At 65.2% G+C, this 174,911-nt stretch carries 157 protein-coding genes and 1 pseudogene; 71 read left to right on the top strand and 87 right to left on the bottom strand.

All coding sequences use genetic code 11. The features are described from left to right. On the top strand, positions 1–231 hold a 231-nt coding region (locus LDO41_RS30110; RefSeq protein ID WP_223994908.1), incomplete at its 5' end, for a hypothetical protein. Positions 232–417: 186 nt separating this feature from the next. Here LDO41_RS30110 and LDO41_RS30105 read toward each other — a convergent pair. From LDO41_RS30105 to LDO41_RS30095, 3 genes are all read right to left on the bottom strand, one after another. Beyond that, positions 418–1,959: a SpoVR family protein gene (locus tag LDO41_RS30105; RefSeq protein WP_223994905.1), complete on the bottom strand. Its 1,542-nt coding sequence runs from the start codon at positions 1,957–1,959 to the stop codon at positions 418–420. Between the two features lie 15 nt (positions 1,960–1,974). After that, positions 1,975–3,249 (bottom strand): YeaH/YhbH family protein, encoded by a 1,275-nt coding sequence (locus LDO41_RS30100; RefSeq protein WP_223994903.1) that lies wholly within the window; start codon positions 3,247–3,249, stop codon positions 1,975–1,977. Positions 3,250–3,363: 114 nt separating this feature from the next. Then, positions 3,364–5,286, bottom strand: a complete 1,923-nt coding sequence (locus LDO41_RS30095) for a PrkA family serine protein kinase (RefSeq protein ID WP_223994901.1) — start codon at positions 5,284–5,286, stop codon at positions 3,364–3,366. A gap of 633 nt (positions 5,287–5,919) precedes the next feature. Between LDO41_RS30095 and LDO41_RS30090 the strand changes: the two genes are divergently transcribed. Next, positions 5,920–6,822, top strand: coding sequence for a LysR substrate-binding domain-containing protein (locus LDO41_RS30090; protein ID WP_223994900.1), 903 nt, complete (start codon positions 5,920–5,922; stop codon positions 6,820–6,822). Between the two features lie 74 nt (positions 6,823–6,896). On the opposite strand, the gene LDO41_RS30085 is transcribed toward LDO41_RS30090, so the two are convergent. After that, a complete protein-coding gene (locus LDO41_RS30085) occupies positions 6,897–7,901 on the bottom strand; it encodes a tripartite tricarboxylate transporter substrate-binding protein (RefSeq protein ID WP_223994899.1) in 1,005 nt (334 codons plus the stop codon). A gap of 265 nt (positions 7,902–8,166) precedes the next feature. On the opposite strand from LDO41_RS30085, the gene LDO41_RS30080 reads away from it, so the two are divergent. The 3 genes from LDO41_RS30080 to LDO41_RS30070 are packed head-to-tail and all read left to right on the top strand — an operon-like array spanning position 8,167 to position 11,631. Beyond that, positions 8,167–9,336: an acyl-CoA dehydrogenase family protein gene (locus tag LDO41_RS30080; protein WP_223994939.1), complete on the top strand. Its 1,170-nt coding sequence runs from the start codon at positions 8,167–8,169 to the stop codon at positions 9,334–9,336. 12 nt (positions 9,337–9,348) lie between these two features. Continuing rightward, entirely contained in the window at positions 9,349–10,734 is a 1,386-nt protein-coding gene (locus LDO41_RS30075; protein WP_223994898.1) for an MmgE/PrpD family protein, read from the top strand. Between the two features lie 18 nt (positions 10,735–10,752). Further along, positions 10,753–11,631: an FAS1-like dehydratase domain-containing protein gene (locus tag LDO41_RS30070; RefSeq protein ID WP_377745002.1), complete on the top strand. Its 879-nt coding sequence runs from the start codon at positions 10,753–10,755 to the stop codon at positions 11,629–11,631. Between the two features lie 27 nt (positions 11,632–11,658). Here the strand turns inward: LDO41_RS30070 and LDO41_RS30065 are convergent, their stop codons facing one another. The 3 genes from LDO41_RS30065 to LDO41_RS30055 form a co-directional block, all read right to left on the bottom strand. After that, positions 11,659–11,901: a DUF1272 domain-containing protein gene (locus LDO41_RS30065; protein WP_223994896.1), complete on the bottom strand. Its 243-nt coding sequence runs from the start codon at positions 11,899–11,901 to the stop codon at positions 11,659–11,661. Between the two features lie 33 nt (positions 11,902–11,934). After that, positions 11,935–13,476, bottom strand: a complete 1,542-nt coding sequence (locus tag LDO41_RS30060) for an acetolactate synthase large subunit (RefSeq protein WP_223994938.1) — start codon at positions 13,474–13,476, stop codon at positions 11,935–11,937. Positions 13,477–13,692: 216 nt separating this feature from the next. Next, positions 13,693–14,664, bottom strand: a complete 972-nt coding sequence (locus LDO41_RS30055) for a DUF535 family protein (RefSeq protein WP_223994895.1) — start codon at positions 14,662–14,664, stop codon at positions 13,693–13,695. 234 nt (positions 14,665–14,898) lie between these two features. Between LDO41_RS30055 and LDO41_RS30050 the strand changes: the two genes are divergently transcribed. Next, positions 14,899–15,225: a hypothetical protein gene (locus LDO41_RS30050; RefSeq protein ID WP_223994894.1), complete on the top strand. Its 327-nt coding sequence runs from the start codon at positions 14,899–14,901 to the stop codon at positions 15,223–15,225. Between the two features lie 140 nt (positions 15,226–15,365). Then, positions 15,366–15,863 carry an acyl-CoA thioesterase gene (locus tag LDO41_RS30045; RefSeq protein WP_223994893.1) on the top strand — a complete coding sequence of 166 codons (498 nt, stop codon included), beginning with the start codon at positions 15,366–15,368 and terminating at the stop codon, positions 15,861–15,863. Positions 15,864–15,936: 73 nt separating this feature from the next. On the opposite strand, the gene LDO41_RS30040 is transcribed toward LDO41_RS30045, so the two are convergent. The 4 genes from LDO41_RS30040 to LDO41_RS30025 all read right to left on the bottom strand — a co-directional run bounded on the left by LDO41_RS30040 (position 15,937) and on the right by LDO41_RS30025 (position 19,436). Beyond that, positions 15,937–17,364 carry a sensor histidine kinase gene (locus LDO41_RS30040; protein WP_223994892.1) on the bottom strand — a complete coding sequence of 476 codons (1,428 nt, stop codon included), beginning with the start codon at positions 17,362–17,364 and terminating at the stop codon, positions 15,937–15,939. A gap of 300 nt (positions 17,365–17,664) precedes the next feature. Then, positions 17,665–17,868 carry a CsbD family protein gene (locus tag LDO41_RS30035; protein WP_223994891.1) on the bottom strand — a complete coding sequence of 68 codons (204 nt, stop codon included), beginning with the start codon at positions 17,866–17,868 and terminating at the stop codon, positions 17,665–17,667. Between the two features lie 60 nt (positions 17,869–17,928). Next, complete coding sequence (locus tag LDO41_RS30030; protein ID WP_223994937.1) at positions 17,929–18,495, bottom strand: hypothetical protein; 567 nt, start codon at positions 18,493–18,495, stop codon at positions 17,929–17,931. Positions 18,496–18,650: 155 nt separating this feature from the next. Then, positions 18,651–19,436, bottom strand: a complete 786-nt coding sequence (locus tag LDO41_RS30025; RefSeq protein ID WP_223994890.1) for a substrate-binding domain-containing protein — start codon at positions 19,434–19,436, stop codon at positions 18,651–18,653. A gap of 192 nt (positions 19,437–19,628) precedes the next feature. On the opposite strand from LDO41_RS30025, the gene LDO41_RS30020 reads away from it, so the two are divergent. Both LDO41_RS30020 and LDO41_RS30015 read left to right on the top strand, forming a co-directional pair. After that, positions 19,629–20,150 (top strand): sigma-70 family RNA polymerase sigma factor, encoded by a 522-nt coding sequence (locus tag LDO41_RS30020; RefSeq protein WP_223994889.1) that lies wholly within the window; start codon positions 19,629–19,631, stop codon positions 20,148–20,150. Further along, positions 20,147–20,989, top strand: a complete 843-nt coding sequence (locus LDO41_RS30015; protein ID WP_223994888.1) for an anti-sigma factor family protein — start codon at positions 20,147–20,149, stop codon at positions 20,987–20,989. The genes LDO41_RS30020 and LDO41_RS30015 overlap by 4 nt, the downstream gene beginning before the upstream one ends. 20 nt (positions 20,990–21,009) lie before the next feature. Here LDO41_RS30015 and LDO41_RS30010 read toward each other — a convergent pair whose 3' ends face one another. Then, complete coding sequence (locus LDO41_RS30010) at positions 21,010–21,384, bottom strand: hypothetical protein (protein ID WP_223994886.1); 375 nt, start codon at positions 21,382–21,384, stop codon at positions 21,010–21,012. A 78-nt stretch (positions 21,385–21,462) separates the two neighbouring features. Next, positions 21,463–22,386 (bottom strand): LysR family transcriptional regulator, encoded by a 924-nt coding sequence (locus tag LDO41_RS30005; RefSeq protein WP_223994884.1) that lies wholly within the window; start codon positions 22,384–22,386, stop codon positions 21,463–21,465. 115 nt (positions 22,387–22,501) lie between these two features. On the opposite strand from LDO41_RS30005, the gene LDO41_RS30000 reads away from it, so the two are divergent. The 4 genes from LDO41_RS30000 to LDO41_RS29985 all read left to right on the top strand — a co-directional run bounded on the left by LDO41_RS30000 (position 22,502) and on the right by LDO41_RS29985 (position 24,596). Further along, the gene (locus LDO41_RS30000; RefSeq protein ID WP_223994881.1) at positions 22,502–23,269 is read left to right on the top strand and encodes an SDR family oxidoreductase; all 768 of its coding nucleotides are present in this window, start codon (positions 22,502–22,504) and stop codon (positions 23,267–23,269) included. Positions 23,270–23,427: 158 nt separating this feature from the next. Continuing rightward, positions 23,428–23,616 (top strand): hypothetical protein, encoded by a 189-nt coding sequence (locus LDO41_RS29995; protein WP_223994880.1) that lies wholly within the window; start codon positions 23,428–23,430, stop codon positions 23,614–23,616. Positions 23,617–24,000: 384 nt separating this feature from the next. After that, on the top strand, positions 24,001–24,309 hold the full coding sequence (locus LDO41_RS29990) for a HigA family addiction module antitoxin (protein ID WP_223994878.1): 309 nt from the start codon (positions 24,001–24,003) through the stop codon (positions 24,307–24,309). A gap of 74 nt (positions 24,310–24,383) precedes the next feature. After that, positions 24,384–24,596, top strand: coding sequence for a hypothetical protein (locus LDO41_RS29985; protein ID WP_223994876.1), 213 nt, complete (start codon positions 24,384–24,386; stop codon positions 24,594–24,596). Positions 24,597–24,691: 95 nt separating this feature from the next. Here the strand turns inward: LDO41_RS29985 and LDO41_RS29980 are convergent, their stop codons facing one another. Then, complete coding sequence (locus LDO41_RS29980; protein ID WP_223994874.1) at positions 24,692–27,277, bottom strand: bifunctional aconitate hydratase 2/2-methylisocitrate dehydratase; 2,586 nt, start codon at positions 27,275–27,277, stop codon at positions 24,692–24,694. A 442-nt stretch (positions 27,278–27,719) separates the two neighbouring features. Here LDO41_RS29980 and fliL point away from each other — a divergent pair, with 442 nt between their 5' ends. From fliL to LDO41_RS29940, 8 genes are all read left to right on the top strand, one after another. Further along, positions 27,720–28,208, top strand: coding sequence for a flagellar basal body-associated protein FliL (gene fliL, locus LDO41_RS29975; RefSeq protein ID WP_223994872.1), 489 nt, complete (start codon positions 27,720–27,722; stop codon positions 28,206–28,208). Positions 28,209–28,274: 66 nt separating this feature from the next. Next, positions 28,275–29,288, top strand: coding sequence for a flagellar motor switch protein FliM (gene fliM / locus LDO41_RS29970; protein WP_223994870.1), 1,014 nt, complete (start codon positions 28,275–28,277; stop codon positions 29,286–29,288). Continuing rightward, complete coding sequence (fliN, locus tag LDO41_RS29965; protein WP_223994868.1) at positions 29,281–29,730, top strand: flagellar motor switch protein FliN; 450 nt, start codon at positions 29,281–29,283, stop codon at positions 29,728–29,730. The genes fliM and fliN overlap by 8 nt, the downstream gene beginning before the upstream one ends. Continuing rightward, entirely contained in the window at positions 29,727–30,296 is a 570-nt protein-coding gene (fliO, locus tag LDO41_RS29960) for a flagellar biosynthetic protein FliO (protein WP_318036307.1), read from the top strand. Before fliN ends, fliO begins: the two co-directional genes overlap by 4 nt. Positions 30,297–30,313: 17 nt before the next feature. After that, positions 30,314–31,087 carry a flagellar type III secretion system pore protein FliP gene (gene fliP, locus LDO41_RS29955; protein ID WP_223994935.1) on the top strand — a complete coding sequence of 258 codons (774 nt, stop codon included), beginning with the start codon at positions 30,314–30,316 and terminating at the stop codon, positions 31,085–31,087. A 12-nt stretch (positions 31,088–31,099) separates the two neighbouring features. Beyond that, positions 31,100–31,369, top strand: coding sequence for a flagellar biosynthesis protein FliQ (gene fliQ / locus LDO41_RS29950; RefSeq protein ID WP_223994866.1), 270 nt, complete (start codon positions 31,100–31,102; stop codon positions 31,367–31,369). Positions 31,370–31,379: 10 nt separating this feature from the next. Next, positions 31,380–32,165 carry a flagellar biosynthetic protein FliR gene (gene fliR, locus LDO41_RS29945; RefSeq protein ID WP_223994865.1) on the top strand — a complete coding sequence of 262 codons (786 nt, stop codon included), beginning with the start codon at positions 31,380–31,382 and terminating at the stop codon, positions 32,163–32,165. A 198-nt stretch (positions 32,166–32,363) separates the two neighbouring features. Then, a complete protein-coding gene (locus tag LDO41_RS29940) occupies positions 32,364–33,008 on the top strand; it encodes a response regulator transcription factor (protein ID WP_223994864.1) in 645 nt (214 codons plus the stop codon). Here the strand turns inward: LDO41_RS29940 and LDO41_RS29935 are convergent, their stop codons facing one another. Together LDO41_RS29935 and LDO41_RS29930 are read right to left on the bottom strand one after the other, a co-directional pair. Continuing rightward, the gene (locus tag LDO41_RS29935) at positions 33,009–34,595 is read right to left on the bottom strand and encodes a phospholipase D family protein (RefSeq protein ID WP_223994863.1); all 1,587 of its coding nucleotides are present in this window, start codon (positions 34,593–34,595) and stop codon (positions 33,009–33,011) included. It abuts the gene before it with no gap. 97 nt (positions 34,596–34,692) lie between these two features. Next, on the bottom strand, positions 34,693–35,532 hold the full coding sequence (locus tag LDO41_RS29930; protein WP_223994862.1) for a mechanosensitive ion channel domain-containing protein: 840 nt from the start codon (positions 35,530–35,532) through the stop codon (positions 34,693–34,695). Positions 35,533–35,703: 171 nt separating this feature from the next. Here LDO41_RS29930 and LDO41_RS29925 point away from each other — a divergent pair, with 171 nt between their 5' ends. After that, positions 35,704–37,011, top strand: coding sequence for a hypothetical protein (locus LDO41_RS29925; RefSeq protein ID WP_223994861.1), 1,308 nt, complete (start codon positions 35,704–35,706; stop codon positions 37,009–37,011). Positions 37,012–37,055: 44 nt separating this feature from the next. Here LDO41_RS29925 and LDO41_RS29920 read toward each other — a convergent pair whose 3' ends face one another. From LDO41_RS29920 to LDO41_RS29910, 3 genes are read right to left on the bottom strand one after another with little or no spacing between them, the layout of a single operon-like run. Further along, complete coding sequence (locus LDO41_RS29920; RefSeq protein WP_223994860.1) at positions 37,056–38,528, bottom strand: efflux transporter outer membrane subunit; 1,473 nt, start codon at positions 38,526–38,528, stop codon at positions 37,056–37,058. A gap of 14 nt (positions 38,529–38,542) precedes the next feature. Continuing rightward, positions 38,543–40,138 carry a DHA2 family efflux MFS transporter permease subunit gene (locus tag LDO41_RS29915; RefSeq protein ID WP_223994858.1) on the bottom strand — a complete coding sequence of 532 codons (1,596 nt, stop codon included), beginning with the start codon at positions 40,136–40,138 and terminating at the stop codon, positions 38,543–38,545. After that, on the bottom strand, positions 40,131–41,255 hold the full coding sequence (locus tag LDO41_RS29910; protein WP_223994856.1) for an HlyD family secretion protein: 1,125 nt from the start codon (positions 41,253–41,255) through the stop codon (positions 40,131–40,133). Before LDO41_RS29910 ends, LDO41_RS29915 begins: the two co-directional genes overlap by 8 nt. Before the next feature lie 113 nt (positions 41,256–41,368). On the opposite strand from LDO41_RS29910, the gene LDO41_RS29905 reads away from it, so the two are divergent. Continuing rightward, positions 41,369–42,076, top strand: coding sequence for a CerR family C-terminal domain-containing protein (locus tag LDO41_RS29905; protein ID WP_223994855.1), 708 nt, complete (start codon positions 41,369–41,371; stop codon positions 42,074–42,076). A gap of 8 nt (positions 42,077–42,084) precedes the next feature. Here the strand turns inward: LDO41_RS29905 and LDO41_RS29900 are convergent, their stop codons facing one another. Next, positions 42,085–42,738 carry a response regulator transcription factor gene (locus LDO41_RS29900; RefSeq protein WP_377744878.1) on the bottom strand — a complete coding sequence of 218 codons (654 nt, stop codon included), beginning with the start codon at positions 42,736–42,738 and terminating at the stop codon, positions 42,085–42,087. Positions 42,739–43,007: 269 nt separating this feature from the next. On the opposite strand from LDO41_RS29900, the gene LDO41_RS29895 reads away from it, so the two are divergent. From LDO41_RS29895 to LDO41_RS29875, 5 genes are all read left to right on the top strand, one after another. Beyond that, positions 43,008–44,645, top strand: coding sequence for an MFS transporter (locus LDO41_RS29895; protein WP_223994853.1), 1,638 nt, complete (start codon positions 43,008–43,010; stop codon positions 44,643–44,645). Positions 44,646–44,679: 34 nt separating this feature from the next. Then, on the top strand, positions 44,680–44,955 hold the full coding sequence (locus LDO41_RS29890) for a XapX domain-containing protein (protein WP_223994851.1): 276 nt from the start codon (positions 44,680–44,682) through the stop codon (positions 44,953–44,955). 153 nt (positions 44,956–45,108) lie between these two features. After that, entirely contained in the window at positions 45,109–45,555 is a 447-nt protein-coding gene (locus tag LDO41_RS29885; protein ID WP_318036306.1) for a response regulator transcription factor, read from the top strand. A 261-nt stretch (positions 45,556–45,816) separates the two neighbouring features. Next, complete coding sequence (locus tag LDO41_RS29880; protein ID WP_223994849.1) at positions 45,817–49,755, top strand: ATP-binding protein; 3,939 nt, start codon at positions 45,817–45,819, stop codon at positions 49,753–49,755. A gap of 19 nt (positions 49,756–49,774) precedes the next feature. Continuing rightward, a complete protein-coding gene (locus tag LDO41_RS29875) occupies positions 49,775–50,440 on the top strand; it encodes a response regulator transcription factor (RefSeq protein ID WP_223994847.1) in 666 nt (221 codons plus the stop codon). 24 nt (positions 50,441–50,464) lie between these two features. Here LDO41_RS29875 and LDO41_RS29870 read toward each other — a convergent pair whose 3' ends face one another. Beyond that, positions 50,465–51,367, bottom strand: a complete 903-nt coding sequence (locus tag LDO41_RS29870; protein WP_223994845.1) for a helix-turn-helix domain-containing protein — start codon at positions 51,365–51,367, stop codon at positions 50,465–50,467. Positions 51,368–51,421: 54 nt separating this feature from the next. Beyond that, the gene (locus tag LDO41_RS29865) at positions 51,422–52,087 is read right to left on the bottom strand and encodes a sensor histidine kinase (RefSeq protein WP_223994844.1); all 666 of its coding nucleotides are present in this window, start codon (positions 52,085–52,087) and stop codon (positions 51,422–51,424) included. Between the two features lie 246 nt (positions 52,088–52,333). On the opposite strand from LDO41_RS29865, the gene LDO41_RS29860 reads away from it, so the two are divergent. The 8 genes from LDO41_RS29860 to LDO41_RS29825 all read left to right on the top strand — a co-directional run bounded on the left by LDO41_RS29860 (position 52,334) and on the right by LDO41_RS29825 (position 64,941). Further along, positions 52,334–53,032 carry a hydrolase gene (locus LDO41_RS29860; protein WP_223994842.1) on the top strand — a complete coding sequence of 233 codons (699 nt, stop codon included), beginning with the start codon at positions 52,334–52,336 and terminating at the stop codon, positions 53,030–53,032. Between the two features lie 68 nt (positions 53,033–53,100). Continuing rightward, positions 53,101–54,972, top strand: a complete 1,872-nt coding sequence (locus LDO41_RS29855; protein WP_223994840.1) for an amidohydrolase — start codon at positions 53,101–53,103, stop codon at positions 54,970–54,972. Beyond that, a complete protein-coding gene (locus LDO41_RS29850) occupies positions 54,972–55,442 on the top strand; it encodes a DoxX family protein (RefSeq protein WP_223994838.1) in 471 nt (156 codons plus the stop codon). Before LDO41_RS29855 ends, LDO41_RS29850 begins: the two co-directional genes overlap by 1 nt. 56 nt (positions 55,443–55,498) lie before the next feature. Further along, positions 55,499–56,584, top strand: a complete 1,086-nt coding sequence (locus tag LDO41_RS29845; RefSeq protein ID WP_223994836.1) for a porin — start codon at positions 55,499–55,501, stop codon at positions 56,582–56,584. Positions 56,585–56,891: 307 nt separating this feature from the next. Further along, the gene (locus tag LDO41_RS29840) at positions 56,892–57,266 is read left to right on the top strand and encodes a response regulator transcription factor (protein ID WP_223994834.1); all 375 of its coding nucleotides are present in this window, start codon (positions 56,892–56,894) and stop codon (positions 57,264–57,266) included. 16 nt (positions 57,267–57,282) lie between these two features. Next, positions 57,283–63,045 carry an AAA family ATPase gene (locus LDO41_RS29835; protein ID WP_223994832.1) on the top strand — a complete coding sequence of 1,921 codons (5,763 nt, stop codon included), beginning with the start codon at positions 57,283–57,285 and terminating at the stop codon, positions 63,043–63,045. Positions 63,046–63,211: 166 nt separating this feature from the next. After that, positions 63,212–63,448: a hypothetical protein gene (locus LDO41_RS29830; RefSeq protein WP_223994830.1), complete on the top strand. Its 237-nt coding sequence runs from the start codon at positions 63,212–63,214 to the stop codon at positions 63,446–63,448. After that, positions 63,430–64,941 carry an MFS transporter gene (locus LDO41_RS29825; RefSeq protein WP_223994828.1) on the top strand — a complete coding sequence of 504 codons (1,512 nt, stop codon included), beginning with the start codon at positions 63,430–63,432 and terminating at the stop codon, positions 64,939–64,941. The genes LDO41_RS29830 and LDO41_RS29825 overlap by 19 nt, the downstream gene beginning before the upstream one ends. Positions 64,942–64,964: 23 nt before the next feature. Here LDO41_RS29825 and LDO41_RS29820 read toward each other — a convergent pair whose 3' ends face one another. Then, positions 64,965–66,080, bottom strand: a complete 1,116-nt coding sequence (locus LDO41_RS29820; RefSeq protein WP_223994929.1) for an HlyD family secretion protein — start codon at positions 66,078–66,080, stop codon at positions 64,965–64,967. A 158-nt stretch (positions 66,081–66,238) separates the two neighbouring features. Then, positions 66,239–67,849 (bottom strand): efflux transporter outer membrane subunit, encoded by a 1,611-nt coding sequence (locus LDO41_RS29815; RefSeq protein WP_223994826.1) that lies wholly within the window; start codon positions 67,847–67,849, stop codon positions 66,239–66,241. Positions 67,850–68,179: 330 nt separating this feature from the next. On the opposite strand from LDO41_RS29815, the gene LDO41_RS29810 reads away from it, so the two are divergent. From LDO41_RS29810 to LDO41_RS29790, 5 genes are all read left to right on the top strand, one after another. Next, positions 68,180–68,551, top strand: coding sequence for a hypothetical protein (locus LDO41_RS29810; RefSeq protein ID WP_223994824.1), 372 nt, complete (start codon positions 68,180–68,182; stop codon positions 68,549–68,551). Between the two features lie 16 nt (positions 68,552–68,567). Continuing rightward, positions 68,568–69,731, top strand: a complete 1,164-nt coding sequence (locus LDO41_RS29805) for an FAD binding domain-containing protein (RefSeq protein WP_223994823.1) — start codon at positions 68,568–68,570, stop codon at positions 69,729–69,731. Positions 69,732–69,978: 247 nt separating this feature from the next. Continuing rightward, positions 69,979–70,914 (top strand): helix-turn-helix transcriptional regulator, encoded by a 936-nt coding sequence (locus LDO41_RS29800; RefSeq protein WP_223994927.1) that lies wholly within the window; start codon positions 69,979–69,981, stop codon positions 70,912–70,914. Next, entirely contained in the window at positions 70,907–71,434 is a 528-nt protein-coding gene (locus LDO41_RS29795) for a DUF3331 domain-containing protein (protein ID WP_223994821.1), read from the top strand. The genes LDO41_RS29800 and LDO41_RS29795 overlap by 8 nt, the downstream gene beginning before the upstream one ends. A gap of 47 nt (positions 71,435–71,481) precedes the next feature. Further along, positions 71,482–72,552: a cytochrome d ubiquinol oxidase subunit II gene (locus LDO41_RS29790; protein ID WP_223994819.1), complete on the top strand. Its 1,071-nt coding sequence runs from the start codon at positions 71,482–71,484 to the stop codon at positions 72,550–72,552. 11 nt (positions 72,553–72,563) lie between these two features. Here the strand turns inward: LDO41_RS29790 and LDO41_RS29785 are convergent, their stop codons facing one another. Continuing rightward, on the bottom strand, positions 72,564–73,040 hold the full coding sequence (locus LDO41_RS29785; protein ID WP_223994817.1) for a Dps family protein: 477 nt from the start codon (positions 73,038–73,040) through the stop codon (positions 72,564–72,566). Between the two features lie 243 nt (positions 73,041–73,283). On the opposite strand from LDO41_RS29785, the gene LDO41_RS29780 reads away from it, so the two are divergent. Together LDO41_RS29780 and LDO41_RS29775 are read left to right on the top strand one after the other, a co-directional pair. Beyond that, a complete protein-coding gene (locus tag LDO41_RS29780; protein ID WP_223994815.1) occupies positions 73,284–74,804 on the top strand; it encodes a sensor histidine kinase in 1,521 nt (506 codons plus the stop codon). 305 nt (positions 74,805–75,109) lie between these two features. Further along, positions 75,110–75,610, top strand: a complete 501-nt coding sequence (locus LDO41_RS29775) for a copper resistance protein CopQ (RefSeq protein WP_223994813.1) — start codon at positions 75,110–75,112, stop codon at positions 75,608–75,610. 48 nt (positions 75,611–75,658) lie between these two features. Here LDO41_RS29775 and LDO41_RS29770 read toward each other — a convergent pair whose 3' ends face one another. After that, on the bottom strand, positions 75,659–80,584 hold the full coding sequence (locus LDO41_RS29770) for a response regulator (protein ID WP_223994811.1): 4,926 nt from the start codon (positions 80,582–80,584) through the stop codon (positions 75,659–75,661). 195 nt (positions 80,585–80,779) lie between these two features. On the opposite strand from LDO41_RS29770, the gene LDO41_RS29765 reads away from it, so the two are divergent. Together LDO41_RS29765 and LDO41_RS29760 are read left to right on the top strand one after the other, a co-directional pair. Next, positions 80,780–81,241: a two pore domain potassium channel family protein gene (locus LDO41_RS29765; RefSeq protein WP_223994809.1), complete on the top strand. Its 462-nt coding sequence runs from the start codon at positions 80,780–80,782 to the stop codon at positions 81,239–81,241. A gap of 253 nt (positions 81,242–81,494) precedes the next feature. Further along, positions 81,495–82,316, top strand: a complete 822-nt coding sequence (locus LDO41_RS29760) for a MipA/OmpV family protein (protein ID WP_223994808.1) — start codon at positions 81,495–81,497, stop codon at positions 82,314–82,316. On the opposite strand, the gene LDO41_RS29755 is transcribed toward LDO41_RS29760, so the two are convergent. Together LDO41_RS29755 and LDO41_RS29750 are read right to left on the bottom strand one after the other, a co-directional pair. Beyond that, complete coding sequence (locus LDO41_RS29755) at positions 82,313–83,014, bottom strand: alpha/beta hydrolase (RefSeq protein ID WP_223994807.1); 702 nt, start codon at positions 83,012–83,014, stop codon at positions 82,313–82,315. The genes LDO41_RS29760 and LDO41_RS29755 overlap by 4 nt on opposite strands. 87 nt (positions 83,015–83,101) lie before the next feature. Beyond that, on the bottom strand, positions 83,102–83,413 hold the full coding sequence (locus tag LDO41_RS29750) for a hypothetical protein (RefSeq protein WP_223994806.1): 312 nt from the start codon (positions 83,411–83,413) through the stop codon (positions 83,102–83,104). 180 nt (positions 83,414–83,593) lie between these two features. Between LDO41_RS29750 and LDO41_RS29745 the strand changes: the two genes are divergently transcribed. Further along, entirely contained in the window at positions 83,594–83,872 is a 279-nt protein-coding gene (locus LDO41_RS29745; protein WP_318036305.1) for a DUF2188 domain-containing protein, read from the top strand. Between the two features lie 45 nt (positions 83,873–83,917). On the opposite strand, the gene LDO41_RS29740 is transcribed toward LDO41_RS29745, so the two are convergent. Genes LDO41_RS29740 through LDO41_RS29725 form a run of 4 tightly spaced genes read right to left on the bottom strand, consistent with a single transcriptional unit; the run spans position 83,918 to position 89,803 of the window. Further along, positions 83,918–85,075, bottom strand: coding sequence for a hybrid sensor histidine kinase/response regulator (locus LDO41_RS29740; RefSeq protein WP_223994805.1), 1,158 nt, complete (start codon positions 85,073–85,075; stop codon positions 83,918–83,920). A 20-nt stretch (positions 85,076–85,095) separates the two neighbouring features. Then, on the bottom strand, positions 85,096–85,683 hold the full coding sequence (locus tag LDO41_RS29735) for a chemotaxis protein CheB (RefSeq protein WP_223994804.1): 588 nt from the start codon (positions 85,681–85,683) through the stop codon (positions 85,096–85,098). Positions 85,684–85,712: 29 nt separating this feature from the next. After that, positions 85,713–86,612 (bottom strand): CheR family methyltransferase, encoded by a 900-nt coding sequence (locus tag LDO41_RS29730; RefSeq protein WP_223994803.1) that lies wholly within the window; start codon positions 86,610–86,612, stop codon positions 85,713–85,715. Beyond that, complete coding sequence (locus LDO41_RS29725) at positions 86,594–89,803, bottom strand: response regulator (RefSeq protein WP_223994801.1); 3,210 nt, start codon at positions 89,801–89,803, stop codon at positions 86,594–86,596. Before LDO41_RS29725 ends, LDO41_RS29730 begins: the two co-directional genes overlap by 19 nt. A gap of 292 nt (positions 89,804–90,095) precedes the next feature. Here LDO41_RS29725 and LDO41_RS29720 point away from each other — a divergent pair, with 292 nt between their 5' ends. Beyond that, complete coding sequence (locus LDO41_RS29720) at positions 90,096–91,268, top strand: GGDEF domain-containing protein (RefSeq protein WP_223994923.1); 1,173 nt, start codon at positions 90,096–90,098, stop codon at positions 91,266–91,268. Here the strand turns inward: LDO41_RS29720 and LDO41_RS29715 are convergent. After that, positions 91,259–91,648 carry a hypothetical protein gene (locus tag LDO41_RS29715; RefSeq protein WP_223994799.1) on the bottom strand — a complete coding sequence of 130 codons (390 nt, stop codon included), beginning with the start codon at positions 91,646–91,648 and terminating at the stop codon, positions 91,259–91,261. The two genes, LDO41_RS29720 and LDO41_RS29715, sit on opposite strands and share 10 nt — an antisense overlap. Before the next feature lie 246 nt (positions 91,649–91,894). On the opposite strand from LDO41_RS29715, the gene LDO41_RS29710 reads away from it, so the two are divergent. The 3 genes and pseudogenes from LDO41_RS29710 to LDO41_RS29700 form a co-directional block, all read left to right on the top strand. Then, positions 91,895–93,343 (top strand): catalase, encoded by a 1,449-nt coding sequence (locus LDO41_RS29710; protein ID WP_223994797.1) that lies wholly within the window; start codon positions 91,895–91,897, stop codon positions 93,341–93,343. Positions 93,344–93,401: 58 nt separating this feature from the next. Continuing rightward, positions 93,402–93,923 (top strand): ankyrin repeat domain-containing protein, encoded by a 522-nt coding sequence (locus LDO41_RS29705; RefSeq protein WP_223994795.1) that lies wholly within the window; start codon positions 93,402–93,404, stop codon positions 93,921–93,923. Positions 93,924–94,019: 96 nt separating this feature from the next. Beyond that, a pseudogene (locus LDO41_RS29700) lies at positions 94,020–94,772 on the top strand (YoaK family protein); the annotation flags it as partial. A 49-nt stretch (positions 94,773–94,821) separates the two neighbouring features. Here LDO41_RS29700 and LDO41_RS29695 read toward each other — a convergent pair. Together LDO41_RS29695 and LDO41_RS29690 are read right to left on the bottom strand one after the other, a co-directional pair. Beyond that, entirely contained in the window at positions 94,822–95,580 is a 759-nt protein-coding gene (locus tag LDO41_RS29695) for an SDR family oxidoreductase (RefSeq protein WP_223994793.1), read from the bottom strand. Positions 95,581–95,622: 42 nt separating this feature from the next. Further along, entirely contained in the window at positions 95,623–97,479 is a 1,857-nt protein-coding gene (locus tag LDO41_RS29690; protein ID WP_223994791.1) for a DUF4153 domain-containing protein, read from the bottom strand. 266 nt (positions 97,480–97,745) lie between these two features. On the opposite strand from LDO41_RS29690, the gene LDO41_RS29685 reads away from it, so the two are divergent. Together LDO41_RS29685 and LDO41_RS29680 are read left to right on the top strand one after the other, a co-directional pair. After that, positions 97,746–99,206, top strand: a complete 1,461-nt coding sequence (locus LDO41_RS29685) for an MFS transporter (RefSeq protein WP_223994789.1) — start codon at positions 97,746–97,748, stop codon at positions 99,204–99,206. A gap of 191 nt (positions 99,207–99,397) precedes the next feature. Further along, entirely contained in the window at positions 99,398–100,249 is an 852-nt protein-coding gene (locus LDO41_RS29680) for an oxidoreductase (protein WP_223994787.1), read from the top strand. 19 nt (positions 100,250–100,268) lie between these two features. Here the strand turns inward: LDO41_RS29680 and LDO41_RS29675 are convergent, their stop codons facing one another. The 3 genes from LDO41_RS29675 to LDO41_RS29665 are packed head-to-tail and all read right to left on the bottom strand — an operon-like array spanning position 100,269 to position 103,389. Continuing rightward, entirely contained in the window at positions 100,269–101,501 is a 1,233-nt protein-coding gene (locus tag LDO41_RS29675; RefSeq protein WP_223994921.1) for an MFS transporter, read from the bottom strand. Continuing rightward, positions 101,501–102,010, bottom strand: coding sequence for a flavin reductase (locus LDO41_RS29670; protein WP_223994786.1), 510 nt, complete (start codon positions 102,008–102,010; stop codon positions 101,501–101,503). The genes LDO41_RS29675 and LDO41_RS29670 overlap by 1 nt, the downstream gene beginning before the upstream one ends. A 17-nt stretch (positions 102,011–102,027) precedes the next feature. Beyond that, positions 102,028–103,389 carry an LLM class flavin-dependent oxidoreductase gene (locus tag LDO41_RS29665; protein WP_223994785.1) on the bottom strand — a complete coding sequence of 454 codons (1,362 nt, stop codon included), beginning with the start codon at positions 103,387–103,389 and terminating at the stop codon, positions 102,028–102,030. A 181-nt stretch (positions 103,390–103,570) separates the two neighbouring features. On the opposite strand from LDO41_RS29665, the gene LDO41_RS29660 reads away from it, so the two are divergent. Continuing rightward, positions 103,571–104,149 carry a helix-turn-helix domain-containing protein gene (locus LDO41_RS29660; RefSeq protein WP_223994784.1) on the top strand — a complete coding sequence of 193 codons (579 nt, stop codon included), beginning with the start codon at positions 103,571–103,573 and terminating at the stop codon, positions 104,147–104,149. A 132-nt stretch (positions 104,150–104,281) separates the two neighbouring features. Then, the gene (locus LDO41_RS29655) at positions 104,282–105,403 is read left to right on the top strand and encodes a phosphatidylinositol-specific phospholipase C (protein WP_223994783.1); all 1,122 of its coding nucleotides are present in this window, start codon (positions 104,282–104,284) and stop codon (positions 105,401–105,403) included. Here LDO41_RS29655 and cheZ read toward each other — a convergent pair. From cheZ to LDO41_RS29570, 17 genes are all read right to left on the bottom strand, one after another. Next, a complete protein-coding gene (gene cheZ, locus LDO41_RS29650) occupies positions 105,327–105,998 on the bottom strand; it encodes a protein phosphatase CheZ (protein ID WP_223994782.1) in 672 nt (223 codons plus the stop codon). The genes LDO41_RS29655 and cheZ overlap by 77 nt on opposite strands. A gap of 9 nt (positions 105,999–106,007) precedes the next feature. Continuing rightward, positions 106,008–106,397 carry a chemotaxis response regulator CheY gene (cheY, locus tag LDO41_RS29645; protein ID WP_109585495.1) on the bottom strand — a complete coding sequence of 130 codons (390 nt, stop codon included), beginning with the start codon at positions 106,395–106,397 and terminating at the stop codon, positions 106,008–106,010. A gap of 32 nt (positions 106,398–106,429) precedes the next feature. Next, a complete protein-coding gene (locus LDO41_RS29640; protein ID WP_223994781.1) occupies positions 106,430–107,503 on the bottom strand; it encodes a protein-glutamate methylesterase/protein-glutamine glutaminase in 1,074 nt (357 codons plus the stop codon). Positions 107,504–107,525: 22 nt separating this feature from the next. Beyond that, positions 107,526–108,182 carry a chemoreceptor glutamine deamidase CheD gene (cheD, locus tag LDO41_RS29635; RefSeq protein WP_223994780.1) on the bottom strand — a complete coding sequence of 219 codons (657 nt, stop codon included), beginning with the start codon at positions 108,180–108,182 and terminating at the stop codon, positions 107,526–107,528. Further along, positions 108,182–109,108 (bottom strand): CheR family methyltransferase, encoded by a 927-nt coding sequence (locus LDO41_RS29630; RefSeq protein WP_223994778.1) that lies wholly within the window; start codon positions 109,106–109,108, stop codon positions 108,182–108,184. Before LDO41_RS29630 ends, cheD begins: the two co-directional genes overlap by 1 nt. A 100-nt stretch (positions 109,109–109,208) precedes the next feature. Continuing rightward, on the bottom strand, positions 109,209–109,703 hold the full coding sequence (locus tag LDO41_RS29625; protein ID WP_223994776.1) for a chemotaxis protein CheW: 495 nt from the start codon (positions 109,701–109,703) through the stop codon (positions 109,209–109,211). 39 nt (positions 109,704–109,742) lie between these two features. Beyond that, on the bottom strand, positions 109,743–111,758 hold the full coding sequence (gene cheA / locus LDO41_RS29620) for a chemotaxis protein CheA (protein ID WP_223994774.1): 2,016 nt from the start codon (positions 111,756–111,758) through the stop codon (positions 109,743–109,745). A 59-nt stretch (positions 111,759–111,817) separates the two neighbouring features. Continuing rightward, entirely contained in the window at positions 111,818–112,846 is a 1,029-nt protein-coding gene (motB, locus tag LDO41_RS29615; protein ID WP_223994772.1) for a flagellar motor protein MotB, read from the bottom strand. Positions 112,847–112,859: 13 nt separating this feature from the next. Then, a complete protein-coding gene (gene motA, locus LDO41_RS29610) occupies positions 112,860–113,723 on the bottom strand; it encodes a flagellar motor stator protein MotA (RefSeq protein ID WP_223994770.1) in 864 nt (287 codons plus the stop codon). A 120-nt stretch (positions 113,724–113,843) separates the two neighbouring features. After that, a complete protein-coding gene (flhC, locus tag LDO41_RS29605; RefSeq protein ID WP_223994768.1) occupies positions 113,844–114,449 on the bottom strand; it encodes a flagellar transcriptional regulator FlhC in 606 nt (201 codons plus the stop codon). Further along, a complete protein-coding gene (gene flhD / locus LDO41_RS29600) occupies positions 114,446–114,763 on the bottom strand; it encodes a flagellar transcriptional regulator FlhD (protein WP_109585504.1) in 318 nt (105 codons plus the stop codon). Before flhD ends, flhC begins: the two co-directional genes overlap by 4 nt. A gap of 387 nt (positions 114,764–115,150) precedes the next feature. Then, the gene (locus LDO41_RS29595; RefSeq protein WP_223994766.1) at positions 115,151–115,903 is read right to left on the bottom strand and encodes a DUF4088 family protein; all 753 of its coding nucleotides are present in this window, start codon (positions 115,901–115,903) and stop codon (positions 115,151–115,153) included. Between the two features lie 111 nt (positions 115,904–116,014). Beyond that, positions 116,015–117,844 carry a methyl-accepting chemotaxis protein gene (locus tag LDO41_RS29590; RefSeq protein WP_223994764.1) on the bottom strand — a complete coding sequence of 610 codons (1,830 nt, stop codon included), beginning with the start codon at positions 117,842–117,844 and terminating at the stop codon, positions 116,015–116,017. A gap of 181 nt (positions 117,845–118,025) precedes the next feature. Continuing rightward, a complete protein-coding gene (locus LDO41_RS29585) occupies positions 118,026–118,511 on the bottom strand; it encodes a chemotaxis protein CheW (protein ID WP_223994762.1) in 486 nt (161 codons plus the stop codon). 158 nt (positions 118,512–118,669) lie between these two features. After that, a complete protein-coding gene (locus tag LDO41_RS29580; RefSeq protein ID WP_223994760.1) occupies positions 118,670–119,053 on the bottom strand; it encodes a response regulator in 384 nt (127 codons plus the stop codon). 180 nt (positions 119,054–119,233) lie between these two features. Beyond that, positions 119,234–121,243: a putative bifunctional diguanylate cyclase/phosphodiesterase gene (locus LDO41_RS29575; RefSeq protein WP_223994758.1), complete on the bottom strand. Its 2,010-nt coding sequence runs from the start codon at positions 121,241–121,243 to the stop codon at positions 119,234–119,236. A 187-nt stretch (positions 121,244–121,430) separates the two neighbouring features. Continuing rightward, complete coding sequence (locus LDO41_RS29570; RefSeq protein WP_223994756.1) at positions 121,431–123,203, bottom strand: methyl-accepting chemotaxis protein; 1,773 nt, start codon at positions 123,201–123,203, stop codon at positions 121,431–121,433. A 493-nt stretch (positions 123,204–123,696) separates the two neighbouring features. On the opposite strand from LDO41_RS29570, the gene LDO41_RS29565 reads away from it, so the two are divergent. Further along, positions 123,697–124,002 (top strand): H-NS histone family protein, encoded by a 306-nt coding sequence (locus tag LDO41_RS29565; protein WP_223994754.1) that lies wholly within the window; start codon positions 123,697–123,699, stop codon positions 124,000–124,002. A 60-nt stretch (positions 124,003–124,062) separates the two neighbouring features. On the opposite strand, the gene galE is transcribed toward LDO41_RS29565, so the two are convergent. Continuing rightward, positions 124,063–125,091 carry a UDP-glucose 4-epimerase GalE gene (galE, locus tag LDO41_RS29560; RefSeq protein WP_223994752.1) on the bottom strand — a complete coding sequence of 343 codons (1,029 nt, stop codon included), beginning with the start codon at positions 125,089–125,091 and terminating at the stop codon, positions 124,063–124,065. A 56-nt stretch (positions 125,092–125,147) separates the two neighbouring features. Next, positions 125,148–126,320, bottom strand: coding sequence for a tyrosine-type recombinase/integrase (locus LDO41_RS29555; protein ID WP_377744948.1), 1,173 nt, complete (start codon positions 126,318–126,320; stop codon positions 125,148–125,150). A 163-nt stretch (positions 126,321–126,483) separates the two neighbouring features. Between LDO41_RS29555 and LDO41_RS29550 the strand changes: the two genes are divergently transcribed. Further along, positions 126,484–127,473 (top strand): NAD(P)H-dependent flavin oxidoreductase, encoded by a 990-nt coding sequence (locus tag LDO41_RS29550; RefSeq protein WP_223994750.1) that lies wholly within the window; start codon positions 126,484–126,486, stop codon positions 127,471–127,473. A 43-nt stretch (positions 127,474–127,516) separates the two neighbouring features. On the opposite strand, the gene LDO41_RS29545 is transcribed toward LDO41_RS29550, so the two are convergent. After that, positions 127,517–128,086, bottom strand: coding sequence for a PadR family transcriptional regulator (locus LDO41_RS29545; protein ID WP_223994748.1), 570 nt, complete (start codon positions 128,084–128,086; stop codon positions 127,517–127,519). A gap of 327 nt (positions 128,087–128,413) precedes the next feature. On the opposite strand from LDO41_RS29545, the gene LDO41_RS29540 reads away from it, so the two are divergent. Then, complete coding sequence (locus tag LDO41_RS29540) at positions 128,414–128,659, top strand: hypothetical protein (protein ID WP_223994940.1); 246 nt, start codon at positions 128,414–128,416, stop codon at positions 128,657–128,659. Between the two features lie 159 nt (positions 128,660–128,818). On the opposite strand, the gene LDO41_RS29535 is transcribed toward LDO41_RS29540, so the two are convergent. The 20 genes from LDO41_RS29535 to LDO41_RS29440 form a co-directional block, all read right to left on the bottom strand. Next, positions 128,819–129,823, bottom strand: coding sequence for a Bug family tripartite tricarboxylate transporter substrate binding protein (locus LDO41_RS29535; RefSeq protein WP_223994746.1), 1,005 nt, complete (start codon positions 129,821–129,823; stop codon positions 128,819–128,821). 69 nt (positions 129,824–129,892) lie between these two features. Then, positions 129,893–130,624, bottom strand: a complete 732-nt coding sequence (locus LDO41_RS29530; protein ID WP_223994744.1) for an SDR family NAD(P)-dependent oxidoreductase — start codon at positions 130,622–130,624, stop codon at positions 129,893–129,895. A 213-nt stretch (positions 130,625–130,837) separates the two neighbouring features. After that, positions 130,838–132,040, bottom strand: coding sequence for a 3-oxoadipyl-CoA thiolase (gene pcaF / locus LDO41_RS29525; RefSeq protein ID WP_223994741.1), 1,203 nt, complete (start codon positions 132,038–132,040; stop codon positions 130,838–130,840). 57 nt (positions 132,041–132,097) lie between these two features. Then, a complete protein-coding gene (locus tag LDO41_RS29520) occupies positions 132,098–132,745 on the bottom strand; it encodes a 3-oxoacid CoA-transferase subunit B (protein ID WP_223994739.1) in 648 nt (215 codons plus the stop codon). 23 nt (positions 132,746–132,768) lie between these two features. Further along, positions 132,769–133,452, bottom strand: coding sequence for a 3-oxoacid CoA-transferase subunit A (locus LDO41_RS29515; protein WP_223994917.1), 684 nt, complete (start codon positions 133,450–133,452; stop codon positions 132,769–132,771). Positions 133,453–133,835: 383 nt separating this feature from the next. After that, a complete protein-coding gene (locus tag LDO41_RS29510) occupies positions 133,836–136,904 on the bottom strand; it encodes an AAA family ATPase (RefSeq protein WP_223994737.1) in 3,069 nt (1,022 codons plus the stop codon). After that, positions 136,901–138,046: an exonuclease SbcCD subunit D gene (locus tag LDO41_RS29505; RefSeq protein ID WP_223994735.1), complete on the bottom strand. Its 1,146-nt coding sequence runs from the start codon at positions 138,044–138,046 to the stop codon at positions 136,901–136,903. The genes LDO41_RS29510 and LDO41_RS29505 overlap by 4 nt, the downstream gene beginning before the upstream one ends. Before the next feature lie 63 nt (positions 138,047–138,109). Beyond that, the gene (locus tag LDO41_RS29500) at positions 138,110–139,489 is read right to left on the bottom strand and encodes a sigma 54-interacting transcriptional regulator (protein WP_223994734.1); all 1,380 of its coding nucleotides are present in this window, start codon (positions 139,487–139,489) and stop codon (positions 138,110–138,112) included. 16 nt (positions 139,490–139,505) lie between these two features. Then, positions 139,506–141,170, bottom strand: coding sequence for a TadG family pilus assembly protein (locus tag LDO41_RS29495; protein ID WP_290370927.1), 1,665 nt, complete (start codon positions 141,168–141,170; stop codon positions 139,506–139,508). Positions 141,171–141,243: 73 nt separating this feature from the next. Next, the gene (locus tag LDO41_RS29490; protein ID WP_223994733.1) at positions 141,244–141,465 is read right to left on the bottom strand and encodes a DUF3613 domain-containing protein; all 222 of its coding nucleotides are present in this window, start codon (positions 141,463–141,465) and stop codon (positions 141,244–141,246) included. A 116-nt stretch (positions 141,466–141,581) separates the two neighbouring features. Then, the gene (locus LDO41_RS29485) at positions 141,582–142,430 is read right to left on the bottom strand and encodes a tetratricopeptide repeat protein (RefSeq protein ID WP_377744963.1); all 849 of its coding nucleotides are present in this window, start codon (positions 142,428–142,430) and stop codon (positions 141,582–141,584) included. Further along, complete coding sequence (locus tag LDO41_RS29480) at positions 142,427–143,482, bottom strand: type II secretion system F family protein (RefSeq protein WP_223994732.1); 1,056 nt, start codon at positions 143,480–143,482, stop codon at positions 142,427–142,429. Before LDO41_RS29480 ends, LDO41_RS29485 begins: the two co-directional genes overlap by 4 nt. A gap of 9 nt (positions 143,483–143,491) precedes the next feature. Further along, positions 143,492–144,418, bottom strand: coding sequence for a type II secretion system F family protein (locus tag LDO41_RS29475; protein ID WP_223994731.1), 927 nt, complete (start codon positions 144,416–144,418; stop codon positions 143,492–143,494). Next, the gene (locus LDO41_RS29470; RefSeq protein WP_223994730.1) at positions 144,411–145,727 is read right to left on the bottom strand and encodes a CpaF family protein; all 1,317 of its coding nucleotides are present in this window, start codon (positions 145,725–145,727) and stop codon (positions 144,411–144,413) included. Before LDO41_RS29470 ends, LDO41_RS29475 begins: the two co-directional genes overlap by 8 nt. A gap of 1 nt (position 145,728) precedes the next feature. Further along, positions 145,729–146,946, bottom strand: coding sequence for a pilus assembly protein (locus tag LDO41_RS29465; protein ID WP_377745014.1), 1,218 nt, complete (start codon positions 146,944–146,946; stop codon positions 145,729–145,731). A gap of 34 nt (positions 146,947–146,980) precedes the next feature. Further along, a complete protein-coding gene (locus LDO41_RS29460) occupies positions 146,981–148,330 on the bottom strand; it encodes a type II and III secretion system protein family protein (protein WP_223994910.1) in 1,350 nt (449 codons plus the stop codon). Positions 148,331–148,444: 114 nt separating this feature from the next. Then, positions 148,445–149,398: a Flp pilus assembly protein CpaB gene (gene cpaB / locus LDO41_RS29455; RefSeq protein ID WP_223994728.1), complete on the bottom strand. Its 954-nt coding sequence runs from the start codon at positions 149,396–149,398 to the stop codon at positions 148,445–148,447. A 90-nt stretch (positions 149,399–149,488) separates the two neighbouring features. Continuing rightward, a complete protein-coding gene (locus tag LDO41_RS29450; RefSeq protein WP_223994726.1) occupies positions 149,489–149,950 on the bottom strand; it encodes a TadE family protein in 462 nt (153 codons plus the stop codon). Between the two features lie 218 nt (positions 149,951–150,168). Then, on the bottom strand, positions 150,169–150,369 hold the full coding sequence (locus LDO41_RS29445; RefSeq protein WP_223994724.1) for a Flp family type IVb pilin: 201 nt from the start codon (positions 150,367–150,369) through the stop codon (positions 150,169–150,171). A gap of 440 nt (positions 150,370–150,809) precedes the next feature. Then, the gene (locus LDO41_RS29440; protein ID WP_223994723.1) at positions 150,810–152,036 is read right to left on the bottom strand and encodes a collagen-like triple helix repeat-containing protein; all 1,227 of its coding nucleotides are present in this window, start codon (positions 152,034–152,036) and stop codon (positions 150,810–150,812) included. A 561-nt stretch (positions 152,037–152,597) separates the two neighbouring features. Here LDO41_RS29440 and LDO41_RS29435 point away from each other — a divergent pair. Then, on the top strand, positions 152,598–154,127 hold the full coding sequence (locus tag LDO41_RS29435; protein WP_223994722.1) for a collagen-like triple helix repeat-containing protein: 1,530 nt from the start codon (positions 152,598–152,600) through the stop codon (positions 154,125–154,127). 178 nt (positions 154,128–154,305) lie between these two features. Beyond that, complete coding sequence (locus LDO41_RS29430) at positions 154,306–155,982, top strand: ShlB/FhaC/HecB family hemolysin secretion/activation protein (protein WP_223994721.1); 1,677 nt, start codon at positions 154,306–154,308, stop codon at positions 155,980–155,982. Between the two features lie 42 nt (positions 155,983–156,024). Here the strand turns inward: LDO41_RS29430 and LDO41_RS29425 are convergent, their stop codons facing one another. After that, positions 156,025–156,231, bottom strand: a complete 207-nt coding sequence (locus tag LDO41_RS29425; protein ID WP_223994720.1) for a dodecin — start codon at positions 156,229–156,231, stop codon at positions 156,025–156,027. 54 nt (positions 156,232–156,285) lie between these two features. Here LDO41_RS29425 and LDO41_RS29420 point away from each other — a divergent pair, with 54 nt between their 5' ends. Then, a complete protein-coding gene (locus LDO41_RS29420; RefSeq protein WP_223994719.1) occupies positions 156,286–156,990 on the top strand; it encodes a phospholipase D family nuclease in 705 nt (234 codons plus the stop codon). Between the two features lie 24 nt (positions 156,991–157,014). On the opposite strand, the gene LDO41_RS29415 is transcribed toward LDO41_RS29420, so the two are convergent. Next, complete coding sequence (locus tag LDO41_RS29415; RefSeq protein ID WP_223994718.1) at positions 157,015–157,809, bottom strand: GNAT family N-acetyltransferase; 795 nt, start codon at positions 157,807–157,809, stop codon at positions 157,015–157,017. Between the two features lie 295 nt (positions 157,810–158,104). On the opposite strand from LDO41_RS29415, the gene LDO41_RS29410 reads away from it, so the two are divergent. After that, the gene (locus LDO41_RS29410; protein WP_223994717.1) at positions 158,105–158,503 is read left to right on the top strand and encodes a hypothetical protein; all 399 of its coding nucleotides are present in this window, start codon (positions 158,105–158,107) and stop codon (positions 158,501–158,503) included. Between the two features lie 120 nt (positions 158,504–158,623). Here LDO41_RS29410 and LDO41_RS29405 read toward each other — a convergent pair whose 3' ends face one another. Continuing rightward, a complete protein-coding gene (locus LDO41_RS29405) occupies positions 158,624–160,462 on the bottom strand; it encodes a ShlB/FhaC/HecB family hemolysin secretion/activation protein (protein WP_223994715.1) in 1,839 nt (612 codons plus the stop codon). Positions 160,463–160,661: 199 nt separating this feature from the next. Here LDO41_RS29405 and LDO41_RS29400 point away from each other — a divergent pair, with 199 nt between their 5' ends. Further along, the gene (locus tag LDO41_RS29400) at positions 160,662–161,375 is read left to right on the top strand and encodes a dienelactone hydrolase family protein (protein WP_223994714.1); all 714 of its coding nucleotides are present in this window, start codon (positions 160,662–160,664) and stop codon (positions 161,373–161,375) included. 68 nt (positions 161,376–161,443) lie between these two features. On the opposite strand, the gene LDO41_RS29395 is transcribed toward LDO41_RS29400, so the two are convergent. Continuing rightward, positions 161,444–161,881, bottom strand: a complete 438-nt coding sequence (locus LDO41_RS29395) for a MarR family winged helix-turn-helix transcriptional regulator (RefSeq protein ID WP_223994712.1) — start codon at positions 161,879–161,881, stop codon at positions 161,444–161,446. A 171-nt stretch (positions 161,882–162,052) separates the two neighbouring features. Here LDO41_RS29395 and LDO41_RS29390 point away from each other — a divergent pair, with 171 nt between their 5' ends. Beyond that, entirely contained in the window at positions 162,053–162,604 is a 552-nt protein-coding gene (locus tag LDO41_RS29390; RefSeq protein WP_223994710.1) for a YggT family protein, read from the top strand. 223 nt (positions 162,605–162,827) lie between these two features. Next, positions 162,828–163,121, top strand: coding sequence for a hypothetical protein (locus tag LDO41_RS29385; RefSeq protein WP_223994708.1), 294 nt, complete (start codon positions 162,828–162,830; stop codon positions 163,119–163,121). Between the two features lie 167 nt (positions 163,122–163,288). Here LDO41_RS29385 and LDO41_RS29380 read toward each other — a convergent pair whose 3' ends face one another. Then, positions 163,289–164,218, bottom strand: a complete 930-nt coding sequence (locus LDO41_RS29380; RefSeq protein ID WP_223994706.1) for a LysR family transcriptional regulator — start codon at positions 164,216–164,218, stop codon at positions 163,289–163,291. Positions 164,219–164,475: 257 nt separating this feature from the next. On the opposite strand from LDO41_RS29380, the gene LDO41_RS29375 reads away from it, so the two are divergent. Beyond that, positions 164,476–165,294, top strand: a complete 819-nt coding sequence (locus tag LDO41_RS29375) for an IclR family transcriptional regulator (RefSeq protein ID WP_223994704.1) — start codon at positions 164,476–164,478, stop codon at positions 165,292–165,294. 22 nt (positions 165,295–165,316) lie between these two features. Here LDO41_RS29375 and LDO41_RS29370 read toward each other — a convergent pair whose 3' ends face one another. After that, on the bottom strand, positions 165,317–166,162 hold the full coding sequence (locus LDO41_RS29370) for a phytanoyl-CoA dioxygenase family protein (protein WP_223994702.1): 846 nt from the start codon (positions 166,160–166,162) through the stop codon (positions 165,317–165,319). A gap of 227 nt (positions 166,163–166,389) precedes the next feature. Here LDO41_RS29370 and LDO41_RS29365 point away from each other — a divergent pair, with 227 nt between their 5' ends. From LDO41_RS29365 to LDO41_RS29350, 4 genes are all read left to right on the top strand, one after another. After that, the gene (locus tag LDO41_RS29365; RefSeq protein WP_223994700.1) at positions 166,390–167,316 is read left to right on the top strand and encodes an AAA family ATPase; all 927 of its coding nucleotides are present in this window, start codon (positions 166,390–166,392) and stop codon (positions 167,314–167,316) included. A gap of 56 nt (positions 167,317–167,372) precedes the next feature. Then, positions 167,373–168,434 carry a DUF58 domain-containing protein gene (locus tag LDO41_RS29360; RefSeq protein ID WP_223994698.1) on the top strand — a complete coding sequence of 354 codons (1,062 nt, stop codon included), beginning with the start codon at positions 167,373–167,375 and terminating at the stop codon, positions 168,432–168,434. Next, the gene (locus LDO41_RS29355; RefSeq protein ID WP_223994696.1) at positions 168,431–170,443 is read left to right on the top strand and encodes a transglutaminase TgpA family protein; all 2,013 of its coding nucleotides are present in this window, start codon (positions 168,431–168,433) and stop codon (positions 170,441–170,443) included. The genes LDO41_RS29360 and LDO41_RS29355 overlap by 4 nt, the downstream gene beginning before the upstream one ends. 65 nt (positions 170,444–170,508) lie before the next feature. Next, a complete protein-coding gene (locus LDO41_RS29350) occupies positions 170,509–171,006 on the top strand; it encodes a MarR family winged helix-turn-helix transcriptional regulator (RefSeq protein ID WP_223994694.1) in 498 nt (165 codons plus the stop codon). A 198-nt stretch (positions 171,007–171,204) separates the two neighbouring features. Here the strand turns inward: LDO41_RS29350 and LDO41_RS29345 are convergent, their stop codons facing one another. After that, the gene (locus LDO41_RS29345; protein ID WP_223994692.1) at positions 171,205–171,546 is read right to left on the bottom strand and encodes a hypothetical protein; all 342 of its coding nucleotides are present in this window, start codon (positions 171,544–171,546) and stop codon (positions 171,205–171,207) included. A 271-nt stretch (positions 171,547–171,817) separates the two neighbouring features. Further along, complete coding sequence (locus tag LDO41_RS29340; protein WP_223994690.1) at positions 171,818–173,281, bottom strand: DegQ family serine endoprotease; 1,464 nt, start codon at positions 173,279–173,281, stop codon at positions 171,818–171,820. Between the two features lie 178 nt (positions 173,282–173,459). Between LDO41_RS29340 and LDO41_RS29335 the strand changes: the two genes are divergently transcribed. Both LDO41_RS29335 and LDO41_RS29330 read left to right on the top strand, forming a co-directional pair. Further along, positions 173,460–173,930, top strand: a complete 471-nt coding sequence (locus LDO41_RS29335; protein ID WP_223994688.1) for a MarR family winged helix-turn-helix transcriptional regulator — start codon at positions 173,460–173,462, stop codon at positions 173,928–173,930. Between the two features lie 69 nt (positions 173,931–173,999). Continuing rightward, positions 174,000–174,425: an organic hydroperoxide resistance protein gene (locus LDO41_RS29330; protein ID WP_223994686.1), complete on the top strand. Its 426-nt coding sequence runs from the start codon at positions 174,000–174,002 to the stop codon at positions 174,423–174,425. Positions 174,426–174,476: 51 nt separating this feature from the next. On the opposite strand, the gene LDO41_RS29325 is transcribed toward LDO41_RS29330, so the two are convergent. Continuing rightward, positions 174,477–174,773 carry a GIY-YIG nuclease family protein gene (locus LDO41_RS29325; protein WP_223994684.1) on the bottom strand — a complete coding sequence of 99 codons (297 nt, stop codon included), beginning with the start codon at positions 174,771–174,773 and terminating at the stop codon, positions 174,477–174,479. Between the last annotated feature and the right edge of the window lie 138 nt (positions 174,774–174,911).

Genomic DNA, 174,911 nt, shown 5'->3' with positions numbered 1-174,911 from the left:
AAAATTTATCGAAAAGCACTGATCCACACATCTTTGGCATTCGTCAAAATGCCGCAACTTTCATACGAACGGCTATTGGAATATTTATTCGGAACGTATCGAGCGTTAAAGGGTTGCGGCCGTAACGGGACGCATGCAGACTGCCACCACGCTGAAACCAAGCACCAGCGCCGCGCTCAGGCCGATGCCCTCGCCGCGGCGACCTCAAGTCTGATGAAAGCGCGCCGTTAATCTTCGATAGGGGAAAATTCGACTGCATCTCGACGTTGCATCGGATGCTTCCTACCGTTACGGCTGCCGCCCTACTGGAGAGGGATTGCCATCCACGTTATGCCAACGGCGGCTTCAACCCCGTTGAGGGCAACGAAAAAAAGCCCAGCTTGATCGCTGGGCCTTGTCTTCTTGTTTGAACCGCCGCTACGCAGCCTTGCGCTGCTGCCCGTGTCGCCGTTCCGGCTTGCACTCGTACTTCGTTTCCTTGCGGCCGTCTTCGTAGCCGACCTCCAGCCGTACCGTAAAGCCCCATAGTCGCGTCACGTGACGAATGACCTCGTCAAAGTTCTGCGCCAGCGGGCGGCGTTCGTTCTGGATATGCCGCAGTGTCAGCGAGCGGTCGCCACCGACGTCCACGCCCGTTACCTGGATGTTGGGCTCCATGTTCGACAGGTCATACTGATTCGCCAGCAGCTGGCGAATCGTGCGATAGCCTTCGTCGTCATGGATCGCGGTAACGCGCAGCTTGCCCTCGCGGTCGTCGTCGAGTACCGAGAACAGTTTGAGTTCGCGGATCACGCGTGGGGACAGGAACTGCAGGATAAAGCTCTCGTCCTTGAAGTTGCGCATCGCGAAGTCCAGCGTCTCGCGCCAGTTGCTGCCGGCGATCTCGGGCGCCCAGCGGCGGTCTTCCTCGTCCGGGTTCTCGCACATGCGGCGCAGATCCTGGAAGATGTGGAAGCCCAGCGTGTACGGGTTCAGACCGCTGTAATACGGGCTGTGATACGGCGGCTGGTAGATAACGTTGGTATGCGCCTGCAGCAACTCCAGCATAAACGCATCGTTGACCAGCTTCTCCTCGTACAGCTGATGCAGGATCGTGTAGTGCCAGAACGTGGCCCAGCCTTCGTTCATCACCTTGGTCTGCCGCTGCGGATAGAAGTACTGCGCGATCTTGCGCACGATGCGCACGATCTCCCGCTGCCACGGCTGCAGCTTGGGCGCGTTCTTCTCGATGAAGTACAGCAGGTTCTCCTGCGGCTCCGGCGGGAATACGATCTCCGGTTCGAAGTTCTCATCCTCCTCGAGTCGCAGATGCGGATGCCGGTGTTTCGGCAGCGTGCGCCAGAGGTCGTTCACCTGCGTCTGCAGGTAGTTCTCGCGTTCGGCCTGGCGCGCGGCTTCCTCGGTGATCGACAGCTTCTTGGGCCGCTTGTAGCGATCCACACCATAGTTCTGCAACGCATGGCACGAGTCGAGCAGCACCTCGACTTCCTGCTCGCCGTAGCGCTGCTCGCACTCGGCCACGTAGTTCTTGGCGAACAGCAGGTAGTCGATGATCGCGTCCGCATTGGTCCACGCGCGGAACAGGTAATTGCCCTTGAAGAACGAGTTGTGCCCATAGCACGCATGCGCGATCGTCAGCGCCTGCATCGGCATCGTGTTCTCTTCCATCAGATACGCGATGCAGGGGTTCGAGTTGATCACGATCTCGTAAGCAAGCCCCATGTAGCCACGCTGGTAGCTGCGCTCGGACGAGAGGAAATGCTTGCCATAGGACCAGTGGTTGTAGCCGACCGGTAGCCCCGACGACGCATACGCGTCGAGCATCTGTTCAGCCGTGATGATCTCGATCTGGTTCGGATACGTGTCGAGCTGGAAGTCGCCGGCGATGCGGGCAATCTCGCGGTCGTAGCGTTGCACCAGTTCGAAGGTCCATTCGGAACCCGTGGAGAGGTAGGCCATATGCGTCCCCTGTAGCTATCGCGACGGCCAGGCCGCGCGCTTCTGGAAGAGATCGTGCAGCACCGGGTAGATCTCGTCGGCGCCGATGATCCGTTGCATCGCGAAGTGGTCGAACTGGCCCTTCACGGTCATGTACTCCTCCCAGAGGTTCTGCGGCTCCTCCGACGCCACCTCCACGTAGGCGTAATACTGGACCAGCGGCAGAATCGCCTCGCGCAGCAACCGGCCGCACAGTTCGGAGTCACCAGCCCAGTTGTCGCCGTCCGACGCCTGGGCGCAGTAGATATTCCACTGCCCCGGCGGATAGCGATCGTGGATCACCTCGACCATCAGCTTGAGCGCGCTCGACACCACGGTGCCGCCCGATTCGCGCGAATGGAAGAAGTCTTCCTCCTCCACTTCCTTCGCCACGGTATGGTGGCGAATGAACACGACGTCGATGCGCTCGTAGTTCCGTTTCAGGAACAGGTACAGCAGCATGAAGAAGCGCTTGGCCAGGTCCTTGCGGCTCTCGTCCATCGAACCGGACACGTCCATCAGGCAGAACATCACGGCCTGCGCCTGCGGGCGCTTCTTCAGCACGCGATTGTTGTAGCGCAGGTCCAGCTTCTCGATGAACGGCACGCGATCGACCTGCGCGCGCAGATGCTTCATCTTTTCCTGCAGCGCCAGCGCTTCCTCGGAGTAAGGGTCGCCCTTCTCGAGCAGCTCGGCGTATTCATGCTCGAGCTCGCGCAGGCGCTTCTGATAGGGGCTCGACAGCGCAATGCGGCGTCCCAGCGAACTGCGCATCGTGCGCAGGATCGACAGGTTGGACGGCGTGCCATCGATGGAGAAACCGGCGCGCACCTTGCGCACGTCGGCAATCTTGGCGAGGTGACGCTTGGCCAGATCCGGCAGCGCCATGTCCTCGAAGAAGAAATTCAGGAAGTCCTCGCGTGACAGCGTAAAGACAAACTCGTCCTCGCCCTCGCCGCTGTCACTCGCGCGCGAGCCGCCGCCACCGCTGCCCTGCTGCTGGCGATCGAAACTGTCACCGCGCACAAACTTCTTGTTGCCGGGGTGAATCCATTCCCGCCGGCCACCCTGACCGTGATGGAAGATCGGCTCGGAGATGTCCTTGACCGGAATCGACACCTGACCGCTTTGCTCGATGTCCATGATCTTGCGGCCGGACACCGCCTTCGCCACCGCTTGCCGAATCTGCTCCCGGTACCGCTTGATAAAGCGTTGCTGATTGACGGCGCTCTTGTTGCCGCCGTTCTCGCGCCTGTCGATGACCGTTGCCATAAGCCGCCTTTATGGAGACCGCCCGGGAAGGCATCTGGTTTTTTCAGAACTGCTTCGCTTCATTCCCGGGCGGTCTCGTGGAAGTGCAAGGTTCAAGCACAGTGGGTCAGGGGACTACGACGACTTCCTGACGCGCAGGTACCACTCCACCAGCAATCGCACCTGCTTCGGCGTATATCCCTTCTCCACCATGCGGTTGATGAAGTTTTCGTGCTTGTCCTGATCCTCACGCGACGACTTGGCGTTGAACGAGATCACGGGCAGCAGATCCTCCGTCGTGGAGAACATCCGCTTCTCGATCACCATCCGCAGCTTCTCGTAGCTGGTCCAGACCGGATTCTTGCCACCGTTGTTGGCCCGCGCGCGCAGCACGAAATTCACGATCTCGTTGCGGAAGTCCTTGGGGTTGGAAATCCCCGCGGGCTTCTCCACCTTCTCGAGCTCGTCGTTGAGCGCGTTGCGGTCCAGAATTTCGCCGGTGTTCGGATCGCGGTACTCCTGATCCTGAATCCAGAGGTCGGCAAACACCACGTAGCGATCGAAGATGTTCTGTCCGTACTCGGAATAGGACTCCAGATAGGCGGTCTGGATCTCCTTGCCGATGAACTCAACGAACGGTGTGGTCAGGTACTCCTTGATATACGACAGCAGCTTGGCTTCCTGCTCCGGCGGAAACTGCTCACGCTCGATCTGCTGTTCGAGCACATAGAGCAGATGCACCGGATTGGCCGCGACCTCGGTGTTGTCGAAGTTGAAGACCTTGGACAGTACCTTGAACGCGAAGCGTGTCGACAAGCCGTTCATGCCCTCGTCGATGCCCGCGTAGTCGCGATACTCCTGATACGACTTCGCCTTCGGATCCACGTCCTTGAGGCTCTCGCCATCGTAGACGCGCATCTTTGAGAAGACGTTCGAGTTCTCGGGCTCCTTGATCCGTGTGAGCACCGCGAACTGCGCCATCATCTTGAGCGTGTTCGGCGCGTTGGGCGCGGCAGACAGCGAGCTGCTGCGCAACAACTTGTCGTAGATCTTCACCTCGTCGGACACGCGCAGGCAGTACGGCACCTTGACGATATAGATCCGGTCGAGGAATGCCTCGTTGTTCTTGTCGGCCTTGAAACTCTGCCACTCGGCTTCGTTCGAGTGCGCCAGGATGACGCCGTCGAACGGAATCGCGCCGAAGCCTTCCGTGCCCTTGTAGTTGCCTTCCTGCGTCGCGGTCAGCAGCGGGTGCAGGACCTTGATTGGCGCCTTGAACATTTCGACGAACTCGAGAAGGCCACGGTTGGCCAGGCAAAGTCCGCCGGAATAGGAATAAGCATCCGGGTCGTCCTGCGGGAAGTCCTCCAGCTTGCGAATGTCAACCTTGCCGACCAGCGAGGAGATATCCTGGTTGTTTTCATCGCCAGGCTCCGTTTTCGCGATCGCGATCTGGGCCAGCACCGAGGGACGCAGCTTCACCACACGGAACTTCGTGATGTCGCCGTTGAACTCGTGCAGCCGCTTGACCGCCCATGGCGAAGGAATGGTATTCAGGTAGCGCACCGGAATACCGTAGTCCTCCTCCAGAATCTTGCCGTCCTCCTCGGGCGCAAACAGCCCGAGCGGCGATTCATGAATGGGCGAGCCCTTGAGGGCGTAGATGGGTACCTCCTCCATCAGCGCCTTGAGCTTTTCCGCGAGCGACGACTTGCCGCCTCCGGGAGGCCCCAGCAGATAGAGGATTTGCTTGCGTTCTTCGAGGCCCTGCGCCGCGTGCTTGAAGAAGGAGACGATCTGTTCGATCGTGTCTTCCATCCCATAGAAATCGCGGAACGCCGGATAGACCCGGATGACCTTGTTGAAGAACAGTCTGGACAACCGAGGATCGTGGTGCGTGTCCACGAGTTCGGGCTGTCCAATTGCGGTGAGCATGCGTTCGGCAGCAGTCGCGTAGGCAGAGGGATCTTTCTTACAGATCTCCAGATACTCCTGGATCGTGTATTCCTCTTCCTTGCGTGCTTCGAACCGCGTGGCGTAGTGGCCAAAAATGTCCATACCTCACTCCCGTCAGAGTCCCCACGTCCGAGGCGAAGGCTGTTCTACTTCCCAGTGACCTCGCGGCAACGCTGACTCCATCACCCCGGCTTGACGGACTTGCCATGTTGCGAAGTCTTTACTTCATCATAGTCAATAACGGCAGAGTTGAGATCGGAGTTGACGCATGCATCATGAGGAAACGTTGCCTTACTTACGTTCCAATCACGCTGCATCCATCGATGTCGAACGGTGCTCAACGATGTCATAAACATCGAAGGAACCTGACACTCACGATCCTGACTCGCACGCGACGGGCCATCGACCATGCTTGTGACACACCTTACACCTTTCCGGTACAACATGCATATCCGGGAAGGCTAACGGTTTGTAACGCCTGCGTGAAAAACGTTCCCTACCTACAGCGTTTGTCAGCCATTTACCTACACCCATACGCACCATCTGGTTGATCGATCTCAAGCGAATGGTTGATCCTTGTGCGTGACGTCGCTGTTTGCTTATTTGCACGATGCATCGCGCACCGTGCGGGTGCGTAGATGACCTGCGGCACAATCACGCATGCCATCGAGCAGATTGCGTGCCACGAGGGTGTGCACCGCAACAATCGACACTCGGGACATATCGATATCCACCATGCATTACGACCTGACTGACCTGCGGCTATTTCTGAACGTTGGCGAGACCGAAAACCTCACGCGCGCGGCCGAGCGCAGCTTTCTCTCGCTGCCCGCCGCGAGCACCCGTATCAAACAACTCGAGGAAAGCTTTCAGACGCAGTTGCTGATCCGCCAGGTCAAGGGCGTGAGGCTGACGCCCGCGGGCGATGAACTGTTGCGCCACGCGCGCGAGGTGTTCAGACAACTTGAATGCCTGCACTCGGACCTGAGGCCCTATGCCAAAGGCGTGAAGGGGCGCGTGCGGCTGCTGGCCAATACCACCGCGACCAATTCGTTCCTCGCCACGGCGTTGTCGCGCTTTCTATCGGAAAACCCCGATGTGGATATCGAACTCGAAGAACACCTGTCGGCGGAGATCGTGTCGGCGGTGAGCGCCGGCGCGGCGGACCTCGGCATCGTCGCCGGCGAGGTAGCCACCGCGGACCTCGATGCGATGCAGCTTTGCAATGATGAACTGATCGTGATCGCGCCCGTCAATCACCCGTTGCCGGCGTTCAAGCGGCTGCACTTCGTCGATCTGCTCGACACCTGCCGCTTCGTGGGGCTCAATCAGTCCTCGGCGATCCAGAGCTTTCTGGATCGCATCGCAAGCGGCATGGGCAAGCGCATCAGCCTGCGCATCCAGGTGGGGAGCTTCGACGCGGTGTGCCGCATGGTAGAGGCGGGGGCGGGCATCGCGATCGTGCCCAACAGTTGCGCGCGCCGTTATGCGAGCCGCAAGGTACTGCGGTTCATCCAGCTCGAGGATGCCTGGGCGCGGCGCGAACTGCGCCTGTGCCGCCGTCCGGGCCGTGAGCTGCCGCAATTTGCGGAGACGCTGGTGAAATATCTGGTGGAAGCGGCCCGCGAGCCGGTGTGAATCTGCGGCCTGGATCGTTCCCCTCCCCCTTGAGGGCCCTTGAGGGAGAGGGGAACACCGGGCAGTGCGGACCCTCAGTCCGCCTTGACCCCAGCGGCCTTGATGATCGGCGACCATTTGTCGATCTCCGACGCCAGCCACGTGCGCAAACCCTCGGGGGTCTGCTTGTCCTCGGGCACGATCACCGCGCCCAGGTCCTGCATGCGCGCAACCACGGCGGGGTCTTTCAGCGCGGCCTTGAGCGCGCCGTCGAGCTTGTCGATGACCGCGGGCGGCGTGCCCTTCGGCGCATAGATGCCGTGCCAAACCTTGACCTCGAAGTCCTTGAGGCCACCTTCACGCAACGTCGGCGTGTTGGGCAGCGCGGCGATGCGCGCGGCGGTGGTCACGCCGTACAGCTTCACCTTCTCCGCCTTGATGTGCGGCAGCGTCTGCGTGGTCTGATCGCACAGCACATCCACCTGCCCGCCCAGCAGCGCGGTCATCGCCGGCGCGGTGCCCTGATAGGGGATGGTCTGCAGGTCCACGCCGATCGCTTTCTGGAACAGCATGCCGCACAGCTGCGATACCGCGCCCAGACCCGCGTTGGCGAGATTCACCTTGCTCTGGTTCTTCTGGATGTAGCTGACCAGCTCCGGCAACGTGTTGGCGGGCAGGTCATGCCGGCCCAGCAGCGTCATCGGCACGTCCGCCACCTGGCCGACAAACGAGAAATCCGTCAGCGGCTTGTACGGCAGCTTGGAGTACAACGCCGGCGCGGTGGCCATGCCGTTATGGTGGATCAGGATGGTGTAGCCATCGGGCGCGGCCTTGGCCACATATGCGGCCGACACCGTACCACCGGCACCTAGCCGGTTTTCCACCACGACACTCTGCCCCAGAGACTTCGACATGGCGGCGGCGACCGAGCGCGCCACGACGTCGGTAGGACCACCCGCCGCAAACGGCACCACCATCGCGATCGGCCGCGACGGGTATGGGTCGGCGGCATGGCTCGTGCCGGGCACGGCGAGAGCCGTGGCACCAACGAGCGCGAAGGTAGTGATGGCGGTGGCGACGGCGGCGCGCGGTTCGGTCATAAAGTCTCCTAATGGTTGTTATCGCTTAGCGAGCGAGCGTGAAAGGATTCGCGGAGACGCGCAATTCCGATTTGCCGAAGGGTGCACACGCCGCCGTGGAAACCTAGGGTTGTCCCCGGGGTGGCCCCCTCGGGTGGGCTCCATACGGGGTCTCCCTAAGCGCCTCGCTAAGTCGTGCTTTGGCAAATGCGAATGTCCGTCGCGGCAGGGCTCCGGAATAATGGCCACACGCTTTTCCACCCATCACTTCACCGATTACATCGACATGCTCGCCGAACAGGACCAAGACCAGATCTACCCGGAAATCCGCGAAGCCGTGCGCGACCTCTGCAAGGGGTTCGACTCCGCCTACTGGCAGCGCGTCGAGGAACACAGTGCGTTTCCCGAAGAATTCGTGCAGGCCCTGACCCAGGCCGGCTGGCTGTCCGCGCTGATCCCGGAAAGCTACGGCGGCTCCGGCCTGCCGCTCACGGCGGCTTCGGTGATCATGGAAGAGATCAACCGCACCGGCGGTAACTCGGGCGCCTGCCATGGCCAGATGTACGTGATGGGCTGCCTGCTGCGCCACGGCTCCGAAGAGCAGAAGGCGCGCTGGCTGCCGGGCATCGCCTCGGGCGAGCTGCGCATGCAGTCGATGGCCGTGACCGAGCCGACCACCGGCACCGACACCACCAAGCTCAAGACCACCGCGGTGCGCAAGGGCGACCGCTACGTCGTCAACGGACAGAAGGTATGGATCTCGCGGGTCCAGCATTCGGACCTGATGCTGCTGCTCGCGCGCACCACGCCACTCGATCAGGTCAAGCGCAAGTCCGAAGGGCTGTCCGTGTTCGTGGTGGACCTGCGCGATGCGATCGGCAACGGCCTGACCGTTCAGCCGATCCGCAATATGGTCAATCATGAGACCAACGAACTGTTCTTCGACAACCTGGAAATTCCGGCCGAGAACCTGATTGGCGAGGAAGGCCGCGGCCTCAAGTACATCCTCGACGGCCTCAATGCCGAGCGCATCCTGATTGCGGCCGAATGCATTGGCGACGGCTACTGGTTCGTCGAGCGTGCCAGCAGCTATGCGCGCGAACGCATCGTGTTCGACCGGCCCATCGGCCAGAACCAGGGCGTGCAGTTCCCGATCGCCCGCTCGTTCGTCAATGTCGAGGCGGCGAGCCTGATGCGTTATCGCGCCGCGCAGCTATTCGACGCCGGCAAGGCATGCGGCAAGGAAGCCAACATGGCCAAGCTGCTCGCCGCCGACGCGTCGTGGGAAGCGGCCAACGTCTGCCTGCAGACGCACGGAGGCTTCGGCTTTGCCGCCGAATACGACATCGAACGCAAGTTCCGCGAGACGCGCCTGTATCAGGTGGCGCCGATCTCGACCAACCTGATCCTGTCCTACGTGGCCGAACACGTGCTCGAGCTGCCGCGCTCGTTCTGAGGAGATACCGCCATGACCCTGTCCTCCAGCGAGGCCACCTACCCCACGCGCCAGCTCTGCGAATTCCTGGCGAACCTGAAGCTGTCCGATGTGCCGACGCCCGTGCTCGATCGCACCAAGGACCTGTATCTCGACTGGATCGCGTCGGCCATTGCAGGCAAGGACGCACCCGCCATCCGCCGGCTGCAGGAGTTCGCGGGCGCGATGGGACCGTCGACCGGTGATGCCGAAGTCCTCGTCGACCGTCGCCGCACCTCGCCGTACTTCGCCGCGCTGATCAATGGCGCCTCGTCTCACGTGGTCGAACAGGACGATGTGCACAACGGCTCAGTGCTGCATCCGGCCGCGGTGGTGTTTCCCGCAGTGCTCGCGGCCGCGCAGGCCGAGGGCCGCAGTGGCGCGGATGTGCTGCTCGCCTCGATCGCGGGCTACGAGGCCGGCATTCGCATCGGAGAATTCATGGGGCGCTCGCACTACCGGGTGTTCCACACCACCGGCACCGTCGGCACGCTCGCCGCCGCCGCCGCGGTCGCAAAGCTGTTCGGGCTCGATGCCGAAGGCATCAACCAGGCGCTCGGTACCGCGGGTACCCAGGCGGCGGGGTTATGGGAGTTCCTGCGCGACGCGGCCGACTCCAAGCAATTACATACGGCCAAGGCCGCCGCCGACGGCCTGCAATCCGCGTGGCTCGCGCGCGCGGGTTTCACGGGCGCCAAGCGTATTCTGGAAGGCGCGCAGGGTCTCGCGGCCGGCATGTCGAGCGACGCCAACCCAGCGGCGCTGACCGACGGACTCGGCACGCGCTGGGCCACGGCCGAGACCTCGTTCAAATATTTTGCATCGTGCCGTCATACCCATCCGGCCGCCGATGCGCTGGCCGCGCTGGTACGCCGCGACGGCATTACCGCCGAGCAGATCGCGGGCGTGACCGCGCACGTGCATCAGGGCGCGATCGACGTGCTGGGTCCGGTGGTCAATCCCACCACGATCCATCAGGCCAAGTTCTCGATGGGCACGGTGCTGGGACTCGTGGCCGTGCATGCGCATGCCGGCCTCGGCGAGTTCGAGACGCAGGCCCTGCAGGACGCGCGCGTGGCATCGTTCCGCGACAAGGTGGAGATGGTGCTCGACGAGGAGATCAACGCGGCATATCCGCGCCAGTGGATCGGTCGCGTGACCGTGCGCACGACCGATGGCCGCACGCTCGAGGCGCGCGTGGACGTGCCCAAGGGCGACCCAGATAACACGCTGTCGCGACCGGAGCTCGAGGCCAAGGCGATTCAGCTCGGCGCGTTCCGTCACGGAGCGAGCGAGGCCGAGATGCGCGCGATCATCGCGCGCACATGGCGCCTGGATAGCGAGGCCAACGTTCGCGACTGGCTGCCCCCCGCGCGCTGATATTTTTCAATCATGACCATGACTGACGACAAGACCCTGTCCCCCCTGTCCCCCCTATCCCACCTGCGCGAATGGATTGGCCGCAGCGAGTCGCGCACCGAGACGCTTGCGCCCGAGCCAGTGCTTTCGCTGGCCGCCGCGTTCGACCTCGATGGCGAGGCATTGGCTGCGGGACCGCTGCCACCGCTGTGGCACTGGCTCTATTTCCTGCCGCGCGCGCCGCAGTCAACGCTCGGCCCGGACGGCCATACGCGGCTGGGCGGCTTTCTGCCGCCGGTGCCGCTGCCTCGCCGCATGTGGGCGGGCAGCGAGATCGCGTTTCACACGCCGTTGCGCGTCGGCGATACCGTCACGCGCACGTCAACAATTCGTGATGTCACGCACAAGAGCGGGCGGACGGGCGAGTTGTATTTCGTGACGGTCGATCACGCGCTGACCGTCAACGGCAAGACCGCAATCGACGAGCGTCACGACATCGTCTACCGTGCTGCGGCCGAGCCCGGCCTGCCGATGCCACCGCGGCCGCGCCTGGCGCAACGCGCGCACTGGCAACGCACGGTGCATGCGGACCCGGTGCTGCTGTTCCGCTATTCCGCGCTGACGTTCAACGGCCACCGGATTCACTACGACCTCGAGTACGTACGCGATGTGGAGGGTTATCCGGGACTGATCGTGCATGGCCCGTTGCAGGCCACGTTGATGCTCGAACTGCTGCGTCACGAACAGCCCGATGCACGCGTGAAGACCTTCGGCTTTCGCGGGCTGGCTCCGCTGTTCCATATCGACACGGTCACCGTCGGTGCCACGCCCGATCCGGAGACGCCGGGACGCGTGTTGCTGTGGACCGGCGATGACGCCGGTGGTCAGGCCATGCAGGGATGGGCGACGCTGGGGTAGCGAGGCAAGCGGCGGGAAGGGGCGCTCTTACCCGCCACACCCCGCTGGCTTGAAAACGCGCTCGGTCGACGCGGGCGACCGAGCCAGTTTTTCCGCCGGCCGTCGTGGCCGCGCCACGAGCTCGCCGCCGCAGTTCGGGCAGCGACCGGCGAGCTTGTTCGTCGCGCAGTCCACGCAGAACGTGCATTCGAACGAGCAGATGCGCGCATCGGCGCTGTCAGGGGGCAAATCCTTGTCGCAGCATTCGCAGCCGGGCCGAAGTTGGAGCATGCGCGCCTCCTTTGCTAACAGATCACCAGATCATCAGATCACGAGTTCGATCAGGAACGGGCCCTTGCGCTGATTGGCCATGCGGAACAGGTCGTTGAACGTGTCCATGTCCGTCGCGCGTGCGCCCTCCACGCCCATGCCATTGGCCAGCTTGACCCAGTCGAGATCGGGGTTGCCGATATCGAGCATGTCGAGCGCGGTCTTGCCGGGGTTGGCACCCACACCAGCCAGCTCGCCGAGCAGGATCGCGTATTTGCGGTTGGCCAGCAGCACGATCGTCACATCGAGCTTCTCGCGCGCCATGGTCCACAGCGATTGCAGCGTGTACATGCCCGAACCATCGGCCTGCAGCGACACCACGCGGCGGCCCGGCGCGGCAATGGCGGCGCCCGTCGCGAGCGGCAGCCCTTCGCCGATCGCGCCACCGGTCAATTGCAGCCAGTCGTGCGGCGCGGCGTGGACCGTGCCCGGATAGAACGCGCGGCCAAAGCTCACGCTTTCCTCGACCACCACGGCTTGTTCGGGCAGCAGCGCCGACAGCGACTGGGCCACGGCTTCGGACGTGATCGCCCCCGAAGCGGGCGTCAGCGTCAGCGATGCCGTCGCGGGCAGTTCGGCCCCACGCGCGCCGACTTCATCGGCCAACCGCGCGAGCGCATCGCCAAGATCCTGCTCCGGACGTGCGAGCACATGGATCGTCGCATCCTCCGGATAGGGACGCGGTGACTTGCCCGGGTACGCGAAGAATGTCACGGGCGGCGGCGCCCCCACGAGCACCACATGGCGAATGCCCGCAAGCTTGCCGCGCGCGATATCGCCCGAATACGGAATGCGATCGACCGCGAGACGGCCGCGGCCGCGCGTGACGCGCGCATTGGACATCGGCGTGATCAGCCGCGCATCGGTGGCGGCGGCAATGCGATGCGCGTTGGTCAGCGCGCCTTCCAGCAACGCGCTGCCGGCCAGCACGATCAGCGTCGGCTCGCCACTGCGCAGCACACGCGCGGCGTGCTGGATGGCATCGGGTGATACCTGAGGCACGGGCAAGGCGGGCAACGGCGCCGCAACTTGTCCGCCTTCGTCCCAACACACATCGGACGGCAGGATCAGGCTGGCCACGCCACCGGGCGCGCCCATGGCGGCCTGCACAGCGGCAGCCGCATCGGCGCCGACGGTCGCGGCCGTGGTCGCGGTACGGGTCCAGACGGAAACGGGACGCGCCCAGCCCTCGGTATCGGCCGTGAGCGGCGCGTCGAACGGACGGTGATAGGTCGCCTGGTCGCCGATGATATTGACGATCGGGGTCTGCGCGCGACGCGCGTTATGAAGATTGGCCAGACCGTTGGCGAGGCCCGGGCCGCAATGAAGCAGTGTGGCGGCGGGCTTGCCGGCCATGCGCGCATACCCATCGGCGGCGCCGGTCACCACCCCTTCAAACAGGCCGAGCACGCAGTGCATGCCGGGAATGCGATCAAGGGCCGCGACGAAATGCATCTCGCTCGTGCCCGGATTGGCAAAACAGGTGTCGACGCCGCTCGCGAGCAAGGTCTTGACGAGGCTCTCGGCCCCATTCATCGACTCGCGTTGTTCAGGGTCACGATGCGCACTCACGGTCTTTGGCTCCACTGCCTTTGTCTCCATTACGGTGGTCCGTTTCTGTCTGGGGGAGACACTCAGTGTAGCGGCATCGTCGAGCGGCGGGGACAGATGACAGCGAGCGCCGGCGCGAAGGCGCCGGCTTGCGTGCGATAGTCGGACTGTGGTCGAACTGAGATCGAACCGAGGTCGAACTCAGGCGGAACGCAGCTCCGCGCAGACCTGCGCACGAATCTCTTCGGCCACGGCCTGCTTGCGCCGCCAGGCAGAACGCTTCTTCGACGGAATGTCCGCAATGTCCCGCACGGGCTGCATCACCGGAATGGCCATGTTGCCGTCGGGCAGATCCACCGCGTGCGACTCGCGCCAGAAGGTTTCGTAGTCGGCCTGGATCTCGCGCGGCGTATTGCGCTGGCGACCCACGTGATTCGCGCGCGAGACCGCGACGATGCGACGCGCGCCGATATGGCCGGCCAGCGCGAGCAGCGCTTCCATCACCGCATCCTTCGGGCGCACGCCTTCGCACGCCTTGGTCGACATGCGGATGTACTCGCGGCTGGCCTCGCCCTTCGGGCCCTGCAGCCCGCCGATAAACACCGCCGGGCCGTCGTAGCCGTGCGTCAGGTAGAAGCTCAACTGCGCCAGGCAGGTATTAGTGGCGGTATCGTGCCAGTAGAACGCGAGTTCGCCTTCCTTCGGGTTCGGACCGGAGTCGCCCAGGCGCAGCGTGTAGCGGCCCTCGCCAAACGACCATGCCAGACCGCCGCCGAGGTAGACACGCTCGCACACGGCCAGCGGCAAGGTGGCATGCATCACGCCATAGTGATCGACCACGAGGCTCGCGCGCTCATGGAAGGTCATGCCGAACTCGCCGAGCGGGCGATACGGACGCTCGAGTATGCCGGGCCGCAGCGCGATCACGCGTTGCAGTAGCGCGCACGACCCGGCGGCACGCAACCAGGGCCGCACCGCGCCTTCGCGCAGCGCGGACATCGCCACCATGCGCGCGCGGCGCGTCCAGCACCGGCGGGTGCCCGCCGGATAGCAGGCAGCCGACAGCGTCATCATGGCGCCGAGAAATTTGAGATAGCGCAGCGGGCCGGCACTGAACGCGCCCCCGCGGGCTCCCGAGAGCCCTTGGTACAACATCGGAACGAAATCCTGCACGACTGACTGCTCCCCTGTGCTGTCCAGCCTTGTCACCGCCTGGCTTGTAATGATCCGTAACGGATTGAAAGATTCATGCGTTGACAGCTTGAAGGCAAATTTTTATGCCTTTTACTTCACTTTATGACGTAAGGGAAATATGCGTCAGCCCACATGACGAAACAGCTTGTAACTGCTGGGGACGCAGGCGGCTGATAAGCTGCAAGGGTGTCTGATCCATGGCAGGAGCCGACAATGCAGTCCTCTCAGACAGAATGGAGAACATGGCGATGCGCCGCATGGCTGACCGCGGGGTGCTGCCTGCTGACGCTCGCCACCCCAGCATTTGCCGATGCGCGCACACGCGCCACCGCGGAATGCCGCAAGGCAGTCCAGAAGCAGGGTCACGAAAACGCGAGATTCGAGACCATCAACGCGATGGAAGGCCGCACCAGCATGGCCGTGATCGGAGAGATCACAGACGGTGACAAGCGCTACGCGTTTCAATGCAACTTCGACAAGACGTTGAAGGTGACCGAGGTGCCAATGCGGGAGTTGCCGGCCACGCCGGCACAAAAGTAAGACCGCCGCGCTAACGCTCCCCCCTACAGCGCGTCCCCGCCGTTTCTCCCGTCAAGCCAGAATGCGTCATGCCCCGCACCTCACCCCGGGGGCACGCGCCGGCTGCCGCACTGCAGTCAGACCCATTCAGGAGCTTTTCCATGTTGATGCGTGACGTGATTCCCCAAGTGCTCAACCGCAGTACCGCCCTGCTTGATCAGGACGCGCTGGAAACCACCTCGCAGAAAACCTTTCACCATTCCATCGACATCTACCTCAAGGACTCCAATGCCTTCATGAACACCTACTTCGCACGGTACTTCGAGTGGCAGGGCATCTGCCGCGAGCGCTGGTTCCATGAATGCATCCACGGCAACCTGCTGGCCGCCGGTGGCGTGTTCGTGACCAAGCGCGCGCACCAGGAGTACGTCGAGGAAACCTTCCCGTTCCAACGCGTGGATTGCTACCTCAACACGTTCCAGGTGCGCCAGTGCTCCGCGTATTTGCTGTTCCGCTTCAGCGTCGAGGGTCGGCCGGTGTCACTGGGCTACCAGCAGATCGTGTTCGCGGATCGGGAGAAGCGCATCTCGCGCTTTCCGCGCGAGATCATCGAGCGCGTCAAGGAGTACGAACTGGTCCTGCCGCCGTTTGCGAACTGAAACGATCTGATATCGAGGTATCCAGGGAATTGAAGTGGCAGCAGTAAGCTGAAAGCGCGTGCCGCCGGAGCCGTCAGCCGGCGGTGCGTGTGCGCAGACGTTCGTCGGGACGATCCCCGAGCGGATGGAAGCGCGGCAGGCGCAGCGTGAAGGTGGTCTGCACACCGGGGCGCGACGCGCATTCGATGCGGCCGCCAAAGGCCTCCATCACGCGGCGGCAGAACGCCAGGCCGAGCCCGTTGCCGCGGCCATGCGCCTTGGTGGAGAAGAACGGCTCGAAAATGCGCGGCAGCACATCGGAGGGGATGCCAGGCCCCGAATCGCTGAAGCGTAGCAGGTAGTAATTACCCTCTATGCCACCCGCGATCTCGATCTCGCCGCTGCCATGCGTACGTATCGCATACAACCCGTTCTTGAGCAGGTTGAACAGTACGTAGACCAGCAGCGTATCCGATCCCACGAAGCGCCAGTCAGGATCGAAACCATGCACGCGCACGCGGTCGCGCTCTTCGGGCTGGAACGGATAACGCTCGATCGCCGACTCCACGCATGCGGCCACGCCATGCGGCGCGAACGTGCTGCGATCGAGCCGCTCGAGCGTCACGGAAGCCAGTGCCATGTCGATCACGGTGCTGGTGCCATCGACTTCGCGCGTAATGCCACCGATCAGCTGGCTCATGCGTTCGATCTGTCCGGGACGCATGCGGTCTTCCATCAGGCCATGCTCGACCGCGAGCCGGTAGCCCTGCAGCAAGCGGGGCCACGCCAGCGCGATCTCCTGCACCTGCATGCGGATGGTTGCCAGCGGCGTGCGCACTTCATGCGCGACCGTCGCCGCCAGCGAGTAGGGATGCATGAGGTCGTAGCGCACCACGCTCAGCGCGAGAATGCCGAGACTCATCGCGATAAAGATAGCGCCCGGCGGATAGAACGCGAGGCCGTAGTTCACGCCATAGTCGACCGCGGCCACCGAATAAAGCGCGAGCGCGAGCAGGCACAGATTGAAGCGACGCCGGCGCTCGGCCGTGGCGTTGGTGCGCGCCTTGATCAGCAGCCATGCACAGCGCGCGGCCAGCAACATGGTCTGCAGCACGTGCAGCGGATGCAATGGGCCCGCTTTCGGATACTCGCCAAAGAACAGCGTGTAGTAGCCCGATACGATCTGATGCGTGGTCAGCAGCAGCACCGACAGGATCAGGCTCACGCCGTACGACGCCAGCAGCGCCGGCCGTTCACTGCGGCACTCGGTCGCTTCGCAGATAAAGTGATAGAACGTAGTGGGCAGGAACAGGATAAACAGATAGCCCACGCGCGCGAGCAGCATTGCGACGTCGGGATGCTCGGACTGGAACAGGAATGCCCACGTGCCCTGCCAGGCGAACGTAGTGGCGCACAGCAGGAAGAACGAAGTCGATACGCGCGTGACGCCCTGGGTCACCAGCACATACAGGCCGTAACCAAGGAAGATCGACGAAACGAAGGCGGGCAGGATCGCGTACATGCATGGCCGCGCACCCAACAAGCGCGACGCCGAATGAGGTGAGCCGCAATGTTACGGTGCGATCGATATCGCCCGTACTAAATTCGGCGATATTCAGTCGTAATTAATGCTTAATTCGTCACGCATTGTGCCTGATGAGCGTCGCTTACGGCACTATTCCGATCACTATTCCGGTGCGTGCACAGACGCGCGGTCCGTGCGTCCCCACTTGAGTCGGGTCCGGAAAACAACAACGGGGCCGAAGCCCCGTTGTCTGCGATGCACCGTCCGCGCATCGACTTTGGCGAACAACGCTGTGGATTACCAGCGCGTATCGCGTTCCCATTCCTTCATCTCGTCTTCGACCTTTTCCTTGGTGTAGCCGTAGCGCTCCTGGATGCGGCCGGCCAGCTGGTCACGCTTGCCGTTGATGACCGTCATATCGTCGTCGGTCAGCTTGCCCCACTTTTCCTTGATCTTGCCCTTGGCCTGATCCCACTTGCCTTCCATCTGGTCCCAATTCATATCGGACTCCTTGCGTGTGTATGTGTAGGGTGTGTCGGAGGTGTCGCGGATTAGCGCGGATTAGCGTGCATACTTGGCCTTGACGTTGGCTTGGCACTTGTCCTTGGCATCGCCGCTCATGGCGTCGCACTTTTCCTTGTCAGCCTTGTAGGCGGCGTCGGCGGTGTCCTTGCGGGCATCGGCGCGCGCTTCGGCTACGTCGGTGCTGGTGCCGGTGGCGGCAGCCTTGGACACCTTCGCCGAGCCGAGGGCCTGTTCGTGAGCAGCCTTGGCTTCCTTCACGCACACGTCCTTGGCATTACCCGACTTGTCGTCGCACATTTCCTTCGACACGTCATAGTCGCGATCGGCCTTGGTCTTCATAGCTTTGGCGTGCGCCTTGTCGGTGCCGTCGCGGCTGGCTTCGGCGTTGGCCTTGGCCACGTCACGGTCGCGCTTGGCTTCCGCCTTGCAGACGTCCTTGGCGTTGTCCTTCAGGCCGTCGCACTTGGTGTTCGCCGCCTTGTAGTTGGCGTCGGCCGTCTTCACGGCGGCGTCGTAGTCGGCTTTCGAGCCGGCCTGCGCAAATGCGGCCGGAGCGGCCACCATCATCGAACACACTGCTGCCGCGCAGAGCAATTTCTTCATCGTCATGTCGTGCTCCTTCTCTAAGTGGATTTTTTATCCGGGCCACACGTCTTTGCGTCGTGGCCACACCGTAGTTGAAGGTTATGTTTTCGCACCGAGATGAAGCAGCGGCCCCCTTCCGAAATGTACGTAAGACAATTCCCACACTTACTTTTTTACTTTTCGACGCTATCGAGTCCCGTGTCCTTGACGATCGACTGCACGCCGGGCGCGGCCAGGTACTCGAGCAACGCGCGTGCTTCGGCGGGATGCGGCGCATTGACCGGAATGCCCGCCGCGAAGCGCGTCACCGATTGCACCGACTCCGGAATGCGTCCCGCGAACGACACGCCCGACACAGGCAGTAGTTCGCTTACCTGCTGGAAGCCGATTTCGTATTGCCCATCCGCGACCACCGTTGCCACTGGAATCTTCGGAATCTTGCTGGCCTTGCCCTGCATCTGCGCGGAGATACCGAGGCGCGTGAACAATTCCTTCTCGATGTACACGCCGCTCGCGCTATCGGAGTAGGCCACCGACTTGGCCTGCAGCAGCGTCTCGCGCAACGCGCGTTCGGTGCGAATATCCGGCACGGTCTGTCCCTGGCGCACCACCATGCCAATGCGCGAGTCGGCCAGTTCCACGCGCGATTGCGGATCGACCACGCCCTGGCGAATCAGCTCGTCGAGCGCGTAGCCCACCATGATCACCACATCGGCACTCTCGCCGCGCGCCAGCCGGTTGGGAATCGCCTCGTACGACTGGCCCATCGACGGCCCGAGTTCGGTCTCGAGCGTATTGCCGGTCTGCGCGCTGAACTGCGGACCCAGGATCTTGTAGGCCGCAGTGAATCCGCCCGAGCTCATCACGCGCAGCGTGGCGGCATCGACGGCCGCATCGGGCAGGAAGGCCGGCACGAAGGTAGCGGCGAGCAGCCATGCAGCGGCACGGAACTTGTACATAATGTCTCCTTCTTGTGCGGGCTTCTTGTATGGGAATTCGTATCGGGATGCCCAGTGGAATGCCACATGGGGCAAGGCACTGTAAGCCTCGTGCCGCACTCGCGTCCATATTTTTTGCGCACGCGTGGAATAATCTCCGAAGCCGCTCGTCTACCGTGCAGTGGAACCCGAAAGCCTTACCGGCTGACCGACATGAGCAAGGACTTTACCGATGATGAACTGCGCGAGGTGATCCCGCGACTGCGCCGTTTCGCGCTGTCGCTCACCCGCCAGGAGTCCAGTGCCGACGACCTCGTCCAGAGCTGCCTCGAGCGCGCGCTGACGCGTCGCGAGACGCGCCGCGACGAAGGCGATCTGCGCGCGTGGCTGTTCTCGATCCTCTACCGCGTGTTTCTCGATGGCCAGCGGCGCAATAAGCGATATACGGGCCTGCTCTCGCTTTTCGGCGTGGGCCAGGACGAGGACATGGCGCCCTCCACCGAAGACGTGGTGCTGGCGCGCTCGGCGCTCGATGGCTTTCATCGGCTGCCCGTCGATGCGCGTGCGCTGCTGCTGCTCGTGTCCGTCGAAGGCCTGAGTTATCAGGAAGCCGCGGACACGCTCGGCGTGCCCATCGGCACCGTAATGTCGCGCATCTCGCGCGCCCGCAAAGCGCTTCGCGACCTGACCGAAGGAAAGGTCGTCTCTCAACCGTCCCTGCAGGTGATGAAATGAATGCCCTGATCCCCACCGAACCCGAACTCCACGCCTATGTGGATGGCGAGCTCGACGAGACGCGGCGCAGCCAGATCGACGCCCTGCTCCCGAGTCATCCTGAAATCGCCAGCGAGATCGAGCAGATCCGCCTGGCCTCGCAGCATTTGCGCGCAAGCCTGGAGCCGCCGCCCGCCGACACACCGGCGCGGCTCGACCCGTTCCGCATTCGCCGCACGCTGCGCGATCGCACGCGCCAGCGCATGTCGATTGCCGCGTCCGTGATGATGGCGCTGGTGGTCGGCGGCTTCGGCGGCTGGCAGTCGCGCGAGTACTCCATGCGCCAGAACTATCTGCCGATGGCCGATGCGGTGCAGGCCTATCGCATGTTCGCGGTCAGCAATGCCAGCTATTCGCCCGGCAACCGCGATGCGCAGCCGGTAGTCAGCAACACGTCAGCCGATGTCGCGGACGATCGTATGGCGAATAACGATCCGATGGTCGATATCAAGACCAATGATCCGCGCGAATTGCAGGCCTGGCTCAACCATCATTTCGTGCAGCCCGAAACGCTGCCGGACTTCAGCGCCTATGGCTTCAAACCCGTGAGCGGCCGACTGATGTCCGCGCAGCAGGGCACCGCGGCGATGGTGCTGTATCGCAACGAGCAGGGACAGTCGATCGTGTTCTACGTCCGCCCGCCCGGCGACGTGCTGCACTTCGACAATGGCAATCGCAAGGACGGCAACCTGCTCGCGCAGTACTGGCGTCAGGGTCGCTACTTCTACGCGGTGGTCAGTCCCACCGACACGCCGGCCACGCGGCCCGTGCAACAGGCCGTGGAGCCGACGCGCAGCTAACAACGTCGGTCACACGCATGTCACTCGCCGAGCGCGGCGTCAATCATCGCGCCGGCGAGACCGATCAGCAGTGCCACGGCGGAGGCGATGAACCAGCGCACGGTGCGGCGATACTCGGGCACTTCATCGTCTTCGATCCGCAACGCGCGAAATAGCGAAACGATCTGGAGCGCCACGGCCACCAGCAGGCAGGCGGCGGCGAACACCGATATCGGGCTCCAGCGGCCCGAGCTTTCGAAGCCCCAGAAGCGCCAGAACGCGAGCGAGAAGCCCAGCAGTACGGTGATGGCGGTGATGATGCCCTGGCGGAAGCCGGACGGCACGCACGCGGGCGGCGGACATGCGGGGGCCGGGGGCGGTGGAGACACGGGACGCACGTCGGCGGGTTCGCTCATGGGACATGCCGCAGGATGGGATGGGTCGAGTATAGAAGCCGCACCCACCACTTCAACTTGTCGCTTCAACACACATCGTCAACGCCCGTCGAAGCGCCGCGCGATGCCGCGCGTGCGGAAGGCGTCGGTCACAAAGTCGATGAACACGCGCGTTCGGGCCGGCAGCAGTGTCTTGTTGGGGTAATAGAGCGCAATCGGTCCGTTGTCGGCGCACCACCCCGGCAATAATCGCTGCAACGCGCCGGATTCGAGCCACGGCGCGGCATGCGGCATCGGCAATAACGCAATGCCCAGCCCGCGCATGGCGGCATGCGCCATCGCCTCGGGATCGTCGAAAATGGCGCGCGTGCGGTGGACCACCGCCGCTTCCTCGCCCAGCGCACTGCGCAACGTCCATGCGCGCACGCGGCCGGTGGAAGCGTTGCGGCGCGCAATGCCATCCATCTCCGCGAGGTCGTCGGGGTGACGCGGCAGAGGCCGGTCTTTCATGTAGGCCGGCGAGGCGGTCACCACCACATGCGTGCGCGCGAGCTCGCGTGCCACCACGCCTTCGGTCAGCTCGATGCCACCGCCAATGGCCGCGTCAAAGCCGTCGCGAATCAGGTCCACCGCGCGGTTATCGAAGTGCCAGTCCGGCACGATCGCGGGGTACTGCGTCAGGAAGTCGTCGAGCAGCGGCACCAGGTATTCGCGTCCGAACGCGAGGCCCATGCTGACCTTGAGCACGCCGGTCGGGCTACCGGCATCCTGCGCCGCCCCGGCGAACGCATCGCGCAGCGTGGCGTAAGGGTCGGATACCTGCCGGAAGAACCGTTCTCCGCCCTGCGTGAGCGTCAGCCGGCGCGTGCTGCGCTGGAACAGCCGCAGCCCGAGGTGCGATTCCAGCCGCGCGACGTTCTTGCTGACCGCCGCAGGCGTCAGCCCAAGCCGGCGCGCGGCCGCCGAAAAGCTGCCGCTGTCGGCAGACTGCACAAACGATTCGAGGAGATTGAGCGCTTCCATGGGAAGCAGCTTATACCATTGGTTGAAGAAGTTTATGCGAATCAACCACTACCGGTAAGGTAATCCGCCGACCATACTCCGTTCACCTTCTACTGATTTCGAACTGGAGTTAAACATGAGCACGAACCTCAACACCTCGCTGGGCAACAACCTGACCGACAAGGTCGCTTTCGTCACCGGCGGCGCCCGCGGCATCGGCGCGGCCATCGTCCGTCGCCTGGCTAGCCAAGGTGCCGCGGTTGCCTTCACGTACCAACAATCGGCCGCTGGCGCCGAAGCACTGGCCGAAACCATCCGCGCCGAAGGTGGCCGCGCCAAGGCCTACAAGGCGGATGCTGCCGACCCGGCCGCGCTGGCCCACGCCATCGACGACGCCGCGCACACCTTTGGCAAGATCGACATTCTCGTGAACAACGCAGGCGTTCTGCGCCTCGGCCCGGTCGAAGAGTTCTCGCTCGAAGACTTCGACGTCACGCTGGCCGTGAACGTGCGCGCAGTGTTCGTCGCCGCCAAGGCCGCACTGCCGCACATGGGTCAAGGCGGTCGCATCATCAACATCGGCAGCACCAACGCCGACCGCATGCCGTTCGCCGGCGGCGCCGCTTACGCGATGAGCAAGTCCGCCCTCAAGGGCCTGGTCCAGGGCATGGCCCGCGACCTCGGTCCGAAGGGCATCACGGTGAACAACGTGCAACCGGGCCCGGTGGACACCGACATGAACCCCGAGCAAAGCGACTTCGCCACGTCGCTCCACGGCCTGATGGCCCTCCCCCGCCACGGCCGCCCAGAAGAAATCGCCGGCATGGTGGCATACCTCGCCAGCCCGGAAGCAGCATTCGTAACGGGTGCGAGCCTAAACATCGACGGCGGCTTCGCCGCGTAAGCCCGAGTCCTCAGTAGAAAACCTCCACGCGCAGCGATGCGTGTGGAGGTTTTGTTTTTTGGCCGGACCATCACAGTAGTGAAATTCGCGAGACGCCGATGGATGCTTGAAACCAAATCCTCCACGATCACGCGTTCAGAAGCTCGGCTACGACCATCATGACTCGCAAAACATCGATAGAACTGCTGCCACTCGCCGCCGACGCTATTGGTCCGCGGAGCGATGCCGACCTTCTCTTGTACGAGCTCATCATGGAAGGGCTGAACAGCGGCGAAGGAACCGAGTACGCGCTCGTGGACAAGTTCGCCACCGAGTTCCACGCGCGCTTGCGAAACCGCAAGCGCTGAGCCGAGGCATTGCGCTGAAAGCGATTCTTTCAGTAGAATTCTTTTCATCCCGCCCTTGGCAGTAAGCCGTCCCACCACATCCCGGACGCGCCGAACCCCTGGGCGTTTTCATTTCTGGCCGCGCTATCGACGTGGAGGTCCGATGCCAACCGCGATCTCTTTGACGGCGAATACTTTGCCAAACGCATCCGCGCCATCGAGCGACGCAACGCGTTGGATGCAATCAACACGATCAGCCGTGACGGCACGTTCTCGAAGAAACAAATCGCAGAACTCCGATGGTTGCCCGTCAGCGAGTCATCTAACATCACCCGCGGTTACTTGATGCCCCAAAGGCATCTCAAGAAAGGGCGCGTGAGCGCCCTTTCTGCTATCTGAGACCAGATGACGAAGATGTTTAACCCCCCACACCCAGGCGCGTTGATCAAGGATGTCATGACGCCCTTGAATATGACTGTGAGCATGGCCGCCGAGCAACTCGGCGTTTCGCGCGTGCAGTTGTCGCGCGTGATTAACGCGCGGGCGAGCATCAGCACAGAGATGGCTGTGCGACTCGAACAATGGATCGGTGGTCCCACTGCCGAGACATGGCTCGGTATGCAAATCGACCATGACCTCTGGCAACTGCGTCATTCGAAACAGATGCCGCGCGTTGCGAAAGCGAAGAAGTATGTCGAGAATCGAGTGAGGTAGGGAGAACTTGGCAGCCGTCCGCACATGTCGGCACATCAAGCTCGCCCAGATTACTACGCCGCTTATGCGACGCCATGGATAGAAAGAACTCTGTTAAACCGCAACTTGTCGCCAAGATCCGCCTCTCTGAACAAGAGGAAGAGAACGCGGCATTGGCTCGCGCGCATGCCCTCTTCGCTCGGCCCGACATGAGCGTTGAGGCTCTGAGGGCTAGGGCTGAAGAGCTACGCAAGTGGGAAGAAGAAACGGGCTTCAAAGGCGGCGCTTACGCTGGCGTTCTTCACTGAACCACTCACCAAATCGCAGCCATGAAAAAACCCCACGCGCATTGCTGCGCGTGGGGTCTCAGTTCTGCCGGCGTGGCCGGCCGCCTTGATGAAACTCAGGCGGTCACGGTGTCTGCCACTTCCTTGAACTCTTCGATCTTGTCGAAGTTCAGGTACTGATAGATCTTGTCGCCGTTGGCGTTGATCACGCCGATGTCCGTCATGTACTCCTCCTTGGTCGGGATACGGCCAAGGCGCGAGCAGATTGCGGCGAGTTCGGCGGAGCCGAGGTACACGTTCGTGTTCTTGCCCAGACGGTTCGGGAAGTTACGCGTGCTCGTCGACATCACCGTTGCGCCTTCGCGTACCTGTGCCTGGTTGCCCATGCACAGCGAGCAGCCCGGGGACTCGGTACGAGCGCCAGCCTGGCCGAAGACGCCGTAGTGGCCTTCCTCGGTCAGTTGCTTCTGGTCCATCTTGGTCGGCGGAGCCACCCACAGCTTGACCGGAATGTCGCGCTTGCCTTCGAGCAGCTTCGACGCGGCGCGGAAGTGGCCGATGTTGGTCATGCAGCTGCCGATGAACACTTCGTCGATCTTGGCGCCGGCCACGTCGGACAGCGTCTTCACGTCGTCCGGGTCGTTCGGGCAGGCCACGATCGGCTCGTGCACGTCCGCGAGATCGATCTCGATCACGGCGGCGTACTCGGCGTCGGCATCCGGTGCCAGCAGTTCCGGCTTGGCCAGCCAGGCTTCCATCGCCTGAATACGGCGTTGCAGGCTGCGGGCATCTTCATAACCCTGCGCGATCATCCACTTCAGCAGCGTGATATTGCTGTTGATGTATTCGATGATCGGTTCCTTGTTCAGGCGCACCGAGCAACCGGCAGCCGAACGCTCGGCCGACGCGTCCGACAGTTCGAACGCTTGCTCAACCTTCAGATCAGGCAGACCTTCGATTTCCAGAATACGGCCCGAGAAGATGTTCGTCTTGCCCTGCTTGGCCACAGTCAGCAGGCCCGCCTTGATCGCGTACAGCGGAATGGCATTGACCAGATCGCGCAGCGTCACGCCGGGCTGCATCTTGCCCTTGAAGCGGACCAGCACCGACTCAGGCATGTCCAGCGGCATCACGCCGGTGGCAGCGGCAAAGGCCACCAGACCCGAACCTGCCGGGAAGCTGATGCCGATCGGGAAGCGCGTATGCGAATCGCCACCGGTGCCCACGGTATCGGGCAGCAGCATGCGGTTCAGCCACGAGTGAATCACGCCGTCGCCCGGACGCAGCGAAATACCGCCGCGCGTGCTCATGAACTTCGGCAGCGTGTGGTGCGTCTTCACGTCCACGGGCTTCGGATACGCCGAGGTGTGGCAGAACGACTGCATCACGAGGTCGGCGGAGAAGCCGAGGCAAGCCAGATCCTTCAGCTCGTCGCGCGTCATCGGGCCGGTGGTGTCCTGCGAACCCACCGAAGTCATCTTCGGCTCGCAGTAGGTACCCGGACGGACGCCCTGGCCTTCAGCCAGACCCACCGCGCGGCCAACCATCTTCTGCGCCAGCGTGAAGCCCTTGCCCGAGTCAACCGGGTTCTGCGGCAGACGGAACAGCGTGGACGGTGCCAGGCCCAGCGCTTCACGCGCCTTGGCGGTCAGGCCGCGGCCGATGATCAGCGGAATGCGGCCACCGGCACGCACTTCGTCAAACAGCACGTCGGACTTGACCTTGAATTCGGAGATCACCTGACCGTTCTTCAGCGCCTTGCCGTCGTACGGACGCAGTTCGACCACGTCGCCCATTTCCATCTGCGACACGTCGAGTTCGATCGGCAGTGCGCCGGCGTCTTCCATCGTGTTGTAGAAGATCGGGGCAATCTTGTTGCCCAGGCACACGCCACCAAAGCGCTTGTTCGGCACGAACGGAATGTCTTCGCCCGTGAACCACAGCACCGAGTTGGTAGCCGACTTGCGGCTCGAACCCGTACCGACCACGTCACCGACGTAGGCGACCAGGTTGCCCTTGTTTTTCAGGTCTTCGATGAACTTGATCGGACCGCGCTTGCCGTCTTCTTCCGGCGTGATGCCGGGACGCGCGTTCTTCAGCATCGCCAGCGCGTGCATCGGAATGTCGGGGCGCGAGAACGCGTCCGGCGCCGGCGACAGATCGTCGGTGTTGGTTTCGCCCGTCACCTTGAACACGGTGATGGTCAGGCTTTCCGGCACGGCGGGACGGTTCGTGAACCACTCGGCGTCGGCCCAGCTCTTGATCACGGCAACCGCGTTGGCGTTGCCCTTGTCCGCCTTTTCCTTGACGTCGTGGAACGCGTCGAACATCAGCAGCGTGGTCTTCAGGCCGTTCGCGGCCACGGCACCCACTTCGGCGTCGTCGAGCAACTCGATCAGCGGCGAGATGTTGTAACCGCCGAGCATCGTGCCCAGCAGTTCGGTAGCGCGTGCGCGCGTGATCAGCGGCGTCTTCTCGGTGCCGAGCGCGACGGCGGCCAGGTACGAGGCCTTGACCTTGGCGGCGTCATCGACGCCAGCAGGCACGCGGTGGGTAATCAGATCCAGCAGGGTCTGCTCTTCGCCAGCCGGCGGATTCTTGATCAGTTCGATCAGGTCGGCGGTCTGCTGCGCGGTCAGCGGCAGCGGAGGAATGCCAAGCGCGGCGCGTTCGGCGACATGGGCACGATAGTTATCAAGCATGGGAACCTGCTGGTAATAGGGTTTTCGGAAGCAACCCGGGTTGTTCAGGTGCGACTCGTTCTTCTCTGTCTCGTCGCAGCGATCGGCATAGCCGACCGTGCCGGCGTGATTGTAATCCGAAGTCCGACAGAGATCAAATGTCTTATATCTTATATAAGAGTATGCGCCGCCAAGCCTTGCCCAGACTAGGATCGTCGGCCGTTTCGACATGAAAAACGAAAACGACATCGCGGCGCCGTTGTTTTCGCGACACGCATGTCTTAAGTTCCGCTTCATTAATTCGTTAACCAGAGCATGCAGGGGCGCATGGCGTGCACAAGCCAGCGCCCAGCCATGCCCGATCGGCTCAAACGGCCAAGCTGAGCGGGTTTCCCCCTTTTTATCGGCCCTTTGCTTGTCTGCGATTCCGGAAGAATGGCAGGCAATTCGACACAGGCTTCTCATGGCGAACACGCTTTCCCCCTCCCAGACTGGCGGCAACTCCAGCAAGCGCGGTCGGCTGCTGCTGATTGGCGGCGGCGTGCTGGTGGCGGCATTGGGCGTTGGTGGCTTCGTGCTCGGCAGCGTCTTCGGTGGCAACCACGCACCGGCGGCTCCGGCCGCGCCGGTGATTCCGCCGCCGATCTTCGTGCCGCTGGACGCGTTCACCGTCAACCTCAAGAGCGAGGACGGCGACCGCTTCCTGCACACCGGTCTGTCGCTGAAGGTAGCGGACGGCGAAACGCAGGCGCGTCTCCAGCAGTACCAGCCGGAAGCGCGTAGCCGCATCCTGCTGATCCTGTCGGCACGTCAGCCAGCTGACCTCGCGACCGTGGAAGGCAAACGCAAGCTGGCGCAGGATATCCAGCAGGCGGTGAGCCAGCCGTTCGCGACGGGTCTGCCGGCGCAGAAGATCCTGGACGTCTTGTTTACATCGTTCGTGGTGCAATAAAGCAGCACCGCCCCGCGAACCCAAGCAATCGATATTCACATAGCCGTTCATGGGGCAGGACACTAGATGGCCTACGACAAGTTCCTCTCGCAGGACGAGGTTGACGAACTACTGAAAGGCGTCTCGGGTGAAACCGATACGCCCGAAGCCAGCAGCGCACCCGCGGCCGACGAGACCGGGATCCGTCCCTACAACCTCGCGACGCAGGAACGCATCGTCCGCGGCCGGCTGCACACGCTCGAGATCATCAACGAGCGTTTCGCGCGCTCGCTGCGCTCGGCGCTGTTCAACTTCATCCGCCGCGGCGCGGACATCTCGGTGGGCACCGTGCGCATCGAGAAGTACGGCGACTTCGTGCGCAACCTGCCGGTCCCGACCAACCTGAACCTGGTCCACATGAAGCCGCTGCGGGGCACCGCGCTCTTCGTGTACGACCCGAACCTGGTCTTCCTGGTCGTCGACAACCTGTTCGGCGGCGATGGCCGTTTCCACACGCGTGTGGAAGGCCGCGATTTCACGCAGACCGAGCAACGCATCATCCGGCGCATGCTGGATCTGACGCTCACCAGCTACGGACAGGCCTGGCGTACCGTGCATCCGATCGACCTCGAGTTCGTCCGGTCGGAAATGCACACCAAGTTCGCCAATATCGCGATCCCGACGGAAATCGTCGTGACCACCGCATTCCACATCGAGCTTGGCGCCGTGGGCGGCCAGCTCCATGTGTGCTTCCCGTATTCGATGATCGAGCCGGTCCGCGAACTGCTGACCAATCCGCTGCAGGACGAGGTCGAGGTCGACAAGCGCTGGCTCGGCCAGCTCTCCGACCAGCTGCGTGCGGCCGAGGTCGAGCTCGTGGCCGAATTCACCCATCTCGAAAGCACCGTGGGCGACGTGCTCGCGCTGCGCGCCGGCGACGTGCTGCCGATCGAACTGCCGGAGCAACTGTTCGGCAAGGTCGATGGCGTGCCCGTCATGCAATGCGGTTTTGGCACGATGAACGGCCAATACGCGTTGCGCGTAGAACGGATGATCAATTACCAAGACACCGATTCCAACAAGGAAACCGATCATGACTGACGGCAAAGAGGACAAGCCGGTCGATCCGATGGACGATTGGGCCAACGCCCTCGCGGAGCAGACCAGCGCCGAGGCAACACCTGCCGCCACGCCAGCACCCGTCGCGGCTGCGCCCGTGGCCACTCCGGCGGCAGCCACGGTATTTCCGCCGCTGGCGCAGGACGCTCCGACCGGCTTCCACAACGATATCGGGATGATTCTCGATATTCCGGTGCAGCTGACGGTTGAACTCGGCCGCACCAAGGTACCCATCAAGAACCTGCTGCAACTCGCGCAGGGTTCGGTGGTGGAACTGGACGGCCTGGCCGGCGAACCGATGGACGTGCTCGTCAACGGCTACCTGATCGCCCAGGGCGAAGTGGTGGTGGTCAACGACAAGTTCGGCATCCGCCTGACCGACATCATTACGCCGTCCGAACGTATCCGGAAGCTCAACAAATGACAGCCGCATCGCGCCGGCCGGCCGCGCGCCGCGTGCGCGCGGTGTTTGATCGGACCGTCGGCGCAATCCTCGCCACCGCTTCGGCGATGGTGAGCGCCGGCGCCCATGCCGCTGACGCGCTCGTGCTCAGCACGGCGAGCGCGGCCAGCAGCGTGGCCGCCAGCCCTGTCACCGGTGGCTCGACGGCAGCAGGCTCCGCCATCAGTGCCGGCGGCAGTCTCGCGCAGGCGGGCCTTGGCCTGTTCGGTGTCATCGCGCTGATCCTCGCGATTGCGTGGATCGCGCGGCGTACCGGACTGGTGCGTCACGTCAGCGGTGGCGCGATGAAGGTCGTCGCCAGCCTGTCGCTGGGCGCGCGCCAGCGCCTGCTGATGGTCGAAGTCGGCGATACGTGGATCGTGCTCGGCGTGTCCGCCGGCGAGATCCGCCCGCTCCACACCATGCCAGCGGATCGCAGCCTGGCCGGACAGCCCTCACCCTACCCTGGTGCGCAGCCATCGCAGACACCCGGCACTTTCGCCGAACGCCTGCTGCGGTCGATGCAGGAAAACCTGAAGAAGTCATGAACAACGTGCGTGCCGCGATGACGCGGCGCTTGCCCACGGCGGGGGGATACGCGCTGGTCGCGTCCCTCGCACTGCTCTCGCTCGCGCTGCTTTCGCCCACCTTCGCGCAGGCGCAGGGGCTGCCGGGCGTCATCAGCAAGCCCGCGCCGGGCGGTGGCCAGATCTGGTCGCTGTCGATCCAGACGCTGGTGCTGATGACGTCGCTGTCGTTCCTGCCGGCGGCCATGCTGATGATGACCGGCTTCACGCGCATCATCATCGTGCTGGGCCTGCTGCGCAACGCGCTCGGTACCGCATCGTCACCGCCCAACCAGGTGCTGGTCGGCCTGTCGCTGTTCCTGACGTTCTTTGTGATGTCGCCGGTGTTCGACAAGATCTACACCGACGCCTACAAGCCGCTCTCCGAGAACCGCATGAGCCTCGAGGACGCCGCCGGCAAGGCTGCCGCGCCGCTGCGCGCGTTCATGCTGCGCCAGACCCGCGAGAAAGACCTCGCGATGTTCGCGCAGATGGCCAAGGCTCCCGAAATGCAGGGTCCGGAGGACGTGCCGATGTCGATCCTCGTGCCGGCTTTCGTGACCAGCGAACTCAAGACGGCGTTCCAGATCGGCTTCACGATCTTTATTCCGTTCCTGATCATCGACCTCGTCGTCGCCAGCGTGCTGATGGCGATGGGGATGATGATGGTGCCACCCGCCACGATCTCATTGCCGTTCAAGCTGATGCTGTTCGTGCTCGTCGATGGCTGGCAGTTGCTGCTCGGCTCGCTCGCGCAGAGCTTCATGAACTGATCGGGAGCCATCATGACGCCAGAAACAGTAATGACCTTCGCCACCCAGGCGATGAAGATGACGCTGCTGCTGTCCGCGCCGCTGCTGCTGGTGGCGCTGGTGGCCGGTCTCGCCGTGAGTCTGTTCCAGGCCGCGACGCAGATCAACGAAATGACGCTGACGTTCATTCCCAAGCTGATCGCGCTGTTCATCACGATGGTGCTGGTCGGTCCGTGGATGATCAATACCTACGTCGACTACATGCGGGAAGTGTTCCAGAGCATTCCCGCGATGGCACGCTGAGCAGCCGTTCATGCTCGACGTCTCCACCGACCAGCTCTATGGCTGGATCGCCGCGTTCCTGTGGCCGATGTTCAGGCTGCTTGGCCTGATCGCCGCGGCACCGCTGTTCAGTGAGTCGAGCATTCCGCGCCGCGCCAAGGTTGGGCTGGCCGCCGCGCTGGCGGCCATCGTGTCGCCGACCCTCTCCAATATCCCCGTCGTCCCCGCGTACTCCTACGAAGGCCTGCTGATCATCCTCAACGAGGTCGGCATCGGTATCGCGATGGGTTTCACCATGCGGCTGGTGTTCGCGGCGGTGCAGGTGGCCGGCGAATTTACCGGCCTGCAGATGGGCCTGTCCTTCGCCTCGTTCTACGACCGAAACGCCGGCGGCCAGACCATGGTGGTGTCGCGCTTCCTGAACCTCGTGGCGATGCTGATGTTTCTGGCGATGGACGGTCACCTGACCATGCTCGCGACCGTGGTTGACAGCTTCAACGGCCTGCCGATCGCCGCCACGCCACTCTCCGGCCACGGCTGGGGCGCGCTCGCGCGCGCGGGCTCGATGGTCTTTGCCTGGGGCACATTACTCTCGCTGCCGCTGATCGCGGCGCTGCTGACGCTGAACCTGGCCCTGGGTATCCTGAACCGCGCCTCGCCGCAGTTGTCGGTCTACGCGGTCGGCTTCCCGATCACGCTGGCCGGCGGCATGCTCGTGCTGATGCTCGTCATGCCGCAATTGGGCGCCTACATGCAGCACCTGATCGAGGCTGGCCTGCAGACCATGAACAACATCCTCGTACAGTTCGCCAACTAGTCGAAAGATCGCGCGAACGAAACCACGCGGCACGGCTGCGCGGACAGAGTCTGCGCAGGCCGAGACGGCCCCCACAGCACCACAGTTTGGCTAGTATTCACCACGCGATTTAAGCGATCCCCTAGCTGTGTTTCCTAGGAGAAATCCTATGATTGGGGCCGCTGATTCCTCCCCCGCTGCGCTGGATACTAGAACGTCATGATCAAGGTTATCGTTGCCGACGACCATCCGGTGGTTCTGGATGGCATTTGCCGCGCACTGGCGCAGGGCAATGGCATCGAGATCGTTGGCCAGGCCGGCAACTCCACCGGGCTGATGCGCCTGCTCGACAACACCGCGTGCGACATCATCGTGACCGACTACGCGATGCCGGGCGGCCAGTACGGCGATGGGCTGCCGATGCTGCAGATGCTGCGCCGCCGCTATCCGACCACCCGCATCGTGGTCATGACGATGCTCGACAATCCCGCGCTGATCCGCAATATCTGGAAGATCGGCGTGTCGTCGATCATCAACAAGGCTGACGAGGTCGAACAATTGTTTCCGGCCATTCGCGCGGCGTTCCGCGGCCAGCATTACGTGACGCCGCTGGTGCAGTCGATGCTGTCGCTCGCCCATCCGGACCGGCCCGAGCCGGGCCCGCGCCTGAGCCGCCGCGAACTCGAGGTGCTGCGGCGCTGTGCCCAGGGCATTCCGCTCGTGGAGATTGCGCGCGTGGCCAATCGCAGCGCCAAGACTATCAGCGCGCAGAAAAGCGTGGCTATGAAGAAGCTCGGCCTCAGCAACGACTATGAACTCTACGAGTACGCCAAGTCCAGCGGGCTGCTCGGCGACGCCGACTGATCAGAGCTCGTCCTCGATCGGCAGCAGCCGCAGCATATTGACGCCGATATGCTGGAACACACTCATGCCGGGCTCCTTGTCCACGGTCACCACGGCACCCTTCTCGCGCGTCGTCCAGGTCAGGCTTTCGACGCCGTTCTCATCCTTCTTCAGCTCGACCTTGTAGGCCACATCGCCGAGCGACTTGTCCATGTTGTCCGCAAAGCGCTGGGCCAGCGTGGGACTGTCCACCACCACGCCCATTTCCGTATTGAGCCGGAGCGAACGCGGGTCCAGATTCAACGAGCCGATGTAGAGCCGCTGCCGGTCCACCATATAAGCCTTCGCATGCAGGCTCGCGCGTGAGGACGCGAACATGCGCGGCTTCTTGGTGGTGCGCGTGAGGTCCGCGAACGCGGTGGCCTTGAGTTCGTATAACTCCACGCCGGCGCGCAGCAACGCCTTGCGCTGCGGGGCATAGCCCGCGTGCACCGCAGCCACGTCGGTGGCCTCGAACGAGTTGGTCAGCACACGGATATGGACGCCGCGCTTCACCTGCGCCGCGAACCACTTGATGCCGTCGTCATCGACCACGAAGTAAGGGGACACCAGCACGAGGTCCGACTGCGCCTGCTCGAGCAGTTTGCGCAACTGCGGCCCGCCATGCGATGACGAATCGTCGGGATCGTCCCGGATCTTGTCGGGCTTGTCGGCGATGACCGTGGCACTGCCCACGTAACCGGGCAGGCGACCCGCTTCGATCCCCTTGGCCAGCCCCGAGTCCAGCAGCTCCTGCACATACGGGCTCGCGCGCGCCGCTTCGCCCTCGGCCTGAATCTGCTTGCGCATCGCGCGCATCTCCGCCGGGGCTTCCTTGCCTTCGGGCACAAGCGTTGCCACTGGGTAGGCGCTCGGGTCGTTCCAGTACTCGTCGAAGGTGGCCGACACCGCGGGCACCACCGGGCCGGCGACCATCACGTCGAGATCGGAAAAGTCGACGTCAGGCCGCGCGGAGAAGTAGGCATCGCCGATATTGCGGCCGCCGACGATCGTCACCAGGTTGTCGATCGTCATCTGCTTGTTATGCATGCGGCGATTGAGCCGGCTGTAGTCGACCAGCATCTGCAGCCAGCGCCCGCCGCGCTGGGCGAACGGATTGAACAACCGGATCTCGATGTTCGGGTGCGAGTCGAGCGCGGCCCAGACCGTATCGGACTTGTCGGTATGCAGGTCATCGACCAGGATGCGCACGCGCACCCCGCGGTCCGCCGCGTCGATGATGTCGCCGATCAGTGCCTTGCCGGTGTGATCGGCGTCGAAGATGTAGTACTGCAGGTCGAGCGACTTCGTGGCCGCCCGCGCCAACGCCAGACGCGCGGCGAGCGCGTCGGGCCCGGTGCCCAGCGGATAGAAGATCGACTGCCCGGGATTGCGGGCGAGCCGCGGGGCCAGCGTCTTGCCGAGCGCTGTGTCGGCGGTGTCGGTAATGGCAGCGGTCGGCGTGCGGCCCTCGTTGGCGGGCAAACTGGCACAGCCCGGCAACAGCGCGGCCAGCACCGTGGCCGCCAGCAATACACCGATCCACGACCGCCAGAACCGTGACGCCATGATGCGCTCTCCCTCGACACCTGCCTGTGATCCGCTGTTCGGGCCACGTCGCATGCGTGGCTAAACGAACACTACACCGGCACGTGACTTTGCGGAATCATCCAGCGTCTGACACGGGCGATTCAGTCTTTTGGGCACAACGGCGGTAGTAAGCACGCACAATCTTCTGCGCGACGGGCAGGCGCGAGCCGATCGGCACCGGAAAACGGACCACCGCGTCGTAGCGGACGGCATCGAACGGGTCGAACACCACGCGTGGCTCGAACTGGGACAGATCGACAAAGCGCATGTCGCCGTAGCGGCGCAGCTCGCGGCCCGCCTCGTCCATGAATGCCGCGCACGCCTCGCGCGCCGCGTCGAGCAGATCGGCTTCCACCGTATCCGGGTCGACGCCAACGGGCAGCGGAATGCGAACCATGTCGAGCGCATAGCCGCCCGCTTTGGAGTGATTGCGCACGGCGGTGGTCAGCAGCATGCTGTTGGGCACCTGCACCGTGAAACCAGTGTACTGGCGCGCGGGGGCCACCTCGACGAGCGTCGTGGACAGCACGTCCATATCGATGACCTCGCCCGAGAATGGGCCGATCTCGACCAGATCGCCCAGCTGGAACGGGCGCGAGACCATGCGCATGAACGCGCCCAGGAAACACATCACGAGTTCCTTGCCGACCAGCAGCATGGCCGCCGCAAACGCCGCCAGCGAGATCGCGACGCTCTTGAGCTCCGACACCCAGATGCCAAGCAGCAGCAGGAACATGATGGCCGCCACGACGTTCCGCGTGGCGACGGTCCAGGCGCGGTAGCTACCGCGATTGTCGGCCTGCAGTCGCGCCTGGAAGAAGCGGTTGACCAGCTTCATGATCAGCGAGCCCACGAGCACGATGATCGCGCTCGTTACGATGTTGACCAGAATGCTGTCGTTCGCATTGAAATGCATGGGTGAAGAAATGGTGGTGGGCCTGCACCGCAGTTTACCCCGCTCGTGCCGATCGCCCGGGCTGGCCATGCGAGCGCTACATCATCACATCTTTCGCGTATCGGTGATTTAAGCGGGTATTTGTTCGCGCTACGGTCCTACTCTCCAACGCCAATCTGATGGGAGTTTTCCGTGGACCTGCTGATGCTGATGCTCGCTGCCACTTACGCGCAACCTTCCCCGGGATCACACGATTCGCAGCGGGCGAACATCCAGTCATGCATGAAGGCGCTGACGAATCCTGCAAACGGCCGCACGCTTGCCGAGCGCTGTGCCACCCACGTCGACGATCCCATCGCGTCATACGCCGCAGCCCGTACATGCGCCCGGCGATTGCCGCCCCCCTTCACCACGGCTGGAGCTCGTACGCGACGGCACGCCGATGCTTGCGCGGTTCGCGTGCAGTTGATCATCGCGCTCTATCGGCTGCTCACCCACAACAATTGGGATATGGACGCTTTCGGCGCGCGCATCGAGCGCATCAGTCTCGGCCACTCATCGAATTTGCATGGCAAGTGGACGCAAGGCTTTGAGTCCGCCGTTCTCGACCATGCTCGCAGCGGTGGTGAGTCGTGGCTGCTCCAGCTCAATCATGCGTTTCGCTATGCTGCGTTGGTGGCGGCCGGCCTGCATGTGTCCGTTCCCGGTGCGGCGCCCTCACGGGCCTCCGCTACCCCGACCACCGCGCCGACCACCACAACCGTTTCGACGCCTCCTGCCGCGCCGTTGCCGATTTGGCCGTTCAATGCGCCACGCGACTACGGCCATACCGTACGAGGACCTCGGCAAATGCATGGCGTGAGACCACTTGTGGTCAATGCGGATGGCACGCATGTGCCCTTGACGAACATTCAGTTCGAGCTCATCCACTTCGAGGAGGACGAAGCGCAGGAATGGCAGATGCGTGCATCGCCTCGCGACTGGCGCGCCGTCGCGGCCGTGGCAACGCGTTGGCAAGAGCGCTACGCCCAGGCAGAGGCCGATGCCGCGCTGCCAGCCAACGTACGCAACATCGCTCGCGCGGCACGCTGGCATGCATACATCGTGCGAGAACAGATCGCGGTTCATGACCCCAGCGAGGTCTACATTCACTTCACCCGCGATGGGGCGTCCATCGCCATTCTCCGGGCGACAGTCAGTGAAGATCCAGACGCTGATAACACATCAAGAGATTCAATCATCGAAGATATTCTGATCGCCCCAGAGTACGCGCTCGCCTTACCGGATCAAGCACGCCTGGTCGATATCGACAGTTTCGCGATTCAGACCTACCTGGATTCCGCGTATCAGGACCGACACCGCACCGTGACGATACCAGCCATCAGCATCGCGGACGCGATGCTGGCTTATCGCAACGGCTTCACATTGCAGCCAGACGCTACGGACGTACCGGATCAAGCGCCCGCGGTAAAGCGAGCTCGACACGATGACGAGCTCTAGCCCGGCGCTCGCGTGCCAATGGCGATGCTGAAAGCTTTGATGGCTCAGCTTCCCGTGGTCCAGCCCAGGCCGAGCGACTTCTGCAGCGAGACGTAGTCGCGCAGCAACCCCGCATCGCCGGAAATGCGGTCCTGTTGCGCCGTCACGCGCGTGCGTTCGACATCGAGCCATTCGAGCATGCTGGCAGTGCCCGCGCGGTAGCGTTGCTGCTGCAGGGCAGCAGCACGTTCGGCCGAGGCTTCCACGCGACGTAGCGTCACCACGTTCTCGCGCTGATGGCCATAACGCGACAGCGCCACGTCGGCATCGCGCAGCGCCTTGAGCACCGTGCTCTCGTAGGTGGCCTGCGCCTCGTCGCGGCCGGCCTCGGCGCTATCGACGTTGGCGGCCACGCGGCCGAAATCGAGCGCGTTCCATTGCAGACGCGGCAGCGTCAGCCATGTGGCGTTGTCCTTGCGCACGAGGTGCCCTGGCACCGCGGCTGAGTAGCCGAGCGAGCCCAGCAGCGAGACCTTGGGAAACCAGTCGGCCTTGGCCGTGCCGATCTGCGCGGTGCGCGAGGCCAGCCGGCGTTCCGCCGCGCGAATGTCGGGCCGCGATTTCAGCAGCGCGGCCGGATCGCCTACGTCGATAGATTCCGGCAAGGCCGGCAGCGGCCGCGTGTCGGCGAGTTCGCCATCGAGCGTGCCGGGCCCACGGCCGGTCAGTTGCGCGAGCTGATCGCCAGCCTCGACGATCGCCGCCTGCACCGGCGCGATACGCGCCCGCGTGTTCTCGAGCTGCGTCAGCAGCCGTTCCACCTCGAGCTGCGAGGCCACCCCGCGCGCGCGGCGTTGCTCCGTGAGATCGAGGATATCGGCCTCGAGTTTTTCGGAGTCCCGCAGATGCGAAAGACTCGCCTGCTGCTCGCGCAGGTTGACGTAGGCCTGCGCCACGTCGGCGGCCAGTTGCACGTGCGCATCGGCCAGTTCCTCCGACGAGGCCTCCGCCTCGGCCGAAGCGGCCTGTACCGCGCGCCGCGTGCCGCCGAACAGGTCGAGTTCCCAGCTGGCGTCGAAGCCCGCGATATAGAGCGTGAGCGGCCCGCGGCCACCCCCGCCACTGGAACCGCCATCGCCCGATTGCGACGACAGCGCCGACAGATCGGGCGAGCGCGTGCGCAACATCGCCGCATCGACACTCGCCTTCGGCAGCAGGTTGGCCTCTTTGCCGCGCAACCCGGCACGGGCCTGACGCACGCGAGCCTGGGCCGCGCGGATGTCGGGGCTGTTCTTGAGCGCGGTGGCAATCAGGTCATCGAGCTGCGCATCGCCAAGCGCATGCCACCAGTCGGCCACGCCGGGCGCGGTGGTCGTGCGCGTCGGCGCGTGAGGAAATGCGGGCGTGGCCAGCGCGTTGCCGGCAACCTCGGGCGCGCCGCGATAGTCGGGGCCGACCATGCAGCCTGTGGCGGACAAGGCGGCAACCATGGCGGCAGCCAGTGCCACGGTGCGGGGGGCGAAGAAAAATCGTGTCATGTCTGGGGCCAGCATCAATGGCCAGAAGAAAGCGGCGCGCCGGCACGCGGCGACTTGAGCATCAGCGCCAGCGGAATACACAGCAGCAGCGCCACGCCAAGCGCGTAGAAAGTTTCGGAGAATGTCATCACCGCGGCCTGCCGCGCGATCTCGCCCGACAGCTGCGCCACGGCCTGCAGCTTGGCGTGCGCGGCATCGCCGTGCTGCGCAAGGAAGCCGCCGATGCTCTGCGCCATGTGCTCCTGGCCGATCGAGCTGTTGGCGGTGACGGACTCGCGTATCACGGCATCGTGATACGCATTGCGCCGATCGATCAGCGTGCCGAGCAACGCCAGGCCGATCGAGCCGCCGAGATTGCGCGCCATGTTGTAGAGCCCCGCCGCATCGCCGGCTTCCTCGGCGGCCACGGCCGCCATCGACGCCTGGTTCAGCGGCATCATCGCGAGGATCTGGCCGAAGCCGCGCAGGATCTGCGACAACGCGAAGTCATGGCCAACGCTATCGGTGGTCAGCGAGATATCGAGCATGCAGCTCGCGAAATACAGCACCAGCCCGGTGATCACCAGCCAGCGGCTGTCGACCTTGCCCAGCAATCGCGGCAGCAATGGCATCATCAGAAACGCGGGCACCCCCGACAGCAACATGATGCCGCCCGCCTGCTCGGCGTTGTAGCCGGCGATCGTCGAGAGGAACTGAGGCAGCAGATAGGCCACGCCATACAACCCGGCACCGACCGTGGACACGATCAGGATCACGCTCGCATAGCTGCGGTTGAGCAGCAGCCGCAAGCGCACGATCGGCGTCTTCGCGGTGAATTGCCCGACGATCATCATGCCGATGCCGAGCGCCGAGATCAGCGACAGCCCGATGATCAGATGCGATTCGAACCAGCGTTCGCGCTGCCCTTCCTCGAGCACCACAGTCAGCGAACTGAGCCCGATCGCCAGCCCGACGATGCCGAGCCAGTCCGCATTCACGAACGTGCGGTAGTTCGGCTTGGCCGCCTCCAGCCCGAAGTACAGCAGCGGTACCAGCACGAGCGTGATGGGCAGATTCAGGAAGAAGCACCAGCGCCAGCTCGCATTCTCGGCCAGCCAGCCGCCGACCACGGGCCCGAGCAATGGTCCCAGCAGCACGATCAACCCAAACATCGACATGCCGATCGGCATCTGATGTCGTGGCAGGCGTGTGCGCACGATGGTCTGCGCGGTGGGGATCATCGCGCCACCGGCAAACCCCTGCCCAATGCGGCCGATCACCATCTCCGTCAGCGAATGCGACATCCCGCACATGATCGAGAACGCCGTGAACAGCACGGCGTTCCACAGCAGGAAACGGCGCAGCCCGAACACGCGCGTGAGCCACGCGGTCAGCGGGATGATCACGATCTCCGCCATCAGGTAGCCCGTTGAGACCCACGTGCCTTCCGTACCGGCCGCGCCGATCTGCCCCTGGATTTGCGGCAGCGCCGAGTTCGTGATCGAGATATCGAGCGTGGCCAGTAACGCGCCGAGCGAGCCGGCCGCGACCGCGATCCAGTCCCCGGTGCTGGCGTTGGGCTGACGCGCGGGCGCAGGTGCGGACGCGGCGCTGGCTACCGCCTCAGCCATGGCTGGCCCCGCGCGTGTCGACGTCGACCACCACCGACAACCCCGGTACCAGCACCGGACGCGCGTCGGCCGGCACATCAATATGAATGCGTACAGGCACACGCTGCACGATCTTGGTGAAGTTGCCCGTGGCGTTCTGCGCGGGCAACAGCGCGAACTGCGAACCGGTGCCCGGCGAGAGGCTATCCACGGTGCCGTGCAACGGCTCGCCCGGCAGCGCATCGATATGGATCGCCACGGTCTGTCCGGCGCGCATGCGGCCAACCTGCGTTTCCTTGAAGTTGGCGGTCAGGTAGAGCTCCTGCACCGGTACCACGGTCAGCAGGCGCGTGCCGGGCTGCACCAACTGGCCCACGCGGACGCCGCGATCACCCACGCGGCCGGCCTGCGTGGCGCGCACCACGGTGTCGTCGAGGTCGAGCCGCGCCTGACGGGCGCTGGCCTCGCCCACCTCGAGCTGCGCGCGCGCCTGTTGCAGCCGCGCCTGCAGCGTGGCGATCTGGGTCTGCTCCACGCGCAGCGAGGCCTCGTTGGCATTGAGCGTGGTGGTGGCTCGCGTCTGCGCGTTGCGCAATTCCGCGCTGCGCTCCTCGGTTTCCGCGCCGGATTTCACCAGCGGCGCATAGCGTTCTACCTGCGACGCCGCATAACGCGCGTCTGCGCGCGCGCCGTCCACCTGCGCACCGGCCTGCGCGATACGCGCCTTTTGCTGCGCGAGGTCCGCCTCCGCCCGTGCCACGTCGGCCTGGCGCGAATTGACGTTGGCCTGCGCCTCATCGAACGCGGCCTGATATTGGCGATTGTCGAGGCGCACAAGCGGCTGGCCCAACGCCACCTGCTGGTTGTCGCGGACGTACACCTCCGCCACATAGCCGGTCACTTTCGGCGCCACGGCCATGCTGTCGGCCTGCAGATAAGCATCGTCGGTACTTTCGATAAAGCGACCGTGGGTCCACCACCGCACGCCGTAGATCGCGGCGGCCGCGAGCACGACAAGGCCGGCCACGATCAGAAAGCGGCGGCGCCCGGACGCGCGCGCGGGATTGCTGGGGCGGGTGCCGGGCGCGTGGGTCGGGACGGCCTGGCCGGCCGGAACAGAGGAGGAGGAAGACGACATGAGCGTTGCGTCGTGCGATTGGAATAGAAGCGCACAATTATTCCACTTGGAAAAAATGTGTCAACTGTTATATTTCGGGCTGTAGCGATCAACACGAAAAAGGAAAGGGACACATGGCGCGACACCGGCCCGCGGCAGAGGGCGGCTATCAGCGAGGCGAGGAAACCCGCGCGCGGATCATCGAGGCGGCGCTCGAACTGTTCGGCACGCATGGCTTCGAGGGCGCCTCCACGCGCGATATCGCGCGGCAGGCGGGCGTCAATGCGCCCGCGCTCCAGTACTACTTCGATAACAAGGAAGGGGTCTACCTGGCCTGCATCCAGTTCATCGTCGATCGGGTCTGGGCGCGGCTGGACCCCAGCGTGTCGATGGCGGAGGCAGTGCTCGCGCAGGCGGATGCGCGCGACGAAGCGCTGATGGATGCCTATCTGGCCATTCAGGCGGTATTCGTGTCGTTTGCGGCGGATTGCGGCGATACCACGCCGTGGCGGCAGTTTCTTGCGCGCGAGCGCGCGGGCCTCGGCCCGCCGGCCGCGTTCGAGGTATTCGACCGCGGGCTCAATCAGCGCCTGTTCGGCGTGACGAGCTCACTGATCGGCCGGCTCACGGGGCGTCCGGCCACAGACGAGATCACGCGTATCCGCACGATCGCCATCGACGGCCAGGGCGCGGCGTTTCCGACGAAGAAGCGCAATGTGTTGCGCGCCATGGGATGGGAGTCGATTGGCGCCGACGAGGCCGCCCGGATCGAGCGCGTGATTCTCGAGCAGACGCGGCTGTTGCTGCGCGCGCTGGTAGTCGAGCGCGACGCCGGCCGCTGAAGAGAAAATTACTGGTCGGTCTTGCAGATGCCGATCTGCTGGGCCATCAGCACGAGGTCCGCGAACGTGCGGGCCTTCATCTTGCGCATGGCCTGGCCGCGGTGGATCTTCACGGTGACTTCGCTGATGCCGATCTCGCCGGCGATCTGCTTGTTGAGCAGACCAGTCACCGCCATGCCCATCACCTCTGATTCGCGCGGCGTCAGCGTGGCGTAATTCGCGCGAATCTCTTCCACCTTGCGCAAGCCGCGGCGGCGCAGACGGTCTTTCTCCAGCGCCGCCGATACCGCGTCCAGCAGGTCCTGATCGCGAAATGGCTTGGCCATGAAATCTTCGGCGCCGGCCTTCATGGCCGCCACCGTCATCGCGATATCGCCGTAGCCGGTCATGAAGATGATCGGAATATGGATGCCCATCTGGCCGAGCCGCGTCTGCAGGTCGAGTCCGCTCGGGCCGCGCAGCCGTACGTCGAGCACGAGGCAGCACGGCACATCGGGCAGCTTGTACTCAAGTAGCTCGGCGGCCGAGCCGAACAGCATCACCTGCACGCCCACCGAGCGGAACAGGTTGCCCAGCCCCGCGCGCAGCATGGCGTCGTCGTCAACGATCAGCACCATCGCGTCTTCGTTGGCGACGGCAGGCTCTCCGCTCTGCGATGTCACGATTTCTCTCCGTTCCGCTCGTTGGCGTTGTGTGCGGATTATATACAGCGGACCGGGCCGCACAATGCGCCAACCCGGGTGTGCGGTTACCACACCAGCCCGGTCAGTCCGGCGTGCATTTCAACACACTGCCGCCGCCACTGCCACCCATACCATCGGCTAAGTACGACGCCCGATCACGAGAGTTGGCCCACTAATACGATGAGGGCATGGCCGCGGTCGCCCTTGGGGTCTAGTCTTGCGCCCGATAGCAACTGCCTCCCGCCTCCATGACCTCGACGACCGCCAAACCCGCCGCGGGCTCTTTCGCCCCGCTTGCGCAACCGACGTTCGCCATCCTGTGGGTGGCTACCATTCTTGGCAATATCGGCAGCTTCATGCGCGATGTGGCCAGCGCCTGGCTCGCCACCGACCTGTCGACCTCACCCGCGGCAGTCGCCATGATCCAGGCTGCGGCAACGCTGCCGGTATTCCTGCTGGCGATTCCCGCGGGCGTACTGTCCGATATTCTCGATCGCCGCCGCTTTCTTATCGTCATCCAGATCGGCCTGGCGTTCGTCAGCGGCACGCTGATGCTGCTGGCATGGCGTGGCTCGCTGACCATCGAACTGCTGATCGGCCTCGCCTTCGTCGGCGGCATCGGTGCCGCGATGATGGGCCCGACGTGGCAGTCCATCGTCCCCGAACTGGTGCCACCGAGCACGCTGCGGCAGGCGGTGGCGCTGAACGCGCTGGGCGTGAACATCGCGCGAGCGATCGGCCCCGCCACCGGCGGCCTGCTGCTGGCCGCGTTTGGTGCATCGGCAACCTATGGCGCCGACCTGGCCAGCTACCTCTTCGTGATTGCCGCATTGGTCTGGTGGCGGCGTCCGGTGCAACCGCCCGACCCGTTGCGCGAGCACTTCTTCAGTGCATTCCGCGCGGGGCTCCGTTTCACGCGCGCGCACAGCAAGCTCCATATCGTGCTCATTCGCGCCGCCGTGCATTTCGCGTTCGGCAGCAGCGTCTGGGCATTACTGCCGCTGGTGGCGAAACAATTGCTGCACGGCGGCGCCGGGCTCTACGGCGTACTGCTCGGCGCGGTGGGCGCGGGCGCGATTGCCGGCGCACTGGTCATGCCGTCGTTGCAGAAACGCCTCGATGGCGACGGCATGGTGCTGCTGTCCGCGCTCGTGACGGCAGCGGTGATGGCCGCGCTGTCGTTCGCGCCGCCGATCTGGCTGGCGCTGCCGTTGCTGTTGCTGCTCGGCGCCGCGTGGATTACGGCGTTGACCACGCTCGGCGGCGCCGCGCAGGCCATTCTGCCGAACTGGGTGCGCGGCCGCGCGCTGGCCGTCTACCAGATGGTGTTCAACGGTGCGATGGCGGGCGGCAGCCTGTTGTGGGGGTTCGTGGCGCAGGCACTCGGCACGCCGCATGCGCTGCTGATCGCGGGCATCGGCCTGGTCATCGCCGCCACGCTGCTGCACCGGTTGCGCCTGCCGCGCGGCGAGGAAGATCTCGGCCCGGCGCAGCACTGGCCGGAGCCTGAAATGGCCGATGGCATGGCGGATCGCATCACGCACGACCGCGGTCCGGTGATGATCCTGATCGAGTATTGCATTCCCCATGCGCATCGCAACGACTTCCTGCGCGCGGTGCACAAGCTGTCCGAGGAACGTCTGCGCGACGGAGCGTTCAACTGGGGCGTGATGGAAGACCCGGCCGATCCCGAACTGCTGACCGAATGGTTCCTCGTGGAGTCGTGGGCCGAGCATCTGCGCCAGCATCGCCGTGTGCCAAACGCCGATGCCGACCTCCAGCGCGATATCGTGCGCTTCCACACCGGCACCGAACCGCCGCGGGTGCGACACCTGCTTGGCGTGGGGTTGCCGCGCGACGAGCGTGCGAAGCCCGCGCGCCACTGAAACGTTCAACCGCTATCTCTATCTCGTTCGCACCATGAAACTCTATCTCGTCTCCCTGGGCGCCGGCGTGCTCGTCGGCATCATCTATGCACTGATGCAGGTGCGTTCGCCCGCGCCGCCGGCCGTGGCACTGATCGGTCTGCTCGGCATGCTGATCGGTGAGCAGGTGGTACCGCCGATCAAGCGGATGCTGGCCGGCGAGCCGGTGACGGTGGCCTGGTTCCATTCCGAGTGCATGCCTAAAATTACCGGCACCCCGGCGCCCCCACTGGCGGCACGCGAGGGCGCCGACAAGGACCAGACGCATTGATGCCCGTGCGCGGCGCCGGTTGTGCACCGGCGCGGCGTGCGGCACGTTATGGTGTCCGTAAGGCTTCGTTCGCGTAGCAAGGGTACCCAATTGTGGGATACCAAGATGGGTCGCGCGACAGTATGCTCACATCTGGCAGTTACCGCAGATCGGGTGCTGCCAACCGCCGAGAGGAGCCTTGAAGGATTCCGTGTGATTGCTGTTTCTGCCGCTTCTGCTGGCGCCATTCGCGCCGCCTCTCACGCCATCGGCATCGTCGACGACGACGAGGCTGTCCGGGTGGCCGTCGGGCGCCTGCTGCGGTCTTTCGATTTTCGCGTCGAACTCTATGCGAGCGGGCAGGATCTGCTCGAGGCGCCGTCCATCGATGCGTTGTCATGCATCATCAGCGACGTGCAGATGCCCGCGATGAGCGGCTTTGCGGTATGCCAGGCGCTGCGCGCGCGGGGCTGCGACGTGCCGGTGATCCTGATGACCGCGTTTGCCGGTGAGGACATGGAACAGAGCGCGCGCGCCGCGGGCGCCACGCAGTTCCTCGCGAAACCGTTCGACGAGGATGACCTGATCCACTGTATAGAGCGCGTGCTGGGTGGCTGTTGAAGCGCCGCCCGACGTGGTCCGGTCTCCTCTCGACCGCGTGAATTCGCCTGAAATCGATTTCATTTCCCACCGATCCCATTCTTTCAATAACCCTACATCCCGAAGGGTGACCCTCATCGATCGTCGCTTCCCCTGTTAAAAGCTTGCGAAGTAAAAGTTTTCAACGCGAGTTTTCCACGCGAGTATTCAACGCGACTTTCGCACAGCTCTTCGCAAGGCGTTGCGCCGGACGACGTCCGGCGGCGCGATGACACTCGGACGATGTACGCCTCTTCATTTCTGGACGCCCGCCGCGATTTCGGCTTCGAGATCCTCTGGGAAGATGCCGACGTCATCTTCGGCAAATGCCGTCGTCCCGATGCGGACGGCCGCTGGCGCCCCATGCTCGTGGCCTGGACGCTCAGCGACAGCCCGGCGCCCGCCACGCTGGCCCGGCTGGCTCGCGAGTACGACCTGCGCGACGTGCTGGACAGCGCCTGGGCCGCGCGGCCTGTGGCCTCTCATCGCGAGCGGGGCCACGGTGTGCTGCTGCTCGAAGACCCGGGCGCGACGCCGCTGAGCAGTCTGGTTGGCGCGCCAATGGAGGTGGATCGCTTCCTGCGCCTGGCGCCACCGATCGCCGCCGCGCTGGCGAAGCTGCACGACACGGGCGTGCTCCATCGCCATATCAAACCCGCGCATGTGCTGGTTTCCATTGAAGAGCATACGGATACCCCCACGCACGGCAACGCGTGGCTGACCGGCTTCGGCATCGCGACGCGCGGCACCGAGGCCGGCCATGGCCGTGGCGTCGGCACACCGCAGACCGAGATCGCCGGCACGCTCGCCTACATGGCGCCCGAGCAGACCGGCTGCATGAATCTTTCCGTCGATGCGCGCAGCGACCTGTACGCGCTCGGCATCACGTTCTATGAAATGCTCGCGGGTACGCTACCGTTTCGCGGGCATGACGCCAAAGACTGGGTCTACAACCATGTCGCGCGGCAGCCCATTTCGGTGGATCAGGGCCGGCCGTGGATTCCCGTGGCGGTGGCACAGATCGTCATGAAGCTGCTGGCCAAGGCGCCCGAGGACCGCTATCAGAGCGCGGCGGGCCTGGCGGCGGACCTGCGCCATTGCGCGGACGCATGGCGGCTTGCGCGCGACATCCCGGTATTTCCGCTGGCCCGGCACGACCTCGCCGCTGCCGGCCATGGCGAGGCTGACGCGCCCGGCGCGGCCCCCGGTGTGCCCCACCGCGCCGCCACCCGCGCCCGCCATGCGGTGCCCCCGCGCGATATCCCCGAGGCCGAACGACGCGTTGCCACGTTGCTCGAGGCGGGCGCCGGCGCCTGCGCCCGCGCCGATCTGCCCGAGCTGGCCACCGCCACGCGCACATTGCTCGAGCTGTTGATGACCAGCGACCAGCGCGACCTCGCGGCGGCCGTGGGCGTGCAGTATCTCGAGCGGGCCGAGGGCGCCTGGACCGCGCACCCGTCGGCCGAGGACGTGCAGCGCGAATACCGCATGCTGCGGGAGCAGTTGCGCGAGACGCTCGGGGACCGGCCCGTCACCGACCTGCTCGACCTGCCGCGCATGACCGATCCGGTGGCGCTGGGCACCATGGAGGTGCTCACGTCGCTGATGCCCCCCGCGTGGTACACCGACGAACACCTGCGCACGCGCGCGATCCTGCGTCAGGTCAACCTGAGCCTGACGCACGGCAACGGCGGCACCTCGGCACTCGGCTATGCCTGGCTCGCGATGATTCTCGAGCCGGCTTCCGGTAACGCCGAAAACTTCGCGTTCGCGCAACTGGCACTGGCGCTGGCCGATCGCGATGCCATCCCTAGTGTGCAGGCGCGCGTCTATCAGGTGGTGGGCGCGCACGTGTTGCCGTGGAGAGAGCCGCTGGCCGTGGCCACCGGCGTGCTGCGCCGCGCGGTCGATGTCATGGGCCGGCTCGGCGACGTGACCCATGCCTCGTTCATCCACAACAACCTGATCACGCACGCGCTGGTCAGCGGCGACGCGCTGGCTACCGTACAGCCCGAGGCCGAGGCCGGCCTCGCCTATGCGCGCCAGGCGCGCTTTGGGCTGGCCACCGATCGCATCGCCCTGCAGTTGCAATTGATCCGTACGTTGCGCGGCCTGACGCCCGTGTTTGGCTCGTTCGATGAACCGGGTTCGTCGGATGAGGGGGGATCTGATCGCAGCGGCTTCGACGAAGACGCGTTCGCGCGACGCGTGAGCGGCGACAAGGGTCTTGCATTGGTGGCCTGCTGGTACTGGATTCGCCGGCTGCAGGCACGCTTTCTTGCCGGCGACATAGACGCCGCCGTGCACGCGGCCGAGCAGGCCGAACCGCTGCTGTGGTCGTGCCCGTCGTTTCTCGAGCAGGCCGAGCACTGCTTCTATGCCGCGCTCGCGCACGCGGCCCAGCGCGAGGGCGCGACCGATGCGCGCCAGCGGCGCGAGGCGCTCGCTGTGTATCACCGTCAGCTCGAACGCTGGGCCGAGCACTGTCCGGCCACGTTTGCCGACCGCGCCGCGCTGGTCGGTGCCGAGATCGCGCGGCTCGACGGCCGCGACGTCGAGGCGATGCGCCGCTACGAAGTGGCGATCGACACCGCGCGCGACCACGCGCTGGTGCACAACCAGGCGCTGGCCAATGAGCTCGCCGCGCGCTTCTATCTGTCGCGCGGGCTGCCGAAGGTGGCGCGCATGTACCTGCAGGAAGCGCGCCGCTGCTATCGTCATTGGGGTGCCGACGGCAAGGTGTGGCAGCTCGATGCACTTTACCCACGGCTGGCCGACGACGAGCACCGGCCCGCGCTGATGGGCACCATCGACGCGCCGCTGGAGCATCTGGATCTGGCTACGGTGCTCGAGGTATCGCTGGCGATCTCGCGCGAGATCCACCTCGACAAGCTGGTCGACACATTGATGCGCACCGCGCTGGAACAGGCCGGCGCCACCCGCGGCATGCTGATCCTGATGCGCGACGGTCGTCCACGCCTGGCCGCGGATGCGTTGGCCAGCGACGATGGCACGATCGTCAGCGCGCCCGACACCGGTGCCACGAGCGGCCCCGACACGGAGGGCGGCGCGGGATGCGCCATCACCGCCGATCGCGCGCCCCTGCCGCTGATCGAGCAGGTGCTGGCTTCCGGGGAGAGCGTTGGCGTCGACAATGCCCCGAACCTGTCGGCGTACATGAGCGACCCCTACGTGCAACGCTACCGGCCACGCTCGATGCTATGCCTGCCGCTGTTCAACCAGGCGACGCTGGTCGGCGTGCTGTACGTCGAGAACCGCCTCGCGCCGCGCGTGTTCGTGCCGGCCCGTGCCGCCATCCTCAAGCTGCTCGCCTCGCAGGCCGCCGTCGCGCTCGAGAACAGCCGCCTGTACCACGAACGAAGGCGCGCTGACGCGGCACTGATGCAGGCACAGTGCGAACTCGCCCATGTGTCGCGCGTGATGACGCTCAGTGCGCTGGCGTCGTCGATTGCGCATGAAGTCAGCCAGCCGCTGGCGGCGATCATTGCCAACACAAGTGCGGCCACGCGCTGGCTGCGCCGCGCGCCGCCGAACCTCGACGAGGCACAGGCCGCGCTGCACGGAGTGGCCACGCAGAGCGAACGCGCGAGCGCGGTCATCGCGGGCATGCGCGCCATGCTCAAGAAGACGGCCACGGCGCGGGCGTGCGTGGACCTCAATTCGGTGATCGAGGACACGTTGCCACTGGTGCGCGGCGAGGCCATGCGACAGGGTTGCACGATCGGCATGACGCTGGCGACCGACCTGCCGCGCGTGGCCGGGGACCGCGTGCAGTTGCAGCAGGTCGTATTGAATCTGCTGATGAACGCGATCGATGCCACGGCCGCCGCTCATGGACCCAATCACCGCGAGGCCACCAACAAATCGCGCCGGCGCCGCGAGGTACTGGTGCGCACCGCGCGCGCGGAAGCCGGCGGTGTGCTGGTGGCGGTACACGACGAGGGCACCGGCCTGCCCCCGGAGCAGGCGGAGCAACTGTTCGAGGCGTTCTACACGACCAAGGAGCACGGACTGGGCATGGGCCTTGCGATCTGTCGATCGATTGTCGAATCGCACGCCGGACGACTGTGGGCATCGCCCAATCACCCAGCGGGAGCCATCTTCCAGTTCGTTATCCCGCCCACGCCCGACGTTTTACACACCGATTCACTGAATAGTTGAAGTTTCTGCGTACCGAATCATGGAAGTGACATCCCGATTTTCTGGCTGGACCGAAGACACCGCACGTGACTACGTGGTCATCGTCGTGGACGACGACGCCGCTGTACGCGACGCGGTGTCGGGTCTGTTCGCCTCGATCGGCCTGCAGGTGGTGCAGCACACCACGGCCGAAGCACTGCTGGCCGCGCCCATGCCGGACCGGCCCAGCTGCATCGTGCTCGACATTTCGCTCGACGGCCTGAGCGGCATGGACCTGCAGGCGCAACTGCGCGAGGACGGGATCCATACGCCGATCGTGTTCCTGTCGGGCGTCGGCGATGTGCCGATGACCGTGATGGCCATGAAGCGCGGGGCGATCAATTTCATCGCCAAGCCTTTTCGGGAACAGGAGCTGCTCGACGCCGTGTTCGAGGCACTGCACCTCGATAGCCAGCGCCGCGCCGACCTGGAGCGCACCGCCGCGCTGCGGATCGGCTTTGCCAGCCTGACCCCACGCGAACGCGATGCCATGACGCTGTTGGCACGCGGCCTGTCGAACAAGGAAGTCGCGGAAGCGCTGGAGATCAGCCCGGCGACGGTCAAGACCTATCGCGCGCAGACCATGAAGAAGATGCAGGCCCGCACGTTCGCGGAGCTCGTCACGATGGCGCGCGCGCTCGGTCTTGTCAGGGCTGCTCCGGACTGAGCGCGGCCACCGGATCGCATTCCCTCACACGACAGCGCGGCGCCAGACGCCCGGCGTAACGCCGGTGGCGCGCGCGAACACGCGCGTGAAGTGGCTCTGATCGCAAAAGCCGCACACCATCGCCACTTCGGCCAGCGGCAGATCCGTGTCCCGCAGCAACGCGTAAGCGCGTTCCAGCCGCCGTTCGATCAGCCACTGATGTGGCGTCTGCCCGGTCGATTCCCGAAACGCACGCGTGAAATGACTGCGCGACAGCTGGCACGCATCGGCCACTTCTCCCACGGACAGGTTGCCGTCGATGCGCGCGGCCAGCATTTCCTTGGCGCGTTCCACGCTGCGCTGGGGCAGGCGCCTGAGCGCCTTGCCGCCATCCTCAGGCAGCGCCGCGCCCGGACCATAGCGATGCACCAAATGGGCGCCAATGGCCAGACTCAACTGGTCGACGAACAGCTGACATGCCTGCTCGGGGTGCTGCAGCACCGGCACCATGGCATGTGCAAGGTGCGCGAGCACCGGGTCGGCATGACCGGCCATCGGTTGCAGGCTTATGGTGTTGGCACCGCGTTCCACGGCCACGCGCTCGATGAACGCGCGCGAGATCTCGACCAGCATGAAATCGAAGTCGCTGCAGAGATCGGCCTTGTATTCCACCGCGAGACTGCGCAGGTAGATCGCGCCGTTGTCGAAGTCGTGCGTGCGCGCCTGCCGGCCATCGAAAATGCGGCGGCGATGTCCGCCGCGTAGCGCTACGCCGAGCAGCACGCCACGATCGGTGGCCGGCATGACGACCTGCGTCGCGCGCTTGCCGAGCGAACTCTTGCGGTAGAACTGGACGTCCTTGCCGATCAGTGCCTGATCGTCGCTGAGGCGGTCGGCCGTGCATCCGAATGTATCCACATGCGCGGGGCGAGGGGCAATAGCGTGCATGGTGATCTGCTCGTGCGGCATAAGACCACCAGAGGATAGCAGGATGCGGCGAGTCTATGCATGCGCGTGTGCAATCACCGAGACGATCGGCAGACGCGCACGCCGCATTGTGGTGCCCTCGGTGGTGCCCTGGGTGGCGCCCTCGGTGGTGCTCTCGAGCGCAAGGTGGACACTCGCGCCGCCCTGCAAGCAGGATCCCACTGCCAGCCGCAGCGTCGCCGCCGGCGCGTTGCGTCCCGCGCGTTCGGTCAACGCCTCCGCCAGCAGGCCGAGCACGGCATGCTGGACCCGCGCGCGCTCGCCTTCCACACGCGCCAGCGCCGGTGCGATCTCCACCTGCAGGTCGAGCCCCGCGTCGTAGAGTGCGACGCGTGCCAGCGCCACAGCTTCGAGGATGGCCGCATCCAACGCGAACAACGTCGAGCATTCGCCGTGCGCCGTTCCCCACACGCCGTCCTCTATCCGCATCAGCTTATGCAGGCAGCGCATCTGCGCGTCCGCGCGCGCGGCCTGCTCCTGAATGCGGCGCAGGCCTTCGCTCACGTCCTCGAGCGCGCCGGCATTCGCAGCACCACACGCCCCGCGCAACCGGCGCTGCACGGTACCGGCCTCGAGCGCGATGGCGGTCAGCGGCTCGCGCATCGCATGCGCGATCGACGCGGACAGCACAGCGAGCGGTGCGAGCGGTGCAAGCCCGGGCGTGCGGTTCGAGCAATTCATGGCGGCACCTTTCCTTATGCAACCGTCTGAGACGGCGGATGAGACTGGATCGCGCGACTGGCGCGACCCCGGTGGCAATGTACATGCCGCAGTGCGGCATCGATAGAACGGCTGTGCGGTTTTTGTACAAACGTGTGCTCGCACGGCCGATGTCGAGGGCACTAATACGATGAGGGGATGGTCGCGACCGGGGCGCGCACATAGTCTTCCGTCTCCTGCCCAACCCGTTCTGCAAGGAGTGACATCATGTCCAATCCCAAGCTCGAAGTGCTGACCCCGCATAACAGCCAGCTGATCATCATCGACCATCAGCCGCAGATGGCGTTCGGCGTGCAGTCGATGGATCGTCAAACGCTCAAGAACAATGTGGTGGGCCTGGCCAAGGCCGCAAAGATCTTCAATGTGCCGACCACGATCACCACCGTGGAAAGCGATTCGTTCTCGGGCTACACCTACCCGGAACTGCTCGACGTCTTCCCGAATGCCAAGACACTGGAGCGCACCTCGATGAATTCGTGGGACGACCAGAAGGTGCGCGACGCGCTCAAGGCCAACGGCCGCCGCAAGGTCGTGGTCGCAGGTCTGTGGACCGAGGTCTGCAACACCACGTTCGCGCTGTGCGCGATGCTCGAAGGCGACTACGAGATCTATATGGTGGCCGATGCCTCGGGTGGCACCACCAAGGACGCGCACGACTACGCCATGCAGCGCATGGTGCAGGCCGGCGTGGTGCCCGTGACCTGGCAGCAGGTGCTGCTGGAGTGGCAACGCGACTGGAAGAACCGCGACACCTACGATGCGGTGATGGCTGTAGCCAAGGAGCACTCCGGCGCGTATGGCATGGGCGTCGACTACGCCTACACGATGGTGCACAAGGCCGCGCAGCGCACCGCCACGCAGCACGAGTCGCTCGCTCCTGTTCACGCACCGGTCATCGAGCGCTGATGCGTCGTCGCCAGTTTCTTGCTTCGGCTGCCGCGCTCGGTGCGGCGGCCTCTTCGGAGATTTTCGCCATGTCCTCGCCCCAGACGCCAGACCTCATCCTCGTCAACGGGAAGTTCACCACGCTCGACCGCACGCGCCCGCAAGCGGACGCGGTCGCGATCCACGACGGGCGCTTCGTGGCCGTGGGCACGCGCGACGAGGTCATGAAACTGGCGGCACCGCAGACACGCGTGATCGACCTCAACGGCCGCCGCGCGATTCCGGGGCTGATCGACAGCCACATGCACATCATCCGTGGCGGCCTCAACTACAACATGGAGTTGCGCTGGGATGGCGTGCGTTCGCTGGCCGATGCGATGCGCATGCTCAAGGCGCAGGTGGACCGCACACCCGCGCCGCAATGGGTGCGCGTGGTCGGTGGCTTTACCGAGCACCAGTTCGCGGAGAAGCGCCTGCCGACGATCGAGGAACTCAATGCCGTGGCGCCCGACACGCCAGTGTTCATCCTCCATCTGTACGACCGCGCGATTCTCAACGGCGCGGCACTGCGCGCGGTGGGCTACAACCGCGACACGCCTCATCCGCCTGGCGGCGAGATCGTGCACGACGCCAGTGGCAATCCGACCGGTCTGCTGCTGGCCAAGCCCAACGCTACGATTCTCTACGCGACGCTGGCCAAGGGCCCGAAGCTGCCGGCCGAGTACCAGAAGAATTCCACGCGCCATTTCATGCGCGAAGTGAACCGCCTGGGCGTGACCGGCGTGATCGACGCGGGCGGTGGCTATCAGAATTACCCCGAGGACTACAACATCATCGAGGAGCTGCATAAGGAAGGTCAGCTCACGATTCGGCTCGCGTACAACCTGTTCACGCAGAAGCCGAAGGAAGAACTCAGCGACTTCAAGACCTGGACCTCGACCGTCAGGCCGGGCCAGGGCGACGACCTCTATCGCCACAATGGCGCGGGCGAGATGCTGGTCTACACCGCGGCCGACTTCGAGGACTTCCGCGTCGAGCGGCCCGATATGGCGCCTTCGATGGAAGCCGACCTCGAACCCGTGATCCGTCTGCTGGCCGAGAAGCGCTGGCCGTGGCGCCTGCACGCGACCTACGACGAAACCATTTCGCGCGCGCTGGACGTGTACGAGAAGGTCGCCAAGGACATCCCGTTCACTGGCCTGAACTGGTTCTTCGATCATGCGGAAACGATTACGGACCGCAATATCGACCGCATCGCGGCGCTCGGCGGCGGCATCGCCGTCCAGCACCGCATGGCCTATCAGGGCGAATACTTCGTCGAGCGTTATGGCTCGAAGGCCGCCGAAGCCACGCCGCCGGTAAAGAAGATGCTCGAGCGCGGCGTCAAGGTGGGCGCGGGGACCGACGCCACGCGTGTGGCTTCCTACAACCCATGGGTGTCGCTGTACTGGCTCACCACGGGCAAGACCGTGGGCGGCATGTCGATGTATCCGCAGGCGAACCTGCTCGACCGCGAGACCGCGCTGCGGCTGTGGACCGAAGCCAATACGTGGTTCTCCTCGGAAGAAGGCAAGAAAGGCCGCATCGCGGTCGGCCAGCTCGCTGACCTCGCAGTGCTGTCGGCCGATTACTTCGCGGTGCCCGGTGACGACATCCAGGACATCACATCGGTGATGACCGTGCTCGGTGGCAAGGTGGTATATGGCGATAACGAGTTCGACCAGTACTCGCCCTCACTCCCCCCAGCGATGCCCGACTGGTCGCCGGCCCGCCACGGCAGCAAGTACCAGCCGCGCCCGACCGCACAGGCCAGGCAATTGGCCATGAACACGGCCTGCGGCTGCGCGTCGTCGTGCGGCGTGCATGGCCATGCGCATGCGCGCGCCTGGACCTCGAGCGTGCCGGCCAGCGACGAGAGCACCTTCTGGGGCGCGCTCGGCTGCTCGTGCTGGGCGTTCTGATGCGCGGCGCTCATTCCACGGCTGACACCGCCGTGCAGGCGCCGCCGCACTGGCTGCGCACGCTCGCGCTGCTGCTGATCTGCGCGGCCTACCTGCAGGGCGGCCTCGTCAAGCTATTCGACTTCGGCGGCGCGGTGGCCGAGATGCAGCACTTCGGCATCGCGCCGGCCGAGCCTGCCGCGATCGCCGTCATCGCGCTCGAACTGGTGGCACCGGCCATGATCGTGCTGGGTGTATGGCGCTGGCTGGCGGCACTGGCGCTCGCCGCGTTCACGCTTGCCGCGACGCTGATGGCCAACCGTTACTGGGATGCGCCGCCCGAGGCGCGCTTTATGCTGATGAACGCGTTCTACGAGCACCTGGGCTTGTGCGGCGCGTTCCTGCTGATCGTTTGGGAAGACCTGCGCGCACGCCGCGCCAGACGGGATCGTGCAATGTTGGCGGGTACGAAGGGCAGCGCACTGCAATGATGGCTGGTATCGGTTGTCCCCTGAAGCGGCTGAACCGGCTGAACCGGCTGACCCGCTTGACCCGTTTCACCGTGCCCGTGCTGATAGTCGCCGGCAGTGCCCCGGCGCTGGCCGGCACCGTGACGGTCTATGGCCGCCTGAACACCGCCATCGAATACTCGCGCGCAAGCACCGCCACCGATGGCACCGCGCTGGGCAGCGTGGTGCGCCAGACCAATTACCGTTCGGTGTTCGGCCTGCGCGGCGACGAAGACCTCGGCGGCTCGTTCAAGGCGGTCTGGCAGATCGAAAGCAATCTGTCGCTCGACACCGGACAGGGCGTGATCGCCAGCCGCAACTCGCGCGTCGGCCTGCAGGGTGATTACGGGCTGCTGTTCATGGGGCACTGGCACACGCCCTACACCGAGTCGACGATGGGCTACGATCCGTACTATCCGACCACCGCCGGCTATATGGCGCTGATTGGCAACGGCTCGACCTCCACCTCGAACAATATTGACGACACAAGCTCGTTCGACCGGCGCCAGAAAAACAGCGTGCAGTACCGCTCGCCGTCGTTCGGGCCGGTCAGCGTCTGGCTCGGCGCGGGGTTGCCGGAGGAAAAAACCACCGTCGCGCGCAATCCCGCGCTGTACTCGGCGGCCATGGTCTACGACTCGGGTCCGCTGAACGCGACCATCGCCTACGAAGTGCACCAGCACTACCAGGCCGCCAGCCGCAACGACGACGCGCTCAAGGTCGGCTTTGCGTGGCAGGTGCGCACCGGCACGCGGATCGCCGCGGTCTACGAGCATCTGCACTACCGCACCGACACCGGCGACCTGCAGCGCAACGCCTACTATGCATCGCTGGTGCAGCAGGTGGGGGTGGGCAGCGTGCGCATCGGCTTTGGGCTGGCCGCCAACGGCACCGGCTCCTCCACCGATACCGTGGGATTCTTCCGCAGCGGGCCCGACACCGGCGCCACGCAGATCACGGTGGGCTACGACTATCCGCTCTCCAAGCGCACCGCGCTGTTCGCGTTCTACAGCCGCATCAACAACCGCAGCCAGGGCATCTACGACTTTGCGATCAATGAGCTCGGCATCAGCGCGGGCGCGGACCCGCAGACGTTCGCCCTCGGCATGCGGCATAATTTCTGACCGCCCCGCCAGACGCCAGTGATGTTTCACAACGCCCGATGTAGGGCTGTTGCAGGGAGAGTAGTGCCTAATACCAAGGTATTACCGTACACGCTGATTGGGCGAGTCGCCTCGATGCCCCCGGACGGGGTGCTCGCGCCCCGCGTGGGGTCTGGCAAGCGGCGGGGTGTGTCAGCGTGGCGACGACAATACCACCGTATGATATGGCCCGCAGGCCGGTGGGACTATCCTGTGAGCAAGTGGTGGAGGGCGTCGGACCCCTCGTCACCGCTCAAGACTCTAAGGATTTTGTGTGACTTCCACCCCCGTGATTGCCATCGTCGACGACGACGCTTCCGTCCGGCATGCCATGGGACGATTGGTGCGTTCGTTTGACCTGGATGTGGAACTCTTCAGCAGCGGCCCCGAACTGTTGCAGTCCGCGTCGATCGACCATATTGCATGCCTGATCACCGATATCCAGATGCCCGCCATGAACGGTTTCGCGTTGTGCGAAGCCTTGCGCGCGCGCGGCTACGATATGCCGGTGGTCTTTATGACCGCATTTGCCCAGGAAGGTTACGAGCAGCGCGCCCGGGATGCCGGCGCCTCGTGCTTTCTGAACAAGCCGTTCCAGGACACTGATATCATCCGCTGCATCGAGAATGCCCTGCTGCCACGCTTGAGACCACCGGCCGCCTGACGGCAGGCGCCGCATCATGACGATCGACAAAATCGGCTTATCCGAAGGCGGTTTGCACGATGGTTCATCCCACGGCGGCCTGCCCGACGCGCTCGCTTTAGCGGAATTCCGCTTCGAGACCATCCATCAGGATGGCATCGTCGCGTTCGTGCGGGGCGTGCATCCGGCCACCGGCCGTCGGATCGTGCTTGCCCATGCGGCGTCCGCCCAGGTGGAAGCCGAGGCCGCGCGCCGGCTCGAGAACGAGTTCGCGCTGCGCGCGCTGCTGCATCCGCAGTGGGCCCTGACGCCGCGCGCGCTCACGCGCTACCGCAATGGCGTGGCCGCGCTCTATGACGATCACGGCGGAAACCCGCTGACGCTGCTGTTGAACGAGCGCCTGCCGATCGCCCGCGTGCTGACCATCGCCCGCAACGCCAGCGCCGCACTACGCGCCGCCCACGAGGCGGGGCTGGTGCACTGTTCGCTGACCCCCTGCAGCCTGATCGTCGAACCCGAAGATCGCTGCCGTCTCGGCCGCTTCGACTTTGCGCAGCCGACCCCGGTGCCCGATGGCCGGCCGGCCGGCGGCGACCACGCGCCTCGCAACGGTGGATCTCATAGCGGATCCAATGGCGGGTCCAACGGTGGCTCCAATGGCGGTCACTATCAGGGCGGCTTCAACGCCGGCCCCATGATCACCATCGCGGGCCAGGCGCCCGCCTACATGTCGCCCGAGCATACCGGCCGCACGCATCATGCGATCGATGTCCGCAGCGACCTGTACTCGTTCGGCGTGATCTTCTACCAGCTATTCACCGGCCAACTACCGTTCAGCGCGCGCAATCCGTCCGACCTGACCGAATGGATCCACAGCCATGTGGCCGGGACGCCGGCGCCGCCGCACGAGATCGCGCCCGATGTCCCGGAGATGCTCGCGCGCATCGTGCTGAAGCTGCTCGACAAGCGCCCCGCGCATCGCTACCAGTCCGCCGCCGGTCTGGAAGCCGATCTGGCGCGCTGCGTGGAGGCCTGGCACGCACATGGCCGCATCGATGCGTTTGAACCCGGCGAGCGCGACCGGCCGGGCACGCTCGAGTTGCCGGACACGCTGTATGCACGGGAGGCAGACCTCGCCCATATCGCCGACCTGTGTACGCGCGTGGCGGCCAATTCGCGGCCCGTGGTCGTGGCACTCACGGGCCCGTCTGGCATCGGCAAATCCGCGCTGATGCGTGCATTTGCGCAAGGCATGCCGCAGCGACGCATCTGGTCGGCGGCCGGCAAGGCCGACCCGATTCGCCGCGACGTTCCCTATGCCGTGCTCGCCGATGCGTTTCGCGGCCTTGTGCACCAGATTCTCGGCTTGCCGGAGGACGCCGTGCGCATGTGGCGGCAGCGGCTGCAACAGGCACTCGGTGCCTATGGCCGCGTGGCGTCGAGCATTGCGCCCGCGCTGCGGCTGCTGGTCAACGACTTCCCGGACTCGCCCGCAACCGAATCGGTCGAGCCCGATATGCACGTCGATCTGGCGATGCGCTGCCTGATCCATGCGTTCGCGCAACCGGACCGGCCCTTCGTGCTGTTGATCGACGATATCGAATGGCTCGATCAACCGACGCTCGAACTGCTGTCGCGGCTCGCGGGCGGTACCGGGCCGTTGCGGCTGCTGCTGGTCTGCAGCGCGCGTAACGCCAGCGCCACCGCGCTCACCCAGTTGCGCGAGCACGTGCCGGTGCACGATATCGCCATCGCGGGTCTGCCGGTGGAAGCGGTCGCCACGCTGCTGGCGCAGGCGCTGCATACGCCCGACGCCGCGATGGGACCACTCGCCGAAGTGATCCACGCCAAGACACTAGGCAACCCGTTCTTCGTGCGGCAGTTCATGCGGATGATCGCGGACGAACGGCTGGTCGCCTATTCGTCCGATATCGATGGCTGGCGCTACGATCTTTCAGCCATCGATGCGCGTACCTGCACCGATAACGTCGCCGAATTCAGCCTGCAGCATCTGCAGCAACTCCCGGACGAGACGCGCCAGTTACTGGGCGGCATGGCCTGCCTCGGCAGCACCTCCTCGTTCGGCCTGCTGTGCGACACGTTCGGCCTGGACGAAGCCACGCTGCATGCGCGGCTGGCCCCCGCCTGCGCAACGGGTCTGGTCGTACCGACACGGTACGACTATCTGTTTGCGCATGATCGCATCCTTGAAGCCGCGCATGCGTGGCTCGATGACGATACGCGCGCGGAGGTGAGCCTGCGCGCGGGCCGCTTGCTTGCACAGACGCTCGCAAAGACGCTCGCACGGACCCCCGATGCCGACCATCGTGCGCAGGGTGATCGTGGCGCGGATCACCTGCGCGATGACGTACTGTTCCGCGCGGCCGGACTGCTGGCGCAAGCCAGGGCGACGACCTCCTCCAACGCCGACGCGCTCGGCACCGCACAGCTGTTTCTCGCCGCCGCCCAGCGCGCGCGGCGCGCGGCCGCCTACGATGCCGCGCTACGTTACGTCAGCAATGGCCTCGATTACGCGCGCCAGGCCACGCATGCCTCCGAGGCATCTCCGGGCGGGCAGGCGCTCTATCATGCGCTGCGCGAGGAGCAGGCCAACTGCTGGTTCCTGCAGGGCCGGCTCGACGCGGCGCTGGTGTTGGTCACGCAACTGATCGATGGGCCTGGGGACATCTTGCAACGCGCGAGCGCGTATCGGCTCAAGATCGAGATGCACTCGCGCCGCTCCGAGAACGTGCTGGCGGTGGAGACCGCGATCGCCGGACTGCGGCTATTCGGCATCGAGCTTCACGCCCATCCGTCGGCCACCGCGTGCAACACGCTCTATGCGACGATCCAGCCCATGCTGGCGACGACCACGCTGGGCGCCATGCTCGCGTTGCCGGTGATGAAGGATCCGGACACCGAAGGCGCGATGAGCCTGCTGGCCGCGCTGATGGTGCCCGCTAGCTTCACCGACGAGAACCTCGCGTTCCTGAGCTTGTGCCAGATGCTGCGGCTGACGCTGCAGCATGGCATGACGGCCGCCGCCACCTCGGCACTGGGCTGGCTGGGCGTGCAGGTCTGCCATCGCTTCGACGCTTACGCGGACGGCTTTCGCTACGGCGAGATGGCGCGGCGGCTGGTCAATCATCATGGTTATGCCGCGCATATGGCGCGCGTGCAGTTGCCGCTCGACCAGCTCAGCGTGTGGACGCAGCCGCTTTCGTACTCCATCGAATGCGCACGCGCTGGCTTTGCCGCGGGCGTCGCGCATGGCGATGTGACCACCGCCTGCTACGCGTGCTGCCATATCGTCGCCGCGATGCTCGTGCGTGGCGACCGGCTCGACGACGTGGCCGTGGAGATCGCGCGCGGCCTCGAGTTCGTACGCCGCGCGGGCTTCCAGGACGTCGAGTCGATCCTGCTCGCGCAGCAGCGCTTTGTCGATGGCCTGCGCGCGGGGGCCGATGCGCACGACAGCGCCGCGCAACGCTGGATGGACGATGCCGGCCCCGACGGTGAAGGCATTCCGCGCGGCGAGCGCCTCTCGACATTCGAGTTCTGGCACTGGCTCTATCGCGCGACGATGCTGTTGCTGGCCGAACGCCACGAAGCGGCCGCACTGTGCCTGGATCGCGCGGCAACGTTCGCGTGGTCGGCCCCCGCGCATATCCATCAGCTCGACTTCCGTCTGCTGCGCGCGCTGACCATCGCGACGTCGCCCGAGGAGCCGGACCTCGAGGCCTGGAATACGCTGCGCGCCGATGTGCGCAAGATTCGCGACTGGGCCGCCATCAATCCAGTCACCTTCGTCGACAAGGCATTGCTGGTGGAAGCCGAACTGGCGCGCCGCGAAGGCGATGCGATGCGCGCGATGACGTGCTACGAGCAGGCCATCGCGCACGCCACCGCGCATGGCTTTGCGCAGATCGTCGCCATTGCGCACGAACGCGCCGCGCATCATTGCGCCTCGCTCGGTCTGGCCGCGGCGGCACACGCGCATCGCCGCGATGCGCGCGACGCTTACGTGCGCTGGGGCGCGCTGACCAAGGCGCGGCAGATGGAGACGCGCTTTCCCGAGCTCATCAATCCGACGCAGCCGCGCGTGTGGCAGCTTGGCGAGGGCTTTCATACCGTCGATATCGAAAGCGTGATCAAGGCCTCGCGCGCGCTCACCGAGGAGATCCGGCTCGACGGCCTGATCGACAAGCTGATGACGATCGCGCTCGAGTATGCGGCCGCGCAGCGGGGCCTGCTGATCCGCATCTATCCTGAAGGACCGCTGGTGGAGGCCCATGCCGACACGGCCGTCGATGGCGTGCGCGTGCGCATCGGGCAAGATCCATTGCATGCCGATGTACTGCCGCTGTCGATGTTCCACACCGCGACGCGCACGGGTCAGGTGGCGATGATCGGCCCCTCGATGCGCGCGAGTCCGTTCGCCATCGACCCGTACTTTGCGCGGCATCCGGACTGCTCGGCCATCTGCATTCCGATGGTGCGCCACAACGAGGTCATCGGCGCGCTCTACCTCGAGAACCGCCTCGTGCGCGACGCGTTCACGCTCGACCAGACGCGCCTGCTCGAGCTGGTGGCCGCGCAGGCGGCGATCTCGCTGCGCACCGCGCGGCTCTACGACGACCTGCTGGTCGAGAACGAGCGGCGCCAGCGCGTGGAGCGCGAGTTGCGCACCAGCGAGGCCACGCTCGCGATGGGCGAGACGGTAAGCCATACCGGCAGCTGGCGCTGGGATCTGTGCGAAGACCGCTTCTATTGCTCCGACGAACTGCTGCGCATCTACGACCTCGATCCGTCCGAGCGCGATGCGCCGTTCGGGGTATTCCTGTCGCGCATGCATCCCGAAGACCGAGCCGCCATGAAGCGTCTGGTCGAGATCAATACGGCGCAGCGGCTGCCCGTGCAGGTGGAGCATCGTATCGTCCGACGCGACGGCTCGATCGTGCACGTCGCGGTGATCGGCAAGCCGATGCCGCCCGAGGACGGCGCGCCCGATGTGCTGCGCTATTTCGGCACGGTGACCGATATCACCGCGCGGCGCCAGTCCGAGGATGCGGTGCGCAATGCGCAGGCCGATCTGGCGCGCGTGGCACGTGCGACCACGGTGGGTCAGCTCACGGCGTCCATCGCGCACGAGATCAATCAGCCGTTGATGTCGATCGTCTCCAACGCTGGCGCGAGCCTGCGCTGGCTGGCACGTGCCACGCCCGATATCGACAACGCGCGCGAAGGGCTGGTTGCGATCGCGAGCGAAGGCCAGCGCGCGGGCGACATGATCCGCAGCCTGCAGAGCCTGACGCGCAATGCGGCACCGGTACTGGCACCGGTCGATATCCACGAGGCCATTCGGCACATCCTGGCGATTTCGCGCAGCGAGATCGCGCGGCGTAACGTGACCGTGCAGCTGGAGCTCGATGCCGAGCCATCGCGAGCGTTTGGTGATGGCGTGCAGTTGCAGCAGGTGATCCTCAATCTGATCGTCAACGCCATCGAGGCGATGAGCGAGATCGAAGGCCGCGCACGCGTCCTGCGGATTGCCACACGTATCGTGGAGGGCGATGCGCTCGAGGTGAGCGTGGGCGACACCGGCGTTGGCATTGGCGGCGAAATGGCCGAGCAGGTCTTCGAGCCGTTCTACACCACCAAGGTCAATGGCATGGGCATGGGACTGGCGATCTGCCGGTCGATCATCGAGGCGCACCGCGGCCAGTTGCGCGCGGTGGCGCTGGTGCCCTACGGCAGCGCGTTCACGTTCACGATTCCGCTGCGCGCGCCGGGCGGCTGATGGCCCGGTCCGCGGCGGCTTTCGCGCGCCGCACACGCTTGCGAGTTCGCACGCGCGCGCCGAACCATACGTTCAGGTGGGAACGCTGAGACCACGGTACGGCTGACGTCTGGCGACGCCGATCGATATGCTTTATGGGAACGGTCATGCCACCACGGAGCCTCCCATGTCCCCTCGCATCTACCCAATTGCTGTAGCCCTCGCCGCGGCAGCCGCCGCGTTCATCTGTAGTACTGGCTACGCGGAAGATCCCGCCACCAGCCCGTTTGCCGCCGATCGATACGACTATCAGCTGATCGCGCCCAAACCCGCGCCGTCCACCAAATCCCCGACCCGCAAATCCGCGCATGACGCCAAGGCCGCGCCCTGCACCGCCGCGCACGGATGCCTGCCGTCCCGCTAAGCGCATTACCGACGCTGGGGCGCCCCGCCGTTTTCACACTTGGGCTCGCGCTCGGGTGTGCGACGGGCGTCGACTTCGTCGCCACGTCGATGCTCGCGACGGGTGCGATACATATCCGCGCGGGTGTCTATGCCACGCCCGATGATTTTCTGTGGTGCCTGACGGCATACGCGGGCGCGGCGGTGGTCGCCAATCTGATCCTGCGCGGCGTGGCCGACTTCATCAGCTATCGCGGTGCCACGTTGCTGGGGCTGATCATCGCCATCGTGGGCGCGCTGCTGTGCGCGGTGTCGGACAACGTGCTGCAGTTGTCGCTCGCGCTTGCGGTGCAGGGTCTTGGCGCGGGCGGGTTATTCGCGGCCTCGCGCACGTTGATCCAGCTGCTGGCGCAGCCGCAGGAGCGCGCGCGATTGTTGTGGCCATTCGTGATCGGTGCGCTGGGGCTCAATGCCGTGGCGCCGTGGACCACCGCAATTCTGATGCTCGATGCGGGGTGGCGCATGATCTTCGTGCTGCAGGCCGTCGTTACCGTCTGCGTGTGGTTGCTGGTGGCCTGCACCTATCCGCGGCGCGTGCGGCCACCGGTCATTCCCGACCTCGCCACACTGGCCGCGCTGGATTGGCGCACCGTGATCGTGCTCGGCGCGGGCGCGCTGATTCTGATCCATGGGTTGGCCAATCTGCGCATCTATACCGCGCTCGACACGCCCGAGGTATTGTTGTGGCCGCTCACCGGCATGACGCTGGTCGTGCTGGCGTTTCTGCGCCTGCGCCGCCGTCCGGATGCGTGGCTCAATCCGCGTCGCCTCGGTGGTCGACGTTATCAGACTGGCGTGCTGTTCTATGCGACGTATGCGGTGTTCGGTGGCTTGTGGAACTACCTGATTCCGAACCTGTTGCAGCTGGGGCTCGGCTTTACGTTCGAGACCAGTGGGCGTGTGCTCACGCTGACCGAGGCGTTTGGTGTCGGTATGTCCATCCTGTTCGTCTGGTATGGCATGAAGTTGCCCGGCACGCGCCGTTATCTTGCGCTTGGCTATCTGATGATCGCCGCTTCGGCTTGGTTGTTTGCCACGCGCATCGAGACCGATCTGTCGATGGCGCGCATTCTGCCGGTGCTGTTGTTACAGGCGGCTTCGGTGCCATTCACGTTGCTGATGGTGGCGCGGCTGTCGTTCCTCGACACCTCGCTCGAGGATTTTCCGCATGCCTATCAGTTCAAGAACATCGTGCGACAGCTGGCGGCCGCGCTTGGGACCGGACTGGGCGCGCAGGGATTGCAATTCGGCGAGGCCGTGGCGCGCACCCATCTGGTTGATCGGGTCGATCCGTTCCGTCTGGGTGGCGTGCCATCGTCCACGGTGCTGGCCACGCTGTCGCAGCAGATCGACCAGCAGGCCACGCTGGTGGCCAGCGCCAATCTGCTGACGATTGTTGGATGCGGTTGTCTGCTCGTGGCGATTTTCGCGGCGTGGCAGCGGTGGTTACGTTAGCAGCGATGTCTAGCCGGCATTGGCTAGCCTGCATTGGCCTCGATGATTTTTGCGATATGCGCGTCGGCCTGGCGCGCCACTTCGGCATAGACATCGGTACGTAGCGGCGTGAGCGGCGGCAGCGTGGAGAGCGAGGCTCCGGCGTCGTTGCGCGTGTCGACCGACACGCTCATCGAGAGACCGATGCGCAGTGGATGCGCGGCCAGTTGCGCGGGTTCGAGCGCAATGCGCACCGGCAACCGTTGTACCACCTTGATCCAGTTGCCAGTGGCATTCTGCGCGGGCAACAGCGAGAACGCGGCGCCGGTGCCTGCGGAGAAGCCGGCGACCTTGCCGTCGTAGCGCACGCGCGTGCCGTATAGATCGGCATACAGCGCGACGGGCTGCCCCACGCGCACGTGGCGCAGCTGGTTCTCCTTGAAGTTGGCGTCGACCCATACCTGATCGAGCGGTACCACGGCCATCAACGGCGTGCCCGGTGCCACGCGCTGCCCTACCTGCACCGCGCGGCGCGCGATAAAACCATCGACCGGCGCGGGCAAGGCCGAGCGCGCAAACGCAAGGTAGGCGGCACGATAGCTCGCGGCGGCACGCGCGACATCGGGATGCGCGGCAAGCGTGGTGCGATCGGTCAGCGCGCGGTTCGATGCCAATTGCTCCTGCGCGGCCCGCAGCGCTGCCGCCGCGGTACGCACGGCGGTCTGCGCGTGCTCGACCTCCTCCTTCGATACCGCGCCCGGATTGCTCACCGATTGACGCCGCTGCAGATCGTCCTGCGCGCGCGCCAGGTCCGCCGCGCGCAACGCGATATTGGCCGCGAGCGTGCCGTTGTTGACGTACAGAGTGCGCACCTGCCGCACGGTCGCCGCGAGCTGCGCGGCGGCCTGCTCCATCGCCACCTCGCTGTCGGCAGGGTCGAGTTCGACCAACGGTTGCCCAACACGCACGAACTGTGTGTCGTCGCCAGCGATCGATACCACGGTGCCGGCTGTGAGCGGGGTTACCTGCACCACGTTGCCACCGACGTATGCGTCCTCGGTCGCGGCAACATTGCGCACGTCGTGCCACCAGTAGAACGCACCGGCCGCACCCGCGACAAGCAGCCCGGCCGCGATGGCGGCAACCTTGCGACCCGACATGTGCGGCACCACGCCGATCGGCGTCGGTGCGGGTGCGGATGTCGGTGTCGGTGTCGGCGTCGGCGTCGGTGTCAGCGCGGGCGACGCCGCAGGGGTAGCTGCTAGCGTTCCCGAGGGCGTGGTGGCCGAGCCCGGTGCACTACCGGCGTTCTGTGCAGTCATGATGCCTCCTCAACGCGCGCGCGGTTTGCTCCCCTCTCCCCAGAGGGGAGAGGGGTCGGGGGAGAGGGTGAATCCGAAACTACCTCTTGTTTGCTCCCCTCTCCCACGGGGAGAGGGGCCGGGGGAGAGGGCACCCCATAGCCTCCGCCAAGATCCCACACCAGCGCCATCAGCAGATCCACCTGCTGCCCCTGCAATTGCGCCGCCTGCCGCTGTTGCGCGAGCACCTCGGTCTGCGCGTCGAGCACCGCAAGCTGATCCGCCAGCCCCGCCTGCCAACGATCCGTGGCCAGCAGCCACGCGCGCCGCGACAGGTCCAGTGCCTGCGCCTGCTGCGTGCGCGCCGTGGCCACCGCATGCAGGCTGCCAACTGTGTCCGCCGTCCCGCGCAACGCATCGACCAGCGTCTGGTTGTAATCCGCCACCGCGGCGTCGTATTGCGCATAACGCCCGTGCAAATTCGCCCGCAACTTGCCGCCCTCGAACACCGGCAACGTCAGCGACGGCCCAAACGAAAACGCACGGCTGGCGCCCAGCAAAAAGTCGGAGGGCGCGATCGAAGTCAGCCCACCCATCGCCGATACGCTGATATCCGGCAAAAACTCGGCCCGCGCCACCTCGATGTCCTGCGACGCGGCTTCCACGCGCCACCGTGCGGCCACCAGGTCAGGCCGGCGCGAGAGCAACCCGATGCGGGCATCGTCGGGCAAACGGTCGAACGGCTGTGCGGACGCGTCATCACGCCGCGCCAGCAACGTGGGCCGCTCAATCGCAAGCCCGCGATCCGGCCCCTTGCCCATCAGCGCGGCCAACTGGTGGCGCGTGATCTCGATGCCATCGTCGAGCTGCGTCAACTCCGTCTCGATACTCGCCACGCTCGCGCTCTGCAACGTGATCCCGACCTGCGTATCGAGCCCCGCCGCGTGACGCGCCTCTGCCAGCGACGCCAGATCGCGCCGCTGCGCAATGGTGCTCGCGGTCACATCGCGCAGTGCGTACAGCGTAGCCAGCCGCGCATACACGCGCGCCACGCTGGTGGTCAGCAACAACCGCGCGGACTGCTGCTCGGCATCGGCCTCGCGCACCGTCGACAGTGCCGACTGCAATTCGGCGCGATGCTTGCCCCAGAAATCGAGGTCGTAGGTCAGACCCGCGCTCAGATGCACCTGATCGAGCCACTTGCCGGCCAGCGCGGTGCCGTGGAACAGATCGGTTTCCGAGTAGCGCTCGCGCGCGACACCGCCCTGGACCTCCGCATGCGGATACAACGCGCTGCGCGCGCCCTGCGCCAGCGCCCGCGCGGCCTCCACACGCGCAATCGCGGCCTGCAGCGTCGGGCTACCGGCCACGGCCTCATCGACGAGCACACGCAGTTGTGGATCGCCGAAGCGATCGGCCCAGCCCGCATCTGGCCACGCGCCGTGCTCTTCCGGCAGGCTGTGCCGCGTGGCCGAGACCGGCGCGAGAGTCTGCGTCGTATGGCCAGCGCCAAAATCGGCACAGCCACCACACATCGTCGCAGCGGCCACCGCCGCCACAACCAGGGTCGTGGCAAATCGCGGTGCCGTATGCAAGCGTGCCGTGGCGGAGATCGCCAGCGTGGCCATCGTGAACTCCTGTGAAGCGCGGGATATCGCGCTTGTGTATCGGAACTGAAACCGGTCGGTGCCAGGGGTGCGCCAGAGGACGCGTGGAAGTCGTCCCCTCTACGTTCGACGCCATTGTCGAGGCGCATGTGTGGTGACCATCTTCGCGATCGCTGCGGGGTTTCGGAATGGAACGACTTCGGACCATTGGTGCCAAGTCAACTGCACGAGGTTTTGCTTGACTCATACCTTCGTGTAACGCCCCACCGACCACGCGCCAATTGTTACCACCATGTCCTCCCTCCTACGATTCCATGCAACAAGCACACATATCGCAACGGAGGTCCGAACATGACGTACCGGCATCTTTGGCTCCAGCTCCTGATGAGTTTCGGCGGCGCGGCGCTTCTCTCGATGGTTCTCGCCGCATGCCTCACCACGGAATCGTCGATCGGCGCCCGCGCGCTCGGGTCCTCGCACCGTTATGGGGAACAAGCCGGGGAAAACGCGGGGGAACGTATCAGCGAACGCGCCAATGGCGAAAGGCTCGCGAGCGATCGCAACGTCAACCCCGACATGGATCGCGATATGAGCGGTCTGCGCCCCGCCGACCTGCGTATCTATGTGCGGGCCACCGCGACGCGCCTGCCGACGTGGGATGACACCACCGACGCACGTCACCACGCACCGGCGGCCCGTCTGCAAGACGGCGTCGCGCGCTGATCGACCGGAACCGACCATGCCCATCTTCCAGCGTCCTCGTGCCATCGTCATCGGCGGCTCGCTCGGCGGCCTCCTCAGCGCGATTTGCCTGCGTGCCATCGGCTGGGACGTCGAGGTCTTCGAGCGCTCGCCGCGCGACCTCGACAGCCGCGGTGGCGGCCTCGTGCTGCAACCCGATGTCACCGATGCACTCGATTTCTCCGGTGTCAGCTACGGCCCCAACTTTGGTGTGCCCTCCCGCGACCGCATCTTCGTCGCGCAGGATGGCTCGGTACGCCGCATGTACATGCCGCAGGTGCAGATCGCCTGGAATGGCCTGTACCTGCGTATGCGGGAAGCGCTGGGCCCGTTGGTCCAGTCCGGCGAGACCTTCGTCTCGTTCACGCAGGACCCTTCGTTCGAGTCGCCGCGCGTGACCGCTTATTTCGCGTCTGGGCGCAGCGTGCAGGCGGATCTGCTGATCGGTGCCGATGGCCCGCTCTCGAGCGTGCGCGCGCAGTTGCTGCCGACGGATACCCCTTCCTACGCGGGCTACGTCGCATGGCGCGGCATCCTCGCCGAAGCGGCGTTGAGCGACGACAGCCGCAAGCTGCTCGATGACGCCTTCGCCTTCCAGGACGGCCCTGGCCACCAGTTCCTCAGCTATCGCATTCCCGGCGATGACGGCAGCGTGCGCCCCGGCCAGCGCCGTCAGAACTGGGTCTGGTATCGCCGCATCGCGCAGGGCCCGGCACTCGAAGCGCTGCTGCAGGATCGCGACGGCCATCGCCATACCCATTCGCTGCCGCCGGGCGCGCTACGCGAGGCCGAGATGCAGGCGCTGCACCGCGATGCGCGCGACGAACTCGCCCCCGCGCTCGCCAGTCTGGTCACGGCCACGCCCGATCCATTCGTGCAGCTGATCCACGACTACGAAGCACCGCGCATGGTGTTCGGCCGCGTTGCGCTGGTGGGCGATGCCGCCTTCGTCGCGCGACCGCATACCGGCGCGGGTGCCGGCAAGGCCGCGGCCAACGCCCTGGCGCTGGCGCGCGCGCTGCAGAACGTGATGCACGACGTGGAAGACATCGACAGCGCGCTGGCTAGCTGGGAGCTCGGTCAGTTGCCCGCCGACCGGCGCCTGGTGCGCTGGGGCATAGCGCTCGGGCGCCGGATCATGGAAGTGGCGCAGCCGGCGTGACCCATCACCCCGTAGCTCGCCGGAAGCAAGGAGTAAGCGATGAACGACAACGAAAGCCTGATGTTGATGTACGGATGGATTGCGCTTGCCGTGATGAATCTGATCCTGATTGCCGTTGCGTTCATCCAGTACACGGACTGACGTCCGCCACCGAATTACCGGAGTTTCTGCCATGAAAGATCTTTCGATGCCGGTGCCAGTCACGCCCGCATTCCTGCCCCAGCCGCCGCGGCGCGATTCGGCACCGATGCTCGACCTGACGCGCGCCGCGCGCATGCCAGATCCGGTGCAACCGGAGCGCGCGTGGCGCTATCCGCCGCAGGCCGCGCCCTGCGATCTGGACACCATCCTGGTCTCGCGCTGGACCTGCGAAGGCGGCGACACACAGACCGTGTCCCATCCCGGCGATGCGCGCTGGCACTGCATCAGCCTGAACCTGCGCACGGCCTCCGTGCGTCTGCTGTGCGGGGGCAAGCCGATCTTCGATGGCCGCCTTGCCCCGGGCGCGGTACAGATCACGGCCCCGGGCGTCGCCGCGAGTGCCACCTACGATGGGGCCTGCGACGTGCTGCATCTGTTCGTGCCGCAGTCCGTGCTGGCCCGCTGCCACAGCGACCAGTTCGGCCACGCGCCGCTGGACGACGTGATCCTCGACGATCCGTTCCTGCACACCGACCCCGCGCTCGAGCGCCTCGGACAGGCCCTTGCCGTAGCGCAGACGCAGGACCCCGGCCTCGGCCGCATGTTCGCGGACAGCGTGGCGCTGGCAATCGTGTCGCGCGTCGTGGCCGCCCACTTTCATCGCGCGGCCACTGGCCAGCGCACGCGCGCCAAACTGCCGCAATGGCGCCTGCGCCGCGCGCTCGAATACATCGACGCTAATCTCGACACGCCCATTGGCCTTGCCGATATCGCCGAGAGCACGGGCATGACGCGCATGCACTTCGCGGCACAGTTCCGCCGCACCACGGGCATGCGCCCGCACGAGTACCTGCTGCGCCGACGCATCGAACACGCACAGGATCTGCTGCGGCAGACCGGCGGCAGCGTGCTCGACGTGGCGCTGCGCTGCGGCTTCCGCTCGCAGGCGCACTTCACTACCGTCTTCAAACGCTTCGTTGGCGATACGCCGCACTGCTGGCGCGTCAAGGTCGCAACCACCACCGGGAGCTCCCATGCTTGATTCCGCGTACACCGCCTTTGACGACACCCGCGAAGCATCTGAAGCGCAAGAGATGCACGATGGCCGCCATCGCACCGCCCATGACACGTGGTCGCGCACCATTGCCCTGCTCGCGCCGCAACGCATTCCGGCCGGCGCGCTGGCGACGATGACGGCCCACCCCGCCGACGAAGACGCCCATCGCGCGCAGCGCGCCCAACGCCCGCATGCGCCGATGGTCACGGTGATCGAACGGCCCAGCCCGACGCTGGCGATCGTGAGCTGGCGCGATGCCACGCACTGCCGCTACGGCGAGCAGATCTGGACCGCGGCCTCGGCACGTTCCTCGGGCACCTGCTCGCTGACGGGCCGGCCGATCGCGCGCGGCGAGGCGATCTTCCGCCCGCAGCGTTCGCGGCCCGCCGCGCTCAATGCGGGCGCGATGATCCTGGCGGCCGCGCTGGAGCAGGCCTGTCACGTCAACGAGCCCGTGCGCGACGAACCGCGTCCGGTGTTCCGTTACCGCGCGCATGGACGCTAAGGCCGAAAAACAAGGCGCGCAAGCCGCGACACTCTCGGATTCATTCGATGGACACTCTTCCCCATACGTTGCTCGTCGACGTCTGGTTCTGGATCCTCGCGCTCATGGCGGCGTGCTATGTGGTTTCGGATGGCTTCGACCTCGGCATCGGCATCCTGAGCCTGTTCGCGCCGGACCGCCCGACGCGCGAGGTCATGATCGACACGATCGTGCATATGCGCGACGCCAACGAGACCTGGCTGGTCGTGATCGGCGGCGGCCTGTTTGGCGCGTTCCCCGCCGCCTATGCGCTGCTGCTGCCGCAACTGTACGTGCCGGTCATCACGCTGATCCTCGGCCTGATCGCACGCGGCGCGGCCATCGAGTTGCGCGGCAGCGCACGCGATGCCGCCGGATTGCCGGCGACAGCCGAGCTTTCGACCAAGGCGCGGCGGCCGCATCAACGCTGGAGCCTCGCCACATGGGACCGCCTCCTCGGTCTCGGCAGTCTGCTGGTGGCGGTGTCGCAGGGGGTGCTCGTCGGCCGCCTGCTCACCGGCATGCGCCCCGGGGCGTGGCACAGCACGCTCGTGCTTGCCGCGATACTCGGCGTGTGCGCGGGTTATGCGCTGCTCGGATCCACCTATCTGATCGGTCGCGGCGTGGCGTCCATCGAGCATCGGCGCTGGACGCCGTGCGCGCTGGTACTCGCCCTGGGCAGCGCGGTGCTGTTGGCGGGAGACATGCTGTGGCATCAACGTGACGAGCTGAAAACGCTGCCATGGGCATCCATCGCGCTCGGGCTGATTGCCGCGGCGCTTGCGCTGTATCTCGTGCGTCTCGTGGTCGTGTTACGCCATCCGGCCCGCAATAGTCATGAGCGCGCGCGCCGTGCGCCGTTCGGCGTGGCGGTCGCGCTGTTCCTGGTCTCGCTCGCGGGACTCGCGTCGAGTGTGTTCCCGTATGTCGTGCCCGGCCGCCTCACGCTTGCGGAAGCGGCGTCGGACGATCGCGTGCTCGCGTTGATGCTGGTCGGCGTCGGCGTGCTGCTGCCGATCATGGTCGGCTATGCGCTGTACCAGAACCATGCCTTGCGTACCGCACGCGGCGACCGCCGCGCGCGTCGCAGGTTGTTCTGAACTTGTTCTGACTACTTCACGGCCTCGGCCAGGAACCACGCGCGACGCTGGGCTTCGTCGATCCAGTTTTCCAGCAGGCTCGCCGTGGCGACGTCGGCATGGTCATCGCAGAGATCGTGCGATTCGAGCATCGCGGCGACTAACGCGAGATTGTCGGCGTGTAGCTCGCGTAGCATGGCATGCGCGGTGACCGCTTCCTCGTCGTTATCGCGCAGCCGTTGCAGGCGTGCGATATTGCCGATGGAGCGCAGCGTGGTGCCGCCGATCTTGCGCACGCGCTCGGCAATGTCGTCGGTGATCGCGAAGATCTGGTCCGACTGTTCGTCGAGCATCAGGTGATAGTCACGGAAATGCGGACCGGACATGTGCCAGTGGAAATTCTTGGTCTTGAGGTACAGCGCGAAGACGTCCGCGAGCAGGCGGTTGAGCGAATCGGACAGTTCGGTAACGGCCAGCCCGGGATCGGCGGCGCGCGAAGGATCTAACATGGTGACTCCAGGTGAGTGATCGCAACGGGAAGGATGGTGTTTCGATGGTGCACCGTCACCGTGACAGACGCTTTGCATCCCGGGAGCGTATTTCGCATTTGCCCGAGCATCGGCACGCGCGATCCATGCCTTGCCATGTAGACAAGTGGTCATACTTTCATATGATTTCACCTGCCGATACATTGGCTTAGTATCACGCTCGGGTCATGGTATTCACACCAGATACACACCACATCCAGCCGCATGCGTAACGAGACGACCAATCGACTGCTGAATTGCGCCGCGTTCGCGCTGGGCCTGGCTATCTTCCTGATCGACGCGCTGACGACGCTCGACTTCGCCGTCGCCGTGCTCTACGTACTCGTGATCCTGATGGTGGCGCTGACCGGCTCGATGCCCGCCACGCGCCTCGCGGGGGGTGCTTCGGCCGTGCTCACGCTGACCGCCTATGGCGTGGCGCCGCCGCATATGGACGATCACGGCCACCTCGTGCGCTGCCTGTTCGCCCTGTTGGCCATCTGCACCACGACAATGCTCGCGCTGCGCATGCTGGCGGACATGGCGCAACGTCGCCTGGCCGAGGCCGCGCTGGCCCGCAGCGAGGCATTTCTCGCGGAAGCCCAGAAGCTCAGCAAGACCGGCAGCATCTTCATCCGGTTTCCGGAAGGCACAATGGTGTGGTCCACCGAGTCGTATCGCATCTTCGGCTATCCGATGACCGAGGAAGCCCATTTAAGCCGGATCATGCCGCGCGTGCATCCGGACGACCTGGCGGAGGTTCAGCGCACGCATGCCGCGATGCTCGGCGGCGCGCCGCTGATCGAACTCAAGCATCGGCTGCGCATGCCCGACGACGAGGTGCTGCACGTGCATCTGGTGGCGCGGCGCACGGTCAGCGAGGGCGATCGCCACGAATATGTCGGCGCGCTGATGGACGTCACCGAGACCGTCCGCACGCAGCAGGCGCTGCAGGGCACCATGGCCGAACTCGCCCATGCCGCGCGCGTGGCCACGCTGGGCCAGCTTGCCGCCTCGATCGCGCACGAGGTCACGCAGCCGATGGCGGCGGTGATCGCCTGCGGCAATTCCGCGCTGCGCTGGCTGCGCCGGCCGCAGCCGAACCTCGAGGAAGCCGCCGACTCGGTCGAGCAGATCGTGCGCGATGCGAGCCGCGCCACCGAGATCATCCAGCGCATTCGCGCCATGGCGCGCAAATCGGCGCCCAAGTACGAGCAGATCGACGTCAACCGGCTCGTGGTCGGGGCGCTCGAGGTCGTGCGGCGCGAACTGCAGGACCATCGCGTCGCCGCCGATCTCGACCTCGCCGCCGATGCCGCGACGATTCGCGGCGACTGGACGCAACTTCAGCAGGTCCTGGTCAATCTGATGGTCAACGCCGCGCAGGCCATGGCCACGATGCCAGGCCGCCGGCAATTGACGGTGTCCAGCCGCACCACGCCCGACAACGCGGTGACCGTGATCGTGAGCGACACCGGTCCCGGCATTCCCCCCGAGCATATGACGCGGCTGTTCCACGCGTTCCACACCACCAAGTCGAATGGCATGGGCCTCGGACTGTCGATCTGCCGCGGCATCATCGAACGTCACGGCGGCACCATCGACGCCGAATCGCCGCCCGGCGGCGGCGCCTCGCTGATCATCCGCCTGCCGCTGCTCTCTGGCGACGGGAGCGGCGCCGATCTGCGTGCTCAAGTGCCCAGTGCAATACCTATCGTAGGGTCTTCGACGGCTTCACACGGTTGATTTGTGCTTCATAATGCCCTTATTAAGGGAAAGAAGGCTTTAGAGAGGGTTTTCTAAAACTTCCCCTTGCTTATCTATCTAGTAGTAGATAATATTCGGTCCATGGTCGCGACGCAGTGAACCGGCAAGCAAAGCAAAGCGCGGCAAATGCGAAAGCAGACCAGCACCACAGCACTAAGATCAGTACCGGACAGGCGGTCTTTTTTTTGAGCCAAGTTATCTACCTAGTAGTAGATGCATGTGCCGAAAGATCCCTGAAATAGATACCGGGCCGACAGAAGCGGCCCAACGCCAGGAGCTAGACCATGAACGCCAAGACCATCCTTACCGCCGCCGCCCTTGCAGCCGCCTTCATTGGTGGTGCCGCCCAAGCCGCACAAGGCGCACGTGACCCGTACCTGGACGGTGCCCGCACCATCAGCGAACCCCGCAGCACGTTCACCGACGGTGCCCGCAGCGTCAACGAACCGCGCAGCACCTTCACCGACGGCGCCCGCATCAGCAACCGCGATGGCTACACCGAAGGTGCCCGCAGCTTCGACCCGTTCACCGACGGCGCCCGTCTGGTAGCTGGCAACGTCAACCGCCCGCGTAACTCGTTCTACGACGGTGCCCGCCAACCCGACGTCTACACCGACGGCGCGCTGGTAGCCGGTCTGGACCGCGTGGGTGTCTCGTCCGAACCGTCGCGTCAAGTTGACCCGTGGAAGGACGGCGCCCGCCAGATCAACAGCCCGCGCAACCCGTTTGTCGATGGTGCCCGTAACGGTCAACGCGATGTCTATACCGACGGCGCTCTGGTCTGATTGAGGTTTGTAGAAAACCGGCGGGTCTCTAGCCGCCGGTTTTTTCGTTTACGGCTTCGAAAACACGCGTTGCAGTGCGTCGATAAACGCGTCGAGCGCGTAAGGCTTGCGTAACGAGATCGCGTGCGGCAGCACCTCGCGCTGCGCGGGTGTCAGCGTCACGTCGTAACCGCTGACGAACACGACGCGCAATGCTGGCCACTGGCGCGCGGCCTCGATGGCCAGATCGACGCCCGATACGCTGCCAAGACCCACGTCGGTCAGCAGCACGTCGATGCGATGGTCGCGCATCGCGTGCATCGCTTCCACTTCATTGCAGGCCTCGATGACTTCGAGGCCAAAGCTGCGCAGCAGCTCCGTCGTGCTCGCGCGCACGAGGTCGTCATCCTCGACGAACAGCAGGCGCATGTCGGGAAGCCGCGCTGCCGTTCTCGCCGGCTCGTGGGTCGGATGAGCCTGGTGCGGCTCGGGCACCGGCAGCGGCTCGAAAATTGCCCCACCGCCCGCGAGCACGTGGCGGATCTTGCGCGCGAGTGCCTCATGCGTGTACGGCTTGGACAGCAACTCGATCCCGGCATCGAGCCGCCCCGCATGCACGATCGCGTTGTCGGTGTAGCCGGACGTGAACAGCACCGCGATACCCGGCAGCCGCTGACGCACCTTGCGCGCCATCGCCGGACTGCGCATCGGTCCCGGCATCACCACGTCACTGAACAGCACGTCGATCGGCACGCCGCTCTCGACGATCGCCAGCGCGCTCAGCGCGTCCCTGGCCTTGAGCACCCGGTAGCCAAGATTCGACAACATGTCGACCACGGTGTTGCGCACGTCCTCGTCGTCCTCGACCACGAGCACGGTTTCGGTACCGCCGATGGCGGCCCCCATATCGACGTCGGTCTCGAGGTCTTCGTCCGCGCGCTCGCGTGGCAGATACAGCCGCACGGTGGTGCCCTCGCCAGCCTCGCTGTAGATCTTCACGTGCCCGCCCGACTGCTTGACGAAGCCGTAGACCATCGACAGGCCAAGGCCCGTCCCCTGTCCTTCCGGCTTGGTCGTGAAGAATGGCTCGAACACGTGCTCCTGAACCTCCGGCGTCATGCCCATGCCGGTGTCGGTGACGGCCACCATCACGTACTGACCGGGCGTGACGTCCGCATGGCGTAGCGCATACGCTGCGTCGAGCGACGCATTGCCGGCCTCGACAGTGAGTCGCCCATGGCCGGCCATCGCATCGCGCGCGTTGATGGCGAGGTTGAGCAAGGCGTTCTCGACCTGAAACGGGTCGACGAGCGTGTTCCACAGGCCCCCGGCGACCACGGTCTCGATCTCCACGCCATCGCCAAGCGCGCGCCGCAGCATGTCGTCGAGGCCGCGGATAAAGCGGCCCAGGTTGACGACCTTCGGCGCCAGCGGCTGCCGCCGCCCGAATGCCAGCAGTTGCGACGCAAGCTTGGCGCCGCGCGCCACGCCCGCGAGCGCATTGCGCACGCGCTGGGTCGAGCGTTCCTCGGCAGCCACGTCGGTCGCCAGTAGCTGCAGGTTGCCGCCGATCACCTGGAGCAGGTTATTGAAATCGTGCGCGACGCCACCGGTCAGCTTGCCGATGGCCTCCATCTTCTGCGCCATGCGCAGTGCCTCGTCGGCATGACGCAACGCTTCCGCGGCTTCGCGATCGCTGGTCACGTCGCGGCCGACACCGTGAATGCGTCCCGACGCGGGGTCGAGCGTCAAGGTCCATGCGATCCAGCGCCACTTGCCATCGCCACGGCCGAGCCGCGATGCGTAGCGCACCGCCGCGCCGTCCCCACGCAGCGCGATCATCTGCTCGGTTACCGCGACCAGATCTTCGGGATGAACGAAGACGATGAACGAGCGTCCGAGCACGTCCGCCGATGTCAGCCCCAGCGTGCGCCGCCACGACGGGCTCACACGTTCGAGCGTACCGTCGGAAGCCGTCACCATCAGCAGATCCTCGCTGAGGTCCCACAACCGATCGCGATCGGCCACCGTCTCCGTGACGCGGCGCTCGAGCGTCGCATTCAATTCGTGCAGCGCATCCTGTGCCTTGGTGCGCTTGGCGATTTCGGCCTGCGCCGCCTGATAGAGCCGCGCGTTGTCGATCGCCACCGCCGCCTGCGCGGCGATGCCCACCAGCATACGCTCGGCGCGCTCGGTGAATATGCCCGGCCGCGGATGACCGAAGAACAGCCCGCCCATCACCTCGCCGGTTCGTGAGACCACAGACGCCGCCAGATAGCTGCGCACCTGCAGATGGCCCTGCGGCATGCCGCGATACGGCGGGTTGCGGCCGAAGCGCGCATCCTTCGTGATGTCGTCGGCGCGCACGATGCCCTGCCCGAGAAACGTGGGCGCGAAGACTGCGGTGTTGCGCGGCATCGGGAATTTCTCGAAGGCGTCCTTTGGCGCGCCCGACAGCGTATATAACGTGTAGGAGCCACCCTTCTCGTCGAGCACGTTGTAGAAGAAGGCACCGAACGCGGCACCGGTCAGCTCCGTCGCGGCGTCGGTGACCACCTGCACGGCACGACCCAGATCCAGCTCGGCCGCTACCGTGGTGCCGACCGCGTTGAGCACTTCGAGCATGCGCGATTCGTCGCGCAACCTGAGCTCGGTCTCGCGCCGCAGTCTTGACAGCTGCAGATTGCTGGCCACGCGCGCGAGCAGTTCACGCGCGGAGAACGGCTTGGTCAGATAGTCGTCCGCGCCGCTCGCCAAGCCGCTCACGCGCGCCTCTTCACCGGCGCGCGCGGACAGCAACAACACCGGCGTATCGCGCAGGGACAGATCCTCGCGCAACCGATGCACGAGTTCCACCCCGTCCATGCCGGGCATCATCACGTCGGACACGATCAGGTCCGGCGCCTGCACGCGTGCCAGCGCCAAAGCCTCGTTGCCATCGTTGGCGAGCAGCACCGCGTGCCCCGCGCCTTCGAGCAACCGGCGCATATATTCGCGCAGGTCCGCATTGTCGTCGGCGACGATCACGCGCGCGCGCGATGTCGCAACGGTGTCCGGTGTGTCGGACGACGGTGCCGTGGGCGCGTCGGTTGCCACAGTGTCGGCTGTCATCGTCTCGGCGGTTGCGGCGTCGACACCCCAGCGTGTCGCGGTCTCCGCATAGGCACGCGCCTGCGTGCTCATCTCCACCGGCGCGGGGGCCGGTTGCGGAATGACTGGCGTCGCCGGAAGCCGCGATGCGCGCGGCATGCGCACGACAACACGTGTGCCTTCGCCGAGGCGACTGTCCACGTCGATCTCGCCACCATGTTGGCGCACCAGCTCCTGCACCAGCGCCAGGCCGATGCCGCTGCCCTCGATCGAGCGCCCGACCGCGCCGGCCACACGATGGAAGCGTTCGAACAAGCGTGGCAGTTCCGCTTCGGGAATGCCGATGCCGGTGTCGCGCACCTCCAGTTCAACATCATCGATACCGTTCTCCGGAAACGCGCGCACCGTCACGGCGATCGTTCCGTGGAACGTGAACTTGTAGGCGTTGGACAGCAGGTTCAGGACGATCGTCTCCCACATCGTCCGGTCCACATCGACGGGTGTCGATAGCGGCGGACAGTCCACCACGAGCCGCATGCCCGCCGACTCGATCGCCGAACGGAACAGCGAGGCCAGATCGGCCGTGAACGCGGGCAGGTCCGTCGCCTGCGGCTGCATCTGCATGCGTCCGGCCTCGATGCGCGAAAAATCGAGCAGCGCGTTGACCAGCTTGAGCAGCCGCATGCCATTGCGGTGAGTAATCTCGAGCAACGCCTGATCGTCGCTATTGGCGTTCGGGCGGCTCAGCATTTCCTCGAGCGGCCCCAGCATCAGCGTCAGCGGCGTGCGGAATTCATGACTGATGTTCGAGAAGAACGTGGTCTTCGCGCGATCGATCTCGGCCAGTGCCTCCGCGCGCCGGCGTTCTTCCTCATAGGCGTTGACGTAGCCAAAGGCGCCGCTGATCTGCCCGGCAATCAGGCCTAAAAAGCTTCGGTAGCGATCGCCGATAAGGCGGAACGGATTGAGTCCGACGATCAGCACGCCATGCTGCGACGTGTCGCCCGAGGGCTGCACGGGCACGATCGCAACCTGCCGCGGCGGCACCGCCCACGCGCCGCCGGGCAAGACATTGCCGCCCTCGGCAACGGGCTCGGCCAGCATCAGCCGGCCCTGTTGCAGCGCGTCTTGCACAGCCCAGGGCGTTGCCGCCTCGCGGCGCAAGACGGCCGGTGCCATGGCATGGTCCGCCGCGATGCCCTCGCGGCCCGCCAGCACCAACTCGCCGCTATCGCGTTCGCCGAGGTAGAGCAGCGCGAACGTGACATCGTGCGGATTGCTGCGCAACGCCTGCATGGCGACGCGGCACACCTCCTCGCGTGTACGCGCTTCCGCGGTGGAAGCGCCCAGCTCGCGCAGCAGCGTCAGCTGGCGCTCCGCCAGCACGCGCTCGGTGCCATCCGAATTCGCGCAGATGATGCCACCGGTGCCGCCATGGTCGTCGGGGACCGGGCTATACGAAAACGTGTAGTAGGTCTCTTCGGGGTAGCCGTTGCGCTCCATGATCAGGAGCTTCTGTTCGACGAAGATACCTTCGACGCCGGCCATCGCGGTCGCCAGCAGCGGGCCGATGTCGTCCCAGATCTCGTGCCACACCTCGATCGTGGGCCGGCCGAGCGCGCTCGGATGGCGACCGCCGATGATGGCCTTGTACGCGTCGTTGTAGAAAAACAGGAGTGTTTCGCCCCAGCCGATCCAGATCGGCTGCCGCGAAGTCAGCATGATGCGGATCGCGGTCTTGAGACTCTGCGGCCATTGCGTGGGTTCGCCCAATGGGCTGCCCGTCCAGTCGAACGCGCGGATAAGCGCGCCCATTTCGCCACCACCGGCAAGAAAGGGCGGCGCGCCGGCATCGGCCAGTGCGGACGATTGGCGGATCGACGGCATGCCGTCCGACTTGTTCATCGCTGCCTCCCGACCCACGCCCGCACAATGTCCATCGCACCCTCCGTGCCCGAAAGGACCTGGTTTCTGAGGTACATCGCCAGTTGCACACCACCATCGACGCGTGCGCGCGGTAACGCAACCGGTACAAATGCTCGACCAGCGTGTGGCGACACGGGCGTATAGTGTCCCCGAGTCCTCCCGCACCTGCCTGCCATGCACGACACCACGGGTTCCTACCTGATTGCCATCGCCATGACCGTGGTGCTCACCGTGATCGCCGTCGCGCTGCACTACGAGGCCCTGCGGCTGATCTCGTCCCTGCATCCTCGCCGCTGGAGCAGCAAGGTCAATATCGGCGCGATGATCGTGCTGATCATCGCGGCGCATTGCGTCGAAGCGATGGTGTTCGGCTTCGGCTACTGGCTCGGCACCAACGTGTTCATGATCGGCTCCCTCAAGGGCATGCCCGACCACGGTACTGCCGCGTTCATCTACTTCTCGCTTGAAACGTTCACCACGCAGAGTATCGGCGACATCTTTCCGGTCGGCCCGTTGCGGCTCGTGGCAGCGGTGCAGCCGGTGGTTGGTCTGATGTTGATCGGTTGGTCAACGTCGTTCACGTTCCTGCAGATGCGGCTCGACTGGCGCGCGGACGACCTCGACGACAGCGCCTGACGACAGGCCCAGGAAGAAAGAGACACCACGGCAAGGTTAACGAAGCTTAGCGAAGCAGATGGTAGGCATTCAGCGGGGCCCGCGAAATCGGCGTCCCTCCTACAAAGATGTGAGATTCGAGGAAGTTGCGACGGCGGGGCGTTCGATGAAAAGATAAGTTGCCGTCATCCACGGCGCTGTCTGCTCAAACCCGGAGGGAATCGTGCCGACCACCTACAAGAAAAATTCCGCGCCAATACGCGCATGGCTCTGCATGCTGCTGACCCTCTTCGCCTGTCTGGGCGCATCGCAGGCGCGGGCGCAGACTCCCTCACCGCTGCCGGAATGGGCGTATTCCGTCGGTGTCCCGCTGCGCAAGCTCTACACCACCGATCTCCCCACCTGGGAAGTCCGCGTCGGCGCGGCCATGACGGTGCGTCCCCGCTATGAGGGCGCGAACGATTACTACATCCTCGGCGGACCCAGCATCGACGTCCGCTACAAGGACCTCGCGTTTGCTTCCACCGGCGAAGGTATCGGCTTCAATGCAATCCACACCGACCGCATCCGCATGGGTCTGGCGATTACCTACGACATGGGCCGGCGCGAGAAGAAGGACCACGACCATCTGGCCGGGATGGGTAACATCGGCATCGTGCCCGAGTCGAAGATCTTTGCCGAGTACGTGGTGTCGAAAGAGTTTCCGCTGGTCATCCGCGCCAATATCCGGCGCCAGCTCGGCGGCTCCGACGGCTGGATCGGCGACCTCGGCGCCTATATGCCGATGCCCGGCAGTTCGGAGAGGTTCTTCTGGTTCCTCGGGCCGACCGTGACGTTTGTGGACTCGCGCTATATGCAGACGTGGTTCGGCGTGAACGCCCAGCAGTCGGCGCGTTCGAAGTATGCCGAATACCACCCGAGCGGCGGCATCAAGTCCTACGGCGGCGGCGTGTCAGGAATCTGGATGTTCAGCAAGCACTGGTTCGCGACCGCCGATTTCGGTGTGTCGCAACTGGTCGGCGGCGCGCGCAATAGCCCCGTCGTGCAGCGCTCCACCAACCTGACCGGAGATATCTCCGTGAACTACCAGTTCTAGAGCGGCCGGCGCAGATAGCCCTCCACCACCGTGCGCAACGCCGGCAGCTTGCCGGTAAAGAAGTGCCCGGCGCCCGGGATCACCACCACCGGCAGTTCCTGCGGGCGGGCCCACTCGAATACGTTCACGAGCGGCACGCGCTCGTCGCGTTCGCCGTGCACCACCAACGCGCCCGGCGCGACCTCCGCCACCGCCGGCGTTTCATACGCGAGCGTCTCCGATAGCTGGCCATGCGGCATGCCGGAGAGGATCAGATGGGCGATGACCTCGCCCGCTGCCTTGAGCTCCTCCACGCCCAGCGTCAGCACGTAGGCGCCAAACGAGAAGCCGGCGAGCGCGAGCGTCAGATCCGGATACTGCGCGCGCAACTGGCGCACCACTGCCAGCACGTCCTGCGCTTCGCCCGGGCCGCCATCATAGTCGCCCTCGCTCGCACCGACGCCGCGATAGTTCGGCCGCGCCACGACAAAGCCATGCGCCTGCAATACGCGCGCGAGCACCTGCGGAATCTTGTGCTCGGCGGTACCGCCCTGGCTCGGATGCGGATGGGCGACCACGGCAATGCCGGTGGGCGTATCCATCGGCGTGTCGATCAGTACCTCGAGCGCGCCCGCCGGTCCCGGGAACGATTCCCGGCGGGTGGGTGCGAACGATGAGGGAGCGGAAGGCGAGAAAGAGGAAGACGTCGGCGTTACCATGGGCGGCTGATTACGGGATCGATGTGGCGTTCAATGTGCAACGCAGCATACCCGTAGCGTGCCCTTCGCGGCAACGCCAACCGATGGTCAGTGCGGACGCTCCGCGGGAATCACCGACGCGATCTCGGCGCGACGCACGCTGACCACGTCATCGAGTTCGAGCCCTTCCGCCACCACGAGCATCTCGACACCGCGATTGATCTCGTGGATCTTGCCGTACCAAAGGTCCGGGCCGGCGACGCCGATCAGGCGGATACTGAATCTGGTTTCCTGGTCACGACTGCAGACGGTCACCAGATCGCCGACCTCGGGCATGACGGCCGCCTCAGCCTGCTGTACTTCCCGGGCCGCCACCGTCAAGGGCATCTGGGCGATGCCGCGTGCGAACCTCGCTTGCATGGTTGTCTCCTGTGCACGGTTTTCCTTGAGCATAGGAGCGCGCGGGAAAATCGCATAACCATGTGCGCAATGCGGGGTGTGGAGAGCGGTTACATGAGGCCCCCGCTGTTATTTCGCCGCGCTCGGCATCACATCGGGCCGCAACTGGCATGCCGCTTGCGTCGCGGATATCCGACGCGCGTGTCAGACAGCGCCGGACATCCCGCCGATGCCGCAGCGCGCAAGATCAATGCCATCAGACTGAAGGAGATCACCATGGAAGCCACGCTTCATGTCATGCCGTACGGTTCCGGCTGGGATGTGATTCACGAAGGCGCGCGTTATGCGGAGTCGCATCACGCCACACTCGCCGAAGCCATTGCCGCCGGCAAACGCCGCGCGCGGCTGACCAAGGTCGAACTGCTGGTACACGGCAGCGATGGCAAGGTCCGCGCGAGCAGCTACGCCACGGTCGTCTGACTCGCGCGCCCGCGGCACCGCATCACTCCCCCCGCTGCCGTCCGCTCAGTCTCCGTTCGGAGATTCGCGCGGCAGCGTCACCTCGAACACCGTTTCCCCCTCCCCCGACTTCGCATCCACGGTGCCGCCATGCAGCGTCACAAGTTCGCGCGTGATGTAGAGGCCGAGCCCGAGACCCTGCGACATGCCGTTGACGGCAACCGCGCTGCCGCCCGACGCGCCACCATATCCGCCACCGCCCTGAGCCGCCGACGATCCCGATCGAAACGCTTCGAAGATATGCGGCAGCACCGCGGGTTCGATCGCGCCACCGTTGCGCACCGTGATGACGACCCGCGCCGTCTGCTCACCGTCCACATGGACCGCGATCGGTGTCTGCGCATCGCCGTGATGCAGCGCATTGCCGATCAGGTTGGTCATGACCTGCGCCATCAGATCCGGATCGACCTGTGCCATGGTGTTGCCGTGTGAAGCGATGGCGATGCGGCCCTTGCCGTACGCCACCTCGTACTCATCCACGATGGCAGCGCAGATCGCATGCACGTCTTCCTTCAACGGATTGATGTGAACGCGCCCGCCATGCAGACGCGCCACATGCAACAACTGATCGACCATGCGTGCCATGCGCTCGCTGCTGCGCTGGATACGGTCGGTCGCCGGCCGCAGCTTCTCTTCGCCGCCAAAGCGTCCGAGAAACGAGGCAGAGGCGATGATCGCCGACAGCGGCGTGCGCAGGTCATGCGCAAGCACGGCCATCAGCATCTCGTTGGTCTTGAGCAGTTGCTCGGCCGTCTTGAGCTGCTCCGCCATCTGCTGCTTGTTACGCGCCAGCTGCACGAACACATCGACCTTGGCCGCGAGCACGCGCGCATCGATCGGCTTGAACAGAAAGTCCACGGCGCCGCTCGCATAACCGCGAAACGCACGCTGGCTGTCCTCGCCCGCGGCGGTCAGGAACAGGATCGGAATCTGGCTCGTGCGCTTGCTGCCGCGCATCAGATCGGCCAACTCGAAGCCGTCCATCTCGGGCATGTGTACGTCGAGAATGGCCAGACCGAACTCGTGCTCGAGCAGCAGTTCCAGCGCCTGCGCGCCGGAGCTGGCATGAACGATCTCGACATCGGGCTTGGCCAGCACGGCATCGAGCGCCGTCAGATTGCTGGCGATGTCGTCGACTGCAAGGATCTTGATGGGTGTGGACATGGGGATCGTCATTCGCAACGTCATTCGCAATAAACCCGGCGCAGCATCTCGCCGATCTCGGCCAGCGACAGGATACGATCGGCGGCGCCGCGCGCGATCGCGTGTTCGGGCATGGTCGCCACCGCCGCGCTCGCGGGGGACTGCACCCAGGTCTCGCCCCCGCCCGCGCGAATCGCACTCAGACCACGCGCACCATCGTCGTTGGCGCCGGACAGCAGAATGCCCAGCACGCGCTCGCGCCACGCCACCGCGGCGGATTCGAACAGCACATCGATCGAGGGCCGGGAATAGCGCACCGGCGGTTCGACCGACAGCGAGAAATACGCACCATCGTCACTACCACCGATAGCGCTCTCGCGCTCGACCAGCAGATGGTAGTCCGATGGCGCGGTGTAGATATGTCGCGGCAGCACGGGCAGCTTGTCCTCCGCCTCGCGCACCGGCAGCGCGCAGCGTTCGGCAAATACCTCCGGCAGCAGGCTCGGCGTATCGGGCCGCAGATGCACGACCACGATCACCGGCGGCGCGAAGTCCGCCGGCAATTGCGGCAGCAGCGCGCCCAGCGCCTCGATGCCGCCCGCCGAGGCACCGATCACGATGGCGCTCACTGAAGGTTGTCGCGGACGCATGGGCGGCCTCAGAGCTTGCGGTACAGCCGCTCGCGCGCGTCGACCGTTTCGAAGTCGTGCGCGTGGCCACTGAAATGGAGGCTCTCCTTGCTGCCGAGCCCGAGGAAGCCGCGCCGCGCCAATGCGTCGTGGAACAGGCCGAACGCGCGATCCTGCAGTGCGCGATCGAAATAGATCAATACGTTCCGGCACGAGATCAGCTGCGCTTCCTGAAACACGCTGTCGGTGGCGAGACTATGGTCCGCGAATACCGACTGGCGAATCAGGTTCGCGCTGAATTTGGCCTTGCCATACGCGGCATGGTAGTAATCGGACAACGAACGACGCCCGCCGGCCGCGAGGTAGTTCTCGCCGAACACGCGCAGGCGGCCCGCATCATACACGCCCGCGCGCGCGGCCACGAGCGCTTCCGGATTGATATCGGTCGCGTAGAACACCGTGCGCTCGGCCAGCCCCTCCTCCTCGAACAGGATCGCCAGCGACCACAGTTCCTCGCCGCTGCTGCAGCCGGCTACCCAGACATTGACCGACGGATAGGTCTGCAGCACGGGCACCACGTGCTCGCGAATCGCACGGAAGTAGCTCGGGTCGCGAAACATCTCGCTGACCTGCACCGTCAGATACTGCAGCAGCCGCGCGAATACCGCGCTATCGCGCAGCATACGGTCCTGCAATTGCGACAGCGTCTCCAGTCCGAAGTCCTGCGCCGCCTGGCGCAGTCGCCGACGCAGCGAGGCGCGCGCATAGCTGCGGAAGTCGTGCTGGTACTTGCGGAAGATCGCTTCCAGCAGCAGGTCCAGCTCGATCTCGAAGGTGGCGTCGGGCAGGCGAATCTCGCCGTCGGCTTGAGCATTGCTGTCAACGTCTGCGGGGAGCACGGTCGGGGGTTTCAGCTTGCGTGTAGCCATACGCGGCACAGGGAAAGTAGTTTGTCGACGTCGATGGGCTTGGCGATGTAGTCGTTGGCGCCCGCGCGCAGGCAGGCTTCGCGATCGGACGGCATGGCCTTGGCGGTCAGCGCGATGATCGGCAGCCGCCCATATTGCGGCATGGCGCGGATCGCCCGCATCGCGGTAATGCCGTCCATCTCCGGCATCATGATGTCCATCAGCACGAGGTCGATGTCGCTCTGCCGCTCGAGCTTGTCGAGCGCCTCGCGGCCGCTGCGCGCGATTTCCACGGTGGCGCCGAGCGGCTCCAGCACGCGCGACAACGCGAAGATATTGCGCGCGTCGTCCTCGGCGAGCAGCACCTTGCGCCCATCGAACGCATCGTCGCGGCTGCGCGCGTCGCGCAGCATACGCTGCTGTTCGGCCGGCAGCGCCGACTCGACACTATGCAGGAACAGCGTCACCTCGTCGAGCAGGCGTTCCGGCGACCGCGCGCCCTTGATGATGATCGACTTGGAATGCCGCCGCAGCCGCTGCTCGTCCTCGGCCGACAACTGCCGGCCCGTGTAGACGATCACCGGCGGCATCGGCTGACCGCCGTCGCCGGCATCGGCGGCCATGCGCGCCAGCAGATCGTGGCCGGTGCCATCGGGCAGCGCCATGTCCATGACCACGCAATCGAAGCGCCGCGCGGCCAGCGCCGCGGTAGCCTCGGCGATGCTGTCCGCGGTCACGATCTCCACGTCGAGCGAGCGCAGCAGCGCGCCGATGCTTTCGCGCAGTACCGCGTCGTCCTCCACCACGAGCACGCGCCGCATGCCCTGCACCATGCGCGCCTCGAGCCCGCGAATCGCATCGGCCAGCTGGTCGCGGCCGCTCGGCTTGAACGTGTAGCCGATCGCGCCACGGTGCAGCGCTGCCTCCGCATGATCGCTCACGGAAATCAGGTGCGTGGGGATATGGCGCGTGACCGGGTCGTGCTTGAGCCAATCGAGCAGCGTCAGGCCGGATTGGTCCGGCAGCGCCACGTCGAGCAGGATGCCGCACGGCTGATGCTCGCGCGCGAGTTCAAGGCCCGCGCTCGATGTGGTGGCGTGGATGCAGTCGAAGTCGAGTTCATGCGCGAGCGTGTACAGGATGCCGGCGAATGCAAGGTCGTCTTCGACCACGAGGATCAGCCGCTGGCCGCGCGAGCGTCGCGCGCGGTCGTCGGCGATCGGAGCGGGCCAGGGTGTGGCGCCAACTGTGGCGCCGACCGCCGTGCCATTGATGGAAGTACTTGCCGAGGTCTGATGCGCTGTCGTCCTGGGTAACGACGATGCCAGTGCGATCGCCGCGGCAGATTCCGCAGCCGTTGCCGCATGCGGCGGCGCGGCGGCATTGGCCAGCCCCGCGCGCGGGGCGCCGTCCGTGCCCAGCACGCGCGGTACCGTCAACGAGAACACGCTGCCCTGCCCGGGCTCGCTCGCCACCGAGATCGCGCCGCCGAGCAGCCGCGCGAGTTCACGCGAGATCGACAAGCCAAGACCCGTGCCGCCGAAGCGCCGGCTGGTGGTGCCATCCGCCTGCTGGAACGCCTCGAAGATGACCTGCTGCTTCTCGCGCGCAATGCCGATGCCGGTGTCACGCACCTCGAAGCGCACCGCATCGTCGCCGTGCGCCGCCATCACCAACGTCACGCCGCCCTGCTCCGTGAATTTGAACGCATTGGACAACAGGTTCTTGAGCACCTGCTGCAGCCGCTGGCCATCGGTAACGATCGTGGCGGGCGCGCCCGGCATCGACTCCACTCGCATCGCCAGATGCTTCTGTGCGGCCACCGGGTGGAACATCTGTTCGAGCGTGCGCGCGAAGGTGTCGAGGTCCAGCTGCTCCGGTTCCACGGTCAGGTGTCCGGCCTCGATCTTCGACAGGTCGAGAATGTCGTTGATCAGGTTCAGCAGATCCGTATTGGCGGCATGGATCGTCGCCGCGTAGCGCACCTGCTCTTCGTTGAGCGTGCCCGGCTTGTTCTCCTGCAGCAGCTTGGCGAGGATCAGCGCGCTGTTGAGCGGCGTGCGCAACTCGTGCGACATATTGGCGAGGAACTCGCTCTTGTACTGGTTCGAGCGTTCGAGCACGCGCGCGTTGGCGGCCAGTTCGGTCTGGAACGTGAGCATCTCGCGCTTTTGCGCTTCCAGCCGCTGCGCGTGCTCCTCGAGCTGGACGTTGGTCTGCTCGAGCTCGGCCTGTTGCGACTCGAGCCGTGCCTGCGATTCCATCAACGCGCGACCGCGTTCCTCGAGCTCTTCGTTGGAGACACGCAGTTCCTCCTGCTGAACCTGCAGTTCCTCGCTCTGGCGTTGCGTGTCGGACAACAACTGTTCGAGCCGGTGGCGGTAGAGTGCCGCGCGCAGCAGCATGCCAATCGGCTCGCCGATGCGCTCGCACAGCTCGATCATATCGGCGGTCTCGCGCTGTGCCGAAACGAATCCGAGTTCGACCACCCCGACGGTCTCTCCCTCCGCGGTCAACGGCGCGGCGATGACCTCGCCAGCGGCGGTGCGGCCCAGCGCCGACGACACCGGCAGGTAATCGGCGGGCAGCCCGCCCAGCGCGATGACCCGGCCCTCGATCGCGACCTGACCCGCGATGGTCTGGCCCGGTGCCAACATCTCGGGGGAGGCGCTCGCCCCTGCCTGCGGCAAAGCCCACCCCGCGAGCCGCCGCAACTGGCCACCGTCGCATTGATACACCACACCGACATGCGCGCCGAGCGTCTGCGCCAGCGCGCGTACCAGCGCGTCGCCGACATTGCCGGCGGACTGCGGGTTGCGTACGGCCTGATGAATGCGCACTTGCGACTGATGCAGCCATACGCTGCGCTGCACCGCAAGTCGCGAAACCGTATAGCGGTACACAGCCACCGCAAGGAACCAGATCACCACGAAGCCGAAGCTTCGATTCAGGATGGCCAGCGTGGGGCTCGCGCCCGGCGGCGACAGGAAGAAGCCCACCACCAGCAGGATCGATGCACTCGCGGCGGTCAGCAGCGGCAGGCGCTGGCTGTCGGCAAACAGTGCCAGACAAACCGGCACGAGGTAGAACAGCCATGCGGTGACACCCAGCGGCGTCAATGCGTCCGCGACGAAGACGACCGCAAGCGCGACGGGCACGACAATCGTGCCAATCAGGAAACGTTGAAACGAGGTCTGTCGCAAACCGATCATGGGCGATCAACGGAAGTGGGCAGGCATGCCGCACCGGGCCGTTTGCCACGAGCGGATGGCGGGCGCGCGTGCGGGGGCGCAAGGCGCTCCATCCTACCGTGCGTGTCCGCGCATGGCTGTCGGTGTGCCGCCGACATGTGGAAGGCGGCCAGGGGCGGCACGACACCGGTGTGATGGCCCGCGACGAGGGTCCCGCGCACGGCTACGAACCGCCCGATACCCCCCTTCGGGCGCGCGGAATTTTCCATCTGGTCTGGCAAAATGCCGGCAGATGACGCAACCGTACTCGCCCATGTTCCTGTCGCCCCGGGTGTATTCCTCCCCGCGCTGGCGCCCTATTCGCTGGATTGCGGATCCGGGCAAGGATGTCACGCCCGAAATTCGGGAGGCGTTGGTCGGCAGCCTGTTCGGCACGTTGTCGATCTTCTACGGCGGTATGCTCAACACCGTGCTCGTGGCGCTAGTCATCACGTTGCATATGCGCACGGCGCCGTTCTATGGCTGGCTCGCGCTCGAGACCACCATCTGCCTCGCGCGCATCGTGGTGATGTCCATCGCGCGGCGCGCCGGTATTGCGCGGCAGCCCACACCCACGGATCTGCATATCGCGCTGGCGCTGGCCTGGGCCGCGAGCGTCGGGGTCGGTACCTACTTGTGTGTCACGCGTGGAGACTGGCTGTCCGCGGCGATGGCGTGCCTGTCGGCGGCCGCGATGTGCGGCGGCATCTGCTTCCGCAACTACGGCGCGCCGCGCATGACCACGCTCATGATCCTGCTTAGCCTGGGTCCGACCTGCGTGGGCGCGCTCGTCGTCGGCGAGCCGCTGTTCCTGCTGACGTTATTGCAGTTGCCGCTCTATGTGGCCAGCATGTCGAGCGCATCGTTCCGCATGAACACGATGGTGGTGGCGACCATGCGCTCGGAGCGCGAGAACGCGCATCGCGCGCGCCATGACTCGCTCACGGGTCTGCTCAATCGCGCGAGCCTGATTTCCGAGATTCGCGAAGCCAGCAATGCGCGCATGGCTGCTGGCCGTTATCTGACACTGCTCTACCTCGATCTTGACGGTTTCAAGCCGGTCAACGATTCCTACGGCCACGGTTGTGGGGACGAGCTGCTGGTGCGCGTCGGCGCGCGCCTGCGCGACGCCGTGCCCGGTCGCGGCCAGGTCTACCGGATCGGCGGCGACGAGTTCGTGATCATGCTGCGTAACGAAAGTCGTGAAAGCGTGCAGGCGCTGGCGCAGCAGCTACTGCGCGAGATCGGCGCGAGCTACGAGCTGTCGGGCGGCCTGCAGGTGCGGCTTGGCGTCAGTATCGGCATCGCCCACGTGCGGCCCGAGGGCCAGAACGCCGATGCCATCCTCAATATGGCCGACCGCGCGCTCTACATGGCCAAGGCGCAGGGCAAGGGTCGTTATGAGTTCGCCGCGCCGGAACACGAGGCCGCGGCAGGTTACAACTGAGCTTCCTCCGGCGGCAGCAGGCCCATCAGATGGGCATTCAGCCGCGACAGTTCCTGCGCGATATTGCCCGGAAAACCCTGCCGATCGCCACGCCGGTCGATCAGCAGGTCCGCCAGATAGGCCAGCAACGCCGCCTCGTTCTCCGCCAGCACCGCGAGCTGGTTCGCGATGCGCGGGTAGCCGTGGAATAGCTCGAGCGGGCGGGCGGCGGACGGCAGATCGCGCAGCCAGCGCAGCGCGACCGGGGACAGCTTCTGCGGCACCATCGTGTTCGGATCGCGGATCTCGGTCCAGTCGGCCCCCGCGCGCTTCGGCACCGGGCCATCGAGAATCCGCTTGGCCTCCGCGACGCTCACAAACTCGAATGAAATGGGTTCCATGGATATCACCGTGCGAATTCGAAACCTTAACAGGGATTTACGGCTTGGCTGAAAGACGACATGAGCAGCTATCGAAACAATTGAACAATTCGATATGACTTGCCGGCAACCGTCTGCCATAGTTCAGTCGAACTCTACCGGGAACGCAGGGGTCCCGGAACCCGCCGCGAGCAACCCTCGCGGCGTTTCACAACGACAAGGCATGACTCACCGATGGCATGCCGGCCCGCATCAAGGAAATCCGTCATGAGCAAATTGACCACCGCCTTCGGCGCACCCGTACCCGATAACCAGAATATCCAGACCGCCGGCCCGCGTGGCCCGGCGCTGCTGCAGGACGTCTGGTTCCTCGAGAAAATGGCCCACTTCGACCGCGAGGTGATTCCCGAGCGCCGCATGCATGCCAAGGGCGCCGGTGCGTTCGGCACGTTCACCGTGACGCACGACATCACTCGCTACACGCGCGCGAAGATCTTCTCCGAGGTTGGCAAGAAGACCGAAATGTTCGCGCGCTTCTCGAGCGTGGCCGGTGAGCGCGGCGCGGCCGACGCGGAACGCGATATCCGCGGCTTCGCGGTCAAGTTCTACACCGAGGAAGGCAACTGGGATCTGGTCGGCAACAACACGCCGGTGTTCTTTATCAAGGACCCGCTCAAGTTCCCGGACCTGAACCACGTGGTCAAGCGCGATCCGCGCACCGGCATGCGTAGCGCCGAGAGCAACTGGGATTGGTGGACGCAGTCTCCCGAGTCGTTCCACCAGGTGACGTACGTGATGGGCGATCGTGGCATTCCGCGTTCGTTCCGCCATATGCATGGCTTCGGCAGCCACACGTACAGCTTTATCAGCGCGCAGAACGAGCGCGTCTGGGTGAAGTTCCACTTCGTCTCGCAGCAGGGCATCGAGAACCTGACCGACGCGCAAGCCGCCGAAGTGGTTGGCCGCGATCGCGAGTCGAATCAACGCGATCTGTACGAGGCCATCGAGCGCCGCGAGTTTCCGCAGTGGAAGCTGTTCGTGCAGGTGATGCCCGAGAATGAAGCCGGCAAGTACCGCATCAATCCGTTCGATCTGACCAAGGTGTGGCCGCACAAGGACTATCCGCTGATTGAAGTCGGCGTGATGGAGCTGAACCGCAACCCGGAAAACTTCTTCGCCGACGTCGAGCAAGCCGCGTTCGCGCCGTCGACCATCGTGCCGGGCATCGGCTTCTCGCCGGACAAGATGCTGCAGGGCCGGCTGTTCTCGTATGGGGATGCCGCGCGTTATCGCCTGACGGTCAATCACTTCCAGATTCCGGTCAATGCGCCGCGCGGCGCGAAGAACGTGAACTTCTACCATCGCGACGGCGTGATGCGCGTGGACGGCAACTTTGGTGGCCGCATCGGCTACGAGCCGAACACACGTGGCGAATGGCAGGAGCAGCCCGACTTCCGCGAGCCGCCGTTGACGCTGGAAGGCGCCGCCGACCACTGGAACCACCGCGAGGACGACGACTACTTCTCGCAGCCTGGTGACCTGTTCCGCCTGATGCCGCCGGACGCGCAACAACGCCTGTTCGAGAACACCGCGCGCGCCATGGCCGGTGTGTCGCGTCCGATCAAGGACCTGCATATCAAGCACTGCACGCAGGCTGATCCGGCCTACGGTGCAGGTGTGGCCGCGGCGATCGAGGCTTTCGACGCCAAGAAGTAAAGCAGAGGTCTTGCTCCCCTCTCCCTCCGGGAGAGGGGCAACTTTCAGGATACCGATCATGAGTGATGCACCGCAATCGTCGGGCGACGACGAAGAGCGCATGCTCGAGGCGATGCGCGAAGTGTTCGCGCTCGCGCGCAGTGGGGACGGCCAGAGCCTCGCGGCGCTGATCGAGCGCGGCCTGCCGCCCAACCTGCGTAACGAGAAGGGCGACAGCCTGGTCATGCTGGCCAGCTACTATGGGCACGTCGACGCCGTGCGCGCGCTGCTCGAACATGGCGCGAGCCCGGATACGCGCAACGAAGCGGGACAGACGCCGCTGGCAGGCGCTGCCTTCAAGGGCTTCCGCGAGATCGTCGAACTGCTGCTGGCGCATGGCGCCGACGTCGAGGGCGCCTCGCCCGACGGCCGCACCGCGCTGATGACCGCGGCAATGTTCAACCGCACCGAGATCGTCGAGTTGCTGATCGCCCACGGCGCCAACCCCGACGCCCGCGACAGCCGCGGCCTGACGGCGGCGGACGCTGCCGCGTTCATGGGGGCGGGCAAGACCGGCGCCCAGCTGGGACCGTTGCACTGACGCTGCGGAAGGGGCTCGCGCCCCTTTACACAACTTCGTAGAAGTGCCATCGTTGATCGTCCCGCCGACATCTGGCGTTGTCGAGCCGATCCTGCCATGCCGATTCATTACCTGCGCGGTATCTCCGCGCGCGAGCGCTCGCCCAGTGCCAACCAGCACCTGGGCCTGCTGCTGGCGTTCGTGGCCGGCGCGACCAATGCGGGCGGCTTTTTAGCGGTCCAGCAATACACGTCGCATATGACGGGCATCGTCTCGCATATCGCGGATGAACTGGCGGTCGGGGAGATTGTCGCGGTCTCGGCCGGTATCGGCGCGGTGGTGTGTTTCCTGGTCGGCGCATCGGTCTGTGCCGTGCTCGTCAACTGGGCGCGCCGCCAGCGACTGCGCAGCGAATTCGCGGCCCCGCTGATGCTCGAGTCCCTGCTGCTGCTCTGTTTCGGCCTGCTTGGCCACGCGTTCGTCGGCCATAGCTGGATGTTCGTGCCCGCCACCGTGGCCGTGCTCTGCTTCATCATGGGTCTGCAGAACGCGCTGGTGACCAAGGTCTCGCGCGCGGAAATCCGCACCACGCACGTCACGGGCATCGTGACGGACCTCGGTATCGAACTCGGCAAGCTGTTCTACTGGAACCTCGACGCCAACGGCGAGAAGGTGATGGCCAATCGCGCACGCCTGCGCCTGCTCGGCGCGCTGCTGGCGATGTTCTTCCTTGGCGGCGTGCTCGGCGCGCTGGGCTTCAAGCACGTCGGCTTCGTCGCCACGGTACCGCTCGCCATGCTGGTGTTTCTGCTGGCGGCGGTACCGGTCTGCGACGACCTGCTCGACCGCCTCCACGACCGTCGGCAGGATCCGTCCCACTGACGCTTGATAGGAGGGCCGAGCGAAGCGTCGTTGGCCCTCAGCCGCGGCCGACGAACGGCATCTTGGTGGCCATCACGGTCATGAACTGCACGTTGGTCTCCAGCGGCAGGCTGGCCATATGTACCACCGCGTTGGCCACGTGCGCCACATCCATCAGCGGTTCCGGACGAATCTCGCCATTGGCCTGTGGCACGCCGCGCGCCATGCGCGAGGCAAGGTCGGTGCCAGCATTGCCGATATCGATCTGCCCGCACGCGATGTCGTGGGCGCGGCCGTCGAGCGACAACGCCTTGGTCAAACCCGTGATGGCATGCTTGGTTGAGGTGTAAGGCGCCGTATTGGGCCGCGGCGCATGCGCCGAGATCGAGCCATTGTTGATGATGCGGCCACCGCGCGGGTCCTGCGACTTCATCAGCGCGAACGCGGCACGCGCGCACAGGAACGAGCCCGTCAGGTTCGTATCGACCACGGCCTTCCACTGCGCCACCGTCAGTTCATCGATCGGGATGCCGGGGGCGTTGACGCCCGCGTTGTTGAACAGCAGATCCAGCCGCCCGTAGGTCTCGCGGATCTTTGCGAACAAGCGATCCACCGACGCCTCGTCGGCAACGTCACACTGCACGGCCAGCGCGTCGTGGCCATCCGCACGCGCCTGCGCCGCGACGGCCTCGACCGTTTCCGCGGTCCGTCCCGCCAGCACCACGCGGTAACCCGCCTCAAGCAGCGCCAGCGCCGTTGCCTTGCCGATCCCACGAGCCGCGCCCGTGACCAGTGCCACCTTTCCTGCCTGCGTCATGCTGATGTCTCCTGTTGCGATGGTAGAAATAACGAGCGTCGATTATCCGCCCACTTCGGACGCTGGTTTGGCCGACGGTGGCGGTGCGCTCGCGCGGCACGGCGCCGGCCCGGTCTCCGCCGGCAGCAGCCGCACGAACTGATCGCCCATATCGATCTGCGGCAATGGCGGCGGCACCTGCGCGTATGTGCCCTTCGTCATGCTCTCGCGCACCGCATCCGCGCATTCGGGCCGCACATGGAAGCGCGCGGCACGGCGCCAGACCCCGTCGGCGTCCTGCGCGAACACCTGCGCATCCTGACGATTGGTCTCCATCAGCACGACATTGCCGCCCGCGCCGGGAAGGAAGTCGACGACGAAGGCATCGCACCGCTTCGTCCGTGCCATCAGGCAACCGGGCAGCCATTGCCGCGCGGCCGCGTCGCCCCACGCGTTGCTGAAGAACGACGGCGGCACAGGCCGCTCGGGCGTACGCTGGTCGATCAGGCTCGCAATCGCGGCCGCGTCGGGCAACTCGGTCGATGCCGGCGGGCGGCTGGCGTTGGCCGCATGCAGGCGGATCGCGGCCGCGTTCGGCCCGTCGGTCTGCGTGACGGGTTGCGACACCAGCTGCGCCAGCGCCTCGCGGCCATAGCGGCCGGCGTTGGTCTTCAGATAGTGGAAGTCGAACTTGTCCGGCGCGATGCGGCCGGCGTGCAGGCGCGCCACCTGACTATTGACGGACAGCCGCGCGGGGTCCGCCACCGGCGTGTACAACGCCACCAGCACCACGACCGTCAGGCATGCAGTCAGTACGTTGGTGGATGCGATGCGCAACAGCCCCGCATTGCGCTCGAGCGCGGCCCACGCATAGCCCACCGCATAACAGGCCGCCAGCAGCAACGCGGCGGCGGTCAGCACCCGGCGTTCGGTCAGGCCGTACTGCTGGATGCGCAGCAGCAGCGCGTAGCCGGCGATGATGACCAGCGGCACCAGAATCAGGCAGGCTAGCGACGTGGCCGACCGCAGCAGACGCGGCACCGGGCCTTCGGCGAGGCCGCTCTTGTAGACCGCATTGATCAACACCACGAGCAGCGCGGCCGCACCGAGCAGCAGCGAAGCGGCCGAACGCGTCGCCCACAGCGGCGCCAGCCCCTTGAACGCGAGCGTCAGAAGAAAGCCGAGCAGCAGCAGCACGAGCAGCGGCAGCACCCATGACAGCAGCGTCAGCACGAGCGTGCGCACGCCGCGCACGAATTCATCGCGTACGTCGGTGATATGCAGCCCCGCCGCGAATGCCATGGTCAGCACGGGAATGTTGAACCACGCCTGCCGCAACAGCGTTTCCAGAAAGCGCAGGCCCAGCAGTTCGAACAACTCGGCACCGATCCACAACACCAGATACAGCACCGCCGCGAACAGCGCCGCGAGGTGGCCCTGAATGCCGAGTTTCCAGCTGATGCGGAAATACGCGGGATACGGCGCGACGTAGGTACCCGCGGTATCGGCGGCCACCACGATCGCATACGCGATAAACATGATCGTTGCCGCGATAAAGGCGACATGCGCGGACGGATAACGCGCCCGGGCCAGCTCGATACCGGCCGGATCGATATGGCGCCAGGCGTCGTGGTACCCGAGCATCGCCACCACCGCGGCCAGCAGCACGCACCAGAATACGAGCCGCGGCGCGCGCAATTGCGAGAAGCCGAGGATCGCCATGGGCGGAATCATCAGCGCCGCCAGCAGCATCGGCGCAAACACGTAGTCGCGCGCGAGCGTGGAGTGATCCTGCGCGGCGCGATACAGCGAATACAGCAGAATCCCCTGGCCGGCGCCCACCAGCACGCGACCCATAAACAGCGCCCTCTCCCGTTGCCGTGCTTCCCTGGTGGCCGACCCCGCCATCATCATGTGCATGGACCTTTCCTGTTATTGAAATTCGTCGGAAATGCCACGCCATGATAATTCAGATCACTTTCCGCCAAGGGCTGGCGCGGGGTGTGATGCAAAAACGTCAACGATCCATAGGCGATAAACATATAACGACAAACCATTTTGTTGTATTGGCATTGTCCGCGTAGGATTCGGCGCTTCGCTAAACGGGAAAAGTCCGGCCCAGGGCATCGTTCTTTGAGCAGCCCGACGCACCCCGTGGCATCCGCTTTTGCCTTCAGAACATCAATATGTCAGTCGATCTCGCCCTCTCTCCCGGTGCCGCGGCCAATGCCGGGGCATCTTCCGCGCCCAAAGCCACCATCCGTTCCGCCGCCGACGTGGCGCGACTGGTCAATGAGGGCGGTGCAAAAGTCAGCAATGCCCGCATGGTTGTTGCCATTGCCCTGGGCGGCGTGTTCCTCGATGCCTATGACCTCGGCGCACTCGCCTTCGGCCTCAAGGACGTCGCCAAGGAATTCAACCTGACGCCGGCCGGCACCGGCATGGTCGCGTCCGCGATCACGTTCGGCGCGATCGTCGGCGCGTTTCTCGGGGGCTACTTCACCGACCGCATCGGCCGCTATCGCGTGTTCATGGCGGACATGCTGTTCTTCGTGGTGGCCGCCATCGCCTGCGCGTTCGCCCCGAACGAGTACGTACTGGCGGGGGCGCGCTTCGTGATGGGCCTCGGTGTCGGCATCGACCTGCCCGTCGCGATGGCCTTCCTCGCGGAATTCTCCAAGCTGCAGGGCAAGGGCAACAAGGCCGCGCGCGTGGCGATGTGGTGCCCCACCTGGTATGCGGCCATCTGCGTGTCGTACCTGCTGGTGCTGCTGTGCTACTCGGCATTGCCCGAAGGACATGGCGGCCTGCTCTGGCGCATCATCCTCGGCTTTGGCGCGGTGCCCGCACTGATCATCATCGCCGTGCGCAGCCGCTATATGAGCGAGTCGCCGGTATGGGCCGCCAATCAGGGCGACCTGAAGGGCGCGGCCGCGATCCTCAAGCGCTCGTACGGCATCGATGCCGCAGTGGCTCCGGACGCGGTGGTCACGGCGCCCAAGCGTCCGGCCTCGTGGAGCAACTACGCGTTGCTGCTGAAGGGCGTGTACGCGCGCCGCACGGCGCTCGCCACGATCATGTCGATCGCGTCCTCGTTCGCCTACAACGCGGTGGCCTTTGGCCTGCCCGTAATCATCGCGAGCTTCCTGGCACAGTCGATGCTGACCACGATCCTGGTTTCGCTCGTGCTGAACCTGCTGTTCGCATTTGTCGGCGGCCTGATCGGCGTGCACCTCGTGCCGAAGACCGGCGCCTGGAAGCTGACCACGGTCGGCTACGCATTCCAGCTGGCCGCGCTGATCGGCCTCGCGCTCATCGGCAAGCCGCATGGCGCCAGCGAAGTCGTGGGCGCGATCGCCTGCCTCGCGGTGTTCCTGCTGGGCCAGGGCTTCGGTCCCGGCGCGCACACCATGACCTATGCCTCGCTGAGCTACCCGACCTCGCTGCGTGGCGTGGGTGTGGGCCTCAACCAGACGCTGATGCGCGCCAGCTCCACCGTCTCGCTGTTCCTGTTCCCGGTGATGGCCGCCGCACTGAGCACCAAGGTGTTCTGGGTCATCGCCGTGGCCCCGCTGGCCGGCCTGCTGTCGCTGCTGGCCATTCGCTGGGAACCGGCGAACTACGACGTGGACGCGGAAGACTTCTGATCCGTCTTCAGCGCTGACCAGAAAGGCCCGGGAAATCCGGGCTTTTTTGTTGCGCCAATTCACAACCAATAGTTGTGAGTACCCCAATTCAAACCACCATTGTTTGTTGATTGGCCGCTGCCTACCATTGCTTCCAACGGTGACCGAAATACGGCGCCGACCCTCAACGAACAAAGCAAAGGAGTTGGATCATGGCTCAATCGAACAACGCAAAAGTCTGGTTTGTCACCGGTGCCTCGCGCGGCTTTGGCGCGCTGATCGTGCGCGATGCGCTGGCGCGTGGAGATAACGTGGTAGCCACCGCGCGCAATCCGCAGCAGGTCACCGACGTACTTGGCGAGCATCCGAACCTGCTCGCCGTGAAGCTCGATGTGACGAACGAAGTCGAGGCCGCCGCGGCGGTGGAGGCTGCCGTCGCGCGCTTCGGCCGCATCGACGTACTCGTCAACAATGCCGGCTTCGGTGTACTGGGCGCGGTGGAAGAAACCAGCCTCGCGGAAGCGCGCCGGCTGTTCGAGACCAATGTGTTCGGCGTGCTCGCCGTATCGCGCGCGGTGCTGCCGCAAATGCGTCGCCAACGCAGCGGCCACGTGATCAATATCTCGTCGCTGGGGGGCTATGGCGCTTACTTCGGCTGGGGCGTGTATGGCTCGACCAAGTTCGCGGTAGAGGGCATCACCGAGGCGATGTCGCAGGAACTGGCGCCGCTGGGCATCCACGTGACTGTGGTCGAGCCCGGCTTCTTCCGCACCGACTTCCTCAACGACAACTCGCTGGTCTCGACGGTGGCACGCATCGACGACTATGCCGACACCGTGGGCAAGATGCGCGACGTGGCCGCGGATCTCAACCACAAGCAACCCGGCGACCCGCAGAAGTTCTCGAAGGCGATCCTGCAACTGGCCGATACCGAAACGCCGCCGCTGCGCCTGCCACTCGGCACCGACGCGATCGCGCGCATCGAGCAGAAGCATTCGTTTGTCGAGCGCGAACTGGCGCAGTGGCGTGAACTGTCGATGTCGACCGACCACGCCGCCGCCTGAAGCCTGAAGCCGGATGCGATTACCGTTTGCCGCCGGCCAGCCGCGCGGCATCGGGATGATTTCGCAGCCGCCACATCGCCACACAACCCAGCGCCGGGCCAATGGCCAGCATGCCGAAGCCGCCGCGCCAGCCGAGTGCGGAGACGATGCTGGGGATCAGTTGGATGCTGACCAGCGTGAGCAGAAAACCGGCGCAGGTCTGGGCGGTCAGCAGTGTGCCGACCGAGGTGGGGTCGGCCAGTTCCGCCACGCTGGCCGAGAACTGCGCTGAGTCGGCGATAACCGATACGCCCCAGATCAGCGCGACGATCACGAGCACCGCGAGTGGTGCCTGCGCGAGCCACCCCATAGCGGCCGCGCAGCACGCGCTGGTGGCCATCGCGCCGATGGTCACCGCGGTGCGGCCGACGCGATCGGCCAGCCAGCCGCCGAGCCAGGCGCCTACGGCACCCACGCCGATCACGCTGAAAGTCAGCCATTCCGCCTGCAGACGCGCATCGGCAATACCGCGTGCGGTAAAGGTCTGCTGAAGAAATAGCGCGAGCCACGCCCACATCGCGTATAGCTCCCACATGTGTCCGAGATATCCGAGGTTGGCGAGCCGCAGCGACGGCTGTCGCCACGCCTGCGCCATCTTGGCGACGTCGATGCGGGTGGCTCGGCGGATGTTCGGGCCGATACTGGCGAAGGCGATCAGAAGCGCCGACGCCGCCGCGCAGGCGGCTGCGATGCCATAGATCGTGCGCCACTCGAGCCCACCCGTGGCCGCGAGTAAATGGGGACTGGCCGAGCCCAGCGTCAGCGCGCCGACCAGCAGGCCGATCAGCAGGCCCAGATCGCCACGTGCCCAGGTGGCGGCGAGCCGCATACCCACCGGATAGACGCCCGCCATGCACATGCCCGTCACGCAGCGCAGCAGCACCACGATCGGACCGGTGGGCGGCAGGAACGCCAGCAAACCCGTGGCCAGCGCGGCAATCAGCGCGGAGGCCGCGAACAGCCGCCGCAGGTCGTAGCGATCGGGCAGCGACAGCAGCGCCGAACCGATCGTCCCGATCACGAAGCCGAGTTGCACGGCATTGGTCAGCAATGCTTCATCGAACGCGGCAATCGCGTGCGTGTGCTTGATCACCGCAATAACCGAGCTCGACGAAAACCACACGCCCATGGCGGCCACCTGCGAAATCAGCAGGATGGCCAGCGAGGCGAACTTGCCGCGCATGGGATGGCTATCGATCACGCCACCGTGCATCACGCCGCCGACACCGACGATGTTGCGGACGGCGCGGTAACGCGATGGAAGTCACGCGCGAAGTAGATCAGCCCATCGCGATCGCTTGCCGTGCGCGCGGCCTTGATCGCGCAGAAGAACACGGTATGCGTGCCGACCTCCGTGACCGATGCGATCTCGCAATCGAGCGCGCTCACCGCGCCATGCAACACTGGCGCGCCCGTGGCCAGGTGATCCCACTCGGCGCAGGCAAAGCGCTCGGCGATCGACAGGTCGCGCGTGGAGAAATGCGTGGCGATATCACGTTGATCCGCCGCCAGCACGTTCACGCACAGGCGGCCGTTCTCGCGCATCGCGGCGTTGTTGCGGCTCGCGCGATTGATGCATACGAGCAGCGTGGGTGGGTCGTCGGTCACCGCGCAAACCGCCGATGCGGTGCAGCCCGCGAGGCCGGCATCGCCATCGGTCGTGACGATATTGACGGCCGCTCCCAGGCCGGCCATTGCATCGCGAAAGGCTGTCTTGTCCATGCAGGTCGCCTCCGTCATCACCGTACGTGGCGATGCTGCGCCGCCGTGTGCGTGGCGGGCAGCCGCGCGTGGCCGAACAGCTTGTCACGGTAGGTACCATCGCGATACGCGGTCTTGTACACGCCGCGATCCTGCAGCCTCGGCACCAGCAGCTCCACCACCTCGTCGAAGCATTCCGGCACCACGGTACGCGACAGATTGAAGCCATCCACGCCGGTCTCCTCGCTCCACCCTACCAGCATGTCGGCGAGGCGATCCGCCGAACCGACCCACGGTGCCTGCCGGCTGCCGAGCACCATCTGCTCGAGCAGCTTACGCCGCGTCCATTGCGGCCCCGCGCTGCGATTCATCGCCTCCACATTGGACACGATCGCCTGGCTCTTGCCGGTCTGGATCGGCTCATCGAGGTCGTACTTCGAGAAATCGATGCCGAGCGATGCGGCCGCGTGCACGAGCGCGGCCTCGTCGCTCACATGGCGGCGATAGGCCTCGAACTTCTCGTGTGCCTCGTCGTCGGTGCGACCGACGATCAGCGTCGCGCCCATAAACACCTTGACGTCGTCCGCATCGCGGCCGAGCTTCACCGCACGCGCGCGGATGTCATCGACGATCTCCTTGACGCCCTCCTTCTTCTGGCCGTTCACGAACACGCATTCGGCATGCGTGGCGGCAAACTCGCGGCCGCGCGTCGACGACCCCGCCTGATACAGCACAGGCGTGCGCTGCGGCGACGGCGCGCACAGATGCATCGCATCCACCTTGTACTGTTTGCCGTGATGATGGATCACGCGCACCTTGTCCGGATCGGCATAGACGCCGCGCGTGCGATCGGCCAGCACCGCACCGTCGTCCCAGCTGCCTTCCCAGAGCTTGTAGACCACCTCCATGTATTCGTCGGCCAGATCGTAGCGATCGTCGTGCGCCATCTGCCCGTCGATGCCGATCGCGCGCGCCGCGCTGTCGAGGTAGCCCGTCACGATGTTCCAGCCGATGCGGCCACCGGTCAGATGATCGAGCGTGGACATGCGGCGCGCGAACAGGAACGGCTGCTCATAGGTGAGGTTGCACGTCACGCCGAAGCCCAGATGACGCGTCACGGCGGCCATCGCGGGAATGACCAGCGTCGGATCGTTCACAGGCACCTGCACACCGCCGCGCAGCGCGGCATCGGCATTGCCGCCAAACACGTCGTACACGCCCAGCACGTCCGCAAAGAAAACGCCGTCGAACAGGCCCGCTTCCAGCTTGCGCGCGTACTCGGTCCAGTACTGGAGTTCGCCGAAGCGAGTCGACTGGTCGCGCGGATGCGTCCACAGTCCCTGCTGGATATGGCCGACGCAGTTCATGTCGAAGGCATTGAAGCGAATCTCGCGAGGCATGTCGGGGGCTCCGGTCACGGTATGATTTGTCGTCTACTATAGTGGACGTATGACCACCGATCAAAACTATTTTCTGTAAGGGTTAACCCGCTGTCGTGACGCCACGACACAGCCGTGCGATAGGAAAGCACCCCCTATAATTCGCCGTTCGCCCGCAGGAAATCAGGAAAGAAAAACTCGCATGGCTAGCCAACCGAACGCCGACCCGACTCAGGCCATTTCCGCGCGCGTGCGCATCGAACGCGAGTCGCGCGGCTGGTCGCTGGCCGACCTGGCGGACCGCTCGGGCGTGTCCAAGGCGATGATCAGCAAGATCGAGCGCGGCGAGGCGAGTCCCACGGCGACCATCCTGGGCAAGCTCTCGGGCGCGTTCGGATTGCAATTGTCGATGCTGCTCGCGCTCGCCGAGCAGGCGGACGAACGGCTGAGCCGGCATGACGACCAACCGGTGTGGCAGGATCCCGAAACCGGCTATACGCGCCGCGCGGTCTCGCCACGGAGCGGGATCAGCGGCGGCATGATCGAATTGATCGAGGTCACGCTGCCGGGCAACACGCGCGTTTCGTATCCCTCATCGGCGTTCGCCTTCCAGCACCAGCAAATCTGGGTCCGCACCGGCACGCTCGTGTTCGAGGAGGGCGAGCTCGTGCATACGCTCGCGCCGGGGGACTGCCTGCAGCTTGGCGCGCCGGCGCCGTGCACGTTCGTCAATGCGGGCAAGACGCCCTGCGTGTATGTGGTGGCGTTGGTCCGCCGCTAGCGCTTTCCATCATGGTTCGCGTGCACAAGAGCACGCACCTGCAATTCACGCGCGATTGAATCCTGATCAAGGAATGCACGCGCGGCGCATTCCAGCATGTCGACTCCGAGGAACTCACTTCTGGAGATCATCATGCGCGTTACGCAATGCAACGCCATCTGGCTGGCGCTCTGGCTCATCGTTGCCCGCACGGCCCCGGCGCAGCCGGTGCAGGCACGCCCGGCCGGCGCCTATTCTCAGCAACCGCATCCACTGCAACTCTATCCCGACTGGATGGGCCGGCTACCGGACAGCCGCTATCTCAACAACCTCTCGATACCGGGTACCCACAACTCGATGAGCCGGTTCGGCGGCGATGCGGCGGCCACGCAGGCAATGCCGCTGCGCGCGCAGCTGTACGCAGGCGTGCGCGCGTTCGACGTTCGCGTCCGGCTGGTCCGCAATCATCTGCAGGCCTATCACGGCCCCTTCCGGCAATACGCAACGCTGCAGCAGATCTTGCGCACCATGCGGCAATTCCTGCTCGATCATCCCAGCGAAGTCCTGCTGGTGCGGGTGCGACAGGAAGGCCCGCCGACCTGGAGCACAGTCCCGATCGACACGGCAATGATGATGGAGACCGCGGCGCATCGAGACCTGATACAGGTGGCCTCGCCTCTCGTGCCACGGCTCGGCAGCGTGCGCGGACGCATCATACTTTTTCCGGAGAGCACTTATTTCACGTTGCACGAAGTCTCCGACGCCTGGCATCTGCGCACGAACTGGGATCTGTACGGAAAATGGGACACCGTGCGAAACGCATTGCGCAAGGCGCGCAACAGTGATGTGTTCGACTTGACGCGGCCGTGGGGCTTCGTCACCTACCTGTCAGCGAATGGCGGCGTGTTTCCCTATTTCGCGGCGAGCGGGCAGGTGAGTGCGCACGACCACGCGGCCCGTCTGGCAACGGGGCTGACGACGCCGGCATTCCGGCACGTCTATGCGGATTTCCCGCGTGTGGACTGCTTTATCGGCATCTGCACGATTGCGTTCGAAGGCATCAACTACCTCGTGCTCGAGCGTCTGCGTGCCTGGAAGCCGCACTATGTCGGCATCGTGATGGCAGATTTTCCCGGACCATCGCTGATCCGGGAAATTATCGACATCAACCTGCGGGCGCCCGTGCCCGCAAGACAGATCAGAAGCCCAGGCTGGCCAGCAGATCGTCCACCTGGGACTGGTCTGCCACCACATCGGTCTTCCCTTCGGGGTTGATCTGCGGGCCGTTCAGCAGCGTGGCCTCGGCCGCCTGCGCGGCTTGCGCTGCCTGCGTGGCTTGCATCTCCGCGCGGCGCTCGGCCGGGACGTTGTCCAGCAGCACCTGGAGCAGTTCCTGCTCCAGCGAGCGGATCATGTCCATCATCTTCTTGATCACCTGGCCCGTCAGATCCTGGAAGTCCTGGGCCATCATGATCTCGAGCAGCTGGCTGCCGGTGGCGCGCGCCTTGACGGGAACGTCCGTGAGGAACTCACGCGTATCCAGCACGAGTTCGCGCGCGTCCTGCAGTTCCACCGGCTTGGCGAACCACGCCTCCCAGCGCTTGTCCAGCGCCTCGGCCTGCGTTTCGAGCGAGGACTGCAGCGGCTGGGCGATCTCGACCGCATTGAGGCTGCGCTCGGCCGCCTTCTCGGTCATCGTCGCGATGTAGCTCAGGCGATCGCGCGCGTCGGGAATGGCTTGGGCGGCACGCTCGATTTCCTTGTCGAGCCCCAACTCCCGCATGTTGTCGCGCAGCATCCGCGTAAGGTTGCCGATGCGATGGATGATCTGCTCGGCCGAATCGTTGGCAGAAGTTTGAGTCGTCGACATGGCGTCACCTCACTCCTTACCCAGCTTCTCGAAGATCTTGGTGATCTTCTCGTCCAGCGTGGCGGCGGTGAATGGCTTGACCACGTAGCCGTTGGCGCCAGCCTGCGCGGCCGCGATGATGTTTTCCTTCTTCGCCTCGGCCGTCACCATAAGCACCGGCGTCTTGGCGATCGCGGGGATCGCGCGGATCGATTGCAGCATCGTCAGGCCGTCCATGTTCGGCATGTTCCAGTCGGACACGACGAAGTTGAAGCTGCCGTCCTTTACCTTCTCCAGGCCGGCGGCGCCGTCTTCGGCTTCGTCGACGTTATTGAAGCCCAGCTCCTTGAGCAGATTACGGATGATCCGACGCATGGTCGGGAAGTCGTCGACCACCAGGATCTTGATGTTCTTGTCCACTTTTACGGCTCCAAAACAGTTGTGGATAAAATTTAAACTCGCTGCGCCCGCGCACCGAATGTTGCCAAATGCGCCATGACGCGCTGGCTCATCGAATGCAGGGGCACTACTTCATGCACGCCGCCGGTGGCTATCGCCTCCTTCGGCATGCCAAACACGATGCAGGACTGCTCGTCCTGCGCCAGGTTGTATGCGCCGGCATCGCGCATGCGCAACATGCCCTGCGCGCCGTCCTTGCCCATACCAGTCAGGATCACGCCCGTCACGTTCTTGCCGCCGTGCTCCGCGGCGGAGTCGAACAGCACATCCACCGACGGCCGATGACGATTCACCGGCGGGTCCTGCGACAGGTGCGCGACATAGTTCGCGCCGCTGCGCACCAGCATCAGGTGCGAGTCACCGGGGGCGATATACGCATAGCCCGGGAGCACACGCTCGCCATGCTCGGCCTCTTTCACCGTGATGCGGCACAGGCCGTTGAGCCGCTGCGCGAATGAACGCGTGAAGCCGGCCGGCATGTGCTGCACGATCATGACCGCCGGGCAATCCGGCGGCAATGGCATCAGAAATTCCTTGATCGCCTCGGTGCCGCCCGTCGATGCGCCGACGATGATCAGCTTTTCGGTGGACAGCAGCGGGCTGCGCAGGATCGGCGCCGGTGGCGTTGCGTTGGTCGGCCCGGTGGCCGCACTGCGCACGCGCGCGCGCGATGCCGCGCGAATCTTGTCCGCGATGGTGTCCGTGTAGTCGATCAGCCCGTCGCGGATGCCAAGCTTCGGCTTGGTCACGAAGTCCACAGCGCCCAGTTCCAGCGCACGCATCGTGATTTCCGATCCGCGCTCCGTCAGCGATGACACCATCAACACCGGCATCGGCCGCAGGCGCATCAGACGCTCGAGAAAGTCGAGCCCGTCCATGCGCGGCATTTCCACATCCAGCGTCAGCACGTCCGGGTTCAGGCGCTTGATCGCGTCGCGCGCGACCAGCGGGTCCGGCGCCGTGCCCACGACTTCCATATCGGGCTGGCTGTTGATGATCTCCGTCATCAGGCTGCGAATCAGCGCGGAGTCGTCCACGCACAGCACCTTGATTTTTGCGGCGGTCATAGTTCTGCGTCTCTTGTAGTCTTCAGGACGACGTTCTCGACGTCGTCTGCCGCGTAAACAATTCCACGGCACCTCGTGCGGGCGTTTTCGTGGACGTGGACAGCGCGCGCGCCAATGCGCGTTCGTCGCGCTCCACGACAACCGTATCGTCCTGGCGAGTGAGCCGGCGCACCAGCGCCAGTCCCGTCGTCGGGAAGTAGCTCACGCGCCGGGCGTGCGGACCGCGCAGGTCCTGCGCCGCCACGCGTATCTCTTCCGTCCTCAGGTACTTCAATACGAAATCGGCATTCCGGTCCCCAATATTGAGGGTCGTCATGTTCGCCAGCACCGCGCCACCACCGAAAACCTTCGCTTCCAGCCGTTCGCGGCGCGCGCCCATCTTCAGCAGTTCGTTGATCAGCACTTCCAGCGCATAACAGCCGTAGCGCATCGATGCCGACAGCACGCGGTCCGGCCCGGCGTTCTCGTCATCCGGCAGCATGAAGTGGTTCATGCCACCGACGCCGGTCACCTCGTCGCGAATGCAGGCCGCCACGCAGGAGCCCAGCACCGTGGTCAGCACCACGTCTTCGCCGGTCACGTAGTACTCGTTCGGCAACAGCTTGATGGCCTGCTTGCCGAACTCGCGATCGAAATACTTGCGCGTGGCAATCGCCTCGGGCATCTGCGGAGTGCGCATCACGGTCCTCCCGCGCCAGAACGGCCAGCGTTCCCGGCAAGCTCGTATACGGTCTGCCCGCGCAGCTGGAACGCGCGCGTGACATACGAGAAGTTCTCCGAATGCCCCGCGAACAGCAGCCCGTTCGGCTTCAACAGCGGTGCAAAGCGTTCGAGGATGCGACCCTGCGTCGGCTTGTCGAAGTAGATCATCACGTTGCGGCAGAAGATCGCATCGAACTGCTCGCGAATGCCCCAGTCGGGCGCCAGCAGATTGAGCGTATCGAACGTGATGGTCGAGGCGAGGTCCGGCTTAACCTTGACCGCGCCGGCGCGCGCGCCCGTCCCCTTGAGGAAGAAGCGCTTGAGACGTTCCTGCGACAGCCGCGCGACCTGCTCGGTGGTATAGACCCCGTTGCGCGCCTTGGCCAGGACCTGCGTGTCGATGTCCGTCGCCAGTACCGAGGTCGCGCGGTCGCCAAGCGTCTCCGCGAGCGTGATCGCGATCGAATACGGCTCTTCACCGGTCGACGCGGCCGCGCACCAGACGCTGTATGGCCGGCCGGTCTTCTTCGCATGCTCGGCCAGCAGCGGAAAATGATGCGCTTCGCGGAAGAACGAGGTGAGGTTCGTGGTCAGGGCGTTCGTGAAGTACTCCCACTCCACGGATCCCTCGTCGGCCTCGAGCATCGCGAGGTAACTGCCGAAATCGGTGAGCTGCAGCGAGCGCAGCCGCCGCGCGAGCCGGCTGTAGACCATCTCGCGCTTGTGGCTGCCCAGCGAGATGCCCGCGCGCTTGTGAATCAATGCGCGAACCTTCTCGAAATCCCGCTCGGTAAGCAGGAAGTCGCGCATGTCATCACGCAACGGCGTGATCAGGGGCATCGTGGGCGAAACAGCCCCCGCTGGCTTCCCGATGGCACTGGCGGAAGAACGGAGCTGCGTCATGATGAATGGGGGGCGAAGGTCTTGGTGGGCGCGCGCCTGAAAGCGCGCGCTGTTGCGTCTTGGCTTACGTCGTGACTGGCGTCCTGCGAGACCTGGCGGCTTACGCCGCTTCGGCCTCGACGAGCGACATTTCCGGGCTGGTCATCATGCGTTCGATATCGATCAGGATCAGCATGCGACCTTCCACCGAGCCCAGACCTGTCAGGTGCTCGTTGGAAACCGACACGCCGAACTCCGGTGCCGGCTTGATATCGTCGCCAGTCAGCGTCAGCACGTCCGACACGCCATCCACCACGATGCCCACCACGCGGCCGGCAACGTTGAGGATGATCACCACGGTCTGGTGGTCATAGCGCACGTTGCCGAGCCGGAACTTCAGGCGCAGATCGACGATCGGCACGATCACGCCGCGCAGATTCGTCACGCCCTTGATGAAGTCCGGCGCGTTCGCGATGCGCGTCACCGTCTCGTAGCTGCGAATTTCCTGCACCTTGAGGATGTCGATGCCGTATTCCTCGGTGCCGAGCGTGAAGACCAGGAATTCCTGGCCCGAAGCTTCGCTCCCCTGGGTATCGATGTGTCCGATGCCGGCCATGTGTTCTCTCCTTGCTGTGTGTTGCGCGCGTCCGCCCGATCAGGCGAGCACCGGGTCCTGGCGGCGCACGCCGGTGCGCTGAAGCGCGGCGACGTCCACGATCAATGCCACGCTGCCGTCGCCGAGAATCGTGGCGGCGGAGATGCATGGCACCTTGCGATAGTTGGTTTCGAGGTTCTTCAACACCACCTGGTGCTGGCCGATCAGCTGGTCCACCAGCAGCGCGAAGCGCTTGCCTTCGGCCTGCAGGATCACCGCGATACCCTGGGTGGGTTCCTGAAGCGCGCCGTCGACGTTGAACACGCGATGCAGTTCGAGCAGCGGCAGGTATTCGCCGCGCACGTTCATCACGCGCTCCGCGTTGGCGGCCGTATGCACGTCGTCGGCCTTCGGCTGCAGGGACTCCATCACGCAGTTCAGCGGCAGGATGAAGGTTTCCTCACCCACGCGCACCGACATGCCGTCGAGAATCGCCAGCGTCAGCGGCAGCACGATACGCGTCGTGGTGCCATTGCCCGGGCGCGACGCGATTTCCACGTGGCCGCCCATTTCCTGGATGTTCCGCTTCACGACGTCCATGCCGACGCCGCGGCCGGACACGTCCGTCACCACTTCGGCGGTCGAGAAGCCCGGCGCGAAGATCAGTTGCCAGACTTCTTCGTCGCTGATGTTTTCCGATACCGGCAGGCCGTTCTGCACGGCCTTTGCCAGAATGCGTTCGCGGTTCAGGCCACCGCCGTCATCGCTCACTTCGATCACGATGTTGCCGCCATGGTGCTGCGCGGACAGGATCAGCTGGCCGGTCGGCTCCTTGCCAGCCGCGACACGCTTCTCGGGCGTCTCGATGCCATGGTCCAGGCTGTTACGCACGAGGTGGGTCAGCGGATCGATGATGCGTTCGATCAGGCCCTTGTCGAGTTCGGTCGCCTTGCCGAACGTCACGAGGTCGATCTGCTTGCCGAGCTTGCCGGCGAGGTCGCGGACCAGACGCGGGAAGCGCGAGAACACGTAGTCCATCGGCATCATGCGGATCGACATCACCGCTTCCTGCAGGTCGCGCGCATTGCGCTCGAGCTGACCCATGCCGGAGAACAGACGGTCGAACAGCACCGGGTCCAGCGACGAAGCGGTCTGCGCGAGCATCGACTGCGTGATCACCAGTTCGCCAACGAGGTTGATGATCTGGTCGACCTTCTCGGTCGGCACGCGGATGGAACCGGCGTCGGGGGTGTGTGCAGCGGCTGCCGCGGGCTTGGCTTTTTCCTTCGCGCCCTCTTTCGCGGGCGCCGCGGCGGCCGGGGCCGCCACCGGTGCCGGAGCCGCAACCGGTGCGGGGGCCGGAGCCACAGCCGCTACCGGCGCGGTGCCGTCAGACGCCTCGACCACGATCTGGTCGCCGTCGATCACGAAGCAGCACACGGCGATGATGTCATCGGCGCCGCACGGGCTATTCAGCCAGATCGTCAGTTCGCCGTTGGCTTCCTGCTGACCGGTGATCTCGCCAAGGTTGGCGATCTCCTCGCGCAGCAGCGCCTGGTCCGCCGGCGACACACCGATCAGTCGTACCTTGAGATTGCCACCTGCCGGCGCGGCGGCGGGTGCCGGTGCGGCGGCCGGTGCAGGGGCCGCGGCGGGCGCATGCGCCCCAGCGTCGCCACCGGCTTCCTGCGCGAGCTGCTGCAGGACCGCGCAGATGCGCTGGAAAGTTTCCGGATCGGGTTCGGTCCCGTTGCGATAGGCGTTGAGCTGGTCTTGCAACACGTCCTTGGTTTCCAGAAAAGTGTCGATGATGGCCCGCGTGAGCGCGATTTCCTGCCGACGCGCGCGGTCGAGCAGGTTTTCGAAGATGTGCGTGGTCTCGGTCAGTGCCGCAAAGCCGAACGTGGCGGCACCACCCTTGATCGAGTGTGCCGCGCGAAAGATTGCGTTGAGCTCTTCCGCATCGGGCGCGTCGAGATCCAGCCCGAGCAGCAGCTGCTCCATTTCTACGAGCAGTTCCTCCGCCTCTTCAAAGAAGGTCTGGTAGAACTGCGTGATATCGATATCGACAGACATGGCCGTCCTGGTCCGCTAAATTGCCTTAGGATGCGCCGCTCGGTTGGGAGCGGCGCGCCTCATTCGCGCTTGCCTGCTGCCGCGGGCGCCGCGTTTGCCGCCGGGGTCACCCCAGCCGCTCCCGTCGAGCCTGCCGCTGGCGCTGCCGCCGCCGGGGGCGCTTCCGCCGCCGCCACACCGGCCTGCAGTTCCTGTCCTGCCTTGCCCTTCTGCGCGCCCACCGATACATCGGCGGCGCTCGCGTTCTCGGACTCGAACTGCGACTGTGCCTTCCTGTTCAACACCACGATGCTGATGCGCCGGTTGACCGGAGCAAGGCGATCGTTCTTGTCGAGCGGCATCGTGTCGGCCAGGCCCAGCACGCGCAGCACCTTGCCTTCACTCATGCCGCCCGCGATCAGTTCCTGCCGCGATGCGTTGGCGCGATCGGCCGACAACTCCCAGTTGCTGTACGCCCGCTCGCCGGCCATATAGGTCTGCGAGTCGGTATGGCCCGACAGGCTCACCTTGTTCGGCATCTCGTTCAGCACCGGGCCGATCTCGCGCAGGATGGTGCGCATGTACGGTTCCACCGCCGCGCTGCCGGTACGGAACATCGGACGGTTCTGCGTATCGAGAATCTGGATGCGCAGGCCTTCGCTCGTGATGTCCAGCAGCAGCTGCGGACGGAACGCGCGCAACACCGGGTTGCTTTCGATGGTCTGCTCGAGGCGGCTCTTCAGCTGGCGCAGGCGTTCCGATTCCTGTTGCTCGCGGCGGCGCGCATCCGACGGATCGTTGGTCTGCGCGCGCATCACCTCGCCGTCCTTGGCCATCGGATCCTTGCCGCCGCCAGGCACGACACTCTTCGACATGCTGCTCTTGTCGCCGCCAGCAATCGCCACCTTCAGCGGCGTCTTGAAGTATTCGGCCACACCGACGAGGGCTTTCGGCGACGACGAGCTCAACAGCCAGAGCACGAGGAAGAAAGCCATCATGGCCGTCATGAAGTCGGCGTAGGCAATCTTCCAGCTGTGGTTGCCGTGCGGCTTGGCGCGATTCTTCGCCTTCTTGATGACAATCGGGCGCAGATCCTGGGCACTGCTCATGACTGCTCTCCCGTCAGGTCAGGCTTTTGACTTCGCGAACGTGGTCGTCGAGTTCAAGGAAGGACGGGCGCACGGTGGAGTACAACACCTTGCGGCCAAATTCCACCGCGACCAGCGGCGCATAGCCATTGAGCGAGGCGAGCAGCGTGACCTTGATGCACTCGTACATCTTCACGCTCTCGTCCACCTGCTGCTCGACGCGAGCGGCCAGCGGCGAGACGAAGCCGTATGCCAGCAGAATGCCGAGGAACGTACCGACCAGCGCGTGGGCGATCAGTGCGCCGAGCTCGGCCGGCGGCAGATCCGCCGAAGCCAGTGCGTGCACCACACCCATCACCGCGGCGACGATACCGAATGCCGGCAGGCCGTCACCGACGCGCGACAGCGCATGGGCAGGCACTTCGGCCTCGTGGCGGTACGTTTCGATTTCGTGGTCCATGAGCGCCTCGATCTCGAACGCGTTCATGTTGCCGTTGACCATCATGCGCAGATAGTCGGTGAGGAATTCCATCATCACCGCATCGGCCAGGATCCGTGGGTACTGGCTGAACACGCTGCTCGCAGCAGGGTCGGCGATTTCCTTCTCGAGGAACAGGATGCCCTCGCGGCGCGCCTTGGACAGCAGCACGTACAGCAGCGCCATCACGTCCAGGTAAAGCTCCTTGTTGTACTTGGAGCCACGCAACAGCTTCGGCAGGGCCTTCATGGTCCCCTTGATGGCCTTGCCGCTGTTGGTACTGATGAATGCGCCGACCGCCGCACCACCGATGATGATCAGTTCCGCCGGTTGATAAAGCGCGCCCATATGGCCGCCGGTGATGGCATACCCGCCCAGCACCGCAGCCAGCACGACGACATAGCCAAGAACTACAAGCACGATCGGATCCCCGTCTAGAAAACACGCGTCAGCGTACAAGGGCCCTTCGTACAGGCGCGCGGGGTCACCGCGCGCCCCGATCTCGGGGCCCGCCTTGCCGCCGCCGACGTCACCCAGGAATCAGGCGGTGGTCTGCGCGGCTACGGCGTCCTTCGAGAGCTTCTTGACTTTCCCTGCCCGTGAGGGCGGGCGGCACAGGCTGCAGACAAAGTTCGCGTGCGGCTCATAGGCATGCGTCACGAATTGTCCGCCGCAGCATGTGCACGTGGAAAGCTGCAGCATATTGCTCTCGAAAAACCGTACTAACGTCCATGCACGGGTGAAACTTAAGACAATTTCGCCGCCCAGCAGCGAAACGTGCTCGAGGTACAGGCGATAGCTCGCCACCACGGCGCGGATACCCGACGTCTCTCCTTCCTGCACCATGAACTGGTACGCGGAGAAGAACAGCGACGAATGGATATTCGGCAGCCAGGTCGTGAACCAGTCTGTCGAGAACGGGAGCATGCCCTTGGGCGGCGAGGCGCCTCGGAGCTCCTTGTAGAGACGGATCAACCGGTCGCGCGAGAGCGTAGTCTCGGCTTCGAGCACCTGGAGGCGCGCACCCAGGCCGATCAGCTCAATGGCAAGCTGGGTCTGGTTGGCGTCCTGCAGGACACTTTTGCGGTTGGGTACGGGAGTAGCCGTGAAACTGCGAGCTGGCTGGGCCTGGAGGAGCGCGGTCAATTGAGCTGCTCCACGGGTTGCCGGGCAAGCAGGATTGCAGCATGGATCTGCTGCATATCATGGCTCTTGGCCGTGTGAGTGAGTGTGGAGAGCAACGCATGATCGTCGAAACGGAACCTGCACAGCACCATATTCGATGCCGCCAGTTTGACGAGCTGCGCCGATGTCAGTTTGGCAAGAATCTCAGCGATTTCTTTGCTGACGCCAAGCCTGAACATGGCTTCCACCTGGTTTTCGCGCACCAGTCGTTGCGCGAGCAGCAGATAGGCGAGGTTAACCTCCCTGATCTCCTGGAGAACTTCACTGCTTTCCAATTTTTCCCCGCTACCAAAAAACCCTTCGACCGCTTGTCCGGCGCTTACCAACACGTTAAAGCTGTGTCGGCGACCAGATCGTTGCTGTGCGTGTGCGACGGGTACGACGTACGACAATAGGAACTACGCCTGGTAACACCACATCTCTGATCCGTTACAGATGTTACAGAGTGTAAGTGAAACTGTTACGTTTATATCGGCAATCGGCCTGCAATGCCAATCCCTACTTGAGTTGGGGGAGAACAAATGTCGTATGGAAAAGACATAGCTGCCCTTATTTGTAACAGCCATGACGTCAGACATGTTGTTAACGCGCACGTCCGTATCTATTGCGACATGAAACTGTGACGCATGCGCTACGGAAACCGCCCGCGCTAATGGATTCCACTATTGACGGACCGGCGTAGCTTGGCTAAACAGCTGTCGCAGCCAGGCTGCGAGGCGCGCGAAGACGTCGTCGGGGGCCTCGCGAAACAGATGCGGTCGCGCCCGTTCCACCTGCTCCAGAACGCGCGCGGCCTCGTCCGCGCTGACAGAACCGTATTCGAGCGCAAGCCCCAGCAGCGCGCGCATCTCGCCCACCTTGCTGCGGCCCAGCGCTTCGCTTTGTTCCGTCTGCAACGCGTACATGAGGTCGTAGGCACGCTGCCGCAGGCTCTCCGCGATGCGCCACGAGGGCGTGCGCATACGCTCCTCGATGGTGCGGATATCGACGGCGGAAGCCGCGATCTGCGCGGCCAGTGCCTCCGTGAAGGCTGCGTCGGCCCCGGCCTCGCTGAGGATCTGCTGCGCCCATTGGCGCGCGTGGTCGAGGCGCTGCGTGGGCGACCATTCCGGCTGCACCGCAAGTCCGAAACCGAAGCGCTGCGCGTCGCGCATCAGTGCCGATAGCGCATTCGGCAATTGCTTGTCGAACACCTTCCGCGCCCATCCGTACTCGCCGCTGGCAAGCAGCCGCATGACGGCGCGCTCGGTCAGCGGGCCATCCTGCTGCAGCAGGCGCGCGCGCAGGAAATCGTCGAAGGCAGGCGGCACGAACTCGGCATCGAGTCCTGTCGAGACCCTCACAAACGCGTCGAAGTCCGCTCTGAGTCTGGCCGTCGCCTCGGCCGACAGGGACAGATTGATGTCGGTGGTCATGATTTCATCGAAACAGAAGCGCGTCCCGGCCGGCCCGTCCCCGCGGCAGCGGTGGATGGGCCAGGGCGGGACGCGTTGCGCCAAACCGGGTTCAAGACGGGCGCAAGGCCCTTAGAACGCGCTCCAGTCGCCGTTGTCGGAAGCACCGCCCGCGGTTGCCGCACGCAGTGCCGGCGTTTCGCTTGCCGCCACTTCCTCGAAATCCGTTGCGCTGGCTGCTGCCGCTGCGCCAGCCGCGGCCGCGCCTGCCTTGGCACCACGCGCGGGGCGCGTCTTGCCGGCCGTCAGACGTGCCGTCACGGCAGGCTTGGCCGCCGGACGTGCCGCGGGCAGAATCGCCAGCGAGGGGCCGCCACGGCCTTCGTCGTCCTGCGCCAGACGGAACGTCGCCACCGAGTCCTGCAGTCGGCCGGCCTGCTCCTGCAGCGAGCTGGCCGCCGCGGCGGCTTCTTCCACGAGCGCCGCGTTCTGCTGCGTCACCTCGTCCATCTGCGCCACAGCCTGGTTCACCTGCTCGATGCCCGAGCTCTGTTCGGCGGACGCCGCGCTGATCTCGCCCATGATGTCGGTCACGCGCTTGACCGCCTGTACGATCTCGCCCATGGTCTGGCCGGCTTCGCCCACCAGTACCGCGCCGTTGTCCACGCGTGCCACGGTATCGCCGATCAGGCCCTTGATTTCCTTGGCCGCATTGGCGGAGCGCTGCGCCAGGCTGCGCACCTCGCCGGCCACCACCGCGAAGCCGCGGCCTTGTTCGCCCGCGCGCGCCGCTTCCACCGCCGCGTTGAGCGCGAGGATGTTGGTCTGGAACGCGATGCCTTCGATCACGCCGATGATGTCGACGATCTTGCGCGAGGCTTCATTGATCTCGTCCATCGTCTGCACCACGCGGCCCACCACTTCGCCGCCGCGCACCGCGGTCTCGGAAGCATTGGCGGCCAGGCCGCTGGCCTGACGCGCGTTATCCGCGTTCTGACGCACCGTGCTGGTCAGCTCTTCCATGCTCGAAGCCGTTTCCTCGAGCGAGGCGGCCTGTTGCTCGGTACGTTGCGACAGATCGTTGTTGCCCGCGGCAATCTCGCGCGAGGCGGTACCGATCGATTCGGCGCCTTCCTTGAAATCACGCACCATGCGCGACAGGTGACGCTGCATCTCGCTCATCGCGTGCAGCAGGCTCGACTGATCGCCCTTGCGCAGCGATACCTTGCTCGAGAAATCGCCGTCGGCGATGCTCGCGGCAATACCTGCCGCGTAGCCAGGTTCGCCACCCAGCTGGCGCGACAGCGCGCGGGCCAGGAACAGGCCCAGCAGCACCGACAACACCACGCCGCCCAGCACCAGCATCAGCATCAGGACGCGCGAGCTCTTGTACACGCCGTCCGACTCGTCCATGTTCAGGCGCGCGCGTTCATCACGGCGCTTCACCATCTTGAACAGCACGTCTTCCAGCGCGCGGCTGTCCTTGAGCAGGTCGGCACTCTCCGCGAACACCGAGCTTTCGAACTGCGAGGTGTCCAGCGGCTGTTTGTTGACCAGCGCCACATACTTGTTCATGCGGTCACGGAACGGCGGCACGAGCGTTTCATACTGCTTGACCATGGCCTGGCCCTCGGGCTGCGTGAACGAACCCTTGGCGGCCTTTACGCGCTCTTCCATGGTCGTCAGCGACTTCTCGATGCGTTCCTTCTCGGTGGCGCGCTCGCCCATCGTCGACGCCGACAGCAGCGCGATCTGCGCGCGGCTGGCGTACACGAGGTTGATGTTGCCGTCCTGCACCGCCTTCAGCGCCTGCAGATCCTCGTTGTAGATCTTGCCGGTCCATTCCGCCATGCGCCCCATGTTGATCACGCCAAGCAGGCCCATCACGGCACCGATGACGGATACGACCAGGAAGCCGGCTATCAGCCTGGTCGTAACGCGTAGTTGATTGAACCACTGCATAGAACTACCCCCTTCTGTCAGAAAAGACCGGGAGTGGCATCACTGCGCTCTCCCGCATTGTTGTTCGTGACCGTATCGGCCACTCTTGCCCGTTCCCATCGCCAGCGCTGTTTCGTTGTCATGCCGGCAGATGATGCAAACCGGGCCGCGACGCCCGGTTCCAGCTCCCCTCACGGGTCCTTCAGGCGGCGCGAGCCGCCGCGTCGATGGCCGCGAGTTCTTCCACGCCCATCAGCTTTTCGATATCGGCCAGGATCAGCATGCGGTTCTCCACCGAACCCAGGCCGCGGATGTAATCGGTTTCCATGCCGCCGGACAATTGCGGCGTAGGCTTGATCTGCGATTGGGACAGCGTCAGCACGTCGGACACGCCATCGACGACGATGCCGGTGGTGCGCTGGTTGAGGTCGACGATGATCACGACCGTGTACTGGTCGTAGCTGATCTTTTCCTGGCGGAACTTGATGCGCAGATCGATGATCGGCACGATGATGCCGCGCAGATTGATCACGCCCTTGAGATAGGCCGGCGCATTGGCGATCTGGGTCACGGATTCGTAGCCGCGGATCTCCTGCACCTTGAGAATGTCGATGCCGTACTCTTCGCGGCCGAGCCGGAAGGCCAGAAATTCTTCACCGGCGCCGTCAGCTTTCGTCTGGATAGTCATGTTGCCCCGCTGGCAGTGTTGGTCGTTGCCGGGCGGCTTGCGGCCGGCCCGCGTGTGCGCGACCCGATCCGCTGCCCGGCAAGCCGGCGCACACGGTATCGCCCCCCAGTGTTAACGGCTGTTCGCGAGGTGGATGAAGGGCGACTTTGCTACGCCGGTCACCCCTCCGAGGGAGGGGGCAACAGCGCCTCGACCGAAGCAATCAGCTGGTCGGGGTCGAACGGCTTGGCCAGAAAGCCGGACGCGCCGGCCTCGCGCGCCTGCGCGCGGATCTGGCCATCGGCCTCGGTGGTCAGCATCAGGATCGGCGCGTTGGCATAGTGCGGCGTGGCCCGCAGCGCGCGAATCAGCGACAGCCCGTCCATGACCGGCATGACTTGATCGGTCACCAGCATGCCAAAGGCGCCTTCGAGCGCCACCTCGTGCGCCTCCTTGCCGTCGGCCGCCTCCGTGACCTCATAACCGGCCGCACGCAGGCAGGCGCTGATCATGCGGCGGATGGAAGGCGAATCGTCGGCAACGAGAATGGTCGGCAGGGACATGGGCAGGCTCCAGAACGCGTGGGATGCAAGAGAGCGTGCCCTTGCCTTCCTCATATCGTCTGCGCGGGCGCCTGCTTTAGCGCCGTGAAGGGGGGGTTAGAGGGAAGCCTCTAAATTTGGCGCTAAATCTTGGCGGGATTTGGCAATGCGAAACGGTCTCATCGCGCCATCCCGGTTACCTCAGACGCGCACCGGCTGCGTGTCGCGCAGGACCTCGGCGAAGGACGAAGCGTCGAGTGGCTGGGCCATCAGGTAGCCCTGCACCTCGTCGCAACCCATGGCGTTCAGGATATCGAGCTGCGAATGGGATTCGACGCCCTCGGCCACAACCTTCATGCGCAGCTCGTGGGCCAGCGCGACCATCGAGCCAACGATCGCGCGGCCTTGCGGATCGGCATCGAGCCCGCCGATCAGCGTGCGGTCGATCTTCAGCGTGCCAACCCGCAGGCGCTTGAGGTAGCCGAGGCTCGAGTAGCCGCTGCCGAAGTCGTCGAGCGCCACATGGATGCCCAGCGCCTGCAGTTCCGCCAGGGTCTCGAGCGACTTGCCGATGTCCTTCATCGCCGCGGTCTCGGTGATCTCGAGCGTGATCGCGGAAGGCGGAATGTCGTGCTGATGGATCTGCTCGAGCAGGTACTGCGGGAAGTTGCGGCTGGCAAACCGCAGGCCCGACACGTTGATCGCCACCGGCACCACCGGCAAACCCGCGTCCTGCCACAGCCGGACCTGCGCGCATACGCTCGCGATGACCCAGTCGTCGAGCTTGTCGATCTGGCCGGACTGCTCCGCCACCATGATGAATTCGGCCGGATTGACCACGCCGAGGGTCGGATGCCGCCAGCGGCAGAGCGCTTCCGCGCCGACCACGGTGCGATGCTTCACGTCGAACTTGGGTTGGTAATGCAGCGACAGACCGTCGTCCTGGATCGCGAGCCACAGGTCGCGTCGGATCACGCGCACGCGGCGCGCGCGCTCGCCGGCGGCGGAGTTGAACACGCGCACCTGGTTCGAGCCGCTTTCGCGCGCCTCGGACAAGCTCACGCGGGCCGCCTGCATCAGCGCCTCGGAGGTCTGGGCATCGCGCGGATAGATCGCGATGCCGATATTCACACCGATCTGCATCTGCAATCCACGCGCGGCCACGAACTCGGCCAGCGAGCCCAGCACGCGCGAGCCCAGCTCGTGCGCGCGGCTGTGATGCACGAGCTCCGGCACGCCCACCGCGAACTCGTCGCGCGCGAGCCGCGCGAGGAAGTCGTGCGGCTCCAGCGCGGCCTGCGCCAGCGCGCCGGCATCCTGCGCGAGGATGTCATCGGCGCGTACTTCGAACACTTCGTCCACTTCGCGGAAGTCGGCGATATGGATCAGCAGCACAGCGCAACCGGTCTCGGTGAGCCTGGCCTGGGCCAGGGTCTGGTCGAGCCAGCGGCCGAACGCGATGCGGTCCGGCAGGTCGGTGGAGACGCTGTACTCGCCCACGGCCTCGCCGCCACGGGCGGACGGTCGCACGGTCAGGCCCGGAATGCGCCCGACCTGCCGCCGCGCGCCGCGCCCACCCGCCGCGACGACCGCATTGGTCTGCCGCGGGAAGGCCGCCGCCGAGGGAAAGTCGTCGGGTGTGTCGTCGATCAGGGTGGCCTCGGGACGCATCGGCGCGGGCAGCCATCCGCGCGATTGCGCGCGATGAAACGCGAACATCGCGAAGCACAACAGCGCGATGCCGCCACCAAGCCAACCCGGGTCGGGCAACACGGCCGCGTCGATGCAGGCGCGCGCGGTCAGCGAGCCGTTGCCGCACAGGCGGCCCATGCGCGCGCCAGCCACGGCGACCATGCCGGCGCCGCCGACCATCGACATCACGGCCGCGACGCGCCAGACGCGTGTCGCCGCGCCCAGCCATTGTTTCAGTAATGTGAAAACGTGTGCCGAGGCGACACCAGCGGCGGTGGCCGACGCGAAGGCCGATGCCGCGCGCAGAGGATCCTCGAGCGCCGACAGCGAGCCGGAACCCATGGCCACCCACAGCGGCATGCCGATCGTGACCTGCGACATGGCGGCAGCCGACCATGACAGCCGGCGCAGCAACTTGCCGTCCCGGCTCGCATCTCGGCTGGCTGAGCGCATGCCAAGCGCGGCGGCGGCGCCGAGCAGCACAGCGAACAGCAGGAGACTAGAGGTCGAGGCAATCATTCGGGGCTTACATACCGGAGCTTACATACCGGGGCTGACAGTCCAGGGCTTACAGGCTGCGGGCTTGAGCAAATCCGGACATCTTGGGAACGCGTGCACGACTCACACCGAAGAGGCGGGAACAAAAGCCCGCATCATGGCATTTTGCCGGCGCCGTGTGAACAGGAGTTCGCTCAAATCCTTCGACTCAGAACGCACTCCAGTTGTCGTCGGCAGACGCGGCAGGGCTCGCCGTCGCCACATCCGGTCGCAGCAGCCGCGCTTCGCGTGGCTTGCGTACAACGGGAGCACGTCCGGAGGCCGGTCGCGCGGGCTGGCGCGAACCGGTAGCCGGCAGCGCCGGCGCGGAGAGGTCCGGGGCCACACGCGCCACCGCGGCGGCTACCGCCGGCGCCGGACGCGTGCCGCTGGCCGCGAGTGTGAACACCGACACCACGTTCTTGAGCTTTTGCGCCTGCTCTTCGAGCGCGCCCGCCGCGGCCGCGGCTTCTTCCACCAGTGCCGCGTTCTGCTGGGTCACCTCGTCCATCTGGCTCACGGCCTGATTGACCTGCTCGATGCCCGTGGTCTGCTCCTGCGTGGCCGCGCCGATCTCGTTCATGATGTCCGTCACGCGGCGCACGGCCTGGACGATCTCGCCCATGGTCTGCCCGGCTTCGGCCACGAGACGCGTCCCCGATTCCACGCGCTGCCCGGACTCGCTGATCAGCGCCTCGATTTCCTTGGCCGCATTGGCCGAACGCTGCGCCAGGCTCCGCACCTCGCCCGCCACCACCGCGAAACCACGCCCCTGCTCACCAGCGCGGGCGGCTTCCACTGCCGCGTTGAGCGCCAGAATGTTGGTCTGGAACGCGATGCCTTCGATCACGCCGATGATCTCGACCACCTTGCGCGACGAACCATTGATCTCGTTCATCGTTTCGACCACACGGCCCACCACGTCACCGCCCTTGAGCGCGATCTGCGAGGCCTCGCCGGCCAGCATGCCGGCCTGGCGCGCGTTGTCGGCGTTCTGCCGCACCACGGTCGTCAGTTCTTCCATGCTCGCCGCGGTCTGTTCGAGCGACGAGGCTTGTTCCTCGGTGCGCTGCGACAGGTCGGTATTGCCGGCCGAGATCTGCTGCGTGGCCGAGGCGATCGAATCGGTACCGCCGCGCACTTGCGTGACGATGCCCGACAGGCTCTCCTGCATCGCGGCGAGCGCCTGCATCATGCGGCCGATTTCGTTGCGCGACACGCTGACGATGCGCGAGGTCAGGTCGCCGCGCGCCATCCGCTCGAACACGCCGAGCGCTTCTTCCACCGGGCGCACGATCGCGCGGTGCAGCGTGAGGGTGCCGACGATGGCGATCAGGATTCCCAGTGCGATCAGCACGACGGCCATCACGCGCAGCCGCTCGAAACGCGTCTGGGCGCCTTCGAAGTTCTCCTTGCCGGCCTGCATCTGGAATTTCTCGAGCGCCTCGTGAGCGGTGCTCAGGCTCCGCTGTAACTCGGGCAAGACGTCGCGCGCCAGGCGCAGCGCCTCGTCGCGGTTCTGCGCCAGCAGCGCCTGCTGCAGTGGCGTGACACCCTTGGAGAAGAAGTCCTGGCGCTTGCGCAGCAGTTCGGTCGCGAGCGCCTTCTCCTCGTCGCCCTGGGGCAACGCCATGTAACGCTGCCACGCGGTGTCGGACGAGTCGACGAACAGCTTCGAGCGATCGACGTGCTTCTTCAGGTCCTCGTTCTCGGCACCGGGCATGACGCCACGGTCCAGCGCCAGACGCACGCGCGTGGTCCCGATCATGGCCTCGCTCAGCGCCTGCGCCGATGCGAGTTGATTCGAATACGTTTCCTTGAGCGCATCGTTGGACTGCGAAATGCCGTGCAGCCCAGCTCCACCGACGAGCAGCAGAATTGCCGTCAATGAGCCCATCGCCCCCCTGAGCAGGGTTCTGATCTGAATATTCTGAAAGGACATGATGCGCCGAAGCCATTAGGTTGGATGCGACGAGAGTTCTCCTCCAACTCTCATCCCGGTGGATCACTCCGTGGTGATCCGCTCTTGGGCAATAACGGCGACCCCGGCTTCGACCTTGAGGCATGTTGGTGAATGACATTCACGAATGCAGATTTGCGCACATGGCGGCGCTGGCGGTTATCGAGACGCTCACGCTACGACTCAGAAATTTCTCAATGGCAGCGCTGGCGCGGCACGCCGGTGCATTAAGCCGATTTTCACAAATCCGGCACAGAATGCCAGCGAGAAAGTCGGACCCGTCCGTGAAATGCGCGCGACCGCGCCGCAGCGTGAAAGTTCAGCACCGCAAATGAAATGAAAAGAAATGCCCGCTTTGCCTGCAGTCAGGCAAGCTGGCATTTGCAGTTATGCAAGAGACAGTTATAATTCCCCGCGACATTATGCATTTCGCAAACCGTCAAGACGGACATTTCGAGGCAAAACGAGGCGAACCATGGCGACATATCAGGAAATCGTTCAGAAAATCAACGAACTGCAGAAGCAGGCCGAGGAGATCAAGTCGCGCGAGCAGGCTGCCGTGATTGCCGATATTCGCGAGAAAATCGATCAATATGGCCTGACTGCCGACGATCTGGGATTTGGCGCAAAGCCGGCGGCCGGCAAGAAGGCCAGCCGCAAGGTGCCGGTTCGCTACCGCGATACCGCCGGTAATACGTGGACGGGTCGCGGCAAGCGTCCGGGCTGGCTCACGGCGGCACTGGCCAACGGCAAGACCGTAGAGGATTTTCTGATCCGCTAAGTCTGACGTCGGCAATAAAAAACCGGGCTCATGGCCCGGTTTTTTATTTGCGCACGACGCTCAGTCGTTCGCGCCCGCAAACCCCTGAGGATTCATCGACTGCCAGCGCCACGAATCCTCGCACATGCGGTCGATATCGTGCTGCGCGCGCCAGCCAATCAGGCTCTGCGCCAGCGCGGGGTCCGCGTAGCACGAGGCAATGTCGCCCGGACGGCGCTCGACGATCTGGTACGGCACGGGCTTGCCGCTCGCGCGCTCGTACGCCTTGACCACTTCCAGCACGCTATACCCGCGGCCAGTGCCGAGGTTCACAGTCATGCCCGCGCCCTTGTCGCGCAGATAAGCCAACGCGGCGACGTGACCGTCGGCCAGATCGCACACATGGATATAGTCGCGCACGCCGGTACCGTCGACGGTCGGGTAATCGCCGCCGAACACCATCAGCTTTTCGCGACGACCGCCCGCCACCTGGGCGACATACGGCATCAGATTGTTGGGCACGCCACCGGGATCCTCGCCGATCAGGCCGCTTTCATGAGCGCCGACCGGATTGAAATAGCGCAGATAGGCGATTCTCCAGGCGGGATTCGAAAGCTCGAGGTCGCGCAAAATCTGCTCGCCCATGAGTTTCGTCTGTCCGTAGGGATTGGTCGCCGACAGCGGAAAATCTTCAAGAATCGGCACCGTGTGCGGATTGCCATATACGGTCGCCGACGAGCTGAAAACCAGCTGGCGTACGTTGGCGGCATCCATCGCCGCGCAAAGCGTAAGCAGCCCGTTCAGATTGTTGTCGTAATAGGCGAGTGGCTTGGCTACCGATTCACCCACCGCCTTCAGCGCCGCGAAGTGAATCGCGCCGGTGATGCGATGCTCGCGGAAGAGCCGGTCCAGCAAGGCGCGATCGCGCACGTCGCCTTCCACGAAATGCGGCGTGGCTCCCGTAATGCGGGTCAGCCGCTCCACGACCGCGCGATTGCTATTGCACAGATTATCGAGGCCGATGACGTTGTATCCCGCGCGATGCAGCGCGACCCACGTATGGGAAGCGATATAGCCGGTGGCTCCAGTCAGCAGTAGGGTCTCGGACATGTGATCGTTTTCTGGATGGAAGTCGTTGAGCGGGCGGCCATCATACCCGCCGAAGGTTACGCCGAAAGTACATCTGCACCGCGGTTGTCATCCTGTCCGCCATCGCGGTTCTCATGCTGCGTCTCGCCGCGATTGCCACCACCGTTGCCGTTGGTGTTGCCACCGCTGTCTGTGGCCCGCATGGCCACCGGCAATCCGGCCCGCGCCTGCCACGCCTGATACGCGGCATGCAGCCGCCAGCCCGATTCCAGATCGCGCATGCCGAGCAACTGCGCCACCGCCGCGGGCGGCGTGCCCGCGTCGAAATGAATCGCGCCGCAGGTATTGCGCAATGTCTGCGGCGACGCGCGCTCGCTGCGACCGGCCAGCACACCCGCTTCGTCTAGCAACATTTCCACGCGACGATAGACCGAAGCGGGATGCATCGGCCGCCCCGACGCCATCGCCGGAAATACAAGGTCGCCAAGCGAACCAGCGGCGGCCCGCAGCGCCAGCCATTGCCGTAGCGGCGCATGCGCGAACGGCAACAGCGTCGCGGTATAGGCGCGCCCGTTCTCCGCGCGCACCATCTGCAATGCCGGCACACCATGGTCGTCGCGATCCTCGAGTCCGTCAATGGCATCGAGCCGTAACGCGCGAATCTCCGCCACCTTGAGTCCGGCGCCGAGCAGCACCGCGACCAGCGCGACATCGCGCGCGCGCTTCCACTGTGTAGGCGACACGCGTCCTTTGTTGCCCGGCGCGTCCAGCGCGGCATCGCAGGCGGGTGCCAGCACACGTGCCACCAGCAGATCGCGCTCGCCCGGCAACAGAAAGGCCGTGGGATCATTTTCGCCATCCGCGAGCTTCGCGCGCACCGCGAGACTGGCGGGATTCGGCAAGTCCTGCCGCGCCAGCGACAGATGCTGGAACACGCGTTCGATCAGGCGTGCGTAACGATAGCGATGCGACTTATGAAGCTTCTGTGCATCGAGAAAATCGCCGATCTGCGCCGCCGACCAGCTCAGTGGCGCCAGACCCTGCTCGCTGGACCAGCGCAGCAGCTTGCCCCACATGGAGCGGTAGACGACCGCCGTGCCGTGGCGGAAACCGTGTTGCGAGAGCCAGCCATCGAACGCGCGTTCCGGATGGGTACGCCAACTATCGAGGTCCGCGTCGAACAATGCGTCGGACGGCACAGGTCGTGCGGCATGAAGGTCGGCATGGGTGGCACTTGGATTGGCGGTCACTGACTCTTCCGTCATACGGCAGGCGATGCGCCCATTGTAGACAACGCGCCACAAGTGCACACGTGCCATGGCGAAGCGGTCTCTTGCAGGTAACCGCCAGTCGCCTATACTATGCAACGAGTTGCATATACGAAGTGCACATCATTGTTTAGGAGCATCCGCCATGGCACTGCCTGCCCTGTTGCAAGACCGACTGTCCCTGCCGGCGGTCGCATCGCCGCTGTTCATCATTTCCAATCCCGACCTCGTGATCGCGCAATGCAAGGCGGGCGTGGTGGGTTCGTTCCCGGCGCTCAATGCGCGCCCGGTGGAGCAGCTCGAGGTCTGGCTAGACCGCATCACGAGCGAGCTGGCCGAGCATGACGCACGCCATCCGGAGCGCCCGGCGGCACCCTTCGCGGTCAATCAGATCGTGCATCGCTCCAACGACCGCCTCGAACACGACCTCGAACTGTGCGTGCGCTACAAGGTGCCGATCGTCATCACGTCGCTGGGTGCCCGCACCGAGGTCAACGAAGCCGTCCACAGCTATGGCGGCATCGTGCTGCATGATGTGATCAACAACCGCTTCGCGCGCAAGGCCATCGAGAAAGGCGCCGACGGGCTGATCGCGGTGGCGGCCGGCGCCGGCGGCCATGCGGGCACGATCTCGCCGTTCGCGCTGCTGCACGAGATTCGCGAGTGGTTCGACGGTCCGCTGCTGCTGTCGGGCGCGATCGCCAGCGGCGACGCGGTGCTGGCCGCCCAGGCCGCGGGTGCCGACCTCGCCTATATTGGCTCGGCGTTTATCGCCACGCTGGAGGCCAACGCCGACGCCGCGTACAAGCAGATGATCGTGGACAGTGGCGCCGACGACATCATCTACTCGAACCTGTTCACGGGCGTGCATGGCAACTACCTGCGCGACAGCGTCGTGCGCGCGGGTCTCGATCCGGACGCGCTGCCGGTCTCCGATCCCACGTCGATGAATTTCGGCTCCACGCGCGTCAAGCCGTGGAAAGAAATCTGGGGCGCGGGTCAGGGTGTGGGCGCGATCAAGCGCGTGGTGCCAGCAGCCGATCTGGTCAACCGGTTTATCGAGGAGTACGCGCTGGCGCGCCGTCGCCTCGGCCTGGCCGAAACGCGTACGACCAAGGCGCCAGCCCTCGGCTGAGGTTCGACGTAACCGGGCTGGAGCTGGAGGCCGCGTTGAGAACCTACGCTGCTGGCATTGTCAGCAGCGGCAACAACTCACGGCCCCACGCCACCCAGTCTTCCTCGAAGCGAATACCGCGCTGAAGCAGCGCGTATTGCAACCGCTGCGCGCGATCCATGCGCGCAGTGGAGAAATCCTTCCGTTCGATATTGCGGTAGGTCTCGAGGCGCGCTTCGTGCAAGGCGATCAATCGCGCCATTTCCTCGTTCAGTCCGAGCGGTCCGATCGCGGCATCCGCGCGCAGCTTGACCAGGATCTCCTCACGCTGGTCGAGCCCCTGCCCCGGCGACAGAACCCAGCGCGCGAGTTCCGCGCGGCCGGCCTCCAGCACGCAATACACCTTTTTACGGTTCCTTTTTTCCGCTTCCTCGCCTTCTGACACGCTGGCCGCGGCGGCCGCCTGCTCCACCGCGATCCAGCCGTGCTCCGCCATGCGGCCGAGTTCGCGATAGATCTGCTGGTGCGTTGCGTGCCAGAAGTACCCGATCGACCGATCGAAACGGCGTGCGAGGTCATAGCCGGACGACGGCTTCTCGATCAGCGAGATCAACAGTGCGTGCGGAGTGGACATGCGTTCGAGTGGGTTGCCAACGGGCACGGAGATTGCAAGCTGGGAGTTCGCCCGTGACGATCGCGTAATGGTAGCGCGCAAGTCGGGGCAAGTCATGCCGTTAACAGGTGTGATATCGCCCGGAACTGGAGAAAGCATTCACCAGAATGTGACAAATGTCACCTTCGTCCATTTCTGACACTTTGCACAGTTGTTCCGATACAGAATTAAAAAAGTCGAAATGGCAATTCCTGTTGACCTGCAATACATTCCAGACATTGCAACCCGCATGCGCGCGCCTTTTTCCCGGCCATACGTTCAGCGCCATGCGTTTCACGGGAGTCAGTCATGAACGCAAGACCGGACACGGCAACCTTGTCCGCGCTAACCGAACTATCCGATCTGTCCGCCGAGCCGTCCGATATGACCGCTCGTCCCGGTCCGATCCAGCGTCGTGCCACGTCCGCGCCAATCTACTATCGGCTGCCCGACACGCCCGAAGGCCACCATATCAAGGAGTACGCGAGCGGCCTGCGCCAGCTCGTGCGCTTCGTCGGCGTCGAGGAACAGGTCGTCAAGTACAGCCTGTCGTAACGCACGATTGTCTCCTCCCGCCCCGCAGCCTGGGGCCAGGGATTCGGCCCGCGGCCATCGCTATGGTGTCGCGGGCTTTCTTTAAGTGGGGTGCAAAAAAAAGCCGGCGCAGCGCGCCGGCTTTTTATCGTGCGAGATGGAACGTCGGTCAGCCCACCGTCAGTCCACCGTCGCGCCCGAGGCCTTCACCACCTTGGCCCACTTGGCCGACTCGGCCTTCATGAAAGCAGCCAGCTGGGCCGGCTTTTCCGGGTTGGCTTCGGCGCCCTGCTCGGCCAGCTTCTTCTTCACGTCCGGCAGCGCGAGGATCTTCACGGTCTCGGCGTTCAGACGATCGACGATGGCCTGCGGCGTGCCGCCAGTGGCGTACAGCGCGAACCACGACGTAGCTTCATAACCCGGCACACCGGCTTCCGCCACGGTCGGCACGTCCGGCAGTGCCGGCGAGCGCTTGGCCGACGTCACGGCGATCGCGCGCAGCTTGCCAGCCTTCACGTGCGGGTACGACGACGGCAGGTTGTCGAACATCAGACCGATCTGATTGCCCAGCAGGTCGTTCACGGCAGGCGCGCTGCCCTTGTACGGGATGTGCTGGATATGCAGGTTGGTCATCATGTTGAACAGCTCGCCCGACAGATGGATCGACGAGCCGCTACCCGACGAACCGAACGACAGCTTGTCCGGATTCGCCTTCACGTAAGCGATCAGTTCCTTGATGTTGTTGACCGGAACCTTCGGGTTCACCACCACCACGTTCGGCACCATGGCCACGCGCGTGATCGGCGCGAAATCCTTCACCGGGTCGAACGGCATCTTCGAGTACAGCGACTGGTTGATCGCGTGCGTGCCGATCGTGCCCATGAACAGCGTGTAGCCGTCAGCCGGAGCCTTGGCGGCCAGGCTTGCGCCGATGTTGCCGCCCGCGCCCGGACGGTTGTCGATCACCACCGGCTGGCCGAGCGCCTTGCCCAGTTCCAGACCGACGATACGCGCCAGGATATCGGTGGTGCCACCGGCCGAGAACGGCACGATCAGCGTAATCGGCTTGGTCGGGTAAGCGGCTTGCGCGTGGGCGCCGCCAATGGCCGTGAAACCGGCTGCGAGTGCCACACCGGCTGCCAGCAGGTGTCTGCGCACCTTCGAGGGTTGTTTGGTCATGCTCATCTTGTACTCCACAGGATCGAAGGGACCGTACGACCCTCGTGGGGCCGCCGGGTTGTGCTGATTCTTGTCTTAAATGGGCGCAACGCCCAGGGTGGTACCGCCGCAGACATACAACACCTGACCGGTCACGAAACCGTTGTCGGGCGACAGGAAAAAGAGCGAGGCGCGTGCCACGTCTTCCGGCGTTCCCATGCGCTTCACCGTGATGCTGGCGAGGATGCGCTTGGTCTGTTCGGCGCCTTCCGGATTGCTCTTGCGGAACAACTCGGTGGCGATCGGGCCCGGCGCCACGGCGTTGACGGTGATACCGTCTCCGCCCAGCTCCATCGCCAACGTTCGGGTCAGGCCAACGAGGCCGGCCTTGGTCGCGGCATACACCACGCGATCCGGCTTGCCGAGCGCCGCGCGCGAGGCCATGTTGACGATGCGGCCATAGCCGGCCGCGCGCATCGCGGGCAGGCAGGCCTGGGTCAGCAGCATCGAGGCCTGCAGATGCAGACCCACGACATAGTTCAGGTCTTCCACAGTCGCGGTGTCGGCCGTGCCGGGGCGCGTGGCGCCCGCGTTGTTCACGAGCCGCGTCACCGCGAACTGCGAGGTCACCTGCGCCGCCACGGCGCGAGTCGCCTCGGCGTTGGTCAGGTCGGCCTGGAAGAAGGTCATGTTGGGATGAGACCAGGTGGGGGCAACGTAATCGACGTTGACTACCTTGGTCACGCCATCCGCCAGCAGCATTTCGCTGATGGCACGGCCAATGCCGGAACTGGCACCGGTCACGAGCGTGGCAACGGGAAGGGACATCTCAATACTCCGCACCGGCGTGCGACTGCCGGATTCCATCAGAAAAAGATGCGGCTGGGCCGGCGAGCCTGTCGGCCCGGCCGCATTTGCTCTACCTCGTTGGGGGAAGAGACACCACTGAGACTTCCCATACGGGTTTACGTCAGGAAGTTCGAAACATTTAGCGCGCGATTGAATGTATGGACATTACACTCGCGCGCTTCACCGCATGCGTCAGACGCGCTCGATCACGAGCGCAATGCCCTGGCCCACGCCGATGCACATCGTGCACAGCGCGTAGCGGCCACCGGTACGGTGCAGCTGGTACATGGCCGTCGTGACCAGGCGCGCGCCGCTCATGCCGAGCGGGTGGCCCAGCGCGATCGCGCCGCCGTTGGGGTTCACGCGCTTGTCGTCGTCCGCCACGCCGAGTTGGCGCAGCACCGCAAGACCTTGCGCGGCAAACGCCTCGTTCAGCTCGATCACGTCCATCTGGTCGATGGTCAGGCCAAGCTGCTTGAGCACCTTCTGCGATGCGGGCACCGGACCGATACCCATCACGCGCGGCGCCACGCCGGCGGTGGCCATGCCGACGATGCGCGCACGCGGCGTCAGGCCGTGTTGCTTGATCCCTGCCTCGCTGGCCAGCAGCAGTGCGCAGGCGCCATCGTTCACGCCCGAGGCGTTACCCGCCGTCACTGTGCCATCCGGACGCACCACGCCGCGCAGCTTGGCCAGCGCTTCCATGCTGGTCGCGCGCGGATGCTCGTCGCGTTCCACGACGATGGCGTCGCCCTTCTTCTGCGGAATCGTGACCGCGGTAATTTCCTGCGCCAGCGTGCCGTCGGCCTGCGCGCGCGAAGCCTTCTCCTGGCTGCGCAGCGCCATCAGATCCTGATCTTCGCGGCTGATCTTGTAATCGGTGGCCACGTTCTCGGCGGTCTCGGGCATCGCGTCCACACCATACGCCGCGCGCATGGCCGGATTGACGAAGCGCCAGCCGATGGTGGTGTCGAAGATCTGCGCATCGCGCGAGAACGCCGCCGTCGCCTTGCCCATCACGAACGGCGCGCGGCTCATGCTCTCCACACCGCCCGCGATCATCAGGTTGGCCTCGCCAGCCTTGATGGCGCGCGCGGCGGTGCCGGTAGCGTCCATGCCCGAACCGCACAGGCGGTTGATGGTCGAGCCCGGCACCGTTTCCGGCAGGCCGGCCAGCAGCAGCGACATACGCGCGACGTTGCGGTTGTCCTCGCCTGCCTGGTTGGCGTTACCGAAGATCACGTCGTCGATCACGGCCGGATCCAGGCCGGTATTGCGCGCGATCAGCGCGCGCAGCGGCACCGCGCCCAGATCGTCGGGGCGAACCGCCGACAGGCTGCCGCCGTAACGGCCGATGGGGGTACGGATGGCGTCGCAGATAAAGGCTTCAGTCATGGTCTGTCTCTCTCGGTGCTATGTCGGTTCTGATTGCCGCGAGTCGGTCGGACCGCCTCAGGCGGCCACGGCCTGCTTGAGCGGCACGCCGCTGATGCGTTGCAGTTCGTCGAAGCTCAGGCCTTCCACCAGGTCGCGCGCGACGAGCCCGTCGGGCGTCACGTCGATGGTGGCCAGGTCCGTGTAGATGCGCGTGACGCAGCCGATGCCGGTGAGGGGGTACGTGCATTCCGGCACAACCTTGCTCTCGCCCTGCTTGGTCTGATGTTCCATCATCACGAACACTTCCTTGGCGCCGATCGCGAGATCCATCGCGCCGCCCACGGCGGGAATCGCGCCCGGTGCGCCCGTATGCCAGTTCGCGAGGTCGCCCTTGGCGGACACCTGGAACGCGCCCAGCACGCAGAAGTCGAGATGGCCGCCGCGCATCATCGCGAACGAGTCCGCGTGATGGAAGAACGAGCCGCCGGCCTTGAGCGTCACCGGCTGCTTGCCGGCGTTGATCAGGTCGCCGTCTTCCTGGCCGGGCGCGGGGGCCGGGCCCATGCCCAGCACACCGTTCTCGCTGTGCAGCAGGATTTCACGGTCGGAGGGCAGATGATTGGCCACCAGCGTGGGCAGGCCGATGCCGAGATTCACCACGGCACCTTCGGGAATGTCATTGGCCACTCGGGCGGCCATCTGATCGCGGGTCAGGCGTTGCATAGTCGGTTCTCCTCGTTCGCGCGTCAGGCGGCCTTGGCGGCAGCGCCCTGGACCTTCACCACGCGCTTGACGAACAGTCCCGGCGTGACGACAACTTCGGGGTCGAGCTCACCGAGCTCGACGATATGGCTCACCTGCACGATCGCGCATTTGGCGGCGGTGGCCATGATCGGGCCAAAGTTGCGCGCGGTCTTGCGGTATGTGAGATTGCCCCAGCGGTCGGCCGAGTCGGCCTTGATCAGCGCGAAGTCGGCATGGATCGGCTGCTCGAACACATAACCCTTGCCGTCGATGATGCGCGTCTCCTTGCCTTCAGCCAGCGGCGTGCCGTAGGCCGTGCGCGTGAAGAAGCCACCGATGCCGGCACCGGCTGCGCGGATGCGCTCGGCCAGATTGCCCTGCGGCACCAGTTCCAGCTCGATGTCGCCCGCGTGATAGAGCGAGTCGAACACGTACGAGTCGGCCTGGCGCGGGAACGAGCAGATGATCTTGCGTACCTGGCGGGCCTTCAGCAGCGCGGCCAGACCGGTGTCGCCGTTGCCGGCATTGTTGTTGACGATGGTGAGGTCGCGCGCGCCCTGGGCGATCAGCGCGTCGATCAGTTCCGCGGGCATGCCTGCGAGACCGAAGCCGCCGATCATGATCGTGGCGCCGTCGTGGATATCGGCAACTGCCGCTTCCACCGAGTCATATAGCTTGTTGATCACTTGCGTTCCATTCACGGAAGGGTCCGGGCAGCGGTCCGGGCCCGGGCCGCAGGGGGCGGCGCGCAAAGCAGGTCTCCGGATAATTCTGGCTGGACGTTTCATCCACTGCGTCACCGCAGGACGGCGGCAGCGGAACAGGGTCCGACACTCTTGTGTTGTCTGGTACGAGCAGCGTCGTTGCGCCGCAAGCGCTTGGCCGAAGCGGAACTCAAGGATATGCCTGATCTCGCGGGTTTCTGAACCCGTTCGATTTGTTCGCATATCGAACTTGAATTCGCACAATGAACAGCGTGAAAGAGATTACACCTGCGACCAATGCGAGGTCAAGCCAGCGGGACGGCACTTGCCGTCCCGCCCCAGGTCTGGGGCGGGTTAAAGGCGTATTAAGGCAGCTGCAGCACCGCGTGACTGCCCGCCGCGCCGGGACGCACTTCGAGCCGTACATCGATGCGCTCGCGCAGTTCGGTCACGTGAGAAATGATGCCGACCAGTCGGCCGGCCTGCTGCAGGTCCAGCAGCGTGCGGATAGCAAAGTCGAGGCTCTCCGGATCGAGCGTGCCAAAGCCCTCGTCGACGAACAGCGTGTCGAGCTGGATGCCGCCCGCGCGCGACTGCACGACGTCGGCCAGACCAAGCGCCAGCGACAGCGACGCGAGGAAGCCCTCCCCGCCGGACAACGTATTGGCCGGGCGGGTGCCGCCGGTGTCGTGATCGAATACCTCGAGGTCCAGCCCGCCGGCGCTGCGCTGATCCACGGGCTCGCGCACGCGTTGCAACGTATAGCGGCCGCGGCTCATGCGCATCAGCCGTTGCGAGGCGGCCTCGAGCACCTCGTCCAGCAACGAGGCCAGCACGAAGCGCTGGAACGTGATGCGGCGCGGATTGTTGCCGTTGGCCACCTCCGACAGGCGGCCGAGCACCGCGTAGCGGGTCTCGATATCGCGACCATCGGCCTCGAGTGCGTCGAGCAACCGCTGGCACTGCAGCAGTGTTTCGCGCGCGGCTGCCAGTTCGCTGCGCTGACGGATCGCCGCCTCGAGGTTGGCTGCGGCGGTGTCGCGCGCGGCTTGCAGCGCGGGTAAATCGGGCACCTGCAGTTCTCGCGCTTCCGCCTCGGCGCGCTCGCGCCGGTCCGCCGCGCGTGCAATCTCGAGTTCGAAGTCGCGCACGGCTTCGTCAAGCGAGACCATCGCGGCCGACGGCAGGCAGGCGGTCTGCCATGCTTCCAGACTGTCAAAGCCGGCGGCAGCGATCGCGTTGACGAACGACCCCTGCGCCAGCACATGGCGCGCATCGGTCTGGGTGAGCTGCGTGCGCGCGGCGTCGAGCGCGGCCACGGCGGCGGCGAGTTGCGACGCCGCGTTGCGTTCGGCCAGCTGCGCGCGCTGCAATGCCTGCTCGAGTGTGCTGGCGCGTTCGCGCGCCTGCTTGAGCGCGGCTTCGAGCGCGACCGGATCGCGCGAGTCTTCGGGGATCTGCGCGCAAGCGCCGCGCCATTCACCTTCGAGCTGGGCGGTTGCGTGGGCCTGCTGCTGGGCGGCGGCCTCGGCATCGCGCGCGTGCACCACCGCGGCCTCGTGGGCGGCGCGCGCCTCTGTATGTGCGGCGTCGAGTTTGGACAGCTGCGCGCCCGCCTGCTCTGCCACGGCCACGGCGGCAGCGAGCCGCGCGAGTTCGGCCTCGATCTCCCGGCTCAACGCATCGGCGTCCGCGCCTGGCGACACCAGCTCCAGCTCCGCCAGATCGGCCAGCCGCGCCTCGGCTTGCGTCAGCTCACCTTGTGCGGCCTGCCGGCGTGCAGCCGTGGCCTGCGTCAGCTCGTCGGCGCGATGTAGTGCATCGCGGCTGGCGTCCAGCTGCGCGTCCCCCACCGACAGCAACTCCGCATGCACGGCCGGCGACGGATGCTCGGTGCCACCGCACACCGGACACGGCGCGCCACGCGCCAGGTCGGTGGCCAGCCGCGCGGCCTGTCCTGTACGCCATGCCCGTTCATCGTGGCTCAGCGTCTGTCGCGCTCCATCGCGCGCGCTCACCGCACGCGCATGCGCATGATCTGCAGTGGCCAGCGCCTCGCGCAGCGCGGGCAGACCCGCCGCCGCGGCCGCATGGCGCGCAAGCCGAGCCTGACGTTCAAGCGCGCGATCGCGCTGCAACGTCAATGTCGTCAGTGGCATCGCCTCGGTACGCGCGCGCTCCAGCGCTTGCGCAACCGCCTGCTGACGCTCGACGTGTTGCGTCACTGCGGCGGTGGCCGCATCGCGCGTACGCGTCGCCACCGTCAACGCCTGCCTCGCGTCGGCCAGCCGCCCCTGCAGCGCACCCATCCGCTGCGCGTGCGGCAGCATGGCCTCGCGCGCAGCGATATCGCGCTGCAACGCCACGCGCTCTTCCGCGCGCGCCTGCTCTTTTGCCAGTGCCTCGGCCGCGCCCCGCGCGGCGACGGAGTGAGACGCCACTTCCTGCTCGCGCTGCGCAAGCGCTTCGCGCGCCTCGGTCTGATCACGCACCATCGCGGCCAGATGCTCGGCCATCGGCGATACCTGCGCCGCGCGTTGCGCGGTGCGCAGACGCGCGCGCTCGGCGACCATGGCTTCGCGCCGCGCCGACAACCTGCCGAACGCTTCCTCGGCCTCGCGCCAGCGCTTGAGCTGCTGCGCCTCGATCTCGGCCTTGCTCAGTGCGGCCCGCGCGGCGTCGCTATCGGCGCGCGCGAGATGCTCCTGCCGATCGAGCATCGCGAGCGCATCCTGCTGGCCCGCGATCCGTGCGGCCAACGCCTCGGTCGTGGCCAGCGCATGCTGATCCAGCAAGGTCTTGCGCCGCAGCGTGATGGTATCGGCTTCGCGCCGAATGCCGGCCGCCTGCTCCTTCAGCAGTTCCTCGACGCGACGATATAGCTCGGTCTGGAACAGACGCTCGAGAATCGCCTGACGCTCCTGCGACTTGGCCGTAAGCAGTTCGCGAAAGCGGCCCTGCGGCAGCACGATGACCTGGCGGAACTGGGCACTGTCGAAGCCGAGCAACTCGCGCACCGCATCGCTGACGCGGTTCGGCTGGGTCGCCTTGCTGACCCAGCGATCGTCGACCAGCGCATCGAGCTGCGCCTTCGGGATTTCGCGCACATGCGTGCCGGAAGCACGCTGGCTCGGCCGTTCCTGCGCGGGCGACCGCGTGACGCGATAGCGCTGCGCGCCCAGCGCGAACTCGAGCGTGACTTCCGTGCGCAGCGCCGGATCGGCATTGGCATTGCGCATATCGCGCGGATCGCGTTCGCCGCCCGAGGTATCGCCATACAACGCAAAGCAGATCGCATCGAGCAGCGTGGTCTTGCCCGCGCCGGTGGGTCCGTGAATCAGGAAGAACGCCTGGTCACCCAGTTGGGTGAAATCGATCGACTCACCGGTCGCGAACGGACCGAACGCCTGCAGTTTCAGGTGGAGCGGTTTCATGCCGATTCCCTTTCCGATGCCGTCATTGCGGCAAGCAGGTCGTCCAGCGTACGACGCTGGTCCACGTCGAGGTCGGCGTCGGCCACCTCGCGGAAGAAGCTGGCGAACAAAGCGCCGGTATCGAGCTCGCGCAAACGGCGGCCTGCCTCACTCGCGCTGCCGCTGCGCGCGAGCACCGCGCGCTCCATCGCCAGCGCATTCGGATAGGCCTGCCGCAGCCGCGCCATGGGATCCAGCAGCGCGCCCGTGTCCGTCAATACCGCATGAACATAATCGTCACGATACGGATCCGTCGCCGCTTGCACAATCAGCGTCGCGAGGTCGCCACGCAACAGGCGCAGATCGTGCCGCGGTTTCAGTGCGATGGGCTCGATGCGCGCCACACCGGCACCATCGAGCTCGACCAGCGACACGCTCTTGGCGTGGCCGGCCTCCGACAACGAGTACTTGAGCAGTGACCCCGAGTAATGGACGTTGGTACCGAGCGTTTGAGGCCGATGCAGATGGCCGAGGGCAACGTAATCGAAGCCATCGAACACGCCGGCCGCGACGGCACCGCTGCCGCCCACCGACAATGGCCGCTCCGATTCGCTGGCCGCGCCACCCACCACGAAGGCATGGGCCACGGCCACCGAACGGACGCCGGCAGGATGCGTGGCGCGGATGGCCGCCAGTTGCGCGCCGAGCGCCGCCTCGTGGCTCGGCAGTTCCAGACCCAGCGCGTCGCGTACCGCGGCCGGCTCCGCATAGGGCAACGCGTAGATGCGTACCTCGCCATGCGCGTCGTGCAGCGTCACGCTGCTGGCTTGCGCGCCCACGCGTCCCGCCACATGAAGACCCTGGCCGGTCATGAGGCGCGCGCCGAAGTCCAGCCGCTGCGCGCTGTCGTGGTTGCCGGCGATCATTACCACGGGCACGCGTTCCCCCACCACGATGCGAGCAAGCACATCGTCGAGCAAGGCAACGGCGTCAGGGGGCGGCACCGCGCGATCGTAGACGTCGCCGGCGATAAGCACGGCGTCGGGCCGCACTTCGCGCACGAGGGCGACGAACTGATCGAGCACGTGGGCCTGATCCTCGATCAGGCTCCGGGCATGGAACAGCCGACCGAGATGCCAGTCGGCGGTGTGGAGAAAGCGCAATCTGATTCCTTGGGCAACGTCATTCGCGACGCGAGTGCCGCATCATAACGTCACGCCAGAGTCTCAGGCGGGTTCTACTTCGTTGTCAGCGGCTTCGCTATCGACGATCTGGAACTTGCGCATCTTCTCCCACAGCACCTTGCGGCTGATGCCGAGGCAGGTGGCGGTGTCCTGACGGCGCCAGCCATTGGCGTCGAGCGCCGCGATAATGCGGCGCCGCTCCTCGGCATCGCCCCGCGATTCGGGGCGCTCGTTGCCGTCGAACGCACCGGGACGCAAGCCACGGAACAGCGGGCGGATGCGCTCTTCGTCCCAGCTGCCGCACTGCTGCACCGTGATGCCCACGCGTTCGGCGAGGTTGCGCAGCTCGCGCACATTGCCGTTGAAGAACGCGGTGCCCACCGCGCCACGGAGCCAGTCCGGCATCGGCGGCAGCACGTCGAAGCGCTTGGGGCTCATCATATGCCGCATGAACGATTGCAGCAGCGCCACCTTGTCCGCCGCGCCACGCTCCTCGAGGCTCGGAATGCGCAGTTCGATCACGGCCAGCCGGAAATACAGATCCGCACGGAACTTGCCCTGACCCACTGCCTCGCGCAGATCCTTGTTGGTGGCGGCCACCAGGCGGAAGTCGAGCTTGACCGGCAGTGCCGAGCCCAGTCGCGTGAGCGCGTTCTCCTCGAGCACGCGCAGCAGCTTGACCTGCTGGAACAACGGCAGGTCGCCGATTTCGTCGAGGAACAGCGTACCGCCATGCGCCTGCTCGAAGTACCCGCGATGCGCGAACATCGCGCCCGTGAACGCGCCCTTCGCGTGACCGAAGAACTGCGATTCGAACAAGCCATCGGGAATCGCACCGCAGTTCACCGCGACGAACGGGCCCTTGCCGTAGGTGCGATTGCGATCGTGGAACAGCCGCGCGATACGCTCTTTGCCCGCACCGGTTTCGCCGTAGAGCATCACGTTGCTGTCGAAGTCGGCGAAGGTGTCTACCTGCTGCAATAGCTGCAACATGGCGGGCGATCCCGCCACGAGGTCGGCAACGTCGGGCGCGTTCTCGGACGCTGCGAGCAATTGCGGCAGCAGCTTGCCGATCTGCGAGCGCAGGTCGGGGCCCGAGAAGTCATGCGGCAGGATGTGCGCGTATTCCGCCGGGAAGCGCCCCGGGTCCACTTCGCGGTCTGGCGCGGCAACCCAGACGACGGGCATGCCATGCGCGGCCTCCCACTCGAGCGTGAACTTCGCCGTGCCGATCACGGACGCGCTGATCACGGCCACGCTCGGCTTGGTACGCGTCTCCGAGGGGAACGACTCGAGCGCGCCAGCGCGAATCACATCGACCCCAAGCGGCGTGAGAAAGCGCGCCACACGGTCGGCAATCTCGTATTTGCCTTCCCAGACATAGACTTCAAGGCTCTCGTAGGCCCAGCGGTCGGCTTTCATGATCTCGTTCTTCGTTTCAGTACACCAATTCGGCGTTGTTGCAGTCGATGCCATTCATCCAGAGGTCGGCATTGCCGAGCTGAATGCCGAGCGGCGTCAGCAGGTTGAGGACCACCAGGTCTAGCAGGTTCGCAACTGGATCGAGCAAAGCATTCAGCAGTGCCGGGATATCAATGAGCGGAGGTATCAGGACACCACCCAAATCAAGGGTCGGATGCAAATTGTTCAGCAGAGCTTTCACCGCCGTTGTCAGTTGATTCGTGGCGGGTGCGCGCACATATTGCCCCGGCGCAAGCACGATATCCTGCGAACCTGCCGTGCCGACGGTGTTCCTGACTGGCACGTTGACAACCTTGACACCCAGAATGTTTGCCAACACCGTTCGCGTTGGCTCGCAGCTCGCGGAGCCGTTCGAGTTGGCAAGGCACACGTTCGCCACCTGCTGCGTCAGCCGCAGGGTTGCGCGACGGTCCGCGGGCGCTGCCGCGCATTGAAGCTGCGTGAGCGACGCGGTTGCGGCCGCCGCTTCAACGTATAGCGGAAGGTTCACTGTCGCGATCGCGAGGTCGACGACAACATCCAACCGCAAACCTAGCTGGGCGGTGCGCGCATTGGTCTGCCATGTGTTCGCACCGGTCTGCCGCACGGGACCCACGGCAGTCTGCGGCGGCTGCGTGACGTACAGCCCCACGGCGGTACGTGCCACACCCAGATTCAGGTCGCCGAGCTTGATGCGAGCGCCATTGCCGTTTGCCAATTGCGCTGACAGCATCAGCAGCGACGCTACATTCAAGCCAACTTCCGCAGCCGACGAGGCGGCCGGCGCCAGCACACCAAGCGCAACCAGTTGCGCCAGGCTCACCGCCACACCCACAGCACCAACTCCGAGCGTCGTCGCCGGACTACCGACTGCAACGCCGAGCAGTGCGCTTTTGTTGGCCGCCTTGAGCACCAGCGCGTAGAAGTCACGCAATGACAGCTGCAGGCCCAGCAACTGGTCGATCGTGCCCACGCCTGCGGCGACCCTCAATTGCTCGAGCGTAATGTTGGTGCCAACCAGTCCAGTCCAATCAAGCGCACTAAAACTGACAGTAACGTTCGGGCCCAGCAACTTGCCAAGCAGGCCGTTCGCGGTATTCACGTCGAGCAGGCCGCTCGCCAACGAAAACGACGCCACGGGAGGGCTGCCCGCCGCGATCGCCTCCGCGCGGAGTTGCCGTCCGCTGGAACCCGGAAACACAAACAACACCGGCAACGTCATCGTCGCCTGCACGCGCACGGCGTTGGGGGCGACCGTAGCGGGGTTATAGCCCGCGTTGAAATGCCGCTTGCTGTCGCCATTGCCCGGATTGCCCGGGTCCCACAACCCGAGGCACGACCGCATGCCATCGGCGGCACCGGTCGCCACGTCGTTGCAACCTGTCGTCACCGCCGCCTTGTACCCATTCTGCGCCGCCGTCCCCTGCACCGCCGCCAGCACACTGGCACTCGTGGCGGACAGATCCGCCGCGCGCTTAAGCTGCTGTGCCCCGGACACCGCCGCGAGATCCGCCATCTTCTGCAATTGCCGCTGCCCGTAGAACACGTAGCCAATATCGATCGACACCAGCGCCGCCATCCCGATGGTCGCCATCAGCATCACCGCCATCACGCTCACCGCGCCACGCTGCCGAGCACGCACGAGACGCGCCCCTCTCCCGCGCGCGGGAGAGGGGTTGAGGGTGAGGGCAGGCGCAACCATCGCGATCGGTCCGTTATTGGCCCAACGCCTGACTACCCGACCCACCACGCAGCGGACTCCCGGTCGCCTGGCTCGTAAAGAACTCCGGAATCGCATAACGGAAGCTCTCCAGATAGCGCTCGTAACCCAGCGCGGCCTGCTCACCGGTCATCGGCAAACCAGGCCCCGCCTGCGCGCCCGAGCGTTGAATCTGTAGCAACGCACGCGCATCGCCGCGCTCGTCCACGGCAGGCATGGTCCGCGCTGTCGGTGCAGGTGCGGGTGCAGGCGCCTGCGCTTGCATCGATCCCTGCGCCTGCGCAACTGCCACCGGCAGGCAGAGCACAACACCCAAAACAAGATATCGAACGGTCATGGCAGGATCCCCGTAGCAGTGGAGGGTTGCGTGCCGCGCGCATCGGACAACGCCAGCGGCCTGACAGCGTTGGCCTTCGCGCCACCAGCACTGGCACGCGTCTGCACCGCGCGCGCGATGCGCTCGGCTTCCTTGCGAATGGCGGCGCGCGTGCTTTCCGAAAGATTCGCCTGCTGCATCATCGCGGCCGCCTGCGCGCGCTTGCCATCGGCCATCATCCACACGGCGGCGTTGCTGACAATGCGCGGATTGGCGCCATCGAGCTGCAGCGCCTGCATCACCGGCACCCGCGCTTCCTGCAGGGCACCGCCGCGCATCAACGCATAGCCAAGGTCATTGGCGATCGGCGCACTGATGGGATCGAGCGTGGCCCCCTGACGCAGTTCCATCACCGCGCGCGCGAAGTCACCCTGCTTGCCCGCGATCAGCCCCAGCCCGTGATACGCGCGCGCCGCGCGATCGGTGCTCAACAGCTCGCGATACGCCAGCGTGGCCGCCTCATCCTGCCCGGTCTCGCGCAACGCATCGGCACGCAACAGCTTCAGTTCGGGGGGCGCGCCAAAGCGCTGCTGATAGGCATCGATATGCGCGAGGGAGGCGTAATACAACCCCTCCTGCTGCATGCGCCCAATCAAGCCGAGATATACCGCCTTGTCGCTGTACTCGGCGCGCGCCTCTTTGTCGCGCAGCTTGCCCAGCTCGATCTGCGCCTCGGCCTGCTGCGCCATGCGTTCGGCACTGTTCGTACCGCTCAAACCGGAGCAGCCCGCCAGTAGTACCAGCGACGCCACCACGACGCCTAGTAACGGAGCGTTCGTCGCGCGCCCCACCATGTTCCTGTTCATCGTGCCCCACCCATCTGTGACAACAATCGAATCGCCCCAAGAAAGCCCGGCCCCGCCGTGATGATCAGCAGCACCGGCAGCAGACTCACCACCATCACGCCCGTCATCTTCACGGTCAGCTTCCCGATCTTGGCCTTCATGCGGGCCTTGCGCGCAACCTGCAACCGTTCGCCAAACTGCCGCAAGGGCTCCTGCACTCCACCGCCGTGGCGGTCCACCTGCGTGAGCAACGTGATCAGGCCCTTGAGATCCTCGCTGTCGAATAGCCGGCCAATACGCAGCAGCGTCTGCTCGCGCGAGCGCCCCGAGGCAAACTGCTGGTTCGCGCGATGCAATTCTGGGCCGAGCACACGCATCAGGTTGCCGAACTCGACCACGATGATCTGCAGGCTCTGATCGATTGACATGCCCACGCCCTGCAGCAGCCGCAGCATGTCGATCAGCACCGGCAATTCGTCGTCGACCTGTGCCAGCCGATTCTTCGCGCGCCGGCGCAGCCAAAGCTTCGGCGCGAAGAACGCCACCGCGAATGCCACGAAGCCCCACGTCAGCGCGGCACCGGCGCCCTGCGGCAGCCGCCACAACACGGCGAGGATCGTCGCCACGAGCGGCAACGCCACGCGCAGCCCACCGAAGACCGCGCGCGCGCGCGCGCCGTAGAAACCGCATTGCTCGAGCAACGCCTGCTCCTCCGCGGTGACCACCGCGCGGCCGACGCGCGATTCCAGCCACCGCTGGTCGAAGCGCGCGTGCAGGGTCTTGCCGATCTTGCTGCCTAGCGTGTTGCTCGCCGTTGCGCCAGCGGCACCGTTCGCACCCGCGTCCGCAGCTTGCGCTTGCGCTTGCGCTTGCGCTTGCGGCAAGGTGCCAGGCGCGGAACCCGGTTGAGCTGCTGCCTGCGCGCCGGCACCCGCCTGCCGCTGCAATGCCGTATCGATCGTGCGCGTGGCACGCGATCGCTGCCGCCACTGCCGCAACAGCGGCCACGCCAGCAGCCCCGCGGCGCAGGCCAGCACCAGCAGACTCAGCGAAACCAGCGTCGTCATCGTCATGGTTCGCTCCTAGATCGACCGGGCCAGCTTGTACAGCAGGATCACGCCGGCAATCTCGAGACCCCCGGCGGCAATCAGCATCGCGCGCCCCGCGGGGTCCTGCCACATCGACAGGATGTAGCCGGCATTGATCACGAACAGTCCGCCCGCCATCACCAGCGGCAGCAACCCAAGCACCCACGCGGACATCCGCGTCTCGGCCGACAGCGCCATCAGTTCGCGCTGCGCTTCCTCGTGATCGCGCATAAACGTCGCCGTGCGCTCCATCACCACATCCGCACGGCCGCCATAGCGCGTGGCCAGCCGCAGCACAGCGGCCACCATCACGAGCTCGTCGAGCCGATACAGACGGCCGACCTGCAGCACGGCCTGATCGAGTTCCTTGCCTGCACGCTGCAGATGAATCGCATGCACAAGACATTGGCGCAGCGGCGCCTCGGTATTCACCACGGTGTTCTGGAACGCGGCCGGCACGCTGCTACCAATGGCCATCAGCCGCACTACGCCATCGAGAAAGCCTGGCAGCTGACGCAACATGCGCGCCTTGATGCGACGAATACGCAGCGACACGACAAACGCGATCAGCGCTGCCGAGACCACCAGCATCGCCATGCCGCCGATACCTCCGCCAACCAGCGCGCCGATCAGCGTAGCCACCAGCGCCGGCACACCGAAGCGCAAATACATGCGTCGCGTATCGGTCAGGTCCGCGCGCCGCAGCAGTTCTACCCAACGTCTGCGCAGATCCCGCGTGGCCGCCTGCGGTCCCGGTTCGATCGGCGTGGCATATCGGGCCCGCACCTGCTCGGTCTGCGCCTGCAAATGCGCGCGCGCCACCTCGGCCTGCGCCTTCCCGCGCGCGGAGGCGAGCATCAGCAGGCCCGCGCCAAGAATGACCAGCGCGATGGCAGCGAGCAGAAGGCCGGCGCTAGACATCGAAGCGATCGTCGAGCATAAAGCCCGCCGGACGCATACGCGCCAGCTTGGGCGAATGCGGCATCAGGCCAAGCGAGAGCCAGCGATCGGTCTCGCTGCCGTCCGGGCCCTGCACCGGCTCGTGACGCCACAACTCCTGCGTGGAGATGATGTTGTCGCCCAGACCCGTCACTTCGGTAATCGACAGGATGCGGCGCTTGCCGTTGGACAGCCGGCCGATCTGCACGATGAAGTCGATCGCATTGGCGATCTGTCGCCGCAGGCTGACTTCGCTGCCCTGGAACCCTGCGAAGCCCGCCAGCATTTCCAGCCGGTACAGGCACTCGCGCGCACTGCTCGCGTGAATCGTGCCCATCGAGCCATCGTGGCCCGTGCTCATCGCCTGCAGCATTTCCAGTACCTCGCCGCCGCGCACCTCGCCGACGATGATGCGGTCCGGCCGCATACGCAGGCTATTGCGCAGCAGATCGCGAATCGTCACCACGCCGGTGCCCTCGAACCCACCGGGCCGACTCTCCAGACGCACCACGTGCGGGTGATTCAGCGCGAGTTCCGCGGTGTCCTCGATCGTGATCACACGTTCGGTCACCGGCACGAACGTCGCCAGTGCATTCAACAGCGAGGTCTTTCCCGAGCTCGTACCTCCGCTGACGAGAATATTGCAGCGCGCCTTCACCGCGGCCTCCAGCAGCTCGCAGATCTCGGGATTCATCGTGCCGAGCGATTGCAGGTCCGCCGGCGTAAGCGGGTCCTTGCGGAACTTGCGGATCGACACCACCGGCCCCTCTAGCGCGAGCGGCGGAATGATGACGTTGATACGGCCACCATCGGGCAGCCGCGCATCGACCATCGGATTCGACTCGTCGAGCCGGCGGCCGATCGGCGCCAGAATCCGCCGCACGATGCGCAGCAGATGGCCGCCATCGGCAAAGCGCACCGGAATGCGTTCGAGCTTGCCATGGCGCGATACATAGACGTCCAGCGCGCCATTGACGAGGATGTCCTCCACCGCGGGATCGTTGAGCAGATCCTCGATCGGACCGAACCCGGCCAGCTCCTTGGTCAGTGCCTCCGAGATCTGCCGCAGTTCCGCCTCATTGATCGGAATGCGGCGCAGTCGCGTGAAGCTCTCGAGCTCGAGGTCGACAAAGCGCTGGATGGCCACGCGCGACCAGCGGCCGAACTCCGCACCGAGTTCCTCGATACGGGTCAGCAGATGTTCGTGCGCGGCCTCCTTGATCGTGTGAAATTCCTGCGACGCAGGAAACGGGGCAGAAGCGTTGTCCGAGAATTCGATCGCTTGCGTCATGTCAGTTCCCAGCCCGCTTGCCGCGCGGCGCGCGCCATGCATCGGGCAGTTTCTCTTTCATCCGGGCCAGCAGCCCGCGCTCGGCCGCCTGTCCCGCGTGATAGCCCAGCCGTTCCATCAGCGCATCCACCGCGCGTACGTAAGGATCGTTGGGTAGATCGTCCGCGAGTACCACTCCGCGGTTGGTCGCCAGCAACAGCGCCTCGCGCCGCTCCGGCAATGTCTCCACGGCCTGCACGCCGACGCGATCGGCAATCTGCGCGGCATCCACGCCAAGCCGCGCATCGAAGCGCGACACCACCAGCCGCAGATCGTCGCGCTCGATCTCGCGCTTCTTCAACTCCTGCAGCAGCTCCGCCGCCGACACGATCGCACCGAGGCTCTGCTCGGCCACCACCATCACGTGATCGGCGGCGTTGACGATCTGCGCCATGAAATCGATATTGGTGAAGCCACCGAGATCGATCACCTGCAGATCGAAGAACGCGCGCAGCCGCTCCAGCAGGGCCAGGGCTTCCGAGTACGAGATGTCGCGTAACTCGCCCAACGTTTCCGGCAGCGGCAGTAGCGCCACGCCATTGACCTGATGGGCGAGCGCGGTCCGCACGAACACCTGATCGAAGCGGCGCAGGTTGCGCACCGCCTCGACGAAATGAAACTGCGGCGAGACGTTGCAGTACAGCGCCGCGTCCCGCACCGGCAACCCGAGATCCAGCAGCAGCACTTCCGCGGCCGCACCGCGCCGCGCCGCGGCCGCGAGATTCACCGCCAGCGTTGTCGCGCCCACCCCAGCGCGCGCGCCGAGCACCGCGACGATGCCGCCGCGCCGCGTCGGCTCCGCCGCCTTCACCTGCGAACGCGGCAGCATCAGCCGCTTCACCACCGCGGTGGCATCGGCGGGGTTGCCGCGCAGGTCGATGAAATCCCGCACGCCGGCCCGCAACGCGACGAGCATCGCCTCGGGCTCCGACGGGTTTCCCACTGCCACCAGCGGCAACGTCGGAAACAGCCGCACCACATGTTCCGCGAGCCGCCCCGAAACCTTGGCCTGCGCGCCCGAGAAATCGAGGAACACCAGGCCGGGGCGAATCGTGCTGATCTGTTCGACGAATGCCTCGTGCGAGCCATCCTCCGAGACGAGCGCGCCCAGCCCCGTCAGCGCGTCGCCGAGCCACTGGCGCACATCGTCGCGCCGCGTGTTCATCAGGAGGTAGTCGATCTCTACGTCTCGCTGCATCATCGTCGCCCGCTTCCTATCGCGAGAAGCCCGGCAACGTGGGATCGACGATTTCGCCGGCCACGAAGCGGCCCCATACATTGGGATTGGTACCGGTGCGGCCGTCGTTACCCACGGCTGCTACCGCGGGCGCGTCCTTGGCCATCGGCTTCACCAGATGCGGCGTCACGACGATGATCAGCTCTCGATCCTCCTGATGGAAATTCAGGTTCTTGAAGAACGCGCCGATGATGGGCAGATCGCCCAGGAACGGCACCTTGCTCACGTTGCTCACGGTGTTGCGGCTCACCAGGCCACCGATCACGAAACTCTCGCCATCGCCAAGTTCGACCATGGTGTCCGCGCGCCGCGTGACGATCGCCGGCACCACCGCGCCGTTGAGCTGGATGCCGCGCGACGGATCGAGGTCGCTCGCCTCGGGCGCCACCTTCAGCGCGATACGCTGGTTCGAGATCACTGTCGGCGAGACCGTCAAGCCGATACCGAAAGGCTTGAACTGGATCGTCGTCGTGCCCAGCGCCTGCGGCACCGGAATCGGGATCTCGCCACCGGCCAGGAAGCTCGCGCTCTGTCCGGACAACGTCACCAACGTCGGCTCGGCCAGCACGCGCACGAGCCCGTTCGATTCGAGAATGCTCAGGTTGGCAAAGATGCCGCGCGATGCCGACACCGCCAGCAGGTTGAAGGCGCTCGCGATCGGCACCGTGCCCTCGATATCCATGCCCTGCGGATTCGGCGTGATCTTGTTGAGCGTGGTCGGGCTGAACGAGCCGAACGCAAAGCCGCTGTTCTGCCGGATGAAGTTCAGCCCCACCTCCTTGATCACGGTCTTGCTGATCTCGATCACCTTCACGTCCACCTGCACGGTGCCGGAGATCGGCACCGTCGAGCGATCGACGATCAGCGCGCCCTTCGCATCGGTCTTGCCGTCAGCCGATTTGCCACCCGCGGCCGCCATGCGCGCGGCGCGTTGCGCGCGCGCGGCGGCCGCGGCATCGGGAGACTGGCCGCTGATCGCGGCGCCCGCGGTAGAGATGCTGACGTCGGCGCCATCGCGATCGGGCGCCACCGCATCCACCTGCACCGTGTAGCTGATCGGCGTACCGCCGCTCCAGATCATCAGATCCGTCACGCCCGGCGCCTTGGCGACGATCAGCACCGATGGCGCGCCACTACGATGCTTGAGCAATAGCGCGTCGGCCACGCCCGGATTGCTGACGGCCACACGCTCGAGCGCGGGGCCGGGGCGAATTTCCTGCTGCGCACCGGCGAGCATGCGCATCGTGCGCGCGCCGGTGGCGGCTTCCTGTGCATGGGCGGGCGAGACGGGCGCAAGCGTCAATGCAAGCGGAAGGCTGATCGCCATTGCGGCGGCCACGACATGGCACGCAACGGTGAACGTGAAGGGACTGCGCGCGCCAACCTGCACGCCAGGTCGCAAGGCTTCGAGGAAGTGTCTGGGCATACCGTGCGACTCGTCTTATTCGGTGTCTCGCTTGCCGGCGCGAATCACTTCCACGCCGGAAGTCCGGGTCGTCGTTGCAGGTTCGCGCCGCACCGGAGCGGCCGCGATCGAAGGAGGCTGCACGGCGGGTGCCGGCGTATTGCGCGACGCCAGTGGCGTGCCGAGCATGCCCGCCAGCGCCACGCCCGCAATCGCGCGATCGGCGGGCGCCCGCGTGGCTTCCGGCGGAACGCCCACGCGCGCCTTCAGCACGCCGGGTGGTTCCGTGAACATGCCTTCGCTCGGCACTTCAGGATCCTTGGGATTGCGCAGCGCCAGCAGCAGACGCCCGGCCTGCTGTGCCATCGCGAGCTGGCTCACCGCGGCGAGCGGCACCGACAAGACGGCCGTCTTCGCGCCATCGCCCCGGCGCGTCATCATCTGCTCGGCTTCATGCGGCGCCGCCTCGTTGACCGCACCGTGGCCGTAGGCGAGCACACGCAGCCGCGACAGCAGCATGCGCGCCTGGCTTTCCGCAATCTCCTGCGAATCGCGCCGCATCACCACGAACACATCGACGTAATCGCCGGGCTGCACCTGATGGCCCACGCCGATTACCTCATCGACGGCCACCGCCACCGCGCGCTCGCCTTCGGGCACCTGACGCGCCAGGCCAGCCAGCAACTGGCTCTCGAGCACAGGGACATTCGCGCCCAGATCCACCAGCGGCACCTGCCCCACCACGCGCGCGGTGTCGCGGTACGCGCCACCCGGATCGATCGGCAGCTGCTCGATGCGCACCGCATCCGCACCTATCGGCTTGCCGGCCTTCACGGGCTGCGTGGTGACCACTACCGGATGCAGTGCTACCGCACCCGGTTGTTGCACGGTCGGCGTGCTCTGACGGCCGACCTGCCAGGCGAGCAACGCCAGCAGGCCCGCCAGCACGAGCAGGCAGACCGCGATGATTCGAATCGTATTGCTGCTCATGCATCGACCCTTTTGTTACCCGGTTTTCCTGTCATCGAACACTGCAGGATTGAACGCGGCAATTCAGCGGCGTCGCAAGACGCCTCGTTGTTATGTATCGGGAGACAGCTGCACAGTCGCGCTGCCAGTGAGCGTCGCCGGCACCGGGACCAGCGGCAGCTGTGGCAGCAACGTCGTAGTAGGCAGGTTCAGGGTCACGCGCACGCAGACGGCACCGGCAGGCGCGGTACATGCGATGGCCTGCGCGATATCTGCGCTATTGACGAGCGAACGAATGGAATCCGGCAGCATTGCCTGCGCGGTCTGCGCGGCGGCAAGCACGCGCGGACCGACAGTTGCTCCCGCATTACCGCCGTTCGCCGCAAGCGGATAGCGCAGCGCCGCGCGCGCGCCCTCCGCCGCAGCAAGCGTCAGTGACTGCTGCAGAGCAAATACAACGCCGTAATAGACGATCCCCAGCACTACCGTAATCAGCAACGGCAGTACGATGGCGAACTCCAGCGCCGCGACCCCCGCGGTTTGGCGCCGGTTCCGGTTTCCGTGTCGTGACATGCTTCACCCGGTCGTGAGACCGCCGCGCGCCAAACCGGTGGCGCGGACCCTGAATGAGAAAGCGTTCTCGCTGATCTGCTCGAAAGCAGAAGTCGACCCACATCCATCGCACGCACGAGTCCGCTCATCCGCGTATCTGATCTATGCGGACGCAAAACGGAGTTCAGAGTTTCGATGGCGTATGCGTGACGCTCATGCGGTCACGCGAGTCTTACCGCTCAGCTAGGGGTAGTGGGGCTACTGGTCGACATCATGCCCTTGACCTTAGTCCCAAGGTCCTTGAAACCAGAGCTGATGTCCTTGCCTAGCGATTCCGCGCCAACGGCGATGCCAAGGGCCACAAGCCCTACGATAAGGGCGTATTCGATCGCGGTAGCTCCGCGTTGTTGCTTGTGAAAGCGCGCCAGCACTTTTTTCATGATTCACTCCCGACGTGAAAGAAAAAACTCGCGACCCCAGCGCTGCTTTTATTACCCCGTGCCCGAACTAACTCGAATTGGTTAGTTATTTTTGGCGTTTTTTTCGCTGGTGATGAATTTATAAGACATGCATTGTCTTGGACATACCCCCCATTCGAGCTATGTCTTAACAAACGATATGCACTGACATGCGTTTGAAGCAAAGTAAACAGACAGAGTGAGTCCTCGCTGAATCGTCACGTTGTGTCGCATTGTTAAAGAACAGGGGGAAAAAACATGTAGAAAGTGCAGCGTCCGGACCGTAGGCACCGAAACGCTGCGTGCTGCGAATAAAAGGATGCGCCGCGCGGGGTAAGGACGACAGCGCACCGTAAATTAGTCGTTTAGGGAAGATCCTGATGCGTGCGACGCAACGCGACGACGCATCTCATTGACGGAAATCAACGCGCCAGGCCCAGCAGATTCGGCAATCCGAGACCCGACTGTCCGGCGCCATTCGCACCGGCAGCACCCGTCGCGCCAGACGTAGCACCCTTGATCCCGCCCGTCAGTCCACCGACGAGACCCGTCACGGGTGCGAGCAAACCAGTGACCGGCGCGAGCGGGCCCGCCGCAGTTCCGCCTCCCGTTCCGCCTCCCGCGGCGTTGCCGAGCCCGCCCGTCAAACCGCCGAGCAGACCCGTGACCGGCGCGAGCGGACTGGAGCCGCCGCTGCCCGAACCACCGAGGCCGCCGGTCACACCGGAGAGCGGCAACGTATTGAGCAAACCGCCGAGCGGATTGCCACCGACGGTGCCATTGCCGTGCAGCACCACACCGGCCACCGCCACGGTCTTGCCCAGTTCAGTCACCACGCCGCCGAGCGGCGATACCACCGGCGCTTTTGTATTCGTGATCATGCTGCCGCCGCTCGCAACTGTGCCGCCGAGCGTCGTCAGCAGCGAGTTCACCGGCGAGCCCAGGCCCGTGGCCGCACCCACCGTCTGTGTCGCGTTCGTGACCTGCGTGGTCAGCGGTACGATCACCTTGCTCACCGTCTGCGTCACCTGTGCGACGGGACCGTTGTTCAGCGCATCGCCGAGCTTGCCGCCGCCGGTCTGCACGACTTCACCCACCTTCTGCACGATGCCGCCCACCGGATTGGCCACCGGTGCCAGCGGCGCGAGCTGATCGCTACCTAGCGACTTCACGACATCGCCGACGCTCGAAACCGTCTCGCCAGCTTTCACCACGACATTGCCGGTGCTACCCACGGTCACACCCACGGGGTTGTCCACCGCGCCGATCTGGCCGAGGCCTGCGCGCACGCCATTGCCCAGCGTGGCCACGGTTTCACCGGCCTTGATCAGCACGCCACCAGTCGCGTTCTGCGTGGCATCGGGCAGCAGCGGCAGATTCGCATCCTGCAGTTGCTTGCCGATCTCGCTCACGGCATTGCCCGTAGCCACCACGGTATTGCCAGCGCCGTTGCCGACCTGTCCGATCGGCGTGGTCTGGGGCGTCTGCGCGGGCGGCGTGGGATTGGTCGGCGTGCCGGGAGTGCTCGGGCCGCTCGGATTCGCGCCGCCGCCGCCATTGCCGCTCGAGGAGCAGCCGGCCAGCATGACGAGAGCCGCCGCGGAGGCGATGGCCATCAGATTCATCGGACGGTGGGTTGTGACCTTCATGATTTTCTCCTTTGGTGTTCTTCGCTATGGATCCCGCGCGGCGTCTTGCGCTCGATCGACATCTGCGTGACCAACCACCCGTTCGGATCGGACCGCTGCATTCATCGATGCACTGTCGAATTTCGCGGACCCTGTTCCGCAAAGCGCGTGCCAAGCGCAGACGCCTGTCTCAAACGATCCTGTGTCGCACGTCGCAAAGCCTTGTTACAGGCGGCTCTCTGGGCGATCACCAAAGCCCGCGGCACGGTTGCGCCAAACGCCGCGGAGACGTTACGTGTCACGTAACGTGTTTCGCCGTCACCGCCTCGTTACGTAACGCGTAACGCGAAACACAGGCCGCCGCGACACCGCCTGCTTCATGCGCATGTTTGAGCGATCACGCGCAAACCCTTGCCGCAAGCGGCTTCCCGCGACGACCCCCCACAGAAGCGGTAGAGACGCGGTCGACTGGCACATCGCTTGCGCTAACGACATACGGGTACGGCGCGCCGCCACATGCAACACACAACAGCGGCAAACAGCGTCGTGAATCTTTGTCGGGTAATCAAAAGGAAAACGGTCATGCGCAACGCACAACGTCGTGCTTCGAAGCACGCAGTCAATACGGTCGCAAGTAAAGTCATCCTCGCCGCACTGGTCGGCTCGCTGCTCGCCCTGGGAGGCTGCGCAAGCGGCAGCGGCTCAACGTCGATGGGCACCACCGGCAATTCCGGTAACAACGGTACCAACGGCGGCCTTGGTGGCACCAACGGCACCAACGGCGGCACGGGTGGTGGCACCGACAACGCCAACAATGGTGGCAACAACGGTGGCAATAACGGCGGGAACAACGGTGGGAACAATGGCGGCAACAACGGTGGCGACACCGTCGTCAAGACACCGACCAGCACTGTGGTCGACAACGCCGGCAATATCCTCAATGGTGTCGGCAACGCCGTCACCGATATCGGCAACCAGGTAAAGAACGCCCCGCTGCCGGTGGTGTCGACGCAGACCAAGGACGGTCTCGGTGGCGTGCTGGCCTCGGTCGGCGGCGCGGTCAATGCGCTCGGCAATGGCGTGAAGGATGGCCTTGGCAACATGCCGAACAACGCCAACCCGCTTGGTACCACGGTGGCCAGCACCGGCAACGTGGTCAGCGAGCTCGGCGGTGCGGTGAGCAATGCAGGCAGCGCGGTATCCGGTCTCGGTACCGGCGCGCTCGCACCGCTTGCCGCAGTGACCACGCCCGTCGGCAACCTCGTCACGCAAGTGGGTGGCGTAGTCGACAAGGTGGGCGACAAGCTCGGCACCGCGCTCTCCACGGGCCCGGTGGTGCAGATCACCAGCACCGTCAGCAAGGCCATCGTGCCGCTGACCTCGCAACTGACCAACACCACGCAGAACCTTGGCGCGGCCACGGGCCTGGGCGTGCCCGTCAGCACGCTACTTGGCGCACTGGGCGGCGCGCTCGCCAATGGCGGCAACACGATCACGCAGACCAACACGCCGGTGGTTTCGAGCGTGGGCGGCATCGTGACCAGCGCGGGCAACACGGTGGCGTCGGTGGGCGGTCTCGTCAACAACCCGAACGGTGGCACCGGCGGCAGCCCGCTCGCGCCGATCACGGGTCTGCTCGGTGGCCTCACCGGTGGGCTGACGGGTGGCAACAACGGCGGCGCCAGCGGCCCGCTCGCGCCGGTCACGAGCCTCGTCGGCAGTCTCACCGGTGGCCTGACCGGCGGTGCCAACGGTGGCGCCGCCAGCGGCCCCCTCGCTCCTGTCACCAACCTCGTCAGCGGTCTCACCGGCGGCCTGACTGGCGGTGCCAACGGTGGTGCCGCCAGCGGCCCGCTCGCCCCCGTCACCAACCTCGTCAGTGGTCTGACCAGCGGCCTGACCAGTGCGGTGGGCGGCGCTGCAAATGGCGGTGCGGCCAGTGGCCCGCTAGCTCCGGTGACCAACCTCGTCAGCGGCGTGACCACCGCGCTCTCCGGCGGCAATGCTCCCGCGGCCGGTTCGGGCTCGGGCGCCAGCACCAATCCGCTGGCACCGGTCACCGGCCTGGTCGGCGGTCTGGTTGGTGGTCTGACCGGCGGCACCAAGCGCTAAGCGGCAACTCTCGCGACGGCCTGCGCCGTCGCGGCGCTCTACCCAGCAATAACGCGGTCACTCGCAAAGCCGGCAGGAGGGAACGGCACCCCTGCCGGGCGAGCCACGCCGCAGGGCCGCCCTCGGCGGTCGCGAATAAATAGCCGGCATGCAGTTCACTTTTTTCTGGGGTATCACCATGCGTACACGCAACCGCGTTGCCGCGCTGATCATCGGCGTCGGTGCCTGCCACCATCCGTTCGCACTCGCCGAACGCAGCCCGATTCAGGGCGATCCGACCCAAACGCTGCCGAATATCGCACCGGCCAAGCCACCGCAAAGCAATGTGACCGTCCAGGTCGAACGTCCCGATAACGCGTTGCAGAACCTGCTGGCCGCGCGCCTCACCCCGCGCCGGTTCCAGATCGAGGGCGTCAAGACGCTGCCGTTCGATCAGATCGCCGCCAAATTCTCGCCGCTCGCCAACCGTGAGATCACGGTTGCCGAATTGCTCAAGGCCGCTGAAGAAGTCACCGCGATGTACAAGGAAGCGGGCTACCCGCTGTCATTCGCCTTCGTGCCGGCGCAGGCGTTCGAGAACGGCGACGTGCTGGTGACTGTGGTCGAGGGCTACGTCTCCAACGTGGTCGTAAAGGGCAAGCCCGGTCCGGCCGAAGGCCGTCTGCGCAATATCGCGGAACAGCTGAAGAAAGACCGGCCGCTGCGCAACGAGAGCTTCGAGCACTATGTGAACGTGCTCGCGCAGCAGCCTGGCATGCAGGTGGCCGCCACCGTGCAGCCGCCGACGACCACCGATGGCGCGTCGGAGATGGTGCTCGACGTCAAGCGCAAACCGTTCACGTTCGGCACCGGTCTGGAATATGTATCGCCCGGCGTGCGCGGCATTGCCACCGCCACCACCAACAGTCTCACGCCGCTCGGCGAGCAGATCTCGGTGTCGGCGCTCTATCCGAAGGGCCGCGACAGCGAGGAGTACTACGCGGCCAGCTACGCGCAGCCGCTGGGTACCGAAGGCATGCTGGCCAAGCTGTATGCCTCGCACTATCGCGGTAATCCGCAGAACTCGACGCTTGCGCCGATCGGCTTCAATTCACGCTACGTCAATGACAGCAAGCGTGTCGGCACCTCGCTGAGCTATCCATTCATCCTCAGCAACCGACATACCCTGACGGGCACCGGCGGCTTCTATCTCAATGAACAGTTCGAACGCTACACCCAGGCGGTGCAACCCGGCGCGGGACGCGAAGTCACGCTGGGCACCAACGTACGCGTGGCCAGCGCCGAGCTCGCCTATCAGTTCCGCGGCGAGGGCGTGACGCGCAGCGCCACGCTCGGCCTGTTCAAGGGCATCGACGGACTGGGGGCCAATCGCGAGAACAATCAGAACGATCTGAGTTTCGTGCGCACGCGTCTGCTGATGTCGCAGGCCAACGATCTGCCGATGGGCTTTGGCGTCGCCTTCTCGGCGGCGGGACAGTACAGCGCGCAGAAACTCGCCTCGAGCGAGCAGATCAGCTTCGGCGGCCGCTTCTTCGGCCTCGGCTACCCCGCCGGCGAAGTCGCGGGCGACAAGGGCTTTGGCGCGTCCGCGGAAATCAACCGCCTGTTCGCGGTGGACTTCACGTACCTTAAGACGCTGCAACCGTTTATCTCGTACGACATGGCGCGCGTGTTCTCCAACAGCTTCTCGCTGTCGCACCGCAGCCTGGCCTCGGTTGCCATCGGCCTGCGCTTTTCCGACCGCCGCTTCTATTCGATGGACATCTCGGTCGCACAACCGGTCGGCGACAAACCCGTCAACGCCGACCACCGCTCCCCGCGCGTCAACCTGCTGTGGTCGTATCAGTTTGATTGAACGCGTTGTTTGCCCCTCTCCCGAGGGAGAGGGGCCGGGCCGTCAATTCACGCGAAAGCCAATTTTCAACGTCACCTGAAAATGCGCCACCGCGCCGTCGACCACATGACCGCGCGTCTCGACCACCTCGAACCAGTCGATATGCTTGATGGTCTCGTTGGCCTTCGCAATGGCGCTGCGAATCGCCGCATCCGTGCCATCGGCCGCCGTGCCGACGATCTCGACGAGCTTGTACGTGTGGTTCGACATGAGAACTCCTTTCGGGTTGGGTGTCTCTCCATCATAGGAAACACGTAAGCGGGTGTGATCGATATTGCTCAGAAAGGCACGGCCTGCTACCCTGCGGGCCGGTTTTTCATTCGCTGCCGCCAACCCGTTTCCATCGCCGTGCCCGCTTCCCTCAGCTCTATCCGTCCCCGCTTCCTCCCCGCCGTGGCGCTTCTCGCCGTCGCCCTGCTTGGATTCGTCAACCCGTCACACGCGCGCCTGGCTTCCTCGCTGGAAAGCCTGGCTGATGCCATCGGCACCCCCACCGCGCGTCCCGCGCCGTTCGCCAGCGGCAGCAGCTACACACTGTGCTTCGTCCCCGACGGCCCGAGCTGCCAGGACATGATCGTCGACGCCATCAGCAAGACGCGCCACAAGTTGCTGATCCAGGCGTACTCGTTCACCAACGCCGTCATCGCCGAAGCCGTCGCCGACGCGCACCGCCGCGGCGTCGATGTGCGCGTGATCGTCGACAAGAGCCAGGCGTCGGAGCGCTACACCAGCGCCACCTTCCTCAAGCACGCGGGCATTCCTGTCGTGGTCGACACCAAGCCGGCCATCGCGCACAACAAGGTCATGGTGTTCGACGACCAGGCCGTGTTCACCGGGTCCTTCAACTTCACGAAGGCCGCGCAACAGCGCAACGCCGAGAACGGCATGCTGATCCGCGGCGACTCGACGATCGTGCGCGCCTACACCGACAACTGGAACACCCGCTTCCGCCAGTCCTCCGAGTATTGATCGGTGCGCTGACCGTGCGCCAGCTCAGGCTCCTAAAAAGACCTGCCTGAAGTACGCCGGCGTAAACCCGGCGCGCAACACATTGCGGTGGGATCCGTTGGGGGCTTCGGTGGGTCCCATACGATGCGTCTCGATCGTCAGCGTCTTCGCGCCAAGCGCCTGCGCATCATGAATCCGGCGTGCGAGCAGCGCGCTCTGCACGCCGCGCTGGCGATACCCTTCGAGCGTTGCCCCCACGCCTAGCCAGGCAAAATCACCCGATACATACGCGGCGCCCACCCCCACCGGGGTGTCGCCGTCGTAGGCGGCATACGTCCGCCAGTGCGGCCGCCCGCACAGCGCCGAGAACATCTCGCCAAGCCCGGCATCGAGGCCGAACGCCGCCTCGGCCGTGCCACCAAAATCCGCCGACCGATCCTCGCCTACGAGTCGAATGTCATATGCGCAACGAGGCTGCTCCACGACCGGCGCCGCCGACCGATGAAATTTCATCAGCCCATCGGTCTGCACGGCCAATCCGCGCGCCGACAGTTTCGCGGAGAGCGCGTCCGACACCGCCGAGGGCGCAAGCACGACGGCCCAGCGCGCGGCGCAATGCTCCGCCAGCCACGGGAGCACCGCATCGAGCGCAGCGATATCGCCCTGGCCCTCGACACCTGAGCCGAGCGCCCGATTGAAGAGCGTCGACGCCGACTGACGCATGGCGAACAAGCGATGACCGCCGATCCGACCCGTCGCCATGCCGAATCGTTGCGCCAGGGCCGCCGGCGCCGCTGCAAACATATCGCTCCAGGCGTCAGCCTCAACCAGTTCAATCATTGGTGCCGTCACGTCGTCTCCATTCGAGTGGTCCGTGCTTGAAATCAAGTAGCGGACCATAGCGAACACCGCACTCGCAGTCTTCCTGAGCCGACCGGGATCGCGCAGAACGCACGATGGGTACCGTATGAAAAGCGACGAAATGCAGCCCGCCGTCGTGCGCTGTCGCAAAATTCAGCCAAACACTGACATACGAGACGCGCCACCGGATATCTACTAGAGCCATGATCATCAGCGGTCTGAGGTACTCCCGTACGGACAGGCCGCGCATGAGGGTAGGCAGATGGGTAGGCAGATGAAATCCGGTTCCAGACGTGCGGCAGTGTCGGCAGCGTTCCTCGCCGCGCTGGCCGCCCCGATGGCGGCCCACGCGGAGATGACCACCGCCACGGCAGGTCCGTTCACCTATGTCTGTGGCGGCGTTGCCCAGGACGAGCAGCAGCAGTTGCGCTCGGAGGCCAGCCGCTACGACATGGGCCTGCTGTTCACCAAGGGCAGCAATGGCGAATACCTCGCGGACGTGAACGTGAAGCTCATGCGCAACGGCAAGCAGGTTGCGGAATTCATGTCGGACGGTCCGCGTTGCCTGATCAAGGGACCGCGGGCGTCGTATCAGGTGGTAGCGACGTATGAAGGCGCGGCCAAGCGCACCACGCTTGGCCCCGGACAAAAGAATGTGCAGTTGCGCTGGTAATCCAATTTAGCCCGCGCCGATCGATCAGTAGTACTGCGACCGCTCCGCGCGGTCCGATGCCGGAAACCCGTCCCCGTCGGGTTCCGGCATTTTTTTTGCGGATTTTTGAAGATAGCCGCCTCAGATCGCGCAGCTCACACGCACGCCAAACACGGTGCCTTCGCGCATCCTCGCCGATGGCGCCCGCACCGCCCGAGACACCGACGCATCGATGCTCAGCGCCCGCCAGTTCGCCACCATCCCGATAGCAACGCCGGTCAGCGCGCCCGACGGCACGGCCGCATTGCGGTTGACCACCGTGCCCCAGTCGATGCCCGCGTAGAAGCGCCCCCGAACGGTGTTGGGACCATGCGACGCCTGCCATGGCAGACTCGCTTCGGCGCGCGCGTAGTAGCCGTGGTCACCCGCCAGCGTGTGGTTCAGGAATCCGCGCACTGAGCCAGGCCCGCCAATCAGGATCTGCTGCGAGCCATACAGCGTGTTGAGCGAGTACTGCCCCGTGAATTGCGCGGACACGATCAGTGCATGGCGTGTTGTCATCCGCAGGCGGCGCGCATGGCTCAGCCCCATCGTGAACTTCTGGAACTGCGCATGCGGCGCATCGTCGGGTAGGCCGGCCGGATCGTGATACGCCCCAAGCGCCGCCAGTCCGCGCACCGCCGCCACGCGGCCCGTGGAAATGCCGCCGAGCCAGCGCGTGGTGCCACCGACGCCGAGCTCGGCAAACGTGAAGTCACGGCTGGCGACGCCAATCGACTGCCCCGCCAGCCAGGTCTCTCCCGATTGCAACGAGATGCGGCCCGAGACCGAGACGCGCGAGAGGCCATCGCGATACACCACGCGATCGTCGCCCACGCTAAGCACATCGGTGCGACCTTCGACAGCGAGCTTGCGCCCGCTGCGCGGTAACGCCACGGTATTCAGATAACTGCTGCGACTCCACTGCGCCGAGAACGTGTGATAGCCGTAGGGGACCTGCGCCTGCAGCGCGGTCGCCTCGGACCGGTGCTCGCCCTCAAGCGGAAAGACCGATTGCCGGCGCGTCAGCGCGAACAGTTCGTTGAAGCCGAGCAGACTGTCGACCGTGATCGTTGCCGATAACGCATTGCGGCCAGTCGCCTTGGTGCCCAGGTTATCGAGCGACGCATACAGATGCAGGGGCCGCGTGGTGCGGTTTTGCACACGCACCACGGTCTGCCCCGGTGCGCTGCCGGGATGCAGCTCGAGCCGCGCATCGTTCGACGAGAGCCGGTTGATCTGCTCGACGGCCTGCTCGAGGTCACGCAGATTGAGTAAATCTCCGGGCCGCGCCGGAAACACACCGCGTGGCCAGATGGCACGCGCACGGTCGCTATCCACGTCATAGCGCTCAATCACACCTTCGACCACCTTGATCTCGAGGTCGCCCTCGTCGGATACCGGCGCGGGCAGATACGCGCGCGTGGTCACCTCGCCGCGCACGATGAAGTGCCGCGTCAATTCCGTGAGTATCGAACCAAGCTCGGCAGCACCGAGGCAGCGGCCCTCGAACTCCTTGCGAATGCGCTCCAGCAGATCGGCCGGCACACGCTGCGCGTCGCCACCGATGGTGATATGGCGCACCTCGCGACACGCCGCGCGCGCATCGTCCTTGACCTCGGGCGCCTCCACGCGCGGCGCCAGCGATTCGAGATCTGCGCCCTCGGGATCGGGCAATGCGCGCAACGCGCGTTCCTGGTCCTCCTGCAATCGCTCCTGCTGCTGATTTTCGATGATCTGATCGCGGCGCAGCAGCCGCGAGGGCTCTCTGGCATCAGGCTGGGCCTGCGCCGGTACTCCTTGCTGCGCGAGCGCATGCGTGGCAAACCCGGGCATCGCGCAGATCGCGCCAAGCACGGTGGCAAACGGCGTGGCGTAGCGGGTGGCACAGAGGGTGACATAAGGTGTGGCAACCGGCGAAACAAACTGACGAATCGGCATGAGACATCGATGATTGTGACGGGTCGTCACAATCGCATAGCAAACGCGTCTTGCCTCTCGGAATATCTCTAAAGATGCGTCCGATATGATCTGCGTAAGCAAATTGAAAGCGCTTTGCCCAGTCGTCCAGCATCAACTTGATGGCGATGGCACACTGGCGCACTCATTCATTCCCGATCCATCTCCGGAGATCTCACACATGGCAAGCACGCCCAACAGTCGCTGGATTCAAGTGGAAACGAACGATGGCAGCTTCGATGCCTATCTGAGCCTGCCGCCCGCCGGCAAGCAGGCAAACGGTCCCGGCATCGTGCTGGTCCAGGAGATCTTTGGCGTCAACGAACACATCCGCTCGGTCGCTGACCAATACGCGGCGGATGGATACGTCGTGCTCGCGCCGGATATCTTCTGGCGCAATGCGCCGCGCGTGGAGCTCGGCTATGCGGGTGCCGACATGGAGCAGGCGCTGACGCTGCGCAAGGCCACCGACGTCGAAGCGGCCATTTCCGATATCGCGGCGACGGTCAAGGTACTGCGCGCGGAAACCAACGGCGGCAAGGTGGCGGCGGTGGGGTATTGTTTCGGCGGCCTGCTGTCATACCTTTCGGCCGCGCGCGGACTCGTCGACGCCGCGGTGCCGTACTACGGCGGTGGCATTCACGCGAATCTGCAGGAAGCGCCAGCGCTGAGCGTCCCGGCACAATTTCACTTCGGCGCGCTGGACGCCCACATCACGCTCGACCACGTGGCACAGATTCGCGCGGCGGTCGCAGGCAAGCCGAATACGGAAGTGTTCGTCTACGAAAAAGCCGACCACGGCTTCAACTGCTGGGCCCGCGCGTCCTACCACCAGCCCTCAGCCGCCCTGGCCCACGGCCGCGCCCTGACCTTCTTGTCGCAACACCTGAGCTAGGAAAGTTCTGGCCTACGGTTTTCTCCCCTCTCCCTCGGGGAGAGGGGTGGGGGGTGAGGGCACACCCCTCACTCATCGCCCTCATCGTTAAACGCCGTAATCCGCGCTACCCGGAACGTATTCCGCAACGACTCCAGCTCGGTACGATGTCGCAGCGCGAGCCGGTTCAGACTGCGCTCGCCCTTCGGCAGCAGATGCACCTCGACAATCCGTCGATCGTCGGCATTGGCCTTGCGCACAACCAGTCCCGCCGTCTCGCAACGATTGACGAGCGCCACCACGCCATGCTGCTGCGTCTGCAGCCGCTCAGCCAGCTCACCCACCGAAGCCCAGTTGCGATTGGGAAACCCGCGGATATGTAGCATCAGCAGGTATTGCTGCACGGTCATGCCCTCGCCACGCGCCGCGTCTTCCGAGAAGCGCACGAAGCGCCGCAGCTGATAACGAAAATCAGACAGTGCCTCGAATTCCTGCTTGGTAAGCGGTGCTGCGGCCTTGCGTGTCATGTGTCGAAACGGAGAAATCGTCGGATGTGCGCCACCAGACCGCGTGGCGTGAATGAGGTTGCCCATTATAGTGGCGCACTTTGCTGCGTCCGGTGCGGTCGCGCGCATACCGAGGTGTGGCAGAATCTGTGCGGTCGTAGACACCTTCACTAGCCAACGGAAATCCGCCCGATGTTCACGGAAATCGTCCAGTTCCTGCTCGATATCGTCTTCACGCTGTTCGGCATGGCGCTGTTGCTGCGCCTGTGGATGCAGCTGACTCGCCTGCCCTCGCGTAATCCTGTCTCTCAAGGGGTGTTTCAGATCACCGACTGGTTGGTCCGGCCATTGCGTCGCATCATTCCAGGCTTCGGTGGCATCGACTGGGCAACCCTGATCGCCGCCTGGCTGACGGCAGTGATCTATCTCGTGTGCCGCACGCTGCTGTACGAGGGCGATCCCCTCGGCTTCCTGCCGGTGATTCTGGCCATCGCCCTGCTCCACGTGCTCAAGTGGGGCATCAGCCTGATCATGTGGGTCACACTGCTCATGGCAATCCTGTCGTGGGTGAATCCGCACTCGCCGGTGGCGCCCGCCATCTATCACCTGACCGAACCGCTACTGCGCCCCCTGCGTCGGGTCCTGCCCCGCCTGGGTGGCTTCGACATCTCCCCGCTGATCCTTTTCGTGATCGCGCAAATCCTGCTGATGGTCATTGCCCGACTGAGCCTGGGCAGCGTGTAAAGCCGCCCGTAGCCTTGATTTCGTGCCATTCCGGGGCGAAATCAGGGCAAATTACGACCGCAGAACACGTTAGATACTTTTAGGGTTAACACGTATTGTTCAGGGGGCTGGACAGACTGTCGAGGATTGGCTCTTTTTCCCGCGCGCGCTGGCGCCTACAGTACTGGCACCGTGACACCCAGTCACGATGCTTTCACAAAAATACAGTAGGACCAGCACGACAATGAAGAATCTCTCCAAGCTCCAAGGCACGGCTGCGGCTGTGCTTGTTACCTTAGGCCTCACCATGGGCGCCGCTGCCAACGCCGCCCAACCCCTGACCGATATTGCCCGTCTCGACGGCAGCATCGGCCACGTTGGCGCTCGCGATCCGTACACCGACGGCGCGCGCGGCGTGAACGAACCCCGCAGCACCTTCACCGATGGCGCACGCTCGGTCAATGAACCGCGCAGCCCCTACAGCGACGGCGCACGCACTGTCACGGAACGTCGTGACGTGTTTGCCGAAGGCGCATAAGGGGCGCATGACGCGCCACGCGGAAGGCGCCTGAACCGCGCCTTCCGCAAGCTTGACCTCTCCCCCACGAGGCTGAGAGGGTCACGGTGAGAGGCGGACCGCCGAGTGCAACATGGCCCGGCAGCCTGCCTCCCCAGCAAATTTCCCCAGCGGCAATCTGGCATCCCCTACCAGGTCAGCCCGCCCGCACCGCCCGTCCCGCTTTCCTCTTCGCCCATCATCGACTCGATGGCCTCCATGAACGCGCGCACCTTGCGTGGCTGAAGCCGCCGATCGGGCAGCAGCGCGAACACGCGCAACGGTGGCAGCGGAACGTCCGGCATCACCCGAACGAGTCGTCCCTGCGCAATTTCGGCTTCGGCATAGGTCATCGGCACACGCGCGATGCCCAGCCCCGATAACGCCGCCTGCAAGCGCAATTCGGCGTTATAGGTCTGCATGCGGGGGCGAATGGGCACCGAGACTCGCTCGCCGTCGAGCGTGAACTCCCAGAATGTCGCACCCGGCGTCGCCAGCGTCGGCATGTTGGAGAGGTCTTCCGGCTGCATCTGCGCCGGCAGGCTGGCCGCCAGCGACGGCGCCGCCACCAGACCACGCTCCACGTGCCAGATGCGGCGCGCGATCGTGCCCGAATCGGGCAGATCGGACTCCACGGTCACAAAAGCGATGTCGAAGCCCTCGCGGATCGGATCGACGAGTCCCTGCGAAATCTCCACCGTGATATCGAGTGCAGGGTGGGCGGCCAGCGTGCGGCAGATCACACCGCCCAGCTGCTGCGCGCCGAACTCGTAAGGCGTGGCAATCCGCAGCATGCCCTGCACGCGTTCTTCGCGCGCCAGCGTTTCCTGCCGAATCTCGCGCAGCCGCGCGAACAGCGGCGCCACGTCGCGATAGACGGCGCCGCCCGCGTCGGTCAGCCGCATGCGGCGCGTGGTGCGCTCGAGCAGCTTGGCGCCAATCGCCGTCTCCAGCCGCGCCACGGCCGCCGACACACGCGACTTGGGACAGTCCAACTGCGCGGCCGCCGCCGTAAAGGTGCCTTGCTCGACCACGCAGCAGAACGCCTCCCAATCATTCCACTGGATTGTTTCGTTCACCGGGTGCTATTCCTGAATCATCCGACCAAAGCTGCTGCGGCCGGGCGACGTTGTGCAAACGCACATTATGCGGGAGAGCGGTGCGCACGTCAGCGCGCGCGACACAATGCCCCACCGGCGGCCGCGGCCGAACGGGTGGCCAAGGGGTGGCCAGAGGGCGGCTAAAGACTGGCGAGTCGCGCATATTTCCACTACGATTCCGGCCTCCCGTGCCACTCCGGCACGGGGCTTTGACTTCCTGAACGACTTCCTGATCGATGGCGAGCCAAGCCGACCACGAACCGGGCACGCCGCAGGGCGCCGCCGCGGAAAAACCCAGCGACAGCTACGTGCAATCGTTTGCGCGCGGCCTGTCCGTCATTCGCGCGTTCAACGCGCAACATCCGGCCCAGACGCTGACCGAAATCGCACAGGCCAGCGGACTCACGCGCGCCGGCGCGCGGCGCATCCTGCTGACGCTGGTCGGACTTGGCTACGTGCAGGCCGACGGCCGTCTGTTCCGTCTGACGCCCAAGATCCTCGATCTCGGCTTTGCCTACCTGACGTCCATGCCGTTCTGGAATCTGGCCGAGCCGATCATGGAAGCGCTGTCCCAGTCGGTCCACGAAAGCTGCTCGATCTCCGTACTCGACGGCACCGAAGTGGTCTACGTGCTGCGCGTGCCGGCACGCAAGATCATGACGATCAACCTGTCGATCGGCAGCCGGTTGCCGGCCTACTGCTCGTCGATGGGCCGCGTGCTGCTTGCGGGCCTCGACGATGCCGAACTGGACCGCGTGCTGCTCGCGTCGGATCTGCGCCAGCGCACCAGCCGTACCGTCACCGATATCGGCGAGCTCAAGACGCTGATCGCGGGTATCCGCGCCCAAGGCTGGGCCCAGAACGATCAGGAGCTGGAAGAAGGCCTGGTCTCGGTGGCCGCGCCCATCCGCAACCGCGCGCGACAGGTCATCGGCGCCATCAATATCAGCGGCCAGGCCAATCGCACCAGCGCGCAGCAAATGGTCGAGCGCTTCGTGCCGCCGCTGCTGGAAGCGTCCGAAAAGATCTCCGGACTGCTCCAGCTGAGAACCTGATATTGACGACCCGGTCGACGACTCAGTACGGCGCCGGCGGCAGATCCACGCTGCCGAATTCCGCCGAGCGCGAACCGGCGACAGGACGGTTGCTAGCACCGAAGTAAGCGAACGCTATCGATAGCTTCACAGCATTCGATTCATTGCGGCCGGCGCTGTGGAACAACCGGCTGTCGAAAATCAGCACGTCGCCACGATGAAGCGCCAGCGGCACCGTGCCACGCAGCAGTTGCTGACTGGCCGGATGCGCTTCCACCAGGAACTCGGCCGGATCGAGCTGCGCCGGCTCGAGCTTCGCCCGATGGGAGCCCGGAATCACGCGCAGCACGCCATTGCGTTCATCTTCATCGCCCAGCGCCAGCCACACCGTGACCAGTTCCGGACTCGTGAACGACCAGTAGCGCGTATCGCGATGCCAGCCAGTCTGGCTGCCGTAGAACGGGTGCTTCGTCATCACGCTGTTGTGGTGCGCGAGCGTCAGCCGCGCGGGCTCGCCAAGCAAGGCCTCGACCGTGGCCACGATGCGCGGATCGGCTGCCCAGCGGCGATATACCTCGTCGCGCCCATAGGCCTGACGCAGGCGCCGTACCGTCGCTCCGCCCGCGGCCTCGCGCGTGGCAGGCGCGCCCGGATAGCCAAGATCAGCTTCGAACTCCACCGGCGGCACCGCCGCCGCCAGATGCGCGCGCGTCACCGCCTCCAGGTCCGCGCACTGCGGCTCGCTCGCGAAATTGCGCAGAATCACATAGCCGCCAGCGTGAAACGCGCGCGCGAGACTCGCCAGACCAGCCCGATCGGCCAGCGGCGCGGAGGAGTCGAAATCCAGGGATGCGGACGCGTCAGATGCGTCCTTTAACGGAAGAGTCATTGCAGCGGGGGGATGATAGCCATCTGAGAATCTGGCATGCGCCAACAGACCGATGATGCCAGAACCAGCGTGCGCTCGCGCAACTTGCGGTCAATCGGCTGCGGCGCGGCACCGAGCGTGCGGAAGCAGACCGTTCAGCCGGCTTGGCGCGCCGCTACAATGGGCAGGTTCTTCTCGACCCGCCCGAATTTCCGATCGAATTTCAGACCGTCAGACGACAGGCCAACGTGACCGCCCGCCCAAGGATTCTCGCCTCGCTCTCCGAGGCCCAACAGCAACTCGGCCGCATCGTGCTCGGCAAACCGCGTCAGGTCCGCCTGGCGCTCGCCTGCATGCTCGCAGGCGGACACCTGCTGCTCGAGGACGTGCCGGGCGTGGGCAAGACCACGCTCGCGCACGCGTTGGCCCGCACGCTCGGTCTCCAATACCAGCGCGTGCAGTTCACGAGCGACCTGCTCCCCGCGGATCTGATCGGCGTTTCGGTCTTTATGCGCGATGCCGGCGAGTTCCGCTTCCATCGCGGTCCGGTGTTCGCGCAGCTGGTGCTGGCCGATGAAATCAATCGCGCCCCGCCCAAGACGCAGAGCGCGTTGCTCGAAGCCATGGCCGAGCATCAGGTCACGCACGATGGCGTCACCCACGCGCTGCCCACGCCGTTCTTCGTCATCGCCACGCAGAATCCGCTCGAGCAGATCGGCACGCATGCGCTGCCGGAATCGCAGCTTGATCGTTTCACCATGCGCATTTCGCTCGGCTATCCGGACCCGTCGTTCGAGCGCGTGCTTTATCTCGGCGGCGCGTCGGTCACCGAGACCACGTCGGTCATGAGCGCGGAACAGGTAGTTGCCCTGCAGGCCGCGGTGGCAAAGGTCTACGCGGGGCCGGCACTGGTCGATTACGTGCTGGCGCTGGTGCACGCCACGCGCGCCGAAGGCAGTTTCGCCGCGGGCCTGTCGCCACGCGGCGGCCTCGCGCTGCTGGCCTGCGCGCGCGCCTGGGCGCTACTCGATCAGCGTGAAATGGTCGTGCCCGAAGACGTGCAGGCGGTGTTCGCGGCGGTGGCCAGCCACCGGTTGCTGCCCTCAGGCGCTGGCAAAGGTGCGAACCAGACGTCCGTGGTCGAGCGCCTGCTCGCCTCGGTGTCGATTCCCTGATCGCAGGCCGACCGGCTCGCCGAGCGCGCGGCGTTTCGACGCTTCCCTCCCCTGCCATGTCCACGTCGACATCCCCCACCCCATCCGCAACGGCCACGCGCCCGCGCAGTCCCGCCGACTGGCTGCGCCGCACGCATGGTCCCGTCAATGGCGTGGTCACACTGCATCGCCGCCAGCTCTATATCCTGCCGACGCGCAGCGGCGCGGCGTTTGCGGTGCTATTGCTGACCATGCTGATGACGTCGCTGAATTACAACATCAGCCTCGGCTTCGCGCTGACGTTTCTGCTCATCGGCATCGTGATGGCCTGCATGTGGACCGCGTACCGCAACCTGCTCGACCTCGAAGTCGGCGCCGGCGCGGTCGCCCCGGCCTTTGTCGGCGATGCGGCCGTGTTCGCATTGCAGGTCGATAATCGCGACGACACCGCGCGCATCGGCATGGAAGCCCGCGCCGCGGCACCCAAACAGGCGCGCGCAAGGGGGCCACGCGGATCGGCGACAAAGGACGTGGCCACGGTGCCGACCGAAGCCGCATCGCTGACGCTCGACGGCCAATCCAATGGCGCGCTGGCGCTGCGCCTGCCGGCGCAGCGGCGCGGCCGCCTCGCACTGCCACGCGTCACGCTCGAGAGCCGCTTTCCGTTCGGCCTGTTTCGCGTCTGGAGTTATGCCGACCTGCCGCTCGCCACGCTCGTCTATCCCGCGCCGGAAACCCCCGCCCCACCGTTGCCGCTGATCGCACGCGCCGACGATGCGGAAGATGGTGCGCTGGCCGTGGCGGCGGACGATGGCATCGACCAACTGCGCCGCTATCGCACCGGCGATCCGCTGCATCGCATAGCGTGGAAGCACAGCGCACGCACGGGCCGCTGGATGAGCCGCACCGGCCAGGCCACGCGCGACCCCGCCTGCTGGCTGGACTGGCACGCGCTGCCGGACGGCCTCGACACCGAGGCCCGCCTGTCGCGCCTGTGCGCATGGGTATTGGCCGCTGGCGACGATCTCGATATCGGGCTGCGCCTGCCGGCGGTCGAGATCGCTCCCGGCCATGGCGCCGCGCATCGCCGCGCCTGCCTCGAAGCGCTCGCGCTGTGGCCGGAGCGTCCGACATCATGAGCACGGCCCGCCTGCGTCCGCTCGCGCATCAGGAGCACGGCATGCTCATGGGGCAGCTCGCGCTCGTGCTCGCGCCTCAGGCACGCACGCTACCTGTCAGCGTCAGCCTGCTGCTCGTGGTACTACTCGCATGGCGCTGGTTGTTGTGGCGGCAGCGCGCCCCGCTGCCATCGCGCACGATGCTCGCGATCATCGCCATGCTCGTGCTGGCCACCTCGGCCGCGCTGGTGTGGCAAGCCGGCGGCAGCCTCGGACGCGATCTCTGCGTGGCGCTGCTCGGTGCGTTCGTCATCCTCAAGCTGCTCGAATGTCGCGCGCTATCGGACGCGACCATGGTCACGCAACTGTCGTTCTATCTGCTGCTGACGCTCTATCTTTCCGATCAGCCGTTCTGGCTCGCGCTATATAGCATGGCCATCGGCGCGTGGGTGTTGCGCAACTGGCTGCTGTTGCATCATCCGGAGGCACGCGGCCGACTCGCGATCTGGCCGTTGCTTGGCCGCATGGCCCTGATCGGCCTGCCTTGGGCGTTGTTCCTGTTCGTACTGTTCCCGCGCCTCGATCATCCGCTGTGGCGTCTGCCACAGTCGGAAGCCACCGGCCGTACCGGCATCACGGACACCATGCGCCCGGGCAGCATCGGTGAATTGATTCGCTCCACCGATGTCGCGTTCCGCGCGGACATGACCGGCGACCCACTGCCACCCAGCGCGCTGTACTGGCGCGCGCTGGTGCTGTGGCGCTACGACGGCCAGCAATGGCGCACGCTGGAACAGCATCGCCTCATCCAAGCCGCGCCCACGTTGCACGATGACGCCGATGACATCACCAGACCGCCACCGGCGGGCACGCGCGACTACTTCGTGACGCTCGAAGCCAGCCAGCAGTCATGGCTATATCTGCTCGACCGCGGCGTCGCCCTGTCGGGCACCTCCGAGGCGCGCATGTCGTCCGACGGCGAATTCTTCGCGCGCGCACCGATCGACCGTCCCATGCGCTATCGCGCGCGTTCGACGTTCAGCCCGGGCACCGATGCCGCGCCGATGCTGCCGCCACGCGTGCGGGCCATGGCGCTCGAACTCCCTGCCGGCAATCCGCGTAGTCGCGCGCTGGCGTCGCGCTGGGCGGAGCAATACCCGGACCCATGGCAACGTGTACAGGCCGCGCTGCGCGTCTTCGCCGGCGAGGCGTTCTACTACACGCTCTCGCCACCACCACTGGGTAGCCAGCAGGTGGACTCGTTCGTCTTCGATACGCATCGCGGCTTCTGCGAACACTACTCCAGCAGCTTTGTCTTCCTGATGCGCGCGGCGGGGGTACCCGCGCGCGTGGTCACCGGCTATCAGGGCGGCGAGTACAACACGATCGGCCGCCACTACATCGTGCGGCAGTCGGACGCGCATGCCTGGGCCGAAGTCTGGATCGACGGACGCGGCTGGGTGCGCGTGGATCCGACCAGCGCCGTGGCGCCGAGTCGCGTGGAACAAGGTGTCGACGCGGCGCTCGCCGGTGACGAAGCCGGCGCCGTGCGCGCGTTGCGAACCCCGGGCTGGCTGCGCGATCTGCGCTGGGGTCTCGACGGCATGATGTACACCTGGCAACGCTGGGTGCTCGACTACGATCGCGCGCGGCAGATGTCGCTGTTGCGGCAGTTCGGCATGGACGATCGCCTGCCGCAGATCCTCATGATCGGACTGGCCGCCCTGACGCTACTCGGCATGATCCCCCTGTGGCTGCGCCGGCAGCGGCTCGACCCGCTCCAGGCCGTCTATGCGCGCTTCTGCCGCGAACTCGCCCGGCGTGGCTGCGAACGCGGTACGGCCGAAGGCCCACAGGACTTCGCGCACCGCGCCGCCCTAGCGCTCCCGCAGGCCGCGCCGGCGCTCCACGCCTTCACAGCAGAGTACGTGCGCCTGCGCTATGGCGCACCCTCTACCGCCGGGCGCGGCAGCCTGGCCCCGCTGCATCGTGCGCTCCGCGAGGCGATCCGGCTAATGCGCAAACGCTAGCGTTGTATTGCGCCGCTGCGCTGCATATAATTTCATTCGTAACTATTCCGAATGAAATCAGTATCATGTCTTTCGAACATCGTGTTGACCGGTTCTGCGAGATGCATCCGGAAGCTCCGCGCGACCTCATCGTCGCCTCGCGTTTGCTGCTACGGTCGGCGCGGCTGTTACGCAATCACATCGAGCGCGCGCTGGGCCAGTTCGACCTCGACCTCGGCCAATATCTGGTCCTGAGCATGCTCGCCATCGATGCCGGCGAGCCGACTATCCCGTCCGAGCTGGGCGTGGCGATCGATGCCACCCGCACGCAGATGACACGACTGGTCGATCGTCTGGAAGCGCGCGGACTCGTGCGCCGTACCGTGTCGACGCAGGATCGGCGCAGCCTCGAACTCAGCCTCACGGCTACCGGCCAACGCCTGCTCGATCGCGCGATTCCGGCCGTGCATGCTGCTTACGCAGAGGCGTGGGCACCGTTCGGCGAAAGCGGACTGGCCACTGCCACGCGCTCGCTGAACAAACTCCATCAGACCTTGGCCGCGCTCGAAAGCGATCGTGCCTGAGTTCACGTGGGGGACGACCATCGAAACCGTCGTGGGTTCGGTCGAGTATCGGTATCGATATCGGAAATGGTCAGGGGACAACGCGGCGCGAGGGGCGCGCGACACTGTCGCTAGCCGCGGCAGTGTTGAAACGGGTAATGTCGAAACGGGGACTACAGCGGCTCGGCAAGGCGAGTCGCAGTCACAACGGTAGTCGCCTCAGAACAGCGACAACTGGCGCATGCCAAAGCCAACGGTCTCTTCGACGCGCGCACGCGCGTGGACGAGCGAACCCTCGGCACCCGAATAGTTGCCGGCGGCCCAACGATAGACGACGGGCAATTCACCGCGATCCGACAGCCGGACCTCGCCGAGCTTCTCGCCACGATCACTGCGGTAGTAGTGGGAACGATAGCCGCGCTCCCAGTGAGGCGGATCGACCTTCTTGCGTCGGCGCGGCGAGCTTGCGCTGCCGGCGGACTTGCCCGGCATCTGCCGGGCGCGCTCGGTACCAGGTGCGGAACCTGGCACCATGGGGGCGCGGTTGAAATCCAACTGCATAGACTTCCTTCTTCTGTCGATTCAGCAGGAACCAGACGTGGTGACCGAAATCACCACACGCTTCATGCATCGCAGTCGAGATCATACCTGTTCGCGCGCGCTTCGGGTGTGTTTTATTGCCTTGGAATCCGCCTGTGGCAAGGCTTTGCGGGTATGTATACGCCCCGTATACGTGGACGCTGACGTCACGTATACGGGGCGTATACCGCAGGTAAACATGACGTATACCTACCTCGTGTGCCGCGTAAACCGCAGCACACGAGAGGGCTCATCAACCCAGATCAAGCGGGATGAAGATGCGCGCATCGTCGCGCTGAACCAGCAGCGCCACCTGCTTGCCCGACTTCGACACGAGCGTCTTCAGCTGATCGGCGGAGCTGATCGGCGTGCCATTCAGCGACAGGATGACGTCGCCCGGCTGGATGCCCACACGCGCCGCCGGACCGGCCACGTCCTCGACCACGAGGCCGCCCTCGATGCCGCTGTCACGCTTCTCGTTCGGCGTCAGCGGACGCACCGCCAGCCCGAGCTTCCCGCTCGCGTCGTTCAAGTTCGCCTTCTGCGCCACCGCCGAATCCTTCGACGTCCCCACCTTCACCGACAGCGTAAGCGGCTCGCCCTTGCGAATGACCTTGAGCTGCGTCTCGGTACCGGGCTTGATGTCGGCCACATGCTCCGGCAGATCGCCCGAATGGTCGATCACGTCGTTGCCCAGCTGCACGATCACGTCGCCCGGCTTGAGCCCGGCCTTCGCTGCGGGGCCGTCCGGCTCCACCGAGTTCACCAGCGCACCAGTCGGCTTCGGCAGGTTGAACGACTGCGCCAACGCCTGGTTGACCTCTTGTACCGAGATACCCAGACGGCCGCGCGTGACCTTGCCATGCGCCAGCAGCTGTTCCTCGACCTTGCTCGCCACGTTGATCGGAATCGCGAACGACAGGCCCTGATAGCCACCGGTCTGGCTGTAGATCTGCGAGTTGATACCGATTACCTCGCCGCGCTGGTTGAACAGCGGCCCACCCGAGTTGCCCGGGTTCACTGCCACGTCGGTCTGGATAAACGGTACATACGTGTCATCGGGCAGCGAGCGCGACTTCGCGCTGACGATACCGGCAGTCACCGTGTTCTCGAAACCATAAGGTGAGCCGATCGCGACCACGGGCTCGCCGACGCGGACACGCGCCGGGTCGCCCAGACGCACCGTCGGCAGGTCCTTGGCGTCGATCTTGATCACCGCGATATCGGTCTGCGGATCGCTGCCCAGCACCTTCGCCTTGAACTCGCGACGATCGGTCAGCTTCACGGTCACCTCGGTGGCGTTGTCCACGACGTGCGCGTTGGTCAGGATCACGCCGTCCGGGCTCACGATAAAGCCCGAGCCCAGGCCGCGCACGAGTTGCGGCTGCTGAGCCTGCGGCCCCTGGAACTGCGGACCGAAGCGCTTGAAGAACTGGGCCAGCGGATCATCTGGATCGATGCTGGCACCGCTCTGAGCGGAGGTGCGCTGCGCGCGCGCCGTCACGCTGATGTTCACCACTGCGGGACCATACTGGTCAACGATGGAGGAAAAATCGGTGGGGCTCGCCACCGCTACCGGCGAGGCGGAGGCGACGACGGGTGCCGTGGCGGCATAGCCCGGCGTGATGACTTCCTTTTGCAGATACGTGTAGCCCCCGGCAATGGCGGCGAGTGCTGCGATACCGAAGGCAGAGCGAGCAAGCGTCTGGCGGATCATGGTGTTCTTTCCTTTCTGATGTCCTTGCGCGGGGGAATTCCGACGCGACAGTGACATCGTAGGGACGCAGACTTAAATCACACTTAAGGCACGCAACACGCTCGACACCACCCTATTGTCGGCATGGGTTCTTCAAATTTATATTACACACAATTGAATTGCGTGTAAGATACGTCTCATGGACATCGACACGAAACCTTCCGAAGCCGACTCACTGCTCCTGCTGGACCAGCAGCTCTGCTTCGCGCTGTATTCGAGTTCGCTGGCCATGACCAAGGTGTACAAGCCCATCCTCAGTGAGTTAGGACTTACATATCCTCAGTATCTGGTGATGATGGTGCTGTGGGAACGCGAAAAGCTCAGCGTTTCAGAACTCGGCAACCGGCTGTCACTGGACTCCGGCACGTTGACGCCGCTGCTCAAACGACTCGAGTCGTCGTCCCTGGTCACCCGGGAACGCGACTCCATGGACGAGCGCCGCGTGATCGTGCGGCTGACCGATGCGGGCTGGCAGCTTCGTCAGCGTGCTCGGGGCATCCCGGAAAAGTTGCTGTGTGCAACGCAGTGTTCGGTCGAAGAAATTCAGACTCTGACACTACGGTTGCAGGAATTGCGGTCTACGCTGGAGAGCGCGCGGACCGATGCATGAAGCCGCGTCTGCGGCGTAGATGAAACTTGTGAGACCAACCCTGCCCTCGCGGCGAAACAGGAGCAAGAAATGACCAAGCTGGACAAAGTCCTTTACACCGCCCATGCATCCGCCACCGGTGGCCGTGACGGCCGTGCCGTGACGTCCGACGGCAAGCTCGACGTGAAGCTTGCCGTGCCCAAGGAAATGGGTGGTGCTGGCGACGGCCTGAACCCTGAGCAGCTGTTTGCCGCAGGCTACTCCGCTTGCTTCCTGGGTGCGATCCGCTTTGTCGCTGGCCAGCAAAAGATCGCCATCCCCGCCGACGCCAAGATCGACGGCTCGGTTGGTATCGGCCAGATCCCGGCGGGCTTCGGCATCCAGGCCGAACTGAAGATCACGCTGCCGGGTATCGAGCGCGAAGTCGCCCAGAAGCTGGTCGACGCTGCGCACCAGGTGTGCCCGTATTCGAACGCCACGCGCGGCAACATCGAGGTCACGCTGACGCTGGTCTGATCGGCAGTAGCAGGACGCAAAACAAGAACGCCGGCGCAAGCCGGCGTTTTTTTATGCATTGTCTGGTGGAGGGGCTTCAAGTTGCGCGCAGAAGGCGCGCTTCTGCGCCGCGGTCATCCGCTTGGTCGCAATTTCAGCGCGTAGTGCTTCGGACTTCGAAGCAAACCGCATCCAGCCCAGCAGTCGAATCGGCTTGCGCGCACGCGTGTACTTCGCGCCAATTCCTGCAGCGTGCGCGGCATAGCGCCGGGCGACGTCCGTTGTAATGCCGGTGTAAATCGAATTACCTTCGCATTCGAGCATGTACAAAAACCAGCACGGATCGTCTTCGGTCGTGTCTTCGGTCATGTTATGCGGCAGCGTAAATCGAAAGCATAAAAAACAAAACCCCTCAGCGGAGTGCGCTGAGGGGTTCTGAGCATAAGAGCCTGGCGATGACCTACTTTCACACGGGTAATCCGCACTATCATCGGCGCAAAGTTGTTT

The organism is Cupriavidus pampae, from assembly GCF_914271485.1.
In the GTDB taxonomy this organism is placed as follows: domain Bacteria; phylum Pseudomonadota; class Gammaproteobacteria; order Burkholderiales; family Burkholderiaceae; genus Cupriavidus; species Cupriavidus pampae.
This window is presented reverse-complemented; position numbering and strand designations above follow the sequence as displayed.

What these genes read in the sequence shown, in the direction of transcription:
- LDO41_RS29860 (WP_223994842.1), top strand. Translation starts at nt 52,334, where the DNA reads ATGTCCAATCCCAAGCTCGAAGTGCTGACCCCGCATAACAGCCAGCTG.
- LDO41_RS29765 (WP_223994809.1), top strand. Translation starts at nt 80,780, where the DNA reads ATGCACGACACCACGGGTTCCTACCTGATTGCCATCGCCATGACCGTG.
- LDO41_RS29340 (WP_223994690.1), bottom strand. Translation starts at nt 173,281, where the DNA reads ATGATCCGCCAGACGCTTGCTCGCTCTGCCTTCGGTATCGCAGCACTC.
- LDO41_RS30095 (WP_223994901.1), bottom strand. Translation starts at nt 5,286, where the DNA reads ATGGACATTTTTGGCCACTACGCCACGCGGTTCGAAGCACGCAAGGAA.
- LDO41_RS29760 (WP_223994808.1), top strand. Translation starts at nt 81,495, where the DNA reads ATGCTGCTGACCCTCTTCGCCTGTCTGGGCGCATCGCAGGCGCGGGCG.
- galE (WP_223994752.1), bottom strand. Translation starts at nt 125,091, where the DNA reads ATGTCCGAGACCCTACTGCTGACTGGAGCCACCGGCTATATCGCTTCC.
- LDO41_RS29475 (WP_223994731.1), bottom strand. Translation starts at nt 144,418, where the DNA reads ATGTCTAGCGCCGGCCTTCTGCTCGCTGCCATCGCGCTGGTCATTCTT.
- fliQ (WP_223994866.1), top strand. Translation starts at nt 31,100, where the DNA reads ATGACGCCAGAAACAGTAATGACCTTCGCCACCCAGGCGATGAAGATG.
- LDO41_RS29445 (WP_223994724.1), bottom strand. Translation starts at nt 150,369, where the DNA reads ATGAAAAAAGTGCTGGCGCGCTTTCACAAGCAACAACGCGGAGCTACC.
- LDO41_RS29510 (WP_223994737.1), bottom strand. Translation starts at nt 136,904, where the DNA reads ATGAAACCGCTCCACCTGAAACTGCAGGCGTTCGGTCCGTTCGCGACC.
- LDO41_RS29385 (WP_223994708.1), top strand. Translation starts at nt 162,828, where the DNA reads ATGAAGAATCTCTCCAAGCTCCAAGGCACGGCTGCGGCTGTGCTTGTT.
- LDO41_RS29435 (WP_223994722.1), top strand. Translation starts at nt 152,598, where the DNA reads ATGCGCAACGCACAACGTCGTGCTTCGAAGCACGCAGTCAATACGGTC.
- LDO41_RS29335 (WP_223994688.1), top strand. Translation starts at nt 173,460, where the DNA reads ATGGACATCGACACGAAACCTTCCGAAGCCGACTCACTGCTCCTGCTG.
- LDO41_RS29400 (WP_223994714.1), top strand. Translation starts at nt 160,662, where the DNA reads ATGGCAAGCACGCCCAACAGTCGCTGGATTCAAGTGGAAACGAACGAT.
- LDO41_RS29715 (WP_223994799.1), bottom strand. Translation starts at nt 91,648, where the DNA reads ATGGAACCCATTTCATTCGAGTTTGTGAGCGTCGCGGAGGCCAAGCGG.
- LDO41_RS29865 (WP_223994844.1), bottom strand. Translation starts at nt 52,087, where the DNA reads ATGAATTGCTCGAACCGCACGCCCGGGCTTGCACCGCTCGCACCGCTC.
- LDO41_RS29855 (WP_223994840.1), top strand. Translation starts at nt 53,101, where the DNA reads ATGTCCTCGCCCCAGACGCCAGACCTCATCCTCGTCAACGGGAAGTTC.
- LDO41_RS29580 (WP_223994760.1), bottom strand. Translation starts at nt 119,053, where the DNA reads ATGTCCCTGCCGACCATTCTCGTTGCCGACGATTCGCCTTCCATCCGC.
- LDO41_RS29800 (WP_223994927.1), top strand. Translation starts at nt 69,979, where the DNA reads ATGCTCGACCTGACGCGCGCCGCGCGCATGCCAGATCCGGTGCAACCG.
- LDO41_RS30010 (WP_223994886.1), bottom strand. Translation starts at nt 21,384, where the DNA reads ATGAGCGAACCCGCCGACGTGCGTCCCGTGTCTCCACCGCCCCCGGCC.
- LDO41_RS29570 (WP_223994756.1), bottom strand. Translation starts at nt 123,203, where the DNA reads ATGTCCTTTCAGAATATTCAGATCAGAACCCTGCTCAGGGGGGCGATG.
- cpaB (WP_223994728.1), bottom strand. Translation starts at nt 149,398, where the DNA reads ATGAGCAGCAATACGATTCGAATCATCGCGGTCTGCCTGCTCGTGCTG.
- LDO41_RS29410 (WP_223994717.1), top strand. Translation starts at nt 158,105, where the DNA reads ATGAAATCCGGTTCCAGACGTGCGGCAGTGTCGGCAGCGTTCCTCGCC.
- LDO41_RS29350 (WP_223994694.1), top strand. Translation starts at nt 170,509, where the DNA reads ATGTCTTTCGAACATCGTGTTGACCGGTTCTGCGAGATGCATCCGGAA.
- LDO41_RS30035 (WP_223994891.1), bottom strand. Translation starts at nt 17,868, where the DNA reads ATGAATTGGGACCAGATGGAAGGCAAGTGGGATCAGGCCAAGGGCAAG.
- LDO41_RS29920 (WP_223994860.1), bottom strand. Translation starts at nt 38,528, where the DNA reads ATGACACGATTTTTCTTCGCCCCCCGCACCGTGGCACTGGCTGCCGCC.
- LDO41_RS29490 (WP_223994733.1), bottom strand. Translation starts at nt 141,465, where the DNA reads ATGCCTGCCGTGGACGAGCGCGGCGATGCGCGTGCGTTGCTACAGATT.
- LDO41_RS30045 (WP_223994893.1), top strand. Translation starts at nt 15,366, where the DNA reads ATGTTGATGCGTGACGTGATTCCCCAAGTGCTCAACCGCAGTACCGCC.
- LDO41_RS30025 (WP_223994890.1), bottom strand. Translation starts at nt 19,436, where the DNA reads ATGTACAAGTTCCGTGCCGCTGCATGGCTGCTCGCCGCTACCTTCGTG.
- LDO41_RS30075 (WP_223994898.1), top strand. Translation starts at nt 9,349, where the DNA reads ATGACCCTGTCCTCCAGCGAGGCCACCTACCCCACGCGCCAGCTCTGC.
- LDO41_RS29890 (WP_223994851.1), top strand. Translation starts at nt 44,680, where the DNA reads ATGAAACTCTATCTCGTCTCCCTGGGCGCCGGCGTGCTCGTCGGCATC.
- LDO41_RS30005 (WP_223994884.1), bottom strand. Translation starts at nt 22,386, where the DNA reads ATGGAAGCGCTCAATCTCCTCGAATCGTTTGTGCAGTCTGCCGACAGC.
- LDO41_RS29415 (WP_223994718.1), bottom strand. Translation starts at nt 157,809, where the DNA reads ATGATTGAACTGGTTGAGGCTGACGCCTGGAGCGATATGTTTGCAGCG.
- LDO41_RS30100 (WP_223994903.1), bottom strand. Translation starts at nt 3,249, where the DNA reads ATGGCAACGGTCATCGACAGGCGCGAGAACGGCGGCAACAAGAGCGCC.
- LDO41_RS29980 (WP_223994874.1), bottom strand. Translation starts at nt 27,277, where the DNA reads ATGCTTGATAACTATCGTGCCCATGTCGCCGAACGCGCCGCGCTTGGC.
- LDO41_RS29540 (WP_223994940.1), top strand. Translation starts at nt 128,414, where the DNA reads ATGAACGCAAGACCGGACACGGCAACCTTGTCCGCGCTAACCGAACTA.
- LDO41_RS29985 (WP_223994876.1), top strand. Translation starts at nt 24,384, where the DNA reads ATGGATAGAAAGAACTCTGTTAAACCGCAACTTGTCGCCAAGATCCGC.
- LDO41_RS29875 (WP_223994847.1), top strand. Translation starts at nt 49,775, where the DNA reads ATGGAAGTGACATCCCGATTTTCTGGCTGGACCGAAGACACCGCACGT.
- LDO41_RS29405 (WP_223994715.1), bottom strand. Translation starts at nt 160,462, where the DNA reads ATGCCGATTCGTCAGTTTGTTTCGCCGGTTGCCACACCTTATGTCACC.
- fliO (WP_318036307.1), top strand. Translation starts at nt 29,727, where the DNA reads ATGACAGCCGCATCGCGCCGGCCGGCCGCGCGCCGCGTGCGCGCGGTG.
- LDO41_RS29770 (WP_223994811.1), bottom strand. Translation starts at nt 80,584, where the DNA reads ATGAACAAGTCGGACGGCATGCCGTCGATCCGCCAATCGTCCGCACTG.
- cheZ (WP_223994782.1), bottom strand. Translation starts at nt 105,998, where the DNA reads ATGTCGACGACTCAAACTTCTGCCAACGATTCGGCCGAGCAGATCATC.
- LDO41_RS29500 (WP_223994734.1), bottom strand. Translation starts at nt 139,489, where the DNA reads ATGAAAGCCGACCGCTGGGCCTACGAGAGCCTTGAAGTCTATGTCTGG.
- LDO41_RS29895 (WP_223994853.1), top strand. Translation starts at nt 43,008, where the DNA reads ATGACCTCGACGACCGCCAAACCCGCCGCGGGCTCTTTCGCCCCGCTT.
- LDO41_RS29940 (WP_223994864.1), top strand. Translation starts at nt 32,364, where the DNA reads ATGATCAAGGTTATCGTTGCCGACGACCATCCGGTGGTTCTGGATGGC.
- LDO41_RS29790 (WP_223994819.1), top strand. Translation starts at nt 71,482, where the DNA reads ATGGACACTCTTCCCCATACGTTGCTCGTCGACGTCTGGTTCTGGATC.
- LDO41_RS29705 (WP_223994795.1), top strand. Translation starts at nt 93,402, where the DNA reads ATGAGTGATGCACCGCAATCGTCGGGCGACGACGAAGAGCGCATGCTC.
- LDO41_RS29910 (WP_223994856.1), bottom strand. Translation starts at nt 41,255, where the DNA reads ATGTCGTCTTCCTCCTCCTCTGTTCCGGCCGGCCAGGCCGTCCCGACC.
- LDO41_RS29775 (WP_223994813.1), top strand. Translation starts at nt 75,110, where the DNA reads ATGAACGCCAAGACCATCCTTACCGCCGCCGCCCTTGCAGCCGCCTTC.
- LDO41_RS29810 (WP_223994824.1), top strand. Translation starts at nt 68,180, where the DNA reads ATGACGTACCGGCATCTTTGGCTCCAGCTCCTGATGAGTTTCGGCGGC.
- LDO41_RS29330 (WP_223994686.1), top strand. Translation starts at nt 174,000, where the DNA reads ATGACCAAGCTGGACAAAGTCCTTTACACCGCCCATGCATCCGCCACC.
- LDO41_RS29395 (WP_223994712.1), bottom strand. Translation starts at nt 161,881, where the DNA reads ATGACACGCAAGGCCGCAGCACCGCTTACCAAGCAGGAATTCGAGGCA.
- LDO41_RS29480 (WP_223994732.1), bottom strand. Translation starts at nt 143,482, where the DNA reads ATGACGATGACGACGCTGGTTTCGCTGAGTCTGCTGGTGCTGGCCTGC.
- LDO41_RS29730 (WP_223994803.1), bottom strand. Translation starts at nt 86,612, where the DNA reads ATGGCTACACGCAAGCTGAAACCCCCGACCGTGCTCCCCGCAGACGTT.
- LDO41_RS29390 (WP_223994710.1), top strand. Translation starts at nt 162,053, where the DNA reads ATGTTCACGGAAATCGTCCAGTTCCTGCTCGATATCGTCTTCACGCTG.
- LDO41_RS29795 (WP_223994821.1), top strand. Translation starts at nt 70,907, where the DNA reads ATGCTTGATTCCGCGTACACCGCCTTTGACGACACCCGCGAAGCATCT.
- LDO41_RS29430 (WP_223994721.1), top strand. Translation starts at nt 154,306, where the DNA reads ATGCGTACACGCAACCGCGTTGCCGCGCTGATCATCGGCGTCGGTGCC.
- LDO41_RS29450 (WP_223994726.1), bottom strand. Translation starts at nt 149,950, where the DNA reads ATGTCACGACACGGAAACCGGAACCGGCGCCAAACCGCGGGGGTCGCG.
- LDO41_RS29675 (WP_223994921.1), bottom strand. Translation starts at nt 101,501, where the DNA reads ATGCACGGTGGCGTGATCGATAGCCATCCCATGCGCGGCAAGTTCGCC.
- LDO41_RS29655 (WP_223994783.1), top strand. Translation starts at nt 104,282, where the DNA reads ATGCGCGTTACGCAATGCAACGCCATCTGGCTGGCGCTCTGGCTCATC.
- LDO41_RS29695 (WP_223994793.1), bottom strand. Translation starts at nt 95,580, where the DNA reads ATGACGCAGGCAGGAAAGGTGGCACTGGTCACGGGCGCGGCTCGTGGG.
- LDO41_RS29625 (WP_223994776.1), bottom strand. Translation starts at nt 109,703, where the DNA reads ATGGCCGGCATCGGACACATCGATACCCAGGGGAGCGAAGCTTCGGGC.
- LDO41_RS29780 (WP_223994815.1), top strand. Translation starts at nt 73,284, where the DNA reads ATGCGTAACGAGACGACCAATCGACTGCTGAATTGCGCCGCGTTCGCG.
- LDO41_RS29535 (WP_223994746.1), bottom strand. Translation starts at nt 129,823, where the DNA reads ATGAGCATGACCAAACAACCCTCGAAGGTGCGCAGACACCTGCTGGCA.
- LDO41_RS29630 (WP_223994778.1), bottom strand. Translation starts at nt 109,108, where the DNA reads ATGACGCAGCTCCGTTCTTCCGCCAGTGCCATCGGGAAGCCAGCGGGG.
- LDO41_RS29880 (WP_223994849.1), top strand. Translation starts at nt 45,817, where the DNA reads ATGTACGCCTCTTCATTTCTGGACGCCCGCCGCGATTTCGGCTTCGAG.
- LDO41_RS29725 (WP_223994801.1), bottom strand. Translation starts at nt 89,803, where the DNA reads ATGATCGGTTTGCGACAGACCTCGTTTCAACGTTTCCTGATTGGCACG.
- LDO41_RS29905 (WP_223994855.1), top strand. Translation starts at nt 41,369, where the DNA reads ATGGCGCGACACCGGCCCGCGGCAGAGGGCGGCTATCAGCGAGGCGAG.
- LDO41_RS29995 (WP_223994880.1), top strand. Translation starts at nt 23,428, where the DNA reads ATGACTCGCAAAACATCGATAGAACTGCTGCCACTCGCCGCCGACGCT.
- LDO41_RS30020 (WP_223994889.1), top strand. Translation starts at nt 19,629, where the DNA reads ATGAGCAAGGACTTTACCGATGATGAACTGCGCGAGGTGATCCCGCGA.
- LDO41_RS30040 (WP_223994892.1), bottom strand. Translation starts at nt 17,364, where the DNA reads ATGTACGCGATCCTGCCCGCCTTCGTTTCGTCGATCTTCCTTGGTTAC.
- LDO41_RS30015 (WP_223994888.1), top strand. Translation starts at nt 20,147, where the DNA reads ATGAATGCCCTGATCCCCACCGAACCCGAACTCCACGCCTATGTGGAT.
- LDO41_RS29835 (WP_223994832.1), top strand. Translation starts at nt 57,283, where the DNA reads ATGACGATCGACAAAATCGGCTTATCCGAAGGCGGTTTGCACGATGGT.
- LDO41_RS29325 (WP_223994684.1), bottom strand. Translation starts at nt 174,773, where the DNA reads ATGACCGAAGACACGACCGAAGACGATCCGTGCTGGTTTTTGTACATG.
- LDO41_RS29830 (WP_223994830.1), top strand. Translation starts at nt 63,212, where the DNA reads ATGTCCCCTCGCATCTACCCAATTGCTGTAGCCCTCGCCGCGGCAGCC.
- LDO41_RS29935 (WP_223994863.1), bottom strand. Translation starts at nt 34,595, where the DNA reads ATGGCGTCACGGTTCTGGCGGTCGTGGATCGGTGTATTGCTGGCGGCC.
- LDO41_RS29530 (WP_223994744.1), bottom strand. Translation starts at nt 130,624, where the DNA reads ATGTCCCTTCCCGTTGCCACGCTCGTGACCGGTGCCAGTTCCGGCATT.
- LDO41_RS29640 (WP_223994781.1), bottom strand. Translation starts at nt 107,503, where the DNA reads ATGACCGCCGCAAAAATCAAGGTGCTGTGCGTGGACGACTCCGCGCTG.
- LDO41_RS29485 (WP_377744963.1), bottom strand. Translation starts at nt 142,430, where the DNA reads ATGAACAGGAACATGGTGGGGCGCGCGACGAACGCTCCGTTACTAGGC.
- LDO41_RS30070 (WP_377745002.1), top strand. Translation starts at nt 10,753, where the DNA reads ATGACTGACGACAAGACCCTGTCCCCCCTGTCCCCCCTATCCCACCTG.
- cheD (WP_223994780.1), bottom strand. Translation starts at nt 108,182, where the DNA reads ATGCGCACTCCGCAGATGCCCGAGGCGATTGCCACGCGCAAGTATTTC.
- LDO41_RS29585 (WP_223994762.1), bottom strand. Translation starts at nt 118,511, where the DNA reads ATGACTATCCAGACGAAAGCTGACGGCGCCGGTGAAGAATTTCTGGCC.
- LDO41_RS29720 (WP_223994923.1), top strand. Translation starts at nt 90,096, where the DNA reads ATGTTCCTGTCGCCCCGGGTGTATTCCTCCCCGCGCTGGCGCCCTATT.
- fliN (WP_223994868.1), top strand. Translation starts at nt 29,281, where the DNA reads ATGACTGACGGCAAAGAGGACAAGCCGGTCGATCCGATGGACGATTGG.
- LDO41_RS30030 (WP_223994937.1), bottom strand. Translation starts at nt 18,495, where the DNA reads ATGAAGAAATTGCTCTGCGCGGCAGCAGTGTGTTCGATGATGGTGGCC.
- LDO41_RS29545 (WP_223994748.1), bottom strand. Translation starts at nt 128,086, where the DNA reads ATGTCCACTCCGCACGCACTGTTGATCTCGCTGATCGAGAAGCCGTCG.
- LDO41_RS29755 (WP_223994807.1), bottom strand. Translation starts at nt 83,014, where the DNA reads ATGGTAACGCCGACGTCTTCCTCTTTCTCGCCTTCCGCTCCCTCATCG.
- LDO41_RS29425 (WP_223994720.1), bottom strand. Translation starts at nt 156,231, where the DNA reads ATGTCGAACCACACGTACAAGCTCGTCGAGATCGTCGGCACGGCGGCC.
- LDO41_RS30050 (WP_223994894.1), top strand. Translation starts at nt 14,899, where the DNA reads ATGCAGTCCTCTCAGACAGAATGGAGAACATGGCGATGCGCCGCATGG.
- LDO41_RS30060 (WP_223994938.1), bottom strand. Translation starts at nt 13,476, where the DNA reads ATGAATGGGGCCGAGAGCCTCGTCAAGACCTTGCTCGCGAGCGGCGTC.
- fliL (WP_223994872.1), top strand. Translation starts at nt 27,720, where the DNA reads ATGGCGAACACGCTTTCCCCCTCCCAGACTGGCGGCAACTCCAGCAAG.
- LDO41_RS29550 (WP_223994750.1), top strand. Translation starts at nt 126,484, where the DNA reads ATGGCACTGCCTGCCCTGTTGCAAGACCGACTGTCCCTGCCGGCGGTC.
- LDO41_RS29820 (WP_223994929.1), bottom strand. Translation starts at nt 66,080, where the DNA reads ATGTCGGGTCGCAAGGTTGCCGCCATCGCGGCCGGGCTGCTTGTCGCG.
- LDO41_RS29360 (WP_223994698.1), top strand. Translation starts at nt 167,373, where the DNA reads ATGTCCACGTCGACATCCCCCACCCCATCCGCAACGGCCACGCGCCCG.
- LDO41_RS30080 (WP_223994939.1), top strand. Translation starts at nt 8,167, where the DNA reads ATGCTCGCCGAACAGGACCAAGACCAGATCTACCCGGAAATCCGCGAA.
- LDO41_RS29375 (WP_223994704.1), top strand. Translation starts at nt 164,476, where the DNA reads ATGGCGAGCCAAGCCGACCACGAACCGGGCACGCCGCAGGGCGCCGCC.
- LDO41_RS29590 (WP_223994764.1), bottom strand. Translation starts at nt 117,844, where the DNA reads ATGCAGTGGTTCAATCAACTACGCGTTACGACCAGGCTGATAGCCGGC.
- LDO41_RS29825 (WP_223994828.1), top strand. Translation starts at nt 63,430, where the DNA reads ATGCCTGCCGTCCCGCTAAGCGCATTACCGACGCTGGGGCGCCCCGCC.
- LDO41_RS29665 (WP_223994785.1), bottom strand. Translation starts at nt 103,389, where the DNA reads ATGCCTCGCGAGATTCGCTTCAATGCCTTCGACATGAACTGCGTCGGC.
- LDO41_RS30085 (WP_223994899.1), bottom strand. Translation starts at nt 7,901, where the DNA reads ATGACCGAACCGCGCGCCGCCGTCGCCACCGCCATCACTACCTTCGCG.
- LDO41_RS29470 (WP_223994730.1), bottom strand. Translation starts at nt 145,727, where the DNA reads ATGACGCAAGCGATCGAATTCTCGGACAACGCTTCTGCCCCGTTTCCT.
- LDO41_RS29915 (WP_223994858.1), bottom strand. Translation starts at nt 40,138, where the DNA reads ATGGCTGAGGCGGTAGCCAGCGCCGCGTCCGCACCTGCGCCCGCGCGT.
- LDO41_RS29660 (WP_223994784.1), top strand. Translation starts at nt 103,571, where the DNA reads ATGGCTAGCCAACCGAACGCCGACCCGACTCAGGCCATTTCCGCGCGC.
- LDO41_RS30065 (WP_223994896.1), bottom strand. Translation starts at nt 11,901, where the DNA reads ATGCTCCAACTTCGGCCCGGCTGCGAATGCTGCGACAAGGATTTGCCC.
- LDO41_RS29850 (WP_223994838.1), top strand. Translation starts at nt 54,972, where the DNA reads ATGCGCGGCGCTCATTCCACGGCTGACACCGCCGTGCAGGCGCCGCCG.
- LDO41_RS29520 (WP_223994739.1), bottom strand. Translation starts at nt 132,745, where the DNA reads ATGCAACGCCTGACCCGCGATCAGATGGCCGCCCGAGTGGCCAATGAC.
- LDO41_RS29685 (WP_223994789.1), top strand. Translation starts at nt 97,746, where the DNA reads ATGTCAGTCGATCTCGCCCTCTCTCCCGGTGCCGCGGCCAATGCCGGG.
- LDO41_RS29460 (WP_223994910.1), bottom strand. Translation starts at nt 148,330, where the DNA reads ATGGCGATCAGCCTTCCGCTTGCATTGACGCTTGCGCCCGTCTCGCCC.
- fliP (WP_223994935.1), top strand. Translation starts at nt 30,314, where the DNA reads ATGACGCGGCGCTTGCCCACGGCGGGGGGATACGCGCTGGTCGCGTCC.
- LDO41_RS30000 (WP_223994881.1), top strand. Translation starts at nt 22,502, where the DNA reads ATGAGCACGAACCTCAACACCTCGCTGGGCAACAACCTGACCGACAAG.
- LDO41_RS29870 (WP_223994845.1), bottom strand. Translation starts at nt 51,367, where the DNA reads ATGCACGCTATTGCCCCTCGCCCCGCGCATGTGGATACATTCGGATGC.
- LDO41_RS29345 (WP_223994692.1), bottom strand. Translation starts at nt 171,546, where the DNA reads ATGCAGTTGGATTTCAACCGCGCCCCCATGGTGCCAGGTTCCGCACCT.
- fliM (WP_223994870.1), top strand. Translation starts at nt 28,275, where the DNA reads ATGGCCTACGACAAGTTCCTCTCGCAGGACGAGGTTGACGAACTACTG.
- LDO41_RS29440 (WP_223994723.1), bottom strand. Translation starts at nt 152,036, where the DNA reads ATGAAGGTCACAACCCACCGTCCGATGAATCTGATGGCCATCGCCTCC.
- LDO41_RS29990 (WP_223994878.1), top strand. Translation starts at nt 24,001, where the DNA reads ATGACGAAGATGTTTAACCCCCCACACCCAGGCGCGTTGATCAAGGAT.
- LDO41_RS29670 (WP_223994786.1), bottom strand. Translation starts at nt 102,010, where the DNA reads ATGGACAAGACAGCCTTTCGCGATGCAATGGCCGGCCTGGGAGCGGCC.
- motB (WP_223994772.1), bottom strand. Translation starts at nt 112,846, where the DNA reads ATGAGCAGTGCCCAGGATCTGCGCCCGATTGTCATCAAGAAGGCGAAG.
- LDO41_RS29930 (WP_223994862.1), bottom strand. Translation starts at nt 35,532, where the DNA reads ATGCATTTCAATGCGAACGACAGCATTCTGGTCAACATCGTAACGAGC.
- LDO41_RS29575 (WP_223994758.1), bottom strand. Translation starts at nt 121,243, where the DNA reads ATGATTGCCTCGACCTCTAGTCTCCTGCTGTTCGCTGTGCTGCTCGGC.
- cheA (WP_223994774.1), bottom strand. Translation starts at nt 111,758, where the DNA reads ATGTCTGTCGATATCGATATCACGCAGTTCTACCAGACCTTCTTTGAA.
- LDO41_RS30105 (WP_223994905.1), bottom strand. Translation starts at nt 1,959, where the DNA reads ATGGCCTACCTCTCCACGGGTTCCGAATGGACCTTCGAACTGGTGCAA.
- LDO41_RS29595 (WP_223994766.1), bottom strand. Translation starts at nt 115,903, where the DNA reads ATGACCACCGACATCAATCTGTCCCTGTCGGCCGAGGCGACGGCCAGA.
- pcaF (WP_223994741.1), bottom strand. Translation starts at nt 132,040, where the DNA reads ATGACTGAAGCCTTTATCTGCGACGCCATCCGTACCCCCATCGGCCGT.
- LDO41_RS29565 (WP_223994754.1), top strand. Translation starts at nt 123,697, where the DNA reads ATGGCGACATATCAGGAAATCGTTCAGAAAATCAACGAACTGCAGAAG.
- LDO41_RS29680 (WP_223994787.1), top strand. Translation starts at nt 99,398, where the DNA reads ATGGCTCAATCGAACAACGCAAAAGTCTGGTTTGTCACCGGTGCCTCG.
- LDO41_RS29710 (WP_223994797.1), top strand. Translation starts at nt 91,895, where the DNA reads ATGAGCAAATTGACCACCGCCTTCGGCGCACCCGTACCCGATAACCAG.
- LDO41_RS29690 (WP_223994791.1), bottom strand. Translation starts at nt 97,479, where the DNA reads ATGCACATGATGATGGCGGGGTCGGCCACCAGGGAAGCACGGCAACGG.
- fliR (WP_223994865.1), top strand. Translation starts at nt 31,380, where the DNA reads ATGCTCGACGTCTCCACCGACCAGCTCTATGGCTGGATCGCCGCGTTC.
- LDO41_RS29370 (WP_223994702.1), bottom strand. Translation starts at nt 166,162, where the DNA reads ATGACTCTTCCGTTAAAGGACGCATCTGACGCGTCCGCATCCCTGGAT.
- LDO41_RS29805 (WP_223994823.1), top strand. Translation starts at nt 68,568, where the DNA reads ATGCCCATCTTCCAGCGTCCTCGTGCCATCGTCATCGGCGGCTCGCTC.
- LDO41_RS29815 (WP_223994826.1), bottom strand. Translation starts at nt 67,849, where the DNA reads ATGGCCACGCTGGCGATCTCCGCCACGGCACGCTTGCATACGGCACCG.
- LDO41_RS29785 (WP_223994817.1), bottom strand. Translation starts at nt 73,040, where the DNA reads ATGTTAGATCCTTCGCGCGCCGCCGATCCCGGGCTGGCCGTTACCGAA.
- LDO41_RS29740 (WP_223994805.1), bottom strand. Translation starts at nt 85,075, where the DNA reads ATGTCCACACCCATCAAGATCCTTGCAGTCGACGACATCGCCAGCAAT.
- LDO41_RS29750 (WP_223994806.1), bottom strand. Translation starts at nt 83,413, where the DNA reads ATGCAAGCGAGGTTCGCACGCGGCATCGCCCAGATGCCCTTGACGGTG.
- LDO41_RS30090 (WP_223994900.1), top strand. Translation starts at nt 5,920, where the DNA reads ATGCATTACGACCTGACTGACCTGCGGCTATTTCTGAACGTTGGCGAG.
- LDO41_RS29355 (WP_223994696.1), top strand. Translation starts at nt 168,431, where the DNA reads ATGAGCACGGCCCGCCTGCGTCCGCTCGCGCATCAGGAGCACGGCATG.